This is a genomic window from Chiayiivirga flava (genome assembly GCF_014202825.1).
GTDB classification, from domain to species: Bacteria; Pseudomonadota; Gammaproteobacteria; order Xanthomonadales; family Xanthomonadaceae; genus Chiayiivirga; species Chiayiivirga flava.
The window spans coordinates 517565-748250 of sequence record NZ_JACHHP010000001.1 but is presented as its reverse complement, the minus strand read 5'-3'; the positions used below and the strand labels follow the sequence as shown (position 1 = coordinate 748250).

At 69.2% G+C, this 230686-nt stretch carries 184 protein-coding genes, 5 tRNA genes, 3 pseudogenes and 1 riboswitch (2 of these 193 cut by a window edge); of the genes and pseudogenes, 123 read left to right on the top strand and 69 right to left on the bottom strand.

Going from position 1 to position 230686, the window contains the following annotated elements; all coding sequences use genetic code 11:
* The 7 genes from HNQ52_RS03105 to HNQ52_RS03075 all read left to right on the top strand — a co-directional run.
* A protein-coding gene (locus HNQ52_RS03105; protein WP_183959615.1) for a right-handed parallel beta-helix repeat-containing protein crosses the window boundary here: on the top strand, positions 1-854 show its 3' portion. The gene continues 646 nt to the left of window position 1, outside the view; the window shows 854 of its 1500 coding nt (coding positions 647-1500); its start codon lies beyond the left edge, outside the window; its stop codon occupies positions 852-854.
* Between the two features lie 340 nt (positions 855-1194).
* The gene (gene hfq, locus HNQ52_RS03100; RefSeq protein WP_183959614.1) at positions 1195-1452 is read left to right on the top strand and encodes an RNA chaperone Hfq; all 258 of its coding nucleotides are present in this window, start codon (positions 1195-1197) and stop codon (positions 1450-1452) included.
* Between the two features lie 25 nt (positions 1453-1477).
* Complete coding sequence (gene hflX / locus HNQ52_RS03095; protein WP_183959613.1) at positions 1478-2779, top strand: ribosome rescue GTPase HflX; 1302 nt, start codon at positions 1478-1480, stop codon at positions 2777-2779.
* A 118-nt stretch (positions 2780-2897) separates the two neighbouring features.
* Positions 2898-4112 (top strand): FtsH protease activity modulator HflK, encoded by a 1215-nt coding sequence (hflK, locus tag HNQ52_RS03090; protein WP_183959612.1) that lies wholly within the window; start codon positions 2898-2900, stop codon positions 4110-4112.
* Entirely contained in the window at positions 4112-4978 is an 867-nt protein-coding gene (hflC, locus tag HNQ52_RS03085) for a protease modulator HflC (RefSeq protein WP_183959611.1), read from the top strand. The genes hflK and hflC overlap by 1 nt, the downstream gene beginning before the upstream one ends.
* A 3-nt stretch (positions 4979-4981) precedes the next feature.
* The gene (locus tag HNQ52_RS03080) at positions 4982-5167 is read left to right on the top strand and encodes a DUF2065 family protein (protein WP_183959610.1); all 186 of its coding nucleotides are present in this window, start codon (positions 4982-4984) and stop codon (positions 5165-5167) included.
* A 101-nt stretch (positions 5168-5268) separates the two neighbouring features.
* The gene (locus HNQ52_RS03075; protein WP_183959609.1) at positions 5269-6561 is read left to right on the top strand and encodes an adenylosuccinate synthase; all 1293 of its coding nucleotides are present in this window, start codon (positions 5269-5271) and stop codon (positions 6559-6561) included.
* Between the two features lie 604 nt (positions 6562-7165).
* Here HNQ52_RS03075 and gcvP read toward each other — a convergent pair.
* Together gcvP and mutS are read right to left on the bottom strand one after the other, a co-directional pair.
* Entirely contained in the window at positions 7166-10102 is a 2937-nt protein-coding gene (gene gcvP, locus HNQ52_RS03070; RefSeq protein WP_183959608.1) for an aminomethyl-transferring glycine dehydrogenase, read from the bottom strand.
* A gap of 56 nt (positions 10103-10158) precedes the next feature.
* A riboswitch (glycine riboswitch) is annotated at positions 10159-10260 on the bottom strand.
* 149 nt (positions 10261-10409) lie between these two features.
* On the bottom strand, positions 10410-13001 hold the full coding sequence (gene mutS / locus HNQ52_RS03065) for a DNA mismatch repair protein MutS (RefSeq protein ID WP_246387481.1): 2592 nt from the start codon (positions 12999-13001) through the stop codon (positions 10410-10412).
* A 133-nt stretch (positions 13002-13134) separates the two neighbouring features.
* Here mutS and gltX point away from each other — a divergent pair, with 133 nt between their 5' ends.
* From gltX to HNQ52_RS03040, 5 genes are all read left to right on the top strand, one after another.
* Positions 13135-14529 (top strand): glutamate--tRNA ligase, encoded by a 1395-nt coding sequence (gene gltX / locus HNQ52_RS03060; RefSeq protein WP_183959607.1) that lies wholly within the window; start codon positions 13135-13137, stop codon positions 14527-14529.
* Between the two features lie 289 nt (positions 14530-14818).
* Positions 14819-15313 carry a Fur family transcriptional regulator gene (locus HNQ52_RS03055; RefSeq protein WP_183959606.1) on the top strand — a complete coding sequence of 165 codons (495 nt, stop codon included), beginning with the start codon at positions 14819-14821 and terminating at the stop codon, positions 15311-15313.
* Positions 15303-16664, top strand: coding sequence for a succinylglutamate desuccinylase/aspartoacylase family protein (locus tag HNQ52_RS03050; RefSeq protein ID WP_183959605.1), 1362 nt, complete (start codon positions 15303-15305; stop codon positions 16662-16664). The genes HNQ52_RS03055 and HNQ52_RS03050 overlap by 11 nt, the downstream gene beginning before the upstream one ends.
* Before the next feature lie 96 nt (positions 16665-16760).
* Entirely contained in the window at positions 16761-19220 is a 2460-nt protein-coding gene (locus HNQ52_RS03045) for a protein kinase domain-containing protein (RefSeq protein WP_183959604.1), read from the top strand.
* A 128-nt stretch (positions 19221-19348) separates the two neighbouring features.
* Positions 19349-19425 (top strand) — tRNA-Pro (locus tag HNQ52_RS03040).
* A gap of 137 nt (positions 19426-19562) precedes the next feature.
* Here HNQ52_RS03040 and HNQ52_RS03035 read toward each other — a convergent pair.
* The gene (locus tag HNQ52_RS03035; protein WP_221281886.1) at positions 19563-19796 is read right to left on the bottom strand and encodes a PspC domain-containing protein; all 234 of its coding nucleotides are present in this window, start codon (positions 19794-19796) and stop codon (positions 19563-19565) included.
* A gap of 117 nt (positions 19797-19913) precedes the next feature.
* Here HNQ52_RS03035 and pip point away from each other — a divergent pair, with 117 nt between their 5' ends.
* From pip to HNQ52_RS03020, 3 genes are all read left to right on the top strand, one after another.
* The gene (pip, locus tag HNQ52_RS03030) at positions 19914-20873 is read left to right on the top strand and encodes a prolyl aminopeptidase (RefSeq protein WP_183959603.1); all 960 of its coding nucleotides are present in this window, start codon (positions 19914-19916) and stop codon (positions 20871-20873) included.
* Positions 20874-20942: 69 nt separating this feature from the next.
* A complete protein-coding gene (locus HNQ52_RS03025; protein WP_183959602.1) occupies positions 20943-23048 on the top strand; it encodes a DUF3857 domain-containing protein in 2106 nt (701 codons plus the stop codon).
* Positions 23038-25383, top strand: a complete 2346-nt coding sequence (locus HNQ52_RS03020; RefSeq protein WP_183959601.1) for a hypothetical protein — start codon at positions 23038-23040, stop codon at positions 25381-25383. Before HNQ52_RS03025 ends, HNQ52_RS03020 begins: the two co-directional genes overlap by 11 nt.
* Here HNQ52_RS03020 and HNQ52_RS03015 read toward each other — a convergent pair.
* The 3 genes from HNQ52_RS03015 to uvrA all read right to left on the bottom strand — a co-directional run bounded on the left by HNQ52_RS03015 (position 25359) and on the right by uvrA (position 29651).
* Positions 25359-26243, bottom strand: coding sequence for a hypothetical protein (locus HNQ52_RS03015; RefSeq protein ID WP_183959600.1), 885 nt, complete (start codon positions 26241-26243; stop codon positions 25359-25361). The two genes, HNQ52_RS03020 and HNQ52_RS03015, sit on opposite strands and share 25 nt — an antisense overlap.
* A 118-nt stretch (positions 26244-26361) precedes the next feature.
* Positions 26362-26781, bottom strand: a complete 420-nt coding sequence (locus tag HNQ52_RS03010) for a thioesterase family protein (protein WP_183959599.1) — start codon at positions 26779-26781, stop codon at positions 26362-26364.
* Positions 26778-29651 carry an excinuclease ABC subunit UvrA gene (uvrA, locus tag HNQ52_RS03005; protein ID WP_183959598.1) on the bottom strand — a complete coding sequence of 958 codons (2874 nt, stop codon included), beginning with the start codon at positions 29649-29651 and terminating at the stop codon, positions 26778-26780. Before uvrA ends, HNQ52_RS03010 begins: the two co-directional genes overlap by 4 nt.
* A gap of 483 nt (positions 29652-30134) precedes the next feature.
* On the opposite strand from uvrA, the gene rplU reads away from it, so the two are divergent.
* From rplU to obgE, 3 genes are all read left to right on the top strand, one after another.
* Positions 30135-30470: a 50S ribosomal protein L21 gene (gene rplU, locus HNQ52_RS03000; protein WP_183959597.1), complete on the top strand. Its 336-nt coding sequence runs from the start codon at positions 30135-30137 to the stop codon at positions 30468-30470.
* A 6-nt stretch (positions 30471-30476) separates the two neighbouring features.
* On the top strand, positions 30477-30737 hold the full coding sequence (gene rpmA, locus HNQ52_RS02995) for a 50S ribosomal protein L27 (protein WP_183959596.1): 261 nt from the start codon (positions 30477-30479) through the stop codon (positions 30735-30737).
* Positions 30738-30948: 211 nt separating this feature from the next.
* Positions 30949-32085, top strand: coding sequence for a GTPase ObgE (gene obgE / locus HNQ52_RS02990; protein WP_183959595.1), 1137 nt, complete (start codon positions 30949-30951; stop codon positions 32083-32085).
* A 184-nt stretch (positions 32086-32269) separates the two neighbouring features.
* On the opposite strand, the gene rpsT is transcribed toward obgE, so the two are convergent.
* Entirely contained in the window at positions 32270-32533 is a 264-nt protein-coding gene (gene rpsT, locus HNQ52_RS02985) for a 30S ribosomal protein S20 (protein WP_183959594.1), read from the bottom strand.
* A gap of 107 nt (positions 32534-32640) precedes the next feature.
* On the opposite strand from rpsT, the gene murJ reads away from it, so the two are divergent.
* The 10 genes and pseudogenes from murJ to radA all read left to right on the top strand — a co-directional run bounded on the left by murJ (position 32641) and on the right by radA (position 43086).
* The gene (gene murJ / locus HNQ52_RS02980) at positions 32641-34200 is read left to right on the top strand and encodes a murein biosynthesis integral membrane protein MurJ (protein ID WP_183959593.1); all 1560 of its coding nucleotides are present in this window, start codon (positions 32641-32643) and stop codon (positions 34198-34200) included.
* Positions 34201-34258: 58 nt separating this feature from the next.
* The gene (locus tag HNQ52_RS02975; RefSeq protein ID WP_183959592.1) at positions 34259-35254 is read left to right on the top strand and encodes a bifunctional riboflavin kinase/FAD synthetase; all 996 of its coding nucleotides are present in this window, start codon (positions 34259-34261) and stop codon (positions 35252-35254) included.
* A pseudogene (ileS, locus tag HNQ52_RS02970) lies at positions 35251-37891 on the top strand (isoleucine--tRNA ligase); the annotation flags it as partial. The gene HNQ52_RS02975 and the pseudogene ileS, both read left to right, overlap by 4 nt.
* Before the next feature lie 74 nt (positions 37892-37965).
* Positions 37966-38106, top strand: a pseudogene (locus HNQ52_RS17610) (zinc finger domain-containing protein); the annotation flags it as partial.
* A gap of 342 nt (positions 38107-38448) precedes the next feature.
* On the top strand, positions 38449-38955 hold the full coding sequence (gene lspA / locus HNQ52_RS02965; protein WP_343059190.1) for a signal peptidase II: 507 nt from the start codon (positions 38449-38451) through the stop codon (positions 38953-38955).
* 7 nt (positions 38956-38962) lie between these two features.
* Positions 38963-39913, top strand: a complete 951-nt coding sequence (ispH, locus tag HNQ52_RS02960) for a 4-hydroxy-3-methylbut-2-enyl diphosphate reductase (protein WP_183959589.1) — start codon at positions 38963-38965, stop codon at positions 39911-39913.
* Positions 39914-39970: 57 nt separating this feature from the next.
* A tRNA-Thr gene (locus tag HNQ52_RS02955) sits at positions 39971-40046 on the top strand.
* A gap of 302 nt (positions 40047-40348) precedes the next feature.
* Positions 40349-40525: a hypothetical protein gene (locus HNQ52_RS02950; RefSeq protein ID WP_183959588.1), complete on the top strand. Its 177-nt coding sequence runs from the start codon at positions 40349-40351 to the stop codon at positions 40523-40525.
* A 155-nt stretch (positions 40526-40680) separates the two neighbouring features.
* Complete coding sequence (locus HNQ52_RS02945) at positions 40681-41445, top strand: hypothetical protein (protein WP_183959587.1); 765 nt, start codon at positions 40681-40683, stop codon at positions 41443-41445.
* A gap of 270 nt (positions 41446-41715) precedes the next feature.
* On the top strand, positions 41716-43086 hold the full coding sequence (gene radA, locus HNQ52_RS02940) for a DNA repair protein RadA (RefSeq protein ID WP_183959586.1): 1371 nt from the start codon (positions 41716-41718) through the stop codon (positions 43084-43086).
* Positions 43087-43096: 10 nt separating this feature from the next.
* On the opposite strand, the gene HNQ52_RS17350 is transcribed toward radA, so the two are convergent.
* Positions 43097-43483 carry a PilZ domain-containing protein gene (locus tag HNQ52_RS17350; RefSeq protein ID WP_183959585.1) on the bottom strand — a complete coding sequence of 129 codons (387 nt, stop codon included), beginning with the start codon at positions 43481-43483 and terminating at the stop codon, positions 43097-43099.
* Positions 43480-44274: a cytochrome C assembly family protein gene (locus tag HNQ52_RS02930; RefSeq protein WP_246387479.1), complete on the bottom strand. Its 795-nt coding sequence runs from the start codon at positions 44272-44274 to the stop codon at positions 43480-43482. Before HNQ52_RS02930 ends, HNQ52_RS17350 begins: the two co-directional genes overlap by 4 nt.
* 150 nt (positions 44275-44424) lie before the next feature.
* Here HNQ52_RS02930 and ffh point away from each other — a divergent pair, with 150 nt between their 5' ends.
* The 5 genes from ffh to rplS all read left to right on the top strand — a co-directional run bounded on the left by ffh (position 44425) and on the right by rplS (position 48590).
* The gene (ffh, locus tag HNQ52_RS02925; RefSeq protein ID WP_183959584.1) at positions 44425-45792 is read left to right on the top strand and encodes a signal recognition particle protein; all 1368 of its coding nucleotides are present in this window, start codon (positions 44425-44427) and stop codon (positions 45790-45792) included.
* A 386-nt stretch (positions 45793-46178) separates the two neighbouring features.
* A complete protein-coding gene (rpsP, locus tag HNQ52_RS02920) occupies positions 46179-46448 on the top strand; it encodes a 30S ribosomal protein S16 (protein ID WP_183959583.1) in 270 nt (89 codons plus the stop codon).
* Between the two features lie 22 nt (positions 46449-46470).
* Positions 46471-46980 (top strand): ribosome maturation factor RimM, encoded by a 510-nt coding sequence (gene rimM, locus HNQ52_RS02915; RefSeq protein ID WP_183959582.1) that lies wholly within the window; start codon positions 46471-46473, stop codon positions 46978-46980.
* Between the two features lie 148 nt (positions 46981-47128).
* Entirely contained in the window at positions 47129-47890 is a 762-nt protein-coding gene (trmD, locus tag HNQ52_RS02910; protein ID WP_183959581.1) for a tRNA (guanosine(37)-N1)-methyltransferase TrmD, read from the top strand.
* Positions 47891-48224: 334 nt separating this feature from the next.
* Positions 48225-48590, top strand: a complete 366-nt coding sequence (gene rplS, locus HNQ52_RS02905) for a 50S ribosomal protein L19 (protein ID WP_183959580.1) — start codon at positions 48225-48227, stop codon at positions 48588-48590.
* A gap of 717 nt (positions 48591-49307) precedes the next feature.
* Here the strand turns inward: rplS and HNQ52_RS02900 are convergent.
* The 10 genes and pseudogenes from HNQ52_RS02900 to HNQ52_RS02855 form a co-directional block, all read right to left on the bottom strand.
* Positions 49308-50102, bottom strand: coding sequence for an HvfC family RiPP maturation protein (locus HNQ52_RS02900; protein WP_183959579.1), 795 nt, complete (start codon positions 50100-50102; stop codon positions 49308-49310).
* Positions 50092-50958, bottom strand: a complete 867-nt coding sequence (locus HNQ52_RS02895) for an HvfB family MNIO-type RiPP peptide maturase (RefSeq protein ID WP_183959578.1) — start codon at positions 50956-50958, stop codon at positions 50092-50094. Before HNQ52_RS02895 ends, HNQ52_RS02900 begins: the two co-directional genes overlap by 11 nt.
* Before the next feature lie 45 nt (positions 50959-51003).
* On the bottom strand, positions 51004-51399 hold the full coding sequence (locus HNQ52_RS02890) for an HvfA family oxazolone/thioamide-modified RiPP metallophore (protein WP_183959577.1): 396 nt from the start codon (positions 51397-51399) through the stop codon (positions 51004-51006).
* Between the two features lie 321 nt (positions 51400-51720).
* Positions 51721-52431: a phosphate signaling complex protein PhoU gene (gene phoU / locus HNQ52_RS02885; RefSeq protein WP_183959576.1), complete on the bottom strand. Its 711-nt coding sequence runs from the start codon at positions 52429-52431 to the stop codon at positions 51721-51723.
* Between the two features lie 31 nt (positions 52432-52462).
* A complete protein-coding gene (gene pstB / locus HNQ52_RS02880) occupies positions 52463-53290 on the bottom strand; it encodes a phosphate ABC transporter ATP-binding protein PstB (protein ID WP_183959575.1) in 828 nt (275 codons plus the stop codon).
* Positions 53283-54089: a phosphate ABC transporter permease PstA gene (gene pstA / locus HNQ52_RS02875; protein WP_183959946.1), complete on the bottom strand. Its 807-nt coding sequence runs from the start codon at positions 54087-54089 to the stop codon at positions 53283-53285. The genes pstB and pstA overlap by 8 nt, the downstream gene beginning before the upstream one ends.
* A 76-nt stretch (positions 54090-54165) precedes the next feature.
* Positions 54166-55140: a phosphate ABC transporter permease subunit PstC gene (gene pstC, locus HNQ52_RS02870; RefSeq protein WP_183959574.1), complete on the bottom strand. Its 975-nt coding sequence runs from the start codon at positions 55138-55140 to the stop codon at positions 54166-54168.
* Between the two features lie 283 nt (positions 55141-55423).
* Positions 55424-56446 carry a phosphate ABC transporter substrate-binding protein PstS gene (pstS, locus tag HNQ52_RS02865; RefSeq protein WP_425486445.1) on the bottom strand — a complete coding sequence of 341 codons (1023 nt, stop codon included), beginning with the start codon at positions 56444-56446 and terminating at the stop codon, positions 55424-55426.
* Positions 56447-56575: 129 nt separating this feature from the next.
* Complete coding sequence (locus HNQ52_RS02860; protein WP_183959573.1) at positions 56576-57712, bottom strand: OprO/OprP family phosphate-selective porin; 1137 nt, start codon at positions 57710-57712, stop codon at positions 56576-56578.
* A gap of 307 nt (positions 57713-58019) precedes the next feature.
* Positions 58020-58493: pseudogene (locus tag HNQ52_RS02855) on the bottom strand (Dps family protein); the annotation flags it as partial.
* Between the two features lie 140 nt (positions 58494-58633).
* On the opposite strand from HNQ52_RS02855, the gene hrpA reads away from it, so the two are divergent.
* Entirely contained in the window at positions 58634-62656 is a 4023-nt protein-coding gene (hrpA, locus tag HNQ52_RS02850; protein WP_246387477.1) for an ATP-dependent RNA helicase HrpA, read from the top strand.
* 48 nt (positions 62657-62704) lie between these two features.
* Here the strand turns inward: hrpA and HNQ52_RS02845 are convergent, their stop codons facing one another.
* Complete coding sequence (locus HNQ52_RS02845; RefSeq protein ID WP_183959571.1) at positions 62705-63205, bottom strand: hypothetical protein; 501 nt, start codon at positions 63203-63205, stop codon at positions 62705-62707.
* 377 nt (positions 63206-63582) lie between these two features.
* On the opposite strand from HNQ52_RS02845, the gene HNQ52_RS02840 reads away from it, so the two are divergent.
* Both HNQ52_RS02840 and HNQ52_RS02835 read left to right on the top strand, forming a co-directional pair.
* Entirely contained in the window at positions 63583-65772 is a 2190-nt protein-coding gene (locus HNQ52_RS02840) for a putative Ig domain-containing protein (RefSeq protein ID WP_183959570.1), read from the top strand.
* A 102-nt stretch (positions 65773-65874) separates the two neighbouring features.
* The gene (locus HNQ52_RS02835) at positions 65875-67989 is read left to right on the top strand and encodes a RelA/SpoT family protein (protein ID WP_183959569.1); all 2115 of its coding nucleotides are present in this window, start codon (positions 65875-65877) and stop codon (positions 67987-67989) included.
* 122 nt (positions 67990-68111) lie between these two features.
* Here the strand turns inward: HNQ52_RS02835 and HNQ52_RS02830 are convergent, their stop codons facing one another.
* Positions 68112-70307, bottom strand: coding sequence for a TonB-dependent receptor (locus tag HNQ52_RS02830; protein WP_183959568.1), 2196 nt, complete (start codon positions 70305-70307; stop codon positions 68112-68114).
* A gap of 159 nt (positions 70308-70466) precedes the next feature.
* Between HNQ52_RS02830 and HNQ52_RS02825 the strand changes: the two genes are divergently transcribed.
* Positions 70467-70838 carry a MerC domain-containing protein gene (locus HNQ52_RS02825; protein ID WP_343059219.1) on the top strand — a complete coding sequence of 124 codons (372 nt, stop codon included), beginning with the start codon at positions 70467-70469 and terminating at the stop codon, positions 70836-70838.
* A 111-nt stretch (positions 70839-70949) separates the two neighbouring features.
* Positions 70950-71111, top strand: coding sequence for a 30S ribosomal protein THX (locus HNQ52_RS02820; protein ID WP_183959566.1), 162 nt, complete (start codon positions 70950-70952; stop codon positions 71109-71111).
* Between the two features lie 111 nt (positions 71112-71222).
* Here the strand turns inward: HNQ52_RS02820 and hutI are convergent, their stop codons facing one another.
* Positions 71223-72449 carry an imidazolonepropionase gene (hutI, locus tag HNQ52_RS02815; protein WP_183959565.1) on the bottom strand — a complete coding sequence of 409 codons (1227 nt, stop codon included), beginning with the start codon at positions 72447-72449 and terminating at the stop codon, positions 71223-71225.
* A gap of 158 nt (positions 72450-72607) precedes the next feature.
* Here hutI and HNQ52_RS02810 point away from each other — a divergent pair, with 158 nt between their 5' ends.
* The 7 genes from HNQ52_RS02810 (at position 72608) to HNQ52_RS02780 (ending at position 87179) form a co-directional block, all read left to right on the top strand.
* Positions 72608-73969 (top strand): formimidoylglutamate deiminase, encoded by a 1362-nt coding sequence (locus HNQ52_RS02810; protein ID WP_183959564.1) that lies wholly within the window; start codon positions 72608-72610, stop codon positions 73967-73969.
* Positions 73970-74037: 68 nt separating this feature from the next.
* Positions 74038-77292, top strand: coding sequence for a CHAT domain-containing tetratricopeptide repeat protein (locus tag HNQ52_RS02805; protein WP_183959563.1), 3255 nt, complete (start codon positions 74038-74040; stop codon positions 77290-77292).
* 71 nt (positions 77293-77363) lie between these two features.
* The gene (locus HNQ52_RS02800) at positions 77364-77726 is read left to right on the top strand and encodes a hypothetical protein (RefSeq protein WP_183959562.1); all 363 of its coding nucleotides are present in this window, start codon (positions 77364-77366) and stop codon (positions 77724-77726) included.
* A gap of 215 nt (positions 77727-77941) precedes the next feature.
* Positions 77942-79636, top strand: a complete 1695-nt coding sequence (gene hutU, locus HNQ52_RS02795; RefSeq protein ID WP_183959561.1) for a urocanate hydratase — start codon at positions 77942-77944, stop codon at positions 79634-79636.
* An 845-nt stretch (positions 79637-80481) separates the two neighbouring features.
* Positions 80482-81618, top strand: coding sequence for an efflux RND transporter periplasmic adaptor subunit (locus tag HNQ52_RS02790; RefSeq protein WP_183959560.1), 1137 nt, complete (start codon positions 80482-80484; stop codon positions 81616-81618).
* Between the two features lie 10 nt (positions 81619-81628).
* A complete protein-coding gene (locus tag HNQ52_RS02785) occupies positions 81629-84685 on the top strand; it encodes an efflux RND transporter permease subunit (protein ID WP_183959559.1) in 3057 nt (1018 codons plus the stop codon).
* A 91-nt stretch (positions 84686-84776) separates the two neighbouring features.
* The gene (locus HNQ52_RS02780) at positions 84777-87179 is read left to right on the top strand and encodes a hypothetical protein (protein WP_183959558.1); all 2403 of its coding nucleotides are present in this window, start codon (positions 84777-84779) and stop codon (positions 87177-87179) included.
* A gap of 18 nt (positions 87180-87197) precedes the next feature.
* Here the strand turns inward: HNQ52_RS02780 and HNQ52_RS02775 are convergent, their stop codons facing one another.
* Positions 87198-87767, bottom strand: coding sequence for a reeler domain-containing protein (locus HNQ52_RS02775; RefSeq protein WP_183959557.1), 570 nt, complete (start codon positions 87765-87767; stop codon positions 87198-87200).
* Between the two features lie 573 nt (positions 87768-88340).
* On the opposite strand from HNQ52_RS02775, the gene HNQ52_RS02770 reads away from it, so the two are divergent.
* The 6 genes from HNQ52_RS02770 (at position 88341) to HNQ52_RS02745 (ending at position 94989) form a co-directional block, all read left to right on the top strand.
* Complete coding sequence (locus HNQ52_RS02770) at positions 88341-90122, top strand: DUF1800 family protein (protein WP_183959556.1); 1782 nt, start codon at positions 88341-88343, stop codon at positions 90120-90122.
* Between the two features lies 1 nt (position 90123).
* Positions 90124-91641 (top strand): DUF1501 domain-containing protein, encoded by a 1518-nt coding sequence (locus HNQ52_RS02765; protein WP_183959555.1) that lies wholly within the window; start codon positions 90124-90126, stop codon positions 91639-91641.
* A 67-nt stretch (positions 91642-91708) separates the two neighbouring features.
* Entirely contained in the window at positions 91709-93463 is a 1755-nt protein-coding gene (gene dnaX, locus HNQ52_RS02760; RefSeq protein ID WP_183959554.1) for a DNA polymerase III subunit gamma/tau, read from the top strand.
* A 58-nt stretch (positions 93464-93521) separates the two neighbouring features.
* Positions 93522-93848, top strand: a complete 327-nt coding sequence (locus HNQ52_RS02755) for a YbaB/EbfC family nucleoid-associated protein (RefSeq protein ID WP_221281885.1) — start codon at positions 93522-93524, stop codon at positions 93846-93848.
* A 58-nt stretch (positions 93849-93906) separates the two neighbouring features.
* Entirely contained in the window at positions 93907-94503 is a 597-nt protein-coding gene (gene recR / locus HNQ52_RS02750; RefSeq protein ID WP_183959552.1) for a recombination mediator RecR, read from the top strand.
* Positions 94504-94644: 141 nt separating this feature from the next.
* Positions 94645-94989, top strand: coding sequence for a histidine triad nucleotide-binding protein (locus tag HNQ52_RS02745; protein WP_183959551.1), 345 nt, complete (start codon positions 94645-94647; stop codon positions 94987-94989).
* A gap of 290 nt (positions 94990-95279) precedes the next feature.
* Here the strand turns inward: HNQ52_RS02745 and HNQ52_RS02740 are convergent, their stop codons facing one another.
* The 3 genes from HNQ52_RS02740 to yidD all read right to left on the bottom strand — a co-directional run bounded on the left by HNQ52_RS02740 (position 95280) and on the right by yidD (position 97963).
* Positions 95280-96134, bottom strand: coding sequence for a M23 family metallopeptidase (locus tag HNQ52_RS02740; protein ID WP_246387558.1), 855 nt, complete (start codon positions 96132-96134; stop codon positions 95280-95282).
* A 161-nt stretch (positions 96135-96295) separates the two neighbouring features.
* On the bottom strand, positions 96296-97681 hold the full coding sequence (locus HNQ52_RS02735; protein ID WP_221281884.1) for a dihydroorotase: 1386 nt from the start codon (positions 97679-97681) through the stop codon (positions 96296-96298).
* A 45-nt stretch (positions 97682-97726) separates the two neighbouring features.
* A complete protein-coding gene (gene yidD / locus HNQ52_RS02730) occupies positions 97727-97963 on the bottom strand; it encodes a membrane protein insertion efficiency factor YidD (protein WP_183959549.1) in 237 nt (78 codons plus the stop codon).
* A gap of 112 nt (positions 97964-98075) precedes the next feature.
* Between yidD and dksA the strand changes: the two genes are divergently transcribed.
* Positions 98076-99089 carry an RNA polymerase-binding protein DksA gene (gene dksA / locus HNQ52_RS02725; RefSeq protein WP_343059185.1) on the top strand — a complete coding sequence of 338 codons (1014 nt, stop codon included), beginning with the start codon at positions 98076-98078 and terminating at the stop codon, positions 99087-99089.
* Between the two features lie 81 nt (positions 99090-99170).
* On the opposite strand, the gene ppx is transcribed toward dksA, so the two are convergent.
* From ppx to HNQ52_RS02700, 5 genes are all read right to left on the bottom strand, one after another.
* On the bottom strand, positions 99171-100706 hold the full coding sequence (ppx, locus tag HNQ52_RS02720; RefSeq protein WP_183959545.1) for an exopolyphosphatase: 1536 nt from the start codon (positions 100704-100706) through the stop codon (positions 99171-99173).
* Complete coding sequence (ppk1, locus tag HNQ52_RS02715; protein WP_183959543.1) at positions 100697-102766, bottom strand: polyphosphate kinase 1; 2070 nt, start codon at positions 102764-102766, stop codon at positions 100697-100699. Before ppk1 ends, ppx begins: the two co-directional genes overlap by 10 nt.
* A 145-nt stretch (positions 102767-102911) precedes the next feature.
* Positions 102912-104237 (bottom strand): phosphate regulon sensor histidine kinase PhoR, encoded by a 1326-nt coding sequence (phoR, locus tag HNQ52_RS02710; protein ID WP_183959942.1) that lies wholly within the window; start codon positions 104235-104237, stop codon positions 102912-102914.
* Positions 104234-104923 (bottom strand): phosphate regulon transcriptional regulator PhoB, encoded by a 690-nt coding sequence (phoB, locus tag HNQ52_RS02705; protein ID WP_183959541.1) that lies wholly within the window; start codon positions 104921-104923, stop codon positions 104234-104236. The genes phoR and phoB overlap by 4 nt, the downstream gene beginning before the upstream one ends.
* 91 nt (positions 104924-105014) lie before the next feature.
* Positions 105015-106808 carry a M48 family metalloprotease gene (locus tag HNQ52_RS02700; RefSeq protein WP_183959539.1) on the bottom strand — a complete coding sequence of 598 codons (1794 nt, stop codon included), beginning with the start codon at positions 106806-106808 and terminating at the stop codon, positions 105015-105017.
* Between the two features lie 155 nt (positions 106809-106963).
* Between HNQ52_RS02700 and grxC the strand changes: the two genes are divergently transcribed.
* Positions 106964-107224: a glutaredoxin 3 gene (grxC, locus tag HNQ52_RS02695; RefSeq protein WP_183959537.1), complete on the top strand. Its 261-nt coding sequence runs from the start codon at positions 106964-106966 to the stop codon at positions 107222-107224.
* On the top strand, positions 107221-107613 hold the full coding sequence (locus tag HNQ52_RS02690) for a carboxymuconolactone decarboxylase family protein (RefSeq protein ID WP_183959535.1): 393 nt from the start codon (positions 107221-107223) through the stop codon (positions 107611-107613). Before grxC ends, HNQ52_RS02690 begins: the two co-directional genes overlap by 4 nt.
* A 397-nt stretch (positions 107614-108010) precedes the next feature.
* Here the strand turns inward: HNQ52_RS02690 and HNQ52_RS02685 are convergent, their stop codons facing one another.
* The gene (locus HNQ52_RS02685) at positions 108011-109117 is read right to left on the bottom strand and encodes a hypothetical protein (protein WP_183959533.1); all 1107 of its coding nucleotides are present in this window, start codon (positions 109115-109117) and stop codon (positions 108011-108013) included.
* A gap of 91 nt (positions 109118-109208) precedes the next feature.
* On the opposite strand from HNQ52_RS02685, the gene HNQ52_RS02680 reads away from it, so the two are divergent.
* Complete coding sequence (locus HNQ52_RS02680) at positions 109209-110219, top strand: isocitrate dehydrogenase (protein WP_183959531.1); 1011 nt, start codon at positions 109209-109211, stop codon at positions 110217-110219.
* A gap of 41 nt (positions 110220-110260) precedes the next feature.
* On the opposite strand, the gene thiD is transcribed toward HNQ52_RS02680, so the two are convergent.
* Positions 110261-111094, bottom strand: coding sequence for a bifunctional hydroxymethylpyrimidine kinase/phosphomethylpyrimidine kinase (gene thiD / locus HNQ52_RS02675; RefSeq protein ID WP_246387473.1), 834 nt, complete (start codon positions 111092-111094; stop codon positions 110261-110263).
* 134 nt (positions 111095-111228) lie between these two features.
* On the opposite strand from thiD, the gene HNQ52_RS02670 reads away from it, so the two are divergent.
* Positions 111229-112398 (top strand): hypothetical protein, encoded by a 1170-nt coding sequence (locus HNQ52_RS02670; RefSeq protein ID WP_183959529.1) that lies wholly within the window; start codon positions 111229-111231, stop codon positions 112396-112398.
* Positions 112399-112705: 307 nt separating this feature from the next.
* Here the strand turns inward: HNQ52_RS02670 and HNQ52_RS02665 are convergent, their stop codons facing one another.
* From HNQ52_RS02665 to HNQ52_RS02655, 3 genes are all read right to left on the bottom strand, one after another.
* Complete coding sequence (locus tag HNQ52_RS02665) at positions 112706-114103, bottom strand: PhoH family protein (protein ID WP_183959527.1); 1398 nt, start codon at positions 114101-114103, stop codon at positions 112706-112708.
* An 82-nt stretch (positions 114104-114185) separates the two neighbouring features.
* Positions 114186-114659, bottom strand: a complete 474-nt coding sequence (locus HNQ52_RS02660; RefSeq protein ID WP_183959525.1) for a peroxiredoxin — start codon at positions 114657-114659, stop codon at positions 114186-114188.
* 3 nt (positions 114660-114662) lie between these two features.
* Positions 114663-115241 (bottom strand): glycine cleavage system transcriptional repressor, encoded by a 579-nt coding sequence (locus HNQ52_RS02655; RefSeq protein ID WP_425486461.1) that lies wholly within the window; start codon positions 115239-115241, stop codon positions 114663-114665.
* A 139-nt stretch (positions 115242-115380) separates the two neighbouring features.
* Between HNQ52_RS02655 and dapA the strand changes: the two genes are divergently transcribed.
* The gene (gene dapA / locus HNQ52_RS02650; RefSeq protein WP_183959521.1) at positions 115381-116289 is read left to right on the top strand and encodes a 4-hydroxy-tetrahydrodipicolinate synthase; all 909 of its coding nucleotides are present in this window, start codon (positions 115381-115383) and stop codon (positions 116287-116289) included.
* Positions 116290-116352: 63 nt separating this feature from the next.
* Entirely contained in the window at positions 116353-116862 is a 510-nt protein-coding gene (locus tag HNQ52_RS02645) for a hypothetical protein (protein WP_183959519.1), read from the top strand.
* A 117-nt stretch (positions 116863-116979) separates the two neighbouring features.
* On the opposite strand, the gene fdxA is transcribed toward HNQ52_RS02645, so the two are convergent.
* Together fdxA and HNQ52_RS02635 are read right to left on the bottom strand one after the other, a co-directional pair.
* Complete coding sequence (gene fdxA / locus HNQ52_RS02640) at positions 116980-117303, bottom strand: ferredoxin FdxA (RefSeq protein WP_183959517.1); 324 nt, start codon at positions 117301-117303, stop codon at positions 116980-116982.
* A 26-nt stretch (positions 117304-117329) separates the two neighbouring features.
* Positions 117330-117405, bottom strand: a tRNA-Glu gene (locus HNQ52_RS02635).
* A 131-nt stretch (positions 117406-117536) separates the two neighbouring features.
* Between HNQ52_RS02635 and pcnB the strand changes: the two genes are divergently transcribed.
* From pcnB to pgi, 5 genes are all read left to right on the top strand, one after another.
* Positions 117537-118868 carry a polynucleotide adenylyltransferase PcnB gene (gene pcnB / locus HNQ52_RS02630; protein WP_183959515.1) on the top strand — a complete coding sequence of 444 codons (1332 nt, stop codon included), beginning with the start codon at positions 117537-117539 and terminating at the stop codon, positions 118866-118868.
* Entirely contained in the window at positions 118865-119359 is a 495-nt protein-coding gene (folK, locus tag HNQ52_RS02625) for a 2-amino-4-hydroxy-6-hydroxymethyldihydropteridine diphosphokinase (RefSeq protein ID WP_183959513.1), read from the top strand. The genes pcnB and folK overlap by 4 nt, the downstream gene beginning before the upstream one ends.
* Positions 119360-119421: 62 nt before the next feature.
* Positions 119422-120243, top strand: coding sequence for a 3-methyl-2-oxobutanoate hydroxymethyltransferase (gene panB, locus HNQ52_RS02620; protein WP_183959511.1), 822 nt, complete (start codon positions 119422-119424; stop codon positions 120241-120243).
* Positions 120243-121121, top strand: coding sequence for a pantoate--beta-alanine ligase (gene panC, locus HNQ52_RS02615; protein WP_183959509.1), 879 nt, complete (start codon positions 120243-120245; stop codon positions 121119-121121). Before panB ends, panC begins: the two co-directional genes overlap by 1 nt.
* 315 nt (positions 121122-121436) lie before the next feature.
* Positions 121437-122954, top strand: coding sequence for a glucose-6-phosphate isomerase (gene pgi, locus HNQ52_RS02610; protein ID WP_183959507.1), 1518 nt, complete (start codon positions 121437-121439; stop codon positions 122952-122954).
* Between the two features lie 238 nt (positions 122955-123192).
* Here pgi and queG read toward each other — a convergent pair whose 3' ends face one another.
* A complete protein-coding gene (gene queG, locus HNQ52_RS02605; protein WP_183959505.1) occupies positions 123193-124236 on the bottom strand; it encodes a tRNA epoxyqueuosine(34) reductase QueG in 1044 nt (347 codons plus the stop codon).
* A 96-nt stretch (positions 124237-124332) separates the two neighbouring features.
* On the opposite strand from queG, the gene HNQ52_RS02600 reads away from it, so the two are divergent.
* The 6 genes from HNQ52_RS02600 to HNQ52_RS02575 all read left to right on the top strand — a co-directional run bounded on the left by HNQ52_RS02600 (position 124333) and on the right by HNQ52_RS02575 (position 131556).
* Positions 124333-125814, top strand: coding sequence for an NAD(P)H-hydrate dehydratase (locus HNQ52_RS02600; protein ID WP_183959503.1), 1482 nt, complete (start codon positions 124333-124335; stop codon positions 125812-125814).
* The gene (gene tsaE / locus HNQ52_RS02595) at positions 125811-126287 is read left to right on the top strand and encodes a tRNA (adenosine(37)-N6)-threonylcarbamoyltransferase complex ATPase subunit type 1 TsaE (protein WP_183959501.1); all 477 of its coding nucleotides are present in this window, start codon (positions 125811-125813) and stop codon (positions 126285-126287) included. Before HNQ52_RS02600 ends, tsaE begins: the two co-directional genes overlap by 4 nt.
* A gap of 138 nt (positions 126288-126425) precedes the next feature.
* Positions 126426-127733: an N-acetylmuramoyl-L-alanine amidase gene (locus tag HNQ52_RS02590; RefSeq protein WP_343059181.1), complete on the top strand. Its 1308-nt coding sequence runs from the start codon at positions 126426-126428 to the stop codon at positions 127731-127733.
* A gap of 102 nt (positions 127734-127835) precedes the next feature.
* On the top strand, positions 127836-129674 hold the full coding sequence (mutL, locus tag HNQ52_RS02585; RefSeq protein ID WP_183959497.1) for a DNA mismatch repair endonuclease MutL: 1839 nt from the start codon (positions 127836-127838) through the stop codon (positions 129672-129674).
* A 77-nt stretch (positions 129675-129751) separates the two neighbouring features.
* Positions 129752-130663, top strand: a complete 912-nt coding sequence (locus tag HNQ52_RS02580; RefSeq protein ID WP_183959495.1) for a DUF1684 domain-containing protein — start codon at positions 129752-129754, stop codon at positions 130661-130663.
* Between the two features lie 11 nt (positions 130664-130674).
* A complete protein-coding gene (locus tag HNQ52_RS02575) occupies positions 130675-131556 on the top strand; it encodes a TraB/GumN family protein (RefSeq protein ID WP_183959493.1) in 882 nt (293 codons plus the stop codon).
* A 307-nt stretch (positions 131557-131863) separates the two neighbouring features.
* On the opposite strand, the gene HNQ52_RS02570 is transcribed toward HNQ52_RS02575, so the two are convergent.
* Both HNQ52_RS02570 and metG read right to left on the bottom strand, forming a co-directional pair.
* A complete protein-coding gene (locus HNQ52_RS02570) occupies positions 131864-132298 on the bottom strand; it encodes an RnfABCDGE type electron transport complex subunit B (RefSeq protein ID WP_183959491.1) in 435 nt (144 codons plus the stop codon).
* Between the two features lie 40 nt (positions 132299-132338).
* Complete coding sequence (gene metG / locus HNQ52_RS02565; protein ID WP_183959489.1) at positions 132339-134504, bottom strand: methionine--tRNA ligase; 2166 nt, start codon at positions 134502-134504, stop codon at positions 132339-132341.
* Positions 134505-134686: 182 nt separating this feature from the next.
* On the opposite strand from metG, the gene apbC reads away from it, so the two are divergent.
* Genes apbC through HNQ52_RS02550 form a run of 3 tightly spaced genes read left to right on the top strand, consistent with a single transcriptional unit; the run spans position 134687 to position 137015 of the window.
* Positions 134687-135778: an iron-sulfur cluster carrier protein ApbC gene (gene apbC, locus HNQ52_RS02560; protein WP_183959487.1), complete on the top strand. Its 1092-nt coding sequence runs from the start codon at positions 134687-134689 to the stop codon at positions 135776-135778.
* Positions 135779-135831: 53 nt separating this feature from the next.
* Positions 135832-136401, top strand: coding sequence for a dCTP deaminase (gene dcd, locus HNQ52_RS02555; protein WP_183959485.1), 570 nt, complete (start codon positions 135832-135834; stop codon positions 136399-136401).
* 2 nt (positions 136402-136403) lie between these two features.
* Entirely contained in the window at positions 136404-137015 is a 612-nt protein-coding gene (locus tag HNQ52_RS02550) for a 2OG-Fe(II) oxygenase (protein WP_183959483.1), read from the top strand.
* A 39-nt stretch (positions 137016-137054) separates the two neighbouring features.
* Here the strand turns inward: HNQ52_RS02550 and HNQ52_RS02545 are convergent, their stop codons facing one another.
* Positions 137055-138050, bottom strand: a complete 996-nt coding sequence (locus HNQ52_RS02545; RefSeq protein WP_183959481.1) for an isoaspartyl peptidase/L-asparaginase family protein — start codon at positions 138048-138050, stop codon at positions 137055-137057.
* Between the two features lie 165 nt (positions 138051-138215).
* On the opposite strand from HNQ52_RS02545, the gene HNQ52_RS02540 reads away from it, so the two are divergent.
* A complete protein-coding gene (locus HNQ52_RS02540) occupies positions 138216-139895 on the top strand; it encodes a hypothetical protein (protein ID WP_183959479.1) in 1680 nt (559 codons plus the stop codon).
* Positions 139892-141148 (top strand): flavodoxin-dependent (E)-4-hydroxy-3-methylbut-2-enyl-diphosphate synthase, encoded by a 1257-nt coding sequence (ispG, locus tag HNQ52_RS02535; RefSeq protein WP_183959477.1) that lies wholly within the window; start codon positions 139892-139894, stop codon positions 141146-141148. The genes HNQ52_RS02540 and ispG overlap by 4 nt, the downstream gene beginning before the upstream one ends.
* A 433-nt stretch (positions 141149-141581) precedes the next feature.
* Here ispG and HNQ52_RS02530 read toward each other — a convergent pair whose 3' ends face one another.
* A complete protein-coding gene (locus HNQ52_RS02530; protein ID WP_183959475.1) occupies positions 141582-142049 on the bottom strand; it encodes a nuclear transport factor 2 family protein in 468 nt (155 codons plus the stop codon).
* Positions 142050-142109: 60 nt separating this feature from the next.
* Positions 142110-143012 (bottom strand): GGDEF domain-containing protein, encoded by a 903-nt coding sequence (locus tag HNQ52_RS02525; RefSeq protein ID WP_183959473.1) that lies wholly within the window; start codon positions 143010-143012, stop codon positions 142110-142112.
* Positions 143013-143134: 122 nt separating this feature from the next.
* Between HNQ52_RS02525 and HNQ52_RS02520 the strand changes: the two genes are divergently transcribed.
* The gene (locus HNQ52_RS02520) at positions 143135-145864 is read left to right on the top strand and encodes a serine/threonine-protein kinase (protein WP_183959471.1); all 2730 of its coding nucleotides are present in this window, start codon (positions 143135-143137) and stop codon (positions 145862-145864) included.
* On the opposite strand, the gene HNQ52_RS02515 is transcribed toward HNQ52_RS02520, so the two are convergent.
* From HNQ52_RS02515 to amaB, 5 genes are all read right to left on the bottom strand, one after another.
* On the bottom strand, positions 145861-146790 hold the full coding sequence (locus tag HNQ52_RS02515; RefSeq protein ID WP_343059179.1) for a DMT family transporter: 930 nt from the start codon (positions 146788-146790) through the stop codon (positions 145861-145863). The two genes, HNQ52_RS02520 and HNQ52_RS02515, sit on opposite strands and share 4 nt — an antisense overlap.
* Positions 146791-147274: 484 nt before the next feature.
* Positions 147275-148318: a UDP-N-acetylmuramate dehydrogenase gene (gene murB, locus HNQ52_RS02510; RefSeq protein WP_183959469.1), complete on the bottom strand. Its 1044-nt coding sequence runs from the start codon at positions 148316-148318 to the stop codon at positions 147275-147277.
* Positions 148315-149364, bottom strand: a complete 1050-nt coding sequence (locus HNQ52_RS02505) for a quinone-dependent dihydroorotate dehydrogenase (protein ID WP_183959467.1) — start codon at positions 149362-149364, stop codon at positions 148315-148317. The genes murB and HNQ52_RS02505 overlap by 4 nt, the downstream gene beginning before the upstream one ends.
* Positions 149365-149387: 23 nt before the next feature.
* On the bottom strand, positions 149388-149672 hold the full coding sequence (locus tag HNQ52_RS02500; protein ID WP_183959465.1) for a DUF4190 domain-containing protein: 285 nt from the start codon (positions 149670-149672) through the stop codon (positions 149388-149390).
* Between the two features lie 124 nt (positions 149673-149796).
* Positions 149797-151332 carry an L-piperidine-6-carboxylate dehydrogenase gene (amaB, locus tag HNQ52_RS02495; RefSeq protein WP_183959463.1) on the bottom strand — a complete coding sequence of 512 codons (1536 nt, stop codon included), beginning with the start codon at positions 151330-151332 and terminating at the stop codon, positions 149797-149799.
* Between the two features lie 136 nt (positions 151333-151468).
* On the opposite strand from amaB, the gene HNQ52_RS02490 reads away from it, so the two are divergent.
* Positions 151469-151544: transfer RNA gene (locus HNQ52_RS02490), tRNA-Ala, on the top strand.
* A 97-nt stretch (positions 151545-151641) separates the two neighbouring features.
* Here HNQ52_RS02490 and HNQ52_RS02485 read toward each other — a convergent pair.
* A complete protein-coding gene (locus HNQ52_RS02485; RefSeq protein WP_183959461.1) occupies positions 151642-152235 on the bottom strand; it encodes a methyltransferase in 594 nt (197 codons plus the stop codon).
* A gap of 116 nt (positions 152236-152351) precedes the next feature.
* On the opposite strand from HNQ52_RS02485, the gene HNQ52_RS02480 reads away from it, so the two are divergent.
* Both HNQ52_RS02480 and HNQ52_RS02475 read left to right on the top strand, forming a co-directional pair.
* On the top strand, positions 152352-152876 hold the full coding sequence (locus HNQ52_RS02480) for a hypothetical protein (protein WP_183959459.1): 525 nt from the start codon (positions 152352-152354) through the stop codon (positions 152874-152876).
* 14 nt (positions 152877-152890) lie between these two features.
* A tRNA-Arg gene (locus HNQ52_RS02475) sits at positions 152891-152967 on the top strand.
* Positions 152968-152984: 17 nt separating this feature from the next.
* On the opposite strand, the gene HNQ52_RS02470 is transcribed toward HNQ52_RS02475, so the two are convergent.
* A complete protein-coding gene (locus HNQ52_RS02470; protein ID WP_183959457.1) occupies positions 152985-154517 on the bottom strand; it encodes a right-handed parallel beta-helix repeat-containing protein in 1533 nt (510 codons plus the stop codon).
* Between the two features lie 131 nt (positions 154518-154648).
* On the opposite strand from HNQ52_RS02470, the gene rlmD reads away from it, so the two are divergent.
* From rlmD to HNQ52_RS02450, 5 genes are all read left to right on the top strand, one after another.
* Positions 154649-155962: a 23S rRNA (uracil(1939)-C(5))-methyltransferase RlmD gene (gene rlmD / locus HNQ52_RS02465; protein WP_183959455.1), complete on the top strand. Its 1314-nt coding sequence runs from the start codon at positions 154649-154651 to the stop codon at positions 155960-155962.
* 124 nt (positions 155963-156086) lie between these two features.
* Entirely contained in the window at positions 156087-156608 is a 522-nt protein-coding gene (locus tag HNQ52_RS02460; protein WP_183959453.1) for a CYTH domain-containing protein, read from the top strand.
* A gap of 1 nt (position 156609) precedes the next feature.
* Entirely contained in the window at positions 156610-157611 is a 1002-nt protein-coding gene (gene nagZ / locus HNQ52_RS02455) for a beta-N-acetylhexosaminidase (RefSeq protein ID WP_183959451.1), read from the top strand.
* A gap of 21 nt (positions 157612-157632) precedes the next feature.
* Positions 157633-158175 (top strand): hypoxanthine-guanine phosphoribosyltransferase, encoded by a 543-nt coding sequence (locus HNQ52_RS17015; protein WP_246387468.1) that lies wholly within the window; start codon positions 157633-157635, stop codon positions 158173-158175.
* The gene (locus tag HNQ52_RS02450; protein WP_343059177.1) at positions 158172-158930 is read left to right on the top strand and encodes an S-methyl-5'-thioinosine phosphorylase; all 759 of its coding nucleotides are present in this window, start codon (positions 158172-158174) and stop codon (positions 158928-158930) included. The genes HNQ52_RS17015 and HNQ52_RS02450 overlap by 4 nt, the downstream gene beginning before the upstream one ends.
* A 77-nt stretch (positions 158931-159007) precedes the next feature.
* Here HNQ52_RS02450 and HNQ52_RS02445 read toward each other — a convergent pair whose 3' ends face one another.
* Positions 159008-160459, bottom strand: coding sequence for a hypothetical protein (locus HNQ52_RS02445; protein WP_183959447.1), 1452 nt, complete (start codon positions 160457-160459; stop codon positions 159008-159010).
* Positions 160460-160617: 158 nt separating this feature from the next.
* Here HNQ52_RS02445 and gyrA point away from each other — a divergent pair, with 158 nt between their 5' ends.
* On the top strand, positions 160618-163251 hold the full coding sequence (gene gyrA / locus HNQ52_RS02440; protein WP_183959445.1) for a DNA gyrase subunit A: 2634 nt from the start codon (positions 160618-160620) through the stop codon (positions 163249-163251).
* A gap of 534 nt (positions 163252-163785) precedes the next feature.
* Here gyrA and HNQ52_RS02435 read toward each other — a convergent pair.
* Entirely contained in the window at positions 163786-164262 is a 477-nt protein-coding gene (locus tag HNQ52_RS02435) for a peroxiredoxin (RefSeq protein WP_183959443.1), read from the bottom strand.
* A gap of 225 nt (positions 164263-164487) precedes the next feature.
* On the opposite strand from HNQ52_RS02435, the gene HNQ52_RS02430 reads away from it, so the two are divergent.
* Together HNQ52_RS02430 and HNQ52_RS02425 are read left to right on the top strand one after the other, a co-directional pair.
* Positions 164488-164928 carry an Hsp20/alpha crystallin family protein gene (locus HNQ52_RS02430; RefSeq protein WP_183959441.1) on the top strand — a complete coding sequence of 147 codons (441 nt, stop codon included), beginning with the start codon at positions 164488-164490 and terminating at the stop codon, positions 164926-164928.
* A gap of 193 nt (positions 164929-165121) precedes the next feature.
* Positions 165122-165988 carry a DnaJ C-terminal domain-containing protein gene (locus tag HNQ52_RS02425; RefSeq protein ID WP_183959939.1) on the top strand — a complete coding sequence of 289 codons (867 nt, stop codon included), beginning with the start codon at positions 165122-165124 and terminating at the stop codon, positions 165986-165988.
* Positions 165989-166024: 36 nt separating this feature from the next.
* On the opposite strand, the gene HNQ52_RS02420 is transcribed toward HNQ52_RS02425, so the two are convergent.
* Both HNQ52_RS02420 and ygfZ read right to left on the bottom strand, forming a co-directional pair.
* The gene (locus tag HNQ52_RS02420) at positions 166025-166861 is read right to left on the bottom strand and encodes a phosphate/phosphite/phosphonate ABC transporter substrate-binding protein (protein ID WP_183959439.1); all 837 of its coding nucleotides are present in this window, start codon (positions 166859-166861) and stop codon (positions 166025-166027) included.
* Positions 166862-167032: 171 nt separating this feature from the next.
* Positions 167033-167920, bottom strand: a complete 888-nt coding sequence (gene ygfZ / locus HNQ52_RS02415) for a CAF17-like 4Fe-4S cluster assembly/insertion protein YgfZ (RefSeq protein ID WP_183959437.1) — start codon at positions 167918-167920, stop codon at positions 167033-167035.
* A gap of 108 nt (positions 167921-168028) precedes the next feature.
* On the opposite strand from ygfZ, the gene HNQ52_RS17605 reads away from it, so the two are divergent.
* From HNQ52_RS17605 to tldD, 17 genes are all read left to right on the top strand, one after another.
* A complete protein-coding gene (locus tag HNQ52_RS17605) occupies positions 168029-168139 on the top strand; it encodes a DUF1674 domain-containing protein (protein WP_246387466.1) in 111 nt (36 codons plus the stop codon).
* Between the two features lie 66 nt (positions 168140-168205).
* Positions 168206-168613 (top strand): succinate dehydrogenase, cytochrome b556 subunit, encoded by a 408-nt coding sequence (gene sdhC / locus HNQ52_RS02405; protein ID WP_183959433.1) that lies wholly within the window; start codon positions 168206-168208, stop codon positions 168611-168613.
* Positions 168610-169038 (top strand): succinate dehydrogenase, hydrophobic membrane anchor protein, encoded by a 429-nt coding sequence (sdhD, locus tag HNQ52_RS02400; protein ID WP_183959431.1) that lies wholly within the window; start codon positions 168610-168612, stop codon positions 169036-169038. Before sdhC ends, sdhD begins: the two co-directional genes overlap by 4 nt.
* Positions 169039-169042: 4 nt before the next feature.
* Positions 169043-170851, top strand: coding sequence for a succinate dehydrogenase flavoprotein subunit (sdhA, locus tag HNQ52_RS02395; protein ID WP_183959429.1), 1809 nt, complete (start codon positions 169043-169045; stop codon positions 170849-170851).
* A gap of 126 nt (positions 170852-170977) precedes the next feature.
* A complete protein-coding gene (locus HNQ52_RS02390) occupies positions 170978-171766 on the top strand; it encodes a succinate dehydrogenase iron-sulfur subunit (protein ID WP_183959427.1) in 789 nt (262 codons plus the stop codon).
* An 84-nt stretch (positions 171767-171850) separates the two neighbouring features.
* Positions 171851-172276 carry an MAPEG family protein gene (locus tag HNQ52_RS02385; RefSeq protein WP_183959425.1) on the top strand — a complete coding sequence of 142 codons (426 nt, stop codon included), beginning with the start codon at positions 171851-171853 and terminating at the stop codon, positions 172274-172276.
* A 256-nt stretch (positions 172277-172532) separates the two neighbouring features.
* Positions 172533-172784: a succinate dehydrogenase assembly factor 2 gene (locus HNQ52_RS17005; RefSeq protein WP_183959423.1), complete on the top strand. Its 252-nt coding sequence runs from the start codon at positions 172533-172535 to the stop codon at positions 172782-172784.
* The gene (locus HNQ52_RS02375) at positions 172750-173190 is read left to right on the top strand and encodes a hypothetical protein (protein ID WP_183959421.1); all 441 of its coding nucleotides are present in this window, start codon (positions 172750-172752) and stop codon (positions 173188-173190) included. The genes HNQ52_RS17005 and HNQ52_RS02375 overlap by 35 nt, the downstream gene beginning before the upstream one ends.
* Positions 173183-174427: a lipoprotein-releasing ABC transporter permease subunit gene (locus HNQ52_RS02370; RefSeq protein ID WP_183959419.1), complete on the top strand. Its 1245-nt coding sequence runs from the start codon at positions 173183-173185 to the stop codon at positions 174425-174427. Before HNQ52_RS02375 ends, HNQ52_RS02370 begins: the two co-directional genes overlap by 8 nt.
* Positions 174428-174443: 16 nt before the next feature.
* Positions 174444-175148 carry a lipoprotein-releasing ABC transporter ATP-binding protein LolD gene (lolD, locus tag HNQ52_RS02365; RefSeq protein ID WP_484484034.1) on the top strand — a complete coding sequence of 235 codons (705 nt, stop codon included), beginning with the start codon at positions 174444-174446 and terminating at the stop codon, positions 175146-175148.
* A 65-nt stretch (positions 175149-175213) separates the two neighbouring features.
* On the top strand, positions 175214-177535 hold the full coding sequence (locus tag HNQ52_RS02360) for a DNA internalization-related competence protein ComEC/Rec2 (protein WP_183959416.1): 2322 nt from the start codon (positions 175214-175216) through the stop codon (positions 177533-177535).
* Between the two features lie 104 nt (positions 177536-177639).
* Positions 177640-178296 (top strand): MotA/TolQ/ExbB proton channel family protein, encoded by a 657-nt coding sequence (locus HNQ52_RS02355; RefSeq protein WP_183959414.1) that lies wholly within the window; start codon positions 177640-177642, stop codon positions 178294-178296.
* On the top strand, positions 178293-178718 hold the full coding sequence (locus tag HNQ52_RS02350) for an ExbD/TolR family protein (RefSeq protein ID WP_183959412.1): 426 nt from the start codon (positions 178293-178295) through the stop codon (positions 178716-178718). Before HNQ52_RS02355 ends, HNQ52_RS02350 begins: the two co-directional genes overlap by 4 nt.
* 38 nt (positions 178719-178756) lie before the next feature.
* The gene (gene msbA, locus HNQ52_RS02345) at positions 178757-180508 is read left to right on the top strand and encodes a lipid A export permease/ATP-binding protein MsbA (protein WP_343059174.1); all 1752 of its coding nucleotides are present in this window, start codon (positions 178757-178759) and stop codon (positions 180506-180508) included.
* 53 nt (positions 180509-180561) lie between these two features.
* Positions 180562-181620 carry a tetraacyldisaccharide 4'-kinase gene (lpxK, locus tag HNQ52_RS02340; protein WP_183959407.1) on the top strand — a complete coding sequence of 353 codons (1059 nt, stop codon included), beginning with the start codon at positions 180562-180564 and terminating at the stop codon, positions 181618-181620.
* A gap of 5 nt (positions 181621-181625) precedes the next feature.
* On the top strand, positions 181626-182408 hold the full coding sequence (kdsB, locus tag HNQ52_RS02335; RefSeq protein WP_183959938.1) for a 3-deoxy-manno-octulosonate cytidylyltransferase: 783 nt from the start codon (positions 181626-181628) through the stop codon (positions 182406-182408).
* A 107-nt stretch (positions 182409-182515) separates the two neighbouring features.
* Positions 182516-183955 (top strand): metalloprotease TldD, encoded by a 1440-nt coding sequence (tldD, locus tag HNQ52_RS02330; RefSeq protein ID WP_183959405.1) that lies wholly within the window; start codon positions 182516-182518, stop codon positions 183953-183955.
* 334 nt (positions 183956-184289) lie between these two features.
* On the opposite strand, the gene yjgA is transcribed toward tldD, so the two are convergent.
* The gene (yjgA, locus tag HNQ52_RS02325; RefSeq protein ID WP_183959403.1) at positions 184290-184958 is read right to left on the bottom strand and encodes a ribosome biogenesis factor YjgA; all 669 of its coding nucleotides are present in this window, start codon (positions 184956-184958) and stop codon (positions 184290-184292) included.
* A gap of 120 nt (positions 184959-185078) precedes the next feature.
* Between yjgA and pmbA the strand changes: the two genes are divergently transcribed.
* The 13 genes from pmbA to HNQ52_RS02260 all read left to right on the top strand — a co-directional run bounded on the left by pmbA (position 185079) and on the right by HNQ52_RS02260 (position 208361).
* Positions 185079-186449 carry a metalloprotease PmbA gene (pmbA, locus tag HNQ52_RS02320; protein WP_343059173.1) on the top strand — a complete coding sequence of 457 codons (1371 nt, stop codon included), beginning with the start codon at positions 185079-185081 and terminating at the stop codon, positions 186447-186449.
* 103 nt (positions 186450-186552) lie between these two features.
* The gene (locus HNQ52_RS02315; RefSeq protein WP_183959401.1) at positions 186553-186978 is read left to right on the top strand and encodes a magnetosome magnetite crystal formation protein family; all 426 of its coding nucleotides are present in this window, start codon (positions 186553-186555) and stop codon (positions 186976-186978) included.
* Positions 186979-187166: 188 nt separating this feature from the next.
* Entirely contained in the window at positions 187167-188060 is an 894-nt protein-coding gene (locus HNQ52_RS02310; protein WP_183959399.1) for a 5'-nucleotidase, read from the top strand.
* A gap of 147 nt (positions 188061-188207) precedes the next feature.
* The gene (locus HNQ52_RS02305) at positions 188208-189461 is read left to right on the top strand and encodes an efflux RND transporter periplasmic adaptor subunit (protein WP_183959398.1); all 1254 of its coding nucleotides are present in this window, start codon (positions 188208-188210) and stop codon (positions 189459-189461) included.
* Between the two features lie 186 nt (positions 189462-189647).
* On the top strand, positions 189648-190415 hold the full coding sequence (locus HNQ52_RS02300) for an ABC transporter ATP-binding protein (protein ID WP_183959396.1): 768 nt from the start codon (positions 189648-189650) through the stop codon (positions 190413-190415).
* A gap of 212 nt (positions 190416-190627) precedes the next feature.
* Positions 190628-193087, top strand: coding sequence for an ABC transporter permease (locus HNQ52_RS02295; RefSeq protein ID WP_183959394.1), 2460 nt, complete (start codon positions 190628-190630; stop codon positions 193085-193087).
* Positions 193088-193097: 10 nt separating this feature from the next.
* Positions 193098-195464: an ABC transporter permease gene (locus tag HNQ52_RS02290; RefSeq protein ID WP_183959391.1), complete on the top strand. Its 2367-nt coding sequence runs from the start codon at positions 193098-193100 to the stop codon at positions 195462-195464.
* A gap of 12 nt (positions 195465-195476) precedes the next feature.
* Positions 195477-197978, top strand: coding sequence for an ABC transporter permease (locus HNQ52_RS02285; protein WP_183959389.1), 2502 nt, complete (start codon positions 195477-195479; stop codon positions 197976-197978).
* Positions 197979-198112: 134 nt separating this feature from the next.
* Positions 198113-200542, top strand: a complete 2430-nt coding sequence (locus HNQ52_RS02280; RefSeq protein WP_183959387.1) for an ABC transporter permease — start codon at positions 198113-198115, stop codon at positions 200540-200542.
* Between the two features lie 56 nt (positions 200543-200598).
* Positions 200599-203037 carry an ABC transporter permease gene (locus HNQ52_RS02275; protein ID WP_183959385.1) on the top strand — a complete coding sequence of 813 codons (2439 nt, stop codon included), beginning with the start codon at positions 200599-200601 and terminating at the stop codon, positions 203035-203037.
* 683 nt (positions 203038-203720) lie between these two features.
* A complete protein-coding gene (locus HNQ52_RS02270) occupies positions 203721-206123 on the top strand; it encodes an ADOP family duplicated permease (RefSeq protein WP_183959382.1) in 2403 nt (800 codons plus the stop codon).
* A gap of 50 nt (positions 206124-206173) precedes the next feature.
* Complete coding sequence (locus tag HNQ52_RS02265) at positions 206174-206833, top strand: ABC transporter ATP-binding protein (protein WP_183959380.1); 660 nt, start codon at positions 206174-206176, stop codon at positions 206831-206833.
* 118 nt (positions 206834-206951) lie between these two features.
* On the top strand, positions 206952-208361 hold the full coding sequence (locus HNQ52_RS02260) for a sigma-54-dependent transcriptional regulator (protein ID WP_183959378.1): 1410 nt from the start codon (positions 206952-206954) through the stop codon (positions 208359-208361).
* Positions 208362-208494: 133 nt separating this feature from the next.
* On the opposite strand, the gene HNQ52_RS02255 is transcribed toward HNQ52_RS02260, so the two are convergent.
* Both HNQ52_RS02255 and HNQ52_RS02250 read right to left on the bottom strand, forming a co-directional pair.
* Positions 208495-209160: a response regulator transcription factor gene (locus HNQ52_RS02255; protein ID WP_183959376.1), complete on the bottom strand. Its 666-nt coding sequence runs from the start codon at positions 209158-209160 to the stop codon at positions 208495-208497.
* A 47-nt stretch (positions 209161-209207) separates the two neighbouring features.
* Positions 209208-209972 carry a 3-hydroxybutyrate dehydrogenase gene (locus tag HNQ52_RS02250; protein ID WP_183959374.1) on the bottom strand — a complete coding sequence of 255 codons (765 nt, stop codon included), beginning with the start codon at positions 209970-209972 and terminating at the stop codon, positions 209208-209210.
* Positions 209973-210116: 144 nt separating this feature from the next.
* Here HNQ52_RS02250 and HNQ52_RS02245 point away from each other — a divergent pair, with 144 nt between their 5' ends.
* On the top strand, positions 210117-211964 hold the full coding sequence (locus tag HNQ52_RS02245; RefSeq protein ID WP_183959372.1) for a 3-hydroxybutyrate oligomer hydrolase family protein: 1848 nt from the start codon (positions 210117-210119) through the stop codon (positions 211962-211964).
* A 3-nt stretch (positions 211965-211967) separates the two neighbouring features.
* Here the strand turns inward: HNQ52_RS02245 and HNQ52_RS02240 are convergent, their stop codons facing one another.
* Positions 211968-213344 (bottom strand): hypothetical protein, encoded by a 1377-nt coding sequence (locus HNQ52_RS02240; protein ID WP_183959370.1) that lies wholly within the window; start codon positions 213342-213344, stop codon positions 211968-211970.
* Between the two features lie 153 nt (positions 213345-213497).
* Between HNQ52_RS02240 and phaE the strand changes: the two genes are divergently transcribed.
* Together phaE and HNQ52_RS02230 are read left to right on the top strand one after the other, a co-directional pair.
* Positions 213498-214802 carry a class III poly(R)-hydroxyalkanoic acid synthase subunit PhaE gene (gene phaE, locus HNQ52_RS02235; RefSeq protein ID WP_183959368.1) on the top strand — a complete coding sequence of 435 codons (1305 nt, stop codon included), beginning with the start codon at positions 213498-213500 and terminating at the stop codon, positions 214800-214802.
* The gene (locus HNQ52_RS02230) at positions 214799-215863 is read left to right on the top strand and encodes a class III poly(R)-hydroxyalkanoic acid synthase subunit PhaC (protein WP_183959366.1); all 1065 of its coding nucleotides are present in this window, start codon (positions 214799-214801) and stop codon (positions 215861-215863) included. The genes phaE and HNQ52_RS02230 overlap by 4 nt, the downstream gene beginning before the upstream one ends.
* A 42-nt stretch (positions 215864-215905) precedes the next feature.
* Here the strand turns inward: HNQ52_RS02230 and lpxD are convergent, their stop codons facing one another.
* From lpxD to pyrH, 10 genes are all read right to left on the bottom strand, one after another.
* Positions 215906-216934: a UDP-3-O-(3-hydroxymyristoyl)glucosamine N-acyltransferase gene (lpxD, locus tag HNQ52_RS02225; RefSeq protein WP_343059171.1), complete on the bottom strand. Its 1029-nt coding sequence runs from the start codon at positions 216932-216934 to the stop codon at positions 215906-215908.
* Positions 216931-217494: an OmpH/Skp family outer membrane protein gene (locus HNQ52_RS02220; protein ID WP_183959364.1), complete on the bottom strand. Its 564-nt coding sequence runs from the start codon at positions 217492-217494 to the stop codon at positions 216931-216933. The genes lpxD and HNQ52_RS02220 overlap by 4 nt, the downstream gene beginning before the upstream one ends.
* A gap of 28 nt (positions 217495-217522) precedes the next feature.
* Positions 217523-219880, bottom strand: coding sequence for an outer membrane protein assembly factor BamA (bamA, locus tag HNQ52_RS02215; protein WP_183959362.1), 2358 nt, complete (start codon positions 219878-219880; stop codon positions 217523-217525).
* Between the two features lie 112 nt (positions 219881-219992).
* Positions 219993-221348 carry an RIP metalloprotease RseP gene (gene rseP / locus HNQ52_RS02210; protein ID WP_183959360.1) on the bottom strand — a complete coding sequence of 452 codons (1356 nt, stop codon included), beginning with the start codon at positions 221346-221348 and terminating at the stop codon, positions 219993-219995.
* Positions 221349-221383: 35 nt separating this feature from the next.
* Positions 221384-222559, bottom strand: a complete 1176-nt coding sequence (locus HNQ52_RS02205; protein WP_183959358.1) for a 1-deoxy-D-xylulose-5-phosphate reductoisomerase — start codon at positions 222557-222559, stop codon at positions 221384-221386.
* Positions 222559-223374, bottom strand: a complete 816-nt coding sequence (locus tag HNQ52_RS02200; RefSeq protein WP_183959356.1) for a phosphatidate cytidylyltransferase — start codon at positions 223372-223374, stop codon at positions 222559-222561. The genes HNQ52_RS02205 and HNQ52_RS02200 overlap by 1 nt, the downstream gene beginning before the upstream one ends.
* Entirely contained in the window at positions 223371-224144 is a 774-nt protein-coding gene (gene uppS / locus HNQ52_RS02195; RefSeq protein WP_183959354.1) for a polyprenyl diphosphate synthase, read from the bottom strand. The genes HNQ52_RS02200 and uppS overlap by 4 nt, the downstream gene beginning before the upstream one ends.
* Positions 224145-224167: 23 nt before the next feature.
* Complete coding sequence (gene frr / locus HNQ52_RS02190) at positions 224168-224725, bottom strand: ribosome recycling factor (protein ID WP_183959352.1); 558 nt, start codon at positions 224723-224725, stop codon at positions 224168-224170.
* Positions 224726-224799: 74 nt separating this feature from the next.
* Positions 224800-225747: a cation diffusion facilitator family transporter gene (locus tag HNQ52_RS02185; RefSeq protein WP_183959350.1), complete on the bottom strand. Its 948-nt coding sequence runs from the start codon at positions 225745-225747 to the stop codon at positions 224800-224802.
* A gap of 335 nt (positions 225748-226082) precedes the next feature.
* Positions 226083-226811, bottom strand: coding sequence for a UMP kinase (gene pyrH / locus HNQ52_RS02180; RefSeq protein ID WP_183959348.1), 729 nt, complete (start codon positions 226809-226811; stop codon positions 226083-226085).
* A gap of 189 nt (positions 226812-227000) precedes the next feature.
* Here pyrH and HNQ52_RS02175 point away from each other — a divergent pair, with 189 nt between their 5' ends.
* From HNQ52_RS02175 to HNQ52_RS02160, 4 genes are all read left to right on the top strand, one after another.
* Positions 227001-228386, top strand: coding sequence for a sensor histidine kinase (locus tag HNQ52_RS02175; RefSeq protein WP_183959346.1), 1386 nt, complete (start codon positions 227001-227003; stop codon positions 228384-228386).
* Entirely contained in the window at positions 228383-228991 is a 609-nt protein-coding gene (locus tag HNQ52_RS02170) for an ANTAR domain-containing response regulator (protein ID WP_183959344.1), read from the top strand. The genes HNQ52_RS02175 and HNQ52_RS02170 overlap by 4 nt, the downstream gene beginning before the upstream one ends.
* 250 nt (positions 228992-229241) lie before the next feature.
* The gene (locus HNQ52_RS02165) at positions 229242-230288 is read left to right on the top strand and encodes a hypothetical protein (protein WP_183959342.1); all 1047 of its coding nucleotides are present in this window, start codon (positions 229242-229244) and stop codon (positions 230286-230288) included.
* 8 nt (positions 230289-230296) lie between these two features.
* A protein-coding gene (locus tag HNQ52_RS02160) for a GTP-binding protein (RefSeq protein WP_183959340.1) crosses the window boundary here: on the top strand, positions 230297-230686 show its 5' portion. Its footprint extends 180 nt past the window's final position; the window shows 390 of its 570 coding nt (coding positions 1-390); the start codon lies at positions 230297-230299; the stop codon falls past the right edge of the window.

The window sequence follows — 230686 nt, the reverse complement described above, 5'->3', positions numbered from 1 at the left end:
TCGGCAACGGACGCGGCGACCAGTTCGGCATGCGCATCGCCGGCAACCGCATCGGCACCACGCCGGACGGCAACGGCGCGCTGCCCAACACCGAGGACGGCATCCGCATCGTCTCGGGCTGCGCCGCACCGGCCACGGAGTTCTCCATCAGCGGCAACCTCATCGCCGGCAACACGCGCGACGGCGTGCATCTCGTCGGCGAGAGCGCCGCCTGCAACCTGCTCACCGGCGATTTCCCGCAGATCGTGGCGAACCGCATCGGTCGCGCGGCCAACGGCGCGGCGCTGGGCAATGGCCGGCACGGCCTCCTGGTCGGCCTGCTCGCGACCCGGACGCTCACCGTCGGGTCGCCACTCGATTCCGATTTCCCCGAAGACGAGAACACCATCGCGTCCAGCGGCGGCGCCGGAATCGCCGTGCTCGACGGCGCCGGCGGCGTGCTGATCCGCCAGAACACCTTCGTCGACAACACCGGCCTGCCGATCGACCTCGGCAACGACGGCGCGACGACCAACGACCCCGGCGATGCCGACACCGGCGCCAACCGCAAGCTCAACACCCCCGCGCTTTCCGCCGCCCGGAGCGTCGGCGGCGAGACGACGCTGCGCTACCGCGTCGCTGCCGACGCCGCGCACGCGAGCTATCCGCTGCGGGTGGATTTCTACCGCGTGTCCGACGGCAGCGCCGTCTACGTGGACACCGACTTCTACGATGTGCCCAACGCACAGAAGTCGATTTCGCTGCCGATCCAGCCGCAGTTCGACATCGTCGCGATGGCGAGCGATGCGGACGGCAACAGCTCCGAATTCAGCCGCGCCGCGCGGCGGGTGCTGTTCGCCGACGGCTTCGACTGAGCCGTCCTCGCGGCGCCGCACCTCCTGCTGCCGGCCGCCCCCTGCCACGAACCTACATTCCCCGCATCCGGAGCCGCGCTCCGGGTGCGGCGCGCGCGTCCGGGCAATGTGTCGACGGCGCCGGGCCGGGATGCCGGGCGCGATCGCGGCGCGTCCCGTCGGGTGGTCGCGACGCGGCCGGAGTACTTGGACGCCGCCGCCCGGTGTACCATCGGCTTGACTTGTCAACCGTCCCGCCCCATTTGGCGTCAAGGCGGTTGACGTTCCGGTGCCCGGCTGCGCAACCGAGCGGACACTGCATAACAACACATCAGCAGCACATACCAAGGAGTTGTTTCCCATGTCCAAGGGACAGTCGTTGCAGGATCCGTTCCTCAATGCCCTGCGCCGCGAGCGCGTGCCCGTGTCGATCTACCTCGTGAACGGGATCAAGCTGCAGGGCACGGTCGAATCGTTCGACCAGTTCGTCGTGCTGCTGCGCAATACCGTCAGCCAGATGGTGTACAAGCACGCCATTTCCACCGTGGTGCCGGCGCGCAACGTGCGCGTGGGGCCGCCGCACGGCGACAGCGACGACGCCGCGTCGGACGCCGAATGACGTCCGTGTCCGCCAGGTCGGCCTAGTGTTCGAACGCTCGCGCAAGGGTGAACGCGCCCTCCTGATCCAGCCGCATCCGTCCGGCAAGTTCGACCAGACCGTGCTCGACGAATTCGCCGAGCTCGCGCGCTCGGCTGGCGCCACCGTGGTCGGCACGCTCAACGCACGCGTTGAGCGCGCCAACCCGGCCACGCTCATCGGCAGCGGCAAGGTGCAGGAAGCGCTGGAGCTCGCCGCCACGGTCGATGCGGACCTCGTGCTGGTGAACCATCTGCTGACGCCGGTGCAGGAGCGCAACCTGGAAAAGGCGCTGTCGCGCCGTGTGGTGGACCGCACCGGGCTGATTCTCGACATCTTCGCGCTGCGTGCCCGCTCGCACGAAGGCAAGCTGCAGGTCGAACTGGCCCAGCTCGGCCACATGTCCACGCGCCTGATCCGCGGCTGGACCCATCTCGAACGGCAAGGCGGCGGGGGCATCGGCACGCGTGGCCCGGGCGAGACGCAGCTCGAGACCGACCGCCGCCTGCTCGCCAAACGCGTCGACATGCTCAAGGCGCGGCTGGAGAAGGTCGAGGTGCAACGCGCCCAGCAGCGGCGCGCGCGGCTGCGCAACGAAATTCCGCGCGTGGCGCTGGTGGGCTACACCAACGCCGGCAAGTCGACGCTGTTCAATGCGCTGACCGGCGCCGATGCCTACCAGGCGGACCAGCTGTTCGCCACGCTCGATCCGACCGTGCGCCGCCTCGACGGCCTCGCGGCCGGGCCTGTGGTGTTGTCGGACACCGTCGGCTTCGTGCGCGATCTGCCGCATGATCTTGTCGCCGCGTTCCGCTCCACGCTGTCGGAAGCGCGCGACGCGGACCTGCTGCTGCACGTGGTCGACGCCGCCGATCCGCAGCGCGACGAGCGCATCGGCCAAGTGAACGCCGTGCTCGCGGAGATCGGCGCCGGCGAGATTCCGCAGCTGATCGTCTTCAACAAGCTCGATCGCGTCGACGGTGCCGAGCCGCGTGTCGATACGCTCGACGCCGGCGCGCTGACCCGCGTGTGGGTGTCGGCCCACAGCGGCGCGGGGCTCGACCTGCTGCGGCAGGAAATCAGCACGCGGTTCGAGCGCGAACGCGTGCATGCCACGGTGCGGCTCGCCTCCAGCGCCGGTCGCCTGCGGGCACGCCTGTTCCAGGCCGGGGCCGTGGTGTCGGAGCATGCCGACGACGAAGGCTGGGAACTGCGGCTGGACCTGCCGCTGGCCCTGGCGCAGCAGCTGTGCGCCGGCAACGATGCCGACGCCGTGGCCCTGCGCGGCCAGTTGCTTGCCGCCTCCTGAGCCCCTACCTACAATCCGGCGATTGTCCACAATTCACGTATCTCGGACCGGTCGCGGCGCGGCCGGCCGGCACCGGGCGCCCGCCCGGCGCTCGGCGCGTCCTCTCTCGGAGCACGGCATGGCCTGGAACGAACCCGGCGGCGGCAAGAAGAAAGACCCCTGGAACAGCGGCGGCGGCAACGACGGCGGCGGCAGCGGCCAGGGCCCGGATGTCGACGCCTTCCTCGAACGCCTCAAATCCAGCCTCAACCGCGTCTTCGGCAGCGGCGGATCCGGCGGCGGCGGCCCGAACCGTGCGCGCGGCAGCAGCGGCGGCCCGTCGATCGGGCTGATCGTGCTGGGCCTGGCGCTGGTGTGGCTGGTGTTCGATTCGTGGACGCTGATCGACGAACGCCAGCGCGGCGTGGTGCTGCGCTTCGGCAAGTTCGAACGCATCATGACCCCCGGACCGAACTTCAAGCTGCCGCGTCCGTTCGAGACCGTGCAGAAGGTCGACGCCACGCAGATCCGCAACATCTCCGACCAGGTGCGCATGCTCACCCGCGACGAGAACATCGTGCTGGTGGATTTCAACGTGCAGTACCAGGTCTCGGACCCGCAGCAGTTCCTGTTCGGCACAGCCGATCCGGACGACACGCTCAAGCAGGCCGCCGAAAGCGCCGTGCGCGAGGTGATGGGCAACTCGGTCATGGACACCATCCTGTCCGGCCAGCGTGCCGAACTCGCCGCGCAGGCCGGCGAACGCCTGCAGGCCTCGCTCGACCAGTACGGCACGGGGCTGACCGTCAGCGAATTCAACCTGCAGAACGCGCGCCCGCCGCTCGAAGTGAAGGATGCCTTCGACGACGCCATCACGGCGCGCGAGGACAAGCAGCGCGCCGAGAACATCGCGCTCGGCTACGCCAGCAAGCAGGTGCCCGAGGCGCGTGGTGCCGCGGCCCGCGTCGCCGCGGAGGCGGAGGCCTACAAGGCGCAGGCGATCGCGCGCGCCCAGGGCGACGCCGACCGCTTCACCCTGCTGGCCGACGAGTACCGCAAGGCGCCGGACGTCACGCGCAAGCGCCTGTACCTTGAAACGATGCAGGACGTGCTCGCCAACAACCCGAAAGTGGTGGTGGGCGAAGGCGCCGGCAACAACGTGATGTATCTGCCGCTCGACAAGCTCCAGGGCGTCGGCAATGGTGCTGCGCGGGCGCCGACGACGGCGCCGCCGCCGTCCGGCAGCCAGTCCGCCTTCACCGAGCGTTTGCCTGCGGTCGAAGCCGTCACCACGCCGCGTCCGGCGCGCGATGCGCGCGAAACCGGCCGCAGCTCGCGCGGAGGAAACAACTGATGAAGAACCTCGCTCTCGTGATCGCGCTGGCCGCGGTGCTGCTCGGCGCCAATTCGGTCTTCATCGTGCGCGAAGCCGAAGTCGGCGTGCTGTTTCAGCTCGGTCGCATCGTGCGCACCGACATCGGCCCCGGCCTGCATTTCAAGCTGCCGCTGGTGCAGGACGTGCGCCGCTTCGACCAGCGCATCAAGACGCTCGATTCGCAGCCCGAGCGGTACCTCACCTCGGAAAAGAAGGACGTCAACGTCGACTTCTTCGCCAAGTGGCGCATCAGCGAGGTGGGCCGCTACTACACCACCACCTCCGGCGACGAGCTGCAGGCCATGCAGCGCCTGACCCCGATCCTCAAGGAAGGCCTGCGCAACCAGATCAACCAGCGCACGCTGCAGGAAACGGTGTCCGACGCACGCAGCTCGATGACCGCCACGCTCGTCAAGGCGGCCAACGAAGGTTCGAAGAACCTCGGCATCGAAATCATCGACGTGCGCATCAAGCGCATCGATCTGCCGGACGAGGTGTCCAACTCGGTCTACGAGCGCATGCGCGCCGAACGTTCGCGCGTGGCCAACGAGCTGCGTTCGCAGGGTACCGAAGCGTCCGAAACGATCAGCTCCAACGCCGATCGCGAACGCGCGGTGATCTTGGCCGAAGCCGATCGCGACGCGCAACGCATCCGCGGCGAAGGCGACGCGCAGGCCGCCGAGATCTACGCCACCGCCTACGGCCGCGATCCGGAGTTCTACGCGTTCCACCGGAGCCTGGAGAGCTACCGCACCGCGTTCCGCGATGGCCAGGGCGTGCTGGTGCTCGACCCGGAGTCGGAGTTCTTCGACTACTTCAATGGCTCCGACCGCGCCGGCCAGTAAACGGTGAGCGCCGACCTGTGGGCGGCGCTGTGCCTGGTGCTGGTGCTCGAAGGCCTGCTCCTGTTCGCCGCCCCGGGCGCCTGGCGCCGCATGGCCGAACGCCTGCAGGACCTGCCCGAGCGCAGCCTGCGGCTGTATGGCGGCGGCATGGTGGTGGCCGGACTCATCGCGCTGCAGTTCGTGCGCTGAACGCCGGCGCGGACGATGCGTCACTGCCAGCGGGTTTTGCGCGATAATTCCCCAAAGCCGGCCCGTGGTCGGCTTTTTTCACGTCTGCGAGGAGTGTTTCAGTGAGTCAGTCGGTCGTGGTGATCGGCGCCCAGTGGGGCGACGAGGGCAAGGGCAAGATCGTCGATCTGCTCACCGAACAGGTCGGCGCGGTGGTGCGCTTCCAGGGCGGGCACAACGCCGGCCACACGCTGGTGATCGGCGGCAAGAAGACCGTGCTGCACCTGATTCCGTCCGGCATCCTGCGGCCGAACACGCTGTGCCTGATCGGCAACGGTGTGGTGCTGAGCCCGGCGGCGCTGAAGAAGGAAATCGGCGAACTCGAAGGCGAGGGCCTGGACGTGCGTTCGCGCCTCAAGATCAGCCCGGCGACGCCGCTGATCATGCCGTACCACATCGCGCTGGACCAGGCGCGCGAAAAGGCCGCAGGCGGCAAGGCCATCGGCACCACCGGCCGCGGTATCGGCCCGGCGTACGAGGACAAGGTCGCGCGTCGCGGCATCCGCGTCGCCGATCTGCACTATCCCGACCAGCTCGCGGAAAAGCTGCGCAGCGCGCTCGATTACCACAACTTCGTGCTGACGAAATATCTCGGCGTCGATGCCGTCGACGTGCAGCAGACGATCGACGAGGCGCTCGCATTCGGCGAGTACGTCGAGCCGATGAAATCCGACGTCGCCGGCCTGCTGCATCAGCTGCGCCGCGAAGGCAAGCGCGTGTTGTTCGAGGGTGCGCAGGGCGCGCTGCTCGACATCGACCACGGCACCTATCCGTACGTGACCTCGTCGAACACCACGGTCGGCGGCGCCCTGGCCGGCACCGGCGTCGGCGCGGACGCGATCGACTACGTGCTCGGCATCGCGAAGGCGTACGCGACGCGCGTCGGCGGCGGTCCGTTCCCGACCGAACTCGACGATGCGCTGGGCGAGGACATCCGCCGGCGCGGGCAGGAATTCGGCGCGACCACGGGGCGTCCGCGCCGGTGTGGCTGGATCGACCTCGTCGCGCTCAAGCGCGCGGTGGCGATCAACGGCATCAGCGGCCTGTGCGTGACCAAGCTCGACGTGCTCGACGGCCTGCCGTCGCTGAAGATGTGCATCGCGTACAAATACCGCGGCAAGACCACGGAATACGCGCCGCTCGACGCCGCCGGCTGGGACGAGTGCGAGCCCGAATACCTGGAATTCCCGGGATGGACCGAGTCCACCCACAACGTGACCGAGTGGGACAAGCTGCCGCCCGCGGCGCGTGCGTACCTACGAGCGCTCGAGGAACTCGTGGGATGTCCGCTGGCGATGGTATCGACCGGCCCGGACCGCGACGCGAACATCGTGCTGCGCGATCCGTTCGCGTGAGCGAGGCGCCGGCCATTGCGTGAGCGGAGCCGGCGGATCCCACGGTGCGACTGAGGCGGTTGTCGATCAGCGTGCGGCGAAGGTCTTCAGCTGCCTCGACGCTGGAGAGAGCGTTTCTTCTCCCGCCGGGAGAAGATGCCGGCAGGCAGATGAGGGCGAGTCGCCGCATCGGCCGACGCCCGTCCACCGCAGCGATGCTGCCTTCGCCATTTCGAACGCTTCATCGACCTTGAAGTTGCCTCCCTCATCCGGCCCTGCCGGGCCACCTTCTCCCGATGGGAGAAGGAAGCAGGCGCCTTCGATCATCGTCGGACAGCGAACGTGAAGGTACGAAAATCCTTCTCCCCGCGGGAGAAGGTGCCGGCAGGGCATGAAGGCGAGTCGCCGGTTCGGAGCCCGAACGGACTGAAGGAGCGGGCGTTTTCGCTCGGGCCTTGATCCGATGGAAGTCTTCCTCGACTCCCTGCGTGGATCGTGTTTCGATGCAAGCTTTGCTTCGTTCTCCGCGTGGCGCCCTCATCGGGCCCTGCTTCCTTCTCCCGAGGGGAGAAGGAAGCAGGGCATGCGAAAGGTTGCCGGACCGATCCGTTAGGCAACCCGCCGATCACATCACATTCGGCTCGCTGAACGCCTCGATCTCGCCGGCGAACGCCTCCACCGGCACGCAGCTGCAGAACACGTTCTTGTCGCCGTAGATGTTGTCGATGCGCGCGACCGGCGGCCAGTACTTCTGCTGCCGCAGCGACGCCAGCGGGAACACCGCGAGTTCGCGCGGATAGCCGCGCGTCCACTCGCTGCCCGACGCCATCGCGGCGGTGTGCGGCGCGTGCTTGAGCGGATTGTCCTCGCGGTCGAGGCGGCCGTCCTCGATGGCGCGGATCTCGTCGCGTACCTGGATCATCGCGTCGATGAAGCGGTCGAGCTCGTGCAGCGATTCGGATTCGGTCGGCTCCACCATCAGCGTCCCGGCCACCGGAAAGCTCAGCGTCGGTGCGTGGAAGCCGAAATCGATCAGGCGCTTGGCCACGTCCTCGGCGCTGATGCCGGTGCGGTCCTTGAGCGGCCGCAGGTCGAGGATGCATTCGTGCGCGACGAGGCCGTTGCGGCCGGTGTAGAGCGTCTCGTAGTGCGGCGCGAGGCGCCTGGCGATGTAGTTGGCGTTGAGCAGCGCCACCTGGGTTGCACGGCGCAGGCCGGCCGCGCCCATCAGCGTGATGTACATCCACGAGATCGGCAGGATGGACGCCGATCCGTAGCTGGCTGCCGACACCAGCGCGCCATCGCCGACGCCGGCGGTGCGGAAGCCGGTGTCGCCCACCGGCTTTGGCAGGAACGGGGCAAGATGCGACTTCACCGCGCACGGGCCCACGCCCGGGCCGCCGCCGCCGTGCGGGATGCAGAAGGTCTTGTGCAGGTTGAGGTGCGACACGTCCGAACCCCACTTGCCCGGCTTCGCCACGCCGACCAGCGCGTTCATGTTGGCGCCGTCGGTGTAGACCTGGCCGCCGTGCCTGTGCACCGCGTCGCAGATCGCGACCACGTCTTCCTCGAACACGCCGTGGGTCGACGGGTAGGTGATCATCAGCGCCGCGAGGCGGTCGGAATATTTTTCGGCCTTGGCGCGGATGTCGTCGACGTCGACGTTGCCGTTGGCGTCGCAGCGCGTCACCACCACCTGCATGCCGCACATCTGCGCCGACGCCGGATTGGTGCCGTGCGCGGATTCGGGGATGAGACAGATGTCGCGGTGGCCTTCGTTGCGCGCGCGGTGATAGGCGCGGATCGCGAGCAGGCCGGCGTATTCGCCCTGGGCGCCGGAATTGGGCTGCAGGCTCACCGCGTCGTAGCCGGTGCATTCGACCAGCATCGCTTCGAGGCTTTCGATGAGTTCGGCGTAGCCGCGCGTCTGCTCGGCCGGCGCGAGCGGATGGATGTTGGCGAATTCGGGCCACGTGACCGGGATCATTTCGGCGGTGGCGTTGAGCTTCATCGTGCACGAGCCGAGCGGGATCATGGTGCGATCCATCGCCAGATCCTTGTCGGCCAGCTGGCGCATGTAGCGCAGCATTTCGTGCTCGCTGTGGTGGGTGTTGAACACCGGGTGGGTGAGGAAGGCGCTGGTGCGGCGCAGGTTGTCCGGAATCAGCGACGGTGCGTCGGCGTCGAGCGCATCGATCGACGGCAACGCAGCGCCGTCCTCGGCGAACACGCCCCACAGCAGTTCGATGTCGGCGCGCGTCGTGGTTTCGTCCAGCGAGATGCAGATGTATTCGTCCCACGCCAGGCGCAGGTTCGCGCCCATGCCGCGCGCGCGTTCGATCAGCGCCCGGGCCCGGTCGCCGACCTTCAGGCTGATGGTGTCGAACGCGGTGCCGTGGTGATCGTGGGTGTAGCCGAGTTCGCGCAGGCCGGCGCGCAGGATCGAGGTCAGCCGGTGCACGCGGTTCGCGATGCGGGTGAGGCCCTCCGGGCCGTGGTAGACCGCGTACATGCTCGCCATCACCGCCAGCAGCACCTGCGCGGTGCAGATGTTGGAGGTGGCCTTCTCGCGCCGGATGTGCTGCTCGCGCGTCTGCAACGTGAGGCGATAGGCCTTCTTGCCCTCGGCATCGATGGAGACGCCGATCAGGCGGCCCGGCATCGAGCGCTTGAACGCATCGCGGCAGGCCATGAATGCCGCGTGCGGCCCGCCGAAGCCGAACGGCACGCCGAAGCGCTGGCTGTTGCCGACCACGATGTCCGCACCCATTTCGCCCGGCGGCCTGAGCAGGGTCAGCGCCAGCAGGTCGGTCGCGAACACGAACAGCGCGCCGTGCGCGTGGATGGTGTCCGCGTCCAGGCCCCAGTCGTACAGCCAGCCGCTGGAGGCCGGGTACTGGACGAGCACGCCGAAATAGTCGCCTGCAGCGATCGCGGCGGCGTATTCCTCGCCGGAATTCGCCACGGCGATGCGCAGGCCGAGCGGCTCGGCGCGCGTGCGCAGCACGTCCAGCGTCTGCGGGTGGGTATCGCCGGCCACGAGGAAGGTGCTGGATTTCGATTTGGCCGAGCGTTTGGCGAGCGTCATCGCCTCGGCCGCGGCCGTGGCCTCGTCGAGCAGCGAGGCGTTCGCGATCTCCATGCCGGTGAGCTCGGCGCACATCGTCTGGAAGTTGATCAGCGCTTCCATGCGGCCCTGCGAGATCTCGGCCTGGTACGGCGTGTAGGCCGTGTACCACGCGGGATTCTCCAGGATGTTGCGCAGGATCACCTTCGGCGTGTGGGTGCCGTAGTAGCCCTGGCCGATGAAACTGCGCAGCACCTGGTTCTTCTTCGCGATGCCGGCGATCTTCGCGAGCGCGGCCTCCTCCGTCATCGCCTCCGGCAGTGCCAGCGGCGCGGTCGACTTGATCTTGCCGGGCACGATGGCATCGGTCATCGCGTCGAGCGAGTCGTGACCGATGGTGCGCAGCATGTGCGCGATTTCCGCGTCGTTCGGACCGATGTGACGGTCGACGAAGGCGGTGCTGTACTCGAGGTCGCGCAGCGAGGGCGTGGTCATGCAGGCTCCGGCAGGAAAAGGGGTGGTCCGGCCCGGCACGGTGCATCGCGCCGGGCGTTCGCCCCTCTGTCCTTTTGCCTGAGAGTTTGGACGCGCGTGGCGCTGCGCGTGTTGCCCCTTCGGCGCCGGCCGACGCCGGTCTCTCCAGAGTGTGTGCACGCGGCGGTATCAGGCCTGAGCGATTGCGGGCGTTTGCGCCTTCGGCAGCGGTGATCGCCGTGCAGGGCGAGCCGCTTCTCCCACCGCGTGTAACGATGTCCATGATACCCGGTCCGGCGCGCAACGGCAGCGGCGGGTGCGGCGTCGCCTACAGCAGCGAGCGGAGCCGGTACAGCGCCTCCAGTGCCTGTTTCGGGGTGAGCTCGTCCGGGTCGATCGCCGCCAGCGCGTCGCAGGCGGCCGACGGGGCCGCGAACAGGCCGAATTGCTGCGGTTGCTCCAGTGCCGCGGGCGTGGTGCGCGGCACGTGGTCGCGGCTGCGCTGCTCGAGTTCGGCGAGCGTCCGGCGCGCCTGCGCCACGACAGATTTCGGCAGCCCCGCCAGTGCGGCGACCTGCAGGCCAAAGCTGCGGTTGGCCGGACCCTCCTTCACCGCGTGCATGAAGACGAGCTTCTCGCTGCCGCCCTGGTCGCGGTGCTCGACTGCGTCCAGGTGCACGTTGGCGATGCCGCTGCCCGGCTCGGCGAGCGCGGTCAGCTCGAAATAATGCGTCGCGAACAGTGTGTAGGCACGGTTGTTCAAGGCCAGGTGGCGGGCGCAGGCGTCGGCGAGCGAGAGCCCGTCGTAGGTGGACGTGCCGCGTCCGATCTCGTCCATCAGCACCAGCGAGTTTGCCGTGGCGTGGTGCAGGATGTAGCTGGTCTCGGCCATTTCCACCATGAAGGTCGACTGCCCGCGGGCGAGATCGTCGCCGGCGCCGATGCGGGTGAGGATGCGGTCGATCGGTCCGATCTGCGCGCGCGCTGCCGGCACGAAACTGCCAATGTGCGCCAGCAGCACGATCAGCGCGTTCTGCCGCATGTAGGTGCTTTTGCCGCCCATGTTCGGGCCGGTGATGATCAGCATGCGGCGGTCGGCGTCGAGCAGCAGGTCGTTCGGTTCGAACGGCTCCGCGCGCACGGCTTCCACCACCGGGTGCCGGCCGCGCTCGATGTGCAGGCACGGCACGTCGTGGAGCTCCGGGCGCGCCCAGTCCAGCGCCAGCGCGCGTTCGGCGAACGCGCACAGCACATCGAGTTCGGCCAGTGCGGCGGCGCTGCGCTTGAGCGGTTCCAGCGCGGCGTTCAGCGCATCGAGCAAGTGGTCGTAGAGCAGCTTTTCGCGCGCCAGCGCGCGTTCGCGTGCCGACAGCACTTTGTCCTCGAAGGTCTTCAGCTCTTCGGTGATGTAGCGTTCGGCGCCGGTCAGCGTCTGGCGGCGCGTGTAGTGTGCGGGGGCCTTCTGCGACTGGCCCTTGCTGATCTCGATGAAGTAGCCGTGCACGCGGTTGTAGCCGACCTTCAGCGTGGCGATGCCGGTGGCGTCGCGCTCGCGCGCTTCGAGGTCGAGCAGGAACTGGTCCGCGTGCGTGGACAGGCGGCGCAGTTCGTCGAGTTCGGCGTCGAAACCGTCGGCGATCACGCCGCCATCGCGCAGCAGCGCAGGCGGCTGTGCCATCACCGCGCTCGCCAGCAGGTGCGCGCTGGCGTCGTGCGGGCCCAGGTCGGCGGCCAGCGTGGCCAGGCGCGGCGAGTCCAGCGACGCGAGCAGGTCGCGGATCGCGGGCAGGGCGGCGAGGCCGTCGCGCAGCGTGGACAGGTCGCGCGGACGCGCGGAGCGCAGCGCCACGCGCGTGAGAATGCGTTCGAGGTCGCCGAGGGTGCGGAAGCGTCCGCGCAGCGCGGCGAACGCGTCGCCGTCGAGCAGCGTCTGCACCGCATGCAGGCGCTCGCGCAGCACCGTGCGGTCGCGCAGCGGACGATGCAGCCAGCGTCGCAGCAGGCGGCCGCCCATCGGCGCGACGGTGCTGTCGAGCACACCGAGCAGGGTGTGCTGGATGTTGCCGTCGACGCGCGAATCCAGCTCCAGATGGCGGCGGGTCGCGGCGTTCATCGCGATGCCGTCGTCGGAGGATTCGAACGCGATCGCGGTCAGGTGTGGCAGGCGCTGCTTCTGCGTTTCCTCGACGTAGGCCAGCAGCGCGCCGGCCGCGGACGTGGGCAGCGGGCGCTGTTCGAGGCCGAAGCCGGTGAGGTCGTGCAGGGCGAAGAAGCGCAGCAGTTGGCGACGGCAGGCGTCGGCGTCGAACTGCCACGGCGCGCGGCGGCGCAAGCCGGTGCGCGCGACGAGCCACGCCGGCCAGCCGTCCTCGTCCGGCAGCAGCAGTTCGGCCGGCTCCAGCCGCGCCAGTTCCGCGGCGAGTGCGTCTTCGCTGGCCACCTCGTTGACGAGAAAGCGGCCGCCGGCGAGGTCTGCCCACGCGATGCCGAAGCCGCGCGCGCCGCGCGAGAGCGCCATCAGCAGCGTGTCGCGGCGTTCGTGCAGCAGCGCCTCGTCGGTGACCGTGCCCGGCGTGACGATGCGCACCACCTTGCGTTCGACCAGGCCCTTGGCCTGCGCCGGGTCGCCGATCTGTTCGCAGATCGCCACCGATTCTCCCAGCGCGACCAGCCGTGCGAGATAACTCTCGCACGCGTGCACCGGCACGCCGGCCATCGGAATCGGCGCGCCGCCGGAGCTGCCGCGCTGGGTCAGCGTGATGTCGAGCAGCTTCGCGGCGCGGCGCGCGTCGTCGTAGAACAGCTCGTAGAAATCGCCCATGCGGAAAAACAGCAGGATGTCCGGATGATCGGATTTCGCGGCGAAGAACTGCCGCATCAGCGGGGTGTGCTCGGGCGTGGGTGCGGCGGATGCGGACATGCGGACGGTGCAGGAGAGTTCGCTCGCCAGTGTACGGCCGGCGGCGCGGGCAGGGCAGGGTTGACAGTCCCGGCGGCGTCGGGAGCGGCGCAGCGGTACAATCGCCGGCTGTTTTCATGCCGACGATGCCTTCATGACCTGCCGCACCCGTTTCGCCCCCAGTCCCACCGGTTTCCTGCACATCGGGGGCGCACGCACCGCGCTCTACTGCTGGCTGGAGGCACGTCGCCGCGGCGGCGAGTTCATCCTGCGCATCGAGGACACGGACCGCGAACGCTCCACCCAGGAGGCGGTCGATGCCATTCTCGCCGGCATGCAGTGGCTCGGACTCGACCACGACGAAGGCCCGTTCTTCCAGACGCTGCGCATGGAGCGCTATCGCGCGGTGGCCGAAGACCTGGTCAAGGCGGGCAAGGCTTACTACGCCTACGAAACCAAGGCGGAGATCGAAGCCATGCGCGAGGCCGCGATGGCCGCCGGCACCAAGCCGCGCTACAACGGCTTCTACCGCGAGAGGAACGAGCCCCGGCGCGACGATCCGAACCGCGTCATCCGTTTCAAGAACCCGGTCGGCGGCAGCGTGGTGTTCGAGGACAAGGTACGCGGCCGCATCGAGTGGAGCAACGACGAGCTCGACGATCTCGTCATCTGGCGCTCCGACGACTATCCGACCTACAACTTCGCGGTTGTTGTCGACGACATCGACATGAAGATCACCGATGTCATCCGCGGCGACGACCACATCAACAACACGCCGCGGCAGATCAACATCTACCGTGCTCTCGGCGCCGAGCCGCCGACCTTTGCGCATCTGCCGATGATCCACGGCGCCGACGGCGCCAAGCTCAGCAAGCGCCACGGCGCCGTCAGCGTGATGCAGTACCGCGACGACGGCTACCTGCCGCACGCGCTGCTGAACTACATCGTGCGGCTGGGCTGGTCGCACGGCGACCAGGAAATCTTCTCGCGCGAGCAGATGATCGAACTGTTCCGTGTGGACGACGTCAACAAGGCGGCGTCGCGCTTCGACTTCGAGAAGCTGGCCTGGCTCAACCAGCACTACCTCAAGACCGACGATCCGCTGGAGCTTGCCACCCACTTCGTCTGGCACCTGCGCGCGGCCGGCATCGACCCCGAACACGGGCCCGAGCCGGCGGACGTGATCGTGGCGCTGCGCGATCGGGTGAAGACGCTCAAGGAAATGGCCGAGCGCGCGAAGGTCTGGTACGTGGGCATCGAGACATGGGACGACGCCGCGGTCGCGAAGCATCTGAAGCCTGCGGGCGACGTGCTGCGCGCCGTGCGCGGCACGCTCGATGCCGTCGACGCATGGTCGGTGGAGGCGGTGCATGCGGCGTTGCAGGCCACGGCAGACACGCTGGGCGTGGGCATCGGCAAGGTCGCGCAACCGCTGCGCGTGGCGATGACGGGCACGCAGGTGTCGCCCTCGATCGACCACACGGTGTATCTGTGCGGGCACGATGGTGCCATCGCGCGCATCGATGCCGCCTTGCAGAAGATTGCCTGATCTTCCTTCTCCCCGCGGGAGAAGGTGCCCGGAGGGCGGATGAGGGCGCCACGTTCGGTATCTCCGAGGTTTGTCGGAAGATCGATCGTCTTGCTGCATCCCAAGCTCGCATCGATGATCGTTCAAGGCCAGCCCGCACCGGCTCGCCCTCATCCGCCTGCCGGCACCTTCTCCCGCGGGGAGAAGGATTGCTTCGGTGCGCGGCGTCGGCGAATCCTGCCGCACTCGCGCCTGAACTGCCGCAACCCGCGCCGGGCTTGGCTTCCGGGCCGGATGCTATGATCCCGCGATGAGCGACAGCCACGCCCACGCGCAGCCCTGCGCCAATCCCGACCACCACGTCCACGATCTTCCCGACTTCCTGCGCGAAGTGGCCGACGTGTGCGCCGAGCGCGGCCTGCGCCTGACGCCGCTGCGCGAGAAGGTGCTGCGCCTCGTGGCCGAGTCCGGCCGTCCGGTCAAGGCTTACGACCTGCTCGATCGCATCCACGACGACAAGGGCACGGCCGCGCCGCCCACGGTCTACCGCGCGCTGGACTTCCTGCTGGAAAACGGCTTCATCCACAAGCTCGAATCGATCAATGCCTTCGTCGGCTGCCATCAGCCGCGGGTGCAGCATTCGGTGCCGTTCCTGCTGTGCGACGGTTGCCACACGGCGGTGGAACTGGAGGACGAACGCGTCACCACGCTGCTCAACGAGCAGGCACGCGCACTCGGATTCCGGCCGCAGGCGCAGACGCTGGAAGTGCACGGCCTGTGCGCAAAATGCAGCGATGATCGCTGAGCGCAGTCGACTCGCCCCGATCCTCCTGCTGTTCTTCGCCGCCGCCGTCGCGGCGCAGGACTTTCCGCCCGACCAGCAGCCGCCGCAGCCGGCGGAGGTGCCGCAGGCCGCGGACCCCGCGCCCGCACCGCGCCCGCGCCGCCCGGCGCCGCCGCCCGCGCCGCCGCCGCTGAGCATTCCGCCGTGGCCGGTGGAGTCGGTGGGTCCGCCGATCCTGCTGGCGGCCGGCGATCCGGCCTCGGACGCCTTCATCGGCCCGCCGCTGGTGCCGCCGTTCCGCATCCTCGACAGCGAAGTGCTGCCCGGTGCCAGTGCCCGTCTCGAGTGGAACGCCAGCCAGAGCTTTTCCGGCGGCGAGGTGGTGAGTCCGGTGGTCGTGGTGCACGGCCTGCGTCCGGGGCCGGTGCTCTGCCTGACCGCCGGCGTGCACGGCGACGAGCTCAACGGCGTGGAGATCGTCCGGCGCATCACCAACGAGGTCGATCCCAAGCAGCTGGGCGGCACCATCGTTGCCGTGCCCATCGTCAACCTGTTCGGTTTCAGCCGCAATTCGCGCTATCTGCCCGACCGGCGCGATCTCAACCGCTACTTTCCGGGATCGCGTTACGGCAGCATCGCCTCGCGCATCGCGTCGAGCTTTTTCGAGAACGTGGTGCGCCACTGCGATTCGCTGGTCGATTTCCACACCGGCTCGTTCGACCGCAGCAACCTGCCGCAGGTGCGTGCCGATCTCGCGCGCCCGCAGGTGCAGGAATTCACCCGCGGCTTCGGTGCCACCACCGTGCTGCATTCGCCCGGCACGCGCGGCATGTTGCGCACCGCGGCCACGCTGTCCGGCGTGCCTTCGGTCACGTTCGAGGTCGGCGGCCCCGGCGAGCTGCAGCCCGTGGAGATCGCGCACGGCGTGCAGGCCATCCACACGCTGCTGCACAAGCTCGGCATGTCGCGCAATCTGCCGGTGTGGAGCGAGCCGCAGCCGTACTACTACGAGTCCTCGTGGGTGCGCTCGGATGCCGGCGGTGTGCTGCTGAGCGAGGTGACGCTCGGCCAGCGCGTGGAGCGCGGGGAACTGCTCGGCAAGGTCATCGACCCGATCCACAATCTCGAACGCGAGCTGCGCTCGCCCGTGGTGGGGCGCGTCATCGGGATGGCACGCAACCAGGTGGTGCTGCCCGGATTCGCCGCGTATCACGTGGGCGAGGAAACCAGCGCGAGCGATGCGATGCACAAGGCCGAGGCCGGCCAGACGCCTGCGCCGCCGGTGGAGGAGGATGCGCCGCCGGACGAGGAGCACGCGCCGGGGGACGAGTTGCTGCCGCCCGATCCGGAAGACGAGTTCGAGGCCGACTGACCGCTCCGGCGGCCGTGGCGCGCCGGGCCGCGCTTGAATGTATCCTCTGCATCGTTATTGCCCCGGGCCGTCGCCCGGGCCACTCGGACAGGGCGCGTGATCGAAATACCGGGATACCGTCTCCTGCAGACGCTGGGCCGCGGCGGCATGGCCACCGTCTACCTCGCACTGCAGGAATCGGTCCAGCGCGAAGTGGCGCTGAAAGTGATGTCGACGACGTTGCTCGGCGATGCGCAGTTCGGCGAACGCTTTTTGCGCGAGGCGCGCATCGCGGCCAAGCTGCGCCATCCCAACGTGGTGCAGGTGCACGATGTCGGCATTGCCGGCGAGCATCACTACATCGCGATGGAATACCTGCCCGGCGGACCGGTGCTGGGGCGCAGCGGCATCCCGCGCGAACCCGCCTTCGCGCTGCGCGTCACGCGCGAGATCGCGAGCGCGCTGAACTACGCCGGCGCGCGCGGCATCGTGCACCGCGACATCAAGCCCGACAACATCCTGCTGCGCGAGGACGGCGTCGCGGCGCTCACCGATTTCGGCATCGCGCGCGCCTCCGACAACAGCCGCATGACGCGCACCGGCGCCATCATCGGCACGCCGCACTATATGAGCCCGGAGCAGGCGCGCGGCCTGCCGCTCGACGGCCGCGCCGATCTGTACAGCCTCGGCATCGTGCTGCACGAGCTGCTGGTGGGGAAGGTGCCGTACCAGGCCGACGATTCGCTTGCGGTCGGCATCATGCACATCACCGCGCCGCTGCCGCGCCTGCCCGAGCATCTGGCGGAGCTGCAGCCGCTGCTCGACCGCATGCTGGCGAAGGAACCGGCGCAGCGCTTCCAGTCCGGCGAGGAGGTCTGCAGTGCGATCGAGGCGATCGAACACCGCCCGCAGGCCCATCCCACGCGCACCCAGGTGCTGCCGCGCGTCGACACGCCACCGCTGCTGCCCGCCGGCATGCGTCGCAGCGACGGCGATGCCGACCACGAACCGCAGCTCGGCCGCATCGACGACGTGCTGCGCACACCCGCACCGCGCTGGCGTACGCATGCGAAGCAGGCGCCACGCCGCCGCACATGGCTGTGGGGCACGCTGGCGCTGCTCGCGGTGCTGGGCGCGACCACCTTCGTCTTCCAGGACCGTCTGCGCGACCTGCTGCCGCAGACCCGCATGAACGCGCTGCTGGAACGGGCCGATGCGGCGCTTGCGCAGAACATCCTCACGCGCGCGGATGGGCAGGGCGCGAGCGAGCTCTACCGCGCCGCCGCGGCGCTCGATCCGGACAGCCAGCCGGCGCGCGACGGCCTGCGCCGCGTCGGCGAACGTTTTGTGCTGCAGGCGCGCGCCGCGCTCGACGCCGGCGACGTGGCGGCAGCGCGCGCCGCGCTGCAGCAGGCACGCGCGCTCGCGACGCCGAGCGGCCTGCTCGATCCGATCGAGGCGCAACTGCGCAGCCGCGAGACCGCGGATGTGGAAATCGGCGGCCTGCTCGATGCCGCACGCGCCGCATTGCAGACCGGCACCCTCGACGGCGAGGACGGCGCCATCGCGCTGTTCCGCCGCGTGCTGCAGGCCGACGCGGGCAACGCGCTCGCCAATGTCGGCCTGCGCGACGCGCTGAGCGCGGCGCTGGCGCGCGCGAATGCGGCCATCGACAGCGGCCAGTTCGACAGCGCGGCGCAGCAGATCGACGCCGTCGCCGCGCTCGACCCCGCCCACCTGGGTCTGCCCGATGCGCTCGCGCGTCTGGCCCAGGCGCGCGAGCGGCGCGCCGCGGCGATCGACGACCGGCTGGCCGAGGCCGAGCGCCTGTTGCGCGAGGGCCAGTTGCTGTCGCCGCCGCAGGCCAATGCGGTGCGCGCGTTCCGCGACGTGCTGGCAAGCGATCCCGGCAACCGCCGCGCACAGGACGGGCTGCGCGACGTGGCGACCGCACTGATCGCGCAGGCACAGCGGCGCATGGCCGACTTCGAGTTCGAGCCGGCCACGGCCCTGCTCGACCAGGCCGGCGAGGTGTCCTCCGACGCACCGGGCCTGGCCGCCGCACGCGCACGTCTGCGCGACCTGGAGCGCAAGCGCGACGCCGCCGCCTTGCCCGACCCCGCGGCACCCGCCACCGCCGCGCAGATCGCGACCCTGCTCGGGCAGGCCGAAGCCGCCGCCGCGGCCGGCCGCGTGCTGATGCCGCCGGGCGAAAACGCCTACGACTCCTACCGCGCCGTGCTCACCCTGCAGCCGGACAATGCCGCCGCGCGCGCGGGCCTGGCGCAGTTGCCGGTGCTGGTGCGCAAGCGCTTCGAGGAGGCGCTGGGCGCAAACCGCCTCGACAGCGCGCGCAACGCGCTCGACACGATGGCCACCATCGCGCCTGCCGACACCGAGCTGCCGTCCATGCGCCGGCGTCTCGCGCGCAGCTTCCTCGGCCAAGCCGCCGAACGCCTCGGCGCGGGCGAGATCGCGCGCGCCAGCACGGCCATCGACCAGGCACGCGAGCTCGACCCGACCAGCCCGGAACTGCCGGCGCTGCAGGCACGGCTGGAGCAGGCGAACGGCGGCTGAGCACCGGTCCGCGGGACGGGTGCAGACGCCGCGTCCCGGCGTCGTCCCGGGCCGGTTCCCGTGCCGGCGCCAAGTGGCGTATACTTCGCGGCTCGCTTGCGGCCCTGCGCCGCCAATCGGTCCAACGTCGGGGCGTAGCGCAGTCTGGTAGCGCATCTGCCTGGGGGGCAGAGGGTCGTCGGTTCAAATCCGGCCGTCCCGACCATCGGATCGAATCGCCCGCGCTGCGGGCAGCTGCACCATCATGTCCACGATCGCGCGCGTCCGGCTCGACAGGTCCCGGTTCGACAGCGCCTGGTTCGTTGAATCGCGTCTGCTGCCGCGGCGCCCGCGCGATATGCGTCATTGCACCCGATAATCGTCGAGGCGGAATCTGCGTTGGCGATCCGGCGGCGGCATCGCGAGGGCAAGTACGACGTACACGAGCATGCCGGGGAACGCCGCCGAAAGCACCGACACCAGCACGTACACCACGCGCACGTGTGCGGCCGGCCAGCCGATGTACTCCGCGATGCCGCCGCAGACGCCTGCCAGCATGCGGTTTTTCGATTTCTTCAGGCGCCTGTCGTGGTTCAAGCCAGCCTCCAGGCGGATGCGTTCGCGGTCGAACGCACAGTTTCCGCCACAATCGCCGGTTCTGCACGGCCGCACGGAGCCGCTAGACTTCCCGCAGTCTTTTCCGCCGGAACCGCCATGCGCACCCTGTATCCCGAGATCGAACCGTTCGACAGCGGCACGCTGAAAGTGTCGGAGCGGCACACGCTGCACTACGAGCAGTGCGGCAATCCGGACGGCAAGCCGGTGGTGCTGCTGCACGGCGGGCCGGGCGCGGGTTGCAGTCCGAAGATGCGGCGTTTCCACGATCCGGCGAAGTACCGCATCGTGCTGTTCGACCAGCGCGGCAGCGGGCGTTCGACGCCGCATGCGGACCTGGTCGACAACACCACGTGGGATCTGGTCGCCGACATCGAGGCGTTGCGCCGGCATCTTTCGATTCCGCGCTGGCAGGCGTTCGGCGGCTCGTGGGGGTCCACGCTGGCGCTCGCCTACGCGCAGACGCATCCCGAGTCGGTCACCGAGCTCGTGCTGCGCGGCATTTTCATGCTGCGGCGCTGGGAGCTGGAGTGGTTCTACCAGAACGGCGCGCATCGGCTGTTTCCGGACGCGTGGGAGCAGTACCTCAGGCCGATCCCGGAGGTGGAGCGTGCCGACCTGATCTCCGCGTTCCACCGCCGTCTCACCTCCGACGATGCCGGCGTTCGCCTCGACGCGGCGCGGGCATGGTCGGTGTGGGAAGCCTCGACCAGTTTCCTGCGGCAGGATCCGGGCTTCGTCGATGCGCACAAGGCCGATGCGTTCGCGCTCGCCTTCGCGCGCATCGAGTGCCACTACTTCGTCAACGGGGGGTTCTTCGAGGTCGAAGACCAGCTGCTGCGCGACGTGGCGAAGATCCGCGCCATCCCCGGCACCATCGTGCACGGCCGCTACGACGTGGTCTGTCCGATCCAGAACGCGTGGGACCTGCACGCGGCCTGGCCCGAATCGCGGCTGGTGATCTGCCCGGCCTCGGGCCATTCCGCATTCGAGGCGGAGATCACCGACGCGCTGGTGGCGGCCACGGACGCCTACGCGCGCGGCGCGGGCAGCGCATAGTTCCCGCGGTTGCCGCGGTACCGCGCGCATCGTATGGTCGCGGATGCAGGGAACGGGGATCGGGTCGGGATGCGTACGCGACAGCGGCAGGGATGGGCGGCGGTCATAGTCTGGCTGGCGTTGGTGGGGATCGGCGTCGGTGTCGGCGGCGCACACGGCGCCGAGCCGGTGCGTGAGGTCCGTTCGGGCGACTACGTGTTCTCGGTGGCGCCGCCACCGGCCTTCGTCGAGCCGCTCGATATCGCCTCGGCCTGGGACGAACCGGGCGAAACGGCCCCGTTTGCGGCCGACGCGCGCTGGCGGCTCTGGCTGGCCGACACCCAGGTCGACCGCCGCCACGGCGGGCGCGTGCGGTATGTCGATTACGCCTATGAAGCAGTGTCGCAGGAACTGGTCGGCGAAGCGGCGAAGGTGCAGATCGATTTCAGTCCCGAGTTCGAGCAGCTGACGCTGCATGCGGTGGAGCTGCGCCGCGAGGGGCGCTGGTCGAACCGGCTCGTGCCCGAGCGCGTCACGCTGGCACGCCGCGAGGCAGAGTTCGAGCGCGACATGGCCACCGGCACCGTCACCGCGTTGCTGGTGCTCGACGACGTGCGTGCCGGCGATGTGGTGCGCATGCGTTACAGCGTCACGGGCGCGAATCCGATCCTGGCCGGCCAGATCGACGAATACGCCGGCTTCGGCTGGACCCAGCCGCAGTTGCACCGCCGGCTGCGGGTGCTGTTTGCGCCCGGCACGCAGATCGCCGAGCAGCGGCACGCGGGTGTACCGGTACGGCGCGAGGTGACCCGGCCGGATGCGGTCGAAGTCGTGTACGAACAGAAGCGCATCGCGGCATTTCGCGACGAAGGCATCTATCCGCGCTGGTACGAGCCGATACCCGGGGTCACGGTCGGGCAGCGTCGCAGCTGGTCCGAGGTCGCGACCTGGGCCGGCACGCTCTATCCACCGCCCGCCGCGCTCTCCGCCGGGTTGCGCGAGCGCCTGTCCGCGTGGCGCGCGCTGCCCGACGACGAGGCTCGGCTCGCCGCCGCCTTGCGCGCGGTGCAGGAAGAGGTGCGCTACTTCGGCGTCGAGATCGGCGAGAGCACGCATCGTCCGGCGGAGCCCGCCGTGGTGTGGGAGCGACGCTACGGCGACTGCAAGGACAAGGTGCGCCTGCTGGTGACCGTGCTCGGCGAACTGGGCATCGCGGCGCAGCCCGCGCTCGTGTCCGCGCAGCGCGGCCGCGGCGTCGCCGACCTGCCGCCGTCCGGCGCCAGCTTCGACCACGTCATCGCGCGCGTGCAGCTGGGCGACAGCGTGCTGTGGCTCGATCCGACTGCCACACAGCAGCGCGGATCGCCGCGCGAGCTCGCGGTGGGCGATTTCGGCCTCGCGCTGCCGGTGATGGCCGGCAGCGACAGGCTGGTGCCGGTGACGCGTCCGGCCGCGGCGGTGGACGCCGTCCGCGCGCTGACCACCTTCGTCGTCGAAGGCGATGCGGTGTTGATGAGTGTGGACACCGAGTACCGCGGCGCGGCGGCCGAGCGTCAGCGGCTGTCGCTGGTCACGCGCGGTCGGGAGGCGCTGGATCGCCAGTATGCGGACCACTATCGGCGCGTCTTCGGCGAGCTCGATGTGGTGGAGCCGCTCGCCCTCGACGACGTTGCCGTCGAGAACATGGTGCGCGCGCGCGAGCGCTATCGCCTTACGGCGCCGTGGGCCGAGGCCGGCCCGGGGCAACGCCTGCTCGACGTTCCGATCGACCACATCGGCGGCGAAACCATGCTGCCGGCGGTGCTGGAACGCACCGCGCCGCTGCCGCTGAATCATCCGGTACGGATCGAGCAGACCACGCGCATCGAGCTGCCCGCGGGCTGGCGCTGGATCGGGCGCGCCGACGACGAGACGTTCGAAGACCAAGCGCTGCATTTCACCACCGCCACCCGCCAGGCCAGCGACGGAGCCATCGTCGTGGAGCGCAGTCTGCGCAGCACTGCCGATGCCGTGCCGGTGGAGATGCTGCGCGACCACTTCCGTCTGCGTCGTTCGATCAACGACAGCCTGTCGCAGCGGATCGTGCTCGCGCTGCCGGCGGAAGAGGCGACGCGGCAGCGCGACCGCCGCCTCAACGGGCTGATGCGCGATCTCATGGACGAGAAGGCACGCAAGGGGCGCCACGGTGCGCAATGAAACGATGTGGGGACGCCTTGCGCTTGCATGGTTCGCATGCGCCGTTGCCGCACCGCCGCTGTCGGCGCAGGCGCTGGCCCCGTTCCGCGACCCGGCCCTTGAAGGCCCGGCGGCCGTATGGGAGCACGTGCTCGCGCACGGCGACCCGGCGCGCATCTACGAAAGCTACGGCGTCATCGGCGACCTGACCGACGACGACGGCGACCCGGATGCGGCGCGCTGCACGCAGCACGCAGCGGCACTGGACACGGCGTTGCGCGACAACCCCGTGGGTCTCACACACTGGTGGCTGGCGTACCGATGCGCCGAGCTGGCGGGCGACGCGACCCTGGCCGAGGCTCGCATGGAGTCGCTCGGCGTGCTGTTGCGTCATGCGGTGAACAGCACTCCGCCCGACCACGGCATGACGCCGATCCGCATCGTGCTGGAAAACGACATCGACGGCATGTTGCACGCCTCCGGCTGGACCTTGCTGTATGCCTACTACGACGTCTTCAACTTGCCGCGCGAGATGCCGCTGCGGGTGGCGTTGTGGGACGAAGACGCCGGCCGCGAACGCCACCTGAGCTTCGATGCGCTCGATACCCTGGTCCGGCTGCAACGCGACGAGCCGCTGTCGGCCTATCCGAACTTCCGCACGGTGCTCGGGCTGAGTCTGCTGCGTGGCATGGCCGAGGAGGCGCCGGACTCGCCCGCCGCCCAGGCGCTCGCCCAGCGAGAGGCGCTGTCGCGACCGCGCCCGGAGGATCGCCTGCGCGAGGCTGCGCGCCTGGCCGATGCCGGGAACAGCAGCGCGGTGATCAGTTACGCCCGCACCTGCATCCTGCTGCCGGAATACGCGCCTTGCGCCGAGCACGCGATCGATGCATTGCTGCCGCTGGCCGAGGCGCGCTTCGCCGAACCCCTGCTGCTGCTGGCGTACGCGCACTGGGAAGGGGTCGGGGTGAAGCGCGACAAGACCGCGGCGAAAACGATGTTCAGTGCTGCGGACGAGCGCCTTGGCGGAGCGGCAAGCGTGCTTCTGGCAGGCCTGGTGTGCGGCACGCGGGGCCACGAGGACTGCATTCCCGACTTCGCGCGCAAGGCGTTCCGTGCCCAGGTCGATGCCGGCGATCCACTCGCCGAAGCGATGTGGGTCCAGCTGCGCGTTGCGCGGGTCGGTCTGTTCCGGCTCAAGAAGGCCGAAGAAGCCATGCTGCGTCACGCCGCCGACAACGGCATCGTCGTCGCGCAGCGTTCGCTCGGCGTGCTGCTGTGGCATCGCGGCGACACCGATGAGGCATTGCAGTGGTTCGAGCAGGCGTCGCTGCGCGATGCGCACACGGCCAATCTGCTGGCGCGCCGGTACCAGATCGGCAACGGCGTGCGCCTCGACCTTGCGCGTGCCGAAGCGCTGCATGCGCGCGCGGCAACGCTGGGTAATGCCGATTCCATGTACTGGCTCGGCAAGCGCGAGCGCAAGCGACTGGCATTGCCCGTGGCGCAGCAGCCTCCCTGGCTCGAATCGCACTGGTGGACGGCGGAGCGCCTGCGCGCTGCGGCGGTGCGCGCCTCGGCGCAGTCCTGGTTCCAGAGCGGGCTCATGCGCAGCCACATCGCGTCGGGACTGTCGCTGGCGCAGTTGTTCATCGAAGGCGGCGAGGGCATCGACGGGACACCCGAGATGGCCGAGGCCTTGCTCGAAGAACTGTCCGCCCGCGGTTCGGTGGCGTCCCGGCGGGAGCTGGCGCGCCTGCGCCACGTCGACGGCGGCAGTGCCGCGGACATCGCCGAGGCCCGGCGTCTGCTCGCGGCGGATGCGCAGATCGGCAAGGTGCCGTCGCAGCGCCTGTTCGGCCAGGCACTGCTGGCCGCGCGCGACGACGCGACGTCCGCGCGCGAGGGACGCGAATGGCTGCGCAGGGCTGCGGACGCGGGTGATGCCGAGGCCGCGGATGCACTCGCCACGGCGCTGGCCGCCGGTCGCGGCGGCGCGGCCGATCCGCAGGCCGCGCGGGCGCTGTGGGCGGCATGGTCGTCGCGCAGCCTGATCGCGTTGAACAATCTTGCCTGGTTGTTGTGCACCTCGGCGGATGCGACGGTGTTCGATCCGTCCGCGGGCAACGCTGCCGCCGAACGTCTGCGCCGGCAGGCCACCGCGCCGGCATGGATGGACACCGTGGCCGCGTGCGCGGCGGCGGCCGGGCGTTTCGACGAGGCACAGCGGCTGCAGGCGCAGGTGGTGGCGGACTACGCCGCTGATCCGGCCATGAAGCTCGCTCGCCTGGACGCGATGCGCGCGCGTCTTGCGTTGTATCGCCAGTCGCGGCGCTACGAGGATGCCGTCGTCGACTGAGGGCCGGTAGCGTCCGGCTCGCCCAGTTCCACTTCGTCGTGGCCCAAGTACCGGGTCAAGGCGTCGATCGCCGCGCGCAGCGTCGGCGTCACGTCCGGGGCGTACAGCCGCATGCGGTCGACGCCTTCGGTCCACCCGAACAGCGCCTGGCGCAGCTGGTCCTCGCTGCGCACGCGATGCAGCAGATCGTCGAGCAGGCGCGCGAATTCGCTCGGCGTCGGCGAGGTCGACGCAGCCTCGAACACCGCGCCGAGCGCGGCGAACAGCGGCTGCGCGTCGGGCCCGAGGCCGTATTCCTCCGGCCGGTAGTCGAGAAAGGCGCGCTGTGCGTCGGTCCATACGCGGTAGCTGATGTGCGCGAGCGAGTGGTAGATCGGTTGCTCGGACATGAGCACCAGGAGCAGGTGCCTGCGGTTCGCGAGCACGGTGCCGGCGCTGTGCATCCATTCGCGCGTCGACGCGAACTGGTAGAGGCGGATGTGGTCCTCGAAATCCGCGGCCTGCAGCTGGTCGAGGATCAGGATGGTGCGTGCGCCTTCCGAGTACGCGCAGGCTTCGGTCACGACACGCTCGAACGCGGTGAGTCCGGGCTCGGGCGTCCCGAGGCTGCCATCGTCAAGCAGCACGGGCTGCGGCGCGGGCACGATGTCGTCGCGGCTGAAGTCGTGGTACAGCACGTGCGGATAGTCCAGCGCATGCGCGAGCGCGTTGGCGAACGCGGTCTTGCGTCGCCCGCCGGAGCCGTCGACGTGCAGCACGCGCAGGTGCGGCACGTCCGCATCGAAGAGGCAGCGCAGCGGGAATTCGTAGTCGTCGTTCGATTCGAAGCCGTGGCGGGCGAGGTTGCGGCGCAGGTTCATGCGCGGAGTGTAGCGTGCGGCATGCCGCGCACGAGCGAGCGCCGCGGCGATGTGCGACCTAGCGTTTCGGAGCGGCAGCGTCGCTGCGACGACGTCCCTTGCGTCATTCGGGGGCCGCTCAACCGCACGCGCGCCGCACGACGGCCGGCAAGGCGCTTCCACGCCCGCTCGCACGATCGATCCACACCAGCGTCGTCATGCCGTCGCAATACAGCACGGCCGCGTCCGCGGCCGACACGATCCGGTGCGACAAGGTGAGGCTGCTGCCACCCACGCGTTCGGCGAACAGTTCCACCGCGATCTCGGCCGGCCACGTGATCGGCCGTCGATAGTTGAGCTGCGACGCCGCCAGCACCGGCGCTGCGGCGTCGCTCATCCATTCGCCGTCGAGCGATGCGAGCCAGCGCAGGCGCGCTTCCTCGACGTAGCTCAGGTACTGCGCGTTGTTGACGTGGTCGAAGGCATCGTGGTCGCGCCAGCGCACCGACAGCGGTGCGCGGAACAGCGGCTTCGCGATGACGTGGTCGGTGCCGCTCACGTGGCCCTCTTCTTTTTCACGGCTTTTGCCGGCGGCGTCGCAGGCGCGGCGTCGAGCACCGGACGCAGGAAGCGACCGGTGTGCGAGTCCGGGTGCTCGGCGATGTCCTCCGGCGTACCCTGCGCGATGATGCGGCCACCACGATGTCCGCCGTCGGGGCCGAGGTCGATCACCCAGTCCGCGGTCTTGATCACGTCGAGGTTGTGCTCGATCACCACCACGGTGTTGCCGTCGTCGCGCAGCTTGTGCAGCACGCCGAGCAGCTGTTCGATGTCGTGGAAGTGCAGGCCGGTGGTGGGTTCGTCGAGGATGTAGAGGGTGTTGCCGGTGTCGCGGCGCGACAGCTCCTTCGACAGCTTCACGCGCTGCGCCTCGCCGCCCGAGAGCGTGGTCGCGGGCTGGCCGAGCTTGATGTAGGACAGGCCCACCTGGTTCAGCGTCTCGAGCTTGCGCGCGATGTTCGGCACCGGTTCGAACAGCTTGCACGCGTCCTCGATGGTCATGTCGAGGATATCGTGGATGGTGTGGCCCTTGTAGGTGATCTCGAGCGTTTCGCGGTTGTAGCGCTTGCCGTGGCAGACGTCGCAGGGCACGTACACGTCGGGCAGGAAGTGCATCTCGACCTTGATCAGGCCGTCGCCCTGGCAGGCCTCGCAGCGGCCGCCCTTCACGTTGAAGCTGAAGCGACCCGGCGTGTAGCCGCGTGCACGCGCTTCCGGCACCTGCGCGAAGAGTTCGCGCAGCGGCGTGAAGAGGCCGGTGTACGTGGCCGGATTCGAGCGCGGCGTGCGGCCGATCGGGGATTGATCGATATCGACGACCTTGTCGAACAGGTCCATGCCTTCCACGTCGCGGTACGGCGAGGCCTGTTCGGACGCGCCGTTGAGTTCGGTCGCGGCGATGCGGTACAGCGTGTCGTTGATCAGCGTCGATTTGCCCGAACCCGACACGCCGGTGACCGCGACGAACAGCCCTGCCGGGATCTCGAGATCGACGTTCTGCAGGTTGTTGCCGTGCGCGCCGCGCAGGCGCAGCGTGCGCTCGGGGTCCGGCACGGCGCGCTCGTCGGGCACTCTGATGCCGCGCTTTCCGCACATGTACTGGCCGGTGAGCGAACGATCGATTTTCACGATGTCCGCGAGCGTGCCCTGCGCGACCACTTCCCCGCCGTGCACGCCGGCGCCGGGGCCGATGTCGACCACATGGTCGGCCAGCCGGATCGCATCCTCGTCGTGCTCGACCACGATGACGGTGTTGCCGAGATCGCGCAGCCGGGTCAGCGTGCCGAGCAGGCGTTCGTTGTCGCGCTGGTGCAGGCCGATCGACGGTTCGTCGAGCACGTACATCACGCCGACGAGACCGGCGCCGATCTGCGACGCGAGGCGGATGCGCTGCGCCTCGCCGCCGGACAGCGAATCGGCCTGGCGATCGAGCGTGAGGTAGTCCAGGCCCACGTCGACCAGGAATCTCAGCCGCTCCCGGATTTCCTTGACGATCTTCACCGCGATCTCGCCGCGCCAGCCGGGCAGGCTGAGCTCGCCGAAGAACGCGGCCGCGTCGTCGATCGGCAGCGACGTCAGCGACGAGAGATTGCGCTCGGCCACGAACACGTTGCGCGCCGAACGGTTCAGGCGCTGGCCGCTGCAGTCCGGGCACGGCCGGTTGCTGATGAACTTGGCCAGTTCCTCGCGCACCGTCGGCGATTCGGTGTCCTTGTAGCGCCGTTCGATGTTCGGAAGAATGCCTTCGAAGCGGTGCTTGCGCTGCGTGCGCCCGCCCGATTCGGTGAGGTAGGTGATCGAGATTGCCTCGTTGCCGCTGCCGTAGAGCACGGCTTTCCTGTTGCTCGCCGACAGCGATTCCCACGGCGAATTCACGTCGAACTTGTAATGCCTCGCCAGCGACTGGATCAGCTGGAAGTAGTACGCGTTGCGCCGGTCCCAGCCGCGGATCGCGCCGTTGGACAGGCTGCGCTCGGGATGCACCACCACGCGCGCCGGGTCGAAGAACTGCGTCACGCCCAGGCCATCGCAGCTCGGGCACGCGCCCATCGGCGAGTTGAACGAAAACAGCCGCGGTTCGAGTTCGGGCAGCGAGTAGTCGCACACCGGGCAGCTGAAGCGCGAGGAATACAGTTGTTCCGGCGCCTTGTCGTCGTCCATGTCGACCACGCGCACGAGGCCGTCGCCGAGGCGCAGCGCGGTCTCGAACGATTCGGCGAGGCGCTGCTTGATGTCGTCGCGCGGACGGAAGCGGTCGATCACCGCTTCGATGGTGTGTTTCACGCGCAGTGCGAGCGTCGGCACCGCATCGAGCTCGTGCAGCGTGCCGTCGACGCGCGCACGCACCAGGCCCTGCGCGCGCAGCTGGTCGAACACCTGCGCGTGTTCGCCCTTGCGTTCGCGCACCACGGGCGCGAGCAGCATGTAGCGGTGTTCGGGGTTCAGCGCGAGCGTGGCATCGACCATCTGGCTGACGGTCTGCGCCTCGAGCGAGAGGCCGTGGTCCGGGCACTTGGGCGTGCCGACGCGGGCGTAGAGCAGGCGCAGGTAGTCGTAGATCTCGGTGATCGTGCCGACGGTGGAGCGCGGGTTGTGCGAGGTGGATTTCTGCTCGATCGAGATCGCCGGCGACAGGCCCTCGATGTGGTCGATGTCCGGCTTCTCCATCACCGAGAGGAACTGCCGCGCATACGACGACAGCGACTCGACGTAGCGGCGCTGGCCTTCGGCGTAGATGGTGTCGAAGGCGAGCGACGATTTGCCCGAACCCGACAGCCCCGTGATGACGATGAGCTTGTCGCGCGGCAGGTCGAGGTCGATGTTCTTGAGGTTGTGGGTGCGCGCGCCGCGGATGCGGATCGTGTCCATGCGTGGGGTCTGCGTCTGCGTGGGCGAAACGCCCAGTGTAGTCGGCGTTGTCGCAGGTGCTGCGACAGCGGTGGGGGTGCGAGCGGTGCCGGGGATATGCGGTCGCGCCGATGGATTCCAACCGCGCCGCGATTCCTCCCGACGGAGCTGTTCCTTCTCCCGTCGGGAGAAGGTGCCGAAGGCGGATGAGGGACGGGCATTGCACGTTGCCCGGAAGGCCGGCAATGCCGGACGTCTCCAGCTCGCTGTCCCGCCAATGTCCGGGGATGGCACGCCAGAGCTCTCCCTCATCCGGCTGCCATCCGGCTGTCGCCACCTTCTCCCGTCGGGAGAAGGGTCGGATACGGGCGCAGCGGCGCCGTGGAAGCGGGCTCAGGCGATTGACCGGAACCGCCTTTGCCCCTAAGATGCGCGGTCTTCCCGCCCGGAATCCGTCGGGAAGGTTCGCAGAATAACTACAGAATCCACCAAGGAAACACCGGTATGTACGCAGTATTGGTCACCGGCGGCAAGCAGTATCGCGTGATGCAGGGCGAGACCCTCCGCGTCGAGAAGCTGGACGTCGAAGAAGGCAAGTCGGTCGAATTCGACAATGTGCTGATGCTGGGCGACGGCGACAAGGTCACCCTCGGCGATGCCCTCAAGGGCGCGCTGGTCTCGGCCACGGTCAAGTCGCACGGCCGCGCCGACAAGATCCGCATCATCAAGTTCCGCCGCCGCAAGCACCACATGAAGCAGCAGGGACACCGTCAGCACTACACGGAAATCGAGATCACCGGCATCTCGGCTCCGGGTGGCAAGAAGTCGAACAAGGAGTAAGCAGCCATGGCACACAAAAAAGCCGGTGGTAGTACCCGCAACGGCCGCGACTCGAATCCGAAGTACCTCGGCGTGAAGGTGTATGGCGGCCAGGCGATCGACGCCGGCAACATCATCGTCCGCCAGCGCGGCACGCAGTTCCACCCGGGCATGGGCGTCGGCCTCGGCCGCGACCACACGCTGTTCGCGCTGCGCGACGGCAAGGTGGAGTTCAGCACCAAGGGTCCGAACAGCCGCCGCACCGTCAGCGTGGTCGCCGGCGAGTAAGCGCGCAGTACCGTCCGCGAAAAACCCCGCTGCGGCGGGGTTTTTTGTTGGCGTGAAGCCGGGAGTGGGGAATCGGGAGTCGGGAATCGGAGGGCATGCAGATGCGCTTTCGTCTTTCGCCGGCACCGAAGAACTAGACTCCGCCTTCAAACCGCCAGCGTCCAGCTGGACGATTCTCCATTCCCGATTCCCCTTTCCCGGCTCTCCAGCAATGAAACTCGTCGATGAAGCCGAAATCCTCGTAAAAGCCGGCAACGGCGGTGACGGCTGCGTCAGCTTCCGGCGCGAGAAATTCATTCCGCTCGGCGGGCCCAACGGCGGCGACGGCGGCAACGGCGGCAGCGTGTGGCTCGTGGCCGACGAGAACCTCAACACGCTCGTCGACTTCCGCCACGAGCGCAAGTTCAACGCCCAGCGCGGGCAGAACGGCATGGGCAGCCAGATGTACGGCCGCGGCGGCGACGACACCGAGATCCGCGTGCCGGTCGGCACCGTGGTGATCAACGTCGCCACCGACGAGATCATCGGCGACATGACCCGGCACGGCGAGCGCCTGCGCGTGGCGCAGGGCGGCCGCGGCGGGCTCGGCAACATGCATTTCAAGAGTTCGACCAACCGCACCCCGCGGCGCTTCACGCCGGGCACGGAAGGCGAGTCGCGCGAACTCCGGCTCGAACTGAAGCTGCTGGCGGACGTCGGCCTGCTCGGCTTCCCGAACGCAGGCAAGAGCACCTTCGTGCGGGCGGTGTCCGCGGCCACGCCGCGCGTGGCGGACTATCCGTTCACCACGCTCTACCCGAATCTGGGCGTCGTACGCATCGAGCAGGACCGCAGCTTCGTCATCGCCGACATCCCCGGCCTGATCGAGGGCGCGGCCGAAGGCGCGGGCCTGGGCGTGCTGTTCCTGCGCCACGTGCAGCGCAACCGCCTGCTGCTGCACCTGGTCGACGTGGCGCCGTTCGAGCTCGATGTCGATCCGGTCACGCAGATCGCGAACGAGGTCCGTGCGATCGAGCGCGAACTGGCCAAGTTCGATCCCGAGCTGCTGCGCAAGCCGCGCTGGCTCGTGTTCAACAAGGCCGACCTGGTGCCGGAGGACGAGCTCGACGCGCGCGTGGCTGCAGTGCTCGAGGCGCTGGACTGGACGCAGCCGCATTTCGTCGTGTCGGCCATTTCGAAAACCAATACGTGGCCGGTGTGCCAGCAGGCGATGCAGCATCTGGATGCCGTGCGTGTCGCGGAGCTGGAGGCGACGGAGGAGGCCGCTGCGGCGGCCGGTGCCCCGGGTCCTGCGCCCGGGTCCGCATCCGATGCGTCGGCGGGCAACGATCGCGACGCGAATGCCTGAGATCGCGCGCCACGTGGCGGTGGCCGGGGTCGATGCCGCGTGCGCGACGCCCCGTCGTCGAGCCGAAGGGAAGCGCGCGCTTCAGCGCCCGTCCCGTCGCTGCGGCCGTCCCCGGGCAACACGAACCCCGGAAAGCACGAAGCCGGCATTCGCCGGCTTCGTGTGTCCCGATTCGGCAGAGCTTTCAGCCCAGCGCGCGGATCCGCGCGTTGAGGCGGCTCTTGTGGCGGGCGGCCTTGTTCTTGTGGATCAGGCCGCGCGCGGCGAAACGGTCGAGCAGTGGCTGCGCGCTGGCGAAGGCGGTCTTGGCGCCGTCCTGGTCGTTGGCGGAAATCGCCTTGATGACCTTCTTGACGGCGGTGCGCAGCATCGAGCGCTGGGCGGTGTTGCGCGCGTTGTGCACAACGGCCTGGCGGGCGCGCTTCTTTGCGGATTTGATGTTGGCCAAGGGAAAACTCCAGGAAAAGCCGGTTGCAGAATCGGGGACAAGACGCACAAGTATGCGGGATCCGGCCCGGCCGGTCAATCCTGCGGCGGCCGGGCAGGGGTGGCGGCATGAGCCGCGGCGGCCTGCTCCGGTCGAGCGCGATCTTCAGCGGCATGACGCTGCTCTCGCGCATCGCCGGCTTCGCGCGCGACGCGCTGCAGGCCACGATGTTCGGTACCGGCGGCGCGATGAGCGCCTTCATCGTCGCCTACCGCATTCCGAACTTCCTGCGCCGGGTGTTCGCCGAGGGCTCGATGCAGATGGCCTTCGTGCCGGTGCTCAACGAGATCCGCGAGCGCGGCGATAGAGCCGCGCTGCGCGAATTCATCGACGCCATGGCCGGCGCGCTGTGCGCGGTCGTGTTGCTGGTGTGCGGCGCCGGCATGCTGGCCGCGCCGTGGATCGTGTCGCTGTTCACGCCCGGCGCGCTCGACGAGCCGCTGAAGTTCGGCTGGACGGTGGACATGCTGCGCATCGCCTTCCCGTACCTGCTGTTCATCTCGATGATGGCGCTGGCCGCGTCGGTGCTCAACAGCGTCGGCAGGTTCGGTCTTGCCGCGTTCACCCCGGTGCTGCACAACGTCGCGCTCATCGCCGCGATGCTGTGGCTTGCGCCGCGTTTCGACGTGCCGCCGTACGGCATCGCCTGGGGCGTAGTGATCGCAGGTGCGCTGCAGCTGGCCCTGCTGTGGGGCGCGCTCGGACGGCTGGGTCTGCGCCCGCGGCTGCGCTGGGGCTTTTCGCATCCGGACGTGCGCCGCGTCGGCCGCTTGATGGTGCCGACGCTGTTCTCGTCGTCCGCCGCCCAGGTGAACCTGCTGGTCGGCACGGCGTTCGCGTCGCTGCTCGCCGACGGCAGCCAGGACTGGCTGTACTACTCCGATCGGCTCATTGAATTTCCGCTCGGGCTGTTCGGCGTGGCCGTCGGCACGGTGATCCTGCCGCATCTCTCGCGCCGCCACGCCGCCACCGACACCGCCGGCTACGGCGATGCGCTCGACTGGGGCCTGCGCACGACGCTGGTGGTGGCCGTGCCGGCGGGGCTCGGCCTGCTGCTGCTGGCCGGGCCCATCATCGCGACCCTGTACCAGTACAACCAGTTCAGCGCCGACGACGCCCGCATGACGGCGCTGAGCCTGATGGCGATGAGCATCGGCGTGCCGGCGTTCATGCTGACCAAGGTGCTGGCGCCCGCGTTCTATTCGCGCCAGGACACGAAGACGCCGATGCGCGCCGCACTGTGGACGGTGGCCGCGAACGTGATCCTCACCGTCGCGCTGGTCACCCCGCTGTGGCTGAATCGCGTGCCGGGGGCGCACGCCGGGATTGCGCTGGCGAGCGGGCTTGCCGGCATCGTCAACGCGCTGCTGCTGTGGCGGGCGCTGGCGCGCGAGGGCGTGTTCCGCGCCGCCAGCGGCTGGATGCCGTTCGTGCTGCGGCTGCTGGCCGCCTGCGCGGGCATGGCCGCGGCGGTGATCGGTCTGCAGCTGTGGATCGGCGACTGGAGCCAGTTCCCGCCGCTCCAGCGCGTGGGGTGGCTGCTGGGCACCATCGGTGCCGGGGCGCTCGTGTACGGCGCGGTACTGACGGCGCTCGGCTTTCGCTGGCGCGAGCTGCGCGGGGTCTGACCTTGGGCCCTGCCGCCAGCCTTGGCAGGCGCCGCAGCGGCTATACTTTCGGGTTCTTATGAGCCGATTGTTCCGCGACGTCGAGGGTGCATGCCTTGCCCCTGCCGGCAGCGTGGTCTGCATCGGCGCCTTCGACGGCCTGCATCTCGGGCACAAGGCGCTGGTGGGACGCGCGGTGGCGTCGGCGCGTGCCCGCGGCGTGGTCGCCGCTGCGCTGAGTTTCGAGCCGCTGCCGCGCGAATTCTTCGCGCGCGAAGCCAAGCCGCCCCGCTTGCTGCTGCCGCGCGCGAAATTCGAAGGTCTGTGTGCGCTCGGCTGCGGGCTGGTCGGTCTGCTGCGCTTCGATGCGCGGTTCGCGGCACTGTCGCCGGAGGAATTCGTCGAACGCGTGCTGGTGCACCGCCTCGCCGCACGCGAGGTCTGGGTGGGCCGCGATTTCCGCTTCGGCCACCGGCGCGCCGGCGACCTTGCGATGCTGCGCGTGCTGGGTGAGCGCCACGGCTTTTCGGTGCATGGCATCGACGATGTCACCGTGGACGGCGAGCGCGTGTCGAGCTCGCTGGTGCGCGCGGCGCTGGTGGCGGGCGAGCTCGACCACGCCGCGCGCCTGCTCGGCCGTCCGTACGCAATTTCCGGCCGCGTGGTGCGCGGCAGGCAGCTCGGCCGCACGCTCGGTTATCCCACGGCCAACCTCCGGCTCGCGCGCAAGACGCCGGCGCTCTCGGGCATCTACGCCACCTGGGTGCACGGCATCGGCGACACGCCGCGCGCCAGCGTGTCGAGCCTCGGCACGCGGCCGACGGTGTTCGGCAAGGAGCCCTTGCTCGAAGCGCACCTGTTCGACTTCGACGGCGATCTCTACGGCCGCCGCATCGCCGTGGAGTTTGTCGCGAAGCTGCGCGACGAGTTGAAGTTCGACGACCTGGACACGATGGTGGAACAGATCCACCGCGATGCCGCCTCCGCGCGCAGCATCCTCGCCGACAGCGTCGCGTCCGCACGCGAACCGGCACTCCCCTCGACCCCGCACCACCACGACAGGCGTTTCGCGTGAGCCGCGACTACAAATCCACCATCCATCTCCCGGCAACGGACTTCCCGATGCGCGGCGACCTGCCCAAGCGCGAGCCGGCCCTGCTCGAGCGCTGGGAGCAGATGCGCATCCACGAGCAGCTGCGCGCGCAACGCCAGGGGCGCGAGACCTTCGTGCTGCACGACGGTCCGCCCTACGCCAACGGCATGATCCATCTCGGCCACGCGGTCAACAAGATCCTCAAGGACATCGTGGTGAAGTCGCGCGTGCTCGCGGGCTTCGACGCGCCGTACGTGCCCGGCTGGGACTGCCACGGATTGCCGATCGAGCTTGCGGTGGAAAAAAAGCACGGCAAGGTCGGCGTGAAGCTCGACGCGGCGCAGTTCCGCGCCAAATGCCGCGAGTTCGCCAACGAACAGATCGACCTGCAGCGGCGCGACTTCAAGCGCCTGGGCGTCATCGGCGACTGGGACAACCCGTATCGCACGCTCGATTTCGCGTTCGAGGCCGCCGAGCTGCGCGCGTTGTCGAAAGTGATCGAGAACGGCCATCTGGCGCGCGGCGTGAAGCCGGTGCACTGGTGCTTCGACTGCGGCTCGGCGCTGGCCGAGGCGGAGATCGAATACGCCGAGAAATCGTCGCCGGCAATCGATGTGGCATATGACGCGGTCAATGCGGCGGCGCTCGCCGGAAAGTTCGGCGTGACGCTCGACGCCGATAGCATCATCGCCGTGCCGATCTGGACGACGACGCCGTGGACGCTGCCGGCAAGTCTCGCCGTCTCTCTCGGCCCGGACATCGACTACGTGCTCGTGCGTGCCGGCGAACGTGACGGCAAGCCGCTGCTGCTCGTGCTCGCGGCCGCGCTCGCCGACGCGGCGCTGGCGCGCTACGGGTTCACGGTTGACGAGCCGCTCGGACACGCGCGCGGCAGTGCGCTCGAAGGTCTGCTGCTGCGCCATCCGTTCCTCGACCGCGAGATCCCGATCCTCGTCGGCGACCACGTCTCCGACACCGACGGCACCGGCGCCGTGCACACCGCGCCCGGCCACGGCCAGGAAGACTTCGCGGTGTCGCAGAAGTACGGCCTCGTCGAAAAATACAGCGCGGCGGAGGTCAATCCGCTCGGCGGCAACGGCGTCTACCTGCCGGGCACGCGGGAAGTCGCCGGCCAGTTCATCTGGAAGGCGAACGATGCGATCGTCGCATTGCTGCGCGAGCGCGGCGTGCTGCTCGCGTTCGAGACCATCCTGCACAGCTATCCGCACTGCTGGAGGCACCGCACGCCGGTGGTGTTCCGTGCCACGCCGCAGTGGTTCATCTCGATGGACCAGGCCCATCTGCGCCGCGATGCACTCGCGGAAATCGCGAAAATCGGCACGCAGGGCGGCTGGTTCCCGGACTGGGGCGAGGCGCGCATCCGTTCGATGATCGAAGGGCGGCCGGACTGGTGCATCTCGCGCCAGCGCACCTGGGGCGTGCCGATCGCGCTGTTCGCGCACCGCATCACCGGCGAGCCGCACCCGGACACGGTGGCGCTGATGCGCCGCGCCGCCGATCTGGTCGAACGCGACGGCATCGATGCCTGGTACGCGCTGAACCCGGCCGACTGGCTGGGCGACGAGGCCGAGCACTACGAGAAGATCACCGACATTCTCGACGTGTGGTTCGATTCCGGCGTCACGCACGAAGGCGTACTCGCCGCGCGCGGGCTCGGCAAGCCGGCCAACATGTATCTCGAAGGTTCGGACCAGCACCGCGGCTGGTTCCAGAGTTCCCTGCTGACGGCGGTGGCGATGGATCGCGCGGCGCCGTACCGGCAGGTGCTGACGCACGGCTTCACCGTCGACGAACACGGCCGCAAGATGTCGAAGTCGCTCGGCAACGGCATCGAACCGCAGGAGATCATGAAGACGCTCGGCGCGGACATCCTGCGCCTGTGGATCGCGTCGGCCGATTACCGCAACGAGATGTCGCTGTCGCAGGAGATCCTCAAGCGCACCGCGGATGCCTACCGCCGCATCCGCAATACGATGCGGTTCCTGCTCGGCAACCTGCACCGGTTCGATCCGGCGAAGCACCTGCTGCCGAACGACGACCTGCTGCTGCTCGACCGCTGGGCCGTGCATCGCGCGTTCGAACTGCAGGCCGAGATCGTCGCCGCGTACGAGCGTTACGACTTCCCGGCCATCGTGCAGGCGCTCAACAACTTCTGCACGGTGGACCTGGGCTCGATCTATCTCGACGTGACCAAGGACCGCCTGTACACGATGCAGGAAGATTCGCGCGGCAGGCGCTCCGCGCAGAGCGCGATGTACCGCATCGTCGAGGCGATGGTGCGCTGGATCGCGCCGATCCTGAGTTTCACCGCCGAGGAGGTGTGGGGCTATTTGCCGGAGCGTCCGCACGCGAGCGTGTTGTTTGCCGAGTGGTACGGCGATCTCGCCGCGATGCCGGCGCAGGCGGAGCTCGATGCGGCGATGTTCGATCGTTTGCTCGTGCTGCGCGACGCCGTGTCGAAAGTGCTCGAACCGATGCGTGCGGCAGGCACGCTCGGTGCATCGCTGCAGGCGGATGTGACGGTGTACGTGGCGGATGACGTTCGGTCCGCGCTTTCCGCGGTGGAGGACGAGCTGCGCTTCCTGTTCATCACCTCGTCGCTGACGCTGGCGTCGGAACGCACGCACCCGGCGGATGCGCTCCGGGCCGACGACGGCACCGCGTGGATCGTCGCGCGGCCCACGGAACACGGGAAATGCGTGCGCTGCTGGCACTACCGTCCCGAGGTCGGGACGATTGCAGAACATCCGGAGCTGTGCAGCCGCTGCGTCGAGAACGTTGATGGTGCAGGTGAGGACCGCCGCTATTTCTAGTCCGATCCTTTTGAGCGCCCGACGAAGCCCCTCTCCCCGCGGGAGAGGGGTTGGGGTGAGGGTCCGGTATGACTGGGCGCGCGAGTCTCGCATCGACCTATTCGAACGCATGACGTTGCACCCGCGACGGACTGCACCGGGGAAACGAAAGAGCGTCGTGGCCTCATGCGTCCGTGGAGCGAGTGCCGACATTCCACGCATCGCTCCGCCCGAACCCTCATCCGGCGCTGCGCGCCACCCTCTCCCGGGGGGAGAAGGGCAACCGCGCGGCGCGCATCCTTGCAGCCTGCGAGCGACACGACCGCGTTACATGCTCCAGAACACCATCCAGGAATTCCGCACGTGACCCCGGCCAAGCCCGCCCGCAACGCCCTGCCGTGGCTGATACTCTCCGCGATCGTCCTTGTCCTCGATCTGTGGACGAAGGAAATCGCCCTCACCCACCTCGCGTTGCACGAGCCCGTGCCGGTCATCGACGGCCTGCTGAACTGGACGCTGACCTACAACTACGGCGCCGCCTTCAGTTTCCTAAGCGACGCGTCCGGCTGGCAGCGCTGGTTCTTCAGCGCGCTGGCGGTCGGCGTCAGCATCCTGCTGACGGTGTGGCTGGCGCGCATGCCGCGCCACGACTGGCGCCAGGCGCTGCCGTTCGCGCTCGTCATCGGCGGCGCCATCGGCAATCTGATCGACCGCCTGCGGCATGGCTACGTCATCGATTTCATCGATGCGTACTGGAACCAGTCGCACTGGCCGGCGTTCAACATCGCCGATTCGGCGATCGTCGCAGGCGCCATCGGCATCGCGCTGTTCAGCCTGCTGCCGCACCGCAGGGCGGCAGACGCGCGATAATCGGCCGATGGACGTCCTGCTCGCCAATCCCAGAGGTTTCTGCGCCGGCGTCGATCGCGCGATCGAGATCGTCAAGCGCGCGCTGGAGAACTTCGGCGCTCCGATCTACGTGCGGCACGAGGTGGTGCACAACCGCTTCGTGGTCGACGATCTCAAGCAGCGCGGTGCGGTGTTCGTCGAGGAACTGGACGAGGTGCCCGACGACGCCACCGTGATCTTCAGCGCACACGGCGTGTCGCAGGCGGTGCGGCGCGAGGCCGAAAAACGCGGCCTCAAGGTGTTCGACGCCACCTGTCCGCTGGTGACCAAGGTGCACATGGAGGTGGCGCGCCACTGCCGCGCGGGACGCGACGTGGTGCTGATCGGCCATGCCGGGCACCCGGAGGTCGAGGGCACGATGGGGCAGTGGACCCGGCACGGTGGCGGCGGCGAGATCCACCTTGTCGAAAACGTCGAGGACGTGGCCGCGCTGCGGGTGACCCAACCGGACAACTTCGCCTACACCACGCAGACCACCCTCTCGGTCGACGACACGCGCGCCGTCATTGCCGCGCTGCGCGAACGGTTTCCCAACATCCAGGGTCCGCGCCACGACGACATCTGCTACGCCACGCAGAATCGCCAGGACGCGGTGCGCGATCTGGCGAAACAGTGCGATCTGGTGCTCGTGGTCGGCTCGGCCAACAGTTCGAACTCCAACCGCCTGCGCGAACTCGCTGAGCGCGATGGCGTGGAAGCGCACCTGATCGATGGCGCGGGCGACATCCATCCCGACTGGCTGGCCGGCAAGCGCCGCGTCGGCGTCACCGCCGGCGCCTCCGCGCCGGACGTCCTCGTGCAGGGCGTGCTCGCACGGTTGCGCGAACTCGGCTCCGATGCCGCGACGGAGCTGGCCGGCGAGCCCGAAACGATGGTGTTCGCCCTGCCGAAGGAACTGCGCCTGACGCTGGTGGACTGACGCAGACCCCCGGCGATTGACCCGCCGGCGTGCGGAACCTAGAATGCGCGGCTCCTTGCCGGAATAGCTCAGTTGGTAGAGCGGCGCATTCGTAATGCGTAGGTCGTAGGTTCGATTCCTATTTCCGGCACCACTGAGTAGTTCGCAAAGCATTGCGGACGCCGCCAAAGGCCCGTCAGGACTCACGTCCAGCGGGCCTTTCGCGTTTCTGGGTCTTGCCCAATTTCGCGCTGATTCGCTCAGATCTCGGATTGCTGAGGGCGGCGGCACGTACCTCGGCGTCGTCACCAGCAACCTGATCACCTGGTCGCGTGCTACGCCGAGCTCCCGGTGGGCAGACCGCGAACATCGAAACGTCATCCGGGAGACGCCAACTGATGCGCACGAGCCTGTGGGACATGTTCGAGGGCGTGTTGCCGTAGCGCCGGCGCATCGTTGGCCGTCACCGGGCACAACGCCGATGGCACGGCGTCGTTCCAGCTGCCGAAGGGCGCCGTCACCCGCGTGCGGCAGCCGCTCGACCAGGCGCCGCCGTGCCGCGCCTTCGCCGCCGACGGCGCAATCGAGGCTGCGGCGCCGACGACGCTCGTGGCTATCTCAACGGAGGGTTGAGATCGAACGGTCTCCGGTCCAAAGTAATGTCGGCCCTCTTGTGCCCACGCTTGTGGGTTATATGAAAGCGCCGCGACCATAGTGTGATCCCGGTCACAAAAATGCTTTATCTGCTTTACTAGGCTGCAACCCCATTTTTTGGACTCGGAGCACGTATGAAATATCTGATTCTTGCCGCTTGTGCGGGCTTATCGTTAGCGTGGACCACCAGCGCGCGAGCTGAGCCCCACTTCGCCGGGGTTTGCAATAGTTGCAGCACTCCCGCGGAATTTAAGTCGTTCGCCTTCGGCCTTGTCAGCTCCTATGCGGCGGGGTCTTGGGAGATTGAGGTCTTCAATGAGTCAACTGAGATTCTCTATATCGTCAACGCCAACAAGGAAAACGACCCGGCAGGTCCGATCGAATATGGCGTCGCATTGCGTGCTTCTGCGTTGAAGGAAGATGCGACCGTTGAGCTCGCGAAGTTCCTGCGAACTCAGGAGCATGTACTCATCATGCCCGTCGGCACGATTTATTCTTCGTTCTCTCAGGCTCAGGACTGGGATGTCTGTTCTTATGGAAGCGCAGTCTACAGCTCGTTCAATCCGGCATCGGGCGTAATGGGGCGGGCTATCCAGACGCTGCTTGGAACTCAGCCTGCGCTCATCGCTATTTTCAACAATGGTGATGTTGCCAAGTACAAGCTCACCGACGTGCGAGGTGGAGCGCTATCCTGCCAATACGAGGAAGGTACTGCACGAACGTCGACGGGTGAGGTCATCGATGACGGCTCTGGTGATGTCACCGACAGCGACTACGTTTCGCCGGCAGTACCTGGCGTCTTCATCGTCCGCGTCAGGGAGGGGACGTGGGGATATCGTTACAGGAGTTGCGGCAGGGTTGGAAACGGCCCGTGGACGTGCGAGGAGTACAACGAATGACCAAAGTTGCCCTGCGCTGATGCTTCTCATGTAGCAACGATTCAAGATACGTTTCTGAACAAAATGGGGCGTTGAGCCAATTTAGCGCCAGTGCCCGCCGGTTTTGCGCCAGCTTCCCTTTTTCATGCATGCAATGCGCTTTCTTGTGGTGCTTATTTCCGGCACCAGATGTGCACGAAGGCCACCCGCACGGGTGGCCTTCGCGTTTGCGGCGCGTGTGCTGCGACCGCCCTCGGCTATCCTCGTGTTTCCACCAGGGAAGCATGCTCGATGGCCAAGGCCAAGACCGCCTACGTCTGCACCGAATGCGGCGCCAATTTCAACAAGTGGCAGGGCCAGTGCGACGCCTGCCAGGCCTGGAACACGCTCGCCGAGTTCGTGCTGGAAGCCAGCCCCGTCAACGCAAAAGGCGCGCGCGCCGGCTACGCGGGCGAGGGCGGCGCGGCGCGCGTCACGAAACTCGCGGACGTGGTGCACGGCGAGGAAACGCGCACGGCGACGGGGATCGGCGAGCTCGATCGCGTGCTTGGCGGCGGTTTGGTCGAAGGTTCGGTGGTGTTGATCGGCGGCGATCCGGGCATCGGCAAGTCGACGTTGCTGCTGCAGACGCTCGGTGCGCTCGAAGCGCGCCTGCCCGGTCTGTATGTCACGGGCGAAGAGAGTCTCGGGCAGGTCAGCTCGCGCGCCTCGCGTCTTGGTCTGCAGCTCGGCGGACTGCGCTGCCTCACCGAAACCTGCATCGAGCGCATCATCCCGCAGCTGGCGAAGGAAAAGCCGCGGCTGGTGGTGATCGACTCGATCCAGACGATGTATTCCGACCAGCTCGCCGCCGCGCCGGGTTCGGTGAGCCAGGTGCGCGAGGCCGCAGCGCGGCTGGTGCGTTTCGCCAAGGAAACCGGCATCAGCGTGTTTCTCGTCGGCCACGTGACCAAGGAAGGCGGCATCGCGGGCCCGCGCGTGCTCGAGCACATGGTCGACGCGGTGCTGTACTTCGAAGGCGAGAGCGGCAGCCGCTTCCGCATCCTGCGCGCGTTCAAGAACCGCTTCGGCGCGGTGAACGAACTGGGCGTGTTCGCGATGTCCGAGCTTGGCCTGAAGGAAGTGCCGAACCCGTCCGCCATTTTTCTTTCCGGCAGTCGCGAGCCGCAGCCGGGCAGCGCGGTGATGGTCACCCGCGAAGGCACGCGGCCCTTGCTCGTGGAAGTGCAGGCGCTGGTGGACCAGAGCCCGCTGTCGAACCCGCGCCGCGTGGCGCTGGGGCTGGAGCAGAATCGGCTGGCGATGCTGCTCGCGGTGATGCACCGCCACGGCGGACTCGCGATCTACGACCAGGACGTGTTCGTGAACGTCGTCGGCGGCATCCGCATCCAGGAGACCGCCGCGGATCTGCCCGTGTTGCTGGCAATCCTGTCGAGCTTCCGTGATCGGCCGATGGACCTGCCGACGGTGGCGTTCGGCGAGGTCGGCCTGTCGGGCGAGATCCGCCCCGTGCCGAACGGCGAGGAGCGCCTGCGCGAGGCCGCGACGCACGGCTTCCGGCGCGCGATCGTGCCGCGCGCAAATGCGCCGAAGAAAGGCTACAAGGATCTGGAGATCGTGGCGGTGGACCGACTCTCGGACGCGCTCGACGCGCTGGCCTGACGCCGGGCGCTCACTCCCCGAACGACGACAGCTCCCGCCCCAGCGATTCGGTGTTGCCGAGGTTCAACTCGATCAACCGCTTCAGCTGCGCGAAGCTGTTCAGATCGATCTTGACGCAGTTGAAGCCGAGGTTGCCGTCGATGATGCGCGCCAGCTCCACGCCCATGCCGATCATCACGCCGCCGTCCAGGCGCAGGTCGAGCCGGTAGCGCGAGCCCGGCGTGCCGGTCCAGTCGGCCGGGCGCTCCACCAGCACGCCGCGCAGCGACATGTCGATGAGCCGGGTGGTCCACATCGTGGTGCCCGAGTACAGCTTGACGCTGCCGTCCACCGGAAAGCGGTGGAAGCGGCGTCCGACCGCGGAGGCATCCGATGGTGGATCGAACTTCCCGTTCACGCGCGTGCCAGCACCAGTTCCAGGACGAACTTGCTTCCGAAGAACGCGAGCCCGAGCAGGGCCATCGCGCTCAGCGTCAGGCGCACCGCCCGGCGCCCGCGCCAGCCGTGGCGCAGGCGCCCGATCAGCAGCGCGCCGAACACTCCCCACGCCAGCAGCGAAAGCACCGTCTTGTGCACCAGGTGCTGGGCGAAGAGATTCTCGACGAACACCGCGCCGCTAAGCAATGCCAGCGTCAGCAGCGCGAACCCGGCGGCGATGAGCCGGAACATCAGCGCCTCCAGCAGCGTCAGCGGCGGAAACGCGCGCAGCAGCGGCGAAACCTGCCGGCGGCGCAGCGCCCGCTCCTGCAGCCACAGCATGATCGCGAGCAGGGCAGCGACACTGAGCGTGGCGTAGGCCAGCAGCGCCAGGCCGGCGTGCAGCTGGATCTGCCAGCCTAGCGCGGCGCCGGCAGCTTCGTGGGAACGGGTGGCGGCATACAGCAGCGCGAGCAGTGCCGCGATCGGATACAGCACCACGCCCAGCGCGCCGACCGGTCGTGCAAAACTCAACGCGGCCGTCAGCAGCGCGACCCCCAACGCCACCAGCGACAGCGCGGCGAAGAAATGCAGTTCCACCGCGCCGGTCGCAAGCAGCGCGCGCACATGGTCGGCGGCGTGCAGCGTCACGCCCGCCAGCGCGAGCAGCGCGCCGGGGACGGTCGCATCGGCGCGATCGCGGAACACCGCGCGCGCCTGCAGCGCCGCCGCGGCCACATACAACACGGCGGCGAGGATGGCGAGAGTCATTCAGCAAGTGTCGCACACGGCCGGGCGGATTGGCGTGCGTCATCCCCCGCATCCTTGCGCCCGTCACCGCCGCGCGGCGGCGGCGTGCGCGTCGGGCCGACGCGTGGCCTCGGCTATACTCGGCGGCCGTTTTCCAGCGCACCGCCCGCCATGTTCGAGTCGCTCAGCCAACGCCTGTCCACCACCGTCCAGCGCCTGCGCGGCCGCGGCCGCCTGAGCGAGGAAAACATCCGCGAGGCGCTGCGCGACGTGCGCGTGGCGCTGCTCGAAGCCGACGTCGCGCTGCCCGTAGTGCAGGCGCTGATCGAACGCATCAAGGTGCGCGCCGTCGGCCAGGACGTGCTGCGCAGCCTCACGCCCGGCCAGGCCCTGATCAAGGTGGTGCGCGACGAACTCACCACGGTGATGGGCGCGCAGAGCGCGGAGCTGAACCTCAACGTGCCGGCACCGGCCGTGATCCTGATGGCCGGCCTGCAGGGCGCGGGCAAGACCACCACCGTCGGCAAGCTCGCGAAGCTGCTCAAGGAGCGCCGCAAGAAAAAGGTGATGGTGGTCTCGGCCGACGTCTACCGCCCGGCCGCGATCGAGCAGCTCAAGACGCTCGCCCAGCAGGTCGACGCGCTGTTTTTCCCGTCGGACCCCTCGCAGAAGCCCGAAGCCATCGTGCGCGCCGCGATCTCGGACGCGAAGAAGAGCTTTGTTGACGTGCTGCTGGTCGATACCGCCGGCCGCCTTGCCATCGACGAGGCGATGATGGCCGAGATCAAGGCGCTGCACGCCGCCGTAAATCCCGTCGAAACCCTGTTCACCGTCGATGCGATGACCGGCCAGGACGCCGCCAACACCGCCAAGGCCTTCGCCGATGCGCTGCCGCTGACCGGTGTGGTGCTGACCAAGACCGACGGTGACGCCCGCGGTGGCGCGGCGCTGTCGGTGCGCTACATCACCGGCCGCCCGATCAAGTTCATCGGCACGTCCGAGAAGATGGACGGCCTCGACGTGTTCCACCCCGAACGCATCGCCGGCCGCATCCTCGACATGGGCGACGTGCTCTCGCTCGTGGAGCAGGTCGAGCGCGACGTCGATCAGGAGAAGGCGCAGAAACTCGCCGAGAAGGTCGCCAAGGGCAAGAAGTTCGACCTCAACGACATGCGCGACCAGCTCGAACAGATGCAGAACATGGGCGGCATCCACGCCCTGATGGACAAGCTGCCGGGCATGGGCCAGGTGCCCGAGCACATGAAGAACCAGGTCACCGGCAAGGAAGTGCCGCGCATGATCGCGATCATCGGCTCGATGACCAAGAAGGAGCGCCGCCATCCGGCGCTGCTCAACGGCTCGCGCCGCGCGCGCATCGCGAAGGGCTCGGGCACCACGCCGGCCGACGTGAACAAGGTGATGAAACAGTTCATGCAGATGGAAAAGATGATGTCCAAGCTCTCGTCCGGCGGCATGAAGGGCATGCTGCGCGGGATGAAGGGCATGATGGGTGGGCGGGGTTTCCCCGGGATGCGCTGACGCGGCGCGCCGGCATCACGTGCCGCTGCGCAGGCCGGCAAGGACGCGCGTCGCCCACACCACCGTCATCCCGGCGAACGCCGGGACCCAGCGGCGTTGTCTGGTGACCATGTGCGCCGGAACGTCAAGCAGCGCCACTGGGTCCCGGCTTTCGCCGGGACGACGGTGGTTGATCGAAGGTGAAATGATGGCGGGCGAGTTGCAACGGAGCGTTCGATCCATCCGCCGCCCATCCACGCAGGCAACACCGACCGAACGCCCCCGTCGCGCGCCTGCCCGCTGCCCCCGGTTCGATGCTTCACTTCATCCCCTGCCTGCGCTAATATGCGCGGCTCGCTGCGCGTCCGCGCCCGAGCCCCTTTTCTGAACCACAGAGCATATTTCCCATGGTCAAGGTCCGTCTGACCCGCGGCGGCGCCAAGAAGCGCCCCTTCTACCACATCGTCGTGACCGATCAGCGCAACAAGCGCGACGGCCGTGCCATCGAGCGCCTCGGCTTCTACAACCCGGTCGCGCAGGGCAACGAGCCGCGCCTGGTGCTGGACGCCGAGCGCGTGAAGTACTGGGTCGGCGTCGGCGCGCAGATGACCGACAAGGTCGCGCAGCTGTACAAGCAGGCCGCCGCGGCGCCGCAGCCGGCCGCCGCCGCCGCCTGAACCGGCGCACGGAGCGCAGGGCATGAGCGATGAACGCCGTGTCCTGCTCGGCCGGATCGCGGGCGTGTTCGGGGTGCAGGGCTGGGTCAAGGTCCTGTCGCACACGCAGCCGCTCGAAGCCATCTTCACGTACCGGCCGTGGATCCTGCGCCAGCGCGGGGTCGAGCGCGTCGTCGAACGCATCGAAGGCAAGCCGCAGGGCAAGGGCCTGATCGTTCGCATTCCCGACATCAGTACCCGCGATGCGGCCGAAGCCGCCATCGGCACCGAAATCTGGGTGCCGCGCTTGCTGATGCCGGCGCCCAGGCCCGGCGAATACTACTGGGTGGATCTTGAAGGTCTGCGTGTGCTCACGGTCGAGGGCGTGTCGCTTGGCCGCGTGTCGCACGTGTTCGCGACCGGCGCCAACGACGTGCTGTCGGTGCGCGACGACGCCAGAGAGCGACTGGTTCCGTTCCTGATGGACAGCGTGATCAAGCGCGTCGATCTCGATGCGGGTGTGATCGAGGTCGACTGGGATCCGGATTTCTAGCGCTGCGGTCGCTGCTATCCCACGGACCGGTGTGGGGTGTTGCAGCCTCCGGCGGTGCGCAGGGCTGCGCACGGCGCGAGCGGCCAGGGCCGTTGACGTCGCCAGAAAACAGGCGGAGCGAGTCCCGCAACCCACCGAGGTTCCCCGCATGCGCATCGATGTCCTCACCCTGTTTCCCGAGTTCATCGACGCCGCGGCCGCCGTCGGCGTGATCGGCCGTGCGCAGCAGCGCGGCCTGCTTGCGGTCCGCGCCTGGAATCCGCGCGACCACACCCACGACAACTACCGTCGCATCGACGAACGCCCCTTCGGCGGCGGCCCCGGCATGGTGATGTCGAACCAGCCGCTGCGCGACTGCCTGGCCGCGATGCGCGCCGCCGCGTCCGAGCCTGCGCACACCATCTACGTCACGCCGCAGGGCGCGCGCTTGACCCAGCGTCGGGTGCGCGAACTGGCCGCATTGCCGCGCCTCATCCTCGTCTGCGGCCGCTACGAAGGCATCGACGAGCGTTTGATCGCCGCGGAAATCGACGAGGAACTCTCCATCGGCGACTACGTGCTTTCGGGCGGCGAACTGGCCGCGGCGGTGGTGATCGACGCGGTCGGGCGCCTGCAGGACGGCGCGCTGAACGATGCCGACAGTGCCGCGCAGGACAGTTTCGAGAACGGCCTGCTCGACTGCCCGCACTACACGCGGCCGGACGAATTCGAGGGCGAATCCGTGCCGCCGGTGCTGCTCTCCGGCGACCATGCCGCCATCGCCCGCTGGCGCCGCCAGCAGTCGCTCGGTCGCACCTGGTTGCGGCGCCCCGACCTGCTGGCGCGCATGACGTTGTCGAAGGCAGATCGTGTGCTGCTCGACGGGTTCATGCAGGACTGGTTGCGACAGCAGGGCTCGACAGCGCGCTGACCGCGTCGCGAGACGCGTCGCCCGACGTGACGATGGCGACAATCCCGTCGTCCCGGCGAACGCCGGGACCTGGTGGCGTGACGTGCCCTCGCGTCCCACTGCGGCGCTTTGGCGTGTCCGAGCAACGTCGCTGGGTCCCGGCGTTCGCCGGGACGACGGTGGGCGGACGGGCGTTGTCCGGTCGACGCGGCCGATCATGGCAGTCACGCGCCGCCCACTAGCGCCGCCGGCAAGAAAACCGCTATAATGCGCAGCTTGCCACCGCCCGTTCAGGCGCGGACGCGCAATCCCGAGAACTACACAACAAATTCCCGCTCGCGGGTACGGTGCAATCATGAACAAGCTGCTCCAGGAATTCGAAGCCGAACAGTCGCAGCGCAAGCTGCCCGATTTCGGCCCGGGCGACACCGTCGTCGTCAACGTCAAGGTCAAGGAAGGCAACCGCGAACGCGTGCAGGCCTACGAAGGCGTGGTGATCGCCAAGCGCAACCGCGGCCTGAACTCGGCCTTCACGGTGCGCAAGATCTCGCACGGCACGGGCGTGGAGCGCGTGTTCCAGACCCACTCGCCGTCGATCGACTCGGTCACCGTCAAGCGCCGTGGCGCCGTGCGCGCCGCCAAGCTGTACTACCTGCGCGATCTCGAGGGCAAGGCAGCCCGCATCAAGGAAGATCTCGGCGCGGCGAAGTCCGCCGGCTGAGTTCTCAGCAACAGGTTCCGAAGACACGGCCGCGAAAGCGGCCGTTGTCGTTTCTGGATAGCCGTTCCGGCGGCAGGTGCGATGCGCGGGTGGCCGTCGCTTGCCGCGCCGCGAAGCGGCGACTGTTGCCGGAGTTGCGGTTGGCGGCGAGCGGCGGGCGGGTGGCGGCTAGCGGCGAGCGGCGCGCGGCGAGCGGCCGCGCCGAAGAATTCTCTCCTGCATGTGCGGGGTGTCGCAGGCGGGAGCTGGGCTGCGGATCGCGGAATGCCCCCTCCTGCCTGCCGGCATCCTCCCCCGCTGCGCGGGAGAGGAAAGGGTCAACGGGGCGGCGGTGGATCGTGTCGGGAAGCGCTCCGGCCTGCGACAGAGTCCCCGCCGCGTGGGAGACGAAGGGTGTCTGTGTGGCGGCGGCCGCAAGGGGGGCTTGTCGACGAACCCTCCCCAGCCTGCGGTCATCGTCATTTCGCGTAAACGAACGCTCCGGGCGCTTCGCCGACGCGCTGTCGCACTCTGCGTCGCAGTATGTCGTGAAGTCCTTCTCCCGCGCAGCGGGGGAAGGTGGCGGCAGCCGGAAGGGGGCGCTTGTGGGCAAACCCTCCCCCAGTCTGCGGTCATCCTTGTTTCGCGTACACGAATGCTTCGGACGCTTCGCCGGCGGCTCGTGGGGCTTTCCTCGAACGCGCCGTCATCGACCACTTGCCGAACCCGCCGCCCGGATCAGAGCGCGCCGAGCACCGCGTCGCGCACGCGCAGCTGGTCCAGCAGTGCTGCACCCTGCGCCACGAACCGTGCACGATCGTAGGCCCCCGCGCTGTCGGCCAGCGCGTGCAGCAGCTCGCGCCCGGTGCGCTGCGCCGCGGGAGGGCGCGCGCCGTTGTCGTGCAGCGCCTGCAGCAGTGCGAACGCGAGCGCATCGATCTGCTTGAAGTGCACGGCATCGGTCCGATCACGCAGTACCAGCAGCAGGGTCGGCGCGTCCGGTGGCGTCCGCGGCGCGAACGCGGGGCCGATGCGGTGCACGGGCCAGCGGTAGGCAAGCGGCCAGGCGAGCGGCGACGGCACCGGCACGCCGTCGAGCAGATCGCCGTCGCGCCGGTGCGGGATGGCGGCAAGGTCGGTCTCGTCCAGCGACAGCGCCACATCCACCCATTCGTGCTGCGCAAGTTCGGCCAGGAAGGGCGGATCGTCGGTGTCGGCCTGCCCGCGGTGTTCGAGGCACTGCACGAACTCGCGCCCGATCTGCGGGAACAGCGGCGTCCGGCTGCGGTGTTCGCGGTAGAAGGCACGCACCAGCGCGTGCCACCGCGTGTCGCCGAGCAGCGCGCGGATCACGGGAAAATTGTTCGCGAGCAGGCCCTGGATGCTGTTGTAGAACAGCTCGCGATACACCTGCAGCCGGCGTTCTTCGACGCCGTCCGGCGCCGGTGCCGCATCCGGATCGCGCAGGTGTGCGGCAAACGCGGTCTGCTGCGCATGCAGCCGGGCCGGTGCGCGCGTGGCGTCAGGCGACATGGCTGCGAACCTGCGTTTCGTGCGCAAGCGCGGCCTGCTGGATGCGCCGCACGGTGCCCAGCTCGTCGAGCAGCACGGGCAGCGGCGGAAGGTTGAAATCGCGTTCGAGCAGGGTCGGCAGCACGCCTGCGTGGGCGTACGCCGCGGCCAGCAGGTCCCAGACCGGGCCGACCACGGCGGCGCCGTGGGTATCGACGAGCAGGTCCGGCGCCTCGACGTAGTGGCCGGCAACATGGATGCAGCGCACGCGTGCCGCCGGCAGCGCATGCAGGAATTCGAGGGCGTCGTAGCCGTGATTCACGCTGTTGACGTGGACGTTGTTGACGTCGAGCAGCAGGTCGCAGTCGGCCTCGCGCAGCACCGCGTTGACGAAGTCGATCTCGCGCAGTTCGCGATAGGGCGCCGCGTAATACGAAATGTTTTCCACCGCGATGCGACGCCCGAGGATGTCCTGCGTGCGGCGGATGCGCGCGGCCACGTGCGTGACGGCCTCGTCCGTGAAGGGGATCGGCATGAGGTCGTACAGATGGCCGTCGTCGCTGCAGTAGCTCAGGTGTTCGCTGTAGATGGGCACGCGGTAGCGGTCGAGGAAACCGCGCAGGGTGTGCACGAAGGGCTCGTCGAGCGGTTCGGGCCCGCCGAGCGAGAGCGACAGGCCGTGGCAGGCGATCGGGTAACGTTCGGCCAGTACGGCAAACGCGCGTCCGTGCCGTCCGCCGACGCCGATCCAGTTCTCCGGTGCCACTTCGAGAAAATCGATGGCGCCGTCCGGCGCGTCCTGCAGCGGGCCGCACAGGGCCCGCCGCAGTCCGAGACCGGCGCCGGGCGCCGGCGATCGCGATGCGACCACGCTCATCGCGGCCGCACGCACGCGCGACGTACGCGTCGCATCGCAGCGGCGCTACTTCTTCTCACCGCCGCACTTGCCCTCGCCACACTTGCCTTCGCCGCACTTGCCTTCCATCGCGGCCTTGGCGCTGTCCCATTCGGTCTGGGTGACGGCGCCGTCGGCGTCCGCATCGAGCTTGGCGAAGTGCGCCGCATCCTTGCCGCTGGCGGCGAATTCGGTGGCCGATACGCTGCCGTTCTTGTCGGTGTCGAGTGTGTCGACGCCGCACTTGCCCTCACCGCACTTGCCTTCGCCGCAGCTGCCTTCCTTGCCTTTCTCGCCCACCTGGTAGCCCGAGGGCAGGTCCGTGACGCTGAACGCCGACGCGCCCGCCGCCTGCGCGAGCGCAAGCGAGCCGACGAACGCGACGCCGACGGCAAGACCGAGCGGTTTGAAATTGTTCGACATGGTTTCTCTCCCGGAGAAGGAGCGGGCACGTTGCCCGCGGAACACCGCCCGGCGGGCGGACGACGGACCGCACCGGCGGCACGCCGATGCGGTGCCCGCTGGCGACGCCCCGGCCGGAGCGCTGCGTGTGGGCACGCCGCGATGGTACTGCCGCGCCGTTGCCCGGTGTGGGGGCGCGAGGCGATGCGTCGCGCGGATGCGACCGGGCGAGCTTGCCGAAGAGGCTGCAGCCGTTGCTGCGTCGCAGCACGCGACGCGGCGCCGACCGCGTGCGCGGCCGGTACGTTCGGCGCGGCGGCAATCGGCCGCCGAGCGGGCGATTCAGGGTGCGGGCGCGCTGCTGTCGTCGCGCTTGTCGCGTTCGCCCTGCAGTTCCTCGCCGTGTACGAGGAACCAGACGTTTTCGGCAATGTTGGTGGCGTGGTCGCCGATGCGTTCGATGTTCTTGGCCATGAACAGCAGGTGCGCGCAGCTGGAAATGGTGCGCGGGTCTTCCATCATGTACGTGAGCAGTTCGCGGAACAGCGAGGTGTGCAGCGTGTCGAGCTCGGCGTCGCGCTCGCGCACCGCGCGCGCGAGGTCGGCGTCGCGTTCCTGGTAGGCGCGCAACACGTCGTTGACCATGCCCGACGCGATGTCCGCGAGCGTGCGCAGCCCGCGCGCCGGTGCCACCGGCGGGTGCATGTTGAGCGTCATCGTGCGCTTGGCGACATTCGCCGCGTAATCGCCGATGCGTTCGATGGCAGCTGCAATGCGCAGCGCGGCCAGCACGTCGCGCAGGTCGCGCGCCATCGGCTGGCGCAGCGCGAGCAGGCGCAGCACGCCGTGGCTGACGTCGTGTTCGAGCACGTCGATGGCGTCGTCGTTGGCGATCACGCGCTCGGCCGCGCGGCTGTCGCGGCGGTCGAGCACGTCGATCGCGGCGCCGAGCTGGTACACCGCGATTTCGCCCATGCGGACGATTTCGCCGGTGAGCCGCTGCAGCTCCTCGTCGTAGCTCTTGACGATGTGGTTGTGCGGTTGGTTGTGCATGGGCCTGGGTCCTGGGCGGCGCGATCGGCGGTCAGCCGAAGCGACCGGTGATGTAGTCCTCGGTCTGCTGCTTCGCCGGGCGCGTGAAAATCGTGTCCGTTGCCCCGTGTTCGATCAGCTCGCCCAAGTACATGAAGGCGGTGAAGTCCGAGCAGCGCGCGGCCTGCTGCATGTTGTGCGTGACGATGAGGATGGTGAATTCCTGCTTGAGCTCGGCGATCAGCTGCTCGATCTTGCCGGTGGCGATGGGATCGAGCGCGGAGGTCGGTTCGTCGAACAGCATCACCTCCGGCCGCAGCGCGATGGCGCGTGCGATGCACAGGCGCTGCTGCTGACCGCCGGACAGGCCGAGCGCATTGTTCTTGAGCTTGTCCTTGACCTCGTCCCACAACGCGCCCTGGCGCAGCGCGGCCTCGACGCGGTTGTCCATGTCGGCGCGCGAGAGTTTTTCGTAGTGACCGATGCCGTAGGCCACGTTGTCGTAGATCGACATCGGGAACGGCACCGGCTTCTGGAACACCATGCCGATCTTGCTGCGCAGGCGGTTGAGCGGATATTTCGGATCGAGCACGTTCTCGCCGTCGAGCAGCACGCGGCCTGTCGCGCGCTGTCCGGGGTAGATCGAATAGATGCGGTTGAAGATGCGCAGCAGGGTCGACTTGCCGCAGCCCGACGGCCCGATCAGTGCGGTGACGCGGTGCTCGGGGATGTCGAGATCGATGCTCTTGATCGCGGTGAAGTCGCCGTAGTGGAAGGCGAGTTCGCGCGCGGCGAGCTTCACGCGCGTGTCGGAAGCGTCCGCGGTGGCCGGGACGGCGAGCGAGACGGGTGTGCGCGGGGAGGGGTTGGGATCAGTCATTGCTCGGAGTCTTGTTGCGCAGCAGGATGGCGCGGGCGATGAGGCTCAGCAACAGCACGAACACGGTCACGACGAAGGCGCCGGCCCACGCGAGCGCGTTCCACGATTCGTACGGGCTCATCGCGTACTGGAAGATCACCATCGGCACGTTCGCCATCGGCGCGAGCAGATCGGTGCTCCAGAACTGGTTGCTGTAGGCGGTGAACAGCAGCGGCGCGGTTTCGCCGGAAATTCTCGCAAGTGCAAGGATCACGCCGGTGACGATACCCGGGCGCGCGGCGCGATGCAGCACCTGCAGCGTCACCTTCCACTGCGGGATGCCGAGCGAGAGCGCCGCTTCGCGCATCTGCGCCGGCACCAGGCGCAGCATTTCGTCCGTGGTGCGCACGATCACCGGCAGCGCGATGAACGCGAGCGCGATCGCGCCGGCGAGCGCGGAGAAGTGCCCCATCTGCAGCACCACGAGGGTGTAGACGAACAGGCCGAGCACGATCGACGGCGCGGACAGCAGGATGTCGTTGACGAAGCGGATGAGCCCGCCGAGCCTGCTGTGCGCAGCGTATTCGGCGAGGAAGGTGCCGGCGGCGATGCCGATCGGCGTGCCGATCGCGATCGCGAGCATGCTGATGATCAGGCTGCCGGCGAAGGCGTTGAGCAGGCCGCCGTCCTCGTTCGGCGGCGGCGTCATCTGGGTGAACAGCGCAAGATCCATCGCGCTCACGCCCTTGCTGACCGTGGTCCACAGGATCCACACCAGCCACAGCACGCCGAAGATCGCGGCAAAGCCCGACAGCACCATCGCCACGCCGTTGCGGAACCGCCGCCGGCGGTAGAGGCGGTCTTCGCGGGCGTAGTTGCGTGCGATTGCGGTCACGTCAGCGGCCCTCGCGGCGCTGCAGCTGCGCCAGCATCAGCCGCGCCGCGGCCAGCACGATGAAGGTCAGCACGAAGAGCAGGAAGCCCAGCGCCAGCAGCGCGGACTTGTGCAGCGGGTCGATGGCTTCGGCGAACTCGTTGGCGATGGTGGAGGCGATCGACGAGCCCGGTTCGAGCAGCCCGACGGACAGCGAATACGCATTGCCGATCACGAAGGTGACCGCCATCGTCTCGCCAAGCGCGCGACCAAGGCCCAGGAACACGCCGCCGATGACGGCCGAGCGTGTGTAGGGAAGCACGATGTCCCACACCACTTCCCACGTGGTGGAGCCGAGGGCATAGGCCGACTCCTTCAGCCGCGTCGGCACGGTGAGGAACACCTCGCGCATCACCGAGGAAATGAACGGGATCACCATGATCGCGAGCACGAGGCCCGCAGTCAGCATGCCGATGCCCAGCGGCGGCCCCTGGAACAGCGGGCCGAGCCACGGAATCTCGCCGAGGTAGTCGTTGATGTAGGGGTAGACGTGTTCGCTCAGCGCCGGTGCAAGCACGAACAGGCCCCACATGCCGTAGATGATCGACGGGATGCCGGCGAGCAGCTCGATCGCCGAGCCCACCGGCCCGCGCAGCCACGGCGGCGCCACTTCGGTGAGGAACAGCGCGATACCGAAGCTGATCGGCACCGCGATCAGCATCGCGATGCCGGCGGTCACGAGCGTGCCGTAGATCGGCACCAGCGCGCCGAATTCGCGCGCACCCACGTCCCAGTTGGCGGTCGTCAGGAACGACAGTCCGAACGTCTCGAACGCCTCCCAGCCGCCGATCAGCATCGAAAGCGCGGCGCCGGCGAGCGCGATCAGCACGAACAGTCCGGCACCGGTCATCGCCCAGCGGAATGCACGATCGGCGCGTGCATCGCGGCGGTCGCGGCGCTGGATCACGATGGGGGGCAGGGCGTCGATCGCTGACATCGGGGATCTTTGTCTGGATGCTTTGATGGTGCGGGTGGTGCGGGTGTATCGCGAATCCCGTCGTCCCGGCGAACGCCGGGACCCAGTGACGCTCGCTCTACGCGTCATCCCGCCGAAGCAACGTCACTGGGCCCCGGCCTTCGCCGGGGCGACGGTGAGGTGCCGATGCAGCGGTGTCGTATTCCGTCGAGCAGAGCAATTGTCGCCGGTCCGAGCGCAGCAATTGTCGCCGGTTTCGGTGACAGAACGCAGCAGGCGGCCGAAGCCGCCTGCCGTTGCACGATCAGAACTTGAGGTTCTCGCCCCAGTACGCTTCGATCTTCGTCACCAGCTCGTCGGGCAGCGGCACGTAGTCGAGCGCCTTCGCCTGCGCGTCGCCGTTGGCGTAGACCCAGGCGAAGAACTCGCGCGTGGCGGTGGCGCGGGCCGCATCCTTCGGCTGCTTGTGCACGAGGATGAAGTTGGTCGCCGCGATCGGCCACGAGCCCGCACCCGGCGCGTCGGTGATGATGAGATGGAAGTCCTTGGCGGTGCCCCAGTCGGCATTGGCGGCGGCGGCGGCAAAGCTCTCCGCGCTCGGCGCGACGAAGTTGCCCGCGGCGTTCTTCAGCAGCGCATAGCCCATCTTGTTCTGCAGCGCGTACGACAGTTCCACGTAGCCGATGCCGCCCTTGACCTGCTTCACGTAGGCGGCCACGCCTTCGTTGCCCTTGCCGCCGATGCCGGTGGGCCACTTTACCGCCGTGCCTTCGCCGACCTTCGATTTCCACTCCGGGCTCACCTTCGAGAGGTAGTTGACGAAGTTGAACGTGGTGCCGGAACCGTCCGAGCGATGCACGACGGTGATGCGGCTCGACGGCAGCGTCACGCCCGGATTGAGCGCGGCAATGGCCGGGTCGTCCCAGGTCTTGACCGTGCCGAGGAAGATGTTGGCGAGCAGGGTGCCGTCGAACTTCAGCGTGCCCGGCGCGATGCCCGGCAGGTTCACCACCGGCACCACGCCGCCGATCACCGACGGAAACTGCGCGAGGCCGGCCGCGGACAGATCGTCCGGGCTCAGCGGCGCGTCGGACGAGCCGAAATCCACCGTCGCGGCCTTGATCTGCGCGATGCCGCCGCCGGATCCGATCGACTGGTAGTTGACCTTGTTGCCGGTGGCGCCGTTGTAGTCGGCCGACCACTTCGACATCACCGGATACACGAACGACGCACCGGCACCGGTGATGTCGGCGGCCTGTGCACAGGTGCCCGCCAGCGCCGCGAGAGCGAGGACGGCGAGACGGGACTTGATGCGGAAATTGAGCACGGAGGACTCCTGGTTCCAAAAGGGTGGGCGCGGTTTCGGCCAATGCGCCCATGATTTGTGACAACGATGACAGTCGTGTGACAGCGTGCGTCCTGGGCGGATCTGCGCGGGTGCGGATGTGCGCCGGGGCTACCAGTGCAGCTGGGCGCGGGCTTCGACGATGCCCGGATCGTCGTCGATGCCGCGCCGTGTGCTCTGCGCCTGCACGTAGTTCAGTGCCAGCTTGAAGTTCGAGCGCAGGTAGACGTTGGCGCCGAGCGTGACGCTGTCCATCTCGCCGCCCTGGACCGAGCCGTCGTCCAGATCGATCGTGTCGTAGCGCAGTCCCACCTGCCACAGGCCGGTGGTGGGGTTGTCCGGCAGCGCGGTGGAAATGAGGCCGTTGCGGTAGGTCCAGGTTTCGCCGGTGATGTTCCACAGCGCGTAGACGTAGGCGCTGTCGCCGCTGAAATCCGAATGCGCGAGGCGCGAGATCGTGGACTGCATGTATTCGCCCTGCAGCTTGACCGGCCCGGACACCCACGCCGCCTCGGCGCCGTACGTACGCTGGCGGTCGGCATCGGTGATGTCGCCGGTGTCCACCAGCCGCACCGTGGCGAGGTCGGCCAGCGGACGGGCGCGCGGACGCGCGGTGTCGTTGTCGGTGTCGACATCGACCGCCGACAGGCCCAGGTGCAGGAAACTGCCGGGGCGGTTGAGCGGCGCGAACGTGCCGCGCAGACCGAAGCCCGAGCCGTGCGCGAGATTGCGCGTGAGTTCGCGTCCGAACATGCCGCCCGTCAGCGACCAGTTCTCGTCGCCGGTCGCAAGCTGCACGCCCAGCCGCCGCGCGATGCCGAAGGTGTTGGTGGCGCTGGCCTTGGCGATGAAATCGTTGAAGCGCGTGCTGGTCAGCTCTTCCAGGCTGTTGGGCTGCTTGGCCTGGCCGACGGTGATGCCGGTGTATGCGCCCCACTTGTAGCGCACGTTGGTGTCGAGGAACTTGTCGGCCTTGGCGTCGTAACCGACCACCCACTCGACGTTGCCCGGGCCCTTGCCTTTCACCACCACTTCGGCGCGACGCAGCTCGAATTCGCTGTCGTCGCCGTTGTTGCCGCTGCCGTTGAGGTCTGCAACATCGCTGTCATACCAGTTGCCGTCGGCCTGGAGCAGGCCTTCGAGCGAGACTTCCGAGCCGCCGATCACATCGAACACGATCTCGGCGGACGCCGGCGCGGCGGGTGCGGCAAGGATGCACGCGGCAAGAACCAGACGACGGGAAAGCATGGCGATCGGCCTGCGGTGGGGATGCGCGCAGCCTAGGCATGCAAGATTGCGGAAATATGACACTTGCAACAAATTCGACGCCGGACTGTCGTTTTAGTGTCGCGGGGCTGTCATCGCGGCGCCCGGCGCCGACAGGCGGCTTGTTTCTGTGGCTGAGCGGTTGCGCGGCCGACACCGCGCCGCCACAAACGTGCAACAGGCACGCCGTCCCGGTGCCGCTGGCATGCACCCGGCGGCGGCCACGCACGCGGCGCGGAACGACGTCGGGACGACGGTCCTCCGCCGTCCCGCCCGCGCGCCGCTCGACTCACTCGAGCAGGGAGCGCAGCATCCAGGCGTACTTCTCGTGCGTCTGCAGTCGCTGGGTCATCAGATCCACGGTCGGGTCGTCGCCGGCCTCGTCCGCCGTCTTGAGCACCTTGCGTGCCGTGCGGCACACCGCCTCGTTGCCCGAGACGAGCTGCGCCACCATTTCGCGCCATTCCGGCACGTTGGTCAGCCCGGTCTCTTCCTTGATCGACGACAGCTTCACGAACTCCGCGTACGACCCCGGCGCGTTGTGGCCGAGCGCGCGAATGCGTTCGGCGATGTCGTCGAGCGCGGTCCACTGCTCGGTGTACTGGGTCTCGAACATCACGTGCAGCGAGTTGAACATCGGGCCGGTGATGTTCCAGTGGAAATTGTGCGTCTTCAGGTACAGCGTGTAGCTGTCGGCGAGGAAATGCGACAGTCCGTCCGCGATCTTCTTGCGTTTCTTGTCGTCGATCCCGATATCGATCTTCATCTTTCGTTCTCCTCGCGTGGGCTTGGCGGTATCCTGCGCCGCTTTGCGCGCGCAGGGAAATCGATTGCATCGATCCGGCCGATATTCTGGGCCGATTGGCCATCCCTGCAAAGCACCGCCGTGCCGGATCTCCTGCCTTGAATTCAGCCACGCCTCCCCAGCCGCCCGCATCGCTTGCGTCCGCGCTGACGCGCGACCAGGGCCGCCTGCGCCGCCTGCAGTCGCGTGCACGTGCGGCACCGCGGGACGAGGCCGCGCGCCTGGCCTTCGAGCAGGCGCTGGCCGCGTCCGTGGCCGCGCGCGAGACACGCGCCGCAAGCCTGCCCGTGCCCACCTTCGACGACACCCTGCCGGTGGCGCGCGAGGCCGAGACGATCATCGACCTGATCCGCCGCCACCAGGTCATCGTCGTGGCCGGCGAAACCGGCTCGGGCAAGACCACGCAGCTGCCGAAAATGTGCCTGGCCGCCGGCCGCGGTGCCGCCGGCATGATCGGCTGCACCCAGCCGCGCCGCATCGCCGCGCGTGCGGTGGCCACGCGCGTGGCGTCGGAGCTGCAGGTGGAACTCGGTGGCGCGGTCGGCTTCCAGGTGCGCTTCAACGATCGCGTGTCCGAGCGAACGCACATCAAGTTCATGACCGACGGCATCCTGCTGGCGGAAATCCAGTCCGATCGCTTCCTCTCCAACTACGACACGATCATCGTCGACGAAGCGCACGAACGCAGCCTCAACATCGACTTCCTGCTCGGCTACCTCAAGACGCTGCTGCGCAAGCGTCCCGACCTCAAGCTCATCGTCACCTCCGCCACGATCGACACCGAACGCTTCGCCAAGCACTTCGACGATGCGCCGGTGGTGAGCGTGGAAGGCCGCAGCTATCCGGTGGAGGTGCGTTACCGCGCGCCGGACGACGGCACCGCGTCCGAAGTCGACACCGAGGCACCGCGCGGAAAAAAACCGCCGCCCCCGCGCGAACCGCCATCCGCCGTCGAATCCATCGTCGCGGCGATGGACGAAATCACGCGCGAAGACGCCCGCGGCGACACGCTGATCTTCCTCCCCGGCGAACGCGAAATCCGCGACACGCACCAGGCGCTGGAACGCCGCAAATACCGCGACACCGAAGTGCTGCCGCTCTACGCGCGCCTCTCGGCCAAGGACCAGGACCGGATCTTCAACCCCGGCAGCAAACGCCGCATCGTGCTCGCCACCAACGTGGCCGAAACCTCGCTGACGGTGCCGCGCATCCGCTACGTCGTCGACCCGGGCGCCGCACGCGTGAAGCGCTACAGCCCGCGCGCCAAACTCGACCGCCTGCACATCGAACCGATCAGCCGCGCCAGCGCCGACCAGCGCAAGGGTCGCTGCGGCCGCATCGCCGCGGGCGTGTGTTACCGCCTGTATTCCGAGCCCGACTATCTCTCGCGCCCGCAGTACACCGATCCGGAAATCCTGCGCGCCTCGCTGGCCGGTGTGATCCTGCGCATGCTCAGCCTCGGGCTCGGCCGCGTGGAGGATTTCCCCTTCCTCGAAGCGCCGGACAGCCGCGCCGTGGCCGACGGCTGGCAGCAGCTGCAGGAACTGGGCGCCGTCGATGCGGAGCGCCACCTCACTGCCATCGGCCGCACGCTCGCGCGCCTGCCGATCGACGTGAAACTCGGCCGCATGCTGATCGCCGCGCGCGAGCACGGCGTGCTGCGCGAGATGCTGGCGATCGCATCCTTCCTCGGCATCCAGGACCCGCGCGAGCGCCCGCCCGAACATCGTCAGGCGGCGGACCAGGCGCATGCGGAGTTCGCCGATCCAAAGTCGGAATTCGTCGGCATCCTCAAGCTGTGGGACGCGTATCGCGTCGCACACGAAGATCTCACGCAGTCGAAGCTGCGCGACTGGTGCGAGAAACATTTCCTCGGCTTCCTGCGCATGCGCGAGTGGCGCGAACTGCATCGCCAGCTGGTGGTGCTGTGCGACGAACTCGGCTGGACGATCGAGCCGGCGCCGGTGGCCGAGGTGCCCGCGACACCACCGCCGGTGATCGACGCACGCCTCGCCGCACGCCAGCAGAAGATCCGCGAATCCAAGGGCCAGCAGGGCAGGGCGCCCGCGGAGAAATCGTCCGGCGCGTTCGGCAAACACTACGCCGCGATGCACCGCGCGCTGATCGCCGGCCTCGCCACGCAGGTCGGCAACAAGACCGACAAGGGTTTGTACGAAGGCCCGCGCGGCCGGCGTTTCTCGCTGTTCCCCGGCTCGACGCTCGCGAAGCTGCCGCCGCCGTGGGTGCTCTCCGCCACGCTGCTCGACACGCAGAAGGTGTGGGGCCTCACCAATGCACGCATCGAGCCCGACTGGGTCATCGCCGAGCTGCCGCACCTGCTCGCGCGCAGGCACTTCGAGCCGCGCTGGTCGCGCGCGCAGGGCCGCGTGATCGGCTCCGAGCAGATCAGCCTGTTCGGCCTCGTGCTGGCGCCGAAGCGGCCGGTGCATTACGGCGGCCTGTATCCGACCGAATCGCGCGAGATTTTCGTGCGTGAAGGCCTGGTGCCGGGTGAAGTCGACACCCGCGCCGGCTTCCTCGCACGCAACCTCGCCATGCTGGAGAAGGCAAACGAGGAAGAGGCCAAGCTGCGTCGCGGCGGCCTCGTCGCGGACGCGGACTGGCAGGCGCGCTGGTATCTCGACCGCCTGCCGCCCGATCTCAACAGCGTCGTCGCACTCGACAAGTGGTACCGCGAGCTGCCCGAGGCCGCGAAGAAAGGCCTCGAATGGTCGATGGCCGACTTGCTACCCGGGGAAGGCAGCGAAGCCGACCGCTTCCCGAAGTATTTCCCGCTCGGTGACGCACGCCTCGCACTGCACTACCGCTTCGAACCCGGCGCACCGGACGACGGCGTGACGCTCGACGTCCCGCTGCACCTGCTCAACGCCCTCGACCCCGCGCGGCTGGGCTGGCTCGTCCCCGGCCTCGTGCTCGACAAGGCCGCGGCCCTGATCCGCGGCCTGCCGAAAGCCCAGCGCCGCAACTACGTGCCCGCACCCGACTTCGCCCGCGCCTTCGCCGAAGCCTGGCCCAAGCCATCGCCCGACACGCTGCACGGCGAACTCGCACGCTTCCTCACCCGCGCCACCGGCGCGCCGCTGGCGCCGACCGACTTCGACGAACCCGCACTCGAACCGCACCTGCGCATGAACCTGCGCCTGCTCGCGAAGGACAACACGAAACTCGCCGAATCGCGCGACCTCGCCGCGCTGCGCACGCAATTCGGCGACAAGGCCGAGCGCGCCTTCGCCGCCCGCGCCGGCCGCGATCTCGCCGCCGAAGGCCTCACCACGTTCCCGCGCGATCCGATCCCGCCGTCCGTGCCGGGCGAAGCCGGCGTGCCGGCATTCCCCGCCCTCGTCGACACCGGCGACGCCGCCGCGCTGCGCGTCTTCGCCGACATCGCGCAGGCATCGCGCGAACACCCGCGCGGCGTCCGTCGCCTGCTCGAACTCGCGCTCGCCGACCGCATCAAGCAGGCCCGCAAGCAACTGCCCGTGTCGCCGAAAACGGGCCTGCTCTACGCCGCGATCGAATCGCAGGAACGCCTGCGCGACGACCTCGTCGCCGCCGCCCTCAACGCCGTGCTCGACGACGGCCTCGGTGCCGTCCGCACCCGCGAGGCCTTCGACGCCCGCGTCGCCGACGCCGGCCGCCGCCTCTTCCCCGAAGCGATGCAGCGCCTGCAACTGGCCGAAACCATCCTCGCCGCCGTCGGCGCGCTGCGTCCGAAACTGCAACCGCCGCTGATGGGCTGGGCCCAGGGCAACCTCGACGACCTGCGCACCCAGCTCGACGGCCTCGTCTATCCCGGCTTCCTGCGCGAAACCCCGGCTACCGCGCTCGCGCACCTGCCGCGCTACCTCGACGCCATGCTCCGCCGCGTCGAACGCCTGCTGCGCGACCCGGCCAAGGACCAGGCCAAGATGCTGGAGGTGCGCCCGTTCGTGCAGGCGCTGGAGCGCGCGCGCGGCACGCCGGCGTGGTCGCTGCCGGACTGGCAGGCATTGCGCTGGGAGTTGGAGGAACTACGCGTGTCGCTGTTCGCGCAGGAACTGGGCACCGCCCATCCGGTGTCGGGCAAACGCCTCGCGAAGCGCCTGGAAACCCTGGGCTGAACAGCGCGGACGGCACCCGGCCGCGGCGCGCCGTGTCCGCGGCCGACGTTACTTGATGCGCTTCACGCGCGTCGTCGCGTTCAGGCCTTCGACCTTGAGCTTCCAGCTGCCGAACAGACCCGGTTCGATCGTCACCATCGGCCGATCGAAATTCACCCCGCGCACCGTGCCCTGTTCGGCCTGCTCCCAGACCTGCCCGTTCTCGAGATTGAAACGGGTCTTGCCGTCCCAGCCGGTGAAGGTGCCGTCCAGGCGGCTGACCACGGAGCCAGTGGGGCTCTGCTCGCGGAAGCCGATGCGGCTTCCGGCGTCCGCGGGCGCCATGCCGGGAGCGGCGGTGCCCGCAGGCACGGCGTTGCCCTGCAGCCACGCGTTGAGGGCGGCGAGTTCCTCGGGCGAGAGCTTGTCGAGTCCGGCCGCCTTGAACTGGCTGGCGCTCATGCGCTCCTCCAGCGTGGAAAACGTGGCGGCGTGGGCCGTGGCGGCGGAGAACAGCAGGACAAGCGCGGCGAGGACGCCGACGCGGCACGCGGAATGGCGGATCGTCACGGGAGGCGGAACCGGGATCGGGGGGACGACGAGTCTAAGCAAGCCCGGCCGCCTTGCCTAGGGTCGGCCCGCGGGCCCGTGGCCGCGAAAAGCAATTTGCACGGAAAATAACCGCCGGTCGGCAAATTGAACTGCGAGGGCCAAAAATTTACAAAAGATTCACTATTGAATCCATCGGTTAGCTACAATTCAGCCGCATAGCAACAGCCAGAAATGGTCTCTGGGGCGAAGGGTTCCCCGGCCAAGTGCCCGGAAGAACCGGAAATTCACGGATTGCAATCTCTGCTGCGGCGCAAAACCGCGAGCGGAACATGGAGTGAGGATTGATGGCTAAGGCTTCGTTTGAACGCCGCCAGGCGCAACGCGCATCGGGCAAAATGAACGGTACTTCGTGGCGACTGGCCCTGGCCGGACTGATCGCCGCCGCCGTCTCCCCGCTGCAGGCCCAGACCAAACCCGCCGCCGGCCTCGACGAACTGCCCGTCCCGCTCTGCACCGCCGGCATCCTCGCGAGCAAGGACGGCGAGGCCGCGCTCGGCCTGTACGAGCTCGGCAACGATCAGACGATGATCGAATGGGTCGACGGCGAAACCGCCGCCAAGAGCTGCGCCAAGGCGGTGCCGGGCGGACTGCGGCTCACCGTGGACAACGTGTCGCTCGGTCTGGCGCAGGTCGGCAGCACGCCGCTGTTCACCTACGACTTCGGCGCCCCGCGCCAGTTCCAGACCGCGCTGCTCGAACCCGCACTGTGCGAAAGCTACGCCGGCGTCGGCAGCAGCCCGCTGTCGCTGTCGGTGCGCGACACCAACGGCGAGACCAAGGTGCTGTACGGCGTCGAGTCGCTGCGTTATTCGCTGTCCAGCGGCGGTCTCGCGCCCGAGCTGACGCAGGGCGACGGTCCGCTGCTGCGTTGCCATGCCGTCACCGACGCCAACGTGCCGCTGCCGGAGACCGGCGGCCTGTTCCGCGGCGACTTCGAGAGCAGCGCCAACCTGCGGGTCGAATTCCTCGACGTGCAGGGCGCGCGCCTGAATGTCACCGGCCTGGCGGACCAGTTCATCAACCAGCCGCTCGCGGCGGTCAACGGCATCACGTACAAGGTGCTCGTCACCAACGACGGTGACGGCCCGGCGGTGGGCGTGCGGGTGCGCGAATTCGTGCCCAAGGCCAGCGGCAGCGTGTCGCCGAGCATCCAGACCGTGGGCTGCGGCGCCGCGCCGCAAGGCACCGAGACCTATTGCGCAGGCGGCAACGGCGCCCTCACGCACAACCTCGGCACCTTGCAGCCGGGCGCATCGCAGGTCTACACGCTGACGCGCAAGGCGGCCGGTACCGGCGCCCGGACCGCGGTGGCGGTGTTCTCCGACCCGACCAGCGACGGCGACCAGCTCATCGCGGACAACTCGCGCTCGCTGACGATCAACCTCGTCGCGAACCAGGCGCCGCTGCCCGTCGGTACGCTTGCGAACGTGGTCCTGAACGAAGGCAGCGTGGTGTCCATCGCCACCGCCGGTGCGTTCTCCGATCCGGACGGCAACACCCTGACCTACTCGGCCACGGGCCTGCCCGCGGGCATCGCCATCAACCAGACCACCGGTGCCATCGGCGGCAACCTGGGCTTCACGTCCAACGGCGTCTACAACGTCGTCGTGACCGCGAACGACGGCAGCCTCACGGCGCAGCAGGCGTTCACGCTGACGGTCACCAACCAGAACGGGGCGCCGATCGCGGTCGGCACGTTGCCGAACGTCCAGTTCGCGGAAGGCGCGCTGCTCGAGATCCAGACCGCCGGCGGCTTCTCGGATCCGGATGGCGATGTGCTGGTCTACAGCGCGAACGGCCTCCCGCCCGGCATCATCTTCAGCCCGACCACCGGTCTTGCGATCGGCCAGTTGAGCAATGCGTCGGCGGGTGTCTACGACGTCACGATCACCGCCAGCGATACGGCGCTGAGCGTCGACCAGTCGTTCACGCTGACCGTGACCAACGTCAACAACGCACCGACCGTGGCGGTGGCCATCGACGATCAGGCCAACGAGGAAGGCGAGGCCATCTCGCTCGACATCGCCGGCAACTTCGACGACGCCGACGCGGGCGACTCGCTAACCTTCTCGGTCACCGGCGGCTCGCTGCCGACAGGGCTGAGCCTGTCGGCCAACGGCACGATCACCGGTGTCATCGCCTACACCGCATCGGTCGGCAGCCCGTATTCGGTCACGATCACGGCGGACGACGGCAACTCGGGCACGGTCAGCGACACGTTCTCGTGGACGGTCAGCGACGAGAACGGCGCGCCCCAGACCGAGGAAGAGCTGACCGACGTCGTTGTGGCCGAAGGCGCATTGCTGGACAAGCAGACTGCGCTCGGATTCAGCGATCCGGACGGCGACGTGCTGACCTACGCAATCACGGGCCTGCCGGCCGGTGTCATCCACAATCCGGCAACGGGGCAGATTTTCGGCGTGCCTGCCGGCGGCTCGGCGGACGAATATGAAATCACGGTCACCGCAAGCGACGGCAACCTGACGGCCGAGCAGACCTTCACGCTGACGGTCACTGCGCCCTGACGCACGCAAACCAACGCGCCGCCCGGTCTCCACGATCGCGCGGCGCAGATCGAACAACGCCGGAGCTTGCTCCGGCGTTTCGTTTTGGGGTCCACTGCCGGCATGGTTCCGCGTCACCCTCGCATCGCGTCGCTCGACGACTGGCTGCTCGCGCGTGACGCATCGGCCGCGGCGGTGCCGGCGGACGTGCTCGCCTTCGCGCAGGCGCGCCCGCTGACAGCCGACGTCGCCGCCGATCTTGCCCAGACGCTGGTCGAGCTTGACCGCCTGCACGCCGATGGCGACACCCTGTCCGCCGCGCTGCTCTACGTCTTCGGCGAGGCGGCGGACGCCGTCTGTCCGAAAACCGCGTCCAGCCTGATCGACGGCCAGCGCCAGGCCGAAAAGGTCTGGTCGATCTACGGCGAGCGCGATCCGCGCAGCGGCACCGAAGGCCTGCGCCGCCTGCTGCTGTCGATCGTGCGCGACCTTCGCGTGGTGCTGATCCTGCTGTCGCGCCAGATCGTGCGCCTGCGCGGTGCGCAGCGCCTGCCGGACGACGAGCGCCGCCGCCTCGCGCAGCTGGCCGCCGACATCCATGCGCCGCTCGCCAACCGCCTCGGCATCTGGCAGCTGAAATGGGAAATGGAAGACTTGGTCTTCCGCATCCTGCATCCGGACACCTACCGGCGCATCGCCGCGCTGCTCGACGAAAAGCGCGGCGACCGCGAAGGCTTCATCGAGCAGGCCAAGGCGCAACTGCGCGCGGCGCTCGCACAGGCCGGCATCCGCGGCGATGTCGCGGGCCGCCCCAAACACATCTTCAGCATCTGGAAAAAGATGCAGCGCAAGGACGTGCCCTTCAGCGAGCTCTACGACATCCGCGCGGTGCGCGTGCTGGTGGACGACATCGCCAGCTGCTACGCCACGCTCGGGCTCGTGCACGGACTGTGGTCGCCGGTGCCGTCCGAGTTCGACGATTACATCGCCAACCCCAAGGGCAACAACTACCGTTCGCTGCACACCGCCGTCGTCGGACCGCACGGCAAGACGCTGGAGATCCAGATCCGCACGTTCGAGATGCACGAACACGCGGAACTGGGTGTCGCCGCGCACTGGCGTTACAAGGAAGGCGGCGCGGGCGACGCGGGCTTCGAGCGCAAGATCGCGTGGATGCGGCAATTGCTCGAAGGCAAGGACACCGAGGAAGACGCCGCGCTGCTCGCCGGGCTTTCGACCGAACTGATCGAAGACCGCATCTACGTGCTGACGCCGCAGGGCCAGGTGATCGATCTGCCGCGCGGCGGCACCGTGCTCGATTTTGCCTACCACGTGCACACCGAGGTCGGGCATCGCTGCCGGGGCGCCAAGGTCAACGGCCGCATCGTGCCGCTGAATTTCGCGCCCAAGAGCGGCGACCGCATCGAGATCCTGACCGGCAAGACCGCCGAACCGCGGCGCGACTGGCTGCTCGCACACAACGGCTATCTTGCGAGCGCGCGCGCACGCGACAAGGTGCGCGCCTGGTTCCACAAGCTCGACCATGCGCGCAACGTCGCGGCCGGGCGCGAGATGCTGGAGAAGGAGCTCAAGCGGCTCGCGCTGCATCAGGCGGACCTGGAACCGGTGCTGGCGAAACTGCGCCTGGCGAAACTCGAAGACCTGCACGTGGCCGTGGCGCTGGGCGACGTGGGGCCGAGTCAGGTCGCGCGCACCCTGCACGAAACGCAGCAACAAAGCGCCGAACCCGCGCGCGGCCCGAGCCAGCTCGCAAAACCGCCGAAGCCTGCGTCGGGCTTCACCATCGAAGGTGTCGGCAACCTCATGGTGACGCTCGCGCGCTGCTGTCAGCCGGTCGCGGGCGATGCCATCGTCGGGTATCTGACGCGTGGCCGCGGTGTGACGGTGCATCGCGACAGCTGTCCGGCGCTTGCGCAGCTGACCGCGCGTGCACCCGAGCGGCTGCTGCCGGTGGAGTGGGGCGGCGCGCAGAAGCAGAGTTACAGCGTCGACGTGCTGGTGCGCGCCTACGACCGCAAGTGGCTGCTCAAGGATCTCACCAACATCATCGGTGCGGGCAATGCGCACATCCTCGCGGTCAACACGCGACTGGACGAGGCGCGCAACGCCGCCGAACTGCGCTTCACGCTCAAGGTGAACGATTTCGAGCAGCTCGGCGAGCTGCTCTCGCGCATGGCCGCGCTGCCGGGCGTGAGCGAGGTGCGCCGCACGCCGTAGCCGCCCGCGCGGTACGTGCGGGCGGCGTCGCGGTGGGTCCCGATCGGACGGTTCCGATCAGGGCGCGTCGATCAGGTCGTCTCGATCGGCTGCATCGCTGACCAGAGACGGCGACGGTCCGGTCAGAAGAACGCGCGCACGCCGAACGCCACGCCGCGGCCCGCGAGCGGCGCGACATCCTTCAGCAGCGAGGTGTGCGGACGCGCTTCCTCGTCGGTGAGATTGCTGCCGTCGAGGAACACCTCCCACGCCACGCGCGGCAGATCCCAGTGGTATGCCAGATGCGCGTCGACCAGGGTGTAGCCCGGGGTCGGTTCTTCCATCGCGGCCACGCGATCCTGCGTGTCGTAGCGCACCGCACCGAGCGAGGCGCGCCAGCCGTCGCGCTCCCAGCGCAGGTCCGCGCCCACGCGTGCCGGTGCGATGCGCGGCAGCGCCCCGCGCTGCACGAGCTCGGCGGTGCTGTCGTGCGAGTGGTCTCCGTGCGGAATGGAGATGTCCACGCTGCGCGTCCGCGAGCCGTCGAAACGTGCGCGCACGTAGTCGCCGAACAGCCGCAGATTCCAGGCGCCGCTGGCATTGTCGGCCAGCAGGACGTCCGCTTCTGCCTCGAGGCCGCGGAAGATCGTGTCGGCCTGCGTCCACAGCCGCACCGGCAGCGCGTCCTCCTCGATGCCGGTGTCGGCGAGGTAGATGAAATCGTCGAACTTCGTCCGGTAGGCCGAGACGCTGAACTCCGCACGGTCGCCGTGCACGTGCAGGCCGATCTCGGCGCGGTTGGCGCGTTCGGTGTCGAGTGCGGCGTCGCCGATCTCGAAGCTGCCGGTGGCGATGTGCGCACCCAGCGCGAACAGCTCCTCGGTGGTGGGCGTGCGTTCGGAGCGGTCCAGGCCAAAGCGCAGATCGAGCGCGTCGGTGAGGCGCCAGATGCCGGCGCCGGACACGCTGGTGGCGCTCGACGTCACGCTGGCGATGTCGGTCTGCGGCGCGACCTTGTTGCGGTCGTGGCGCGCGCCGAGCTCGAGCTTGAATGCGTCGAAGTCCTTCTCCTGCAACACGAACGCACCGAGCGTGCGCGTCGCCGCCGACGGCACGAACGCTTCCTCGCCGATCGCGCCGAAGTCCACATCGCCGAACTGCAGGCCGAACGCGCCGCGCCAGCCGTCGAGGTCCTGCTGCACCGCCTCGAGGCGGCCCTCGATGCCGTTGTTGGTGAATCGCGTGGCGGGCTCGCCGCCTTCGAGCTCCACGTGTTCGTAGTCGTTGTGGGCCGCGCGCAGGGTGATCCGCTGCAGGAAGGGCAGGGGATCGTAGACACCGGTTTTCATGTCGATGCGGTTCTGCACCAGGTCGATGCGCACAGGACCTTCCTCCTCGTGCTCGTGTTCGTCGCCGTCTTCGTGATCGTGACCGTGCTCGTCGTCGGCATGCACGTGCGCGCCTTCGGGAATGCCGTAGTTGCTGCGGTACGTGCTCGCCGCCATGCCGAAGAATCCGCGCTCGCCGAAGAACGTGCCGCCGAGGGCGCCGCCCTCGGTCTCGAGCGCGCTGTTGGCAAGATGCCCGTACGAACCGAGTTCGTCTCCGTGCTCTTCTTCGCCCTCCTCGTGCTCGTGGTGGTCCTCGTCCTCGTGCGGGGAGAGGGCGTAGCCGGGAATCTCGTAGTCATCGGCATCGCGGCGGAAGGCGTCCAGGTGCCACGCGAAGCGGCTGCCGCCGCCATCGAGCCGGACCATGCCGGTGGCCTCGTCGTTGACGGTGTTGCCGCGCAGTTCCGCGCGTCCGCTCAGCGGCGCATCGGCCGGTGCATCCGGCACGCGGCCGTCCACCACGTTGACCGCGCCGCCGATCGCGCCGCTGCCGTACAGCAGCGTGGCCGGGCCCTTGAGCACTTCGATCTGGTCGGCCAGAAACGGCTCGATGCTGACCGCATGGTCCGCACTGACGGTCGACGCGTCCATCGACGCGATCCCACCGGACAGCACCTGCACGCGCGGGCCTTCCTGCCCGCGGATGATCGGCCGCCCGACGCCCGCGCCGAAGAACGTGCTCTGCACGCCGGGCAGCTTGGCGACGGTGTCGCCCAGCGTGCCGGCCTTGGCGCGGTCCAGGTCCACGCCGTAGAGAATGTCGACCGGTTGCGCGAGCGATTCCGCGTCGCCGCTCAGCGGCGTGGCGGTGACTTCGATGCGGTCCAGTTCCTCGGCATCGGCATGGGTGCGGTCGGTGGCGGTCTGCGCCATCGCAGGACCGGCGAGGACGACGAGAATGGCGAGCGCCAGCGGAGCGCGGCGGGAGGTGCGGGCGGAGTTGCGCATGAACGGTCTTCCGTAATGTTATGTAGTAACACTTCGGAGGACATGTTATAGTGTTTCGCAGATCCCGCAAGCCCAACCGAAGACATGGCCGACCTGACGTCCACCGCTGAGCGCACCGAACGCACGGACGCGTTGCTGTCGCGTGGCGATCGCATCGGCATGTTCGGCTCGCTGCTGTGCGCGATCCATTGCGCGTTGCTGCCGCTGGTCCTGGCGATCGTGCCCACGCTCGGGCTCGGTGCGTTTTCGCTGATCGACATCGACCAGGGCTTTACCGTGTTCGCGACGCTGCTCGGCGTGACCACGCTGAGCTTCGGCTTCCGCCGCCATCGCGCCTTCCACGCGTGGGCGTTCCTGGTTCCGGGCCTGGCGCTGGTGTGGCTGGCGTCGTTTTCGCCGCTGCACGATCACTCGGTCTGGCACGTGCTGATGATGGTGGCGGGCGGTGCCTCGATGGCCACGGCGCATTTCGTCAACCTGCGCCTGACGCACCTGTTCGCGCGCCCGCACGGCCTGCGCGCACCCCGCTGAAGCCGTTCCGGACGCGTCCGGGCATGTCGCCGGAGCCGTCCGGATGGTAGGCTACGCGGCCCCGTCGCGGACGGGACGTACAGATCGAAACCAGCGCATCAGGAGCAGGACATGGGCAAGGGCGACAAGAAGACCGCCAAGGGCAAGCGTTACGCCGGCAGCTACGGCAACGCGCGTCCGCACGGCACCACGGTGGCCGTGACGAAGAAGGCCGCGGCGACGCCGAAGGCACCGGTGGTGGCCAAGAAGGCGCCGGCAAAGAAAAAGGCCTGAGTCCGCGAGGACACGGGTGGACCGGGCCCCGCATCGCGGGGCTTTGTCGTTTCAGGGCGGAGGATTCTGGCGCGGATTCGAACGCGCCGGGTCGCAGAGGTGTGTTCCGCGTCAGCCCGTTACCGGCGCCCCGCCGATGAACAGCTGCCGCAACATCCGCCCGCCGAGCCAGTAACACAGCTGCGCCGGCTGCGTCGCATTCCACACTGCGATGTCGGCGCGCTGGCCGAGCGCCAGCCGGCCGCGATCGTGCAATCCCAGCGCACGCGCCGCGTTGACGGTGGCGCCGCGCAGCGCCTCGTCCGGCGTGAGTCGGAACAGCGTGCAGGCAAGACTCATCGCAAGCCGCAGCGAGAGCAACGGCGAGGTTCCCGGGTTCGCATCCGTGGCCACCGCCATCGCCACGCCCGCGGCGCGGAACGCGTCGATCGGCGGCAGCGTGGTTTCGCGCAGGCACAGGAACGCGCCGGGCAACAGCACGGCGACGGTGCCGCGGCGTGCCATCGTCGCGATGCCCGCCGCGCTGGCGTATTCGACATGGTCGGCCGACAGCCCGTCGAACTCCGCCACGAGCCCTGCACCCCCCGAATCGCTGAGCTGGTCGGCATGCAGTTTCACCGGCAACCCGAGCGACCGCGCGCGCTCGAACACGCGGCGCGTCTGCGCGGCATCGAAACCGATGCGCTCGCAGAACGCGTCGACCGCATCGACCAGCCCCTCGGCCGCGGCCAGCGGCAACATGCGTTCGCAGACCTCGTCGATGTACGCGTCCGCGCGTCCGGCGAACTCCGGCGGCAGCGCGTGGGCGCCAAGGAAGGTGGTGCGCACGGTCTGGCCGGTGGCGCCACCGATGCGCCGCGCCACGCGCAGCATCCGGAGTTCGGTTTCGGTATCCAGACCGTAGCCGGACTTGATTTCCAGCGTCGCCACGCCGTCGTCGCGCAGCGCGAGCGCGCGCGGCAGGGTCGCTTCGAACAACGCAGCCTCGCTCGCCGCACGCGTGGCGCGCACGCTCGACACGATGCCGCCGCCGGCCCGTGCGATCTCCTCGTAACTCGCGCCGTGCAGACGCTGCTCGAACTCGCCCGCGCGATCGCCGCCGAACACCAGATGCGTGTGGCAATCCACCAGCGCCGGCGTCACCAGCGTGCCGCTCACGTCCAGCACCGAGCGTGCGAGCGCGTCCGGCGCGGCGGGAAGATCGGCTGTGCGGCCGACGTGGGCGATGACGCCGTCGCGGATGCCGAGCGCACCGTCGGGAATCGGGTCGTCGCCCGTGCCGGCCAGGGTGCACAGGTGCGCGCCGGTCAGCAGCAGATCGTAGGCGGGCGCGGTCATCGGGCGTGGGCGCCCGAGTGCATCGGGCGGAAAACGGGCGGCGGCAGGACGGGCAAGGCGGGTCGGGGTCCGGGTGGCGGACAGGCAGCCTAGCATCGGCCCGGCTCGGCAGCGTCGTGCTCGTTTCCGGCGGCGCCCGAACGCGTCAGAATCCACCGATGAACACGCTTGCCCCACAACATCTCTGGCGCGACGGCGCCTGGCACGCCGATCGTGCCGTCAAGCTCACCGGCGACGGCCGGCTTGCATCCACCCTGCCGGACGCGGCCGACGCCGCGTACACCGCCCGATGGATGCTGCCGGGCGTGCCGAACACGCATTCGCACGCCTTCCAGCGCGCGATGGCGGGCCTGGCCGAGCACCAGACCCGCGCCGACGACAGCTTCTGGACCTGGCGCGAAACCATGTACGGCTTCGCTGCGACGATCGGGCCGGACGATCTCTACGCCATCGCCGCGCAGCTCTACGTCGAGATGCTCAAGGCCGGCTACACGTCCGTCTGCGAATTCCACTACCTGCACCACCGGCCCGACGGCCGCGCCTACGCGTCGCCGGCCGCGATGTCCGACGCGCTCATCGCGGCCGCACGCGACACCGGCATCGGCCTCACCCTGCTGCCCACGCTGTATGTGTCCGGCGGCTTCGACGGCCGCGCGCTGAGCGAGCGCCAGCGCCGCTTCGGGCACGAGGTCGACGCGTATCTGCAACTGGTCGACGCACTGCGCGCGCGGCAGACCGGCCAGTGCACCGTCGGCATCGCCCTGCACAGCCTGCGCGCCGTGCCGGAGGCGGCCATGCGCACCGTACTCGACGCGGCGCGAGCCTGGGGCGGCGCCGTGCCCATCCACATCCACATCGCCGAACAGATCGGCGAGGTGCAGGACTGCCTCGCGATCCGCAACGCGCGTCCGGTCGAATGGCTGCTCGACCACGCGCCGGTGGACGCACGCTGGACGCTGGTGCACGCCACCCACATGACCCCGGACGAAACCGCGCGCGTGGCGCGCAGCGGCGCCACCGTCTCGATCTGCCCCAGCACCGAGGCCAATCTCGGCGACGGCCTGTTTCCGCTGCGCACCTACCTCGATGCCGGCGGCCGCTTCGGCATCGGCTCGGACAGCCACATCTCGGTGTCGCCGGTGGAGGAACTGCGCTGGCTCGAATACGGCCAGCGCCTCGCCGCGCGCCGCCGCAACATTGCCGTGACGCCGGCGCAGCCCTCGGTCGGCGAAACCCTCTTCGCGCACGTGCTCGACAGCGGCGCCGCCGCCACCGGCCGCGACATCGGCGCGCTCGACGACGGCCGTCGCGCCGACCTCATCGTGCTCGACGAACACGCCCCGCACTTCGCCGCGCGCGACACCACCAACGTGCTCGACACCTGGCTTTTCGCCGGCAATACCAACCTCGTGCGCGACGTGATGGTCGGCGGCGAATGGCAGATCCGCAACGGCCGCCACCGCGACGAGGATGCGATCGCGGCGCGGTATTCGGAGGTGGTGACCCGGCTGGCGGGATGAGCCCGGCTCCTGCGCGTTCCCCGGGGAAGGCCGCCGCGTTAGCATGTTCGCGGGGAAGGGGTTCGTCGATGAAACACTTGATTGCGGGATGCCTCGGGTTCGTGTTTTGCATCGCCACCGGGCATGCCGCGGGCGGGATGCTGTCGTGGCCGGCCGCTGCCGATCTGGACGTGTCGATCGCGCACGGTGACAGGATCCCGTTCCGGATCGACGTTCCCGCGGGCGAAAGCTATTTCGTCGAGGCGCAGTCCGCGCAGGTCGACCTGATGCTGGAACTGCGGGACGGCGACAGTGTGCGCTCGTTCGATTCGCCGGCCGGAGTCGCCGCCGTCGAATTCGCTGTTATCGAGGCAACGACGATCGCGCGCCGGGTGCAGCTGACCCTGAAGCTGTCGCCCGACGATGGCGGAACGGGAACGGCGACACTGCGCCTGCGCCCCGCCAGCGACGCACGCGCGGGGTTGGCGTTGCGCTGGGCGGAGCTTTCGCTCCAGGGCAGCGGCAGCCTCGAAAAGACCGCCCGTCTCGCGGCCGCACAGGCGCTGGCGCGTCTGTGCGTCGGCGACGCACGCTGCGCCGCCGACGCTGCAGCCGCGACGGCGCGAGCGCATGCCGCGCTCGACCGGCACGATGCGGCGCAGGTCGACTATGCACAGGCGATCGAACATTACGTCGCGCTCGGATTGCCGCTGGCGGAAGCCGACAACCGAAAGGAAGCCGCCGCGCGCCTTTTTTACCGGGGCGACATGGCCGGCGCGGAGGCGGTCTACCGACAGTGCCGCGACATCGCCGCGCAGAACCGCCTGACGTTTCGCGAGGCGGACTACGAGATGGCCGTCGGAGTGATGCGGCACTACGCGAACGATCTGGACAGCGCTCTTTCCCACTACGAGCGTGCGCGCAGCCTGCTGGGCGATGTCCACATCGCGGCCGCGGTGCGATTGCGCAGCAATATCGGTGGCATCCACGAGCTGCGCGGCGACGCGGCGGCAGCTCGCGCCGCCTACCAGGACGCCATCGATTCCGCCGGGGACGAGGCCGAACTGGCCGGTCCGCGAGCGCTCGCGGTCGGCAATCTCGGCGCGCTGCTGGCGGATCTGGGCGAAAAGCAGCGCGCAATCGAGTTGCTCGGCGAAAGCATGGAGTCCTTTCGTGCGCAGGATGACCCCACGAACGAATCGCGCCTGCTCGGCGTGCTGGCGTTCCAGTACATCCAGCTCGGCCGCCACGACACCGCCGAGGCATTGCTGAGCCGCGGTCTGACGCTCTGCGAGCGACGCGAAAGCGTCAGTTGCTTTGCCAGCATCCACCGCATCGAGGGAGCGCTGTCCCGCGACCGTGGCCGATGGGACGACGCCGAGAAGTCGTACCGTCTTTCGCTGGCGAAGGCGCAGGAAAGCAAGACACCTCACATGGTGCTGCTGTCCACGCGCTGGCTGGCCGAGCTTCTGCTGCTGCGCAACCGGCCCGACGAGGCGATCGCGCTGCTGGACGACATCTCCACGCGCTGGGAGACGGCGTCGATGCCCGCGCAGCAACGCATGCTGGATCTGCAGCGCGGGCTGGCGCTCGCGATGCAGGGCGATGCCGTGCAGGCGCGTGCGGTGCTGAGCAAGTTCGTGTCCGAGGAGGACGCCGGAGGCTGGTCGGGCGGTCGGCGTGCGCGCGCGCAGTTGGCCCTGGCCCAGCTCGACGCGGGAGAAGGCAACTGGGGCGCGGTCGACGAGCGCATGCGGGGCGAGATTGATCGGATCGCGAAAACCCGGCAGGAATTCCTGGATCCGGTCGCGCGCGCCGAATTCATGGCCACGCAGCAGGACGCGTTCGAACTGCTGATCCGTTCCGCGCTGTCGCGGCATGCGGCCGGCGATTCGGGCGCGCTGGCCGACGCGTTCCACATCGAGGAGCGATCGAGATCGCGCGCCCTGCTCGATGCGCTCGCGCAGTCCGATGTGGCACGACGCTCGCCCGATCCGGAGATCGCCGACGCACGCGACACCTTGCGTGCCCGCTCGCTCGCACTCGAACGCCTGAGCAGCAACGCGAGCGCCGCAGATCGCGACCGCCTGAAGACGCTCGCAAGCGAGGTCGCGTTGGCACGTGTCGCGCTGGAGGCGCTGGAGTCCCGCGATGCCGATCACTGGCGCAGTGGCCGCATCGGTACGCCGCGAACGCTCGACGAAGCCCGCGCGATGCTGCGGCCGGGACAGGCGTTGCTGGCGTTCCACCTGCGCACGTCGGCGGCGTGGCTGTGGGTCGTGACCGCCACGGAGGCGCGCATCGTGACGCTGCCGACCGCGGGCGAGGTCGAACGTCGCGTCACGCGCTACATCGAAACCCTGCGCCGCGGAGCCCGCGATGCCCACGGCGACGGTCGCTGGCTGCACGACGAACTTGTCGCGCGGGCAGGGCTCGCGGCGACAATCTCGCGACTGACGATCGTTCCGGATGGCGTACTGCATCTGTTGCCGTTCGCGGCGCTGGTCGACGGCAACGACCGCTATCTCGTCGAATCGATGGAGGTGGCGTACCTGCCGTCGGTGTCGGTGGGTCTGGCGCTGCGCGAGGGACGCTCGCGGCGTGCGTCGAACGGGAAGATCGTCGTGTTCGCCGATCCTGTTTTCAGTCGCGACGATCCGCGCGTCTCCGGGCGCGACCTGCCTGCCGCCGCGTCGGCGTTGCCGCCGGACATGCCGGGATTGCTGGGCCCGCAGCTGCTGCGCTCGGGCGACGACGGCACGCTGCAGCGACTGCCGGGAACCGCGAAGGAGGCCGATGCCATCGTCGCGGCCTTCGGTGCCGACCATGTACGGGTCTTTTCGGGCTTCGAGGCGACGCTGGACGCGGCGCGGAGCGATCTCGCCCGCAATGCACGGATCGTGCATTTTGCCACCCACGGTCTCGTCAATCCGTCCAGCCCCGAATTGACCGGCATCGCCCTCTCCCGCTGGCAGGCGGACGGCACCCCGGCCCCGGACGGAGGATTTTTCGATCTGGCGCAGATCGGCGATACGCGCTTCCACGCCGAACTCGTCGTGCTCAGTGCTTGCGACTCCGCGGTGGGACGCCAGATCGAAAGCGAGGGGCTCATGGGCATTGCACGCGCGTTCCTTGCCGCCGGCGCCAACGGTGTGGTCGCGACGCTCTGGCCGGTGCCGGACCGCGATACCGCACGCCTGGAATCGCGTTTCGCGTCCGAACTCGACGCCGGCAAACCCGTCAGCGAGGCATTGGCCATGGCACAGCGCGAGGCCATCGCCGATCCGGCCCGCCGCCGTCCGCGCAGCTGGGCGGCGTTCGGCTTCTACGGCGAAGGCCGGTGAGAGGTTTGCCCGACTGATGACAGAGGCTGATTGCAGTCACAGGGGCTGCGGAACATTCCGGGGGATGCGACGTGGATGACGATATCAAGGGCAATCACGACTTCACCGTCCTGATTGCGACGATGGGTTACGAGTACATCGTCGAGGTCGGCGACGTGCAGGACTGGTCGACCGCGCCGGACGGAAAAACCGGCACGATCAGTGTCAAGGGCAAGGAAGCGTTCTGGAAGGACAAGGTCTTCGTGCTGCAGTCGCAGAACTACTACGTGGCCGAGGGCACCGACGAAAACGGCAAGTACCGCATCGATGCGAGGTTCCGGCGCGGCATGCACACGACGTCGAACGTGCCCGTCTGGCAGATCTATGCCACGGCCACGGTCGGGGAGCTGCTGCACGGCGGGCCTCCGGACTGGGGTGGCCAGAACCAGAACTGACCGGAACTAGTGCAGGCGGGCGATGGGCACGCCGCGGCTGCGGTGGCGCACAGCGGCGGTGCCGGCAGTCCGATGATCGGTGACGGTCCGGGGAGCCGCGCGGCTCCCCGGACCGCAGGCGTGCGCGGGCAGTGGCGCGTGTCCGTCAGGAGCGCCGCTTCGGGCAATTGCGGGCGAGTGCGATAATCCCGGTTCGAACCCCGGGAATCCTGTACATGCCGACGCCGAAGCCCGCAGCGCACCCCGCCTCGCGCCATTCCGACCACACCGTCCGCGCCCCGCGCGGCTCCTCGCTCAGCTGCCGAAGCTGGCTGAGCGAGGCGCCGTTCCGCATGCTGCAGAACAACCTCGATCCGGACGTGGCGGAGAATCCGGCCGAACTGGTGGTGTACGGCGGCATCGGCCGCGCGGCGCGCGACTGGGCGTGTTTCGATGCGATCCTCGAATCGCTGAAAACCCTGCGCGACGACGAGACCCTGCTAATCCAGTCCGGCAAACCCGTCGGCGTGTTCCCCACCCACCCGGACGCGCCGCGCGTGCTTATCGCGAACTCCAACCTCGTGCCGCACTGGGCCACGTGGGAGCACTTCAACGAACTCGATCGCAAGGGCCTGATGATGTACGGCCAGATGACGGCCGGCTCGTGGATCTACATCGGTTCGCAGGGCATCGTGCAGGGCACGTACGAAACCTTCGTCGAAATGGGGCGTCAGCATTACGGCGGCGATCTCACCGGCAAGTGGATCCTCACCGCGGGCCTGGGCGGCATGGGCGGCGCGCAGCCGCTGGCGGCGAGTCTTGCCGGTGCATCGTCGCTGACCATCGAGTGCCGCCAGAGCAGCATCGACATGCGCCTGCGCACGCGTTACGTCGACGAGCAGGCGAGCGACCTCGACGACGCGCTCGCACGCATCGAGAAATACACCAAGGCCGGCGAGGCGAAATCGATCGCGCTGCTCGGCAACGCCGCCGAAATCCTGCCCGAACTCGTGCGCCGCGGCGTGCGCCCGGACGCCGTCACCGACCAGACCAGCGCGCACGATCCCGTGCACGGCTACCTGCCGATCGGCTGGACCGTCGAGCACTGGCTGGCCGAGCAGAAGCGCGCGCCGGACGCCGTGCGCGACGCCGCCAAGTTGTCGATGCGCGTGCATGTCGAGGCCATGCTCGCGTTCGAGAAGCAGGGCATCCCGACCTTCGACTACGGCAACAACATCCGCCAGATGGCGAAGGACGTCGGTTGCACCAATGCCTTCGACTTCCCCGGTTTCGTGCCGGCCTACGTACGACCGCTGTTCTGCCGCGGCGTCGGCCCGTTCCGCTGGGTCGCGCTCTCGGGCGACCCCGAGGACATCGCCAAGACCGACGCCAAGGTGAAGGAACTGGTCCCCGACGACCCGCACCTGCACCGCTGGCTCGACATGGCGGCCGAACGCATCAGCGTCCAGGGCCTGCCGGCGCGCATCTGCTGGGTCGGCCTCGGCCAGCGCCACAAGCTCGGCCTCGCCTTCAACGAGATGGTGCGCAACGGCGAACTAAAGGCCCCCATCGTCATCGGCCGCGACCATCTCGACTCGGGCTCGGTCGCATCCCCGAACCGCGAAACCGAAGCCATGCAGGACGGCAGCGACGCCGTTTCCGACTGGCCGCTGCTCAACGCCATGCTGAACGTCGCCGGCGGCGCGACCTGGGTGAGCCTGCATCACGGCGGCGGCGTCGGCATGGGCTTTTCGCAGCACAGCGGCGTCGTCATCGTCTGCGACGGCACCGAGGCCGCCGACCAGCGCATCGCACGCGTGCTGTGGAACGATCCGGGCACCGGGGTGATGCGACATGCGGACGCGGGCTACGACATCGCGAAACAGTGTGCGCGGGAGCAGGGATTGAAGCTGCCGATGCTGGGGGATTGATTCGTCGAGCCGCGTTCGCGGTGGCGGGCAGCTGCGGCGCACGCGTGCAAGCGCTGCAACCGTGCGGTCGACGAAGCGCTGCTGTTCTGCGCAGAGGCGCCGGCAGGCGCGGAGTCACGGGGGGAAAGCGTCCCCCCTTCCGGCTGCCGCCACCTTCCCCCGCTGCGCGGGAGAAGGACTCCGTGTCGAGACGCCACGGCAAATCACCTTGCCGCAGCGAGTCGCAACGCCGCATAGATGTGGGAAAGCGTTCCCCTTCCGCCTGCCGCTACCTTCCCCCGCTGCGCGGGAGAAGGACTTCGTTTTCGAAACGCCGCGGCAAATCACCTCGCAGCAACAAGGCGTCACGTCGTAGCAAGTCGCCACGCCTCAGCAGGGCACCACGCCGCAGCAAAGCACGACGCCGCAGCAAAGCACGACGCCGTAGCAAGGCACAGCGCCGCAGCAGAGCGCAACGTGCAACCGCGCAACCATCGAAGCCCTCCTCTCCCGCGCAGCGGGGGAGGATGCCGGCAGGCAGGAGGGGGTCCGGTGCGACGACAGACCCCATCCAGCGACCGCCACGGCCCCCGCTGCGCCGACGGAGTGCTTCGGCGCGCTGCGTGATTCAGGCCGCTGCGTCGTGCTGCATCCGGCATACCGCCCGCTGGACGGTTTCGACCGCGATGCGTCCGGGGCGTGGCGCTGCGAAGCGCGAGTGCGGGCCGACCCCTGCTGTCCCGCAGCACGTCGTCGCGCATTCCGTGCGAAGACACGTCGCCGGGGCTTTGGACGGCATCCGAGGCCGATTCTCATCTGTCCCCTACTGCTATGATTCGCCGATAATTTCCCTCTGCGAATCCGCCATGCCGCTGTCTGCGCGCTCTCCGAACCGGCTGCTGCTCCGCGCCTGCTGCATTGCGATGTGTTGCGTCGCGCTCGTTGCCTGCGGCGACAAGCCGGCCGAGGAGGCCGGAGCTGCCGCCGGCGCGGTCTCGGCCAGCGCGATGGCGGTGTCGCTCGTGGCGGTGCAGCGCGAGGCGCTTGCGCGATCGATCACCGCGTCCGGCCCGGTGGCGGCCTGGGAGGAGGTGTCGCTCGGCGTCGAGCTGAGCGGCCTGCGCGTGGCCGAGGTGCTGGTGGACGTGGGCGACGAGGTCAAACGCGGCGATCTGCTGCTGACGCTCGATGCCCGCACCACGCAGAGCGAACTGCGCCAGGCCCAGGCCGCGGCGAAGGAGGCGGAGGCCGGCACCGTGCTTGCCGTCACCGCACTGGAGCGCGGTCGCGCACTCGTCGAACGCAAGCTGCTGGCCGCGGCCGATTTCGACCAGCTCGTCGCGCAGCGCGTGCAGGCCGACGCACGCGCCGCCACCGCACGCGCGCAACTGGACGCCGCGCGCCTGCGCCTGGAGTTCACGCAGCTGCGTGCGCCGCACGACGGCGTCATCGCGAAACGCTCGATCCGCCCGGGCCAGGTCGTGGCCTCCGGCGCCGAACTGCTCACGCTGATCCGCCAGAACCGCCTGGAATGGCGCGCGGAATTGTCCGACACGCAGATCGGCGCGGTGGCGCCCGGCGTGGCGGTGGCGCTGACCGCGCCGGACGGCGCCGACGTCGCCGGCATCGTGCGCGCGGTGTCGCCATCGCTGGACCCCGCCAGCCGCACCGCCACGGTCTACGCCGATCTGCCGCAACCCGGCGCCCTGCGCGCCGGCATGTACGTCGAAGGCCGCATCGATCTCGGGAGCAGCGACACGCTGGTGCTGCCGCGTGCGGCCGTCGTTCGGCGCGACGGCTACAGCTACGTGTTCGGCGTCGATGCGCAGGGCCGCGCCACGCGCAAACGCATTGAGGTCGGGCGCCTCGTCGGCGAGCGGCTCGAAGTGCTCTCGGGCGTCGACGAAGGCGAGCGTGTGGTCGAACGCGGGGCCGGCTTCCTGAGCGACGGCGATCGCGTGCGCGTGGTCGACGGCGCGTCGCCCGCGCCGACCAGCCCGTGACGGCGGGCGCATGAATTTCTCCGCCTGGGCCATCCATCGCCCGCTGCCGGCGATCATGCTGTTCGTCGCGCTGTGCGCGGCCGGCCTCTACGCCTTCAATCAGCTCGCGGTCTCGCGCTTTCCGGACATCGCGTTCCCGATGGTGTCGGTGACGGTCACGCTGCCCGGCGCTGCGCCGAGCCAGCTCGAAACCGAGGTCACGCGCAAGGTGGAAAACGCGGTGGCGACGCTCAACGGCGTCAAGCGCGTGATCTCGAACGTCACCGAGGGCCTCTCCACCACCTTCATCGAGTTCCACCTCGAAACCCCGCTCGAACCCGCGCTCGACGAGGCGCGCGACGCCATCACCCGCATCCGCATCGACCTGCCGCCGGACATCGAGGAGCCCGTCGTCGCGAAGATCGCCGTGGTCGGCGGCACGCTGATCGCCTACGCCGTGGACGCGCCGGGCTGGGGCGCCGACGAGCTCAGCTGGTTCGTCGACGACACCGTCAGCAAGGCGCTGTTCGGCGTGCGTGGCGTGGGGCAGGTGGTGCGCGTGGGCGGGGTCGAACGCGAGGTGCGCGTGGACCTCGATCCGCAGGCGCTGCTCGGCCTCGGCGTCACCGCAGGCGCGGTCTCTCAGCAGCTCGCGCGCATCCAGGTCGAGCGGCCGGGCGGGCAGGCCGAACTCGGCGGCGAGCGCCAGGTGGTGCGAACCGTCGGCACCCTCGACGATGCAGCGGACCTGCGCAATTTCCCGATCGCGCTGCCGGACGGCCGCAGCGTGCGACTCTCCGCGCTTGCCGACGTGCACGACGGCGCCGCCGATCCCACCGAACTTGCGCTGCTCGACGGCAAACCCGTCGTCGGCTTCTCGATCTCGCGCACCCGCGGCTCGTCGGAAGTGGAGGTTGCACACGGCGTGCGCGAGGCGCTGGCGCAGATCGAGGCCGATCACCCGGGCATGAAATTCTCGGTGACGTTCTCCACCGTCGAAGAAGCCGAGCGCTCGTATTCCTCGTCGATGACCATGCTGTGGGAAGGCGGCGCGCTCGCGGTGCTGGTGGTCTTCATTTTCCTGCGCGACTGGCGCGCGACGTGGATCTCCGCGCTTGCGCTGCCGCTGTCGATCATCCCGACGTTTGCGGTGATGTACTGGTTCGGCTTCAGCCTCAACCTCATCACGCTGCTGGCGCTCGCCGTGGTGGTCGGCATCCTCGTCGACGATGCCATCGTCGAGGTGGAGAACATCGTGCGGCACCTGGGCATGGGCAAGAGCCCGAAGCAGGCCGCGCTCGACGCCGCACAGGAAATCGGGCTCGCCGTCATCGCCACGTCCGCCACGCTCGCGGCGGTGTTCGTGCCGGTGGCCTTCATGCCCGGCATCGCCGGCAAGTTCTTCCGCGAGTTCGGCTGGACCGCCGCGACGGCCGTGCTGTTCTCGCTGCTGGTGGCGCGCCTGCTCACGCCGATGATGGCGGCCTACCAGTTGAAAGCGCATCCGGAAAAGGACGGCGACAGCCGCTTCATGCAGTGGTACCTGGGCTGGGTGGACGCCGCGCTGCGGCACAAGGGCCGCACCTTGTGGATCGCGTTCGCGCTGTTTCTCGGTTCGCTCGCGCTGGTGCCGCTGATCCCGACCACGTTCATTCCGGTGTCGGACCTGGGCCGCAGCAACCTCGCGCTTGAGCTGCAACCCGGCACCACGATCGAGGACACCACGGCGGTGGCCGAGCAGGCGCGCGCGCTGCTCGCGGACCTGCCCGAACTGCAGCAGGTCTACACCACCATCGGCAGCGCACTCGATCTCGGCGACCCCGGCAAGACCGGCGTCGGCGAAACGCGCAAGGCCACGCTGATCCTCGACTGGGGCCTCGCCGACAGCCGCGAGCGCAGCCAGAAGGACCTCGAACGCGCCACGCGCGAACGCATGGCGGGCCTCGCCGGCGTGCGCGTGAGTTTCATGAGCTCCGAACCCGGCGAGCAGATGCAGCTGATCCTCTCGGGCGACGATCCGCAGCGCCTCAACGATGCCGCGCAGGCGGTCGAGCGCGACCTGCGATCAATCGACGGCCTCGGCTCGATCACGTCGTCCGCGTCCTTGCTGCGCCCGGAAGTGGTGATCACGCCGGACCCGGCGCGCGCGGCCGAACTCGGCGTCGCCACCGACACCATCGCGGAGGCCGCGCGTATCGCCACCGCCGGCGATTTCGTGCAGCGCCTCGCCAAGCTCAACCTGCCCGAGCGCCAGATCCCGATCCGCGTCGGCTTCGCCAAATCCGAATTGCGCGAACCCGCGCTGATCGGACAACTGCGCGTGCCCGGCCGCGACGGCCCGGTGCCGCTGTCGTCGGTGGCCACCATCGAACTTGCGAGCGGCCCCGCGCAGATCGCGCGTTACCAGCGCCAGCGCAACGTCACGCTGACCGCAGAACTCAACGGCCGCCCGCTCGGCGACGTGATGGCGCAGGTGGAAACACTTCCCAGCGTGCAGCAGCTGCCCGCTGGCGTCAGCTTCCTCAACGCCGGCGACGCGGAAGTGTTCGTCGAACTCTTCGTCGGCTTCCTGCTCGCGATGGGCGCCGGCATCGCCTGCATCTACGCCGTGCTGTTGCTGCTGTTCAACAACGCGCTGCAGCCGATCACGATTCTTACCGCCGTGCCACTGTGCGCCGGTGGTGCGTTCGGTGCGCTGCTGCTCACGCAGAACGCGCTGTCGCTGCCGGCGCTGATCGGCCTGCTGATGCTGATCGGCATCGCCTCGAAGAACTCGATTCTGCTCGTGGACTACGCCGTCATCGCCGAACAGGAGCAGGGCATGAGCCAGCACGACGCACTCGTCGACGCCTGCCGCAAGCGTGCCCGCCCGGTGGTGATGACCACGCTCGCGATGAGCGCCGGCATGCTGCCGGTGGCGCTCGGGCTCAGCGCGGATTCGAGCTTCCGCGCACCGATGGCGGTGGCGGTGATCGGCGGCCTCGCGACCTCGACCGTGCTGAGCCTGCTCGTGGTACCGGCGGCATACGCGGTGCTCGACGATCTGCGGGCGTGGGCGGCGCGCAGGCGTGGGCATGCGTCGCGGTGACCATTCGCGCAAGGCCCGCGCGCCGACGATTGCTCGCCGAATTTTTCCCTCGCAAGATCGAGCCGCGTACGCTGTCCGGAGGGCCGCAGCGATGAGATTCGAATGGTCACGACGGTTGATCGCCGTCGCCGCATGCCTTCTGGCGATCGCCGGACACGCTGCGACGATCGACCGCGCTCCGTTCCGGATCGACCGTCCGGTGACAGGTCTCAACGGTTCGGCGGACGGTTTCGCAACGAGCATCCTGCGCCTGACTGACGGAGCCGTCCTGGTTTCCGCGCCGTCCGATCGGTTCGACGACAGTGGATCGCGCGGCTCGGTTTACGCTTTCCGGCGCGAAGACTCGATCTGGCGGATGACGGGCGCAGTTTCGCCCGAGGATTCCGGCGGCTGCGGGTTCGGCGAACGACTCGTGGGGCGCGGAACGCATGCCTTCACCGATGCAGCTGCCTCGGACTGCACGACGTTTGACGCGAGCCGCGTATTCCGCATCGATACGGCTGCCGGTGGCGTTCCGTTCATCGCCGCCAGTACCGTGGTTGCCGTGGACGATGTGCCGCATTCCGTCGACGGAATGGACTCGGACGGCCAGCATCTGGTCGTTTCCGCCGCCGCGACCGTTGGCGGCGTGTCTGCGCTGCGCGTGCTTGTATTCGAATCGGATCTGCAGTCGCTCGCCGCGCATGCCGTCCCTCCCGCGAAGGCCGGCTACTTCATCGGGCCTGTGGCCATCCAGGGCGATTGGCTCGCCGCGAGTTGCCAGCGTGATGCGGGCGATGTGCCGATCAGGTGCGTGCATCTGTTCGAGCGGAGCGCGCAATCGGGCGCGTGGACGCATGCGGCGACGATCGAACCGCCCTCCGGCGTGGATCCCGACTCGTTCGCGGGATCCCTGCGATTCGACGGCGAGCGGTTGCTGGTCGGGGTGCCTGGTTTGCGTGGCGATGGCCAGCACGTACCGGGGCGAGTGATCGAATTTTCGCGTGCAGGCAGCCAGTGGGTCCCAGCGTCCACGCTCGCGCCCGCGAACGGCCTGCCGGGGGACGGGTTCGGTGGCTGCATCACGCTCGACAACGACGACCTCTTCGTCTTCGCGCCGCAACGCGCGGCCAGCAGCGATCGCAGGGAAGGCGCGCTCTATCGCTACTGCAGGAAAGGCGGCTGGCAACCCTGCGGTTTCGTTGAAGCGGTGGCCGGCGAGGAAGACTGGCCGCGACCGGAATCGGTCGCGGTGCTGGACGATGAACTGCTGTTTGGGCAGCCGTATTTTTTCAACCCCGAAGACGGAACCGCCGGCTCCGTCGGCCGGGTCGAGCGGGATGATGCGTTCGCACCCATCGGTCGGTTTCACCCGGGCGATGGCGGCAGCGACATGGAGGGCTTCGGAAGCGCCGTGTCGACGGCTGGGGATCTGCTCGTCGTCGGCGCCCCGGGCTTTCAGCGACGCGGAGCCGTCCTGGTGTATCGCCGCAGCGGCGGGCAATGGCACCTGGAGCATATCGAACGCGCAACGCGCAGCGGACCCAATTGCCCCGGCTTCGGCAGCGCAGTCGCGACGCGCGGCACCGGCTTCGTGGTCACCGACGGTTGCCCGAATGCCGACGACGAGGCGCAGGGGTACCTGCATTTTTTCGCGCAGGACACAGACGGACACTGGATTGTTTCGAGGACCGAACGCATTCCGGCGCAGCCGGATCAACTCGGCTTTGGGCGCAGCGTGCTGCTCACCGATCACGGCATCGTCTACGGCGCACCGGGTGCGACGGTATCCGGTGTGCAGGCCGCCGGTGCCGTCCATATCCTCCAGTTGCTGGCGACCGGTTATGTGCGCACGACGCTGGTTGGCACGCCGGTGCAATGGTTCGGAGGATTCGGTAGCCGAATGGCGGCTGCGCGCTCGGGACAGCACACCTTGCTCGCCGTCGGCAACGATGCGCCATCCGCTCCCAGTGTGCAGCTGTTCGCGTGGAACGAACTCCTCCACGGAACCCCGCCGACAGCTACGGCGTCCGTTGTGCCGAGTGATGTCGACAACCTGTCCCGCTTCGGCGCATCGCTTGCGCTTGATGCAGGCGCGTTGCTGGTCGGAGCGCCCGACGCTTTATGCCCGGCGGGCGAATACTGGCGTCCCGGCGCGGTCTATCGTTACGGGATGATCGATGGTAACTGGACATTGCTGCAGCGCATCTGCCCCGATGCCGAGGTGTTCGACGGGCGCTTCGGTACCGATGTTGCGTTGCTGCGCGATAGCGCCATCGTCGCGACCGGGCTCGACGGGGGTTCGCTCATCGAACTGGATCGGACAAACACGACGTGGACCGAGCGGGCACGACGGTCCGGAATCCTCGAATCCGGTGGGTGGTTTCGACTCGCCTCGTCTGCACAGGCTCTGGTTGCAGCGACGCCGTTCGCACTGCAGCCGGAGACGTTCAATCACACCGGCGCGATTCTGGTCTTCGATGGCACCCGGGTCTTCGGCGACGACTTCGAGTAGCCGACCCGCTCATTCCGATCAGCCGCCCGGCTCGAAATCGTCGAAGAACAACCCCGCCTGCACCACCGTCACCGGCGTCAGCGCCTGGTACGAACGGCAGCCGGTCGGGTCGTCGCAGTCTTCGATGACGAAGGCGCGGAACAGCACGTTGGTGCTGGCGGCGTCGGGTGCGATCCAGTCGAAGCGCAGCTGATCGAGCGGCTTGGCCGCATTCGAAGTGTGCGTGATCGCCCACTCGCCGCAGTTGGCGCTGCCGGGCAGGTGTTGCCACAGGGCGTTGTCGACCACGAAGCTGCCGAAGCCGGTGACCGGGCCGGACTTGGCCCACAGCAGCACGCCGCGGGCGCGTTGCGTGGGGTCGGTGTTGGTGACGGCCACGCGCAGCGGCTGGCCGGGGATGTAGCGCGGTGTGTCGATGCGCAATTGCCAGCCGGCGGGTGCGGGCGAGGCGAGGGTGGGGCTCATCGGCGCAAGCGGCAGGGCCTGCACCTCGCAGATCGGCGCACCGAGCGAAAACGCGTGGGCGGGGCCTGCGCCCAGGATCGACAACACGAGCAGTGTCGGCCGCAGCCGGTGCGCAGGGAGCATGGGGCCACCGTGGAGCTTGCTTCGGTGCATTCTGGCATGGATGGTCGTCCTGCCTGGCAGCGTGTAAGGAAAGCGCTTTGTCGGTCCGTCGTCCCGGCGAACGCCGGGACCCCAGTGGCGTTGCTCGATTCGCACTGCGTTTCCAGGCCACAAAAGCAGAGTCACTGGGTCCCGGCGTTCGCCGGGACGACGGGGGGTGGAGGGCCACGGTATCGAGTCCGTTGCGACCCCCGGACGCGAAGGGCACTTCACTGCATGGCGCCCCGAGGCGGTCAATCGAATGGTTCCCCAGGCAGCACGGTCGGTCTCCGGGACCGTTGCCGAGGCGGCCAACGGTCGGCGAAATCCGGCCCGAATCGGTCTCACATTTCATTTCGAGCACCCAATCCGACGACCGGCGGCGATTAGGCACCGGCCGGCGGTGATCCCTGCTTGACCGGATTTCGTAGGAGGCGGAACCTAGTCGAGCCGGGGGGCTCCACAACGAGGCGGTGCGGCATGTCGCAGGTGTCAACTTCACGGCGGTTGCGCCGCACGCGGGCGTTCGTGCTAGGTGCATGCGCCTGCATCACGGTGCCCGCGATAGCCGGGCCGCATCTGTTCGGCGGCGACTTCGAGGGCGTGGCCGACAGCCCCGCGAGCGAGGGCGCGGCATCGCGCTTCCTGACGCAGACCACGTTCGGCCCCACGCTGCCGGAGATCGACCGGCTCGTCCGCATCGGCCATGACGCCTGGCTCGCCGAGCAGTTCGCCGCGCCGGCGTCGCTGCAGTTGCCGTACCTCGACGCACGCATCAACGCCTACATCGCTGCCGGCCAGCCGGTGCAGGTGTACCAGGATGCGCGCCAGGAAATCTGGTTCCGGAATGCGCTGCGCGGCAACGACCAATTGCGCCAGCGCGTCGCGTTTGCGCTCTCCGAGATCTTCGTGATCTCCGACCAGAACGGTGCGCTCGAGGGCAATCCGACGACGATGGCGCAGTTCTACGACCTGCTCGCCACCAACGCGTTCGGCAACTACCGCACCCTGCTCGAACAGGTGACGCTGCATCCGGCGATGGGCCACTACCTGTCGATGTTCAAGAACCGCAAGCCGGACGAGGAGCTCAACATCCGGCCGGACGAAAACTACGCGCGCGAAATCATGCAGCTGTTTTCGGTGGGCCTGGTGATGCTCAACCCCGACGGCACGCCGGTCGACGGCGACCCCGGCGAGCCCGGCGTGCAGACCGTTCCGACCTACGACCAGGACACGATCCGCGGCTTCGCGCACGTGTTCACCGGCTGGAACTTCTCCACGTGCGAGCAGCCGACGCACCCCGAAAACGACGGCCAGTTCCAGTGGTGGTTCTGGGAATACTGCCCGCCGGCGGTGGAAGGCTCGACCGTCGACTGGCTGCAGGCGCCGGGCTGGCGGACGCCGATGGTGCCGTGGGGCGAGGGCACGCCGTACGGCAATCCGCGTCACGCGGTGGCCGAAAGCAAGCAGCTGCTGGTGTATCCCGGCGTGAGCCCGGCGAACGGTCTGCTTTTGGGCGGCGGCAGTGCACGTGCCGATCTCGCCGTGGCGCTCGACAATGTGTTCCGGCATCCGAACGTCGGCCCGTTCTTCGGGCGACTGCTGATCCAGCGCCTGGTCACCAGCAATCCGTCGCCGGCGTACGTCGGGCGCGTGGCGGCGGTGTTCGCCAACAACGGATCGGGTGTGCGCGGCGATCTGCGCGCCGTGGTGCGCTCCATCGTCATGGACCCCGAAGCGCGCAGCCTCGCCGCGGCACCGGCGCACGCCGGCAAGCTGCGCGAACCGCTGCTGCGTCTGACGCAACTGTGGCGCGCGCTGGACGCGCGGTCGAACTCGGGCAGTGTCGGCGAAGGCTGGCCGGAGTACGCGCTGGCGCAGGCCGTGCAGCGCTCGCCGACGGTGTTCAATTTCTTCCTGCCGAACTACCAGCTGCCCGGCGAGATCGCGAACGCGGGTCTGTTCTCGCCCGAATTCCAGATCACCACCGACACCTACATCACGCGCCTGTCCAACGACATCGGCGGCAAGATCTACTGGGCGTTCCGCGGCAACCCGTGGATCGGCGAGTGGGATCCGATGCAGATCGAACTCGCGCCGTACGTGGCGCTGGCGGAGGAACCCGGCCGCATGCTCGATCGCATCGACCTGCTGTTCCTGGGCCGGCGCATGTCGATGCCGATGTACGACGCGCTGAAAGCGCACGCCGAGGACATCGACATCGGACCGTACGACTGGGCCGAAAGCGGCGAGTGGCGCGCGAACCAGATGCGCGAACGCGCGCAGGACATGCTGTGGCTGACGCTGACCTCGCCCGAATACGTCGTGGAGAAATGAGATGACTTCGATGCGACGTCGCGATTTCCTCCGCCGCAGCCTCTGCGCCACCGCAGGCTCGGCCGCGTTCGGCTCGTTGCTGGGCAAGCTTTCGCTCGCCAATGCGGCGATGCCGCGGACGCTGCTCGCCAAGGGCGTCGACTACCGCGCCATGGTGTGCATCTACCTGTACGGCGGCAACGACAGCTTCAACATGGTGGTGCCGCGCCATGCCGGCGGCGGCGCCCCGCCCGCGGGCAGTCCGTACGGCATCTATGCGGGCACGCGCGGCTCGCTGGCGGTGCCGAACGCGCAGCTGCTGGCGTTGAATCCGACCGTGGCGCCGCTCGGCGGCGGCGAGTTCGGCCTGCATCCGTCGATGACCGGCACGCAGCAGATGTTCAACGCCGGCCGCGCCGCCATCGTCGCCAACGTCGGCCCGCTGGTGCGGCCGGTGAACAAGGCCAGCTACGAGCTGCCCGGCACACCGCTGCCGCCGCAGCTGTTCTCGCACTCGGACCAGTCCGTGCTGTGGCAGACGCCGCGCGCCGACAGCGTCACGCGCACCGGCTGGGGCGGGCGCCTGGCCGACATCTTCGCGAGCGACAACGGCAACCCGGCGCTGTCGATGAACATCTCGCTCGACGGCGAGAACGTGTTCCAGGCCGGTGTCTCGGTGTCGCCGTATTTCATGTCGGCCGGCGGCGTGGAAGACATCGATTTCATCGCCACCGAGACGCCCGGCTGCGAAGGCGAGGCCTGGTCCAACGCGCGCCGCTGCAGCACCTTCAACGCGATGATGAACCGCGAGTATGCGCATCCGTTCGAACGTGCCTACGCGCAGAAGGTCCGTTCGACGATGGCGGCCACCGAGCAGGTCGCCACCGCGCTGCTCGCGATTCCGGTGAACGATGCGGTGTTCCGTCCGTTCTGGGACGCGTTCGGCCTGCCGTGGGATCCGGACAACCTCGCCGAGCTGCCGTACCTCGCCGCGCAGCTGCTGATGATCGCGCGCGTGATCCGCGTGCGCGCGGCGCTGGGCATGACGCGACAGCTGTTTTTCGCCGGCATCGGCGGTTTCGACACGCACGATGCACAGCTCGAGCAGCAACCCGGCCTGCTGCGCGACCTGTCGCAGGCAGTCAAGGCGTTCTACGACGTGCTCGATGCGCCCGCGTTCGGCCTCGGCAACAGCGTCACTACGTTCACCGCCTCCGAGTTCGGCCGCACGCTCACCAACAACGGCGACGGCACCGACCACGGCTGGGGCGGGCACCACCTTGTCTTCGGCGGCGGCGTCGACGGCGGTCGCATCTACGGCCGCATGCCGGACCTGCGTCCGCCCGAAAGCAATCCGGACGATGCCGGCTGGGGCCAGATCATCCCAACGCTGTCCGCCGACCAGTACGCCGCGACGCTCGCGACCTGGTTCGGGCTGTCGGGCGCGGACCGCAGCGACATCTTCCCGAATCTCGAATTCATGGAGGGCCCGCTGCTGTCGATCGAAGGCCCGGACCTGGGGTTCATGACGCCGGGCTGATACGCCCGCGCTTGGCCCCACCGGTCCCCGGTGGGACAATGCCGGTTCGCTGTCCGAACCGGTTGCCATGTCCTATCTCGTCCTCGCCCGCAAATGGCGTCCGCGCCGCTTCGCCGAACTCGTCGGGCAGGAACACGTGGTGCGTGCGCTCAGCAACGCGCTCGAATCGGGGAAGGTGCACCACGCCTTTTTGTTCACCGGCACGCGCGGGGTCGGCAAGACCACCATCGCGCGCATCTTCGCCAAGAGCCTGAACTGCGAAAAGGGCGTCGGCGCGGAACCGTGCGGCGTGTGCGAGGTGTGCACGGCGGTCGACCAGGGCCGCTTCGTCGATCTGCTGGAAATCGACGCCGCGAGCAACACCGGCGTCGACGACGTGCGCGAGGTGATCGACAACGCGCAATACATGCCCACGCGCGGCCGCTACAAGGTGTACCTCATCGACGAGGTGCACATGCTGTCGAAAAACGCGTTCAACGCGCTGCTCAAGACGCTGGAGGAGCCGCCCGAGCACGTGAAGTTCCTGCTCGCGACCACCGATCCGCAGAAGCTGCCGGTCACCGTGCTGTCGCGCTGCCTGCAGTTCAACCTCAAACGCCTCACGGAAGCGCAGATCGCGGGCCAGATGGACGCCATCCTCGCGGCCGAGGGTGTGACGCACGACACAGGCTCCATCGCGCTGCTCGCGCGCGGCGCCGACGGCAGCCTGCGCGACGGGCTGTCGCTGCTCGACCAGGCGCTCGCATTCGGCAACGGCGCGCTCGTCGAGGACGACGTGCGCACGATGCTCGGCACCGTCGACCGCACCCAGGTCGGCGCGCTGCTCGCCGCGCTGTCGGCCGGCGACGGACCGGGACTCATGGAGGTGGCCGAACGCATCGCCGGCTTCGCGCCGGATTTCGGATCCGCGCTGGACGAGCTGGCGCAGGCGCTGCACCGGGTGCAGCTGCTGCAGCTGGTGCCCGGCATCGAGATCGGCGACGACCGCATCGATCTTCCGGGCATCGCGTCGACGGTGTCGCCCGAGCTGATCCAGCTCTGGTACCAGATGGCACTGCACGGGCGCCGCGACCTCAGCCTTGCGCCGAGTCTGCGCGTGGGTTTCGACATGACCCTGCTGCGCATGCTGGCGTTCCGGCCGGCACAGGGCGGGTCGGCGAGGGTGGCGGCGCCGCAGCGTGAGCCTGTCGCGGCGACCGTCCGCGACGCGCCGACGCGCGCGGCCGCAGTCGACGCGGCGCGCGCCGCGCTTGGTGACGGGCCATACCGGTCCGCAGCGCCCCCCACACCGCATCGCATTGCAGATACCACTGCATCCACGCCTGCCGTCGAGCCCGCAGTACCGCGTGCAGCGGGCGACGCGCCCGCGCCCGTGCGCTCGATCCACGAGGCAGCGCCGCCGCGATCGCCGGCCATGCCGCTGCGCAACAACGACGACTGGCTCGATGCCCTGCGCGCCACCAGCCTGCGCGGCCCGGCGCGGACCGTCATCGACCACGCCACGTTCATCGCCTACGTCGACAACACGCTGCGGCTGCATCTTCCGCCGGCACAGGACATCTTCCGCAACCCGGCGCTCGACGCGCAGATCGCCGCCGCGCTCGGCGACGTGCTCGGCACGCCTCCGCGGCTCGAATTCACCACCGCCGCGCCCCGCGGCGCGGCCGGTGCGGAAACGCTGCACCACCGCACCGCACGCGAACGCGACCAGCGCCAGGTCGAAGCCGAAGCCGCGTTCGCGAACGACCCCACGGTGCAGCGCCTGATGCAGAACGGCGCACGCATCGTCCCCGATTCGGTGCGGCCGCTCGACGAGCGTTGAGCGGCGTGCGGCCGCACGCGGTCCATTCCACATTCGATCGACATTCCAGGAGAACGTGATGCGCGGACAACTCGGCAACCTGATGCAGCAGGCGCAGAAGATGCAGGAAAACATGCAGCGCGCGCAGGAGGAACTCGCCCAGCTCGAAGTGAACGGCCAGGCCGGAGCCGGCATGGTGCAGATCACGCTCACCGGCAAGATGGACGTGCGCCGCGTGCGCATCGACAAGACGGCTGCGGACGACCTGGAAATGCTCGAAGACCTGATCGCCGCGGCCTTCAACGACGCCGTGAACAAGGTCAACCAGGAAACCCAGAAGCGCATGGCGCAGGCCACCGCCGGCATGCCGATTCCGCCGGGCATGAAGCTGCCCGGCATGTTCTGATGCGCATGCTGCGCGCCCGTGACGCCCGTGCGGCAGGCGGGCTTGACGTGGCCTCCGCATGAGTTCCTCCACTCTCCTCGACGAACTCATCGAAGCGCTGCGTTGCCTGCCCGGCGTCGGCGCCAAGACCGCGCAGCGCATGGCGCATCATCTGCTCGAACGCAACCGCGACGGCGGCCGACGCCTGGCCACCAAGCTCGGCGACGCCATGCAGCGCATCGGCAACTGCCAACGCTGCCGCAATTTCAGCGAAAGCGAGGTTTGCGCGCTGTGCCGCAACGCGTCGCGCGAGGCGCAGCAGCTGTGCGTGGTCGAGATGCCGGCCGACCAGGCCGCGATCGAACAGGCCACGGGATACCGCGGCCACTATTTCGTGCTGCTCGGCCGATTGTCGCCGCTCGACGGTCTCGGACCGAAGGAGCTGGGCCTGGACCTGCTCTCCGCGCGGCTCGCCGAAGGCGAAGTGACCGAGCTCATCATCGCCACCAATCCCACCGTCGAAGGCGAGGCCACCGCGCACTATCTCGCACAGGTAGCGCGCCAGCACGGCGTGCGCCCCAGCCGGCTCGCGCACGGCGTGCCGCTCGGCGGCGAACTCGAATACATCGACCGCGGTACGCTGGCGCATGCGTTCGGCTCGCGCCTTGATGTCTGAGCGCGGGAAACACGTAGCGAGGAACGAGTCACGCGTGAAGGCATTGCGGGTGGCGCGTTTGCCGGGGCCGATGGAGTTAAAGTGCACCGGGCCGTCCCCACTGGTTTCTCACTCCTCCCCACTCACTCCTCTTCTGCCGCCATGCCAGACACCATCTTCGACAAGATCCTCCGCCGCGAAATCCCCGCGCGCGTCGCGTACGAGGACGAGCACGTGCTCGCGTTCCATGATGTGAACCCGCAGGCGCCGGTGCACGTGTTGTTCATTCCGAAAACGCCGATCGCGACCTTGAACGATGTGCAACCGGGCCAGGCCGAATTGGTCGGCAGGCTGGTGCTGGCGGCTGCTGCATTCGCGAAACGGGAAGGGTTTGCGGAGGCGGGGTACCGCACCGTGTTCAACTGCAATCAGGACGGCGGGCAGTCGGTGTATCACATCCATCTGCATCTGCTGGCGGGCCGCCGGATGGCGTGGCCGCCGGGATAAGGTGGCTCGGAGAGTCGGCTCGATCATGGCTATCGCGAACCGGCAGGTATTTCCCTCATCCGCCTTCGGCACCTTCTCCCGAGGGGAGAAGGACGAGCGAACGCGTGCAATCCGGCGTTCCTTCTCCCGCCGGGAGAAGGTGCCCGGCAGGGCGGATGAGGGACGTGCCTCACGCGCAACCGCGATACCTGGAAAAGCCTCAACTGGTTGCGGCGGGTCTGCTCGGCGGCACGGTGGTAGCGGGTGTCGGGCTGTTCGATTATCTGCGCCACGACGTGGCCTGAGCCGCGTCAGCGGCCGGGCGGCGGCAGTTCGAGCAGCTGCGGATCGAGCCGCACGTCGAGCCAGTTGAGTCCCCAGTGCAGATGCGGTCCGGTGGCGCGGCCGGTGGCACCGACGGCGGCCACCGTCTCGCCGCGTTCCACGCGCTGGCCGACGCTCACGTCGATGCGCGACAGGTGCAGGAACGACGACGACACGCCGTGCCCGTGGTCGATCAGCAGCGTGCCACCGGTGAGGTAGAGATCCCTGTCGGCGAAGGTGACGATCCCGGCCGCCGGCGCGCGCACCGCGGTGCCGGCCGGCGCGGCGATGTCGGTGCCCGAATGCGGTGCGTTCGGCGAGCCGTTGTAGATGCGCTGACGACCGAAGCGTCCGCTGATGCGGCCCTGCACCGGCCAGACAAAACCCTGCGCGAAATCGCTGCGCGCGTCGTCGCGGCTGCGTTCCTTCGCCACGGCCGCCTGTTCGCGCGCGATGCGGGCGGCGATCGCGGGCGGCGGATCGACGGTGGACTGCGGCACGCCGTTCACGCGCTCGATGGGCCAGTCGCGCTTGAGCACCTGCACCGCGATGCGACGCGTCTCGCCGTCCGGGAAGGTGATGTCCACGGGCGCATTGCGGGCTTCGTCGCGGCCGATGCCGAAGACGAAGTGGCCGTCGGGGTCGACCTTCAATGTGCGTTCGCGCAGTTTCACCGTGCTGCCGGGCGTGGTCTGGCCGACGAGGAGTTGGCCCTGACTGGCGCGTTCGGGCAGCGTGACGGTGTTGGCGGCGGTGGCGGTCGTGCCTGCGAGCGCGGCCGCTATCGCAAGTGCGACCGCAACGAACCTGCCGAAACGTGAATCGGACTGCGCGCGGCGCAGACGACCCCGCACCGTCGTCCCGGCGAACGCCGGGACCCAGTGGCGTTGTTTGCCGGGGCGATCGGTTGCGGAGAGCCACGCCGCTGGGTCCTGGCGTTCGCCGAGACGACGGGGGCTGTGGGGTTGCCATCGTTCGTCGGGTAACCCACACATCTTGAAAATCAACGCGCAAACTCCAGCCGCTGCCCGTTCGGCGCACCGATGAGCCGCTGCCCGTCCCACGCCAGCTCGCCGTTGACGAACGCGGCATCGATCCGCGAACGGAACCGCACGCCCTCGAACGGCGACCAGCCGCACTTCGACAACACGTTCGCACGCTCCACCATGTGCCCGGCCTGCGGATCGACCAATACGAGGTCGGCAAAATAGCCTTCGCGCAGATAGCCGCGCTCCTTCACGTCGAACAGCTGCACCGGCGCGTGCGCCAGCTTGTCGACGATCTGCAGCAGCGAGACACGACCTTCGTGCACCAGCTCCAGCGCCGCGAGCAGCGCGTCCTGCACCAGCGGCAGGCCGGAGGGTGCGGTGATGTAGGGCTGCTGCTTTTCTTCCAGCGTGTGCGGTGCGTGGTCGGTGGCCAGCACGTCGATGGTGTCGTCGACCAGCGCGGCGATCAGCGCCTCGCGGTCGCTCGATTCCTTGATCGCGGGATTGCACTTGATGAAGTTGCCGCGCGTTGCGTAGTCGCGGCGGTCGAAGCGCAGGAAATGGATGCAGGTTTCGGCGGTGATCTGCTTGCGGCGCTTGCCGTTGGCGTCCACCAGCGGACCACGTTCGAACAACGCCAGTTCGTCGGCGGTGCTGATGTGCAGCACGTGCAGGCGCGTGCCGTGGCCGCGCGCGAGCTCCAGCGCCAGGCGCGTGGACTTGATGCAGGCCTCGCGCGAGCGGATGTCCGGGTGCATGTCCGGGGTCAGCGCGTCGTCGTACTTCGCGCGGAACTGCGCCATCGTGGCGTCGATGGTCGGCGTGTCCTCGCAGTGCGTGATGATCGGCGTCGGCGCGTCGCGGAAGATCGCATCGAGGATGGCCGGATCGTCGACCAGCATGTTGCCGGTCGACGCGCCCATGAACACCTTGATGCCGGGCGTCGCCTTCGGATCGACGCGCTGGATGTGCGCGAGATTGTCGTTGCTGGCGCCCATGTAGAAACCGAAGTTGGCGCGGCAGCGGCCGGCGGCGCGGTCGTACTTGTCCTGCAGCGCGACGGCGTCGAGCGTCGGCGGTCTGGTGTTGGGCATTTCCATCACGGTGGTGATGCCGCCGGCCACCGCGGCCGACGATTCGGTGGCCAAATCGCCCTTGTGTTCGAGCCCGGGCTCGCGGAAGTGCACCTGGTCGTCGACCATGCCGGGCAGCAGCCAGCGGCCGTGCGCATCGAGCACCTGTTCGCCGGGGCGGGCATCGAGATTGCCGTCGATGCGTTCGATGCGGCCGCCGCGGATGCGCAGGTCGGCGTCGAACTGGCGACCTTCGTTGACGAGGCGGGCGTTGCGGATCAACCAATCGCTCACGGCGCTTCCCGGTAGTGGAACGGCAGCGCACATGATACGTCCGTGTCGCGTGCGACCGGACGCAGGCGCGGCGCCGATTCAGCGCCGCTTCGGCGGTGGCCAGCTGTCGGGCACGGGATCGTGGCCGCCTTCGCACAGCGGATGGCAGCGCACCAGGCGCCGCGCGCCGAGCCAGATGCCGCGCACGTGGCCGTGGCGTTCGATCGCCTGCATCGCGTATTCCGAGCAGCTGGGATAAAACCGGCAATGCTGTCCGAGCAGCGGGCTGATGAAACGCTTGTAGCCGCGCAGCAGGATGACCGCAGGCGAGGTCATCGGCGCACGCCGTGGCGCCACACGGTACAATGGGCGGATTCGCTTGCTGCGGTCATGTGTCTACGCTATAACACCCGACCGCTGCGGCTCAAGGAAACACAAGGCCCTCATCGTGGCAGCCAAACCCAAACCCTCGAAGAAGCCCGCTGCCAAGGCGGCGAAGAAGCCCGCGAAGCCTGCGGCGAAGGCCGCCAAGCCCGCGACCAAGGCAGCGCCCGCACGCAAGGCGCCGGCAAAACCCGTCGCCAAGGCCAAGCCCGCGGCGAAAAAAGCGGCCGCCAAGCCCGCGCCCGCCAGGGGCAAGGCGGCGAGCAAGGCCAAGCCCGCGCCCCGGCCCGCAGCGAAGCCTGCAGCCAAGCCGCCGGCAAAGTCCGCCGTCAAGGCAAAACCCGCGGCTGCCGCCGCGAAGAAGGGGCCGGTCAAGCGACTGGCCGAAAAAATCGTCAAGCTGGTGACGCCTGCGAAGGCGCCGCCGGTGGTGGCGGCCAAGCCTGCCAAGGCCGCCGCCCCGGTGAAATCCGCTGCGCCCGCCAAGGGCAGGAGCGCGGACGCCGCAACATCCGCAGGGAGCGCAATGACTGCCGCAGTATCGAAGGATTCCGCCCCGGCCGCCAAGCCGGCCGCACCGCGCAACGTCGACGGTGCCCGCGCCAAGGCCGTGAAACCCAACCGCGTCATCTCGCAGAACGAACCCCCGCCGCTCGCCGTGGCGCAGCGCGTGGACCTGCCGCCGGGGTACAAGCCCTCGGCGAGCGAGGAATACATGAATCCCTCGCAGCTCGAGTATTTCCGCCAGAAGCTGATCAACTGGCGCGCGGAGCTCGTCGAGGAATCCAAGCAGACCATCGACAACCTGCGCGAGGAAGTGCGCGATGTCGGCGACGACGCCGAGCGCGCCACGCGCGAGACCGAGAACTCGCTCGAACTGCGCACGCGCGATCGCTACCGCAAGCTGATCTCGAAGATCGACAAGGCGCTCAAGCGCATCGAGGACGGGGCCTACGGCTATTGCGAGGAAACCGGCGAAGAGATTGGCGTGGAGCGTCTGGAAGCGCGGCCGATCGCGACGCTGTGCCTGGACGCGCAGGAGCGCTGGGAGCACCGCCAGAAGCTGATGGGCGACTGATCGTTCTCCGTCGTCGCTTCGGACAAGAGAAGGCCCCGCGTTCGGCGGGGCTTTTTGTTGTGCGACATCCGCGGCCTGCCGTCAGCCACTGGCGCGCACCTGCAGCTTGATCGACATCGCGTCGAGCGCTTCGCGTTCGGTGTCGAGGTCGGCGCGGGTCAGCGCGTGTCCGTCGAGCCATGCGCGCGGCAGCGTGAGCTGCAGGCCGCCGCGCAGGTCCGCGGCCAGGGTCAGCGGCGGCAGCGGCGCGCGGTCATGGCTGCGGTGCAGCGCGATGGCAAGTCGCAGCAGCACGATGCAACGCAGCGTCGGCGCCATGTTGCGTTCGGGCAGCGCATTCAGCACGCCGGCCGGGATCGAGCGCCGCTGGCAACGCACCAGCGCCGCGAGCTGCTGCTGCTCCTGGCGCGAGAAGCCGGAGATGTCCGAATGCTCCAGCACATAGGCGCCGTGCTGGTGGTGCTGGCTGTGCGCGATGGCAAGGCCGATCTCGTGCACGCGTACGGCCCAGGCCAGCAGCAGCCGATCGTCGCCGTCGAGCTCCCATGCGTCGGCCAACTGGTCGAACAGCGCCAGTGCCGTGGTCTCGATGCGCGCGGCATGTTCGCGATCCACGCCGTAACGCTGCATCAGCGCGGCGATCGATGCATCGCGCGGGTCGCGCTGCGCGGCGCGGCCGAGCATGTCGGCCAGCACGCCTTCGCGCATCGCACTCTCGCACACCAGCATGCGCTTGATGCCCAGTTCCGCGAAGCAGGCCTCGAGGATCAGCACGCCGCCGGCGATCACCGGGCGGCGGTCGTTGGACAGGCCGGGGAGGTCGATGTCGTCGAGGGTGTCGAAGTCGAGCAGGGTGTCGCGCAGTCGCAGCAGGCCGGCGTCGGTGATGGCGCCGCGCGTGTTCTTCGAATTGCCCAGCATCTCGCCGATGGCTTTCACCGTGCCCGACGAGCCGATGACTTCCTGCCAGCCGAGGTCGCGGTACGTCGAGGCGAACTGCTGGAATTCGGCCGAAATTTCCGTCAGGCCTTCCTTCCAGCGTTTGCGCGTGAGCCTGCCGTCGGCGAAGAACCGGCGCGTGGTGGCCACGCATCCCATCTGCAGGCTCTCGCGCTCCAGCGGCTCGAAGCCCTGGCCGACGATGAATTCGGTGGAGCCGCCGCCGATGTCGATGACGAGTCGCTGCTTCGCCGACGGTGGCATGTCCTGCGCCACCCCGAGGTAGATCAGGCGCGCTTCCTCGCGGCCCGACACGATCTCGATCGGATGCCCGAGCGCGGTTTCCGCCGGCACCAGAAACGCCTGCGGATTGCGCAATTGGCGCACCGTGTTGGTGGCGATGGCGCGCACGCGCTGCGACGGAATGTGGCGCAGGCGCTCGCCGAACCGCGCCAGGCAATCGAGCGCGCGCTGGCGCGCGCTGCGTTCGATGTCGCCGTTGGCGGTGAGTCCGGCGGCCATGCGCACGGTTTCGCGCAGGCGATCGACGATGCGCAGCTGCCCGAGCACGCTGCGCGCGACGATCATGTGGAAGCTGTTGGAGCCGAGGTCCACCGCGGCCATCAGTTCGCCGTCGGGCAAGGCAGTGGCGTCGATGTCGGCGGCCTTCAGAGGCATAGCTGGGCCAGCAGCGCGTCCTGCGCCGAATGCGGCATCGCGTTGGGGGCGGGCGCGACGCGCACGTAGCTGCCGTCCGGCTGCATTTCCCAAGCCTGCTGGTTGTCCGCGAGGTAGTTTGCCAGCTCCTCGCGGAACACGCGTTCGGCAAGGCCGGGATCGATGATCGGGAAGCACGTCTCAATGCGGCGCAGGAGGTTGCGCTCCATCCAGTCGGCGCTGGAGCAGTACAGTTCCGCGTCGCCGCCGTTCTCGAACCAGTAGACACGGCTGTGTTCGAGGAACCGACCGACCACCGAGCGCACGCGGATGTTGTCCGACACGCCGGGGATGCCCGGCTTGAGGCAGCAGGCGCCACGCACGATGAGATCGATCTTCACCCCGGCGCGCGACGCCTTGTACAGCGCTTCCATCACGCCCGGCTCGTTGAGCGCATTCATCTTGGCGATGATGCGTGCGGGCCGGCCCTCGATGGCATGGTCGGCTTCGCGCTGGAACTTGTGCAGCAGGGCCTTGTGCAGCGTGAACGGCGACTGCAGCAGGCAGTTGAGCTTGTACGCCGGTGCCAGGCCCGACATCTGCTGGAACAGCCGGTGCACGTCCTCGCCGATGTCGGGATTGGCCGTCATCAGGCCGATGTCGGTGTACGCGCGCGCGGTGCCGGCGTGGTAGTTGCCGGTGGACAGATGCGCGTAACGCTGCAGCTTGCGGCCTTCGCGCCGCACGATGAGCATCATCTTGGCGTGCGTCTTGTAGCCCACCACGCCGTACACCACCTGCACGCCGGCTTCCTGCAGGCGGTCGGCGAGGCGGATGTTGGCCTCCTCGTCGAAGCGCGCGCGCAGTTCGATGACCACGGTCACGTCCTTGCCGTTGCGGGCCGCCTCGATCAGATGCAGGGCGAGCTCGGAATCCTTGCCGGCGCGGTACAGGGTCTGCTTGATCGCGAGCACGTCCGGATCGCTGCTCGCTTCCTTGATCAGGTCGAGCACCGCATTGAACGAATCGTAGGGATGGTGCAGCAGCACGTCGCTGCGCCGGATGCGTTCGAACAGCGAATCGCCGTCGACGTCGGGATGGCGGCGCGGCTTGAACGCGGGGAATTTCAGTTCGGGCCGGTCGACGAGGTCGTACACCGCGATCACGCGGTTGAGGTTCACCGGCCCGTTGATGCGGTAGACGGCATTTTCCGGCAGTTCGAAGTTCCCGAGCAGGATCTTGACGATGGCCTTCGGGCAGTTGTCCGCAATCTCCAGCCGCATGGCGCGCGCGAAACCGCGGCCGGCGAGTTCGCCCTTGAGTGCGTGCGCGAGGTTCTCCACCTCGTCCTCGTCGACCAGCAGCTCCGAGTTGCGCGTGACGCGGAACTGGTAGGCGCCCTTGACGTGCATGCCGGGAAACAGGTCGTCGACGAAATTCGACAGCACCGCCGACAGCAGCACGAAGTCGTGCGGGCCGCCGGAAATGTCCGGCGGGATCTGGATGATGCGCGGCAGCGAGCGCGGCGCGCGCACGATGGCCATGTTGCCGGCGCGGCCGAACGCATCCTTGCCCTGCAGCACCACGACGATGTTGAGGCTCTTGTTGAGGATGCGCGGGAACGGATGCGCGGGGTCCAGGCCCAGCGGCGACAGCACCGGCATGATCTCGTCGTCGAAGTACTGCTTGAGCCAGCGTTTCTGGCGCGCGTTCCAGGTTTCGCGCGAGAGGATGCGGATGCCGCTGTCGGCCAGCTGCGGACGCAGCACGTCGCGCCAGTAGCGGTACTGCGATTCGACCAGGATGCCGGCATGTTCGTGGATGAGCTTGAGCGCGGCGGCGGGCGAGAGGTTGTCGGCCGTGGTCGGGCCGCCGAGATCCTGCAGGTGGCGCACGGCCGCGACGCGGATCTCGAAGAATTCGTCGAGGTTGGTGCAGCTGATGCACAGATAACGCAGTCGCTCGAGCAGCGGCAGGCGCTCGTCCATCGCCTGCGCCATGACGCGCACGTTGAATTCCAGCTGCGCCAGTTCGCGGTTGTTGTAGAGACTGGGGTCGCGCAGGTCGATCGGTTTCGGCATGTGTCACCTGGCAGGGAAGCATCCGTCGTCGGCCGGACACGTGCGCGTCGTTCGCGTGCACCCGGCAAGGGACGGCGGTCGGATCGAACGTCGGCGAGGGTCCGCGTGCACGTGCCCGCGCGGCCCTCGCGAAGCGGCAAGCATATCAATCCTCGTCGAATTGGGAGAGCGCCGCGCCGCGTTCGACCACGCGCTCGGGCCCGAATTCGCAGGCGAACGTGCTGCCGCGGCCCACTTCGCTTTCGATCGCGAGTCGCGCGCCGTGCAGGTTCAGCACGTGCTTGACGATGGACAGCCCGAGACCGGTGCCGCCGCTCTCGCGCGAGCGGCTGGTCGAGACGCGGTAGAAGCGCTCGGTGATGCGCGGGATATGCTGTGCCGGAATGCCGTGGCCGGTGTCTTCGACCGCGAAACGCACGCCGCCGCCAGCGGTGCGTTCGAACAGCAGCCGCACGCGCCCGCCGGCGGGCGTGTAGCGCACGGCATTGCTGACGAGGTTCGAGAACGCGCTGTGCAGCTCCTTGTTGGAGCCGGCGAGATTCACGCCGGCGGTGTCGACCAGTTCGATCTCGTGCTGGCCGTGGCTGAGCGCGCGGGCCTCGCGCTGCAGCGTGTCGAGCAGGGCGCGCATGACGATGCGTTCGGTCGGCAGCCGTTCCTGCGCCTCCAGACGCGAGATCGTCAGCAGGTCCTCGACGATCTGCGTCATGCGCAACGACTGCGTGCGCATTTCGCGCAGCATCGGTGCAAGGTCGGGCATGTCGTCCGGATCGAGCATGTCGAGGTAGCCGTGCACCACCGTGAGCGGGGTGCGCAATTCGTGCGAGACGTTCGCGACGAAGTCGCGCCGCACCTGTTCCAGGTGCATCAGCTTGCTGACGTCGCGCACCACCAGCAGCTTCTGCTGCGGGGTGTATTCGAGCAGGCGCAGGGTGAGGCGGTGGCCCGGGTGGAACGGGGACGGCAGGTCGAGCAGCGGCTCCTGCGCGTCGCCGCGCAACCATTCGGCCACGCGCGGCACGGTTTCGAGCCGGGTCAGGCGGCGGCCGAGGTCGCCGGGGTAACGCAGGTCGAGCAGGCGCTGCGCGGCCTCGTTGAACCATTCGATGCGGTGGTCGTCGGCATCGAGCGCGACGATGGCGTCCGGCAGCGACGCGGCCGCCTGGCGGAACGCACGCAGCATCGTGGTGAGGCGGCGCTTGCGCGTGCGCGCCTCATGCTGGCGGCGATGCAGTTGCTCGGTGAGCTGCGCGAACAGGCCGATGCCGCGCGGCGGCGGCACGCGCCGCTGTGTGCGCAACAATTGCAGCAGGCGCGAGAGCTGCCAGAACTGCCACGCGGCGATGACGCCGAAACACAGCGCGAGCGCGGGCCAGAACTGTCCGAGCAGCCCGCCGATGCCGGCGGCGACTAGCACCAGGGCACCGAGCCGCCACGGCAGCAGGTCGAGCCATTCGCGCGGACTGTTCAGACGCTGACCGAGAAGCGATAGCCCGAGCCGCGCACGGTCTGCACGAGCGTGTCGAGATTCCACGGTTCGAGCGTCTTGCGCAGCCGGCGGATGTGCACGTCGACGGTGCGTTCCTCGACGTACACGTTGCCGCCCCAGACATTGTCGAGCAGCTGCGCGCGGCTGTAGACGCGTTCGGCATGGGTCATGAAGAAATGCAGCAGCCGGTACTCCGTGGGGCCGATCGGCACCGGCGTATCGCCGGCGAAGACGCGGTGCGCGGCGCCGTCGATGCGCAGGCCGCCGAGGCTCACGCTGCCGTCCTCGTCGGCGCTGCCCGAGCGCCGGATCACGGCCTTGATGCGGGCCAGCAGTTCGCGCGCGGAAAAAGGCTTGACCACGTAATCGTCGACGCCGGCTTCCAGGCCGTTGACGCGGTCGTTTTCCTCGCCGCGCGCGGTCAGCATGATGATCGGCACGCTGCGGGTGAGATCGTCCTTGCGCAGGCGGCGCGCCATTTCCAGGCCGCTGGTGCCGGGCAGCATCCAGTCGAGCAGGATCAGGTCGGGCACGCGTTCGGCGATCGACAGGCTCGCTTCGCGCGCGTCGCCGGCGTGGGCAGGATCGTAGTCGGCCTTGCGCAGGGCAAAGGCGACCATGTCGCGGATGGCGGGTTCGTCTTCGACGATCAGGATGCGCTTCTGCACGCGACGGCCTTCAGCTACGGATGTCGGACACCAGTAGACGACAGTTTTGTGACCGTCAGGTTACCGCGGTCGCGGCCCGTGTGCCGCAGCGTCAGCGGTTGCTGCCGCCGACGCTGAAACGCAGCCGGCGCGGCGTGTCTTCCGCCGGTTCCGACCGGGTCCGATCCGCATCGTCGAAGCCCAGCCGCGCGCCGGCGTCGCCGGGCCGCAGCCCCTGCTTGCGCAGTTCCAGCACCAGCGGCGTCAGCGAGGCGATGCGGGCGTCGATCCGGGCGCGCTGGTAGTAGTCGAGATCGTCGCGCTTCTTCAGCGCGCCGAGCTGGTTGAGCGCGTCCTCGGCGCGGCCGGAGAGGTAGGCGGCTTCGGCATGGGCTTCGCCGGCGCGGACCAGGTCGCCGGCCACTTCGCTGGCGCGGGCGAACGCGCGCTGGAAGGTCGGGTCGTTGCCGCTCTCGGGCAGGAGCGGGCGCAGCAGTTCCTGGGCCTTGCGCGCGGACGCGACGCTGCCGTCCTCCGACAGGCTGTGGGCATAGCTGAGGGCGACGGCGCGGCTGCGCGGCATGTTCTGCAGCAGCGTCTCGTAACGTGCGAAGGCGGCGGCGCGGTGGCCTGCGCGGTGTTCGTTTTCGGCAAGCGCAAGCTGCAGCCACAGTGCGGCGGCAGGCGTCGAGTGCCGCGCGGCAAGATCGAGCAGCTCGGCCTGCGCGGCCTGCGTCTGGCTGGCGCGGCTGCGCGCGAGTGCGGCGCCATAACGCTGCGCATCGCTGAAGTCCGATGGGTTGGCACGGCGCTGCCGGTCGTACTCGCCGATCGCGGCGTTGGCGCTGTCGGCAGTGAGCACGCGCATGCGTTCGCGCGCCCACGGGAACATGTCGCTTCCACCGCCGGGCGCGGCGTCGGCCTGCAGAGCGGCCAGGATCTCCGCCGACAGCAGCGGATTGGCCGGCACGTTCGGGCGCGGCACCGACGCCGGTGCGAGCGCCGTGCATTGGACCTCGGCCGACGTCGAGGTCGCGTCGGCGGACAGGGAGTCCGCATCGCCGGTGTCGGCGCTCGGTGCGCCGACACGCACCACGCCGCAGCCGAGGATGTTGCGCGCGCGGTCCTTGGCTTCGCTGACGCGCGTGGTGTTCACCGGGTGCGAACGCAGGTATTCGGGCGCGTTGTAGCCGCCCTGGTTGCCGCGCGAGGCGCGTTCCATGCGGGCGAAGAAATCCGCCATCGCGATCGGGTCGTAGCCTGCGCGGGCCAGGGTCTGGATCCCGATGCGGTCGGCCTCGCTCTCGTTCGATCGGGTGTAGTTGATCTGGCGTTGCTGCATCAGCGACAGGCCACCGACGAGTGCAGCCTGGGTCGCGTCGCCGCTGCTGTTGCTGTCGACCTGCTGCGCCGCGATCATGGCGCCGAGCGTGGCGAGCAGGATCGGGATCGATTCGCGCTGCGCCGCCTCGACCGAACGCAACACGTGGCGCTGGGTCACGTGCGCGATTTCGTGCGACATCACTGCCGCCACCTCGTCCTCGCGTTCGGCGGTGAGGAACAGCCCGGCGTTGACGCCGATGTATCCGCCCACCGTGGCGAACGCGTTGATCTCGCGCGAGTTCACCATGAAAAACGTGAACGACTGGCGCGGACGATCGCTGCGCGAGGCGAGGCGGAAGCCGAGGTTCTGCAGGTAGCCGTCGATCAGCGGATCGTCGAGGATGAGGTTGTAGCGGCGCAGCTCGTGCAGGGTCATCGCGCCGTACTGGTCCTCCTGCGCCGGAGTGAGCACCTCGCCGGCGGACGAACCGATGTCGGGCAACTGGCCCGGCTCGTCGGCATGCAGCGTTCCGCCGCACAACAACGCGGCGAGCAGGGCGGTTCGCAGGGCGGATCGGGTCATGGCGGGTGGTTCCGGCAGATTCGGTCGATAATGGCCCCCGACGGCGCAGGCTGCGTTAATTGCATGTAAACCGCAACCGCCGTTGCGTGGCGCAGGCTGGAAAAAATGCGGGCGGGCGCTCATATTCGCAAGGTCAAGAAACCGGAGCCCGATCCATGCCCGAGGTGCTGATGTACACCACCGCGATCTGTCCCTACTGCGTGGCGGCGAAGAACTTTCTCAAGCAGCGCGGTGTGGGCTGGACCGAGGTGCGGGTGGATCTGGATTTCGAGCGGCGCCGGGAAATGCTCGATCGCGCCCGGCGCACGTCGGTGCCGCAGATCTTCGTCGGCGACACGCATGTAGGCGGCTTCGACGATCTCGTCGCGCTCGATCGCGCCGGCAAGTTCGCGCCACTGCTGGAGGCACAGTCGTGAGCGGCGCGGAGGAGGGCGATCGCGTCGCGGAATTCACCGCGTTCCGCAAGCGTATGAACGAGCGCATCCTGGCGCACGACAATCAGGTGGTGCGCCGTTTCTTCGCGCTGGACACGCAGACCTACCGCGACGGTGCGCTCGATGTGAAGACCAAGGAGCTGCTCGGCCTGGTGGCGTCGCTGGTGCTGCGCTGCGACGACTGCGTGAGCTACCACGTGGCCGAATGCCGCGCGGCAGGCGTCACGCGCGACGAGATGTTCGAGGCGTTCAGCGTGGGACTGGTCGTGGGCGGCAGCATCGTGATTCCGCACCTGCGGCGCGCGGTCGACTTCCTCGACCGGCTCGAAGGCGGCACCGGTGTCGACGCGCCGCCGCATACGCACGGCTGAGGGCGCGGCGCGGGCTGCGCGGGATGTCTTTGCCGATTCGGGAGCGGGTGCCCTGAGGGGGAGGTCGGTTCGTCAGGTCGGAGATGCTGACCTTCGACGACGAGCTTGGCTTGGCAGCTCGGAGGCGCTCACCTCCAACGGCAAGCTTCAGCGAAATTCTCCTCTCCCGCGCAGCGGGGGAGGATGCCGGCAGGCAGGAGGGGGTGCTGTTGGCGTGGATGCAGCCGTCGGGATGGAGTTTCGCAGCAAGTGGAGCGCCCCCTCCCGCCTGCCGGCACCCTCCCCCGCTGCGCGGGAGAGGGGAGGTGATTGCAGCGGTCGGCTGCGATGTGGATGGCTGTGGCAGTAGCCAGGCTTCAGGCGCGACGCCGTCCAATCCGCTCCGCGCCCGAATCCATCACGGCTCGATGCGGAACGCCAGCATCCGTCGCCCTGCGCCGTCCCAGCCGCGCATCTGCTGCAGACCGACGTCGGTGAACTCCACCGAGGCTTCCGATGAGGATGCCGATTCCAGCCGGCACAGTCCCGGCGGCGAGTTGGGCAGTGACGCGGGGCTTTCGCACAGCAGGGCGTGTTCGCCCGAGGCGTCGCGCAGCGCCAGTTCGCCGGCCCGGCGTTCGATGCGGGTGAACGCGATGCGGCGCGGTGCGGTGCCGTCGTCGCTTTCGGGCACGATCAGCCAGCGCCCGATCAGCGCCTCGCCCGGTTCCTGCGCAAAGCTGAAACGCACGATCGACATCGGCTCCACGCGCACCGCACGGCCCGCGCCCTGCGCCCGCACGAACCACAACACGGCGCGGCTGGGCGAAATCACTTCCAGCTCCGCGTGGCCGACGGCCTGCATCGTTTTCGGCGGCGAGTACGCCTCGAAGGGGCCGGCGCCGCCGTCGAGCAGGCTCATGTCCAGGTGCGCCGTGCGTCCGTCGAGCGCGCCCACGCCGAAGAACCAGCCGGCGCGGTTGTCCGGGCCGTAACCCAGTGCGCTGACGCTCACCGTGCCCGACTGCACCTCGATCTGCACGCCGATGCCCGGCCCGGCGCGGCCGAATTCGCCGCCAAGCTCCGGCCACCAGAATCCGGTTTCCGGCACGAATCCCGCGTCTTCGCCGTCGCCGACCTGCAGCAGGCGAAACCCGTGCAGTTCCGGCTCGCCCCGCGCACCGTTGCGCACCTCGTAGCGCACGCGGTAGACGCCTTCGCGCGTCGGACGCAGGGCCTGCGCCTCGGTCACGCCGGCCGACACGCGGTAGGGCGTGGCGTCGCCGGTACACGGACCGGCATCGCGCACCGCGCGCACCGTGATGTCGAAGCCGTCGATGGCAGCCGACTCGAAGCGCGGCGGGCAGGTGTCGCTCCAGGCCGCGTCCACGTCCACGCGCAGCGCCTTGCCGACGGTGGGCTGGGCCGGCTCGATGCGGATCTGCGGTGCTTCGTTCGCGCGCACGAGCGACGCGCCGGCGACGGCGGCAAACAGCAGGGTGGCGAGCGAGCGGCGAACATTCATGCAGCAACTGTACCGCAAGCCGCGCTTGATCGATAATGCATGGTTTCCCCGCGGCCGTTCGCGTCGCGCCCGCACGCCGAGACCCCATTCCATGACACAGACCATCGCAGTGATCCGCGGAGACGGCATCGGCCCCGAGATCATGGACGCCACGCTGCACGTGCTCGATGCCATGCAGCTGGGCATTTCCTACGAATTCGTCGAAGCCGGCCTCGCAGCCTACGAAGCGCAGGGCGAACTGCTGCCCGCCGCCACGCTCGCGAGCATCGCCAAGCACCGGATCGCGCTGAAAAGCCCGCTCAGCACGCCGATCGGCGAAGGCTTCAGCTCGATCAACGTGAGCCTGCGTCGCCACTTCGACCTGTACGCCAACGTGCGCCCGGCGATCTCGTTCCCGAACACCAAGTCGCGCTACCAGGACATCGACATCCTGACCGTGCGCGAGAACACCGAAGGCGCCTACATCGGCGAAGGCCAGCACCTCTCGGCCGACGGCGAAACCGCCACGCTCACGCAGAAGATCACGCGCAAGGGGTCCGAGCGCATCGTGCGCTACGCGTTCGAGGCGGCGAAGGCGGCCGGGCGCAAGAAGGTCACCGTGGTGCACAAGGCGAACATCCTCAAGACCACGTCCGGGCTGTTCCTGCGCGTGGCGCGCGAGGTCGCGTCGCGTTATCCGGAGATCGGCTTCAACGAGATGATCGTCGACAACTGCTGCATGCAGCTGGTGATGCGGCCGGAGCAGTTCGACGTGATCGTCACCACCAACCTGTTCGGCGACATCATCTCGGACCTGTGCGCCGGGCTCGTCGGCGGGCTGGGCCTGGCGCCGGGCGCCAACATCGGCGCGGAAGTGGCGATCTTCGAGGCGGTGCACGGGTCGGCGCCGGACATTGCCGGGCGCGGCATCGCCAACCCCACCGCGCTGCTGCTCGGCGCCGGGCAGATGCTTTCGCACATGGGTCGCGAGGACGACGCGCGCCGGCTGCGCCGCGCCATCGTCGCGACGATGGAAGCGCGCGACGGCACCACCCCCGACCTCGGCGGCAACGGCACCACGCAGGGCTTCGCGGCGGCGATCGCGGCGCGCGTGAACGGCTGACGGCCGAGCCGGGCCCGGTGCCCGGAGTGCGGCCGTCGATGTCAGCGGGTGGCGTCGCCGTCCGCGGTGCGTTGCCGGTTCCATTCGTGCGCGAGCACCGACACCGGGCCGGTTCCGGGCCGCGTCGCGTGGCGCAGCGCACCGTGCACGTAGTCGCAGGCCAGGCGGCAGGCGTCGCGCGCGGTCCTGCCCAGCGCGAGCTGCGCCGCAATGGCCGACGACAGCGTGCATCCGGTGCCGTGGCCTTCGACCGGCAGGCGCGGATGCGCAAACTCCACCCGTTCGATGCCGTCGAACCACAGGTCGACCACGGTCTCGCCGTCGCCATGCCCGCCCTTGAGCAACACGCTCGCGGCGCCCATCGCGTGCAGATCGACCGCCGCCACCCGCATCGCATCGAGATCGGCGATGCTGCGACCGAGCAGCAGCTGCGCCTCCGGCAGGTTCGGCGTCAGCACCGCGGCGCGCGGCACCAGCTGCTCGCGCAACGCCGCAAGCGCGTCCGGCGCCAGCAGCGTGGCGCCGGTGCTGGCGACCATCACCGGATCGAGCACGATGTTGCCTGCGGCATGGCGATCCAGTGCCGCGGCCGTGCATTCGATGATGTCCGCCGTCGCCAGCATGCCGATCTTGGTCGCGCCGATCGAAAAGTCCTCGAAGAGCGCATCGAGCTGATCGGCGAGGAAGGCCGTCGGCGGCGCATGGATCGCCCGCACGCCCCGGGTGTTCTGCGCGGTGAGCGCGGCGATGGCGGTCAGTCCGTGCACGCCGTGGGCGGCGAAGGTCTTGAGGTCGGCCTGGATGCCGGCGCCGCCGCCGCTGTCCGAGCCGGCGATGCTCAGCACCGACGTCGGTCGATCGTCCTGTTGTTTCAAAGCAACATTCCTGCCGTGGCGCGGCAGGGTCGCAGGCCGGAACACCGCTAACCGCCGCGCGAAAACGTGAAAATCCCGTTGACCGGGTGTTGCTTCTTCGCGATACTGCCGCGCAACACCGGCCTGTTCACACCATGTCCGCGATCACCCCGTCCCGTTTTCCGCTCAAGCGCAGTCTCGCCGCGTGCATCGGGCTGCTGTGCGCCGGCGCCGCATCGGCGCAGTCGGGCGACGTGCTCGCGCAATGGCGCGAGTATGCCCGCCGCGGCGTGATGCCGGAATACGCCTGGGCCGACACGGACGGGCCGCGCGCCGCGCCCACCCTGTTCGATTCGCTGCAGGGCGACGCGAGTCTACTGCGCAGTGCATCACTGGCGGCGGTCGGCCTCACCGGCGCGCGCCTGAGCGTGGGCTTCGACAGCGCCGGCGTCGGGGACAACGGCGCCCGCACGGCGACACCGCGCGGCGACGTGGTCGATTTCGACGGTCCGCGCAATGCCATCCGCAACGAGTTCGTCTCGTCCACGTACGAAGGGGCGCTGGGTCAGCGCGGGCGCTTCGGCGTGACCGCCATCGTCGCGCGCCAGCGCTTTGCCAGCGACGGCCTCGGCGCCGCGCCGTGGAGCGCGGGTGCCGACACGATCGGCGTGCGCGAGATCGACGGCCGCCGCACGCGCGAGCAGTCAACCGGGCACGGCATGCGCGTCGGCTACTGGGCGCCGCTCGACGGCCACCTGGCGTGGAGCGTGAGTGCCCAGTCGAAGATCGAGATGGACGCGTTCCGTTCGTTCCGCGGCGTCTATGCCGAAGCAGGCGACTTCGACGTGCCCGGCCGCGTCGAGGCGCGCCTGTCGTGGGCACCGCTGTCGTTCGCGACGCTGTCGCTCGGTGTGGACCGCGTCTACTACAGCGACATCGACGCCTTCACCAGCGCGGCGCTGCCCACGCGCTTCCTCTCGCTGCTCGGCGACGGCGGTTCGCCCGCGTTCGCATGGCGCGACCTCACCGTGTACTCCATCGAAGGCACACTCGCCGACCGCTGGGACGGCCGCTGGAGCCTGCGCTACACCTCCACGCAGCAGCCCGAACCCACGTCCGAGCTCCTGCAGCGCGCGCTGCGCGACATGTCCAGCAACAATGTGCTGCTCGGCTACAGCCGCGGCGTCGGCCAGCTGGGCGAAATCGCCTTCAACGCCAGCTATTCGGCGGACACCTATTTCCTCGGCGCGGTGCCGTACACGCTGCGCGATTTCGACCGCAGCTCGCAGTTCGAAGTCGAAGCGGTGCTGTCGGTGCCCTTCTGACCCAACGCGTTACTCGATCAAGTTCAGGGCTTGATTAGAGGGCTCCCGCGAGGGAGCCCTCGTTTTTTGCGGCGCGGGCAGCGGCGGCGCAACGCTTCCTCCGATGCGCAACCCTCCCTCCGATGCGCAACCCTTCCTCCGTCGTCCCGGCGAACGCCGGGACCCAGTGACGTTGATCGGCGTTGCCGCGCTTTTCCGGCAAGGACGTTCCCGGCAGGCGCAGGACAAAGTCGCTGGGTCCCGGCGTTCGCCGGGACGACGAGGGGGAGCGTCCGAGGCGAGCCGCGAAGTTCGCGCTGTCGAACCGTTACAACGCTTCCGACGCAAAGTCCGCCAGCCGCGAACGCTCGCCGCGCCGCAGCGTGATGTGCGCGCTGTGCGGCCACTGCTTGAAGCGGTCCACGGCGTACGTGAGGCCGGACGTCGTCTCGGTGAGGTAGGGCGTGTCGATCTGCTCGACGTTGCCCAGGCACACCATCTTCGTGCCCGGCCCGGCGCGCGTGAGCAGCGTCTTCATCTGCTTGGGCGTGAGGTTCTGCGCCTCGTCGATGATCACGTAGCGGCTGAGGAAGGTGCGGCCGCGCATGAAGTTCATCGCGCGGATCTTGATGCGCGAGGCGAGCAGGTCGTTGGTCGCCTGGCGGCCCCATGCGCCGCCTTCCTGCGGGGTGTGGGTGAGCACCTCGAGGTTGTCGGTGAGCGCGCCCATCCACGGCGTCATCTTTTCCTCTTCCGTGCCGGGCAGGAAGCCGATGTCCTCGCCGACGGAGATCGTCGCGCGTGTCATGATGATCTCGCGGTAGCGCTGCTGGTCCATCGTCTGCGCAAGGCCCGCAGCCAGCGCCAGCAGCGTCTTTCCGGTGCCGGCGGTGCCGAGCAGGGTGACGAAGTCGATGTCCGGATCCATCAGCGCGTTGAGCGCGAAGTTCTGCTCGCGGTTGCGCGCGCCGATGCCCCAGACGTGGTGCGAGTGGCCGCGATAGTCGTTGACTATCTGCAGCACCGCGCGTTCGTCGTTGAGCTTGACCACGCGCAGTTCGAGTTCTTCCTCGCCGGGCAGATACAGGAACTGGTTCGGATGCCAGTCTTCGCCTTCCGCGCGCCTGACCTCGTAGAAGCCGTGGCCGCGTTCGTTCCACGAGCGCAGGTCCGCTTCGTGCTTCTGCCAGAAGTCCTCGGGCAGTTCGTTGGAGCCGGTGTAGAGCAGGCTGAAGTCGTCGAGCGCGCGGTCGTTCTCGTAGTCCTCGGCCTTGACGCCGACGATGTGCGCCTTGATGCGCAGGTTGATGTCCTTGGAAATCAGCACCACCGGCACGCCGGGGTTGTCCTCGCGCAGCTGCAGGATCGACGCGAGGATCTGGTTGTCCGGCATCACCTTGCCGACACGCGCCGGATCCACCGGCTCGGTCTGGAAGCGCAGGGAGCCGATCTGGTCGCGCACCTTCAGCTGCAGACCCTGCGGACGCACGAGCCTGAGCCCGGCGGAGATGTTGTCCGCGCCGTTGGTCTCGATGAGTTCGTTGATGAAGCGGCTCACCTGGCGCGCGTTGCGGCTGACCTCGGACATGCCCTTCTTGGCCGCGTCCAGTTCCTCCAGCACCATCATCGGCAGGTAGACGTCGTGTTCCTCGAACTTGAACAGCGCGGTCGGGTCGTGCATGAGGACGTTGGTGTCGAGCACGTAGATGCGCTTGCTTCGGGTCATCGCGGAGTCCTTGCGAAGGGAACGACGAAGACCGCCGGGATGCATGGGGCATCGCAGCGGACGGGTGGGAGGGCGAGGTGCGTCACTTGGCGGTTTTTTCGAGCTTCAGCGCGTCGAGCACGGCGGCGGCGTGGCCGGGCACGCGCACGCCGCGCCACTGCTGCGCGATGCGGCCGTCGGGCGCGATCAGGAAGGTGCTGCGTTCGATGCCGAGCACCTTGCGGCCGTACATCGTCTTTTCCTTGATCACGCCGAAGGCCTTGCACACGGCCTCGTCGGCATCGCTGATCAGGGGGAAGGGGAAGGCATGCTTCGCGGCGTAGTTGGCGTGCGTCTTCACCGAATCGCGCGAGATGCCGAGGATGGCGGCGCCGGCGCGCTTGAACTGCGGCGCGAGATCGCGGAAGTCGATGCCTTCCTGCGTGCAGCCGGGCGTGTTGTCCTTCGGGTAGAAGAACAGCACCAGCCACTTGCCGGCGTAGTCGGCAAAGGACGCGGTGCGGCCGTCGGAGAGCGTGAAGTCGAGTGCGGGAACGGTGTCGATGGTCTCGCCCATGCGTCAGAACTTCATCGGGTCCATGATGGCGTCGAGATTGAGGTGATCGCAGAATTCGAGGAAGTCGTCGCGCAGCGCGGCGATGTGCATGCTCGACGGAATGCCGATCGTCACCTGCGCGGAGAACATGTCCGCGCCGGTCTGCATCGCACGGTAGCGCGAGCTGTGCAGGCTTTCGATGCTGATGCCCTGGCGGTCGAAGAAATCGGCGAGCTGGAACAGGATGCCGGGCTTGTCGGCCGCCACGACTTCGACCACGTACGGCAGCAGGTTGCTCTGCGGCGCCTTGGCCGAGGTGCGATACCACACCAGACGGATGCCGTCCTCGCGCTCCAGGCGCGACAGTCCCGATTCGAGCTTGGCCACCGCATCCCACGAACCCAACGCCAGCGCCAGCACCGAGACATCGCGTCCCACCGTGGAGAGGCGGGCGTCCACCAGATTGCAGCCACTGTCGGTGATCCGCCGGGACACCGCGAGCAGCGGGGAGTCCGGATGCGTCGCGAAGGCGTTGATGAGCAGATAGTTTTCGTTCGTGTTGGGGCGCGGCGCAGGTTCGGTCAAGGCGGGTTCCGACGGGATCGCGATGCAGCGGGAGAGGCACGTGGCGCGGCGGGCGCGTCGGATCACTGAACGGACCGTCAGCCGCGCCGGCAGCATACTTGCCCCTGCTTTACCCCCGCAAGTAACATCGCGGGCCATTCCGCCCAGGGTTTTCCGCTTGCGATTGCAGGGCAGCATCACTGCGCTCACGACGCCGTTCGACGCGTCCGGCCGGGTCGATCACGACGCCTGGCGCGGACTGCTCGCGCGTCAGCTCGACGGCGGCACGCAGGCGCTGGTGGTGGCCGGTTCCACCGGCGAGGCGGCCACGTTGTCTGACGACGAATACGCGGCGCTCGTGCGCGACGCGGTGCGCGTGGTTGCCGGGCAGGTGCCGGTGCTCGCCGGCACGGGCCTGTCGGGCACCGACAAAACCATTCGCCATACGCACCTGGCGCGCGATGCCGGCGCCGATGCGGCGCTCGTGGTCACGCCGCCGTACGTGCGGCCCACGCAGGACGGCCTGCTGCAGCACTTCCGCGCCGTGGCCGACGCCGGCGGCTTGCCGGTGGTGCTCTACAACGTGCCCGCCCGCACCGGTTGCGACCTGCTGCCCGACACCACGGCCGCGCTTGCCGCACACGCCAACATCGTCGGCATCAAGGAAGCGCGCGCCGATCCCGAGCGCATGACGGCGCTGCTGCCGCTGCGCTCGTCCGCGTTTTCGGTGCTGAGCGGCGACGACGGCACCGCGTGCCGTGCGCTGCTGGCCGGAGCCGACGGCGTGGTGTCGGTGGTGTCCAATCTTGCGCCGCGCGCGTTCCGCGCGTTGTGCGATCTTGCGCGCGGCGGCGAAGCGGACGCGGCGCGCGCGCTGGCGGCCGAGCTCGCGCCGCTGATCGATTTCACCGGCGTCGAATCCAATCCCGTTCCGGCCAAGGCCGTGCTCGCGCAGCTGCAGCTGTGCGCCGACGCGCTGCGCCTGCCGCTGCTGCCGCTGTCGCCGCCGCACCGCGTGTACCTGGCGGAGATGGCTGCCGCCGTCGAACGCATCGAAGCGCGCCATCTGCGCGCGCTCGCCGCCTGACCCGTCCCGCCGATTCCGACGCATCCTTACTGTTGCATCACTCTTTCCGTGGAGAACGTTCCAATGTCGAATCCGACCCAGCTGCGCGCCGCCGTCGTGGCCGTGATCTCGCTCGCCGTCCTGTCCGCCAGCGGCTGCAGCTGGTTCCGCGCCAAGACCGGTTACGAGAACAGTCCCGAGAGCCGTCCGCTGGAGATCCCGCCGGATCTGGACCGTCCCGCCGCCGATCCGACGATGGAAGTGCCTGCCGTGTCCGGCGCGCCTGCCGCCGGTGCGCCGGGCGCGGTGCGGCCGATCGCGCTGCCGAGCCAGGCGTTTGTCGTCGCCGACACCCCGGACAGTGTCTGGACGCGTCTTGGCATCGCGCTGCAGCGCGTCGAGGGCGTGGCGGTCGGCGAGGCGGCGCAGCTGCTGTCGGTCTACAACGTCAACTTCGACGGCGAGAATTTCCTGATCAAGATCGCGCCGTCGGGCGAGGGCACGCGTATTTCCGCGGTGAGCCAGGACGGCAAGGAAATCGACAGCGGTGCGGGCGCGAAGCTGCTGGGCTTGCTGCGGCAGCGCCTGGGCTGATGTGATCTCGGGCGCAGCGCGGCAAGGTCGCGCGCGCCGATCATTGAAGGCGGCGCGCGCGCCGCGTCGGCGGCACGGCGCACGCGTGGCTCCATGCTGGGCGCAAGGCGGCAGCGCCTAACGCTGCAGTTCGGACAATTTGCCCGGCTTGCCGTCCCACTCCGCCGCGTCGGGCAGCGGGTCCTGCCGCGTCGCCAGCACCGGCCACACCTTGGCGAGTTCCGCATTGAGCGCGATGAACTGCTCCTGCCCGGCAGGCACGTCGTCCTCCGGAAAGATCGCGTTCGCCGGGCATTCGGGTTCGCACAGGGTGCAGTCGATGCACTCGTCCGGATCGATCACCAGGAAGTTGGGTCCGGCGTGAAAGCAGTCGACGGGGCAGACTTCGACGCAGTCGGTGTATTTGCAGCGGATGCAGTTCTCGGTCACGACGAAGGGCATCGGGGGCAACGTCCGGCAACGAAGGATGGCGCTCCCTACGAGGTTCGAACTCGTGTTCCCGCCTTGAGAGGGCGGTGTCCTGGACCACTAGACGAAGGGAGCGGCGGGGGTGCGGCGCGTGCGCCATTGAGCAGCGTCAAGCCGAACGATTAGTATAGGGAATTCGCCCGGGGCCGACAATTGCCCCGCCGCATCGTTACCGGCGGCCGACGCCGCCCTCCAAGACGAGTGAAGTGGAACAGACCAGCCTCGCACCGCGCATCGATCCCCGCGTGATCCCGCGCGATCAGCACACCATTTCCCGCAAGCAGATCAGCCCGAACGCGCTGCGCGTGCTGTACCGGCTCAACGAAGCCGGCTTCGGCGCGTATCTGGTGGGCGGCGCGGTGCGCGATCTGCTGCTCGGCGGCGCGCCGAAGGATTTCGACGTCGCCACCGACGCCACGCCCGAGCAGGTGAAGGCGCTGTTCCGCAACTGCCGCCTGATCGGTCGGCGCTTCCGCCTCGCGCACGTGGTGTACGGCCCGGAGATCATCGAGGTGGCGACGTTCCGCGCCAACACCGACGACGGCTCCGGCGAGCGCGAAGTCGACAACGGCCGCCTCGTGCGCGACAACGTCTACGGCACCATCGAGGACGACGCGGTGCGGCGCGACTTCACCGCCAACGCGCTGTACTACACCGTGTCGGATTTTTCCGTGCGCGATTTCGTCGGCGGCTACGAGGACGTGATGGCGCGGACCCTGCGCCTGATCGGCGATCCCGAGTCGCGCTACCGCGAGGATCCCGTGCGCATGCTGCGTGCGGTGCGGCTCGCGGCCAAGCTCGATTTCAGCATCGATCCGGCCGCGGCCGAACCGATCGCGCGGCTCGCCGGGTTGCTGGGCGAGGCCTCGAGCGCGCGGCTGTTCGAGGAAACGCTCAAGATGTTCCTCGCCGGCCACGCCGCCAACAGTTTCGAGCGGCTCGAACGGCATGGCCTGGTCGAAGGCCTGCTGCCCGACACCGCCGCCGCACTCGCCGCCGACGGCAGCGGCCTGTGCCGCGCGATGCTGATGACCGCGCTGCGCGGCAGCGATGCGCGCATTGCCGACGGCCGCACGGTGACGCCGGCCTTTCTCTTCGCCGCGCTGCTGTGGCCGGCGTATGCGCACGATCTGCAGCAACTGCTCGACGGCGGGCACGAACTCGCCATCGCCGAGCAACGCGCGGCCGACCGGGTCACGTTGCGGCAGGCCTCGCGCATCGCGATCCCGCGCCGGTTCAGCGCACCGATGCACGAGATCTGGTGGATGCAGTCGCGCTTCGGTACGCGCCAGCGCAAGCGCGTGATGCGCTTGCTTGCGCATCCGCGCTTCCGCGCCGCGTTCGACTTCCTCGAATTGCGCGCCTCGGTGGTGCCCGAACTCGCCGACGAACTGGCCTGGTGGCGCGAGGCGCAGGGTCTGGCGCCCGAGACGCTCGTCGAGAAACTCGCCGGCGCGCCGCGCACGGCCGGCACCGGAAAACCCAAGCGCCGGCGCCGCCGCAGCGGGCGCAAACCGGCCGGCGCCGGCACGGAATGAGCGCAGCGGCGCCGGTCCGCGCCTTCGTCGGACTCGGCAGCAACCTCGGCGATCCGCGCGACGCGCTGGCACGCGCCTTCGAGGCGCTTGCCGGCATCCCCGACACCGTGCTGCTGCGTCGCTCGGCGCTGTACCGCACGCCGCCGTGGGGACTGCTCGCGCAACCGGACTTCATCAACGCCGTGGCCGAGCTTGCCACCGAACTCGACGCGCAGACGCTCCTTGCACACCTGCGCCGCATCGAGCACGACGCCGGCCGCCAGCGCAGCGAGCGCTGGGGTCCGCGTTCGCTCGATCTGGATCTGCTGCTGCACGGCGACACCCGCGTCGACACCCCCGATCTGCAGTTGCCGCACCCGCGCATGCACGAACGCGCCTTCGTGCTGGTGCCGCTGGCCGACCTTGCCCCCGCGCTGGAGCTTCCGTCGCACGGTCGCGTGGCCGATGTGCTCGCCAATCTGGATCGCGACGGCATCGAGGCGGTACCCTAGCGGGCTTCCGGCGTCGCGACCGCGCCGGCGCAACGACCCTCCTCCGCGCAACGGGCGTCCAGATGCAAGAGACCGATCTTTCCGCGGCCGTGGTCACCGTGCCGCTGCTGCGGCGCATGAAGGCCGAGCAGCGCCCGATCGCGATGCTGACCGCGTACGACGCCTCGTTCGCGCGTGCGATGGACGCGGCCGGCGTCGACGCCGTGCTGGTCGGCGACTCGCTCGGCATGGTCGCGCAGGGCCGCAGCAGTACGCTTGCCGTCACGCTCGACGACATGGTCTATCACACCGCGAGCGTCGCGCGTGGCCTGCGCCGTCCGCTGCTGGTGGCCGACCTTCCGTTCCTGGGTTACGCCACGCGCGAGCGCGCGCTCGACGGTGCGCAGCGGTTGCTCGGCGAGGCCGGCGCCTCGATGGTGAAACTCGAAGGAGCCGGGCCGGGTCTCGACGTGGTGCGCTGCCTCGCCGAACGCGACGTCCCGGTGTGCGGCCACATCGGCCTCACGCCGCAGTCGGTGCTCAAGCTCGGCGGCTACCGCGTGCAGGGCCGCGACAGCACCGTCGCCGCACGCCTGCGTGCCGACGCGCTGGCGCTGCAGGAGGCCGGTGCGTCGCTGCTCGTGCTCGAATGCGTGCCGCGCCAGCTTGCCGGCGAGATCACGCAACTGCTCGACATTCCCACCATCGGCATCGGCGCCGGCGCGTCGTGCGACGGCCAGGTGCTGGTGATGCACGACATGCTCGGCGTCGGCCACGGCAGCCGGCGCCCGCGCTTCGTGAAGGATTTCCTCGCCGGGAGCGGCTCGGTCGAGGCCGCGTTCCGCACCTACGTGCAGGATGTGCACGCCGGCGTGTTCCCGGCACACGAGCACGGCTACGACTGATGCGCATCGTCGAGCGCGTCGAGGACCTGCGCGAAGCCGTGCGCGGCTGGCGCAGGCAGGGCGAGTCGATCGGCTTCGTGCCGACGATGGGCAATCTGCACGCGGGCCATCACGCGCTGGTGGACGCGGCGAAGCGGCGTTGCGCCCGCGTGGTGGCCAGCGTTTTCGTCAATCCGACGCAATTCGGTCCGAACGAGGACTACGCGCGTTATCCGCGCACGCCGGACGACGACGAGGCCGGCCTGCGCGCGCACGCCTGCGATCTGCTGTTCCGCCCCGGCGTGGCCGAGATGTATCCGTTCGGCACCGCGGCCTGCGTGCGCGTGCACGTGCCCGGGCTGACCGACGAACTCGACGGCGCCGCACGCCCCGGGCATTTCGACGGTGTCGCGACGGTGGTGCTGCGGCTGTTCAACATGGTGCAGCCGGACCTGGCCGCGTTCGGCGCCAAGGACTTCCAGCAGCTGCAGGTGATCCGCTACCTGGTGCGCGAGCTGTCGTTGCCCGTCGAAATCCTGCCGCTTCCCACCCAGCGCGACCACGACGGCCTCGCGCTCAGTTCGCGCAACCGCTTCCTCGACGCGCAGGCCCGCGCCGCGGCGCCGGCCATCCACGCCACGCTGCAGCGCATGCGCGAGGCCTGGCGCGCGGGCCGGGCCGTCCCCGCCATCGAGGCCGACGCCGTGGCGGCGCTGCGCGGGTCGGGCTTCGCGCCGGACTACGCCGCGATCCGGCGTGCCGCGGACCTGGCACCGCCGCGCGCGGACGAGCGCCGCGGCCTCGTCGCGCTGATCGCCGCGCGGATCGGCGGCACCCGGCTCATCGACAACCTCGAATTCGAACCTGAACCGCCGGCCGACGCCGTGGAACGCATGTAACGCGGGTGTTGCTTTTCGCCACACGGTGTTGTAGATTAGACACGTCCCGAGAAATCCGCTGCAAACCGCGCGCTTTTCGACCGGACAAGCAGGGCGCATTTTTCAGGTAATCGTCACTCCGTTTCCACCCTCGCCGGGTTTCCTGCGAGGGTTTTTTTTGGCCGACGGTTTCGTTGACGCGATTTATTTCCTTATCGATCAACGGATTGGATCCGGCGTGTCGGTGCTGCTGCGGGGCCGGCCTGCGGACGTTATGATCGGGAACGCAGCGCCATCCCGGCGATGTTGCAAGAAAACTACACCCTGGAGTCACGCATGCGTTCCGCACCCTGGTTTTCGACCCTCGCCCCGCACGCCGCGCGCCTGACCGACGCACACCTGGCGGACCTGGTGCGGGACGACCCCGGGCGCGCGACGGACTTGTCCGTTAGGGTCGGGCCGCTCTACGCCAACTTCGCGCGCCAGCGCGTGGACCGGGCAGCCTGGGCTGCGCTGCTCGCGGTGGCGCAGGCGCGCGATGTGAGCGGCGCACTGGCCGCGCTGTTCGACGGCCATCCGGTCAATCGCTCCGAGCAGCGCCCGGCGCTGCACACCGCACTGCGCTCCGACCTCGGCGCCGGCGACACCGCGCGCGCCGCCTTCGCCGAAGCGTCCGCCACGCGGGAGCGCATGGCCGCGCTCGTCGCCGCGCTGGACGCCTCGGGCGTCACCGACATCGTCAACGTCGGCATCGGCGGCTCGGACCTGGGTCCGCGGCTGGCGCTGGATGCGCTGCGCGACCTCGACCGCGGCCGCTTCCGCGTGCACTTTCTCAGCAACGTCGACGGCAACGCCGCGCGCCACGTGCTGCGTGGCCTCGACCCCGCGCGCACCGCGGCGATCCTGGTCTCCAAGAGTTTCGGAACGCAGGAAACGCTGCTCAACGGCAGCATCCTGCGCGCGTGGCTCGGCGACGGCGAGCGGCTCTACGCCGTGTCGTCGAAGCCGGACCGGGCACTCGCGCACGGCATCGCGCCCGAGCGCGTGCTGCCGATGTGGGACTGGGTGGGCGGGCGCTATTCGTTGTGGTCGGCGGTCGGGTTCTCGATCGCGCTGGCGCTGGGCATGGACGGATTCGAGCGCCTGCTCGCCGGCGCGGCCCTGATGGACGCGCACGTTCGACACACCCCCGCCGAGGGCAACCTTGCCGTGCTGCACGCGATGGTGGGCATCTGGAACCGCAACGGACTGGGGTACGGCACCCAGGCCATCCTGCCCTACGACGACCGCCTCGCCCGGCTGCCGGCGTACCTGCAGCAGCTGGTGATGGAGAGCCTGGGCAAGCGCGTGGCGCAGGAGGGCGAGCCGGTGCACACGGCCACCGTGCCGGTAGTCTGGGGAGGCGCCGGCACCGACAGCCAGCATTCGTTCTTCCAGGCACTGCACCAGGGCACGGACACCGTGCCGGCGGACTTCATCGGCGTGCTGCGCTCGCCGCACGGCTTCGAGGACAACCGGCGTGCGCTGCATGCCAACCTGCTCGCGCAATCGGAAGCCTTCGCCAACGGCGCCAGCGACGCCGACGCGCAGAAGGCGTATCCGGGCGACCGGCCGTCGACGATGCTGCTGCTCGATCAGCTCGACGCGGAAAGCTTCGGCGCGCTGCTGGCGTTGTACGAACACAGTGTCTATGTGCAGTCGGTGGTGTGGGGCATCAACGCGTTCGACCAGTGGGGCGTGGAACTGGGCAAGAAGATCGCGGCGTCGTTGCTGCCGGCCGTGGCCGGCGACGACGTGCCGGTGGACGATGCGGTGACGCGCGTGTTGTTGCAGGAGATGCGCACGCGGGGGTGAGGGTCGGGAGGGGCTGGTACACGCACCCCCTTCCGCCTGCCGGCACCTTCCCCCGCTGTGCGGGAGAAGGGATGCTCCGCTGTGCGCGGCGCTGGGGATGCTGTGTGCGGAAGCCTCCGAGCCTCCAAACGGCAAGGTGCTCGGCACCGCCGTACCGCGTAACGAAGAAATCCTTCTCCCGCACAGCGGGGGAAGGTGCCGGCAGGCGGAAGGGGGGTTGCCGGAACCAGGCCCTGCCTCAACGCACCCCGTGCCGCTCCAGCGCCCACGCCACGTGCTCGCGCACCAACTCCGACGCATCGTCGCGCCGCGCCTCCAGCGCCGCCAGTACCGCCGCGCTGCGCGGCGCGTTGCCCAGCGCCACCGCGATGTTCCGCAGCCATCCCTGGTGCCCCGTGCGGCGGATTGCCGAACCTTCGGTGCGGCGCAGGAACTCGTCTTCGCTCCACGCGAACAGCTCCACGAGCGTCGCGCGATCGAGCGCGTTGCGCACGCGGAAATCGGGCTCGTCGTGGCGCTGCGCGAACTTGTTCCACGGGCACGCGAGCTGGCAGTCGTCGCAGCCGAAGATGCGGTTGCCCATCGGAGCACGCAGTTCCACCGGGATCGCGCCTTTCAGTTCGATCGTGAGGTAGCTGATGCAGCGCCGCGCATCGACGCGGTACGGCGCCACGATCGCGGCGGTGGGGCAGACATCGATGCAGCGCGTGCACGTGCCGCAGTGCGCGCTCGCCGGTGGGTCGGCCGGCAAGGGCAGGTCGGTGAACAGTTCGCCGAGGAAGAACCACGACCCTGCCTGGCGGTTGATCAGGCAGGTGTGCTTGCCGATCCAGCCCAGGCCCGCGTTGCGCGCGAGCGCGCGCTCGAGCACCGGCGCGGAGTCGACGAACACGCGGTGTCCGAACGGTCCGATGTGCGCGGCGATGCGATCGGCCAGCGTCTGCAGTCGCGCGCGCAGCAGCTTGTGGTAGTCGCGGCCGAACGCGTAGCGTGCCACGTACGCGCGCTCGCCGCTGCGCAGGGTCTGCCATGCGGCGTCCGGGTCGTCGTCGCCGTAGTCCATGCGCACCGAGATCACGGCGAGCGTGCCGGGCACCAGTTCCTGCGGGCGCGCGCGCTTGCTGCCGTGACGAGCCATGTAGTCCATGTCGCCGTGCTGGCCGGCGGCGAGCCAGTCGTCGAGATGGCGTTCGTCTTCGCGCAGGTCGATGCCGGCGAAGCCCACCTGCTGGAAGCCGAGCGCGCGTCCCCACGCGCGGATGTCGTGCGCGAGTCGATCCATGTCCAGGGGGGCACGATCCGGGCTTGCATCGATGGACGGCGGGCGGCTCACCCCGCAAGTATAAGAACCGGGGTGCAATGGCCCTAGAATCGACGCATGCATCCGCCGATTGCGCTCTATCGTAGCGACGCCATCCGCGCCATCGACCGTCGCGCGATCGAGCACGACGGCATCGATGCCTACGCGCTGATGACGCGCGCCGCCGCCGCGGCGTTCGCGGCGCTGCAGCGCGCCTGGCCGTCGGCACGGCGCGTGTGCGTGCTGTGCGGGCAGGGCAACAACGGCGGCGACGGGTTCGTGCTCGCGCGGCTGGCGCGGATGGCCGGACTCGCGGTGCAGGTGCTCGTGGTCGACGCGCGTGCGGCCTCCACCGAGAGCGCGCGGCGCGCGCGGGAACAGTGGCAGGACATCGGCGGCAGCACGCAGGTGTTCGAGGCCGGCGTGCCGCTGCCCGACTGCGACCTGCTCGTCGATGCCATCTTCGGCATCGGATTGCGGCGCGCGCCCGAGGGCGCGGCGCATGCGCTCATCGAGGCGATCAATGCGGCGGACCGCCACGTGCTGGCGCTCGATCTGCCGTCGGGGCTCGACGCCGACAGCGGCAGCGCGCCCGGCGCGGCGGTACGTGCGGAGCGGACCGTCACCTTCATCGCGCACAAGCAGGGCCTGTTCACCGGCCGCGCGCGCGCGCTGGCCGGCACGGTGGAACTCGCCGCGCTCGGCATCGCGGCCGCGACGCGCGACGCCCAGCCGCTGTCCGCGTTCGCCGTCGATGCGCGCCATCTCGCACGCTGGCTCGCGCCGCGCCGGCGCGACGCGCACAAGGGCGACCACGGCCACGTGCTCGCGATCGGCGGCGACAGCGGCATGGGCGGCGCCGTTCGCCTGTGCGCGGAAGCCGCGCTGCGCGCCGGTGCCGGCCTGGTCTCGGTGGCCACGCGCGACGGCAACGTCGGCGCGATGCTCGCGGCGCGCCCCGAGCTCATGCCGCGTGCCGTCGACGAGCCCGAGGTGCTGCGTGCGCTGCTCGACCGTGCCGACGTGGTCGCGCTCGGACCCGGGCTCGGACGCGGCGACTGGTCGCGCGACCTGTTCGATGCGGCACTGGCCGCGGCGCTGCCGACCGTGCTCGACGCCGACGCGCTCAACCTGCTCGCCGTCGCGCCGCGCGCGCTCGGCACCGCCGTCCTCACGCCGCATCCGGGCGAGGCGGGCCGCCTGCTCGACTGCAGTGCCGCGCAGGTCGAAGCCGACCGCTACGCCGCCGCCGAGGCGCTCGCGCGGCGCCATGCCGCCACGGTGGTGCTCAAGGGCGCCGGCAGCATCGTCGCCGCACCCGGACACACGCCCGTCGTCATCGCCGCAGGCAATCCGGGCATGGCCGGCGGCGGCATGGGCGACGTGCTGACGGGCGTGATCGCGGCCCTGCTGGCGCAGGGCATGGCGCCGTTCGATGCCGCCTGCGCCGGCGCGTTGCTGCATGCGGCAGCCGGCGACGCCGCCGCACGCGAGGGCGGCGAACGCGGACTGCTGGCTTCGGACCTTTTTCCCCATCTGCGCCGGCTGGCCAACCCGTGACCACACGCACCCTCGCATGCTCCGACGCCACCGAAGCCCTCGGCCGTGCGCTTGCGGCCAGCGCCCCGGAACGGGCCGTGGTGTTTCTCGAAGGCGACCTCGGTGCCGGCAAGACCACGCTCGCACGCGCCTTCCTGCGCGAACTGGGCGTCGACGGCGCGGTGCGCAGTCCGACCTACACCCTGATCGAGCGTTACGCCGTGCCGCGCGGCGAGATCGCGCATCTGGATCTGTACCGCATCGCCGATCCGGACGAGCTCGAGTTCCTCGGCCTGGACGATCTCGCCGCGGACGCCGCGCTGTGGCTGATCGAGTGGCCCGAACGCGGCGGCAACGCCCTGCCGCGCGCCGATCTGCACGTTCGTCTGCGGGTCGAGGGCAGCGGCCGCAGCGTCACGCTGCGACCGGGCACGGAGGCAGGCGCGCGCTGGCTCGCCGCCCTCGCACCGCCCGACGTCCTGCACGGACCCTGAACAGATAGCTTCCGAGCGCCTCAAGAATCACGTGCAGGTATCGGATTTAGATGGAAAAACGCTTGCCACATGAGGCGTTTTGGTGATTGAATCCGCGCCATGCATACCGTTGGGGCGCGAAAAGGGGGCGGAATCGCCGTGCTGCTGGCCATGTCGATGGCCGGTTCGCTCGCGTCCGCGGCCGAGATCCGCTCGATGCGGGTCTCGGCCGAAGCCGACGCCACGCGTGCGGTGCTCGATGTCTCCGCGCCGGTGCAGTACAAGCTGCTGACGCTGCAGAATCCGGATCGGCTGGTGCTGGACATCAGCGCGTCCACGCTGGCCGCGGGCTTCGACCCGGCCGCCGGCAGCGGCGTGCTGAAGGGCGTGCGCACCGGCAAGCAGGGCAAGGACCTGCGCGTGGTGTTCGATCTCAACGGCGGCGTGCGGCCGAAGACCTTCCTGCTGCCGCCCGATGCCGGTGCCGGGCATCGCCTTGTCATCGACCTGCAGCCCGTCGCCGGCCAGGCGAACGCCTCCGCGCCGGCGCCCGCGGTGCGCACGGTGGCCAGTGCCGTGCCGGACACCGAACGCAAGATCGTCGTCGCGATCGATGCCGGCCACGGCGGCAAGGATCCCGGCGCGCGCGGCCCGACCGGTTCGTGGGAAAAGGACATCGTGCTGCAGGTGGCCCGCGAGCTCGCGAAGCAGATCGACGCCGAGCCCGGCTTCGAATCCTTCCTCGTGCGCGACGGCGACTACTACATCGTCCACCAGGAGCGCTACGAGAAAGCGCGCAAGGCCGGCGCGGACCTCTTCATCTCGGTGCACGCGGACGCGTTCTACAAGCCCACCGCGAACGGCTCGTCGGTGTTCGTGCTGTCCACGCGCGGTGCATCGGGCGAGGCCGCACGTTGGCTGGCCGACCGCGAGAACCGTGACCTGGTCGGCGGCGTCTCGCTCGACGACAAGGACAACACGCTCGCCGCGGTGCTGCTGGACCTTTCCCAGAGCGCCACGATGAAGGCGAGCGACGACATCGCCAACCACGTGCTCGATGCGATGAAGCGCGTGGGCAAGACGCACAAGCCGCACGTCGAGCGCGCGAACTTCATCGTGCTGCGTTCTCCGGACGTGCCGTCGCTGCTGGTGGAGACCGGCTTCATCAGCAATCCGGCCGAAGAGAAGAAGCTCAAGGATCCGGCGCACCGCAGGAAACTCGCCGCGGCCGTGGTCGACGGCGTGCGCGACTATTTCAGCGCGCAGCCACCGCCCGGGACCTGGCTTGCCTCCAATGCGACGGCGCGCCCGCGCCAGGTGGTGGTAGGCCGTGGCGACACGCTCAGCCAGATCGCCACGCGCCACGGCGTCTCGCTGACCAGCCTGCGCGCCGCCAACGGCATCAAGGGCGACACGCTCAAGGCCGGCGCGCGGCTGACGATTCCGCTTGCGATGAATCCCGAGTAGGGCGTCGAGCCCATTGCGCGCAACGCGGTGCCGTCACGGGTGGCGCAGCGGGTGCCGCGCGCTTGCCCTAGAATCGCGTGATTCCCCGCATGCGATGAGCCGGTGCCGATCCAGACCTTGCCCGACACCCTGATCGACCAGATCGCCGCCGGCGAAGTGGTCGAACGCCCCGCCTCCGCGGTCAAGGAACTGATCGAGAACGCGCTCGACGCCGGCGCCACGCGCATCGACGTCGAACTCGAAGAAGGCGGCATGCGCCTGATCCGTATCCGCGACGACGGCAGCGGCATCCCCGCTGACGAACTCGCGCTCGCGCTCTCGCGCCACGCCACCAGCAAGATCGCCTCGCTCGACGATCTGGAGCAGGTGACCACGATGGGTTTCCGCGGCGAAGCGCTGCCGTCGATGGCGTCGGTCTCGCACTTCGCCATCGTTTCGCGGCCCGCGTCGCAGGCGCACGCCATGCGCATCGAATCCGACGGCGGCAAGCTGCAGGCCGCGCAGCCGGCGCAGCACCCGCCCGGCACCACCATCGAAGTGCGCGACCTGTTCTACAACGTGCCGGCGCGGCGCCGGTTCCTGAAGGCCGAACGCACGGAATTCGGCCACATCGAGGAGCTGCTGCGCGCGTTCGCGCTCGCGCGTATGGACATCGAGCTGCGCGTGACGCACAACGGCAAGCAGGTGCGCAGCTACCGCGCCTCGGGCAGCGACGACGAGCGCCTGCGCCGCCTCGGCGAGGCACTCGGCGCGGACTTTCCGGCGCAGAGCCTCGCGCTCGCGCACGACGGGGCCGGCCTGCGCCTGAGCGGCTGGGTCGGCCTGCCGACGACGGCGCGTTCGCAGGCCGACCAGCAGTATTTCTTCGTCAACCGTCGCCTCGTACGCGATCGCGTGGTGACGCATGCCGTGCGGCAGGCGTATGCGGACGTGCTCTACCACGGCCGCCATCCGGCCTACGTGCTGTTCCTGGACATCGATCCGGTGCGCGTGGACGTGAACGTGCATCCGGCCAAGACCGAGGTGCGTTTCCGCGATTCGCGCCTGGTGCACGATTTCCTGTTCCGCAGCCTGCATCAGGCGCTCGCGGGTGCGCGCGCCGGCGCCGCCGGCGGCGAGGCGCTCGGCGGCGTCGTTCCGGCCGCGGCGGCGAACGCGCCCGCGTTCGAAGGCACGCAGCGCAGCCCCGCAGGCATCGCGCATCCGCTCGCGGGCATGGTGGCGCCGCAGCCGTACGCAATGCGGCAGGGATCGATGAGCCTGCCGGTGCGCGAACAGATCGGCGCCTATGCCGCGTTGTACGGCGCGGCACGCAACGACGCGACCGCACCGGCGCCTGCCGATACGGGAGACGGCGCGCCGCCGCTGGGGTATGCGCTGGCGCAGCTACACGGCATCTTCGTGCTGGCCGAAAACGCCGCCGGCCTCGTGCTGGTGGACATGCACGCCGCGCACGAGCGCATCAGCTACGAGCGCCTCAAGACCGCGCAGGACGGTGAAGGCATCCGCGCGCAGCCGCTGCTGGTGCCGCTGACGCTGGCGGTCAGCGAACGCGAGGCGCAGTGCGCGGAGGAGCGTCGCGAGGCCCTGGCCGCGCTCGGCTTCGAGATCGACCGCAGCGGTCCGCAGAGCCTCACGATCCGCGGCATTCCGGCGCTGCTCGACGGCGTCGACGCACGCCGCCTCGCGCTCGACGTGCTGTCCGATCTCATCGAACACGGCAGCACGCGCCGCATCGAGGAACAACGCAACGCACTGCTCTCGACGATGGCCTGCCATGCCTCGGTGCGCGCCAACCGCCGCCTCACGCTGCCGGAAATGAACGCGCTGCTGCGCGACATGGAAACCACCGAACGCTCCGGCCAGTGCAACCACGGTCGTCCGACGTGGGTGCAGTTGAGCCGGCAGGAACTGGACCGCCTGTTCCTGCGCGGGCGCTAGGCCATCGACGCCCGCCGGTCGCGGCCCAGCCGGGACGCGGTCCGGGGAATTCCGCAACACCACCACGAAGACCGCCCATGAAACCAGATGTCCGCAGCACCACCATCCTGCTCGCCGCCGCGCTGCTGTTCGTGGGCGCGGCATCGCGCGCGGCCGACGACGCCGCCTACATCCGCGGCATCGAACAGCAACGCGCCGACCGCGTCGAACGTCTCGGCGCACCGCAGGGCTGGCTCTCGCTCGTGGGCCTGCACTGGATCGAGCCGGGAACACACCGCATCGGCCGTGCGCCCGACAACGCCATCGTGCTTGCCACCGGCCCCGCGCATGCGGGCGAGGTCGAACGCACCGGCGCCACCGTCGTCTACCGTCCTGCGTCCGACGCCGGCATCACCGTCGATGGCCACATCATCGACGGCGAGGTCGAACTGGCCGCCGACACCGGCGGCGATCCCACCGTCGTCGCGTTCGACGGCGGCAAGGCCACGATGCAGCTGATCGCGCGTGGCGATCGCCTCGGCCTGCGCGTGCGCGACGAACGCGCCGCGACACGCACCGCGTTCAAGGGCGTGGACACGTACCCGATCGATCCGGCATGGCGGATCGAGGCGCGCTTTATTGCGCATCCGCCCGGCAAGACCATCGAGATCGCCAACGTCCTGGACATGCTCGAACCCACGCCCAACCCGGGTGTCGTCGTGTTCGAGAAGGACGGGCGCGAATTCCGCCTCGAAGCGCTCGACAACGGCGACGGCACGCTGTTCCTGATCTTCGCCGATCGCACCAACCGCGACGCCACCTACGGCGCCGGCCGCTTTCTCGATACCGCTGCGCCGGCCGACGGGCGCGTCACGCTCGATTTCAACCTCGCGGTCAACCCGCCGTGCGCCTTCAATGCGTACTCGACCTGCCCGCTGCCGCCGCCGGAAAACCGGCTCGATCTTGCCGTGACCGCGGGCGAAAAACGCTACGCAGCCACGAACCACTAGGAGATTTTTCGATGCGCCATCGTCTGCTCTGGATCCTGCTTGCCGGCGTGTGCGCAAGCGCGCATGCCGAACCGCCCGTGCCGCTGCTGTGGAAGGCGACCGGTGATGCCGGCACGGTGTATCTGCTCGGGTCCTTCCATCTGCTCACCGACGACGACTATCCGTTGCATGCAAGCGTCGAGGCCGCGTACGACGATGCCGAAGCGCTGCTGTTCGAGGTGGACCCGTCCGCGATGCAGTCGCCGGCCACGGCGAAGACCATGCAGGAGATGGCGCGTTTCGACGACGGCCGCACCCTGCGCGGCGTCATTTCCGACGAGACCGAATCGAAACTGGCGGCATTTCTCGGCAGCGAAGCGGCGATGGCCGCGTCCGACCAGTTCGAGCCGTGGTACCTGGGCATGAACATCGCCGTGATGGCGATGGTGAACGCCGGGCTGGATCCGTCGAAGGGGCTCGACCAGCATTTCATGCAGCGCGCGAAACGCGACGCCAAGCCGGCGTCGGGCCTGGAAACGGTCGCCGAACAGCTTGGCGCCCTCGACCAGGCACCGCTGGCCGAACAGGAAATCATGTTGTCCGAGGCGCTCGCGCCGCTTGCGGAACTGCGCGCCGACATCGAACGCATGCACGCCACCTGGCGCGCCGGCGATGCCGCGGGCATGGAGGAGATCGTCAACGAGGAGACGGCGCAGAAGACGCCGCGCATGTACGAACTGATCAATCGCGACCGCAACCAGCGCTGGTTGCCGACGCTGCAGGGCCTGCTTGCCTCGCAGGATGATCATCTGGTGATCGTCGGCGCGATGCATCTGATCGGCGAGGACGGGCTGGTGCAGCAGCTGGGCCGGCGTGGGGTCACGGTGGAGCGGGTGGGGTCGGCGGCGCAGTAACGATTCGAGTGCGGTGCGGGGGCGTCGCGACTGCCCCCCTCCTGCCTGCCGGCATCCTCCCCCGCGTTGCGGGAGAGGAGCGCATTTGCCTGGCGTCGTCGAGTCGCATGTGGAGTTGCGCGGCAAGCCGCCACGCGAGCCGCGTGCTGCGAGCGTGGCCCGCGCCTGTCGGCAGCGTGACGCGCGTTTGCGGGAAGCTGCGCCGTGTCGGCAACGTGTGGCATGAAGTCCTTCTCCCGCGCAGCGGGGGAAGGTGGCGGCAGCGGGAAGGGGGCCGTTCGTCCGGACGCACCCGACGATCACGCCGTCATTCCGGCGTTGCGGGCTCGACCGGATGCAGCGAAATGCAGTCCACCGGACACGGCGGCAGACACAACTCGCACCCCGTGCACAACGCCGCGATCACCGTGTGCATGCGCTGCGACGCGCCCACGATGGCGTCCACCGGGCAGGCCTGGATGCATTTGGTGCAGCCGATGCACGCGGCCTCGTCGATGACTGCGACCGAGGTCGGCTGCTCGACGCCGCAGTCCGGATCGAGCGCACGCATCGGCCTGTGCAGCAACCGCGCGAGCGCGGCGATGCCGGCGACGCCGCCCGGCGGGCAACGATTGATGTCCGTCTCGGCGCGTGCCAGCGCTTCTGCGTAGGGCCGGCAGCCGCCGAAGCCGCATTGGCCGCACTGCGTCTGCGGCAGCAGGTCGTCGATGCGGTCGGCGAGGGTGGGCGAAGTGGCTGGCATGGGCGCACGCGACGCGCGGCGGCGCGCTGCGTCGTCGGGATCACTTCACCGGCATGCCGGGCCCGGCGCCGTCGTCGGCATCGAGCAGGAACAGCGACGCGCCGCCGCTGCCGGCCGACAGGATCATGCCCTCGCTGACGCCGAAACGCATCTTGCGCGGCGCGAGATTGGCGACGAAGACAACGCGACGGCCCACCAGCGCCGACGGATCGACGTAGGCCTCGCGGATGCCGGAGAAGATCTGGCGCGTGCCGAGCTCGCCCGCGTCGAGTTCGAAACGCAGCAGCTTGTCGGAGCCGTCCACGAACTCGCAAGCGCGCACGAGGCCGATGCGCAGATCGAGTTTCGCGAAATCGTCGATGGTGATGAAGCCGGGATTCGGGAGTCGGGATTCGGGATTCGCCGGTGTCGCAGCCGCACGTGCATTGCCGGCCGCGACGGGTGGCGCTGCTGCGCGTTTCGGAGTCGTCGCGTCGGTGGGCTGGCCGGGAAGGGATGCCTTGCTGGCTTCGATCATCGCCTCGATGTGTTTCGGGTCGACGCGCGTCATCAACTGCTCGAACGGACGGATCGTGTGACCGAGCAGCGGCCGGGTCACCGCGAGGAAACGGTCGGATCCTGCGGGAAGCGCAGGCTCCGCAAAAAACGCGTCGACCCGTGCCGCGACGTTGGGAAGGATCGGCTCCAGCGCGCGTGCCAGCACGCGAAAGCAGTTGAGCATCAGCGTGCAGAATTCGTGCAGCTCGTCGCGCCGCGCGTCGTCCTTTGCGACCTTCCACGGCTCGAAGGAATGAATCACTTCGTTGATCGCATCGGCGCGTCCCATGATCTGCCGGATGGCGGCGGCGAAATCGTCGGTCTCGTACGACTTTTTCACCGAGTCGATGAGGGCCGAGTAGGTGCCGAACGTCGAGAGGGAATCTTCGCCGAGCGCGTCGCGCAGTCGCCCGTCGAACAGCTTGGTGACGAAGCCCGCACACCGGCTCGCGATGTTGACGAACTTGCCGACGAGATCCGAGTTCACGCGCTGTGCGAAGTCCTCGAGATTGAGATCGAGATCGTCGACGCCACCGGAGGTCTTGGTCGCGAAGTAGTAGCGCAGGTACTCCGGGTCGAGCCCCGCGTCGAGGTAGGTGCGCGCCATCACGAAGGTGCCGCGCGACTTCGACATCTTCGCGCCGTTCACCGTCAGATAGCCGTTCACGTGCAGGCGCTGCGGCGTGACGAACCCGGCGCCGCGCAGCATCGCCGGCCAGAACAGGCCGTGGAAGTTGATGATGTCCTTGCCGATGAAGTGGTGCATCGCCGTGCCGTTGTCCGGCCCGAGCAGCGCGTCGAAGCGTTCCGGCGACAGGCCCAGCGCCGCGGCCTTGTCGCTCTCGCACAAGGCCTTGAAGCTCGCCAGGTACCCGATCGGCGCATCGAGCCACACGTAGAAGAACTTGCCCGGCGCGTCGGGAATAGGGAAACCGAAATACGGCGCATCGCGCGAGATGTCCCAGTCGCGCAGGCCGCCCTGCAGCCATTCGTCGAGCTTGGCGCGCACGCCGGCGTTGGCGACGCCCGGTCGCGCCAGCCACCCGCGCAGGAAGGCATCGAACTTGCCCAGTTCGAAGAAGTAATGCTCCGATTCGCGCAGTTCCGGCACCGCGCCGGACACCACCGAGCGCGGATTGATCAGGTCGGTGGGTGCATACGCCTTGCCGCAGACCTCGCAGTTGTCGCCGTACTGGTCGAGGCTGTGGCAGTTCGGGCACTCGCCCTTCACGTAGCGGTCGGGCAGGAACATGCCGCGCACCGGATCGTACAGCTGCGTGATCGCGCGCTTGGCGATGACCGTGTCCGGCCAGTGCGTCGCGTCGCGCAGGCGCGTGTAGATCAGCGTCGCAAGGTCGCGGTTTTCGTCCGAATGGGTGGAGTGGTAGAAATCGAAATCGACGTGAAAGGCCTTGAAATCGGCCTCGTGCCCGCGCTGGATGTCGCGGATGAACTCTTCCGGCGCCATGCCGGCCTTCTCCGCCGCGAGCATGATCGGCGTGCCGTGCGCGTCGTCGGCGCAGACGAAGTGTGTCTCGCGCCCGCACATGCGCTGCGCCCGCACCCAGATGTCGCCCTGGATATAGCCCACCAGGTGCCCGATGTGCAGCGGGCCGTTGGCGTAGGGCAGGGCACAGGTAACGAGCAGCGGCGGTGTGGCGTGGGGCATGCGGGGAACGATCGGCGAGGGGGTCGCCGATTATCTCAGAACGCGGCCGGCGCGCGGCCCTCGCGTCGCATCGGGCGCGGCAATCCGGGGCGAAGGCGCTACACTGGCCGGATCGAAACGGGCCTGCGAATGCGGCGACCACCGTCGCCCGGCCGCGCTGTCCGCTCCGCTCCGTCCACCGCATGGAAAGCCTCATGGAAGCACGCGTTCGCAGCCTTCTGGCCACGGTCATCGATCCCCACACCGGCGCCGACCTTGTCGCCAGCGGCGCGGTGCGCGGCATCGGGGTCGACGGCGACCGCGTCGCGGTGGAGGTGGTGCTGGGATATCCAGCCGCCAGCTGGCACGCCACGCTGGCCGAGCTGTGCGAACTCGCGCTCACCGCGGATCCGGCGATCGCGTCGGCGGCGGTGTCGGTGACCTCGCGCGTGGTGCCGCACCGGGTACAGAAGGACCTCGCGCCGCTGCCGGCGGTGCGCAACATCATCGCGGTGGCGTCGGGCAAGGGCGGCGTCGGCAAATCGACGACGGCCGTCAATCTGGCGCTCGGGCTTGCGGCCGAGGGCGCGCGCGTTGGCGTGCTCGATGCGGACATCCACGGTCCCAGCGTCCCGCGCATGCTCGGCATCGGCGGCAAGCCCGACACCGACGACGGCCAGCACATCGTCCCGAAGGACGCCCACGGCCTGCAGGCGATGTCGATCGGCCTGCTGATCGAGGAGGACACGCCGATGATCTGGCGCGGCCCGATGGTGACGCAGGCGTTGCAGCAACTGCTCACGCAGACGCTGTGGCGCGACCTGGACTACCTCGTGATCGACATGCCGCCCGGCACCGGCGACATCCACCTCTCGCTGTGCCAGAAGGTGCCCGTGTCCGGTGCGCTGATCGTGACCACGCCGCAGGACATCGCGCTGCTGGATGCGAAGAAGGCGCTGAAGATGTTCGAGAAGGTCGAGGTGCCGGTGCTCGGCATCGTCGAGAACATGGCCATCCACGTGTGTTCGAACTGCGGTCATGCCGAACACGTTTTCGGCAGCGGCGGCGGGGAACGCATGGCGGCGCAATACGCGGTGCCCCTGCTCGGTTCGCTGCCGCTGGACATCCGCATCCGCGAACGCGCCGACGGTGGCGCGCCGACGGTGGCGTCGGAGCCGGACTCGCTGCTGTCGGCCACCTACCGCGCGATCGCGCGCAAGACGGCCGGGCGGCTCGCGATGCAGGCGCGCAACAAGAAGGTGGCGTTTCCGAACATCGTCGTCCAGAACACCTGAGCGGTCGATCCCGCCCAAGCTAAACTCACTCCCGTTCCCGCACGAGCCGCCGCATGAGCATCAAAGCCGACCACTGGATCCGCCGCATGGCCGAAGAGCACCGCATGATCGAGCCGTTCGAGCCCGGCCAGGTCAAGCAGAACGCATCGGGTGGCAGGATCGTTTCCTACGGCACGTCGAGCTACGGCTACGACGTGCGCTGCGCGCCGGAGTTCAAGATCTTCACCAACATCTCGTCCACCGTGGTCGATCCCAAGGCCTTCGATCCGAAGAGCTTTGTCGACGTGCACGGCGAGGTCTGCATCATTCCGCCCAATTCCTTCGCACTCGCGCGCACGGTCGAATTCTTCCGCATTCCGCGCAGCACGCTGGTGGTGTGCCTGGGCAAGAGCACGTACGCGCGCTGCGGCATCATCGTCAACGTGACGCCGCTGGAACCGGAGTGGGAAGGACACGTAACGCTGGAATTTTCCAACACCACGCCGCTGCCGGCGAAGATCTACGCCAACGAGGGCGTGGCGCAGATGCTGTTCTTCGAGTCCGACGAAATCTGCGGCACCAGCTACCGCGACCGCGGCGGCAAGTACCAGGGGCAGACCGGCGTCACCCTGCCCAGGACGTAAGCGTGTCGACGAAGCCGCAGCGCGCATTGTCGAGCGCCAGCGTGGTGCCTCCGGGCATTCGCGCACAGAGCGAGCATCTGTCGCTGGTCGCAACGATGCCGGCGGTGTTTTCGGTGGAGGAGTGCGAGCGCATCGTCGCGATCGCGCGTGCGCATCCGGGCTCGCAGGGCACGGTGGACGCGCGTGCCGACGCCGCCGATCCGATCCGCCGCTCCACCGTGCGTTTCCTCAATCCCGAACCCGCGAGCGAGTGGATCTTCGCGCGGCTGGACCAGGCCGTGACGCGTCTCAACGCCGCCTACGCGTTCGAGCTGCAGGCTTTTGCCGAAGGCGTCCAGATCGCAAGCTACACCGATGGCGGGCACTACGGCTGGCATGCGGATCTGGGGCCGGGCGCGTTCTCGCGACGCAAGCTGTCGCTGAGCGTGCAGCTGTCGCCCGACGCCGACTACGACGGCGGCGACCTGGAATTCCTCGTCAGCCGGGACAGCGCGGCGCGGTCGCAGGGCGCGCTGATCGCGTTTCCGTCGTTCCTCGTGCACCGCGTGACGCCGGTGACGCGCGGCGAGCGCTGGTCGATGGTGTCGTGGATCGCTGGGCCGCCGTTCCGCTGAGCGCAGTGTGCCGCGGCGCGAACGGCAGGCGCCGTGCGCCTACTCCGCGGCGTCCGCCGCAGCCGGCAGCGGCAGCGTTTCGTCGGCGAAGATCGCCACGTGCGGCACGCCATCGGCACCGATCCAGCCGCGATGCATGCCGTCGGTGTTGAACGGCAACGCAATGCTGCCGTCGGCCGCCAGCGCGATGGCGCCGCCGTCGCCGCCGAGCTTCGGGATGGCGGCATTGATCACCGCGTCCGCCGCCGCGGCGACGGGCTGGCGCAGGTAGGCGACGCGCGCGCAGATGTCGTGCGCGGCCGCGGTGCGGATGTAGAACTCGCCCCAGCCGGTGCCGGACACCGCGCACACGGCGTTCGCGTAGGTGCCCGCGCCGATGATCGGCGCATCGCCGACCCGGCCGTAGCGCTTGTTGGTCATGCCGCCGGTGGAGGTGCCCGCCGCCAGGCGTCCGGCACGATCGAGCGCCACCGCGCCGACCGTGCCGGTGTACTGCGCCGGCGGCGTATCGACGTAGGCCTGGCCGCCTGCTTCGTCGCGCAAGGCCTTCTGCAGTTGCTTCCAGCGCCGTTCGGTGCGGAAGTAGGCCGGGTCCACCAGCTCGGTGCCGACCTCCTGCGCGAAGGCTTCGGCGCCGGCGCCGGTCAGCATCACGTGGCGCGAGCGTTCCATCACGGCGCGCGCCAGGGCGATCGGGTTCTTCACGCGCCGCACCCCGGCCACGGCGCCGGCGCGCAGCGTGGCGCCGTCCATCAGCGCGGCGTCGAGCTCGTTGTAGCCGTCGTGGGTGAAGACGGCGCCGTGGCCGGCGTTGAACGAGGGGTCGTCCTCCAGCACCACGATGGCGGCCTGCACCGCGTCGAGCGCGGGACCGCCGGCGGCAAGCACCGCATGGCCGGCGCGCAGCGCGCGTTCGAGCGCGGCGCGGGCGTCGCGCTCCTGCGCCGGATCCAGATCGGCACGGATCACGCCGGCGCCGCCGTGGATGACCAGGACGGGTTCGGCGGCGAGGGCAGGAGCGGCAGGCAGGAGCATGGCGGCAACCAGAAGGGTGGACGCGAACGGCGGCATGGCGGACTCTCGGGGCAGCAGCCGGTTCGGCTGCCGGCAGCGTCCCCGGGATGGACGCACCGCGTCAACCCGGGGCGCGGGCCACCGCCGCCGCGCTAGACTAGACGGCAGTTTCCGACCGGGCATGCGATGAACCAGGCCTACGTGTCATTGCGCGATCCGTTGCCGCTCCGGCATCCCCCGAATGCGCAGTCGTTTCCGACCGATGCGCGGCGCGTGAAGGCATGGGTGGATGCGCTGCCGCGCGCCAACCAGGCGGGCACGCAGCGCCAGCTGGCCGATGCGCTCGCGTCGTTGCGCGAGACCCGCCTCGACGGGTTGCAGCGCCTGACCGTGCTCGATGCGCTGCGACCCTCGCTGATCGACGCCATCGCGCAGCTCGACGCCCAGCTGCAGGGCAGTTCGTTCCCGCTGCCGCCGGCCAAGGAGAAGATCGCCGAACAGATCCTCGCGTTCCAGCGCGAACTGGCACTCGGCTACCGCATCGCGGTGGTGGAGGCCTGCGCGCCGGCCGGCAGCGTCCCGTTCATGCGCGGCGGGCAGGTGGCGCAGGCCATCGCACGCGCCATCTACCACGCGGCGCGCCATCTGGCGGCGAGCTATTTCCTCTACCGTACCCCCGAGGACGGCGTCTGGGCCGCGCTGCACGCGCTGTTCCGTTTCGCCCAGGGCGCCGGCCTTGCCGACAAGGCCGTCGACGAACCGGTGGAGCGTGCCGCGCTGTCGCCGCAGCAGCTGTACTCGCATGCGCTGCTGCTGGCGCTGTCCAACCCGTACCGCTTCACCCAGCGCGAGCAGGCCGACCTGTGGCCGGTCACGCGCGATCTTGCCGCCATGCTTTCGCTCGAAGCCGTGCGCCACGGCGACGGTTCCTTCGCCGTGCCGGTGATCGAGGACCGCGGTCCGGGCTACCTGCCCGAGGAGCGCGTCAGCGACGGCCAAGCCCTGCTGTGGATCGATCTGGCGTCGCTGCGCACCGCGCTCGATGCGGCGCTCGACGGCGTCGGCGAGGGCAACGCGCACGTGCGCCTGGCTCGCAACCGCACGCTGGTGGCGCCGGCCGACCTGCTGCGCCGCCTGCGCCAGTCGTGGGGCCAGGCGGCCGACCGCGGCCACCAGCGCCTGGGCGCGGTGCACGCGCTCGACACCGTGATCGGCCTGAGCGGCCTGCACTATTACCTCGCCGGCAGCCTGGACTTCGATACCTTCATGCGCGAGGTGCGCGGTGTCGGCGCCACCAGCGACGAACGCGCGGCGTGGGCGCACGCCGGCGTTGATGCCGCGCGTATCCCCACCGCACGCGGACGCGTGCTCGACCAGAGCCTGGGCGGCTATCGCCTGGCGTGGGATCGCGCCGAGCACGTGCGCGCGCGCGTCGGCGAACTCGTGGGCCTCACGTCGACGCTCTCGGGCGACACGCTGATCGAGCGCGAGGCGCGTATCTGGATGGTGGGCGTGATCCGCTGGCTGCGCTACGACCCGCAGGGTGGCGTCGATGCCGGCATCGAACTGCTCGCGCGCCGCGCCTGGGCCGTGGGCCTGCGCAGCCTCGACGCCAACGGCGTGCCGCGCGCCCCACTGCGCGGCATCCAGATCGATCGACTGCGCGCGCAGGATGCCGGCGCGATGCATTTCCTTGCACCGTCGGTGCTCGACGCGCAGGTCGACCGCATCGAAGTGGCGCGCGCTGCCGACCCCGAGCAGTTCGAGGAAACCCAAGCGCAGATCTCCGAATGCGACGATGTGCGCGTGCTCGAAAACGCCGGCGACTACCTGCTGCTCGCCGCCCAGCCGGTCGCCGCCGCATGAGCACGCCCGTTCCGACCGCGGCGCTGCCGCGCGCACGCCGGCGTTCGCTCGCGGGCCGCGTGGGGCGCATCGCGGTCGGCGGCGACGCGCCGGTGGTGGTGCAGTCGATGACCAACACCGACACCGCCGACGTCGCCTCCACCACGAAACAGGTGGCCGAACTGTGGCGCGCGGGTTCCGAGCTCGTGCGCATCACGGTCAACACCGCCGAGGCCGCCGCGGCCGTGCCGCGCATCCGCGACAAGCTCGATCTCATGGGCGTGGACGTGCCGCTGATCGGCGACTTCCACTACAACGGCCACACCCTGCTGACGCAGGAACCAGCCGCCGCCGTGGCGCTGGCCAAGTACCGCATCAACCCCGGCAACGTCGGTTTCGGACGCAAGCGCGACACGCAATTCGCAACGCTGATCGAGCTTGCGATCAGGCACGACAAGCCCGTGCGCATCGGCGCCAACTGGGGTTCGCTCGACCAGGAACTGGCCGCGCGCCTGATGGACGAAAACGCCGCGCGCGCCGAACCGTGGGACGCGGCCGCGGTGCTGCGCGAGGCGCTGATCCGTTCCGCGCTCGACTCGGCCGCGCGTGCGGTGGAGATTGGCCTTGCACCCGAACGCATCGTGCTCTCGTGCAAGGTCAGCGGGGTGCAGGACCTGATCGCCGTCTATCGGAACCTGGCCGCGCGCTGCGACTACGCGCTGCACCTGGGCCTGACCGAGGCGGGCATGGGCAGCAAGGGCATCGTGGCATCGAGCGCGGCGCTCGCCGTGCTGCTGCAGGAAGGCATCGGCGACACGATCCGCATCTCGCTCACGCCCGAGCCGGGGCAGTCGCGCACGCAGGAAGTCATCGTGGCGCAGGAGCTGCTGCAGACGATGGGCCTGCGCGCGTTCACGCCGCTGGTGACCGCGTGCCCGGGTTGCGGTCGCACCACGTCCGAGTTCTTCCAGGAGCTCGCGAAAGTGGTGCAGGAGCACGTGCGCGGAAAGATGCCGGAGTGGAAGATCACGCATCCGGGCGCGGAAAACCTCACGCTCGCGGTGATGGGCTGCATCGTCAACGGCCCGGGCGAATCGCGCCACGCCAACATCGGCATCTCGCTGCCCGGCACCGGGGAGGCGCCGGCCGCGCCGGTGTTCATCGACGGTAAGAAGGCGGTGACGCTGCGCGGCGAGAACATCGCGCAGGAGTTCGTGGCGCTGATCGACGATTACGTGGCGAACACCTACGGCAGGCTGCCGGCCAGCGCCTGAGCGCTGACCCCGCGCGACCACGCAGCTTGCGAAGGCTTCAGCGAGTGGCCCTTCCTTCTCCCGCCGGGAGAACGGTGAGGCGGCTACCGCCGGCCGAACGCAGGGCGGATGAGGGACGAGCCTCGTAACTTCGAAGGCATCAAAGGCTCCAGCGAGCGGCTGTTCCTTATCCCATCGGGAGAAGGGTGAGGCGGCTACCGCCGGCCGAACGCGGGGCGGATGCGGGATGGGCCCCACACGCCACTCGGACCCTGAAGGCAACAGCGCTCGTCCGAGCGCGCGGTGCACCTGCGGTGCGCCTCCCTCATCCGCCTTCGGCACCTTCTCCCGGTGGGAGAAGGAGATGCAACCGGCGGAAAAGGACACGCACTCGGCGGAGAAAGAGATGCACCCGGCGGGGAGCGAAACGCACCCGACGGGACAGGAAACGCAGTCAGCGCTTCGACTGGAACTGCGTCAGCCCGCTGCGCGCCTGCGCACGCACCGTGTTGCGCACCAGCGGTGACCACCCGAGCAGCAGGCCCGGCAGTCCGAGTGCCTGGCGCGACCACGCCCACAGATCGAACCGGTCGCGATGCTCCACGATCAACCCGTCGCGGAAGCGGAACGTCGCGTCGATGCGGTTATGCACCGGGCGTCCGGTCCGCGCAAACAGGTAGTCCGCCTCCCAGTGCGCGCGTCCGGCAGTGTCGTCTGCCTGCACCGCCGAGAACCGCACGTCGAGATCCTTCGCTCGCGCGCACAGCATCCGCCACATGTCGCCTGCGTCCGCGCCGCGCAATTCGCCGAACGCGGGATCCTCGAACACCACATCCGTCGCGTAACACGCCGCCATCGCCTCGGCATCGCGCCGCTGGAACGCGCGGTAGAAGGTCTCGATCAGCTGTGCGTTCGGGTGCATCGGGCGGGTCCGTCGGCGGAAGTCGGCGCAGCATACGCGCTGCGGGGTGCGGGTCTGCGGTCAGTCGCCGTCGCCCGCGACGCAGATGCGGTTGCGACCCGTCTCCTTGGCCCGGTACAGCGCCGCATCGGCCGCGCGCATCAGGCTGGAACGGTCGGGGCACGCGGGACCCAGATGCGCGATGCCGATGCTCACCGTCATCTGCATCGCGCTGTCACCCACGCTCACCGAACTGCGTGCCACGGTTTCGCGCAGCGCCTCGCAGCGGATGCGCACGGCGGCGGGATCGGCGTCGGGATAGACGATTGCGAACTCCTCGCCGCCGATGCGGCCCACCAGTTCGTCTGCACGCAGCTGCGAACGCACCAGCGCCGCGATCTGGCGCAGCACCACGTCGCCGCCGGGATGGCCGTGGCGGTCGTTGATGCGCTTGAAGTGATCGACATCGAGAATCGCGAGCGACAGCGCGCGGCGCTGGTGCTCGGCGCGCGCGATCTCCTTCTCCAGCAGTTCGAGGAAATGCCGCCGGTTGCTGAAATCGGTGAGCGAATCGTGGCTCGCGAGCTGGTGCACTTCCTCGTGGTAGCGCGCTTCGACGCTGGCGTGACTGATGAACTTGAGGATCGACTCGCCGACCGTGACGTGGTCGCCATCGGCAAGATCGCTGACATCGATCACACGCTCGTTGACGCGGGTGCGGTTGGTCGAGCCCAGATCGCGGATGCGGTAGCGCCCGTGCTCGTGCCACACGGCGCAATGCTGGCGCGAGACGCTCGGATGCGGGATGTAGAGATCGGCCTCGTGCGAGCGGCCCACCACCAGCGGATCGGTCGAAATGTCCGCGCGCTTGCCCAGGCCTTCGCCGTGGATCACCACCACGCAGGCCGAATGCGGCGCGGGCGCGTCGGGGCCCGGGCTGATCTGCGTGCGCTGGGTGGTGTCGCGGTCGGTCGGAGCGGTCATCGGAGGGCCGGCGGGGTGCCGCGGCAGTTTAGCGAAAAAGTGCCCCGGGCCGGCCCGGGCGGCGGTTTCCGGGGGCGTCCGGGCGGATAATGTGGCGGTTCCGACCACAGGGGGAGGGGACGATGACCGCGTCCGACGACGCGCTGGATCCCACCCAGCGCCTGAACACCCGCGCCGGGCCGGCGACAGCGCCGCCGGACGGCGACGAACGCATCCTGCCGGGCGATCGCATCGGCCACTTCCGCATCGCGGCCGTGCTCGGCAGCGGCGGCATGGGCGAGGTCTACCGTGCGGAGCAGCTCGAACCGGTGCGTCGCACGGTGGCACTCAAGCGGCTGCGGCTGCGGCGCCTGGATGCGCGCCAGCTCGCCTGGTTCGAGATCGAGCGCCAGGTGCTCGCGCAGATGCAGCACCCGGCCATCGCGCAGATCTTCGACGCCGGCACCGACGACGACGGCGCGCCGTACTTCGCGATGGAGTTCATCGAGGGCGACTCGCTGCTGCGGTACTGCGAGCTGCATCGCCTGACGCTGCGCGCACGCCTGGAGCTGCTGATCCGCGTGTGCGAGGGCGTGCAGCACGCGCACCAGAAGGGCATCATCCACCGCGATCTGAAGCCGGCCAACATCCTCGTCTCCACCGTCGACGGGCGTGCGCTGCCGCGCATCATCGATTTCGGCATCGCCACCGCCACCACGCGCTCGCTCGCGGCCGGCAGCGGCAGCGAAATCGTCGGCACGCCGGACTACATGAGCCCGGAACAGGCCGGCGTGTCGGCCGCCGCGGTGGATCTTCGCAGCGACGTCTACGCGCTCGGCGTGATCCTGTACGAACTGCTGACCGGCCTGCGACCCGGCGGCGTCGGCGGCCACGATGCGGCCACCACGCTGCGGCCGCCGTCGCGCGCGCTCGACACGCTGCGCGAGCGCGCCGCGGGCGTGGCGCAGCGCCAGGGACTGAGCCTGCCGAGCCTGCGGCGCAACCTGCGCGACGATCTGGACTGGATCGCGCTCAAGGCCATCGCCCCCGAACGCGACGCGCGCTACGACAGCGCGGCGGCGTTCGCGGCCGACCTGCGCTGCTATCTCGACGGATATCCGGTCGCGGCCGCGCCCGCGAGTCGGCGGTACGTGCTCGGCAAATTCGTGCGGCGCAACCGGCTGGGCATCGCCACAGCCGGTGTGGCGCTGGCGGCGCTGCTTGCCGGCCTCGCGTTGTCGCTCTACGGCCTGTGGCAGGCCGATGCGCAGCGTCGCGTGGCCGAGGCGCGCGGGCGCGAACTGGAGCAGGTCGTTGCGTTCCAGCAGGCGACGCTCAAGGGCATCGACATCGCGGCAATGGGCACCGGCCTCATTGCCGCGCAGCGCGAGCAATTGGCAACGCAGCTCGCGCGCGATGCACAGCGCGACACCGTGCTGGCGCAGTTCGACGCCGCCACGCAGCGCATCGCGCCGAGCGATCTTGCGCGCACCGCGCTCGATCGTTTCGTGCTGGCGGGAGCACTGGCATCGATCGATCGCGATTTCGCGGACCAGCCGCAGGTGGCCGCGGACCTGCGCGCGTCCGCGGCCGAGGTGTACATGGCGATCGGCGGCTATGCGCGCGCCGCGGAGCTTTGGCGCGCCGTGCTCGACGCGCGCCAGACACAGTTGGGCCCGGACGCGCTGCCGACGCTGCAGGCGGAATCCGAACTCGGCACCGCACTCGGCGAATCCGGCGACCTTGCCGCCGCCCGCACGATCCTGGAAGGCCTCTACCGTCGCACCACCGATCGTGCCGACCTTCCGCTCGACCTGCGCGAACGGATCGCCGCCGCCTACGCGGTGACGCTCAACGACCAGGGCGAAACCGCCGCGGCGCTGCAGGTGCAGGAGGCGCTGCTGGCGCGCATCGTGGCCGAGCGCGGCGAACGCGATCTGCAGGCGCTGAAGGTGCGCAACAATCTTGCCATCAGCCTGGTGCGCGCCGGCCGCCGCGAGGAGGCGCGCGATCACTTCGAAGCCGTGCTGGAGGTGCGTCGCGGCCTGCTGCCGCCGGACGATCCCGACCTGCTCGGTTCGATGCTCAACGTGGCCGCCATCCGCGGCGCGCTCGACGATTTCGACGGTGCGCTCGATCTGCAGCAACAGGTGTACGACACCCTGCGTCGCCTGCACGGCGACGAGCATCCGAAGACCCTGGGCGCGCTGAACAACCTTGCCTCGACGCTGTCGCGCATGGGACGCGCGGACGAAGCCATCGCGCAGCTCGAACGCGTGGTCGCGGTCGCGCGGCGCACGCAGGGCGCCACCCATCCGGACACGCTGCGCTGGATCAACAATCTCGCCGCCACGCTGGTGCGCGAGGGGCGCTTCGAACAGGCGCTGCCGCTGCAGCGCGAAGCCTTCGAGGCGCGCGCGCGCGTCCTCGGGCCGAACCACCAGGACACCTTGCGCTCGGCCGGCAACGTTGCCGACCTGCTCGGCAAGCTGGAGCGCTACGACGAGGCCATCGCGCTGGCGCGCAGCAACCTGGCCGCGCGGACCGCCGTGCTCGGCCCGATGCACCAGGAGACGATCGAGGCGCAGCTGTTGCTGGCCCGGCTGCTGTCCGCCGGCGGCGACGCGCAAGCGGCGATCGATGCACTGCGCGCACTGCTGGCGCTGGACATCGGGGAACGCGACCGCGTCAACGCGCAGTCGCAGTTGTACGCCGTCTACCGCGATTCGGGCCGCACCGCCGACGCGGTCCGCGTGCGGCGCGAAGCCATCGACCCGTTCCTCGCCCGCGACCCGGCCACGCTCGATCCGGCGCTGCGTTTCCTGCGCGAGCGCCTGGTCGAAGACCTCGCGGACGACGACGCGGCGGGCTAGCGCGGGCTCTGCGCATCGCCGCCGATGTCCGGATCGGTGACGGCATGGCGTGCGAGCCGGGCTTCGCGGTGTGCGATATAGACGTTCGAGCCGAAGATGATCGCGGCGCCGAGCATGGTCCAGCGATCGACCGCTTCGTCGAACAGGAACCAGCCGTACACCGACACCACCAGCACCTGCAGGAAGCTGATCGGCGTCAGCAGCGACGCGTCGCCCAGTTTCAGCGCGCGCGTCCACAGCATGTGACCTGCGGTTCCGAAGAAACCCGCCAGCACGATCCACAGCCAGACGATGCCGGCGGGCCAGGTCCAGACGAACAGCGCCGGCAGCAGCGACATCGGCACCCACAGCAGGGTCGTGAACAGCACGATGGCGTCGGGCTTCTCGGTGCGCGACAGGAACTTGATGCTGATCGCCACGCTCGCGCTCATCGCGGCCGCGAGCAGCGCCACCAGCGCCGCGAGCGAAAAGGTTTCCGCACCGGGGCGCACGATCACGAGCACGCCGACGAAGCCGATCACCACGGCCGTCCAGCGCCGGATGCGCACCACCTCGCCCAGCACCAGCACCGCGCCGATGGTGACGAACAGCGGTGTCGCGTACGAAATGGAAATCGCCTGCGCCAGCGGCAGATGCACGATGGCCCAGAACCCGGCCAGCATCGACACGATGCCGATCACGCAGCGCGTGAGGTAGAGCGGCAGCTTGGAGGTGCGGAGCAGGTCCGGCCCGTGCCGTAGCAGCAGCGGCAACGCAAACACGAGGCCGAAGAAGTTGCGGAAGAACGCGATCTCGAACGCGTGCAGCTGCTCGGACGCGAGCCGGATCGTCGCGGCCATGCTGCCGAACATCAGCGTGCTGGCGACCATCAGCAGCACCGCGCGGGTGAGGTCGCGGGAGGCGGCGGAGCGGGGCAGGGAGGTCACGGAGGGTGTACGCGGGTCACGGTGACGGATTGTCGCATCGTCCGGATCGGACGTGCGCTCCGATCATCGCGCGCGGATGCGCAATTGCTGCCTTTGCTTGTCGACGCGGAAGCGGCGCCGGGTCGCGCGCGTCGCTTTTTCCGAGAGAGTCCCCAGCGTGCACGTCGGGTTGCCGCAGCGTCGCCACGCGGCGTTCCTTCTCCCCTCGGGAGAAGGTGCCGGCAGGCGGATGAGGGCGTCACCTCGCACGGAAATTCGAACGGCCGGAGAAAAGACACTTCGACGATCTGGCTCAGATGGCTGCTCTACGGATTACGAAACGTGGCTCCCTCATCCGGCTGCCGCCACCTTCTCCCGACGGGAGAAGGAACGCGTCTTGTGGCGCGTCGATTTTTGTGGATGGTGCGGCGCGAATGCCGTGTCGGAACGGAAAACGAAACGTGGACTGTGGCGCTTCCGGTGCCGCGTTATTCGCCCGCGCCTGTCAGAACACCGCTCCCACGATGCGCGCTTCCGGCTCCAGCGTCACGCCGAAGCGCTCGCGCACGGAGGCGGCGATGCGCCGCGCAAGATCGAGCAGCTGCGCCCCGGTCGCATTGCCGTGGTTCACCAGCACCAAGGCGTGTTGTGCCGCCACGCCGGCATCGCCGTCGCGAAATCCCTTCCAGCCGCACTGTTCGATCAGCCATGCCGCAGACAGCTTGCGTTGCGCCGCATCCGGACCGGGAAAGTTCGGCATCGATGGATGTTCGCGCAACAGTCTGTCCGCGCAGGTCGCGTCCACCACCGGATTCTTGAAGAAGCTGCCCACGTTCGGCAGCAGCGCGGGGTTCGGCAGCTTGCGCGTGCGCAGCCTCGCCACCGCTTCGGCCACGTGCGATGCACGCGGCGTATCCACGCCCATTGCCGCCAGTTCCTCGGGCAGGCCGGGGTAGTCGTAACGCAGCGCGCGCACGCGCGACAGCCGCAGTTCGACTGCGGTGACGATCCAGCGCTCGCGTTCGCGCTTGAACAGGCTGTCGCGATAGCCGAACGCACATTGCCGGTTGGCCAGCCGCACCAGCGCGCCCGCCTCGCGATCCCATGCCTCCACCGTCTCGACGAACTCGGCGATTTCCGCGCCGTACGCGCCGATGTTCTGGATCGGCGACGCACCGACGGTGCCCGGGATCAGGCTCATGTTCTCGAGCCCGCAGAAGCCGTGACCGACGCTCCAGCGCACCAGATCGTCCCAGCGTTCGCCGGCGGCGGCGCGGACCAGCACGGTGTCGCCGTCGTGGGCGAGCACGTGGCGCCCAAGCATTTTCTCGAGCGAGACGACGAGCCCGGGCACATCGTCGGCAAACAGCACGTTGCTGCCTTCGCCGAGCACCATCACCGGTGCGCGCCGGACGTACGGATACGCGAGCAGCTCGGCAAGTCCGTCGGCACGACGCACGTCGGCGAGCAGTTCGGCGCGGGCCGGCAGGCGAAAGCCGTTGCGCCCCGCGAGCGGCGCGCGTTCGGTGAGCGAGAACGCGGCGCTCACGCGTCGGCCGGGCGCGGCGACATGCCTTCGCGGCGGCGGCGGATCGCGTCCACCGCCTCGCGGATCAGGGCCGGTCCGCGATACACCAGGCCGGTGTAGACCTGCACCAGGTCGGCGCCGGCCGCGATCTTGCCGGCGGCGTCCGCGCCGCTGAGGATGCCGCCCACGCCGATGATCGGAATCTGCCGCGGCAGGTGGGCGCGCAGGCGGCGCAGCAGATAGGTCGAGTGCCCATAGAGCGGCCGGCCCGACAGCCCGCCGGCTTCGGCGGCATGCCTGTGTCCGGCCACGGCGTGCCGTTCCACCGTGGTGTTGGTGGCGATCACGCCGTCGACGCCGATGCGCCCGAGCACCTGTGTCATCGCGTCGATCTGCGCGTCGGTCAGGTCCGGCGCGATCTTCACCAGCAGCGGCTTGCGCACGCCGTGCGTAGCCGCGAGGCGCTCCTGCGCCGCGCGCAGCGTGCCGATCAGCCGGCGCAGCTGCTCGCCGTGCTGCAGCTCGCGCAGGTCCTCGGTGTTCGGCGAGGAAATGTTCACCGTGACGTAGCTCGCCACCGCGTAGACGCGCTCCAGGCACAGGACGTAGTCGTCGACCGCGCGCTCGTTCGGCGTGTCCTTGTTTTTGCCGATGTTGATGCCGAGCACGCCGCGCCAGCGCGCGCGTTCGACATTGCGCACCAGCGCATCGACACCGTCGTTGTTGAAGCCGAGGCGGTTGATCACCGCCTCGTGCTGCGTCAGACGGAACATGCGCGGCTTCGGATTGCCCGGCTGCGGGCGCGGCGTGGTGGTGCCGATCTCGATGAATCCGAAACCGAGTGCGGCCAGTGCATCGATGTACGCGCCGTTCTTGTCCATGCCCGCGGCAAGGCCCACGGGATTTTCGAACCGCAGGCCGAACACCGTGCTCGGCAGCGGCCGCGGCCTGCCCGCCACAAGGCCGCCGAACCCGCTGCGATAGGCGAACGCCAGCGCGCGCAGCCCGAGCGCATGCGCGCGCTCGGCATCGTGCGCGAACAGGAAGGGACGGGCGAGCGAATACATGACGTGTCTACGATGCGGTCGACTCAGCCCTGGCTCATGCCGATGATCGCCAGCCCGCCGAAGAACAGGAACAGCACCGCGATGCCGACGATGCACAGCGCCAGTTGCAGGTATCCGAGGATCAGTCCGCCGATGGCGAGCCCGTCGCCTTCGAGCGTGGCGGGCGCACGACGGATCTCGGCCCGTGCCATGTGGCCGGTGACGATCGCGACGATGGCCCCGATGAACGGGATCGCCACCCAGCTCACGATGCCGCTGACGAGGCTGACGATCGCAAGCGGACTGGTGCTGCGTGCGGGACTGTTCATGCAAACCTCTCTGCGGCAGGAAAGCGCATTCTCTCATCCGCGCCGGGTGCGCGGATGACGGATCGGCAACACGCCCGTGGCGATTGCGGACGGAGCGCGGCACCTTGCCGCGCCCCGCACGCGGTCACAGATCGAACTTGATGCCCTGCGCCAGCGGCAGCGAATCCGAGTAGTTGATGGTGTTGGTCTGGCGGCGCATGTAGACCTTCCACGCGTCCGAACCCGATTCGCGCCCGCCGCCGGTCTCCTTCTCGCCACCGAACGCGCCGCCGATCTCCGCACCCGAGGTGCCGATGTTGACGTTGGCGATGCCGCAGTCCGAGCCGCCGGCCGACAGGAATTTCTCCGCCGCCTTCAGGTCCGCGGTGAAGATCGACGACGACAGTCCCTGCGGCACGGCGTTCTGCGCGTCGATGGCCTCGTCGATGCTGGCGAACTTCATCACGTAGAGGATCGGCGCGAAGGTTTCGTGCTGGACGACGGTGTCGCCGTTTTTCAGGCCCGTGACGATCGTCGGCAGCACGAAGTTGCCGGGGCGGTCGGTCAGCGCCTCGCCGCCGGTGGCGACGGTGCCGCCGGCCGCCTTGGCCTGGGCGATCGCGTCGAGGAAGCCCTTGACCGACTGCTCGCTGTTGAGCGGGCCCATCAGCGTGCTGGCCTGGGTCGGGTCGCCGATCTTGCCTTCGACCTGCTTGTACGCCTTCACCAGCGTGGCGAGCACGTCATCGTGGATGTCCTGGTGCACGAACAGGCGGCGCGTGGTGGTGCAGCGCTGGCCCGCGGTGCCGACCGCGCCGAACACGATGCCGGGAATCGCGAGTTTCAGGTCCGCGGTCTTGTCCAGGATGATGGCGTTGTTGCCGCCCAGTTCCAGCAGGCTGCGGCCCATGCGCCTGGCGACGCGCTCGCCGACCGCGCGGCCCACGGCCGTCGAACCGGTGAAGCTGATCAGCGGAATGCGCGTGTCGTCGACGAACTTCGACGCCAGCTCCGTGCCCGCATCGTTGAACAGGAAGAACAGATCCGGGAAGCCGGCTTCCTTCAACGCCGCGTTGCAGATCTTCATCGAGGCGATCGCGGTCAGCGGCGTCTTCGGCGACGGCTTCCAGATGCAGATGTCGCCGCAGATGGCGGCGAGGAACGCATTCCACGCCCACACCGCCACCGGGAAATTGAACGCGCTGATGATGCCGACGATGCCGAGCGGGTGGTACTGCTCGTACATGCGGTGGCCGGGGCGCTCGGAGTGCATGGTGTAGCCGTAGAGCATGCGCGACTGGCCGACGGCGAAGTCGGCGATGTCGATCATTTCCTGGACCTCGCCATCGCCTTCGGCCTTGATCTTGCCCATCTCCAGCGCGACCAGCGAACCGAGCGCGTCCTTGTGCCGACGCAGCGCCTCGCCGCACAGGCGCACGGCTTCGCCGCGACGCGGTGCGGGCGTGGTGCGCCACACCTTGAACGCCGCCTGCGCGCGCTCGACGATGGTGTCGTAATCGGCCGCGCTCGATGCATGCACCTGCGCGATCACCGTGCCGGTGGCCGGATTGATCGACTCGATCAGGCCGGCGTCGGTGGTCTTCGACCATTCGCCCTGGCCGAGATAGGAGCCGGAATTGGCGGCGTCGAGGCCGAGCGCCTTGAGCAGGTCAGCGGACATGGGTTGTCTCCAGCACGTGTTGGCAAAGCCGGCAATTGTAGCCCGGCGGGTCCGGCGCTGCTCGATCGCGGTGCCGCGACCCGCCGCGCACCCTTGTCGAGCCCGGTCCGGGCCGGTAGACTTCGTCGTCTGCATTGGGGCGGTAGCTCAGCTGGGAGAGCGCCACGTTCGCATCGTGGAGGTCAGGGGTTCGATCCCCCTCCGCTCCACCAATGCATCCTCCACGCCTCGGCCTTCGTGCCGAGGCGTTTTCTTTTGGGCACTGCGTGCGCAGCGCGACGTCCGGGCAAGCCGGGCGGATGCCTTCGCTCAGGCCAGCTCCAGCGCCGTTGCGTCCTGCGCCAGCGCGGCCGACAGGTACAGCTGCGAGCCGCACGGCACGAAGCCCGCGCGCGCGAAGCGGTTGCGATAGAAGCTCGCGGTGCGCGCGATGTAGCCGAGCGTGTCGCCTTCCACCGCGTCGCCGCGGCAGAACACCTCGAGGAAGGCCACGCCGTGGCACAGCTGCGCGAACCCGGCGAGTCCGCGGTCGAGCGTGCGCGTCGGCAGGTAGTGCATCACGTCCGAGCACAGCAGCAGGTCGAAACTGCGGTCGAACCGCTGCTCGCCGAGCGCGGCGAAGTCCAGCAGGCGCAGGTTGCGCGCACGCCCGTGGCGCGCGATGGCGTACGGGCTGGCGTCGAGCCCGAGATAGTGCAGCTGCGGGCGCAGCCTGAGCAGCGGCGCGCGCCATGCGCCTTCGCCGCAGCCCACGTCGACCACCGAGCGCAGCGGTCCGCCGAGATGGTATTCGGCCGTCGCGACCACCATCGCCGCCTTGCGTGTCAGCCAGGCGCGCCTCCCGGCTGCGGCGGGGCCGCGATACCAGTGATCGAAATAGCGGCGGTCGTACTGCTTGGTCATGGCGTCGGGCTCCAGTGACTGTGCAGTCTGCCGCAGCGGGCGCGAGCGATGCGACCGTTGCGCGTCCTCGCCCGTCCCGATCGATGGCGCCCCGATGCTGCTATGGAGTCGACGTGATGCCCGCCACCGATCCCGCCGTGCCGCGCGGCAGCGAACACGGTCCCGGTTCTCCCCGCAGGATCGTGCTCGCCGCGGGGCTGATCGCAGCTTCGCTCGACATCGCATTCGCGATCGGCTTCTGGGCGCTGCGCGACGTGCCGGCCCAGCGCATCCTGCAGTCGGTCGCCTCCGGCGTGCTCGGTGCCGACGCCTACGCCGGCGGTGCCGCGAGCGCCGCGCTGGGCCTCGTGCTGCACATCGCCATCGCCGTCATGATGGCGATGGTCTACGACATGGCCAGCCTGCGCCTGCGCATTCTGGTGCGCCGGCCGGTGCTGTTCGGCGCCATGTACGGCGTGCTGCTGTTCGGCGCGATGAACTGGCTCGTGGTGCCGCTTTCGGCCGCGGCGATGGCCCCGCCGTCGGGCCTGTGGCTGTGGTGCGGACTTGCCGCGCACATCGTCCTCGTCGGCATCCCGTGCGCGCTCGGCGCGCGCCTGGCCGACGCCGCGCGCCGCCGTCGTGGCCCCGACCTGCGATAAACTCCGCGGCTCAAGGCCCCGTAGCTCAGCTGGATAGAGCGTCCCCCTCCTAAGGGGAAGGTCGTGCGTTCGAATCGCGCCGGGGCCGCCATCGCTGACCGCGACGCGTCATTCGAAGCCGTCGCCGAACACGACGTCTTGCATGTCCGGCGGCACCGCACCGGTTTCGATCGCGCCCACGTCGCAGCGGGGGCCGGCCGGGCGGGCGTAGCCGCGCTGGTCGGTCGCCAGGCACTGGGCCGTGCTGGCGCGGTCGACCGCGACGCTGTCTTCCGCCGGCAGGTAGGTCGGCGTCGGGCCGCCGTGGTCGCCGAGCGTGCCGAGCGCGAGCTGGCTGGTCGGCACGTCGACGCTATTGAGCCCGGAGTCCAGGCCGCAGCTGTCGCCGGGCGCCTCGATGTTGCCGGCGTTGTTCTGCAGCACGCTGCCGCCGAAGCCGCAGGTGCCGCGCAGCACGCTGTTGGAGACGTCGACCGCGATGCCGCCGCCGTGGCCGCCGATCGCGCTGCCGACGAGGCCGGCCGGCAGCACCGAGGGCGCGACGACGGTGACGTGCTGCAGGATCAGCTGCGCACCGGCGCCGTTGCGGTAGCCGATCGCGGCGCCGCGCGCACCGTCGGCCGCGGCATCGACCGTGAACGTATTGTTCGAGAACGTGCTGTTGCGGATGCGCAGCGTGGCATCGTCCTCGAGCACGATGGCGCCGCCGGCATTGCCGTCAACGCGGTTGCCGACGAAGGTCGAGCCGGTGACCTCCCACTCGCTGGTGCCGGCCGCGTACAGCGCACGCACGGGATTGCCCTCGAACACGCTGTCCTCGATCGTGAACGTGTTGTTGCCGTCGCTGCGGATCGGCACATCGTTGCCGACATAGTACGAGCGGCGAACGGTGACGTTCATGTCCGGATCGAACAGAAAGAATCCCTGCAGTCGCGTGATCGTGCTGTCCTCGATCAGCAGGCTGCCTTGGTGCAGCGTGATGCTCGCGGTGTGCGGCGGCGGAAGCAGCAGCAGGTCGCCATCGATGGTGCTGCCGCGGATCGTCACGTCGGGGCCGTCCCCATCGCCGGCCGGGTTGACGTTCAGCAGCGCGATCGCGCTGTCTTCGATCAGGCAGCTGGCGACCGTGTTGCACAGCAGCCGTTCGCCGATCTGCACATCGATGAGATGCAGGCTCGCATCCCCCGCAACCTGAGCCGTGCCCCCGGCGACGACAACGCCGTCGAGGACGAGCTGTCCACCCGGCGATGCGACCGCCGCGCTGCCGAACTCGCCGCTCGCGTCGAGCGTCATGTCGCGCAGTTGCAGGCTACGATCGGCCGCGGTCGTGTCGAGCGAGAACAGCTCGTCGACGGACTCGATGCGCGTCTGCCCGGCGCCCGCTCCGGCGACGATCAACGGCTGCCGCACCTTGGGCAGATCGCCACGCAGAAGCACGTGGGTTCCGGCGCCGAGCACGATCTGGTCCGTGGGGCCGAACACATCGTTGGCGCCGGCCGCGGTCAAAGCCTCGCGCAGCGAGCAGTCGCCGGCGACGCAGCCGTCGGGCAGCGGATCGTCGAGTCGCGTGACGGTGAAGGTGTCGGCGCCGGCAGGCGCCGCGATGCAAGCCAGCAGGCAGGCGAGGGCAGGGGGCTTCATGGTCGCTCCGGGGAGGGCTCGAACGAGGACGTGCACCCGACTCCACGCGCGACGGCGGCGGCAGGGGCCACGCTCGCGCACGCGGCGCCGCGATCTGCGAAAATCGCCGGCCGACCGCTTCGCGCACGCCCGTGTCCCGCAGACCGCTTCCCGAACTCGAGCTCGACATCACCGATCTCACCCACGATGGCCGCGGTGTCGCGCGCGTCGATGGCAAGGCCGTGTTCGTCACCGGCGCGCTGGCCGGCGAGCGCGTGCGTGCGTTGACCACGGCGCGCAAGAAATCATTCGACGAGGCCGTCGCCACGCAGATCCTGCAGGCTTCGCCCGATCGCGTGCACCCGCGCTGCGAGCACTTCGGCATCTGCGGCGGCTGCGCGTTGCAGCACCTCGCGCCCGACGCACAGGTCGCGGCCAAGCAGCACACACTGCTGGAGAATTTCGAGCGCATCGGCCACGTGACGCCGCAGCGGGTGCTGGCGCCGCTCGCCGGCGAGCCCTGGGGCTACCGGCGCAAGGCGCGCCTCGGCGTCAAGCACGTGGCGAAGAAGGGCAGGACACTGGTCGGCTTCCGCGAGCGCGATCCGCGCTTCGTCGCCGACATCGAACGCTGCGAGGTGCTGGTGCCGCAGGTCGGCAGCCGCATCGCGGCGCTGTCGGCGCTGGTCGACAGTCTCGACGCGCGCGCGCTGATCGCGCAGATCGAAGTCGCCGCCGGCGACGATGCCACCGCGCTCGTCTTCCGCAACCTGGAGCCGCTCGGCGACGAGGATCGCGCGAAGCTGCGCGCGTTCGGCGAGCGCGAAGGCTTCGCCATTTACCTGCAGCCGGGCAACAACGACAGCGTGCATCCGCTCGTCGGCGACACGATCTCGCTGCGGTTCGCCGTGCCCGGATACGACGTCGATTTCGACTTCCGTCCGCTCGACTTCATCCAGGTCAACGGTCCGATGAATGCGCGCATGATCGACCACGCGCTCGCGCTGCTCGATCCGCAGCCGACCGACCGCGTGCTCGACCTGTTCTGCGGGCTCGGCAATTTCACCCTGCCGCTGGCGCGCCGCGCGGCGTCGGTGGTGGGCGTGGAAGGCGAGACCACGCTGGTGCAGCGCGCGCGCGACAACGCGCGGCGCAACGGCGTGACCAACGTCGAGTTCCACGCCGCGGACCTCGGCCGCGATCTGCGTGGCCAGCCGTGGGTGCGCGAGGGCTTCGACAAGCTGCTGCTCGATCCGCCGCGCACCGGCGCCGATGCCACGATCCCGCAGCTGCCGCTGGCGGGCATCGGGCGCATCGTCTATGTCTCGTGCCACCCGGGCTCGCTCGCGCGCGACGCCGGCATTCTCGTGCGCGAGCACGGCTACGTGCTCCGGGCCGCGGGTGTGATGGACATGTTTCCGCACACGGCGCACGTGGAATCGATCGCGTTGTTCGAGCGCGGTTGATGCGGTTTACTCTCCCGAACCTCCATGCGTCTTCGGCCTTCATGGGTTCTCGCCGCCTTCCTGTCGTCATCCCGGCGAACGCCGGGATGACGGATCGATTCGCTGACACGCTCCCGAGACTGCAATGCCCCTCGAAATCGAACGCAAATTCCTCGTCCGCGGCGACGCGTGGAGACAGCAGGCCGAACGCGTCGTGCGCATGGCGCAGGGTTACCTCAATGACCTCGAGTCGGTGCAATCGGGCGCGCAGCAGGTCTCGATGCGCGTGCGCATCGCCGGCAGCGATGCCTTCATCAACATGAAGTCGCGCGAGCCCGGCCCCAGCCGGCAGGAGTTCGACTACCCGATTCCCGTCGCCGACGCCGAGGCCCTGCTCAGGCTCGCCACGGGCGGCCTCATCGACAAGCACCGCCATTACGTCCGTCACGCCGGCCACCTGTGGGAGGTGGACGAGTTCCATGGCGACAACGCCGGCCTGGTTGTGGCGGAAATCGAGCTCGATGCGGTCGACGAGCCCTTCGAGACCCCGGCGTGGCTCGGCCCCGAAGTCACCCACCTGAATCGCTACTTCAATCTCGCCCTCGCGGCACGGCCATATGCCGTGTGGAGCGACGGCGAGCGCCGTCCTTTTCCGGAGACTCCCTGACATGTTGGTGATCGGCATCGCGGGCACCACGCTCGGCGCGGACGAGCGCGGGTGGCTGCAGCATCCCGCCGTGGGCAGCGTGATCCTGTTCACGCGCAACTTCGCCTCGCGCGCGCAGGTCAGCGAGCTGTGCGCGGAACTGCGCGCCGCCGCACCGCGCCCGCTGCTGCTGTGCGTGGACCAGGAAGGCGGGCCGGTGCAGCGCTTCCGCGCAGGCTTCAGCCGGTTGCCGGAGCTGTCGCGCTTCGGCGCGCTGTTCGATACCGATCCCGATGTCGCACGCGCGCAGGCCGAACGCCACGCCTGGCTCATGGCGAGCGAGATGCGCGCGATCGGCCTGGATCTGAGTTTCGCGCCGGTCGTGGATCTCAAGCGCGGCAACCGCGCCATCGGTGAGCGTGCGTTTCATGTCGAACCGCGTATCGTCGCCGACCTCGCCGCCGCCTATCTGCGCGGCATGCACGCGGTCGGCATGGCCGCCACGCTAAAGCATTTTCCGGGGCACGGCTCGGTGCTGGAAGACACGCATTTCGATGCGGCCGTCGATGCGCGTCCGCTCGCCGAACTCGAAGCGAACGACCTGCTGCCGTTCCGCGCCGGCATCACCGCCGGTGCCGAGGCGGTGATGATGGCGCACGTGACGTACCCGTCCGTGGATGCGGAACCTGCGGGCTACTCGCGCCGCTGGATCGACCATCTGCGCAACGCGATGGGGTTCCGCGGCGTGGTCTTCAGCGACGACATCGGCATGGCCGCCGCCGAATCGGCCGGTGGCATCGGCGCGCGCCTTCATGCGCACTACGATGCCGGTTGCGACAGCGTGCTGGTGTGTTCGCCCAAGCTCGTGCCGGACGCGCTCGCCGCCATCGGTACGCGCAGCTTCGCCGCGGACACGTTCGCGCCGCTGCTCGGGCGCGGCAGCGTGCCGGCGTGGGACGCCCTCGTCGCCGACACGCGCTGGCACGACACGCGTGCTAGCCTCGCCCTCGATCCGATCGCCTGACGCCACAGCACGGACTTGCGCATGACCGACCAGCCCGACCTCGCCGCCGTCCTGCCGACGGCCGACATCATCCACGACCGCGCCGCGCTCGACGCCGCGATCGCGCGCATGGCTGCGCAGATCGATCGCGACTACGCCGGCACGCGTCCGCTCTACCTGCCGGTGATGCACGGCGGCATGCTGTTCGCCTCCCTGCTCGCGCTGCAGATCCGCACCGATCTCGAGTTCGACTACCTGCACGCGACGCGTTACCGCGGCAAGACGCGCGGCGGCGGCCTGACATGGCTGCGCCATCCGCAGGTGCCGATGCGCGGCCGGCGCGTGCTGCTGGTGGACGACATCCTCGACGAGGGCCACACGCTCAAGGCGGTGCGCGAGGCCTGCGTGGCCGAAGGCGCGGAGGAAGTGCGCATCGCCGTGCTCACGCGCAAGGACCACGACCGCTGCGTGCCGGGCCTGGTGGCGGATTACGTCGGCGTCGACGTGCCGGACCGCTACGTGTTCGGCTTCGGCATGGACTACAACGAACAGGGCCGCAACCTGCCGGCGATCTACGCGCTGTGAGTGCAGTCGTCTCCGACACCATCGCGCTGGCCGTCATCGGCGGCACGGGGCTGTATGCGCTCGAAGAGTTCGTCGAAGAACGCGCGGTGCGGGCAAGGACGCCGTACGGCGATCCGTCCGGGCCGATCCGCGTGGGTCGCCTGTTCGGCGCGCGCGTCGCGTTCCTCGCACGCCACGGCGAAGGCCATGCGCTGCCGCCGCATCGGGTGAACTACCGCGCCAACGTGCGCGCGCTGGCCGATCTTGCGCCGCGCCGCGTGCTCGCGATCAATACCGTCGGCGGCATCACCGAACGCTTCGGCCCCCGCACGCTGGCGTTGCCGGACCAGATCATCGACTACACGCATGGCCGCGAGGCAACGTACTGGGACGGGCAGGGCGAGATGCTGCACGCCGAATTCGGCGCGCCTTACTCCGGCACCTTGCGCGCCGATGTGATGGCCGCGGCCCGGGCTGCCGACGTGACCGTCGTCGACGGCGGCTGCTATGGCGCCACGCAGGGACCGCGCTTCGAGACGCGCGCCGAGGTGGAACGCATGCGTCGCGACGGGTGCGATCTCGTCGGCATGACCGGCATGCCGGAAGCGGCGCTCGCGCGCGAACTGGGGCTCGAATACGCCTGCCTTGCGCCGGTCGCGAACTGGGCGGCGGGCGCGGGCGATGGCGAGGACATCGCGCTCGACGCTGTGTTCGCGAATCTTGCGGCGACCAATGCGCTGCTGCCGCGGCTGCTGGAGGCGTTGCTGCGCGGGTGACGGGTGGGGCGTGCGGTGTGCGGTGTGCGGTGCAAGTCGCGCCAGAGTGCATTCGCCCACCCGCACGCTTTCCCGCCTCAGCGTCGCAACCGCGACCGCAACGCGGCCGCCAGCGCGGCACCGTTCGCCAGCATGAACCACGGCAGCGGATGCAGGTAGCGGTACGAGACGATGTGCGAAAACAGCACGTGCTGAGCCACGAGCCCGAGCGACGCCAGGCACAGCAGCACACGCAGGTCGCGCCCGGGCGCGCGCCAGCCGAGCGCCAGGGCGGCCAGCGCCAGCGGTGCGAGCAGCAGCAGGCACAGCACCAGCCACGGCGCACCGAAAGCGAACCAGCGCACCGCCGGCGTGGTGCTCGCCGGGACGCCGGAGATGTCGTAGCCGAACGCGTCGAGCAGCATCTGCGCATGCCTCGCGTCGGGCGGGACGCGGCCGAGATCGTTGTGCAGGCGTGGCACCGCGACCGTCGGATCGAAGTAGTCGGCCACGGTGGCCAGGCCCATCCGCACCAGCCCCAGGGGGTCGTCGCGCAAGGCGCGCATCGAGATTTCTCCGGCGACGGCATCCGCGTCCCGCGTGTGCCGGCGCAGGGTCGCCTGCATGCCTCCGGGCAGCCACAGTTGGGCCTCGCGCCGGCGCGGATCGCGCGGGTCGATGGCCAGCTCGTCGAGCAGCGCCGGGTCGATGCCGCTGGCGCGCAGATGGTCCGCGTGCACCAGCGGCAACACCAGGCCCAGGCGAAACATGCCCGCCTGCGCGATGTACCCGGGCTCGGTCTTCGCGAGCGCGCCGTACCAGTGCGTGTAGGCCGAATGCAGGCCGAACGTGAATGCTGCGGCGACGGCAGCATGCAATGCCGTCCGCGCGATGCGCCGGCGCCACGCGCGGGCGCGTTCGTCGGGATTGAACATACCCCGCACGAGCGGCGCCAGCAATCCCAGCACCAGCACCATCGGCAGCAGGCTCAGTCGCATCGCCACTGCCAGCAAGCCGCAGGTCACGTACACCGCGATCCAGTACCAGCGTCCGCTGCGGACGTAGACGCTGGCGCCGGCAAAAAACAGCGCCAGCGCAAGAAGTCCCGCGCTTTCTGCCATCACCATGCGCTCGTAGAACAGCTGTGCCGGTTCCAGCGCGAAGGCGACCGCTGCCAGCGTGGCAATCGCGGCGCCGGCACCCACGCCGCGACGCAGCCAGGCGTAGAGCAGCATCGCGGAGCCGACGCCGAACAGCGTCTGCAGCGCGAACAGCGCATGGATCGAATGCAGCGGAACCGCGGTGGCGCCGATCATCCAGCCGTACAGGAACGAGCGGTCGCCGGGCACCCAGCCGGTCAGTGCGCCGAGCAGATAGCTGCCCGAATCGCCCATGAAAAGACGCACCGTCGTGTCGAGCAGCGCCGCCCCCGCCTTGGCCGCGAGCACGAGTGCCACGCAGAGCCACGCCTGCCGGGTGCGCGCACGCGCCATGTCCGCCGCCGCGTTGCCTGCGGACGATGTCCCGGGGTCAGGCGCGGACAGTGGCATGGCATGCTCCGGAGGCCGGGAAACAGGGCTCGGACCGCTGCCGCGTGTTACAATTCGGCGCTTGTCCGGCGGCCACGCGGCCGCCCGCATCGGCGCCGCAAACCGGGCCTCGATCCTGCACCGGCGTGCAGCACACACTGACGTAGTTTCGGGAAAACATGGCAGACCTCGCGAAGGAAATCATTCCGGTCAATCTCGAAGACGAGATGCGCAAGAGTTACCTCGATTACGCGATGAGCGTGATCGTGGGCCGCGCGCTTCCGGATGTCAGGGACGGACTGAAACCGGTGCATCGTCGCGTGCTGTACGCGATGAACGAACTGGGCACGCACAGCAACCGCCCGCACGTGAAATCGGCCCGTATCGTCGGCGACGTGATCGGCAAATACCACCCGCACGGCGACCAGTCGGTGTACGACACGCTGGTGCGCATGGCGCAACCGTTCTCGCTGCGCTACCTGCTGGTGGACGGACAGGGCAACTTCGGTTCGGTCGACGGCGACGACGCCGCCGCGATGCGTTACACCGAAGCACGCATGACCAAGCTCACGCACGAGCTGCTGGCCGACATCGACAAGGAAACCGTCGACTTCCAGCCGAACTACGACGAGAAGGAACTCGAACCGCGGGTGCTTCCGACGCGGGTGCCGAACCTGCTGATCAACGGTTCGGCCGGCATCGCGGTGGGCATGGCGACCAACATCCCTCCGCACAACCTCACCGAGATCGTCGACGCCACCATCGCGCTGATCGACTCCCCCGATCTGGACATCGAGGACCTGCTCAAGTTCGTGCCGGGCCCGGATTTCCCCACCGCCGGCATCATCAACGGCACCGCCGGCATCCACCACGCCTACCGCACCGGCCGCGGCCGCGTGCTGATCCGTGCGCGCGCCGACATCGAGGTGAACGACGACAACGGCCGCGAAGCCATCATCGTCACCGAGCTGCCGTATCAGGTGAACAAGGCGCGGTTGATCGAGAAGATCGCCGAGCTGGTGAAGGAGAAGAAGCTCGAAGGCATCAGCGAGCTGCGCGACGAGTCCGACAAGGACGGCATGCGCATCTACATCGAGGTCAAACGCGGCGAAGCCGCCGACGTGGTGCTGAACAACCTGTACCAGCAGACCCAGATGCAGAACGTGTTCGGCATCAACATGGTGGCGCTGGTCGACGGCCGTCCGCAGCTGCTGAATCTCAAGCAGATCCTCGAGGCCTTCATCCGCCACCGCCGCGAAGTGGTGACGCGGCGCACGATCTTCGAACTGCGGAAAGCCCGCGCGCGTGCGCACATCCTCGAAGGTTTGACCGTTGCGCTCGCGAACATCGACGAGATGATCGAGCTGATCAAGACCTCCGAAAGCCCGCAGGTGGCGCGCGAGCGCATGCTGGCGCGGCGCTGGGCGCCGGGACTCGTGGCCGCGCTGCTCGAAGCGGCCGGGGCCGACGCTTCGCGTCCGGAGGATCTGTCGCGCGAGATCGGGCTGCACGCCGACGGCTACCAGCTGTCCGAGGTGCAGGCCAAGGAAATCCTCGAGATGCGCCTGAACCGCCTGACCGGGCTGGAACAGGAAAAGCTCACCGACGAATACCGCCAGCTGCTGGAGACGATCGCCGCGCTGATCCGCATCCTGGAAGACCCCGACCGCCTGCTCGAAGTCATCCGCGACGAACTGCGCAACATCCGCGAGGAATACGGCGACGCGCGCCGCAGCGAGATCCGCCAGAGCCAGGAAGACCTCGACATCCTCGACCTGATCGCGCCGGAAGACGTGGTCGTCACGCTCTCGCACACCGGTTACGCCAAGCGCCAGCCGGTGAGCACGTATCGCGCGCAGAAGCGCGGCGGCAAGGGGCGCTCGGCCACGGCGATGAAGGAAGAGGATTTCGTCGAACGGCTGTGGGTGGCGAACACGCACGACACGCTGCTGTGCTTCACCAGCACCGGCCGCGTGTTCTGGCTGCGCGTGTACCAGTTGCCGGATGCCGGACCGAACGCGCGCGGGCGGCCGATCATCAACTTCGTGCCGCTCGAAGCCGGCGAGAAGATCCAGGCGGTGCTGCCGATCCGCGAGTATTCCGAGAACTGCTACGTGTTCTTCGCCACGCGCAACGGCACGGTGAAGAAGACGCCGCTGTCGGAATACGCGTTCGAACTGGCGCGCGGCAAGATCGCGATCAACCTCGACGACGGCGACGCACTGGTCGATGCGCAGATCACCAACGGCGAGCGCAACATCATGCTGTTCGCCTCCAACGGCAAAGGTGTGCGCTTCGAGGAGGATTCCGTTCGCCCGATGGGCCGCAATGCCACCGGCGTGCGCGGCATGCGCCTGGCGGCGGGCGAGCAGGTGGTCTCGATGATCGTCGCAGACGGCGACGGCGACATCCTCACCGCGAGCGCCAATGGCTACGGCAAGCGCACGCCGCTCGACGAATACCCGACCAAGGGCCGCGGCACCCAGGGCGTGATCGCGATCCAGACCAGCGAACGCAACGGCAGGCTGGTGGGCGCGGTGCAGCTGGACGAGGCGCACGAAATCCTTCTCATCAGCAACCAGGGCACGCTGGTGCGCACGCGTGCGTCCGAGATCGCGCGCGTGGGGCGCAACACGCAGGGCGTGACGCTGATCCGCCTGCCGGCGGACGAAGTGCTGGTGGGCGTGGTGGCGATCGAGGCCTTCGTCGAGGATGCATCGGCGTCGGCAAATTCGGATGCGGCGCTGCCGCCGCTGGATGATGCCGGTAATGCTGCTGCGTCGAGCGAAGGCGAGGGGCTGCCCGAGGCTTAATCGTCGGGTTGTTGAGCCGCTTCGGACGATTGGAATCGACGTACGAAGCGGAAGCACGCTTGCCCTTCTCCCCGCGGGAGAAGGTGGCGCGCAGCGCCGGATAAGGGTCCGGGCAGAGTCGTATCGCGGACTTCGCGGGATCGTTAAGCGAGCGTCAAGGTCAGTCCGAGCACGGAGCACGGAGCACGAGTTGCCGAGCCGATCGGAACGATCAAAGTAAATTTTGGAAGCGGAAGCCCGCTCGCCCTTCTCCCTCCGGGAGAAGGTGGCGCGTAGCGCCGGATGAGGGTCCGGGCAGCGCCGTATCGCGGGCTTTGCACGAACATTCAGGCGGATGCCTGAGTTCATCTCGCTCGTTCAGCGCTTCGCAAAAAGCATGTAGTACGCGTCCGACCGCTTCGAAGCGGTGAACGCTTCGCATCAGCCCGAACCCTCTCCCCAACCCCTCTCCCACGGGGAGAGGGGCTTGATCTACGTCATGCGGGCGATGTGCAGATCATCGATCCATTGCGCGTCAGGCCGCCGATTGACCGCTCAGATCGCCGCCAGCACCGCCTCCGCCGACGACACCTTGAACTCGCCGGGCGCCTCGACGAACAGCTGCCGCACCACGCCATCCTCCGCATACAGCGCAAAGCGCTTGGAACGCTTGCCCATGCCGAACGCGGTGGCGTCCATCGTCAGCCCGAGCGCCTCGGCGAACGCCGCGTTGCCGTCGGCGAGCATGCGCAGGTCCGGCGGGACCTGCTGGCTGTTGGCCCAGGCCGCCATCACGAAGGCATCGTTCACCGACATGCAGGCCACGTCGATGTCGCGCGCGCGGAATTCGTCGAGCTTGTCGACGTAGCCCGGCAGGTGCTTGAACGAGCATGTCGGCGTGAACGCGCCGGGCACCGAGAACAGCAACACCTTGCGGCCGTCGAACAACTCCTCGGTGGTGACGGTCTGCACACCGTCGGTGAGCACGTTGAGCTGGGCGTGCGGGATGCGCTCGCCGATCTTGATGGACATGGGTCTGGGTGTCTTGAGCGCGGATCGCGCGACGGCATTTTCGCACGTGCGCCGCGCGGCGGTGCGGGGACAGGCGCCCGCCCGGACGGCGTCGCCGGGCGCTTGCCGGCGGCATCCGCGGCCCACCCGGCCGCAGCTGTGCTGCGGGCACCCTTGAACTGCCGCCGGGCGATCACACATACCGGGCAAGCGGCACGTCGCCGCACCCACATCCGGAGTACGCCCATGAACACCATCCGCTACGGCAGCCCCTTCAACGCCCGCAGTGCCAACGACCTGCGCCAGATCTTCGACCGCTTCTTCGGCGAGGCCGAAGGCGATACCTCGAACGTCGCCACCAGCCAGTGGACCCCGCGCGTCGACATCCGCGAGGACGAGACCCGTTTCGTCATCTTCGCCGACATCCCGGGCGTCGATCCGGCCAACGTCGAGGTCCACATGGACAAGGGCGTGCTGACGATCAAGGGCGAGCGCAGCGCCGAGGTGAAGGAAGAGGGCAAGCGCTGGTCGCGCGTGGAGCGCGCCCACGGCAGCTTCCACCGCCGCTTCGCGCTGCCCGACAGTGCCGATGCCGACAACATCACGGCCACCGGCAAGCACGGCGTGCTGGAGATCAGCATTCCGAAGAAGGCCGAGCAGCAGCCGCGCCGCATCCAGGTGCAGTAAGCGGACGCCGCCCGCGGGAACGCGTGACCGCGCGTTCCCATCGGCCTTGCGGCCGGCTACTGTGGCGTCGGTTCCCACCGGCCTGCGGCGCGTGCGCCGCGGGCCGTTTTGCTGTTCGACGTCACGCGACGTCCACCGAATGACCAGTCCATTCCGCCGCGCCGCCGCGGCGGTCGGAAAAGCGGGGTAGATGATGCAGTTCAAGGACTATTACGACATCCTCGGCGTGGCGCCGACGGCGGACGAGAAGGCGATCAAGGCCGCCTACCGTCGGCTGGCGCGCAAGTACCACCCCGACGTCAGCAAGGAAGCCGGCGCCGAAGAGAAGTTCAAGTCGATCAACGAAGCCAACGAGGTGCTGGGCGATGCGAAGAAGCGCGCCGCCTACGACCGCGTGCGCGCCGGCGGCTACCGTCCCGGCGACGAGTTCCAGCCGCCGCCGAACTGGGGCGACGGCGGCGTCGACTTCGGCGAAGGCTTCGGCGGGCAGGAAGGATTCAGCGATTTCTTCGAGTCGCTGTTCGGCGCGCGCGCGCGCGCGGGACGGCCCGGCGCCCGGCCGCCGACGGAGCGCCGCGCGCGGCTGCAGGTGGATCTGGAGACGGTCTACGCCGGGGCCACGCGCCGCATCGAAATCGACGGTCGCACGCTCGACGTGAAGATCCCGGCCGGCATCCAGGCCGGCCAGCAGATCCGTCTGTCCGGCCAGGGCGGGCAGGGCCGCGATCTGCTGCTGGAAATCGAACTCGCCCCGCATGCGCAGTTCGAACTCGACGGCCGCGATGTGCTGCTGCGCTGGCCGATCGCTCCGTGGGATGCCGCGCTCGGCGCGCAGATTGCGGTGCCGACGCTTGGCGGCAGCGTCACCGTGCGGGTGCCGCCGGGGTCGGACAGCGGCCGCCGCCTGCGGCTGCGCGGGCGCGGCTTGCCCGGGGCCGTGCCGGGGGACCAGTTCGTGCTGCTGGAGGTGCGTGCACCGGCGCCGGCCAACGAACTGCAGCGCGAGCGTTACCGCGCGCTGGCCGAGGCGTTCGGCGCCTCGGTGGCCGAACCGTCCTGACGTCCGCCCGCGGGCGCAGGGCAGGCGGGCGGACGATCAGCGGGATGCTTCGGGCCGGGTCGCCTCGACGTAGCCGAAGAACCCCTTGAGCATGTCTTCCTGGCCGACGTACTCGGCGCGCGTGGCCGGCTCGAAGCGCGATGCGCCCAGTTCCGCCAGTACCGGGTAGGCGTCGGTGTCTTCGTGCAGCTTCAGCAGCGCGTCCTTCACGGCCTGTTTCACCGCCGCATCGACACCGGGCGCGGCGCTGAACGCGCGGCCCGGGAAATCGCGGCTGCGCTGCAGGATGACGAGGTTCGGATAGAGTTCCGCGAGGCGCGACGGCACCATCGCGCCGTCGGCCTCGCCGCCGAACACCATCTCCACGCCGCTCTGCCACGATGCGGCTTCGGAGCGGATGTCCGGCTGCGCGACCGGGTTGTCGTAGAGCTCGGTCAGCAGCGCGAAGCCCAGGCTCGGCGCCGGCATGCAGGCCACGGGCCGGCCGATCAGGCCCTTCAGCCCGCCGCTCTCGAAGTCCGGTTGCGCCAGCAGCGAATACGACGTGGGCTCGGCGGTACGCACCAGCGGTTCGAACTGCTGGTGCGTGGCGCGGTAGTCGACGAAATGGGCTTCCTCGAAGGCGAAATCGACCGGCGTGTTCTGGCGCAGATCGTGCCAGTGGAAGTGGTAGTTGCGCGCGACCACGAGTTCGAAGGTGTGGCCGGTGCTGGCCGCGAGGTAATCGATCAGCGGCTTGTAGACCTCCTGCGCCTGCTCCACCGGGTACGCGGGTTCGACCGCGATCCGGAAATCGGCGGCCGATGCGGGCGCGGTGGCGGCGATGCCGGTCAGCAACAGCAGCGCGGCGCCCGCGCGGCGTAGGTGGTGCATTGGCGACTCCTCCTGTCAGATCGCCGGTGGCCGTCGCGTGGCGGTGACGGCCGAATCGATGTGGGCGCGACGCCCGCGGCCCTTGGATGCGGCCGTTCTGCGCGTCGCGCAGCGGCATCATACACGCGGCCGGCAGCACCACGTAGGCGGCGGCCTGGCGCCGTCGGCGGGCTAGCGCAGCAGGCTGTCCTGCAACGGCAGCGGTGTCGCACGATCGACCCCGTCCGCGTCGCGCCACAGCGCTGCCGGCGGGTCGAGCGCGGCCACCAGCAGCGCTTCGCGCCGGGTCCCTGCCGACGCGCTGCAGACCACCTCGGCCGCCGTGCCCGCATCGGACACGAACCGCTCCCCGATGCGGGCCGGCGCAAGCAGCTCCACGCGGACGAGGCCGCGCTTGGCCTGCCCGAGAAAGTGCGTGCGCGAGACGATTTCCTGCCCGGGGTAACAGCCCTTTTTCAGGCTGTACGCGGCCAAGCGGTCGAGCCCGAGCATCTGCGGGGTGTAGGCCTCCACGGCGGCGTCCTGCAGGCGCGGCAGCCCGCCCGCCATGTCGGCCAGCGACCACGCGGCAAGCGCGTCGGGTGCATCGCGGCCGCGGTCGGCGCCGGCCGGGCCGATGCGCAGGGCGCGCGTGCCGTCGCGCTCGAGCGCGATGTCGACGCCGCCGTCGTCGTGGCGCAGCGCCATCGCCTGCGTGACCGGCGCCGCGTCCGCGACACCGCTCACCGGCACGTCCAGCGGAAGCAGCCGCACCTTGCTGCGGAAGACGAAGCGTCCGAGCGCCTGCGCGAGCGTTGCGGCCGGCATGTCGCGCACGATGGCCCAGTAGCGCTCGGGATCGAGGCGCAGCAGCTGGAACAGCGCCACCACGCGGCCCTTCGGCGTCAGCCATGCGCTCCATTGCCAGTGCAGGTCGGCCAGCGCCTGGACGTCGCCGGTGAACTGGGCCTGCGCGAACGCTGCGGCATCGCGCCCTTCGAGCGCGAGCACCTGCACGTCCGGCAGGCACAGCGCGGTCGTGGTTCGACCATCGTCGGGGGAATCGAGCTTGCTCCACATGGGGTCAGGGTTTAACCTTTGTGCGTTGCACGAACGCCGCACATGATAGGTCAACCGCAGCCAGCCCCCGAGCCCGCACCCGACGTCCGACCCGCACAGGATCGGTCCGTGTCGCCTGCGGCAAGCCCGGTGCTCCCGCGCGAGATCGGCGGCCGCGACGGCCCCGAGCCCACCCGCTACGGCGACTGGGAAAAGAACGGCCGCTGCATCGACTTCTGACGATGACCACGTAATGCAGTCATCGCCGGCTCCCTTCTTTTCCGCAAGCTTCACGAGAGCGTGTCCATGACGCAGCGCGAACGCCCCCTGTCACCGCATCTGCAGGTGTACCGGTTCCAGATCACGATGACGATGTCGATATTGCATCGCATCACCGGCGTGGTGTTGTCGATCGGCGCGTTCGGCATGGTCTGGTGGCTGACGGCGGTGGCCGCAGGTCCGCAGGCACATGCCCAGTTCATGGCATGTGCCACCTCCGTTCCCGGGCTCGTCATCGTGTTCGGCGCGCTGTTCTGCGTGGTCTACCACTTCTTCAACGGCCTGCGCCATCTGGCGTGGGACGTGGGCCTGGGCTTCGAGATCCCGCAGTTCTACCGCTCCGGCTGGACGGTGGTGGCGTTGACCGCGATCGTGACCGTCGCGCTGTGGCTGCTGGCGCTGCGCCAGCTCGGTCTGCTCGGAGCGGCGGCATGAACGTCGACGCGCACCAGGGCCGCAAGCGCGCGCCGGAACAGGTGGGCCGCCTGCGCAATCCGCTCGCAAAGGCCCGCGGCCTGGGTTCGGCCAAGGACGGCGTGAAACACTTCACGATGCAGCGCCTTACTGCGGTGGCGCTGGCGCTGCTGATGCCGTGGTTCGTCTGGCTGGTCTTCAGCCTGCTCGGCGCGGACTACCTCACCGTGCGGCTCACCCTCGCGCAGCCGCTGAACGCGGCGCTGCTGATCGCGCTTGTGTCCGCGCTGCTGTACCACTCCAAGCTCGGCCTGCAGGTGGTGGCCGAGGACTACATCCACACGCCGTGGATGGAAGTCTCCCTGCAGGTCCTCAACTTCCTCGTCAACGCGCTTGCCGCGATTGTCGCCATCGTGGCCATCGGCCGCATCGTTTTCGCGGCCTGATCCCATGACAGCATCGTCCGTAAAGCCTGCCTACAAGATCACCGAACACAAGTACGACATGATCGTCGTCGGCGCCGGCGGCGCCGGCCTGCGCGCGACGTTCGGCCTTGCCCAGAAGGGTCTCAACACCGCCTGCATCACCAAGGTGTTCCCCACGCGTTCGCACACCGTCGCGGCGCAGGGCGGCGTCGCCGCCGCGCTCGCCAACATGGGCGAGGACGACTGGCGCTACCACTTCTACGACACGGTCAAGGGCTCCGACTGGCTCGGCGACCAGGACGCGATCGAGTACATGTGCCGCGAAGCGATCCCGGCCATCATCGAACTCGAACACTACGGTGTGCCGTTCTCGCGCACCGAGGACGGCAAGATCTACCAGCGCCCGTTCGGCGGCATGACCACGCGTTACGGCGAAGGCCCGCCCGCGCAGCGTACCTGCGCCGCGGCCGACCGCACCGGCCACGCCATCCTGCACACGCTCTACCAGCAGTCGCTGGCGCACGACGCGCAGTTCTTCATCGAATACTTCGCACTCGACCTCATCATGGACGACGAAGGCGCCTGCCGCGGCGTGCTGGCGCTCGACATGAGCACCGGCGAGCTGCACCTGTTCCGTGCGCAGGGCACCGTGCTGGCCACCGGCGGCTACGGCCGCGCGTACTTCAGCGCCACCTCCGCGCACACCTGCACCGGCGACGGCGGCGGCATGGTGCTGCGCGCCGGCCTTGCGATGCAGGACATGGAATTCGTGCAGTTCCATCCCACCGGCATCTACGGCGCCGGCTGCCTGATCACCGAAGGTGTGCGCGGCGAAGGCGGCATCCTGCGCAATTCGAACGGAGAGCGTTTCATGGAGCGTTACGCGCCGAGCGTCAAGGACCTCGCGCCGCGCGACATGGTCAGCCGCGCGATGACGATGGAAATCCGCGAAGGCCGCGGCGTCGGCGAGCACAAGGACCACATCCTGCTCGACCTCACGCACCTCGGGCCGGAAGTCATCCACGAGAAGCTGCCGGGCATCGCCGAAAGCGCGCGCATCTTTGCCAATGTCGACGTCGAGAAGCAGCCGATCCCGGTGCTGCCGACCGTGCACTACAACATGGGCGGCATCCCGACCAACTACCACGGCGAAGTGGTGCAGCTGCGCGGCGACAACCCCGATGCCGTGGTGCCGGGCCTGTACGCCATCGGCGAAGCGGCCTGCGTGTCGGTGCACGGGGCCAATCGCCTGGGTTCGAATTCGCTGCTCGATCTGGTGGTGTTCGGCCGCGCGGTGGCGAACCGCTGCGCCGAGACCATCGTCAGGAACGCCCCGCACAAGACGCTGCCGGCGTCGGCCTGCGACCGGGCGCTGGCCAACCTCGACAGGCATCGCAATGCCAACGGCGCGACGCCGACCGCCAACATCCGCCTCGACATGCAGCGTACGATGCAGGCCGACGCCGCCGTGTTCCGCACCGGCGAAACCCTGGCCCAGGGCACGAAGAAGATCCGCGACGTGCACGCAAGCTTCGCCGACGTGAAGGTCACCGATCGCTCGCTGATCTGGAACTCGGACCTGATCGAGACGCTGGAACTGCAGAACCTGCTCGACCAGGCCGTGGTCACGATGGTCTCGGCGGAGAATCGCAAGGAATCCCGCGGCGCCCACGCGCGCGAGGATTACCCCAAGCGCGACGACGAGAACTGGATGAAGCACACCCTATGCAGCATCGACGCCGCCGGCAACACGAAGATCGAATATCGCCCCGTGCACATGTACACGATGAGCGACGAGATCAAGGCCGTGCCGCCGAAGGCGAGGGTGTATTGATGCGCGGGATTCGGGATTCGGGATTCGTGATTCGGAAGAGCGGTGGTGCCGCGATGCTGGTCACGACCCATCACGACGCCGGCTCTTCCAAATCACGAATCACGAATCTCGAATCACGGACCTCCAATGGCTGAGTTCACCCTCCCGAAGAATTCGAAGATCGGCAAGGGCAAGCATTTCCCGGCGCCGGCCGGCGCGAAGAATCCGCGCACGTTCAAGGTGTACCGGTGGAATCCGGACGACGACGCGAACCCGCGCGTCGACACCTACGAGGTCGATCTCGCAGCGTGCGGCCCGATGGTTCTGGACGCGCTGATCAAGATCAAGAACGAGATCGATCCCACGCTGACCTTCCGCCGCTCGTGCCGCGAAGGCATCTGCGGTTCGTGCGCGATGAACATCGACGGCACCAACACGCTGGCCTGCACCAAGGCCATCGACGACTGCGGCAAGAAGGATGTACCGATCTACCCGCTGCCGCACATGGCCGTGGTGAAGGATCTGGTGCCGGACATGACGCATTTCTACGCGCAGTACGCGTCGATCAAGCCGTGGCTGCGCACCCAGAGCACGGTCTCGCCGGACCGCGAGCGCCTGCAGTCGCCGGAAGACCGCAAGAAGCTCGACGGTCTGTACGAATGCATCCTGTGCGCCTGTTGCAGCACCGCGTGCCCGAGTTACTGGTGGAACGGCGACAAGTACCTGGGCCCGGCGATCCTGCTGCAGGCCTACCGCTGGATCGCCGACAGCCGCGACGAGGACACCGGCGAACGTCTGGACGATCTCGAAGATCCGTTCCGGCTCTATCGCTGCCACACCATCATGAACTGCACCCGCACCTGTCCGAAGGGCCTGAACCCGGCCAAGGCGATCGCGGAGATCAAGAAGCTGATGGTGCAGCGGCGCGGCATCTGACGGGCGCGGTTCGACATGCGCGCACCGGCATGCGCGCACTGACGCGCGTGATCCGAAACAACGTGATCTGACGGAGCAGGGGCGATGACCGCGATCGGGTGGGGTTCGATGTTCTGGCCGCTTGCGGCGATGGCGCTGCTGACCTTCGGTGTGTGGCTGCGGTTGTATTCCGTCCGCATCCCGGAAATGCGCCGCCGGCGCATCCATCCCCAGTCGGTGGCGACCTCGGTGACGAAAGCCGGCAGGTACGAGGACGTGCGTGCCTCGGACAACTTCATCAACCTGTTCGAGCTGCCGGTGATGTTCTACGTCGGTGCGCTGGCGGCGGTGCAGTTCGCGCTGGTCGACGCGATCACGCTGGCACTGGCGTGGGGCTTCGTGCTCGGACGCGTGGCGCACAGCATCATCCAGTGCAGCTACAACAAGGTCATGCACCGGTTCGCGGTGTATTCGCTGTCCGCGCTGTGTCTGTGGGCGATGTGGGGCTGGATCATCGCCCGCGCGCTGTGACGATCTTCCTTCTCCCTGCGGGAGAAGAGCCTGCCCCGTACTCGATCCGGGGTGCCCGCAGGGCGGATGAGGGCGCCAGGCTGCAATGCAGCGAGATGTCCCGTTCCAAGCGTTTGCAGGCGTCGACGTCCCGTTCAGTCCGGCACGAACCGGCTCGCCCTCATCCGCCTGCCGGCACCTTCTCCCGGGGGGAGAAGGAACTCGGGCTGGTCGCGTTCTCAATCGGGCCGGTTGTGTTCCCGGTCGGACGGGACGCGTGACCACCGGTACCGACCTCCCACGCCTGCGCTGGCGCGCCCGGCGCGGCATGCGCGAGCTCGACCGCCTGCTGCTGGGCTATCTCGATGTCCGCTGGCAGAATGCGGAACCTTGCGAGCGGGCGGCGTTCGAACGCCTGCTCGCCTGCGAAGACACCGCGCTCTGGCGCTGGTTCCTGGGGCACGACCGCCCCGACGATGCGGAGCTCGATGCGCTTGTCCGACACATCCTCGCCGCCGCTGCGGCTTGATCTGACCGTCTCGCGGTGGCTGGACGCGGCCCTGGTCGCGATCGGGTTGCTGGCGGCGGTATCCGTCTGGCTGTCCGCGCTGCCGTGGATCGCCGTGCTGCTCGTGCCGCCGCTGTGGCTGCAGGCGCGTCGCGCGTTGCATCGCGCGAGTGCGGCCACGCTCGTGCTGCGCGCCGACGGCAGCGCAGCGATGCTGCACGCGTCGTATAGCGAAACCGCGGTGCAGCTGCGCGAGTTCGTCGAGCGCGGTCCGCTGGCCCTGCTCGTGCTCGACCTGCCGTTCGACGCCGTGCGGCGCATCCCGTGCGCACCGGACACGCTCGACGCGGCCACCCGCCGCCGCGTGCGACTGTGGGCGATGCACCACGCACATCGACTGCCGGCGCGTGAGCCCGCCCATGTTTAAGCCGCTCGAGCTCGCCATCGGCCTGCGCTACACGCGGGCCAAGCGCCGCACCCATTTCATCTCGTTCATTTCGCTGGCCTCGATGCTCGGCATCGCGCTCGGCGTGGTGGCGCTGATCACCACGATTTCGGTGATGAACGGCTTCGAGAAGGAGCTGCGCGCGCGTATCCTGGGCATGGTGTCGCACGCGACCATCGCCGGTGCCGGCGAGGCGCTGCGCGACTGGCCGAAGGCCGTGGCCATCGCCGAGCGCGATCCGCGCGTGCTCGGCGCGGCGCCGTACGTCGAGCGCGAGTCCTTGCTGTCGGGCTACAACAACATCGGCGCGCTGCTGCGCGGAGTGGATCCTGCGCTGGAACCGAAGGTGTCGGAGATCGGAGAGGTAATGCAGGCCGGATCGCTCGACGATCTGAAGCCCGGTGCGTTCGGCATCGTGCTCGGCATCGAGCTTGCGCAATATCTGGGCGCCGACGTGGGCGATGCGGTCACCGTGCTGGTGCCCGAATCGCGCAGCACGCCGATGGGCATCGTGCCGCAGATGAAGCGCTTCACGGTCGTCGGCGTGTTCAAGGCGGGCATGCAGGAGTACGACCTGCAGCTCGCCGTCATCCACCTGGCCGACGCGCAGAAGCTGCTGCGCATGGGCGAGGGCGTGAGCGGCGTGCGGCTGAAACTCGACGACATGGACACCGCGTGGCAGGTGGCGCGCGATCTGGCCGACAAGATGGGCGAGTTCTACCGCGTGCGCGACTGGAGCCGCGACCACGCCAACTTCTTCCGCGCCATCAAGATGGAGAAGTCGGTGATGTTCGTCATCCTGTCGCTCATCGTGGCGGTGGCGGCGTTCAACCTGGTGTCGTCGCTGATCATGCTGGTGACCGACAAGCAGTCCGACATCGCGATCCTGCGCACGCTCGGCATGACGCCGCGCTCGGTGATGGGCGTGTTCGTGGTGCAGGGCTCGATCATCGGCGTGGTCGGCATCGTGCTTGGGCTGATCGGCGGCGTGCTGCTGACGACGAACCTGCATCTGGTGGTCGCGGGGCTCGAACGCCTGCTCGGTTTCGAGGTGATGCCGTCGGACATCTACTACATCACCGGTGTGCCGACCGACATGCGCGGCGACGACATCCTCACCATCGCGATCGTCGCGTTCGTGCTGTGCATGGTTGCGACGATCTATCCGGCGTGGCGCGCCTCGCGTACCGATCCGGCAACGGCGCTGCGTTATGAATAAGGGCCGGGAGTCGGGAATGGGGAATCGGGAATCGATGGTGCTCGGGTGCCGCGGGCTGGCCAAGACCTATGTCGAGGGTGGGCTCAACACGCGTGTGTTCGACGGCATCGACTTTTGCGTGGGGCGCGGCGAGACCGTGGCCATCGTCGGTGCGTCCGGCGCCGGCAAGAGCACGCTGCTGCACATCCTCGGCGGGCTCGATACGCCGAGCGCGGGCGAAGTGTTCGTCGGTGGCGAGAAGATGAATGCGCTGTCGGACGCCGCGCGCGGCCGGTTGCGCAATCGCGCGCTTGGCTTCGTCTACCAGTTCCATCACCTGCTGCCGGAATTCACCGCGCTCGAGAACGTGATGATGCCGCTGCTGATCGGCGGCACGGCGATGCCGGAGGCATCGCGGCGCGCCCACGCGCTGCTCGATCGCGTCGGCCTGGGCGCGCGCACCCACCACAAGCCGGGCGAGTTGTCCGGCGGCGAACGCCAGCGCTGCGCCGTGGCGCGTGCGCTGGTGACGCGGCCCGCCTGCGTGCTCGGCGACGAGCCCACCGGCAACCTCGACGAAAAAACCGCCGCATCGGTGTACGCACTGATGCTGGAATTAAACCGCGAGATCGGCACCAGCTTCGTGCTGGTGACGCACGATCGCGGCTTGGCGCGCACGATGGATCGGGCGCTGGAGCTGGCCGGCGGAACCCTGCGCGAACTCGCGCCGGAGCAGGTGTAGCCCGGGTCGTGCACGCGCGCTGATCGCGCCGCATACCGGAGCGCACCACGGCGGAGGGACCTGCTGTGGACGTGCCGCGAATCCCCGCGCGCCTGCCCGGCGCGCTGCCGCCGTTCGATCTGCCGCTGGCGGCGGGCCTGCTGGCCGGTGCCGTGGCTGCGATCTCGCTGCCGGGCATCGTTCCGGTGCCTGTCGCGATCGCGCTCGGCCTTGTCGGGCTGGGATTGCTGCTGCGGCGGCCGCGCTGGCGCTGCGCGGCGGCGCTGCTGTTCGGCACGGGCTTGACTTGCCTGCATCTTGCCGCGGCGATGCAGGCGCGCCTGCCGCACGCGCTGGAAGGCGTCGACCTGCAGGTGCAGGGCACGGTGGTCGGCCTGCCGCGCGCCGATGCGTCCGGCACGCGATTCGAGTTCCGTGTCGACGCCGCGCACGGCGACGCGGCAGCGCTGACCGGCCGGCTGCTGCGGCTGGGCTGGTACCGCAGCGGACCCGTGCCCGCTCCGGGCAGTCGCTGGGCGCTGACGCTGCGGCTCAAGCGCCCGCGCGGCGGCGTGAATCCGGGCGGGTTCGATGCCGAGCGGCATGCGCTCGACCGCGGCATCGCGGCCACGGGCTACGTGCGCGACGTGGCGACCAATCGCGCACTGGCGCCGGGCGGCGGCGTCGACGCGCTGCGCGCGGCGCTGTCGGATGCGATCGCGCGCGCGGTCGACGCGCCCGAAGCGCGTTTCGTGCAGGCACTCGCGGTCGGCGACACGCGCGGCCTCGACGACGACGATTGGACCGTGTTGCGCGCCACGGGCATCACGCACCTGATCGCGATCTCCGGCCTGCACGTGGGCATCGTCGCGGGTTTCGGCGCATTGCTCGCGCGGCTGCTGTACCGCCTCGTGCCGGGCCTGGGGCTGCGTCTGCCGCTGCCGCAGGCCGCGGCGCTGGCCGCGCTGGCCGCCGCCTCCGGCTACACCGCGCTGGCCGGGTTCGCGCTGCCGACGGTGCGCACGTTGCTGATGATCGCGGCGGCGCTCGCCGCCGTGCTGCTGCGCCGGGCGTTCTCCGGCGCGCAGTCGCTGGCGCTGGCGCTGATCGCGATGCTGCTTGCCGATCCGCTGGCGGTGCTCAACGCGGGGTTCTGGCTCTCGTTCCTCGGCGTGGCGTGGCTGCTGTGGTGCCTGCCGCAGGCCTGGCGCGTTTCGCCGTTGCATGCGCTGCTGTCGGCGCAGGGCGTGAGCACGCTCGGCCTGCTGCCGCTGACGGTGTGGTTCTTCGGTCAGGCGTCGGTGGCGGGGCCGCTGGCGAATCTGGTGGCGGTGCCGTGGGTGAGTTTCGTGGTGGTGCCGGTTGCGCTCGCGGGCACCGCGCTCGCGCTGTTCGCGGAGGCCTGGGGCGCGCCGCTGTTCGCGCTGTCCGCGTGGTTGATGCAGGCGCTGTGGCTGCTGCTGGAGCCGCTGGCGGCGCTGCGCGGATCGCTGGTGTACCTGCCGGACGCGTCGCCCGCCGCGTTCGGGCTGGCGCTGCTCGGTGCGCTCTGGCTGCTGCTGCCGCGCGGCGTGCCCGGGAAACCGCTGGCGCTGCTGTTGCTGCTCCCGCTGCTGTGGCCGGCGCGGCTGCAGCCGCCGCACGGCGAGGCCGATATCGTGCTGCTCGACGTGGGGCAAGGCCTGTCGGTTCTGGTGCGCACGCGGCAGCACGCGTTGCTGTACGACGCCGGGCCTTCGTATCCGGCGGGCGCGGACCTCGGCGCATCGGCCGTGGTGCCGGCGCTGCGCGGACTCGGCGTGGCGCGGCTCGATCGCATGGTGCTCAGCCACGGCGACAACGATCATGCCGGCGGCGCCGAGGCGGTGCGCCGCGTCTTCCCGCCGTCGCGGTCGCTGGTCCAGCGCCGCGAACCGCAGGCGGACGAGACCCCGTGCCTGGCCGGGATGCGCTGGACGTGGGACGGCGTCGCGTTCGAAGTGCTGCATCCGCCGCCGCTGTTCCCGTACTTCGGCAACGACAGCTCCTGCGTGCTGCGCATCGAGACCGCCGACGGCAGCGTGGCGCTGCTGCCCGGCGACATCTCCGAGACCATCGAATCGCGCCTGCGGCGGATGCACCCGGATGCGCTCGACGCCGACCTGCTGATCGTCCCGCATCACGGCAGCGCCACCTCGTCGAGCGGTGCCTTCATCGATGCCGTCTCGCCGCAGCTCGCGCTGGTGGCCAGCGGCCACCGCAACCGCTTCGGCCTGCCGCGCGCGGAGGTGCTCGCGCGCTACCGCCGGCGCGGCATTGCGCTGCTCGACACCGCCGCTGCCGGCGCCGTGCACGTGCGCCTGGGCGGCGGCGTGCACGTGCGCGAGGCGCGGCGGATCGACCGCCCGCGGCCGTGGCGCGAGGAATAGCGCGGCGTCACGGCACCGTCGCAAGTCCTCGGCGCGTTCCATTCCCCGGCCGCGCGGTTAAGATGCGCAGTCGCGGCCGGATGCCGCCTGCCAGGAGTCGACGCGTGCTGGAACTGTTGCTGAGCGGCGGATGGATCATGTGGCCGATCTTCGCGGCCTCGGCGATCTCGGTCGCGATCATCCTGGAACGCTTCTGGACGCTGCGCCGGCGCGTGGTGCTGCCGCCGGGCCTCGGCGACGAGGTCCGCGCCTGGGCGCGCCAGCACAAGCTCGACCCGGCGCACCTGCAGGCGTTGCGCAGCAACTCGCCGCTCGGCGAGCTGCTCGCCGCCGGGCTCGAGGTGCGGCACCGGCCGCGCGAGCAGGTCAAGGAGCGCATCGAGGACGTCGGCCGGCACGTGGTGCACCAGCTCGAACGCTTCCTCAACACGCTCGGCAGCATCGCGAGCGTCGCGCCGCTGCTGGGCCTGCTCGGCACGGTGATCGGCATGATCCACATGTTCCTCGCCATCCTCGACCACGGCATCGGCGATGTCACGCAACTGGCCGGCGGCATCGGTCAGGCGCTGATCTGCACCGCGGCCGGCATGGTGGTGGCGATCCCGGCGCTGCTGTTCCACCGCTATTTCCGCGGCCGCGTCACCGAGTTCGTGATCGAGATGGAAAAGCAGGCCATGGCGCTGCTCGACACCCTCGACGAACAGCCGCAGCCCGCGCCCGCCGCCGCGCCGCGTCGGCGCACGGCGGCCCCCGCCGCATGAGGATCGGCGCACGCGCCACCACCGACGATCCGGAGATCGGCCTGATCCCGCTGATCGATGTGGTGCTCACGCTGATCATCTTTTTCGTGGTGACCACCACGTTCCAGGACCGCAGCGCGATGCGCGTGGAGCTGCCGCAGGCCGCCGCGCAGAGCGCGGAGGTGCCGAAGGATCCGCTGCTGGTGGTGATCGACGAACAGGGGCGTTACTTCGTCGGCGGCAGCGAAGTCATCAAGCGCGACGTCGATTCGCTGCGCGAAGCCATCGGCCAGGTGGCCGGCGACGATCGCGAGCGGGCGGTCACGCTGCGCGCGGACGCGCGCACGCCGCACCAGGCGGTGATCACGGCGATGGACGCGATCGGGCAACTCGGGTTCACGCGGCTGTCGATCGCGACGGTGCCGGGCACCGACGCGAAATGAAACAGGTCGCGCCGACACGCAGGACGCAGGCGTCAGGCGTGGCAATCTATCGGCGCCTGCTGCGCTACTCGGTTCCTTACTGGGGGTTTGCGTTGCTCGCCTTCGTGGGAATGGTGTTCGATGCCGCAGGTGCCGGGCTGTTCACCAATCTCATCAAGCCGCTGCTCGATGACCTTTTTGTGCAGCGTGATCCGGATGCGATCCGCTGGATGCCGATAGCGCTGGTGGGGCTGTTTCTGCTGCGCGGCATCGCCACGTTTGCGACGGACTACGGCATGGCGCGCATGGGTCGCAGCGTCGTGCGCGACTTGCGCAATGCCATTTTTCGGCACTATCAGAGACTGCCGGCGACGTACTTCGACCGCGAACCGTCGGGGCAAGTGATCTCGCGGGTGATTTACGGCGCCGAGCAGGTGGCCCAAGCCAGTGCGGACTCCGTGAAGGTGCTCATCGTTGACAGCCTCACCGTGATGGTGATGATCTGGACGATGTTTCGTGAGAGTCCAAGTCTCACGTTGTACCTGTTTCTCATGGTCCCGCTGACAGGCATCGTGTGGCAGTTCGTGGGGCGCCGCTACCGGCGCATCAATCGCAACATCCAGGGCTCGATGGGCTCGGTGACGGGACTGGTGGAAGAGGCGGTCGAAGGACATCGCGAGGTGCGCATCTACGGTGGCCAGTCGCGCGAGGCCGAGCGGTTCGACGATGCCACCAGCCGCAACCTGCGCTTGAACCTCAAGGTTGCCAGCACCAACGCGTTCAGCACCTCGGCGATCCAGCTGCTCGCCGCGAGCGCATTGGCGGCCATCGTCTGGCGCGCCACCCGTCCTGACCTGCTCGACACGATGACGCCCGGCAGCTTCATGACAATCATGACGGCGATGCTGCTGATGCTGCCGTCGCTCAAGCGCCTGACGTCGGTGCAGGCGACGATCCAGCGCGGCGTGGCGGCGGCAGACGAATTGTTCGATGTGCTGGATCGACCGGTCGAAGCGGACACGGGCACGCAGCCGCTGACGCGCTGCCGCGGCGACATCGAATTCCGCGACGTGCGCCTCGCCTACGTGGACGCCAGCGCCAACGCGCTCGACGGCATCACGCTGCGCTGCGCGCCCGGTACGGTGACCGCACTCGTCGGCCCCTCCGGCAGCGGCAAGAGCAGCCTCGTGAGCCTGCTGCCGCGCTTCTACGAAGTCAGCGGCGGACAGCTGCTGCTCGATGGCGAACCGATCGAACGTTACCGCCTCGCGGATCTGCGCGCGCAGATCGCGCTCGTGAGCCAGCGCGTGGTGATCTTCAACGGGTCCATCGCCGACAACATCGCCTACGGCGGGCTTGCCGGCGCGAGCGAAGAACAGATCGTTGCCGCGGCAGAAGCCGCCAACGCGATGGAATTCATCCGCAAGCTGCCGGACGGCATCCACAGCGCGGTCGGCGAGCACGGCGCGCTGCTGTCGGGCGGCCAGCGCCAGCGCATCGCGATCGCGCGCGCGCTGCTCAAGGACGCGCCGATCCTCATCCTGGACGAGGCCACGAGCGCGCTCGACACGCAGTCCGAACGGCTGATCCAGGACGCGTTGTCGCGCCTGATGCGCGATCGCACCACGCTCGTCATCGCGCACCGACTGTCGACCGTCGAGCACGCCGACCAGATCGCCGTGCTCGACGGTGGCCGCCTCGTCGAACTGGGCCGGCATGCCGACCTGCTCGCGCGCGAGGGCATGTATGCGGCGCTGTACCGCCTGCAGTTCCGCGACGACGCGGATCCGCCGGCGGCGGATCAGGCGTGAGCGCGCGTGCAGGCGGCCCGCGATCCGCTGCCAGCGTGCCTCGGCGGGCAGGCATGACTGCGTTGAAGACCGCGATCGTCCGCTGGCTGGAGCGCCGCTGGTATGGCGACGTCCCGCCGAACGCGGTGCTGCGGTGGTGTTCCTCGCTGTTCGCACGCGCCGCGGAGCAGCGCCGGCGCGAATATCTGTACGGCGCGCCGCAGATGATGCGCGTGGGCGTGCCGGTGATCGCGGTCGGCAATCTCACGGTCGGCGGTGCGGGCAAGACGCCGCTGACGATCGCGCTGGTCGAGGGTCTGCGCGCGCGGGGACTGCGTCCCGGCGTCGTGTCGCGCGGCTACGGACGCCGCGTCAACGATCTGCGCCGCGTGACCAGCGAAGCGAGCGCGGCCGATGTCGGCGACGAGCCGCTGCTGATCGCGCGCCGCACGGGCGTGCCGGTGGCGGTGGCGCCGGGGCGTTACGTCGCCGCACGCCTGCTTGAAAAATCCGGCGAGATCGACGTGCTGATCGCCGACGACGGCTTGCAGCACTACACGCTGATGCGCGACATCGAAATCCTCGTCGTCGACGGCCGCCGCGGGCTCGGCAATCTGCACGTGGTTCCCGCCGGTCCGTTGCGCGAGCCGGTCGGACGCGGCGACGCCTGCGATTTCGTCGTGCTCAATCTCGGCTCGGCGGCGCCCGCCGCAACGCCGTGCGGCGCCGCGTTTCCGGCCGCGCTGATCGCGCGCAGCGTGACCATGCAGCTGCGTGCCGCCGAGGCGGTGGCGCTCGACAGCGGGACGCGGACGCCGCTCGCCGCGTTCGCCGGACAGCGCGTGCACGCCGTCGCCGCCATCGCCGACCCCGAACGCTTCTTCGCGACGCTGCGGGCGCACGGCATCGAACCGATCGCGCATCCGTTTCCCGATCACCATGCGTTCGTGGCCGCGGATCTGGCCTTCGGCGACACGCTGCCGATCCTCATGACGGAGAAGGACGCGGTGAAGTGCGACGCCTTTGCCACCGACCGCATGCACGGGGTGCCGGTCGACGCCAGCGTGCCCGCGGCATTCCTCGACGCGCTCGCGCAGCGTGTCCGCGCCACCGTGGCGGAAGCGCGCACGTGAGCGCGCTGCCCGGCTTCGTGGTGGCGATCCCCGCGCGCTTCGGCGCGACGCGCCTGCCGGGCAAGCCGCTGCGCGCGATCGCCGGCGAACCGATGATCGTCCACGTCGCGCGCCGCGCGCTGGAGGCCGGCGCCGCGCAGGTGGTCATCGCCACCGACGACGCGCGCATCGCCGATGCCGTGGCGCCGCTGGGGCTGGACGTCTGCATGACCGCGAGCACGCACGCGTCCGGCACCGATCGGCTCGCCGACGTGGCTGCGCAGCGCGGCTGGGCGGACGAGCACATCGTGGTGAACCTGCAGGGCGACGAGCCGCTCGCGCCGCCGGCCGCGATCCGCCGCGTGGCCGAGACGCTGGCCGCCGCCGATGCGCCGATCGCCACGCTCGCCACGCCGCTGCACGACACGCGCGACCTGTTCGACCCCAACGTCGTCAAGCTTGTCACCGCCCGCAACGGGCGCGCACTGTATTTCAGCCGCGCCCCGATCCCGTGGCACCGCGACGCCTTCGCGCAGGACCGCATCACCCTGCCGCAGCACACCTGGTTGCGCCACATCGGCCTGTACGCCTACCGCGCGGGTGCGCTGCGTGCGTTCGCCGCGATGCCGCCGTCGGACCTCGAACGGATCGAGTCGCTGGAGCAACTGCGTGCGCTCGAGGCCGGCTGGTCGATCGCCGTGGCGCTTTCGCCCGAGCCGTTCCCGGCCGGGGTCGATACCGAAGACGATCTGCGGCGCGTCGAGCAGCACCTGCATGCCCGAGCCGCCGCGGCGGGGCCGGTGCCATAAGCTGCGGCGCATCGTGCGTGCGGTCGTCGCGCCGCGGTCGCGCGCGTGCGGGCTTGAACCACGCGCTGCGAAGTCCCATCTTGTCGCATTCCCCGCGACGCACCCGAATGTCCAGTCTCGTCCTCGCACAATCCCGTCTGCTGGCTCCTGCCGGCCTCGCGTCCGCCGATCTGGAGCGCGTGTTCGACCGGCTTCTCGGCCCCGGCGTCGATTTTGCCGACCTCTATTTCCAGAACTCGCGCCACGAGAGCTGGGCGATGGAGGACGGCATCGTCAAGGAGGGGTCGCACTCGATCGAGCAGGGCGTCGGCGTGCGTGCCATCAGCGGCGAGAAAACCGGCTTCGCGTATTCGGACGAAATCCGTCTGCCATCGCTGCTCGATGCGGCGGGAGCCGCGCGTGCCATCGCGCGCAGCGGCCAGCGCGGCAACGGGCGTGGCCTGGCGGTGGGCGACAACCGTGCGCTGTATCCGGCCATCGACCCGGTCGAGAGCCTCGACAGCGAAGCCAAGGTCCGCGTGCTGCGCGAGATCGACGCGCACGTGCGCGCCGCGGACGCGCGCGTGCGCCAGGTGATGATCAGCCTCGCCGGCGTGCGCGACACCATGCTCGTCGCACGTTCGGACGGCACGCTCGCGGGCGACGTGCGGCCGCTGGTGCGGGTGAACATCAGCGTCATCGTCGAGCACAACGGCCGCCGCGAGCAGGGTTACGCGGGCGGCGGCGGGCGCTACGGCTATGTCGAATTGCTGCAGGACGGCCGCGCGTTGCGCTGGGCCAACGAAGCCCTGCGGCAGGCGCTGGTGGCGCTCGAGGCCATCGACGCGCCGGCCGGCACCATGCCCGTCGTGCTCGGCCCGGGCTGGCCCGGCGTGCTGCTGCACGAAGCCGTCGGCCACGGGCTCGAAGGCGACTTCAACCGCAAGGGCACGTCCACCTACGCCGGCCGCGTCGGCGAGATGGTGGCGTCGCCGCTGTGCACAATCGTCGACGACGGTACGCTGCTGGGCCTGCGCGGCTCGCTCAGCGTCGACGACGAAGGCACGCGGACGCAGTGCACCACGCTGATCGAGAACGGCCGCCTTGTCGGCTACATGCAGGACACGCTCAATGCGCGCCTGACGGGCGTCGCGCCCACCGGCAACGGTCGGCGCGAATCGTTCGCGCAGCTGCCGATGCCGCGCATGACCAACACCTACATGCTGCCCGGCCAGAGCGATCCGCAGGACATCATCCGCAGCGTCAAGCGCGGGTTGTATGCGGTGAATTTCGGCGGTGGCCAGGTGGACATCACCTCCGGCAAGTTCGTGTTCTCGGCCACCGAGGCGTATCTGATCGAGGACGGAAAGATCACCGCGCCGGTCAAGGGCGCGACGCTGATCGGCAACGGGCCCGAGGCGATGACGCGCGTCAGCATGGTCGGCAACGACCTGGCGCTCGACGAAGGCGTGGGCATCTGCGGCAAGGACGGCCAGAGCGTGCCGGTCGGCGTCGGCCAGCCGACGCTGAAGATCGACGCGATGACGGTGGGCGGCACGCGCGCGTGAGCACGCTGGAAACGGAAATGCCGCGGATTGCCACGCTCGCGATCGCCGCACGGAGCCCCTCTCCCCGTGGGAGAGGGGTTGGGGAGAGGGTTCGGCAGTCCTCAACACTGGTGTCCGGAACCGGTCCGGTCGGTCGTATCGAGTCGCTCCTCTTCATGCGCGCTGCCGACGTTTGCAGCGACGAGCATGGCTTGATTCGACCGCTGATTTCGCCGTGCGGATGGGGCGTCGTCGACCCCCGAACCCTCTCCCCAACCCCTCTCCCACGGGGAGAGGGGCTCAGACACGCGGCGTGGAAGGTGCTAGGGCGTCGGCCGCTGCGCCGCGGACGCGATCAGCCGCGCCGCGAGCGCGGCGCGGGATCGTGGTCTTCGCCGCTGTCGTCCGGTGCATCCGCCGGATCGTGCTCCTCGAAGTGCTCGCCGAACGCGTCGTCATCGTCCGCGAATGCAGCCTCGCCGTTGCCGTCCTCGTTCCCGGTCGCGTCCTCGCGCATCATCGCCTTCAGTTCGCGGAACAGTTCGCGGAACGCGTGCGGTGGCTTGTTCTTCAGCCGCTCCTCTTTCGCGTTGCGTACCAGTTGCCGCAGATGCTGCCGGTCCGGATGCGGATGCGCCTGCAGCAGTTCCGCCAGCGCCGGGTCGCCTTCGGCCAGCAGGCGATCGCGCCAGGCCTCGAGCTGGTGCAGGGCGGCGGTGTCGCGGCGCGCCTCGTCGCGGTCGTGCTGCAGCGCGCGGCGGATCGCGTCGAGCGTCTCGTCCTCTTCGCGGCGCATGTGCTTGGCCAGGAACTGCAGCTGGCGTTTGCGCGCGATCGGCGCGGTGATGCGGCGCGAATCGCGCACCAGGTCGCGCAACTCGTCCGGCATCGGGATCGGCGCGAGCTGGCCGTCGGTCAATCCCACCAGCACCTCGGCCAGGTCGAATATCGCCAGCGCCTCGCGCCGCTGCTGGCTGCGGCTGGGCCCCAGGAATTCATTGGTTTCTTCGTCGCGTCCGCGCATCGATCAACGCCGGGAGTGGGAAATGGGGAATCGGCAATCGAACTGGCGGCGCGAGCTCCGGCGTTGCGTTCCGAATCCCGCTTCCCCATTTCCGATTCCCGGCTGCAAAGGATACGCCACGTGACCCCGTTGATCGAAACTCCCGCCGACGCCTCGCAGGCCACGCTCGACCGCCTCTCCGAGCTCGCGCGCGACGTGCTCGCGCGCTGCGCGGCGCGCGGCGCGAGCCAGTGCGAGGTCGGCATCAACGAAGACCGCGGCCTCGCGGTCGGCGTGCGCATGGGCGAGGTCGAAACCATCGAACACACGCGCGACCGTGGACTGTCGGTGACGGTGTACTTCGGCCAGCGCAAGGCCAACGCGAGCACCGCCGACCTCGACCCCGCCTCGATCGAAACCACCATCGACCAGGCCTGCGCCATCGCGCGTCATACCGAGGACGATCCCTGCGCCGGCCTCGCCGATGCCGAGCGCATGGCGCGCCACTTCCCCGATCTGGATCTGTGGCATCCGGCGCCGCTGGACGCCGACGCCGCCGTGCAGCTCGCGCTCGACTGCGAGGCCGCCGGCCGCGACGCCGACGCGCGCATCGCGAACTCGGACGGCGGCAACGTCTCCACCGGCGCGAGTCTGTCGGTCTACGCCAACAGCCACGGCTTCGTCGGGGCCGAGCGCAGCACCAGCCACAGCCTGAGTCTGTCGCTGATCGCGGGGCAGGGCGATGCGATGCAGCGCGACTACTGGTACGACGCGCACTGCGCCTTCGCGCAGCTCGCCTCCGCGCAGGAGATCGGCCGCCGCGCCGCCGAGCGCACCGTCGCGCGCCTGTCTCCGCGCGAAGTGCGCACCGGCGAGTATCCGGTGCTTTTCACCGCGGAATGCGCGCGCAGCCTCATCGGCCATCTGCTCGGCGCGGTGTCGGGCGGTGCGCTGTATCGCAAGGCCTCGTTCCTGCTCGACCATGTCGGCAAGCAGGTGCTGCCGCGCGGCATCGATCTGGTCGAGCGCCCGCATCTGCCGCGCGGTCATCGTTCGTCCGCGTTCGATGCCGAGGGCGTGGCCACCGTCGACAGCGACCTGGTGCGCGACGGCGTGCTGATGCGTTACATCCTCGGCAGCTATTCGGCGCGCAAGCTCGGGCTGGAGTCCACCGGCAACGCCGGCGGCGTGCACAACCTCGCCATCGGCACCGGTGCGGACACGCGCGCATCGCTGATCCGCGGCATGCGGCGCGGGCTCGTGGTCACCGAACTGATGGGGCAGGGCGTCAACACCATCACCGGCGACTATTCGCGCGGCGCCGCGGGTTTCTGGGTGGAGAACGGCGAAATCGCCTATCCCGTCGACGAGGTGACCATCGCCGGCAACCTGCGCCAGATGCTGCTCGGCATCGAGGCGGTCGGCAACGACGTCGACACCCGCTCGCATGTGCTCACCGGCTCGATCCTGCTCGGCCGCATGACGGTCGCTGGCGGCGCCGCGGCCGACTGACGCGGCGCCGTGTCACGTCGTCCGCGGCGGCGCGTCTGGTTGACAAGCGCCGCGGTGCCGTCGACATTGGGTCCGTTGCGTCCGTCCCTCCAGGAGTAGAGCCATGAGCGATCTCGGTCCCGATCCCGTCCCGCCGCCGGTCCCGCCGGTGCCCCCCGTCGATCCGGTCCCGCCGCCGGTCGACGGTGTTCCCACGCAGGAGCAGCGCCAGTGGGGTCTGTTCACGCACCTGTCCGCGCTGGTGGGGCTGATCATTCCGTTCGGCAACATCCTGGGGCCGCTGGTGTTCTGGCAGATCAAGAAGAACGAGTGGGCGTTCGCCGACGATCAGGGCAAGGAAGCGGTGAATTTCAACATCACCGTGGCCATCGCCGGCATCGTGTGTTTCCTGCTGACGTTCGTGCTGATCGGCCTGCTGCTGCTGCCGATCCTCGGCATCGCGTGGATCGTGTTCACGATCATCGCGGCGATCAAGGCGAACGAGGGTGTGTACTACCGCTATCCGTGGATCCTGCGGCTGGTGAAGTAAGGCCAAGTCCGCTCGACGCCCCTCTCCCGCCGGGAGAGGGGTCGGGGCATCTGCATCGTCGGGCGTCGACCGCACCGGCACCACGCGCCTGCTACCATGCCGGCACGCCCGGCGTTCCGTGCGCGCGGCGCACTGCCGCCGGCGCCGCGCTGCGCTGTCCGCTCGCCTCCGCCCCGTACGGACCGCCCGTGACCGACAAACTCGTCATCGCACTCTCCGCGCGTGCCCTGTTCGATCTCGAAGACAGCCATGCCCTGTTCGAACGCGAGGGTGTGCTCGCCTACGCCGACTACCAGCGCACGCGCGAGGACGATCCGCTCGAACCGGGCATCGCGTTTCCGCTGGTGCACAAGCTGCTGGCGCTGAACGCGCACGGCCGCGCCGACCTGCCGCGCGTGGAAGTGATCCTGCTGTCGCGCAACTCGTCCGACACCGGCCTGCGCATCTTCAACTCGATCGAGAAATACGGGCTGGAAATCGTGCGTGCGGCGTTCACCAGCGGTGCGCCGACCTGGCCGTACATCCGGCCGTTCGGCGCGCACCTGTTTCTCTCGGCCAATCCCGAGTCGGTGCGCCGCTCGCTCGAACACGGCGTGGCGGCCGCGACGATCCTGCCCGCGCGCGCGCCCGAGCGCGGTCGCGACGAACTGCGCATCGCCTTCGACGGCGATGCGGTGATCTTCGGCGACGAGTCCGAGCGCATCTCGCGCGAATCGGGCGTCGAGGCCTTCGCGCGCAACGAGGTCGAGTTCGTCAACACACCGCTGTCGGCCGGGCCGTTCCGCGGCTTCCTGACCGCGCTGCACAGCATCCAGGCCGCGTTCCCGGCCGAGGCGTCGCCGATCCGCACCGCACTGGTCACCGCACGCTCGGCGCCCGCGCACAAACGGGTGATCCTCACGCTGCGCCACTGGGGCGTGCGACTGGACGAGGCGCTGTTCCTCGGTGGTCGCGACAAGGGCCCGTTTCTCGAAGCCTTCGGCGCGGACATTTTCTTCGACGATTCCAGCCACAACATCGAAAGCGCGCGTCGCCACGTCGCCGCGGGCCACGTGCCGCACGGGGTCTCCAACCCGCCTTGAGCGTCCGGAGCGGCGCGGCCGCCCGGAACACTGTTCGCTCGCGGCGCGCGTCGTGTTCGAAAGCGGACGGATGCCCGCGGACACCCGGCGATGTCCTTTCAAAATCAATCACCTGCGTTGTGGCATGAGGCTTGCTTTAACGAGCGCATGGATATCCAGCGCTCCGATCTCAAGACCAAGAAACGCAACCGCCAGATCCTGTTCGGCGGCATCGGCCTCGTTGCCCTCGTTGCAATGGGCGTCGCCCTCGCGCGGCTCGATCCTGCGGCCCCGTCGGTGGAACAGTCCAGCCTCTGGCTCGGCACCGTCGAACGCGGCGAGATGCTGCGCGAGGTGCGCGGCCCCGGCGTGCTGGCGCCGAAGGAGATCCGCTGGATCGCGTCGGAGACCGCGGCGCGTGTCGAACGCATCGTCGTCAAGCCCGGCGCCACCGTCGAACCGGACACCATCATCCTGGAGCTGAGCAATCCGGAAGTGGAAGAGGCGCAGCTGGCGGCACAGTCCGAACTGGTCGCGTCCGAGGCCGATCTCGCGGCCGAGCGCATGACCCTGGAAAGCACCGTGCTCGACCAGAAGGCGAGCTTCGCCGCCGTCGAGGCCGACTACGAGTCCGCGCGCCTGCAGGCCGAGGCGCAGAAGACCCTTGCCGACCGCGGCATCATTCCGAAGATCGACTTCCGCCGCAGCGAGCTTGCCGCGCAGACGCTCGGCACGCGCCTGGAGATCGAGAAGGAGCGCATGGCCAAGTTCCGCGACACGGTGCACGCGCAGCTCGATGCGCGCCGCGCCCGGACCGAACAGCTGCGCAACACCGCCGCGCTGCGCCAGCGCCAGCTCGACAACCTCAAGGTGCGCGCGGGCATCGCCGGCGTACTGCAGCAGGTGCCGGTGGAAGAGGGCCAGCAGGTCGTGGCCGGCACCAACCTCGCACGGGTCGCGCGCCCGGACGTGCTGATGGCCGAGCTGCGCATCCCCGAAACGCAGGTGAAGGACGTCACAGTCGGCCAGCGCGTGAAGGTCGATACGCGCAACGGCATCGTGCCGGGCAGCGTGATCCGCATCGATCCGGCGGTGTTGAACGGCACCGTGCTCGTCGACGTCGATCTCGAAGGCGCGTTGCCGCCGGGTGCGCGTCCGGACCTGTCCGTCGACGGCACCATCGAGATCGAACGCCTGCCGGACGTGCTCTACGTCGGCCGCCCGGCGTTCGGCCAGCCCGAATCCGACGTGCGCCTGTTCAAGCTCGACGCCGAAGGCGAGATCGCCACCCGCGTGCCGGTGCGCCTGGGCCGCGCGTCGGTGAACCTCATCGAAGTGCAGCAGGGTCTGAATCCGGGCGACCGCATCATCCTCAGCGACACTTCGCAGTGGGACGAATACGACCGATTGCGCCTGAACTAGCGAGAACACGACACGAAGGAAATCCTTCTCCCGCCGGGAGAAGGTGCCGGCAGGCGGATGAGGGCGCCACCTCGCACGCCGCCTCGACGCAAGACCGAACGTGGCGCCCTCATCCGCCTTCGGCACCTTCTCCCGCGGGGAGAAGGGAGCAGAAGCAAAGCAAACGCCAACCGAGACGATACGACCATGACCGCACCCAACGCCCTGATCGCCATGAAGGACATCGCCAAGGTGTTCTACACCGACGAAGTCGAAACCCACGCGCTCTCGGGCGTGCACATGGACATCAAGAAGGGTGAATACGTCTCGATCTCCGGTCCGTCCGGCTGCGGCAAGTCGACGCTGCTGTCGATCCTCGGCCTGCTCGACACCCCCACCGGCGGCTCGTACCGCATCAACGACGTACCGGTCGAAGACATCTCCGCGGCGGAGCGCGCGCGCATCCGCAACAAGGAAATCGGCTTCGTGTTCCAGGCGTTCAACCTGATCGGCGATCTGTCGGTGTTCGAGAACGTCGAGTTGCCGCTGACGTACCGCGACGGCCTCACCAAGGCCGAACGCCGTGACCGCGTGCAGAGCGCGCTCGAGCGCGTGGGCATGGCGCACCGCCTCAAGCACTACCCGGCGCAGCTCTCCGGCGGCCAGCAGCAGCGTGTCGCGGTGGCGCGCGCGCTGGTGGGTTCGCCCTCGATCCTGCTGGCCGACGAACCGACCGGCAACCTCGATTCCAAGAACGGCGAAGCGGTGATGGCGTTGCTCGACGAACTGCATCAGGCCGGGTCGACGATCTGCATGGTGACGCACGATCCGCGCTACGCGGATTTCGCGCAGCGCAAGATCTTCATGTTCGACGGGCGCGTGGTGGATGAGGAGACGCTGCAGCGGCTGCGGCAGGAAGAGGACCAGCGCCTCGATGCGCAGATCGCACGGGCAAGGGACCGCTCGGTCGCATAAAAAAGCCCGTCGCCCCGGCGAAAGCCGGGGCCCAGTGACGTTGCTTTCCGCTCCACACATCAGAGCAACGCCGCTGGGTCCCGGCTTTCGCCGGGACGACGGGGGAATCGGCCTTCCGTGTAAGCCCTCCCGCACGCCGCCGCATCCAACGCAAACGCCGCGACACGCGCGACCGGACCAGCGTCGCACGCACCAGCACACCAGAGACCGCCATGCTCACCACCTTCCTGCAAGAACTCCGCTACAGCCTGCGCACCCTCATGGCGCAGCCGATGTTCACGCTGATCGCGGTGGCCACGCTCGCGCTCGGCATCGGCGCCAACACCGCCATCTTCTCGGTGATCGACGGCCTCTACCTGCGCGACATGCCCTACAAGGACGGCGACCGCCTCGCCATCGTCCACAACACCTATCCGAAGATGGGCCTCGAGGACGCCGGCACCTCGATCCCGGATTACTTCGACCGCAAGACGCAGGCGCCGTCGATCGAGGACATCGCGATCTACAACAACGTCGGCTTCAACCTTGCCGACGCGGGTGCCGCGCCGGAGCGGCTCGTCGCGCTGCGCACCAGCGCATCGCTGTTCTCGACGCTGCAGGTGCAGCCCGCGCTGGGCCGCGTTTTCTCCGAGGAAAACGAAGCGCCCGGGGCCGATCGCGTGATCGTGCTCTCGCACGCACTGTGGGAAAACCGCTTCAACGCCGACCCCGCCATCGTCGGTCGCGACATCCGTCTCGACGCGCAGCCCTACCGCGTACTCGCGGTGATGCCGGAGGGCTTCGACTTCCCGAACCGCAACGTCGGTGCGTGGGTTCCGTTCGCGTTCACGCCGGAACTCAAGAGCGCGAACGAGCGCGGCAACGAGTATTCCAGCTCCGTCGCGCGGCTTGCGCCGGGAGCGACGCTGGAGAAGGTCGACGCCGAAATGGCGCAGATCGTGCGCACCAACGTCGAACAGCTCGGCCCGGACATCGCCGGCTTCGTCGGCGCCACCGGCTTCACCGGTCGCGCCAGGTGGCTGCGCGAGTACCAGGTCGGCGAAACCCGCACCATGCTGCTCGTGCTGCAGGGCGCGGTGCTGATGGTGCTGCTGATCGCCTGCGCCAACGTCGCCAACCTGATGCTGACGCGCGTGGTGGCCAGGCAGAAGGAAATCTCGGTGCGCAACGCGCTCGGCGCCACGCGCTGGCGCATCGCGCGGCAGCTGCTGGTGGACGCGCTGGTGCTGGCGACGATCGGCGGCGGCCTCGGCCTGCTGCTGGCGAAGGGCAGCATCGCGGGCTTCCCGCTGCTCGGCATCACCTCGAACCAGTCCGGCTACGACTTCCGCATGGACGCGCCGGTGCTCGGCTTCGCGCTGCTCGTCACCATCGTCGCGGCCGGGCTCGCGGCGATCCTGCCGATGATCTCGCTGCTGCGCCTCAACATCTACGACACCATCAAGGAAGGCGGCCGCCTCGGCAGCGGCGGACGTCGCGCGGCGGCGTCGCGCAACGTGCTCGTCGTGGCGCAGATCGCACTGGCCACCACGCTGCTGATCGGCGCAGGCCTGCTGCTCAAGAGCTTCCACCTGCTGCAGTCGCAGGATCCGGGGTTCCGCAGCGATGGCGTCGCCACCGCGCTGATCGACCTGCCCGAGACGAAGTACGTCGATGGCGCTGCGCAGGCGCGCGCGCTGGAGCAGATCGTCGACCGGCTCGAAACGATCCCGGGCGTGCAGTCGGCAGCGTACACCAGCACGCTGCCGTTCTCCGGCAACAACTCGTCCGGCAGCTACAGCATCGAAGGCCTCGAAGTGGCCGAAGGCACGTCGCCGCCGCACGCGATGCAGCGCCAGGTCGAAGGCGACTACTTCGGCACGATGGGCATCGCGCTCAAGCGCGGCCGCCTGTTCGACGCGCGCGATCGCGCCGACGGCGCGCCGGTGGTGATCATCGACGAGTTCATGGCCGAGCGTTACTTCCCCGGCCAGGATCCGCTCGGCAAACGCGTGCGCCGCGGCAGCTCCGATCCGGACGCGGACCTGCCGTGGGCGACGATCGTCGGCGTCGTCGGGACGATCAAGCACGGGCGCCTGGGCGAAAATGTCGAGAAGGAAACCATCTACTGGCCCGTGGCACAGGCACCGCAGAGTTCCGGTGCGCTGGTGGTGAAGGCGAACGTGCCGCCGCAGACGCTCAACGCCGCGATCCGCGAGGCGGTGCTTGCATTCGATCCGGAGCAGTCGCTGTTCGGCGTGCAGACGCTGGACGAACGCATCTCGCGCTCGCTCAACAACCAGCGCGCGCCGATGGTGCTGCTCGGCATCTTCGCGGTGGTGGCGCTGGTGCTGTCTGCCATCGGCATCTACGGCGTGCTGGCGTATTCGGTCGGCCAGCGCACCGGCGAACTCGGCGTGCGCATGGCGATCGGTGCGGGGCGTTCGCAGATCCTGGCATTGATCCTGCGCCACGGCGCGTGGCTCACCGGCATCGGTCTCGGCCTCGGGCTGGTCGGTGCGTTTGCCGGCGGGCAGGCGATGCGCACGCAGCTGTTCGGTGTCGGTGGTGCCGATCCGGTGATCTTCCTGCTGGTCCCGGTGCTGCTCGCGGCGATCGCGCTGTTCTCGTGCTGGCTGCCGGCGCGGCGCGCGACGCGCATCGATCCGCTGGTCGCGCTGCGGCACGAGTAAGGGCCTGACCATGCGCGAACTGTTCCTGGCGTGGCGTCGTCTCGCCCTGTGGCGCGGCACCGGCCTTGTGGCGCTGGTGTCGCTCGGTGTCGGCTGCGCTGCGGTGCTTGCGGTGGCGGCGGTGTTCCACCACGTGCTGGTGGCCGACCTGCCGTTCGCCAACGGCGATCGCCTCGTCGCGGTAACCGAAGTCAATGCCGACGGCCGCGCGATGCCGATGGCCGGCCCGAACTTCGTCGACCTGCAGGCGCGCCACGGCGGCATCGAATCGCTGGCCGGCTATGGCGGCGACACGGCGAGCGTCTATTTCGACAGCGGCACGCGCAAGCTCGGCAGCTACGGCGTGACGCCGCGGTTCTTCGAGACACTCGGTGTCGTACCGCAGGGCCGCGCGCTCACGCCGGATCTGGACAAGGCGCAGGTCGCGTGGGTGAGCGAACGCGTGTGGCGCGAGGCACTCGGCAACCGCGCGACCCTCGACGGCGCACGCCTCACCGTGTGGGACATGACGCTCGACGTGGTCGGCGTGATTCCGGACGAGCTCGCCTTTCCCGCCGACGCGCAGGTGTGGTTCCCGATGGGCCTGTTCGGCGAACAGCGCTCGCGCACCGCACACAACTTCGACGCCATCGGCCGCCTCGCCGCGGGCGTGACGCCGGCGCAGGCGCGCAGCGATGCCGATGCGATCGGCCGCGTGCTGGCGAAGGAGCATGCGGGCGACATCGACCTCGCGAGCTTCGGCATCGTCGGCCTGAAAGAAGACCTGGGTGCACGTGCGAAGCCGGTGCTGTGGGCGCTGCTGTTCGCCGCGTCGCTGCTGCTGGCGGCTGCGGCGGGCAATGTCGCCAATCTTGCGCTCGCGCGGCATCTCGCGCGTGGCCACGAGCTTGCGGTGCGCGCCGCGCTCGGCGCCGCGCGTTCGCGTCTGCTGCGCGGCGCACTGGCCGAAGGTGTTTGCCTCGGACTGGCGGCCGCCGTCGTCGGCGTGGCGGCCGCACTCGCGACCCTGCGCCTGTTCGGCAGCATGGTCGGCGCGCAGTTGCCGGGCATCGCCGACGCGGCACTGCAAATACAGACGGTGCTGCCGTGCATCGCGCTCACCGTGCTGCTCGCCATCGGCGCCTACGCGTTGCCGATGCTGCGCGGCCGCGACGATCCCGCCGCCAGCCTCGCCGAAGGAGGCGCGCGCGGCGGCCCCGGCCGTGCGTCGCTGCGCCTGCGCCGCGGCCTGCTCGCGGTGCAGATCGCGCTCGCCACCGTGCTGGTGGCGGCCACGCTGCTGCTCGGGCGCAGCTTCGCCGGCCTGCTCGATGTCGATCCGGGGTTCGATCCGAGCGGCAACGTGATGGCCGAGGTCGTGCTGCCGCCGGAGTTCGCCACCGAGCGCCGCGCGCAGGTATACGAACGCATTCGCGAATCGCTTTCCACGCTGCCGGACGTCGAGGCCGCCGGACTTGCGAACGCGCTGCCGCTGTCCGGCAACGGCGCCAATGGCCAGTTCCTCGTCGAGGACGGCAAAAACACCACGGGTTATGCCGAATACCGCGCCGTCAGTGCCGGCTACTTCGCCGCGATGGGCATGCCGCTGCGCGAAGGCCGCGACATTGCCACCACCGACGTCGCCGGTCAGCCGCACGTCGCCGTCATCAGCCGCCGCGTCGCACGCGACACCTTTCCGAACGGCGATGCCATCGGTCAGCGCATCCAGTACGGCAACATGGATGGCGACAAGACGGCGATCACCATCGTCGGCATCGTCGACGACGTGCGCGAGCGCGGCCTCGATCGGCCGGCCAGCGCCACCGTGTACGTGGCCGCTGCGCAGCGCGGTGCCACGGTGCGCGAACCGGGTTTCGTCGTGCGCGGGCAGGGTGCCGCCGCAGCGCTCGCGCAGCGCGTGGTGCAGGCCGTGCTCGCGGTCGAACCCGCGGCGCAGGCCAGCGTGCGGCCGGTGGCGTCGCTGATCGGCGACTCGCTCGCGCTGCGCCGCTTCACGCTGCAGCTCTTCGCCGCGCTGTGCGGCGCCGCGCTCGCGCTCGCGCTGGTCGGCATCTACAGCCTCGCCGCGTACATGGTGCGCGAGCGCCAGCGCGAACTCGCCGTGCGCCTGAGCCTGGGCGCGTCGCCGGCCAGCATCCGCCGCCTTGTGCTTGCGCAGGGTGCGGCCACGCAGATCGGCGGCGTCGTCGCGGGCCTGGTGCTGTTCGCGGGCGGCGCGCGCTGGTTGTCGAGCCTCGTCACCGGCATCGGCGTGCACGATGTTTCCGGCTACCTCGTCACCGCCGCCGTGCTCGGCAGCTGCGTGCTGCTCGCCAGCCTCGTTCCCGCGCGCCGCGCCACGCGCGTTCCTCCCATGGCCGCGCTGCGGCACGTCTAGGTCTCCGACACGATGTCCACGTTCCTGTCCGATCTCCGCTACGGCCTGCGCGGCCTGCTCGCGCGTCCGATGTTCGCCGTCATCGTGATCCTCACGCTCGGGCTCGGCATCGGTGCGAACACGGCGATCTATTCGCTGTTCCACCAGATGCTGCTGCGTCCGATCCCGGTGCAGCAGCCGGGCGAGCTGGTGAACCTGTCGTCGCCGGGCCCCAAGCAGGGCTGGAGCACGTCGAACAACGCCGGCCGCAGCGATGCGATCTTCAGCTACCCGTTGTTCCGCGACCTCGAAGCCAGGCAGGAGGGCATCGCCACGCTCGCCGCACACCGCGAGATCGCGGTGAACCTGTCGTACCGCGGCAAGACCTCCAACACCACCGGCAGCGTCGTCTCGGGCAGCTACTTCCCCGTGCTTGGCCTCGCGCCCGCACTCGGCCGCCTGCTCGATCGCAACGACGACACCGCCCCCGGGCGCGCCGACGGCGTGGTGCTCAGCCACGCGTACTGGCGCAACACGCTCGGCGCCGATCCGGGCGTGCTCGGACAGACGCTGCTCGTCAACGGCACGCCGCTCGCCATCGTCGGCGTGGCGCCCGAGGGCTTCGAAGGCACCACCATCGGTTCGCGTCCGGCGGTGTTCGTGCCGATCACGCTGAAATGGTCGGCGGACGAGCGCAACCTGCCCAATCACGACAACCGCCAGTTCCACTGGGTGTATCTCTTCGCACGGCTCGCGCCGGGCGTGACGCTGCAGCAGGCGCAGGAACGCTGGAATGCGCCGTTCCGCGCCATCCTCGCCGACGTCGAAGCGCCCATCCAGAACATGAGCGGCACGGCGCTCGAACAGTTCCTCGCGCGCGAGCTCGTGCTCTCGCCCGGCGAACGCGGCCAGAGCACGGCACCGGCGGAAGCCACCGCGCCGCTGCTGATGCTGCTCGCCGTGGCGCTGCTGGTGCTGCTGATCGCCTGCGTCAACATCGCCAACCTGCAGCTTGCGCGCGGCGCGGGCCGCATGGCGGAGATGGCCGTGCGCGCTGCCATCGGCGCCAGCCAGCGCCGCCTGCTCACGCAACTGCTGTGGGAAGCGGTGTTGCTGGCGTTCGCCGGCGCCGTGCTCGCGGTGCCGGTGGCCTATGCCGGCCTGCACGTGCTGGCCGGCATGATGCCGGAGTCGGACGGGGGCAGCCTGACGCTGATGCCGGCGGCGATCGGCTTCGCCTTCGTCGCCGCGCTCGGCACGGTGCTGGTGTTCGGCGTGTTCCCCGCGCTGCAGCTCGCGCGCACCTCGCCGATGAACGTGCTGCGCGGCACTTCCGGCCAGCCCGGCGGTGGCCGCGCCACCGCGCGTTTCCGCAACGCGCTGGTGGTGGTGCAGATCGCGTTCTCGATGGCGCTGCTGGTGCTCGCAGGTTTGTTCACGCAGAGTCTTGCAAATCTTTCGCGCGTCGACCTCGGCTTGCGCACCGAATCGCTGCTGGCCTTCGCCGTCTCGCCGCAGTTGAACGGCTACGAACCTGCGCAATCGCGCCAGGTGTTCGACCGCATCGAACGCGATATCGGCGCCTTGCCCGGCGTCACCGGCATCGGTTCGTCGACCACGCGCCTGCTGTCCAACAGCGAAACCGGCAACAACGTCTCGGTGCAGGACTACGTGATGGCGCCGGGCGAAGACATGGACGCGATGCGCAACGAAGTCGGCCCCGGCTTCTTCGCCACCGTCGGCATGCCGCTGCTGGCCGGGCGCGAGTTTGCCGAGAGCGATGCGATCACGGCGCCGAAGGTCGCCATCGTCAACGAGAAATTCGCCGAGCGCTTCGGCCTGGGCGTGAATCCGGTCGGCAAGCGCATGGCCATCGGCCAGAGCGAGAACCTCGACATCGAGATCGTCGGCCTCGCGAAGAACGCGGCCTACAGCGGCGTGAGAAGCGAGACGCCGCCGCTGGTGTTCCTCGCCAACCGCCAGAACGACCGTGTCGGCGAGATGGTGTTCTACGTGCGCACCGCGCTCGATCCCGGCCAGCAGGCCACCGCGATCCGTGCCGCGGTGGCGCGCATGGACGCCAACCTGCCGATCGAGGATCTCGCCACCGTCACCGAACAGATCCGCGACAACACCTTTGCCGAGCGACTCGTCGGCATGCTGTCGGCCGCGTTCGCCTTGCTCGCGACGCTGCTCGCGGCCACTGGCCTGTACGGCGTGCTCTCGTACACCGTGGCGCAGCGCAGGCGCGAGATCGGCCTGCGGCTGGCGCTCGGGGCGCCGCCGGCACGGCTGCGCGGCATGGTGTTGCGCCAGATCGCACGCATGGGCGTGATCGGCGGCGTGGTCGGGCTGCTCGCCGCGATCGGCCTCGGACAGGCCGCGAAGGCGCTGCTGTTCGGGCTGGAGGCCTACGATCCGCTCGTGTTGATCGCATGCGTCGTGCTGCTCGCCGCCGTGGTGTTCGCCGCCGGCTACCTGCCCGCACGCCGCGCCGCGCGTACCGATCCCATGAACGCACTGCGTTACGAATGACACCGTCGCGCCGCAAACCGGAGACCGCAGGCGCGCTGGCCGCGATCGTGCGCGTGCAGCGGTCGCGAGCGTTGCGCCCCGACGACGCGCGTGGCGCGTCGACCCTCTGACTGCATAGCGACAGGACCGATCCGATGGCCTCCCTCCTGCACGACCTGCGTATCGCCGCGCGCTCTCTGCGCCAGCGTCCCGGCTTCTTCGCCACCGCGGTGCTGACGCTGGCGCTGGGCGTCGGCGCGGTGGCCGCGATCTTCACGGTGTACGACGCGGTGCTGCTCAAGCCGCTGCCGTTTGCACACGCCGACCGCATCGTGCGCGTGATGCGCGAGCAACCGCCGGTGACCTCGTCGCCGGTGTCGGCGCCGATGTTCAAGGAATGGCAGGACGCCGGCAGCGAGGTGTTCGATGCCTTCGGTGCCTTTGTCGGCCGCACCGCGGTGCTGCGCGGGCAGGGCGAGGCGGAACGACTCACGGGGTATGCGGTGACGCCGGGCTTCTGGGACGTGTTCGGGCAGCCCGTCGCCCTCGGCCGCGCGTTCGGCGACGAGGAAGAGACCCGCAACGAACGTGTCGCCGTGATCGGCGATGCGTTGTGGCGCAACCGCTTCGACGCCGATCCCGCGATCCTCGGTCGGGAGATTCAGATCGACGGCGTGGCGACACGCATCGTCGGCGTCGCCGCAGCGGGCTTCCGCTATCCGTCCGACGCGCAGGTGTGGACGCCTACCTTCGTGCCGGCCAACGGCGCGGGTCGCGGCAGCAACAGCTACAGCGTGATCGCACGGCTCGCGCCGGGCGCCGGCGTTGCACAGGCGGACGCGGCGATGGCGCGCGTGACGCAGTGGCAGGCCAAGGAATTTCCGGACAACCACACCGGGCTGACCGCGCGCATCGAGCCGCTGCCTGCGCTGGTCGGTGCACGCGTGCGTGCGCCGCTCGCGGTGCTGCTCGGCGCGTCGGCGCTGGTGCTGCTGATCGCGTGCGCCAATCTCGCCAACCTGATGCTCGCGCGGGCGCAGGCCCGCACGCAGGAGCTGGCGCTGCGGCGCGCGATGGGCGCGGGTCGCATGCGCCTGCTGCGCGAGGTGATGGCCGAATCGCTGCTGATCGCCGGCGTCGGCACGCTGGCGGCGCTGCTCGTGGCGCAACCGGCGACGCAGGCGCTGCTCTCGCTCGCGCCGGACCTGCTGCCGGCCTTCAACCACCCGCAGGTCGATCTGCGCGTGGTGGCGGTCACGGCGGGCGTGGCGCTCGCCACGCTGCTGCTGTTCGGCGCGTGGCCGGGCTGGCGCGCGGCCGGCGTCGATCCTGCGCAGGCCTTGCAGGGCGCGTCGCGCAGCCAGACCGGCAGCCGCCGCCAGATGCGTGCGCGCGCCGCGCTGGTGTCCGCCGAGATCGCGGTGGCGCTCACGCTGCTGGCCGGCGCCGGTCTGCTGATCGACAGCCTGCGCCGCCTCGGCGAGGTCGATCCCGGTGTCGCATCGGCGCAGGTGATCACCGCGCGTGTGTCGTTGCCGATGCCGGTGCGCGCGCCGGGCGAAACATTCGATGTCACCGCCACCAACGCCAGGGCCGCACTCGATCCGATGCTCGCGGCCATCGAGGCGCGGCTGCGCGCCTTGCCCGGCGTGCGGTCGGTGGCCTTCACCGACGAGTTGCCGGTGTCGGGCGACACCGGCTGGAGCGGCAGCTTCGAGGTGGTCGGCCATCCGATCGAGGAGGCCACGCTGGCCGTGTTCCGCTTCGTCGGACCGGATTATTTCGCGACATTCGGCATCGATGTCGACGCCGGTCGCGCATTCGAGGCACACGACGGCAGCCAGGCACTGTTCCCGACCGACATGCTGGTCAACCGCACCTTCGTCGACACTTACCTCGGTGGCGCCGATGCGCTCGGCCGCCAGGTGACCGTGTACGACGGTTCGGAGAAAACCATCGTCGGCGTGGTGGAAGACGTGCGCCAGCAGGGCCTCGACCAGGACACCATCGCCGAAGTCTATTTCCCGGTGCGCAACGCGCCGATGGGCGAACTCGCGCTCGCGGTGGCCGTCGATGGCGACGCGATGGCGTTCGCGCCGATGCTGCGCGACGCCTTGCGCGAGACGGTGCCCGACGCGCCCGTGTTCTCGATCCGCACCATGGACGAGGTGATGGCACGGACCACCGCGATGCGCCGCTTCAACATGACGCTGATGAGCGTGTTCGCTGGCGTGGCGCTGCTGCTGTCGGCGATCGGCCTGTACGGCGTGATCGCCTATTCGGTCGGCCAGCGCCGGCGCGAGATCGGCCTGCGCCAGGCCATCGGCGCGCGTGCGGTCGACGTGCATCGGCTCATGCTCGGCGCGGGCCTGCGCATGATCGTGCCGGGCCTGGTCGTCGGGCTCGTCGGCGCGCTGCTGCTCGGGCGCGCGATCGCGAGCCAGCTCTACGGCGTCGGCGCGGCGGATCCGCTGGTGCTCGGCAGCGTGGCGGCGGTGCTGGCGCTGGTGGCACTCGCCGCGTGTGCGGTGCCCACGCTGCGCGCCGCACGGGCCTCGCCGATGGATGCGTTGCGCAGCGACTGATCCGCGCGCGTCCGCATCGTTCCGTCCATCCATTCGCACGTTTCCGGAGCCGCCCCATGCTCGACGCCATCGTCCGCGACCTGCGTCTCGCCACGCGCAACCTGTTCGCAAAACCGGGTTTCTTCATCGTCGCCGTGCTGACGCTCGCGCTGGGCATCGGCAGCGTCAGCGCGATCTACAGCGTGGTCAACGGCACGCTGCTGTCGCCGCTGCCGTATCCGCAGGCCGAACGCATCGTCCGCATCACGCGCGAACAGCCGCCGTACGGTGGACCGATCTCGCGGCCGCTGCTGTTCGACTGGCAGAAGGGCACCGCCGACGTGTACTCGGCCGTCGCCGGCTTCACCGGCGGCGTGCTGACGCTCACCGGCAGCGGCGATGCCGAGCGCCTTTCGGCGATCCGCGTTTCGCCGGAATTCTGGACGGTGATGGACCTCGCGCCGGAAGTGGGACGTTACTTCGGGGTCGACGAAGAGCGGGCCAACACACGCGTCGCCGTGCTGACGCATGCGCTGTGGACACAGCGCTTCGGCGCCGATCCCGCGATCGTCGGGCGCGACATCGTGCTCGACGGCGAAAGCTACCGCGTCACCGGCGTGACGCCGGCGCGCTTCCGTTTCCCGGGCAGCGCGCAGCTCTTCGTGCCGACGTATTTGCCGGCGAGCCAGCTCGGGCGCGACTACAACTCGATCCACGTGGTCGCGCGCCTGCGCGACGGGGTCGACGCGGAGACGGCGACGGCTGCGCTGCACACGCTGAACCTCGCGCTGCAGAAGCAATACCCGGAAAGCAACACCAACCTCACCGCGAACACCGTGCCGTTGCCGGAGCTTCTGACCGGCAACGTGCGCCAGCCGCTGATGGTGCTGTCGGGCGCGGCGGCGCTGGTGCTGCTGATCGCGTGTGCGAACCTCGCCAACCTGCTGCTGATCCGCGGCAACCAGCGCCAGCGCGAACTCGCGGTGCGGTCGGCGCTGGGTGCGGGGCGCCGTCGTCTCGTGCGCAGCGTGCTGGCCGAGGCGCTGGTGATCGCGCTCGTCGGCGGCGTGCTCGGGGTCGCGCTCGCGGCCGTTGCGGTACCGCTGCTGCTGGCCGGTGCGCCGGATCTGATGCCCAGCCACGCCACGCCGGGCGTCGACTTCACCGTGGTCGGCCTCGGCATGGGCGTGTCGGCGTGCACCGTGCTGCTGTTCTCGCTGTGGCCGGCGTGGCGCAGCGCCGCGGTGGCGCCGGCCGGCGCGCTGCAGGAGGAGGGACGCAGCGGCAGCGGCGGTCGTGCGCGCAGCCGCACACGTTCGGTTCTCGTGGTTGCCGAAGTGGCGCTGTCGCTCACGCTGCTCGTTGGCGCGGGACTGATGATCGCGAGCCTGTCGCGCCTGGGCCAGGTCGACGACGGCATCGATCTCGACCCGGTGCTCACTGCCGCGATCGCCTTGCCCGCCGGCGCGCAACGTCCGGACGAGGATTTCGAAGCCGCCTACAAGCGCAACACGATCGCGGTGGGCGCGCGCCTGGACGCGCTGCTCGAACGCGTGAGCGCTCTGCCGGGCGTCGAGGTGGCCGGGCTCACCGACGCATTGCCGCTGTCGGGCATGGACAACGCGAGCTCCAACGTCGTGCTGATCGGACGCGATCCGGTCCCGGAAGGCCAGCCGCAGCGCGGGGTGCAGTGGCGGTTCACCAGCCCCGGCTACTTTCCGGCGCTCGGCATCCGGCTGGTGGCAGGGCGCCTGCTCGAGGAGGCCGATCGCAATCCCGGCGGCTACCCGACGCAGGTGCTGGTGAACGAGACCTTCGTGAAGAAGTACCTGCCCGATGTGGATCCCGTCGGCCGGCAGATCCAGTTCCTCGGCGACAACAAGACCATCGTCGGCGTGGTCGGCGACGTACGCCAGATGGGCCTGGACTCCGAGCCGCTGCCCGAAGCCTTCATGCACACCGCCAACTCGATCCATTCGCAGTTCTACCTGGTGCTGAAGGTACGCGGCGACCCCGGCGCGCTGGCCGAACCGCTGCGCCGGACGCTGAAGGAGTTCGACGCCGCGATGCCGGTATTCGAAGTCCGCACGCTCGCCGCGCTCGGCGCGCAGCGCAACGCCATGCGCCTGTTCAACCTGCAGCTGATGACGATCTTCGGCGGGGTCGCCCTGCTGCTGGCGGCCGTGGGGCTGTACGGCACCATTGCCTATTCGGTCGCGCAGCGGCGACACGAGTTCGGCATCCGCCTCTCGCTCGGCGCCAGCGGTGCGCAGCTGATGTCGCAGGTGATGAAGCAGGGCATGGGGTTGGTGGCGATCGGTGTGCTTGCCGGCATCGCCGGTGCGCTGGCGCTGGGGCGTGTGCTTGCATCGCAGCTGTTCGGCGTGGGCGCGGGCGATCCCGGCGTGCTGTTCGCGGCGGTGGCGCTGCTCGGCGGCATCGCGCTGGTGGCGTGCCTGGTGCCCGCGCTGCGCGCCTCGCGCGTGCATCCGATGACGGTGCTGCGGTCGCAGTAGTTGGCGATGGTGTCGACGATCCGGTGTCGGACGATGCCGGCATCGCCACGTCGACCTTGCACGCGATCCGAGTGCGGGACATCGCACGCACGGCATCCCTGAGAGTTCACCGTGCCGACTCGCGGAACGCTTGCGATCCGGATCGCTCCATCGTGTTGGAACCGGGTGCTGCCGCAGAGCCGACCTCCGACTCGCGTGGAAGAGGCTATCTCCGCTGCTTTCGTGACAGCGATCGCCCTGTCGACGTGATGGGGCGACAACTCGAGCCCCGTCGTCCCGGCGAAAGCCGGGACCCAGCGGCGTTGCCCGGTTGCCCGACGCACGCAACGTCACTGGGTCCCGGCTTTCGCCGGGACGACGGTGAGGGAACACTCCAGGTTCCTGCGGACGGACGTGCGCGTTTCGGGGGATGACACTCTCTGACGCTTGCGGGGTTCGGGCGTGCGTCCATGTCCTCGGAGTTTCCCGGGCGAGGGTTCACCTACTCGTGCGTCTGGTGCTTGGGTTCGGCGACAGGACCCAGCGCTTGGCCTCGGTCATGCGCGAAAGCGAACGCCTGTGTTCGATCCCGAACGCCTACGGGGCTATCGAATCGATAAGAATCATGTGCTTGCCGTTGGCACTTTCATTGCTTTGCATGGCTGAACAAACAGCAACGTCCGATCCCGTCGCCGGAGCCGCCGATGTCCGCACTCACCAAAGACCTCCGCTTCGCCTGGCGCCGCCTCGGCAAGAGCCCCGGCTTCGCCACCGCCGCGATCCTGATGCTGGGACTGGGCATCGGCGCGAGCGTGGCCATGTTCAGCGTGTTGCAGGGCGTGGTGCTGTCGGGGTTGCCGTACCCGGGCGGCGAGCGCGTGGTGGCGGTGGCGGCGGCCAACGCGGAGCAGGACACCACCGGCTCGCTGACACCGGCCGAAGCCGTGCGGCTCGAGAGCGGCGAGAGCCCGTACGAGGCGTTCGGCTTCTACAACTGGGGCGGCATCACCTTCAGCGACGGCGACACGCCGCGCGAGGCGACCATCATCCTCGCGAGCGCGGGCTTCTTCCCCACGCTCGGCGTGCAGCCGATGCTCGGGCGCACCTTCACGAAGGACGACATGGGCGAGGAGCAGGGCGCGATCATCCTGTCCTACACCGAGTGGCAGCGCCTCACCGGTGGCGACCAGAACGCCGTCGGCAAGCTCATCGACACCATCGACAACGGGCGTCTGCAGATCGTCGGCGTGATGCCGCCGGAGTTCGCGTATCCGGACTCGGACGTCGGCGCATGGCGGCCGATGCGCGATGCCTACCTGCAGCCGGACAAGCCGGGCTACTGGAACTCGCGCGGTTTCGTGTATGCGATCGGCCGCATCGCCGAGGGCGTTTCGCCGGCGCTGGCGCTGGAGCGCACGCAGGCGATCATGGACGAAGTGCGCGAGCAGTACCGCATGCGGGACACCGGCTGGCGCGTGACGTCGATGCCGTTGCTGGAAGAAGCCATCGGCGGCGCGCGCGACGTGCTGTGGGCGAGCTTCGGCGTGGCCGTGCTGGTGCTGCTGATCGCGTGCGCGAACGTGGCCATCCTGCTCGATGCACGACAGATCGCGCGGCGCCACGAGCAGTCGATCGCGCAGGCGCTGGGTGCGAGCCGTGCGCGCGTGTACCGCGTGATGCTGATCGAACTGGGCCTGCTCGGACTCGCAGGTGCCGCGCTCGGCACGCTGTTGGCGACCGGCGCACTGGAACTACTGAAAGGCCTCGCGCAAGGCAGCGTGCCGCGCGTGGAGGAGATCGGCCTGGATGCGGGCGTGCTGCTGTTCGCGCTGCTGGTCGGCCTTGCGACGCCGATGCTGGCGGCGGCGCTCGGTTCGCTGCGCCTGCGCGGCCAGCCCATCGACGCGATGCGCGGCGGCGCGAAAGGCGCGGCGCCGATGCAGGCGCGCCGCACGCGGCTGCTGCCGGTGCTGGGCGTGGCGCTGTCGACGATGGCGCTGTTCGCGGCGGCGGCGATGGTGGCGAGCCTGGTGCGCGTGCAGGACGTCGATCCGGGCTTTGCGGCCGACAATATCCACGCCATGCAGATGTTCCGCGACGGCGGGCCGGCGAAGGCGGTGGACTTCGCCGATGCGCTGCAGGCGAAGCTGCGCGCGCTGCCGGGCGTGACGCATGTGGCCCTCACCACCGCGGCGCCGCTGTCGCTCATCGGCAGCTTCACCATCGATCTCGCGGTGCCCGGACGCGAGCGGCCGGAGCCGCTGGTGGCCGGCTTGCGGCGCGTGTCGCCGGAGTATCTGGAGACCTTGTCGATCCCGGTGTCCGAAGGCCGCAACTTCACCGCGGAGGATCGCGCCGGCGGCGAGCTGGTCGCCATCATCAACCGGAGCCTCGCGCGGCGCGTGTTCGGCGACGAATCGGCCGTGGGGCAGATCATCGCGCTGCCGCTGGGCGAACGCGACCGCATCCCGCACCGCGTGGTCGGCGTCACCGACGACGTGCGCAACGACGGCCTGCGCAGCGACGCCTCGGGCGAGATCCTGGTTCCGTTCGTGCAGAGCCCGTGGGTGGGCATGACCTTCCTCGTGCGCACCGCGGTGCCGCTGCCCGGCATCACGCAGCAGATGCGCGAGGCGATGTGGGCGGTCGACCCGAACGAGGCGCCGACGCGCGAGTTCACGATGCGCGGCGAGCTCGATGACCAGCTGCGTCCGGCGCAGTTCTTCGCGCGCGCGGTCGGCGGGTTCGCGTTGTGTGCGCTGCTGCTCGCGGCGCTCGGGGTGTATGCGCTGGCGGCGCAGCACCAGCAGCAGCGGCGGGCCGAATTCGGCCTGCGGCTGGCCATCGGCGCACCGCCGGCGCGGCTGGCGCGGCAGTCGCTCGGCGACAGCCTGCGCGGCGGTGTGCTCGGCATTGTGCTCGGCGCTGCGGTGGGCTTCGTTCTGCTGCGGCTGCTGCAGGCGCAGCTGTTCGAGTTCGGTGGCGGCTACGCGCCGTGGTTCGCGCTGGCGGCACTCGGCATCGGGGTTGCGGTGTTCGCCGCGGCGCTGCCGCCGGCGCTGCGTGCCGGCCGCACCGATCCGATGACCGCGCTGCGCGACGAATGATCCTCGCCCGCACATCCAGCCCTACGATCGCCCATCAGGAACGCAGCGCCATGATCGAACTCAAGCACATCGAGAAATCGCACCCGCAGGGCGACAGCCGGCTGTTCGTGCTGCGCAAGGTGAGCCTCGCCATTGGCGAGGGCGAGTTCGTCAGCATCGTCGGGCCGTCGGGCTCGGGCAAGAGCAGCCTGCTGTCGGTGCTGGGCCTGCTCGATGCGGACTGGACCGGCGAATACCTGTTCGACGGACAGCCGCTGCACGCGATGAAGCCGAAACAGCGCGCCGAATTCGCGCGCAACAACATCGGCTTCGTGTTCCAGCAGTACCACCTGATCGACGATCTCACCGTGCGCGAGAATCTCGAGCTGCCGCTGGACTACCGCGACATGCCGCGTTCCGAGCGCCAGGCGCGCGTGGCCGATATCCTCGACCGCTTCCAGATCGTGGGCAAGAAGGATCTCTACCCGCGCCAGCTGTCGGGCGGGCAGCAGCAGCTGGTCGCGGTGGCGCGCGCCGTGGTCGCGCGCCCGCGCCTGCTGCTCGCCGACGAGCCCACCGGCGCGCTGCATTCGAGCCAGGGCGACATGATCATGGACCTGCTCGCCGAACTGCATCGCGACGGCACCACCATCGTGCAGGTCACGCACAATCCCGCGTATGCCGCGCGCGCCGGCAGGACGGTCGAGCTGTTCGATGGCTGGCTGAAATGAGGAAAGAGTGGGCAGGAGTGGGAAACGAGCGAGGACGTAGCGGCGCGCGGCTCCCGGGCCTGCTGTCATTCATTTCCCGCTCCTCTACACTCATTCCTCGCTTTGTCCGGTCCGCCTCATGACGCAACCCCGCATCCTGATCACCGACGACCAGCCCGACGTGCTCGCCGCGCTGCGCATGCTGCTCAAGTCCGAGGGCTTCGCGTGCGTGACGTGCGGATCGCCGGCCGAGGGACTCGATGCGGTGCGCAGGGAGCGCTTCGATGCGGCGCTGATCGATCTGAACTACACGCGCGACACCACGTCCGGCCAGGAAGGCCTCGAACTGCTCGGCAACCTGCGCAGGCTCGAACCCGAACTGCCGGTGGTGGTGATGACGGCGTGGGGCACGATCGATATCGCCGTGCAGGCGATGCGTGCCGGTGCCGGCGACTTCATCGAGAAGCCGTGGGACAACCGCCGCCTGGTCAGCGTGCTGCGCACGCAGGTGGAGCTCGGCCGCGCGCGCGAGCGCGAGAAGAAGCTCGAAACCGAGAATTCGCTGCTGCGCGGCAAGGCCGACGAAGACTTCATCGCCGATGCGCCGTCGATGCAACCCGTTCTGCAGATGCTGCGGCGCGTGGCGCCGTCGGACGCGAACGTGCTGATCCTGGGCGAGAACGGCACCGGCAAGGGCGTGCTCGCGCGCTACCTGCACAAGCTGTCCAGGCGTGCGGACAAGCCGCTGATCAAGGTCAACATGGGCGGCATCGTGGAGACGGTGTTCGAGTCGGAAATGTTCGGCCACACCAAGGGCGCGTTCACCGATGCCAAGAGCGATCGCATCGGCCGCTTCGAGCTGGCCGACGGCGGCACGCTGTTTCTCGACGAGATCGCGAACATCCCGCCGTCGCAGCAACCGAAGCTGCTGCGCGTGCTGGAGGACGGCGAGTTCGAACGCGTCGGCTCCTCGCGCACGCAGAAGGTGGACGTGCGCCTGGTGTCGGCCACCAACGCCGACCTCGCCGTGGACGTGGCCAAAGGCCTGTTCCGCAAGGATCTGCTGTTCCGGCTCAACACGGTGGAGCTGCGCCTGCCGCCGCTGCGCGAACGGCGCGAGGACATCGCACCGATGGCGCGCGCGTTCCTGCGCAGCTGCGGGCGCCGCTACCAGCGCGAGGACATGACGTTGACCGCCACCGCGATCGCCGCGCTGGAACGCTACCCGTGGCCGGGCAACGTGCGCGAGCTTGCGCACGTGATCGAGCGCGCGGTGCTGATGGCATCGTCGTCGAAGATCGACCAGTTCGAATTCAGCCTGCAGCCGTTCGAGATGCTGCCGGCGGCAACGCCGGTTTCGTCGTCGCCTGCGAACCTTGCCCAGTCATCGACAGGCGCCGGCGCGCAGACGATCGAACAGGCCGAGCAGGCGATGGTGCGCAACGCGCTCGACCAGTGCGGCGGCAACATCCAGAAGGCCGCCGAGATGCTCGGCCTGAGTCGCGCGGCGCTGTACCGGCGGCTGGAGAAGTTCGGCATCGAGCCGTAGTGACGAGCAGGGAATTGGGAGTCGGGAGTCGAGAGTCGAGAGTCGAGAGTCGAGAGTCGAGAGTCGAGAGTCGAGAGTCGAGAGTCGAGAGTCGAGAGTCGAGTGGGAGCTGGATCGCGCTGTCGCTCGTTTCTCACTCCTCGCTCTTGAGCACCGGATCGCTCAACGCAAGTTCGCGCAGCAGCACGCTCGCCTGGGTGCGGTTGCGCACGCCGAGTTTCTCGAAGATCGCCGAGACGTGCGCCTTGACCGTGCGCTCCTGCACGTCGAGCCGGTCCGCGATCTGCTTGTTGAGCAGGCCTTCGGCGATGAGCACGAGCACGCGGAACTGCTGCGCGGTGAGGCGGGAGAGGCTGCTGGCCAGATCGCTGTCGGACGCGTGCGGCAGGGTGCGTGCCACCGTGGCACGCAGATCGGCAGGCAGCCAGGTGTCGCAGGCCAGCATCGCGCGGATCGCGGCACGGATTTCGTCCATGCCCACACGCTTGGGGATGTAGCCGGCGGCGCCGTGGTCGAGCGCGCGCCGGATCACGCGCGGGTCGTCGTTGCCCGACACCACCGCCACCGCCACCGCGGGGAACTGCGCTCGCACGGCGGCGAGGCCGGCGAGGCCGTGATTCCCGGGCATGTGCAGGTCGAGCAGCAGCAGGTCGATGTCGCTGTGCCGTTCGAGCGCGGCGAGCGCGCCATCGAGCGTTTCGGCCTCGTACACGGTGCAGTCGTCGGCCGCGGCGGAGGCCGCCTGCCGCAGCGCGGCGCGGAACAGCGGGTGATCGTCGGCGATCAGCAGCACGGGCATGCTCAGATTATCCCTGATCGCGTGCCGACCGGCGTCGAGAGCGACGGCTACTGGACCGTCCATCCACCGTCGACCGTGATCGTCTGGCCGGTGATGTTGCGCGCCGCCGGGCCGATCAGGAATGCGGTGATGCCGGTCAGTTCCTCGAACGTGATGAACACGCCCTTGGGCATCGGCTTGAGCATGATTTCGCTGACCACCTGGCTCTCGCTGATGTTGTTGGTGCGTGCCTGGTCCGCGATCTGCTTGTCGACCAGCGGTGTCTTCACGTAGGTGGGGCAGACGGTGTTGATGGTGATGTCGGTGTCGGCGGTTTCCAGCGCCATGACCTTGGAGAAGCCGAGCAGGCCGTGCTTGGCCGCGACGTACGCGCTCTTGTAGCGGCTTGCCACCAGCGAGTGGATCGATCCGATGTTGACGATGCGGCCGAAGCCGCGCTCGCGCATGCCCGGCAGCACGGCCTGGGTCAGGCGCGCGACGCCGGTGAGCATCACCTGGATCAGCAGGTTCCACTTGCCGATCGGAAAGTCCTCGAGTTTCGACACATGCTGCAGGCCGGCGTTGTTGACCAGCACGTCCACCGGACGCGACAGGGCCGCGATGCATGCGGCCACGCTGTCGTCGGAGGTGACGTCCAGCGCGTGCGCTTCGGCCGAACCGCCGGCCGCGCGGATGGCGTCCGCCACGGCGCGCGCCGCGTCGAGCGCGAGATCGGTGACGATGACGTGGTGCCCATCGGCCGCGAGGCCGGCGGCGATGCCCGCGCCGATGCCGCTGCCGGCGCCGGTGACGAGGATGGATCGGGTCTGCATCGAAGTCTCCTGGCGGCGGCGCGGCCGCATCGACGGGTTGCAGCGGAAAATTTGCTGCAACGCGCAAGCCTAGCATTCGCCGCTTGCCGCGGCGTGGTACCAAAGTACGATGTGGGCCCGATCCTGCGCTGCTAGCGTCATGCCATGCGACTCTCGACCCTCTGCGTGTCTGGTGGCATCGCGCTCGCGATGCTGGTGTCCGGCTGTGCGACCGCGCCCGCGGCGCGTGATGCCGCCGCGATGAGCCGGTTCGGCGACATGCGCGTCACCGCGCATCGCGGCGACGACGACCTGCTGACCGGCGGTCTCGGCGCCGCCGGGCTGCAGTCGATGACGCCGCCCGGCTTCGTCGATGCCGCGAACCCGACATCGGCCGAACTGCGGCGCCGTGCGCTGTGGAGCAACTGGCGCGGCATCGCCGATCTCGCTCCGGGCGGTGGCTACGGCACGCTGTACGGATCGCTCGCTCCGGTGCCGGGACGCGAGTACCAGGCGTTCGCCACGCTCGACGGCGCACGCCAGCCGCACCGCGTGCTGCTGCAGGTGCCCGATGCGTTCGATGCGGGCGCACGCTGCATCGTGGTGACGGCCTCGTCGGGATCGCGCGGCATCTACGGCGCGATCGCGCTCGCCGGCGCCTGGGGCCTGCCGAAAGGCTGCGCGGTCGCCTACACCGACAAGGGCACCGGCACCGGGTATTTCGACGCGGACACCGGCAGCGGCGCCAGGCTCGACGGCACGCGCGGCGACACGGGACTCGAATTCGCCCCCGCGCCGACCGGCGCGTCGGCCGCCCATGCCGTTGCGTTCAAGCACGCACATTCGCAGGACAACCCGGAAGCCGACTGGGGTCGCCATGTGCGCGACGCGGCGCAGTTTGCGCTGCATGCGCTCGCGCAGGCGGTACCGGCCGGCGCGCCGTACACCTTCGACAACACGCGCGTGATCGCGGTGGGCCTGTCCAACGGCGGCGGCGCGGTGCTGCGTGCGGCCGAGCTCGACGGCAACTGGCTCGACGGCGTGGTGGCCGCCGCACCGAACGTCTGGCCCGGCGACGGTGGCCGCGCGCTGTACGACTACGTCACCGAAGCCGCGCTGCTGATGCCGTGCGCGCTGCTCGATCCGCAGTTCGACGGCGTGGCGATGGCGCGTCCGGGCGGCGTCAAGCCGCCTGCCGCGTTTGCACGCTGCGAAAGCGCACACGCGGCCGGTCTGCTCGCCGCAACCACGCCCGAAACGCAGATCGCCGAGGCGCGCGAACGGCTGCGCGCGGGCGGCTGGAGCGACGCCGCACTCGAAGCCGCCGCGCTCAGCACCACGTTCGATCTGTGGCGCGCCGTCGCGGCCGCCTACGCGTCGGCCTACACGCGCAGCTCGTGGGACGCGATGCCGTGCGGCTATTCGTACGCCGCGCTCGATGCGTCGCTGCAGCCGCGCGCCACCACGCCCGAGGAGCGCGCCGCATGGTGGTCGGACGCGTCCGGCATCCCGCCCGGTGCCGGCGTGCTGCTGGTGGACTCGATGGCGGGAGGACCCGATCCGGCCTTGCCCGCGTTGCGTTGCCTGCGCGCGCTGTGGACCGCCAACGACGCCGGCGCCGATGCGTTGCGTGCGGGGGTGCAGGCCACGCGCGCATCGCTGCCACGCGACGGGCTGCCGGTGATCGTGCTGCACGGTGCCGACGACGGCCTCATTCCCGAAGCGCTTTCCGGCGGCGCCTATGCGCAGTGGGCCACGGCCAACGGCCGCGACGTGCGCTACTGGCGCGTGGCCAATGCACAACATTTCGATGCGTTTCTGGGCCTGCCGCCGCTGGCGGGGCGTTACGTGCCGCTGCTGCCGTACGCCTACCGCGCGCTGGACGCGATGTGGACCCACCTGCAGGACGGCACGCCGCTGCCCCCCAGCGCGGACATCGCAACGCAGCGCCGCGCCGCATCGGCCGCCGGCATCGAAGCTCTTGGCGCGCAGCACATTCCCGCGCCGCGCTGAGCGTCAGCGCCAGAACGCGATGAGGCGTCCCTGGCCGGTCTTGCGCCGCTCGTAGCGTTCGATTTCTTCCGGCGTTGCGGTCTCGGGCAGCGGCGCGCGCAGGATCAGCAGCTCGTGCCGCCCGCGCGGCAATGCGCGCACATCGATCATCGCCACGAAGCCGCGCAATCCGAACACCGGCTCGGTGGCGAGGTCGAAGTGCAGGTCCGGCACCGGCTCGCCGTCGATGAGCACGGAAAACACCGTGCCGACGCAGTCCAGCAAGCGATCGGCGGCAGCGCGCTTGAGTGCGTCCGCCGCTTCGCGGTCGTCGCTGTCCGTGTCCGCTTCGAGCGCCTGTCCGCACAGGCCGCGCAGCAGGGGCGCATCGCGCGGGGTGTGGTAGGGCACGAACAGGCGCACGTAGTCGTCGCGCACCACTTCGCTCTGGATGAACGGATACGGCACCAGCGACAGCAGGCCGTCGCGCTGGTCGGCATAGTTGCGCGGCTCGAGCGCGCGTCCGCGCGTGTCGCGCAACGAGGGCAGCTCCGACGAGTACCCGCTCAGGTTGAACGCATCCTCGCGCACCATCATGCGCGCCATCACGATCCCCAGCACCACCATGATCGCGATGCTCATCATGGCCGAGCTCTTGTACTGGCCGAAGCGACTGAAGAACAGCAGGATCGGGTAGTTGGTGAAGCTGCCGAAGCCGCCGCCGAGGTACCCGCGCAATACCTTCAGCGTGCCGCGCGCGACGGCACCGTCCGGCGCGACCCGCTTGCCGACGAACTTGTCCGCCATCATCGCCAGCACGAACGGCACGAACACCACCGCGAACACGATGCTCCACGTGACAGGCCACGCGATCATGTGGCCGCTCAGTTCGTACAGGGCGTAGGTCGCCGTGGCCAGCAGCACCATCAGCAGCAGCGGCGCGAGCAGGGTCAGCGCAAACCCGACGCCGAAGCCGAAGACGCGACTGGCGCGGTTGTCGGCCGCCTCCACGGTGGCAGCGATGCCGGCAAACCGTTCGATCACCGCGCGCTTGTACATCGGCCCCCAGCGCAGTTTCTCCCAGTCCACGCCCTCCGGGTAGACCGAACTCAGGCCCACCACGGACACCCAGTACGCGCGTGCTCCCAGGTGCAGCACGAACGTGCCCACCAGCGCGTACGTGGCCGCGATGATGTACATGTACGGCAGCATCACGATCGCCGCGAGACCGCTGTCGAAGCGCGGGAAGGTTGAGTAGAAGGCGCCGTCGAGCAGATCCGGCAGCTGCAGCAGCGAGAATACGGTGGCGCCGGAGATCAGCAGCTCCATCTCCCACGTGGGCGTGGTGTGGCGGGGCAGCGGATCGCGACCGTCGGCGGGCGCGGGGGCAGGGTCGTGCATCGCGGAGTCCTCGTCTGCGTCGCATCCCGACCGCGTGGCCGGTGCCGATGTGACTGCCGCACTGTAGCGGCAGCCGCAGTGCGATGGACAGGGCTGCCGGGCAGGACGCGCGGGGTGCGATGGTATGATCGGGCGTCACTGCGGAGGGCCCGAATGAGCGGACACGACCACGGAGCCGCCGGCTTCGAACAACTCGCGCGGCAGTACTGGAGCGCGTTCGGCGATTTCGCCCGCACGCCGTCGCCCGATGCGGCAATCCCCGGCTGGAAGGAGGGCCTGGCCTGGTGGACGCAGCGGCTGGCGCCGGGCAGTGGCCAGCTTGATGCCGCGCTCGAACGCATGAACGCGCAGTCGGCGCATCTCTTCGGCCTCATGCAGCAGGTGGCTGCCGGCCTTGCCGGACGCGATGCCGCACCCGAGCAGATCAGCCGAGCGTGGCAGCGTGCGCTGGGCGATGCGTTCGGCGGCAACGGCGTCGCAGACATGTTCCGCGGCGTCGCGGGGGTGCAGGGCTTCGACCAATGGCTCGCACAGGTGCAACCGTGGCTGCGAGGGTGGATGCCGTCGCAGGCCGGGAACGACGCCTTCGCGACGCTCGCGCAGTGGCAACGCGCCGCGTCGCCGCAGGCCTGGCAGCAGCAGTTCGCGCCGCTGCTCGCGCAGCTGCAGGGCGGCGCCTCGCCGCAGGCGTGGCGCGAGCAGGCCGAGGCCGCGCTGCGCCTGCCCACGTTCGGCCTCGCGCGCGAACACCAGGAGCGCTGGCAGGCGCTGGCGCAGGCGCTGCTCGACCACCAGCAGGCCAGCGCCGCGTTTTCCGAAATGCTTGCGCAGGTCGGCAAGCGTGCGTTCGAACGCTTCGAATCGAAGCTCGAGGAACGTGCCGAGCCCGGTCGCCAGCTCGACAGCGCGCGCGCGCTGTTCGACCTGTGGATCGACGCGGCCGAGGACGCGTGGCAACAGATCGCGCTGACGGACGAATTCCGCGCCGCCTACGGCTCACTGGCAAATTCGCAGATGCGCTTGCGCGCCGCCGTGCAGACCGAGATCGAGCACATCGGCAACCTCTTCGGACTGCCCTCGCGCACCGAGATGGACGCCTCGCACCGCAAGGTGGCGGCACTGGAACGCGAGTTGCGCAGGCTGCGCAGCGAACTCGACGAGGCCGCGCACGCGGCGCGCACGCGCGAGGGCGCACGTCCTGCACCGACGCGTGCGAGAGCGGCACCTGTCGAGCAGATGTCCGAGCCGGAGCCGGAAGCCTACCCCGAACCCGCGTCGAAACCCCGTCGCGTGCGCTCGCGCGGCACGGCGGTCACGCCAAAGAAACAGGCTGCGGCGAAGCCGTCCGCCAAGCGCAAGGCGTCCGGCGGCAAACGCCGCATGGCTGTGCTGCCGATGGTGGCCGCGCCGCGTGCGCTGGGCAAATCCGCCGCGTCGGGCAAGAAGGTGCGCAAATGATCGGCCCCTTGCGATTCACCGCCGCCGACCTTGCCGAAGAGGCGCAACGCACGCACGCCAAACTCTCGGCCGCGCTCGGCACGCTCGGCAAGGTGCGCGACGTGGACTTCGGTGCCACGGCGAAGGACGAGGTCTACCGCGACGGCAAGCTTGCGCTGTACCGCTACCGCGGGCCGAACGCGCCCACGGCAAAGGTTCCGCTGCTGATCGTCTACGCACTCGTCAACCGCCCGTACATGGTCGATCTGCAGCACGATCGCTCGCTCGTGAAGGGCCTGCTCGAGCGTGGCGAAGACGTGTACATCATCGACTACGGCTACCCCGACCGGTCCGACCGCTTCCTCACGCTGGAAGACTACGTCGAACGCTTCATCGGCGGTTGCGTGGATTTCCTGCGTCACGGTCACCGGCTGGACGCGATCAACGTACTCGGCATCTGCCAGGGCGGCGCGATGTCGCTGTGCTACACCGCGCTGCATCCGGACCGCGTGCGCAATCTCGTCACGATGGTGACGCCGGTCGACTTCCACACGCCGGACAACATGCTGTCGAACTGGACGCGCAACATCGACGTCGACCTGATGGTCGACGCGCTCGGCAACGTGTCGTCCGACATGATGAACATGACCTACCTCATGCTCAAGCCGTTCCGGCTCAACGTGCAGAAGTACGTGGGCATGGTCGACATCCTCGACGACGCCGACGCGGTGGAGGACTTCCTGCGCATGGAAAAGTGGATCTTCGATTCGCCCGACCAGGCCGGCGAGGCGTTCCGCCAGTTCATCAAGCAGTTCTACCAGGCCAACGGCTTCGTCAACGGCGGCATCGACATCGGCGGTCGCGCCGTGGATCTTGCGAACATCGATGTGCCGGTGCTCAACATCTTCGCCGAGCAGGACCATCTGGTGCCGCCGGACGCGTCGCGGCCGCTCGGCGGTCTGATCGGCAGCGAGGATTACACCGAGCTGATGTTCAAGGGCGGGCACATCGGCATCTACGTGTCGGGCCGCGCGCAGCGCGAGGTGCCGACGGCGATCCACGACTGGCTGGCGACGCGCTGACGCCGCACGGCGTCGGCGCGCGCCCGGACGCGGAGCAGGGAGTCAGTCGTCGCGTCCGCCGTCGTGGCCGCGCAGCTGCGTGCGCACGAACGCGTCGAGCCGACGCAGTCGCGCCGCGTTGCGCCGCCAGGCCCGGCTGTCCTGCGCGGGAATCGCGGAGGAGTATTCGCCCGGCGCGGTGATCGATGACGAGACGAAACTCATCGCGGTCACCGTCACGCGATCGGCGATCTCGAGATGGCCACCGATGCCTGCGGCGCCGCCGATCAGGCAGTGGCGACCGATCCGGGTGGAACCGGCCACCGCCACGCAGCCGGCCATCGCGGTGTGCGCGCCGATCACCACGTTGTGGCCGATCTGGATCTGGTTGTCGAGCCGCACGTCCTCGTGCAGCACGGTGTCGTCGAGCGCGCCGCGGTCGATGGTGGTGTTGGCGCCGATCTCGCAATCGTCGCCGACCGCCACGCCGCCGAGTTGCGGCACCTTGATCCATTGCCCGGCATCGTTGGCGATGCCGAAGCCGTCCGCGCCCAGCACGGCGCCGGGATGGATCAGCACGCGCCGTCCGAGCCGAACGCGCCGCACCAGCGTGACGCGCGCCACCAGCTCGCTGCCGGCGCCTACGACGCAGTCCTCGCCGACGACACAGCCCGGACCGATCACCGCGCCCGCGTCGATCCGCGAACGCGCACCGATCACGGCAAGCGGCGCCACGTGCGCCGCCGGATCGACCGATGCGTTCGCATCCACCACGGCACTGGCGTGCACGCCGGCCGGCCGCTCCGGCCGCACCTCGAACAGCGCCGCGATGCGGGCGAACGCCACGTACGGATCGCGCGCCACGAGCGCGTGGCCGGGCCACGCGGCGGCATCGGCGTCGCGCAGGACCACCGCACCCGCCGCGCTGCCGGCGAGTGCGTGCCGATACGCCGGGTTCGCGAGGAATCCGAGCTGGCCGGCCTGCGCGCGGGCGAGGGTGGCGACACCGACGATGCGGTACTCGGCGTCGCCGCGCAGCTCCAGCGAAAAGCGTTCGGCCAGATCGCCCAGGCGCGCGCCGGCGGGGCTCACCGCGGGCCCTCGTCGAACTCGCGCCGCATGCGCTCGAGCACGTCGTCGGTGATGTCGATGCGGCCGCTGACGTACACCTGCGGGCTCGGCACGACGAGGTCGTACCCCTGCTCGCGTGCGTAGTCGGCGATGGCGTCGTTGATCAGGGGCCAGGCGCGGTCCACTTCCTCCTGGCTGCGCGTGCGCAGATCGTCGCGCAGACGCTGGCGCGTGCGTTCCACCGAACGACGCAGCGCATCGGCCTGACGTTGCAGTGCCTCCGGCGAATCCGCGCCGCCGGTGGCGAGGCGTGCATCGAGCTCGGCCAGGCGGGCCTCGTCGCGCGTAAGCTCGGCGTCGCGCGCATCGAACTCGCGCTTCAGCCGCGCATTGGCTGCAAGCACCTGCGGCGCGCTGTCGAGCAGGCGTTTCATGTCGACGTAACCCACGCGCGTCGGCGCGGGCTGGGCCCAGGCGACAGGCGATGCGGTGCCGCCAAGCAGGACGAGCGTCAGCAGCAGCGCGCACCACCGGCGTGCCGACGGCGGACGCAGGGCGCAGGTCCGTCGTCGTGCGTGCATGGCGTGCCCGGGGCCTGCCGCCGCGTCGTCAGAACTGGGTACCGAACGAGAACTGCAGACGTTCGATCTCGTCTTCGTCGTCCTTCAGCACCGGCTGCGACACGTTCAGCACGATCGGGCCGATCGGCGCCTGCCACTGCAGCGACAGACCCACCGACGCGCGGTACTCGCGGAACTCGAAATCGCTCGCGCTCGGATACACCTGGCCGAAGTCGAGGAAGGCCGACAGGCGCGTCTGGTCGGTATCGAACAGCGTCGGGAAGATCGCCTCGATGGTGCCCGTGGTCTTGAGCGCACCGCCGAGGTTCTGGCGGAAGTTGCTCGTGCTGCCTGCCGCGACCGGGCCGAGGCTGTTGTCCTCGAAGCCGCGGATCGAGCGCACGCCGCCGGCGTAGAAATTCTCGAAGAACGGCAGGCCGTCGGCGGTGACGATACGCTCCGGGGTGTTGTTCGCCGCCGGGATGACACGCGTGACCGGATCGTCGTAGTTGTCGCCGTAGCCCAGTTCGGCCGCGGTGAGCAGCACCAGCGCACGGTTGATCGGCCAGTAGCGCGCGAACTGGTAGTAGAGCTTGTAGTACTCGACCGTGGAGCCCGGCAGCGCGATTTCCGCCGCCACGCGCTGGAACGTGCCGCGGGTCGGATTCCAGTACGCGTTGCGCGAGTCGCGCGCCCAGGACAGCTCGGTGCGCCAGGCGTGGAAGGTGCGCTTGTCGAGTGCGTCGATGTAGTCGACGATTTCCTGCGCCGTCGAGCCCAGGACCGGCGTGATGGTGTTGTAGTCGATGCCGAAGCTCAGGCCGACGGTGTCGGTCTCGGTCAGCGGAATGCCGAAGGTGGCTTCGAACGCGCCGTTGTCGACGAGGTAGTTGGCGATGTTGAAGTCGCCGTAGTCGAGCTCGCGGTAGGTCACGTTGTAGCCGAGCGAGACGCCGTCGTCCGTGAAGTACGGGTCGATGTACGACAGGTCGATGCTGCTCGAATAGTCGTTCTGCTGGACGTTGACGCCGACGCGGTTGCCGGTGCCGAAGAAGTTGTTCTGCGTCACGCCCAGCGAGTAGATGATGCCCGAGAGCTGCGAGTAGCCGAGGCCGAAGGTGAAGCTGCCGGAGGTGGTTTCCTCCACGTTGACGACCACGTCGACCTGGTCGTCGGTGCCGGCCACCTCGGGAGTTTCGATGTCGACCTTGCTGAAGTAGCCCAGGCGCTGCAGGCGCACCTTGGAGCGGTCGAGCGCGGCCTGCGAGTACCAGCTGCCTTCGAACTGGCGCATCTCGCGCCGGATCACCTCGTCGCCGGTGCGGGTGTTGCCCTTGAACGCGATGCGGCGCACGTACACGCGCTTGCCGGGTTCGACGTAGAAATTGATCTTGACCGTGCGGTTCTCGCGATCCACTTCCGGCACCGGCGTGACGTTGGCGAACGCGTAGCCGACGTTGCCCAGCACCGCCATCATCGCGTCGGATGTGAGTTCGAGCAGGCGTCGCGAAAAGGTCTGGCCCGGCTGGATCAGCACGAGTTTTTCCATTTCCTCCTGCGAGATGATCGTGTCGCCGGTCACCACGGTTTCGGAAATGGTGTAGACCTCGCCTTCGCGCATGTTGGCGGTGAGGTACATGTCGCGGCGGTCGGGGCTGATCGAGACCTGGGTGGATTCGACGTTGAAGTCCACGTAGCCGCGATCGAGGTAGTACGAGTTGAGCTTTTCCAGGTCGCCGGAGAGCTTTTCGCGCGAATACTGGTCGTCGCGGCGATACCACGAGAGCCAGTTGCTGGTGTTCGATTCCCAGGTGTCGCGGATATCGTCGTCTTCGAAGGTTTCGTTGCCGACGAGGTTGATCGACTTGATCTTCGCGGCCTTGCCTTCCTTGATGTCGATCTGCAGATCGACGCGGTTGCGGTCGAGCGGCGTGACCGACGGCTGGATCGAGACGTTGTACTTGCCGCGGTTGTTGTAGGCGCGGGTCAGCTCCTGCGTCACGCGGTCGAGCTGCAGGCGGTCGAAGGTTTCGCCCTCGGACAGGCCGATTTCCTTGAGGTTCTTTTCCAGTTCGTCGGACTTGATGTCCTTATTGCCGACCAGCGTGATGCGATTGATCGCGGGGCGTTCCTGCACGGTGACGACGAGGATGTCGTTCTGCCGCTGCAGCGTCACGTCGTTGAAGAAACCGGTGCGGAAGAGGGCGCGGATTGCCTGCGCCGCGGTGTTGGAATCGACCTGGTCGCCCTTTTCGATCGGCAGGTAGGTGAACACGGTGCCGGCCGAGATGCGTTGCAGGCCGTCGACGCGGATGTCGCTGACGGTGAACGGTTCAAAATTCTGCGCGGCGGCGGGCAGGGCGGCGAGCAGGGCAAGGAACAGGGGAGCTGCGGCGAAACGCTTCATCGTCACATCCAGGACATCAATCGTATGCAGAACAGGATCGGGCGCGGATCCTGCGGTGTTTTTTGTCGTTCTTGTCGGGGCGGCGGCGGCTGGCGTCCGTTGCCGCGGGCCGTCACGAGGAGACCAGCCGGGCGATGTCGTTGTAGAACGCGAGTCCCATCAATCCTGCCAGCAGGGCGATCCCCAGATATTGGCCGGCGATCAGCGTTCGTTCGCTGACCGGGCTGCCTTTCACCATCTCGATAAGGTAATACAGGAGGTGTCCGCCGTCCAAGATCGGGATCGGCAGCAGGTTCATGATGCACAGGCTCAGGCTGAGGATGGCGAGGAACCACAGGAACCAGGCAACACCGCGCTGCGCCGAGTCGTTGGCGTATTGCGCGATGGAGATCGGGCCGGAAATGTTCTTGAGCGAGGCGCTGCCGTTCACCATGCGCCACAACATGCCGAACGTGGAGCCGGTGAGACGCCAGGTTTCGTGCAGCGAGGCGCCGATGGCATCGATCGGGCCGAAGCGCAGCAGGGCGTCGTACTGCGCCTGGAGCTTCGGATTGGGGATGCCGAGCACCCAGCGCGGGGTGCTTTCGCTGCGGTCGAGCGTGGGAACGATGTCGACGCTGCCCGGCTGGCCGTCGCGCGTGTAGTCGATGCGCAGCGGCCGGCCTTCGGCGGCCTGCGCCTGCACCGCGTTGCCGACCTCGTCCCACCACTGGATCGGCTGCGCGCCGACGGCGACGATGCGGTCGCCGGGCTGCAGGCCGGCGGCCTGCGCGGGCGTGCCGGCGATGTCCGGCCCCACGAGCGGCGCCATCAGGAACTGGCGCGGGACGATGCCGATGTCGCGCAGGGCCGTGGTTTCGTCGATCTTGCGGTCGAGCCTGGACAGATCGAGCGTCAGCGTGCGGGTATCGCCGTTGGCGCGCAGCACCTCCACGTCGAGCGGCGCGCGGTCCAGCGCGCCGGCGGTGATCGCCATCGCGGCGTGGGTCCAGGTGTCCATTCGCTCGCCGTCGATCGCCACGATGCGATCGTCGAGCGCCAGGCCCGCCTGCGCCGCCAGGCTTTGCGTGCGACCGACCAGCGGCTGATAGTCGTTCTTGCCGATGACGAACATGCCCCACAGCAACGCGAGGCAGAGGACCAGGTTGAACGCGGGCCCCGCCGCGACGATGGCGAACCGCTGCCACACGGTCTTGCGCGTGAACGCCTGCGGCAGCTCGTGCGGCGCCACCTCCACCTCGCGCTCGTCGAGCATCTTCACGTAGCCGCCCAGCGGCAGCATCGCGACGACGTATTCGGTGCCGTCGCGCCCGACGCGTTTCCACAGCGGCCGGCCGAAGCCGACGGAGAAGCGCAGCACCTTCACGCCGCACAGCCGGGCGACGAGGTAGTGCCCGAACTCGTGGAACGTCACGAGGATGCCGAGGCTGACGATCAGCCACCAGATCGACCCGAAAACCGTGCTCATGTGCTGTGTCTCGCCTGGTGTGACATCGATCTGTGTCAGGGGCTGCGGAGCAGCGTGGTTGCGACCCGGCGCGCTTCGGCATCCAGTGCCAGCAGCGCGTCGAGCGAGTCCGCCCGGGCACCGTGCAGTGCGTCGAGGGCGGCGGCGAGGACGGTAGCGATCCCTAGGAAACCCAATCGGCCCTGAAGAAAGGCTGAAACCGCGACCTCGTTCGCCGCATTGAGCACCGTGGCGGCTCCGCCGCCTTCGCGCAAGGCCCGGTAGGCCAGGTCCAGGCACGGAAACGCGGCACGGTCCGGCGCTTCGAAATCGAGCCGTGCCAACGCAGCGAGGTCGAGCGGCGCCACGCCGGCGTCGATGCGGTCCGGCCACGCGAGGCCGTAGGCCAGGGCCGTCCGCATGTCGGGGTTGCCGAGCTGGGCCAGCATCGAGCCGTCGGCGTACTCGACCAGCGAATGGACGATGCTCTGTGGATGCACGACCACGTCGATGGCGTCGGCCGCGGCGCCGAACAGCCAGTGCGCCTCGATGACCTCCAGGCCCTTGTTCATCAGCGTGGCCGAATCCACCGAAATCTTGCGGCCCATGCGCCATTTGGGGTGGGCGCAGGCCTCGTCGGGGGATACCTCCGCCAGCTGCGCGCGGGTCCGGCCGCGGAACGGGCCGCCGGATGCGGTGAGCACGATGCGGCGCACCCCGGGGCGTGCCGCGCCGTGGATCGCGGGACCGGGCAGGCACTGGAAGATGGCGTTGTGTTCGCTGTCGATCGGCAGCAGTTCGGCGCCGTTGGCGGCAACTGCCTCCACCAGCAGCGCGCCGGCCACGACGATGGCCTCCTTGTTCGCGAGCAGCAGCCGCTTTCCGGCGCGGGCGGCGGCGAGCGTCGAGGGCAGACCGGCGGCGCCGACGATGGCGGCGACGACCGTGTCGCAGGCGTCGGAGCCGGCGAGTTCCACCAGCGCTTCGCTGCCGGCGCGGGCCTCGGTGTGCAACCCGGCGCCGGCGAGCGCGTCGCGCAGGGCGGCGTAGCGCGAGGCGTCGGCGACCACGGCGATGTCCGGCCGGTGTCTCACGCACAGCGCAACGAGTTCGTCGACCTTGTCGTTGGCGGTCAGCGCCGTGGCGCGGAAGCGGTCCGGATGCCGCGCGATCACATCGAGCGTGCTGGCGCCGATCGAGCCGGTGGCGCCGAAGACTGCGACGCGCCGCATCACAGTCCGAACAGCGCCTTGGCGACGGCGAACACCGGCACGGCGGCCACGACGCTGTCGATACGGTCGAGCACGCCGCCGTGGCCCGGGATCAGCTGGCTCGAATCCTTCGCGCCGGCATGGCGCTTGATCAGGCTCTCGAACAGGTCGCCGACCACCGAGGCCAGCGCCGCCAGCAGCGTCACCGCCATCAGCATCGGCAACTGCGCCCAGGAAAGGCCCAGCAGCGGCGCGGCCGGCACCGACAGCAGCAGCACGCCGGCGAGCCCGCCCCAGAAGCCGGCCCAGGTCTTGTTCGGACTGATGCTGGGCGACATCTTCGCGCCGCCGAAATGGCGGCCGGAGAAATACGCGCAGCTGTCCGCCGCCCACACCAGCGCCAGCGCGTAGAACGCCCAGCGCGGACCGAGCGCGCCAGCGGTGTGCAGCATGCCGAGCGCGCACCAGGTGGGCACGATCAGCAGGGTGCCGACGAGGAGCTTGGTCCAGCGATGCGCAGTCGTGGGCGCGCGCGCGAACTGCGGAAACCGCAGCCACAGCAGCGAGGCCAGCCACCACGCGACGCCGAGCAGCGCCACCACAGGGAACAGCGCCGGCCACCCGCGCCACGCCAGCCACGCCATCGTCGCGGCATGCATCACGATGATCAGCGTGCGCCGCGCGTGGCCCTCGAACCCGATCAGCCGCGTCCACTCCCACAGCCCGAGCAGCAGCAGCGCGGCGGCCAGCGCCATGAAGGCGGCACTGGGCAGGAACAGGACGGCCGCGATGGCCAGCGGCGCCAGCAGCAGGGCGGTGATGATGCGTTGTTTCACGGGGTGGCTCCGGCGGCGATCTGGGCGGCGGTCATGCCGAAGCGGCGCTCCCGGCCGGCGAAATCGGCGATCGCGGCGCGCAGCGCGGCGGCGTCGAAGTCCGGCCAGAGAATGTCGGTGAAATAGAGTTCGCAGTAGGCGAGTTGCCACAGCAGGAAGTTGCTGATGCGGCGCTCGCCCCCGGTGCGGATGAACAGGTCCGCGTCCGGCAGGTCGGACAGCGCGATCTGCGGCGCGAGCATGTGCTCGTCGATGCGGGCCGGATCGATGTCGCCAGCGGCGGCGCGCAGCGCGAGCGCCCGCGCGGCCTGCGCGATGTCCCAGCGCCCGCCGTAGTTGGCGGCGATGCACAGGTGCAGGCGCGTGTTGCCGCGGGTGAGCTCCTCGGCACGCGCCATGCGGCTGCGCAGCTCCGGCGCGAACGCCGCGCGTTCGCCGACGAAGCGCACGCGCACGCCGCGCCGCAGCAGCTCGTCCACCTCGCGGTCGAGCGCGCGCAGGAACAGCTGCATCAGCGCGCCCACTTCTTCCTTCGGCCGGCGCCAGTTTTCGCTGGAGAACGCGAACAGCGTCAGCACCTCGATGCCGTCGTCGAGGCATGCGTCGATGCAGGCGTTCACCGCGCGCGCTCCGGCGCGATGGCCGATCGTGCGCGGCCGGTGCCGGGCCTGCGCCCAGCGACCGTTGCCGTCCATCACGATCGCGATGTGGCGCGGCTTGCGCGCAGGCGCGGCCGGCGACACCGCAGCATGCGAAACATCGGCGTTCATGCGGGAATGCGCCGCAGGGCCGATCAGATCGCCATCAGCTCGTCTTCCTTGGCCTTGACCACGCTGTCGACGTCCTTGACGAACCTGTCGGTCAGTTTCTGGATCTCGTCTTCGGTGCGGCGTTCCTCGTCCTCGGTGATCGAGCGCGACTTGAGCAGCTCCTTCACCGCCTGCATCGCATCGCGGCGCACGTTGCGGATCGCGACCTTGGCGTTCTCGCCTTCGCCGTGCACGTGCTTGCTCATTTCCTTGCGGCGTTCCTCGGTGAGCGCGGGCAGGTTGATGCGGATCACCTGGCCGGCGGTGTTCGGCGTCAGGCCCAGGTCCGAGCCGTAGATGGCCTTCTCGACCGCCGCCACCATCGTTTTCTCCCACGGCGTGATCGTGAGCGTGCGGGCATCGGCGACCGACACCGTGGCGACCTGCGACAGCGGCGTCTCGTTGCCGTAATAGTTGACGCGCAGATTGTCGACCAGGCCCGTCGATGCACGGCCGGTGCGGAGCTTGCTCAACTCGTGGCGCAGCGAGTCGATGCTCTTGGACATGCGGGTCTGGGCGTCTTGTTTGATCTCGTTGAGCATGTGCGGCCCTGCGGTCTGCAATGGAATCGACCGATTATAGGGGAGGGCCCCGCCCGTGTCCTCGCGCGCGCGGCTCAGCCGCCGGCGCGGCACGCGTGCTGCGGCGCATCACGATCGCCGCCGCGTTCGACCTGCAGCGTGGCGTGCGCGATGCCGAAGCGCTCGCGCAGGCGGGTGCCGAGCGTGGCGACGAAGGCATCGTCGATGTCGGCATCGGGCCGGACCAGATGCGCCGTGAGTGCGATCTCGCGGCTGCCGAGCGCCCAGATGTGCACGTGATGCACGGCCGCGACGCCGTCCTGCTGCGCCAGGAACGCCGCCACGGCGTCACGCTCGACGCCGCGCGGCACCGCGTCGAGCGCAAGATCCAGGCTCTCGCGCAACAGGCCCCAGCTCGTGATCGCGATGACGATCCCGACGCCGAGCGCCAGTGCCGGATCGAGCCAGCGCCAGCCGAGCCACCACATGCCCACGCCGCCGAACACCACGGCCAGCGACACGGCGGCGTCGGCCATCAGATGCAGGTAGGCGCCGCGCTGGTTGATGTCGTGCGCATGCCCGCCGCGGAAGAGCAGGGCACTGCCGAGGTTGATCGCGATGCCGACGGCCGCCACCACGATCACCGGAATCGCCGCCACCTCGGGTGGCTGCGCGAGCCGCCGCAGCGCTTCCCAGCCCAGCGCGCCGGACGCCGCGACCAGCAACAGACCGTTCGCGAGCGGGGCAAGCACGGTGGCGCGGCGGTAACCGTAGGTGCGGCGCGCGCTGGCCGGGCGCAACGCCAGCCACGCGGCAGCACCGGCGAGGACCAGACCGAGCACATCGCCGAGGTTGTGCAGCGCGTCCGACAGCAGCGCGAGCGACCCGGTCAGCAGGCCCCAGACCGCTTCGAACAACGTGAACCCGAGATTGAGCGCGATGCCGACCACATAGGCGCGGGTGCCGGCGGGCGGCGCGTGCCGGTGGCCGGCGTGCGCCCCGGCCACTGTGTCGGTGTGGGGATGGTTGTGATGGTGGGGCATGCGAAAAATCCTCGCATGCGGTGCGGGCGGACACTATTGCGGGCGGCGGTTTCGGGAGACGGTTCGAATGTTTTGGGTGCGGGATACGTCGAGGGCAGACCCCCTTCCGCCTGCCGGCACCTTCCCCCGCTGCGCGGGAGAAGGACTCCTTCGCCGAAGGTCGGAGCAACAGGAACAACCCTGTTCCGCATCATCGACATCGACTTCGATACGACGACGGCACCCACATCCTCCGCATCGCCATCGAAGCGTCTCTTCTCCCGCGCAGCGGGGGAAGGTGCCGGCAGGCGGAAGGGGGCATGCCCCCGAACATTTCTACTCACGCAAGCGCAGACTCACCCCCGCCCGTGCACCAGTGTGCCGATCTGCTTGCCCTGCAGGATGCGCATCAGATCGCCCGGTCGCGTGATGTCGTAGATGCGCAGCGGCATGTTGTAGTCGCGGCACAGCGCGATCGCGGCCGTGTCCATCACCTGCAGGTCGCGGTTGATCACGTCGTCGTACGTGAGCTTTTCGTAGCGGCGTGCGTCCTTCTTCTTTTTCGGATCGGCGTCGTACACCCCGTCGACCTTGGTCGCCTTGAGCAGCAGGTCGGCGCCGATCTCCACCGCGCGCAGCGCCGCGGCCGAATCGGTGGTGAAGAACGGATTGCCGGTGCCGGCCGCGAAGATGGCGATGCGGCCCTTTTCAAGATGCCGGATGGCGCGACGGCGGATGTAGTCCTCGCACACCTCGTTGATCTTGATCGCGCTCATCACGCGCACGCGCGCGCCGAGTTTTTCCAGCGCGTCCTGCATCGCGAGCGCGTTCATCACCGTGGCCAGCATGCCCATGTGGTCGCCGGTCACCCGGTCCATGCCGCTCGACGCGAGCCCGGCGCCGCGGAAGATGTTGCCGCCGCCGATGACAAGACCGATTTCCACCTTCGCCTGCTGCACTTCGATGATTTCGGCGGCGAGGCGCTCGATCACCTGCTTGTCGATGCCGTAGTCCTCCGCTCCCATCAAGGCCTCGCCGCTGAGCTTGAGCAGGATGCGGCGGTACTTCACGGGCGGGACGGTCATCGGTGCGGCTCCGGGCGGACAAAACGGCGGAAGTGTAGCCCGTCCGGCCGGGGCGGGCGCGGATTTTCGTGCGGGGCGTCGCGGAATCGGGGCTCGAACCGGACCTGCGTCGCAGTCCTGATGTGCCGACCCGACGCGCCCGGAGGCGAATGCTACATTCGTTCACACTCTGTTCCGATCCGCGTCCGTATGTCCCGCGCGCTCGCCCCCCTCGCCGTCTTCCTGCTCGCGAAGCTGCTGTTTTTCGGGGCGCTGTACGTGTGGTGGAGCGACACGCGCGAGGCGCGCGCACTGGCCGCCGAAGTGCGTGCCGAAGGCGAACACCTGGGCGCGCTGGTGGCCACGCACCGCGATCCGGTGGTGCAGACCAGCCGCGCCCGCCTGCAGGGCCTGCTGGCGCAGGGCCGCAGCGCCGAGAGCGACGCGTGGGACTGGCTCGAACCCGTGCTGCTGCTGGCAAGCGTGGTGCTGTTCACCGCGGTGCTGGCGCTGGCGTGGGTGCAGCTGCAGCGTGCGCGCCGCGTGGGACGGCGCGCCGACGAGGCGATGCGATCGCTGCAGTCGCTGCTGTCCGCGGCGCCGTTCGCCTTCATGGCGTGGAACTCGCGGCGCGGGATGATCTTGTGGAGCGATGCGGCCGAACGCATGTTCGGCCTGGCCCGGGCCGACGTGCTGGGCCGGCCGCTGCCGCAGGCGCTCGAACGCCTGCGCGCGCTGGAGGAATGCACCCGGTCGGACCAGCACGACGGCGCCACGCCAGCGGGCGTGGCGATGGACCTGCAGGACATCGGCGGCGCATCGCTGCATGCGCATGTGTCGATCAGCCGCCTGCCGACCTCGGGCGACGGCAGCGACACCGTCGCAGCCGTGATCGAGGACGTGACTCCGCGCCGCCTGCAGGAGGCGCGGCGGCTCGACGCGGTGCGCGCGCAGCGCGACGCGCTGGTGCGCGAGGTGCACCACCGCATCAAGAACCACCTGCAGGGTGTCGCCGGCCTGCTGCGTCAGCATCTGGCCGGCAAGCCGCTGCTGCAGCCGCTGCTCGAAGTGGCCACGGCGCAGGTGCTCACCATCGCCGCGGTGCACGGGCTGCAGGGCGAGGTCGGCGGCGGCGAGCTCAATCTGCGAATGCTGCTGGCGCGGATCGCCAGCTCGATTTCCGGAATCATGCACGCACCGATCGAGATGGTCGATCAGTGCAACGCGCTAGGGGATCTGACCGTCACGGAAGAAGAGGCCGTGCCGGTGGCGATGGTGCTCAACGAGGTGCTGATGAATGCGGTCAAGCACCGCGCGCCGATCGACGGCGACGCCACCGTCCGCATCGCGGCCTCGCGCAACGGCGACGACGCGCTGATCGCGGTGAGCAATCCCGGGTTCCTGCCGCCGCGCTTCAATCTCGCGCTCGGCGTGCATGTGGGCACCGGCCTGGGGCTGGTGAAGTCGCTGCTGCCGCAGCGCGGCGCGGGTCTGGACATCGTCGAGGACGGACACCGCGTGATCGCGCGCCTGCAACTGTCCACGCCGCATGTGCTCTCGCCGCCGGTCGCCATCGAACAGGAGTCGCCCGCATGACCCGCGCCCGCAAACTGCTGGTGGTCGACGACGATCGCCTGATCCTCGCCACCACCTCCGCCGGCCTGCGCAGTGCCGGCTACGACGTGGTGGAGGCGCGTTCGGTCGACGACGCGTTGGCCGTGCTGGACCAGTTCGATCCGGACCTCGCCCTGCTCGACATCCGGATGGGCAAGGTCGGCGGCTTCGACCTCGCGCGCCGCCTGCGCAGCGGCGGCCAGACACCCTTCATGTTCGTCAGCGCCTACGGCGACGACGCGACGGTGAACGAGGCCACGCAGCTGGGCGCCGTCGGATTCCTGGTCAAGCCCATCGACATCGCGCAGCTGGTGCCCGGCATCGAGGCGGCGCTGGCGCGCGCCGCGGACCTGGCGCGGCTGCGTTCCACCGGCCGGCAGCTGGAACAGGCGCTCGACCAGGACCGCGGCGTCAGCATCGCCATCGGCATCCTGATGGAGCGGCATCGGCTCACGCGCGACGAGGCCTTCGCCCGCCTGCGCGACACCGCCCGCGCGCAGCGCCGCAAGATGAGCGACATGGCGCAGACCGTGGTCGGCGCGGCGGACTCGCTCGCCGCCTCGGCGTTCGTGCGCACCGACGCATGACTCCGGGGAATGGACGGATGAAGCGTGCGACTGCGCGTCGCGGTCGTGTGACATGCGCCACAGATTGCGTCGGACGCGCTTGCGGGCATCCGGCCGACGCGAGACAGTGGAATCGCCGGCACCGCCCCGAAACCGCGACGCCGGCATCGCGACACCGCGTCACGGCCCGTCCGGACGCCGCTGCCGAGCCAACGCAGCAACCGACCTTCCTCGGCCACGCCCTTGCCGATCGTGTCATTCGCATTCGGGGATGCGTGTGTCGATCATGGGCAACCAGCAGTCGTTCGATGGCCGTGTCGTGGATCGTCCGCCCGTGCTGCACGGCGCGGCCGACGAGCGGCCCGCGCCGGCCGAGGCCATGCCGCCGCTGCGTCTCGCGCTGCACGGCCTGACCGACGACGAAATCTCCATACTCGATGCGATCCTGCGTGTACTCGGCGAGCGCACCGCGCGGCGCTGGGTGCTCGCGGACGGTCGGGACGGCGATCTGCTGCTGACCACGCGCGATGCGCCGCCGGGACGGCACGGAGCGCCCTTGACCGCGCTGCTGCTGCGCGACGACGAACGTCCCGCGGTGCCCGACGAACTGGTACTGCAGGCCCCGCTGCGCGTGATGGCGGTGCTCGACCTGCTCAACGCCGCGCACGACCGATTGCGCCAGCCCGCGGCGCCAACGCCCGGCGGCGAGCAGGCGCGGATCGAGGTCGACGACGGCAGGTCGCTCGCCGCCGCGCTCTCCCGGCTGGTCGAACGACGCCCCGAGCAGGCGCTGCGCGTGCGCATCGTCGGCCACGGCACGCTGTACCTGTGCCTGAAGGCGCGGATCTACCACTGCGATTTTCCGCGCGAACGGTTCGTCGACGCGCTCAACGAACACCGTTTCGTGGTGACGATGATCCCCTCGAGCGCCGCCGAACTGGTGGTTCGTCTCGACAGCGCTCGGGCGCTCGACGAGGCGCTGTGGCAGATCGGCCTGATCACCGCGGCCGACGGCGTGTCGCATGCGGGCCGGGCGTACCGCCTGACGCGCTGGCCGGATTTCGCGCGCCTGCCGCACCGCCCGGAGTTCCTCAGGCTCTGCGCGGCGATGTCGCGCACGCATCGCTCGGTCGATGCGCTCGTCGCGCTCGGCGGTCTGCAGCGCGGCGAGGTGGAGCATCTGCTGCACGCGTGCGCGCTGTGCGGCTATCTCGACGTGGCGCCGCAGGCGGCCGAGCTTGCGTCACCGCATCCGGCTTCCGCGCCGGCGTCGCGTGCGGGGCTGTTCGATCGCCTGCGCAAGCGCTTCGGACTCTAGGAGCGGACATGCCCGTCGAACACGTCATCCTCGTCGCCGGCCCCATGGGCGTGGGCAAGACCACCGCGATCGGTGCGCTCAGCGAGATTCCGGTAGTCCGCACCGAGGCGACGAACACCGATCTGGCGCGCAATGCCAAGGCAACGACCACCGTCGCGCTCGACTACGGCGAGATCACGCTCGACGGCGGCGACAAGGTGCGCCTGTACGGCGTGCCGGGCCAGGAACGGTTCGAATTCATGTGGCGCATCCTGCAGAAGCGCGCGCTCGGCATGATGCTGCTCGTCGACGACTCCGCGGCAAGTCCGCACGACGACCTGGCGCATTTTCTCGATGTGTTCGCCGACCTGTGCAGGCGCGATGCCGTGGTGATCGGCGTCACCCGTGGCGGTGCGCGC

Coding starts and splice junctions, on each gene's coding strand:
- hfq (WP_183959614.1), top strand. CDS start 1,195: ATGTCCAAGGGACAGTCGTTGCAGGATCCGTTCCTCAATGCCCTGCGC.
- hflK (WP_183959612.1), top strand. CDS start 2,898: ATGGCCTGGAACGAACCCGGCGGCGGCAAGAAGAAAGACCCCTGGAAC.
- hflC (WP_183959611.1), top strand. CDS start 4,112: ATGAAGAACCTCGCTCTCGTGATCGCGCTGGCCGCGGTGCTGCTCGGC.
- gcvP (WP_183959608.1), bottom strand. CDS start 10,102: ATGACCACGCCCTCGCTGCGCGACCTCGAGTACAGCACCGCCTTCGTC.
- mutS (WP_246387481.1), bottom strand. CDS start 13,001: ATGTCCGCATCCGCCGCACCCACGCCCGAGCACACCCCGCTGATGCGG.
- gltX (WP_183959607.1), top strand. CDS start 13,135: ATGACCTGCCGCACCCGTTTCGCCCCCAGTCCCACCGGTTTCCTGCAC.
- HNQ52_RS03055 (WP_183959606.1), top strand. CDS start 14,819: ATGAGCGACAGCCACGCCCACGCGCAGCCCTGCGCCAATCCCGACCAC.
- HNQ52_RS03050 (WP_183959605.1), top strand. CDS start 15,303: ATGATCGCTGAGCGCAGTCGACTCGCCCCGATCCTCCTGCTGTTCTTC.
- pip (WP_183959603.1), top strand. CDS start 19,914: ATGCGCACCCTGTATCCCGAGATCGAACCGTTCGACAGCGGCACGCTG.
- HNQ52_RS03025 (WP_183959602.1), top strand. CDS start 20,943: ATGCGTACGCGACAGCGGCAGGGATGGGCGGCGGTCATAGTCTGGCTG.
- HNQ52_RS03015 (WP_183959600.1), bottom strand. CDS start 26,243: ATGAACCTGCGCCGCAACCTCGCCCGCCACGGCTTCGAATCGAACGAC.
- uvrA (WP_183959598.1), bottom strand. CDS start 29,651: ATGGACACGATCCGCATCCGCGGCGCGCGCACCCACAACCTCAAGAAC.
- rplU (WP_183959597.1), top strand. CDS start 30,135: ATGTACGCAGTATTGGTCACCGGCGGCAAGCAGTATCGCGTGATGCAG.
- rpmA (WP_183959596.1), top strand. CDS start 30,477: ATGGCACACAAAAAAGCCGGTGGTAGTACCCGCAACGGCCGCGACTCG.
- obgE (WP_183959595.1), top strand. CDS start 30,949: ATGAAACTCGTCGATGAAGCCGAAATCCTCGTAAAAGCCGGCAACGGC.
- murJ (WP_183959593.1), top strand. CDS start 32,641: ATGAGCCGCGGCGGCCTGCTCCGGTCGAGCGCGATCTTCAGCGGCATG.
- HNQ52_RS02975 (WP_183959592.1), top strand. CDS start 34,259: ATGAGCCGATTGTTCCGCGACGTCGAGGGTGCATGCCTTGCCCCTGCC.
- ispH (WP_183959589.1), top strand. CDS start 38,963: ATGGACGTCCTGCTCGCCAATCCCAGAGGTTTCTGCGCCGGCGTCGAT.
- HNQ52_RS02945 (WP_183959587.1), top strand. CDS start 40,681: ATGAAATATCTGATTCTTGCCGCTTGTGCGGGCTTATCGTTAGCGTGG.
- radA (WP_183959586.1), top strand. CDS start 41,716: ATGGCCAAGGCCAAGACCGCCTACGTCTGCACCGAATGCGGCGCCAAT.
- HNQ52_RS02930 (WP_246387479.1), bottom strand. CDS start 44,274: ATGACTCTCGCCATCCTCGCCGCCGTGTTGTATGTGGCCGCGGCGGCG.
- ffh (WP_183959584.1), top strand. CDS start 44,425: ATGTTCGAGTCGCTCAGCCAACGCCTGTCCACCACCGTCCAGCGCCTG.
- rpsP (WP_183959583.1), top strand. CDS start 46,179: ATGGTCAAGGTCCGTCTGACCCGCGGCGGCGCCAAGAAGCGCCCCTTC.
- rimM (WP_183959582.1), top strand. CDS start 46,471: ATGAGCGATGAACGCCGTGTCCTGCTCGGCCGGATCGCGGGCGTGTTC.
- trmD (WP_183959581.1), top strand. CDS start 47,129: ATGCGCATCGATGTCCTCACCCTGTTTCCCGAGTTCATCGACGCCGCG.
- rplS (WP_183959580.1), top strand. CDS start 48,225: ATGAACAAGCTGCTCCAGGAATTCGAAGCCGAACAGTCGCAGCGCAAG.
- HNQ52_RS02900 (WP_183959579.1), bottom strand. CDS start 50,102: ATGTCGCCTGACGCCACGCGCGCACCGGCCCGGCTGCATGCGCAGCAG.
- HNQ52_RS02895 (WP_183959578.1), bottom strand. CDS start 50,958: ATGAGCGTGGTCGCATCGCGATCGCCGGCGCCCGGCGCCGGTCTCGGA.
- HNQ52_RS02890 (WP_183959577.1), bottom strand. CDS start 51,399: ATGTCGAACAATTTCAAACCGCTCGGTCTTGCCGTCGGCGTCGCGTTC.
- phoU (WP_183959576.1), bottom strand. CDS start 52,431: ATGCACAACCAACCGCACAACCACATCGTCAAGAGCTACGACGAGGAG.
- pstB (WP_183959575.1), bottom strand. CDS start 53,290: ATGACTGATCCCAACCCCTCCCCGCGCACACCCGTCTCGCTCGCCGTC.
- pstA (WP_183959946.1), bottom strand. CDS start 54,089: ATGGTGCTGTCGGGCTTTGCCGCGATCTTCGGCGTGCTGTGGCTGGTG.
- pstC (WP_183959574.1), bottom strand. CDS start 55,140: ATGTCAGCGATCGACGCCCTGCCCCCCATCGTGATCCAGCGCCGCGAC.
- HNQ52_RS02860 (WP_183959573.1), bottom strand. CDS start 57,712: ATGCTTTCCCGTCGTCTGGTTCTTGCCGCGTGCATCCTTGCCGCACCC.
- HNQ52_RS02840 (WP_183959570.1), top strand. CDS start 63,583: ATGAACGGTACTTCGTGGCGACTGGCCCTGGCCGGACTGATCGCCGCC.
- HNQ52_RS02835 (WP_183959569.1), top strand. CDS start 65,875: ATGGTTCCGCGTCACCCTCGCATCGCGTCGCTCGACGACTGGCTGCTC.
- HNQ52_RS02830 (WP_183959568.1), bottom strand. CDS start 70,307: ATGCGCAACTCCGCCCGCACCTCCCGCCGCGCTCCGCTGGCGCTCGCC.
- HNQ52_RS02825 (WP_343059219.1), top strand. CDS start 70,467: ATGTTCGGCTCGCTGCTGTGCGCGATCCATTGCGCGTTGCTGCCGCTG.
- HNQ52_RS02820 (WP_183959566.1), top strand. CDS start 70,950: ATGGGCAAGGGCGACAAGAAGACCGCCAAGGGCAAGCGTTACGCCGGC.
- hutI (WP_183959565.1), bottom strand. CDS start 72,449: ATGACCGCGCCCGCCTACGATCTGCTGCTGACCGGCGCGCACCTGTGC.
- HNQ52_RS02810 (WP_183959564.1), top strand. CDS start 72,608: ATGAACACGCTTGCCCCACAACATCTCTGGCGCGACGGCGCCTGGCAC.
- HNQ52_RS02805 (WP_183959563.1), top strand. CDS start 74,038: ATGAAACACTTGATTGCGGGATGCCTCGGGTTCGTGTTTTGCATCGCC.
- hutU (WP_183959561.1), top strand. CDS start 77,942: ATGCCGACGCCGAAGCCCGCAGCGCACCCCGCCTCGCGCCATTCCGAC.
- HNQ52_RS02790 (WP_183959560.1), top strand. CDS start 80,482: ATGCCGCTGTCTGCGCGCTCTCCGAACCGGCTGCTGCTCCGCGCCTGC.
- HNQ52_RS02785 (WP_183959559.1), top strand. CDS start 81,629: ATGAATTTCTCCGCCTGGGCCATCCATCGCCCGCTGCCGGCGATCATG.
- HNQ52_RS02780 (WP_183959558.1), top strand. CDS start 84,777: ATGAGATTCGAATGGTCACGACGGTTGATCGCCGTCGCCGCATGCCTT.
- HNQ52_RS02775 (WP_183959557.1), bottom strand. CDS start 87,767: ATGCTCCCTGCGCACCGGCTGCGGCCGACACTGCTCGTGTTGTCGATC.
- HNQ52_RS02765 (WP_183959555.1), top strand. CDS start 90,124: ATGACTTCGATGCGACGTCGCGATTTCCTCCGCCGCAGCCTCTGCGCC.
- dnaX (WP_183959554.1), top strand. CDS start 91,709: ATGTCCTATCTCGTCCTCGCCCGCAAATGGCGTCCGCGCCGCTTCGCC.
- HNQ52_RS02755 (WP_221281885.1), top strand. CDS start 93,522: ATGCGCGGACAACTCGGCAACCTGATGCAGCAGGCGCAGAAGATGCAG.
- recR (WP_183959552.1), top strand. CDS start 93,907: ATGAGTTCCTCCACTCTCCTCGACGAACTCATCGAAGCGCTGCGTTGC.
- HNQ52_RS02745 (WP_183959551.1), top strand. CDS start 94,645: ATGCCAGACACCATCTTCGACAAGATCCTCCGCCGCGAAATCCCCGCG.
- HNQ52_RS02735 (WP_221281884.1), bottom strand. CDS start 97,681: ATGTGCGCTGCCGTTCCACTACCGGGAAGCGCCGTGAGCGATTGGTTG.
- yidD (WP_183959549.1), bottom strand. CDS start 97,963: ATGACCTCGCCTGCGGTCATCCTGCTGCGCGGCTACAAGCGTTTCATC.
- ppx (WP_183959545.1), bottom strand. CDS start 100,706: ATGCCTCTGAAGGCCGCCGACATCGACGCCACTGCCTTGCCCGACGGC.
- ppk1 (WP_183959543.1), bottom strand. CDS start 102,766: ATGCCGAAACCGATCGACCTGCGCGACCCCAGTCTCTACAACAACCGC.
- HNQ52_RS02700 (WP_183959539.1), bottom strand. CDS start 106,808: ATGACCCGATCCGCCCTGCGAACCGCCCTGCTCGCCGCGTTGTTGTGC.
- grxC (WP_183959537.1), top strand. CDS start 106,964: ATGCCCGAGGTGCTGATGTACACCACCGCGATCTGTCCCTACTGCGTG.
- HNQ52_RS02685 (WP_183959533.1), bottom strand. CDS start 109,117: ATGAATGTTCGCCGCTCGCTCGCCACCCTGCTGTTTGCCGCCGTCGCC.
- HNQ52_RS02680 (WP_183959531.1), top strand. CDS start 109,209: ATGACACAGACCATCGCAGTGATCCGCGGAGACGGCATCGGCCCCGAG.
- HNQ52_RS02670 (WP_183959529.1), top strand. CDS start 111,229: ATGTCCGCGATCACCCCGTCCCGTTTTCCGCTCAAGCGCAGTCTCGCC.
- HNQ52_RS02665 (WP_183959527.1), bottom strand. CDS start 114,103: ATGACCCGAAGCAAGCGCATCTACGTGCTCGACACCAACGTCCTCATG.
- HNQ52_RS02660 (WP_183959525.1), bottom strand. CDS start 114,659: ATGGGCGAGACCATCGACACCGTTCCCGCACTCGACTTCACGCTCTCC.
- HNQ52_RS02645 (WP_183959519.1), top strand. CDS start 116,353: ATGTCGAATCCGACCCAGCTGCGCGCCGCCGTCGTGGCCGTGATCTCG.
- fdxA (WP_183959517.1), bottom strand. CDS start 117,303: ATGCCCTTCGTCGTGACCGAGAACTGCATCCGCTGCAAATACACCGAC.
- folK (WP_183959513.1), top strand. CDS start 118,865: ATGAGCGCAGCGGCGCCGGTCCGCGCCTTCGTCGGACTCGGCAGCAAC.
- panB (WP_183959511.1), top strand. CDS start 119,422: ATGCAAGAGACCGATCTTTCCGCGGCCGTGGTCACCGTGCCGCTGCTG.
- panC (WP_183959509.1), top strand. CDS start 120,243: ATGCGCATCGTCGAGCGCGTCGAGGACCTGCGCGAAGCCGTGCGCGGC.
- pgi (WP_183959507.1), top strand. CDS start 121,437: ATGCGTTCCGCACCCTGGTTTTCGACCCTCGCCCCGCACGCCGCGCGC.
- queG (WP_183959505.1), bottom strand. CDS start 124,236: ATGGATCGACTCGCGCACGACATCCGCGCGTGGGGACGCGCGCTCGGC.
- HNQ52_RS02600 (WP_183959503.1), top strand. CDS start 124,333: ATGCATCCGCCGATTGCGCTCTATCGTAGCGACGCCATCCGCGCCATC.
- HNQ52_RS02580 (WP_183959495.1), top strand. CDS start 129,752: ATGAAACCAGATGTCCGCAGCACCACCATCCTGCTCGCCGCCGCGCTG.
- HNQ52_RS02575 (WP_183959493.1), top strand. CDS start 130,675: ATGCGCCATCGTCTGCTCTGGATCCTGCTTGCCGGCGTGTGCGCAAGC.
- HNQ52_RS02570 (WP_183959491.1), bottom strand. CDS start 132,298: ATGCCAGCCACTTCGCCCACCCTCGCCGACCGCATCGACGACCTGCTG.
- metG (WP_183959489.1), bottom strand. CDS start 134,504: ATGCCCCACGCCACACCGCCGCTGCTCGTTACCTGTGCCCTGCCCTAC.
- apbC (WP_183959487.1), top strand. CDS start 134,687: ATGGAAAGCCTCATGGAAGCACGCGTTCGCAGCCTTCTGGCCACGGTC.
- dcd (WP_183959485.1), top strand. CDS start 135,832: ATGAGCATCAAAGCCGACCACTGGATCCGCCGCATGGCCGAAGAGCAC.
- HNQ52_RS02545 (WP_183959481.1), bottom strand. CDS start 138,050: ATGCTCCTGCCTGCCGCTCCTGCCCTCGCCGCCGAACCCGTCCTGGTC.
- HNQ52_RS02540 (WP_183959479.1), top strand. CDS start 138,216: ATGAACCAGGCCTACGTGTCATTGCGCGATCCGTTGCCGCTCCGGCAT.
- ispG (WP_183959477.1), top strand. CDS start 139,892: ATGAGCACGCCCGTTCCGACCGCGGCGCTGCCGCGCGCACGCCGGCGT.
- HNQ52_RS02530 (WP_183959475.1), bottom strand. CDS start 142,049: ATGCACCCGAACGCACAGCTGATCGAGACCTTCTACCGCGCGTTCCAG.
- HNQ52_RS02525 (WP_183959473.1), bottom strand. CDS start 143,012: ATGACCGCTCCGACCGACCGCGACACCACCCAGCGCACGCAGATCAGC.
- HNQ52_RS02520 (WP_183959471.1), top strand. CDS start 143,135: ATGACCGCGTCCGACGACGCGCTGGATCCCACCCAGCGCCTGAACACC.
- HNQ52_RS02505 (WP_183959467.1), bottom strand. CDS start 149,364: ATGTATTCGCTCGCCCGTCCCTTCCTGTTCGCGCACGATGCCGAGCGC.
- HNQ52_RS02500 (WP_183959465.1), bottom strand. CDS start 149,672: ATGAACAGTCCCGCACGCAGCACCAGTCCGCTTGCGATCGTCAGCCTC.
- amaB (WP_183959463.1), bottom strand. CDS start 151,332: ATGTCCGCTGACCTGCTCAAGGCGCTCGGCCTCGACGCCGCCAATTCC.
- HNQ52_RS02485 (WP_183959461.1), bottom strand. CDS start 152,235: ATGACCAAGCAGTACGACCGCCGCTATTTCGATCACTGGTATCGCGGC.
- HNQ52_RS02480 (WP_183959459.1), top strand. CDS start 152,352: ATGCCCGCCACCGATCCCGCCGTGCCGCGCGGCAGCGAACACGGTCCC.
- HNQ52_RS02470 (WP_183959457.1), bottom strand. CDS start 154,517: ATGAAGCCCCCTGCCCTCGCCTGCCTGCTGGCTTGCATCGCGGCGCCT.
- HNQ52_RS02460 (WP_183959453.1), top strand. CDS start 156,087: ATGCCCCTCGAAATCGAACGCAAATTCCTCGTCCGCGGCGACGCGTGG.
- nagZ (WP_183959451.1), top strand. CDS start 156,610: ATGTTGGTGATCGGCATCGCGGGCACCACGCTCGGCGCGGACGAGCGC.
- HNQ52_RS17015 (WP_246387468.1), top strand. CDS start 157,633: ATGACCGACCAGCCCGACCTCGCCGCCGTCCTGCCGACGGCCGACATC.
- HNQ52_RS02445 (WP_183959447.1), bottom strand. CDS start 160,459: ATGCCACTGTCCGCGCCTGACCCCGGGACATCGTCCGCAGGCAACGCG.
- gyrA (WP_183959445.1), top strand. CDS start 160,618: ATGGCAGACCTCGCGAAGGAAATCATTCCGGTCAATCTCGAAGACGAG.
- HNQ52_RS02435 (WP_183959443.1), bottom strand. CDS start 164,262: ATGTCCATCAAGATCGGCGAGCGCATCCCGCACGCCCAGCTCAACGTG.
- HNQ52_RS02430 (WP_183959441.1), top strand. CDS start 164,488: ATGAACACCATCCGCTACGGCAGCCCCTTCAACGCCCGCAGTGCCAAC.
- HNQ52_RS02425 (WP_183959939.1), top strand. CDS start 165,122: ATGCAGTTCAAGGACTATTACGACATCCTCGGCGTGGCGCCGACGGCG.
- HNQ52_RS02420 (WP_183959439.1), bottom strand. CDS start 166,861: ATGCACCACCTACGCCGCGCGGGCGCCGCGCTGCTGTTGCTGACCGGC.
- ygfZ (WP_183959437.1), bottom strand. CDS start 167,920: ATGTGGAGCAAGCTCGATTCCCCCGACGATGGTCGAACCACGACCGCG.
- sdhC (WP_183959433.1), top strand. CDS start 168,206: ATGACGCAGCGCGAACGCCCCCTGTCACCGCATCTGCAGGTGTACCGG.
- sdhD (WP_183959431.1), top strand. CDS start 168,610: ATGAACGTCGACGCGCACCAGGGCCGCAAGCGCGCGCCGGAACAGGTG.
- sdhA (WP_183959429.1), top strand. CDS start 169,043: ATGACAGCATCGTCCGTAAAGCCTGCCTACAAGATCACCGAACACAAG.
- HNQ52_RS02390 (WP_183959427.1), top strand. CDS start 170,978: ATGGCTGAGTTCACCCTCCCGAAGAATTCGAAGATCGGCAAGGGCAAG.
- HNQ52_RS02385 (WP_183959425.1), top strand. CDS start 171,851: ATGACCGCGATCGGGTGGGGTTCGATGTTCTGGCCGCTTGCGGCGATG.
- HNQ52_RS02370 (WP_183959419.1), top strand. CDS start 173,183: ATGTTTAAGCCGCTCGAGCTCGCCATCGGCCTGCGCTACACGCGGGCC.
- lolD (WP_484484034.1), top strand. CDS start 174,444: ATGGGGAATCGGGAATCGATGGTGCTCGGGTGCCGCGGGCTGGCCAAG.
- HNQ52_RS02350 (WP_183959412.1), top strand. CDS start 178,293: ATGAGGATCGGCGCACGCGCCACCACCGACGATCCGGAGATCGGCCTG.
- lpxK (WP_183959407.1), top strand. CDS start 180,562: ATGACTGCGTTGAAGACCGCGATCGTCCGCTGGCTGGAGCGCCGCTGG.
- tldD (WP_183959405.1), top strand. CDS start 182,516: ATGTCCAGTCTCGTCCTCGCACAATCCCGTCTGCTGGCTCCTGCCGGC.
- yjgA (WP_183959403.1), bottom strand. CDS start 184,958: ATGCGCGGACGCGACGAAGAAACCAATGAATTCCTGGGGCCCAGCCGC.
- HNQ52_RS02315 (WP_183959401.1), top strand. CDS start 186,553: ATGAGCGATCTCGGTCCCGATCCCGTCCCGCCGCCGGTCCCGCCGGTG.
- HNQ52_RS02305 (WP_183959398.1), top strand. CDS start 188,208: ATGGATATCCAGCGCTCCGATCTCAAGACCAAGAAACGCAACCGCCAG.
- HNQ52_RS02300 (WP_183959396.1), top strand. CDS start 189,648: ATGACCGCACCCAACGCCCTGATCGCCATGAAGGACATCGCCAAGGTG.
- HNQ52_RS02295 (WP_183959394.1), top strand. CDS start 190,628: ATGCTCACCACCTTCCTGCAAGAACTCCGCTACAGCCTGCGCACCCTC.
- HNQ52_RS02290 (WP_183959391.1), top strand. CDS start 193,098: ATGCGCGAACTGTTCCTGGCGTGGCGTCGTCTCGCCCTGTGGCGCGGC.
- HNQ52_RS02285 (WP_183959389.1), top strand. CDS start 195,477: ATGTCCACGTTCCTGTCCGATCTCCGCTACGGCCTGCGCGGCCTGCTC.
- HNQ52_RS02280 (WP_183959387.1), top strand. CDS start 198,113: ATGGCCTCCCTCCTGCACGACCTGCGTATCGCCGCGCGCTCTCTGCGC.
- HNQ52_RS02275 (WP_183959385.1), top strand. CDS start 200,599: ATGCTCGACGCCATCGTCCGCGACCTGCGTCTCGCCACGCGCAACCTG.
- HNQ52_RS02270 (WP_183959382.1), top strand. CDS start 203,721: ATGTCCGCACTCACCAAAGACCTCCGCTTCGCCTGGCGCCGCCTCGGC.
- HNQ52_RS02265 (WP_183959380.1), top strand. CDS start 206,174: ATGATCGAACTCAAGCACATCGAGAAATCGCACCCGCAGGGCGACAGC.
- HNQ52_RS02260 (WP_183959378.1), top strand. CDS start 206,952: ATGACGCAACCCCGCATCCTGATCACCGACGACCAGCCCGACGTGCTC.
- HNQ52_RS02255 (WP_183959376.1), bottom strand. CDS start 209,160: ATGCCCGTGCTGCTGATCGCCGACGATCACCCGCTGTTCCGCGCCGCG.
- HNQ52_RS02250 (WP_183959374.1), bottom strand. CDS start 209,972: ATGCAGACCCGATCCATCCTCGTCACCGGCGCCGGCAGCGGCATCGGC.
- HNQ52_RS02245 (WP_183959372.1), top strand. CDS start 210,117: ATGCGACTCTCGACCCTCTGCGTGTCTGGTGGCATCGCGCTCGCGATG.
- HNQ52_RS02240 (WP_183959370.1), bottom strand. CDS start 213,344: ATGCACGACCCTGCCCCCGCGCCCGCCGACGGTCGCGATCCGCTGCCC.
- phaE (WP_183959368.1), top strand. CDS start 213,498: ATGAGCGGACACGACCACGGAGCCGCCGGCTTCGAACAACTCGCGCGG.
- HNQ52_RS02230 (WP_183959366.1), top strand. CDS start 214,799: ATGATCGGCCCCTTGCGATTCACCGCCGCCGACCTTGCCGAAGAGGCG.
- HNQ52_RS02220 (WP_183959364.1), bottom strand. CDS start 217,494: ATGCACGCACGACGACGGACCTGCGCCCTGCGTCCGCCGTCGGCACGC.
- bamA (WP_183959362.1), bottom strand. CDS start 219,880: ATGAAGCGTTTCGCCGCAGCTCCCCTGTTCCTTGCCCTGCTCGCCGCC.
- rseP (WP_183959360.1), bottom strand. CDS start 221,348: ATGAGCACGGTTTTCGGGTCGATCTGGTGGCTGATCGTCAGCCTCGGC.
- HNQ52_RS02205 (WP_183959358.1), bottom strand. CDS start 222,559: ATGCGGCGCGTCGCAGTCTTCGGCGCCACCGGCTCGATCGGCGCCAGC.
- uppS (WP_183959354.1), bottom strand. CDS start 224,144: ATGAACGCCGATGTTTCGCATGCTGCGGTGTCGCCGGCCGCGCCTGCG.
- frr (WP_183959352.1), bottom strand. CDS start 224,725: ATGCTCAACGAGATCAAACAAGACGCCCAGACCCGCATGTCCAAGAGC.
- HNQ52_RS02185 (WP_183959350.1), bottom strand. CDS start 225,747: ATGCCCCACCATCACAACCATCCCCACACCGACACAGTGGCCGGGGCG.
- pyrH (WP_183959348.1), bottom strand. CDS start 226,811: ATGACCGTCCCGCCCGTGAAGTACCGCCGCATCCTGCTCAAGCTCAGC.
- HNQ52_RS02175 (WP_183959346.1), top strand. CDS start 227,001: ATGTCCCGCGCGCTCGCCCCCCTCGCCGTCTTCCTGCTCGCGAAGCTG.
- HNQ52_RS02170 (WP_183959344.1), top strand. CDS start 228,383: ATGACCCGCGCCCGCAAACTGCTGGTGGTCGACGACGATCGCCTGATC.
- HNQ52_RS02165 (WP_183959342.1), top strand. CDS start 229,242: ATGCGTGTGTCGATCATGGGCAACCAGCAGTCGTTCGATGGCCGTGTC.